The 230,686-nt window shown below is 40.0% G+C and carries 215 protein-coding genes, 2 tRNA genes and 2 other RNA genes (2 of these 219 running past the window's edge); 136 read left to right on the top strand and 83 right to left on the bottom strand.

What is annotated here, in order from left to right:
• From L870_RS0102080 to L870_RS0102005, 16 genes are all read left to right on the top strand, one after another.
• On the top strand, positions 1-1,706 hold the 3' portion of the coding sequence (locus L870_RS0102080) for an aconitate hydratase (RefSeq protein WP_028516720.1). The gene continues 232 nt to the left of window position 1, outside the view; only the last 1,706 of its 1,938 coding nucleotides appear in the window; its start codon lies beyond the left edge, outside the window; its stop codon occupies positions 1,704-1,706.
• Between the two features lie 4 nt (positions 1,707-1,710).
• Positions 1,711-2,100, top strand: a complete 390-nt coding sequence (locus L870_RS0102075; RefSeq protein WP_155250126.1) for a hypothetical protein — start codon at positions 1,711-1,713, stop codon at positions 2,098-2,100.
• Between the two features lie 45 nt (positions 2,101-2,145).
• Positions 2,146-2,376, top strand: a complete 231-nt coding sequence (locus tag L870_RS0102070) for a hypothetical protein (protein ID WP_028516718.1) — start codon at positions 2,146-2,148, stop codon at positions 2,374-2,376.
• 25 nt (positions 2,377-2,401) lie between these two features.
• Entirely contained in the window at positions 2,402-3,613 is a 1,212-nt protein-coding gene (locus tag L870_RS0102065) for an NADP-dependent isocitrate dehydrogenase (RefSeq protein ID WP_028516717.1), read from the top strand.
• 21 nt (positions 3,614-3,634) lie between these two features.
• Positions 3,635-4,282 (top strand): redox-sensing transcriptional repressor Rex, encoded by a 648-nt coding sequence (locus L870_RS0102060; protein ID WP_028516716.1) that lies wholly within the window; start codon positions 3,635-3,637, stop codon positions 4,280-4,282.
• Between the two features lie 516 nt (positions 4,283-4,798).
• Positions 4,799-6,175 (top strand): class II fumarate hydratase, encoded by a 1,377-nt coding sequence (gene fumC, locus L870_RS0102055; RefSeq protein ID WP_028516715.1) that lies wholly within the window; start codon positions 4,799-4,801, stop codon positions 6,173-6,175.
• 24 nt (positions 6,176-6,199) lie between these two features.
• Positions 6,200-6,997 (top strand): CoB--CoM heterodisulfide reductase iron-sulfur subunit B family protein, encoded by a 798-nt coding sequence (locus L870_RS0102050; protein WP_028516714.1) that lies wholly within the window; start codon positions 6,200-6,202, stop codon positions 6,995-6,997.
• A complete protein-coding gene (locus L870_RS0102045) occupies positions 6,990-7,373 on the top strand; it encodes a 4Fe-4S dicluster domain-containing protein (protein ID WP_028516713.1) in 384 nt (127 codons plus the stop codon). The genes L870_RS0102050 and L870_RS0102045 overlap by 8 nt, the downstream gene beginning before the upstream one ends.
• 15 nt (positions 7,374-7,388) lie before the next feature.
• Positions 7,389-9,380 carry a CoB--CoM heterodisulfide reductase iron-sulfur subunit A family protein gene (locus L870_RS0102040; RefSeq protein WP_028516712.1) on the top strand — a complete coding sequence of 664 codons (1,992 nt, stop codon included), beginning with the start codon at positions 7,389-7,391 and terminating at the stop codon, positions 9,378-9,380.
• Positions 9,371-9,817 carry a hydrogenase iron-sulfur subunit gene (locus tag L870_RS0102035; protein WP_028516711.1) on the top strand — a complete coding sequence of 149 codons (447 nt, stop codon included), beginning with the start codon at positions 9,371-9,373 and terminating at the stop codon, positions 9,815-9,817. The genes L870_RS0102040 and L870_RS0102035 overlap by 10 nt, the downstream gene beginning before the upstream one ends.
• Entirely contained in the window at positions 9,802-10,773 is a 972-nt protein-coding gene (locus tag L870_RS0102030; protein ID WP_028516710.1) for a 4Fe-4S dicluster domain-containing protein, read from the top strand. Before L870_RS0102035 ends, L870_RS0102030 begins: the two co-directional genes overlap by 16 nt.
• Positions 10,773-11,792 carry a 4Fe-4S dicluster domain-containing protein gene (locus L870_RS0102025; RefSeq protein WP_028516709.1) on the top strand — a complete coding sequence of 340 codons (1,020 nt, stop codon included), beginning with the start codon at positions 10,773-10,775 and terminating at the stop codon, positions 11,790-11,792. Before L870_RS0102030 ends, L870_RS0102025 begins: the two co-directional genes overlap by 1 nt.
• A complete protein-coding gene (locus L870_RS0102020) occupies positions 11,792-12,619 on the top strand; it encodes an FAD/NAD(P)-binding protein (protein ID WP_028516708.1) in 828 nt (275 codons plus the stop codon). Before L870_RS0102025 ends, L870_RS0102020 begins: the two co-directional genes overlap by 1 nt.
• Positions 12,620-12,634: 15 nt before the next feature.
• The gene (locus L870_RS0102015; RefSeq protein ID WP_028516707.1) at positions 12,635-13,318 is read left to right on the top strand and encodes a 4Fe-4S dicluster domain-containing protein; all 684 of its coding nucleotides are present in this window, start codon (positions 12,635-12,637) and stop codon (positions 13,316-13,318) included.
• Positions 13,319-13,333: 15 nt separating this feature from the next.
• Positions 13,334-14,935 carry an FAD-dependent oxidoreductase gene (locus tag L870_RS0102010; protein WP_028516706.1) on the top strand — a complete coding sequence of 534 codons (1,602 nt, stop codon included), beginning with the start codon at positions 13,334-13,336 and terminating at the stop codon, positions 14,933-14,935.
• A 73-nt stretch (positions 14,936-15,008) separates the two neighbouring features.
• Positions 15,009-16,220, top strand: coding sequence for an aspartate-alanine antiporter-like transporter (locus tag L870_RS0102005; RefSeq protein ID WP_028516705.1), 1,212 nt, complete (start codon positions 15,009-15,011; stop codon positions 16,218-16,220).
• A 37-nt stretch (positions 16,221-16,257) separates the two neighbouring features.
• Here the strand turns inward: L870_RS0102005 and pyrE are convergent, their stop codons facing one another.
• Both pyrE and L870_RS0101995 read right to left on the bottom strand, forming a co-directional pair.
• The gene (pyrE, locus tag L870_RS0102000; RefSeq protein WP_028516704.1) at positions 16,258-16,911 is read right to left on the bottom strand and encodes an orotate phosphoribosyltransferase; all 654 of its coding nucleotides are present in this window, start codon (positions 16,909-16,911) and stop codon (positions 16,258-16,260) included.
• 53 nt (positions 16,912-16,964) lie between these two features.
• Positions 16,965-17,315, bottom strand: a complete 351-nt coding sequence (locus tag L870_RS0101995; RefSeq protein ID WP_028516703.1) for a zinc ribbon domain-containing protein — start codon at positions 17,313-17,315, stop codon at positions 16,965-16,967.
• Positions 17,316-17,532: 217 nt separating this feature from the next.
• On the opposite strand from L870_RS0101995, the gene L870_RS0101990 reads away from it, so the two are divergent.
• The 3 genes from L870_RS0101990 to nrdG all read left to right on the top strand — a co-directional run bounded on the left by L870_RS0101990 (position 17,533) and on the right by nrdG (position 21,476).
• Positions 17,533-18,399, top strand: a complete 867-nt coding sequence (locus tag L870_RS0101990) for an SGNH/GDSL hydrolase family protein (RefSeq protein WP_028516702.1) — start codon at positions 17,533-17,535, stop codon at positions 18,397-18,399.
• 247 nt (positions 18,400-18,646) lie between these two features.
• Entirely contained in the window at positions 18,647-20,965 is a 2,319-nt protein-coding gene (locus tag L870_RS0101985; RefSeq protein ID WP_028516701.1) for an anaerobic ribonucleoside triphosphate reductase, read from the top strand.
• Between the two features lie 10 nt (positions 20,966-20,975).
• On the top strand, positions 20,976-21,476 hold the full coding sequence (gene nrdG / locus L870_RS0101980) for an anaerobic ribonucleoside-triphosphate reductase activating protein (RefSeq protein ID WP_028516700.1): 501 nt from the start codon (positions 20,976-20,978) through the stop codon (positions 21,474-21,476).
• A 150-nt stretch (positions 21,477-21,626) separates the two neighbouring features.
• On the opposite strand, the gene ssrS is transcribed toward nrdG, so the two are convergent.
• Both ssrS and L870_RS0101975 read right to left on the bottom strand, forming a co-directional pair.
• Positions 21,627-21,811: non-coding RNA, 6S RNA (gene ssrS, locus L870_RS18850), on the bottom strand.
• Between the two features lie 83 nt (positions 21,812-21,894).
• Complete coding sequence (locus L870_RS0101975) at positions 21,895-22,185, bottom strand: DUF1292 domain-containing protein (RefSeq protein WP_037270757.1); 291 nt, start codon at positions 22,183-22,185, stop codon at positions 21,895-21,897.
• Positions 22,186-23,220: 1,035 nt separating this feature from the next.
• Between L870_RS0101975 and L870_RS0101970 the strand changes: the two genes are divergently transcribed.
• The gene (locus tag L870_RS0101970) at positions 23,221-24,630 is read left to right on the top strand and encodes a S1C family serine protease (RefSeq protein WP_028516698.1); all 1,410 of its coding nucleotides are present in this window, start codon (positions 23,221-23,223) and stop codon (positions 24,628-24,630) included.
• A 49-nt stretch (positions 24,631-24,679) separates the two neighbouring features.
• On the opposite strand, the gene L870_RS0101965 is transcribed toward L870_RS0101970, so the two are convergent.
• From L870_RS0101965 to ymfI, 4 genes are all read right to left on the bottom strand, one after another.
• Entirely contained in the window at positions 24,680-25,069 is a 390-nt protein-coding gene (locus L870_RS0101965) for a thioesterase family protein (RefSeq protein WP_028516697.1), read from the bottom strand.
• 9 nt (positions 25,070-25,078) lie between these two features.
• A complete protein-coding gene (locus tag L870_RS0101960; protein WP_028516696.1) occupies positions 25,079-27,016 on the bottom strand; it encodes an LTA synthase family protein in 1,938 nt (645 codons plus the stop codon).
• 180 nt (positions 27,017-27,196) lie between these two features.
• Positions 27,197-27,784, bottom strand: coding sequence for an HD domain-containing protein (locus L870_RS0101955; protein ID WP_028516695.1), 588 nt, complete (start codon positions 27,782-27,784; stop codon positions 27,197-27,199).
• Positions 27,785-27,795: 11 nt separating this feature from the next.
• Positions 27,796-28,500 (bottom strand): elongation factor P 5-aminopentanone reductase, encoded by a 705-nt coding sequence (gene ymfI, locus L870_RS0101950; protein ID WP_028516694.1) that lies wholly within the window; start codon positions 28,498-28,500, stop codon positions 27,796-27,798.
• A 301-nt stretch (positions 28,501-28,801) separates the two neighbouring features.
• Between ymfI and L870_RS0101945 the strand changes: the two genes are divergently transcribed.
• From L870_RS0101945 to clpX, 18 genes are all read left to right on the top strand, one after another.
• Positions 28,802-29,005 (top strand): DUF896 domain-containing protein, encoded by a 204-nt coding sequence (locus L870_RS0101945; protein WP_028516693.1) that lies wholly within the window; start codon positions 28,802-28,804, stop codon positions 29,003-29,005.
• Positions 29,006-29,009: 4 nt separating this feature from the next.
• The gene (locus tag L870_RS0101940; RefSeq protein ID WP_028516692.1) at positions 29,010-29,402 is read left to right on the top strand and encodes a cytidine deaminase; all 393 of its coding nucleotides are present in this window, start codon (positions 29,010-29,012) and stop codon (positions 29,400-29,402) included.
• A 38-nt stretch (positions 29,403-29,440) separates the two neighbouring features.
• Complete coding sequence (locus L870_RS0101935) at positions 29,441-29,869, top strand: GNAT family N-acetyltransferase (RefSeq protein ID WP_341349452.1); 429 nt, start codon at positions 29,441-29,443, stop codon at positions 29,867-29,869.
• Positions 29,856-30,353 (top strand): hypothetical protein, encoded by a 498-nt coding sequence (locus tag L870_RS0101930; RefSeq protein WP_028516690.1) that lies wholly within the window; start codon positions 29,856-29,858, stop codon positions 30,351-30,353. The genes L870_RS0101935 and L870_RS0101930 overlap by 14 nt, the downstream gene beginning before the upstream one ends.
• Positions 30,354-30,366: 13 nt before the next feature.
• Complete coding sequence (locus tag L870_RS0101925; protein WP_028516689.1) at positions 30,367-32,205, top strand: TIGR03960 family B12-binding radical SAM protein; 1,839 nt, start codon at positions 30,367-30,369, stop codon at positions 32,203-32,205.
• The gene (locus L870_RS0101920; protein WP_028516688.1) at positions 32,202-32,855 is read left to right on the top strand and encodes a TIGR03936 family radical SAM-associated protein; all 654 of its coding nucleotides are present in this window, start codon (positions 32,202-32,204) and stop codon (positions 32,853-32,855) included. Before L870_RS0101925 ends, L870_RS0101920 begins: the two co-directional genes overlap by 4 nt.
• A 14-nt stretch (positions 32,856-32,869) precedes the next feature.
• Positions 32,870-33,661 carry a class I SAM-dependent methyltransferase gene (locus L870_RS0101915; RefSeq protein WP_028516687.1) on the top strand — a complete coding sequence of 264 codons (792 nt, stop codon included), beginning with the start codon at positions 32,870-32,872 and terminating at the stop codon, positions 33,659-33,661.
• Positions 33,662-33,939: 278 nt separating this feature from the next.
• Positions 33,940-34,284 (top strand): 50S ribosomal protein L19, encoded by a 345-nt coding sequence (gene rplS, locus L870_RS0101910; RefSeq protein WP_028516686.1) that lies wholly within the window; start codon positions 33,940-33,942, stop codon positions 34,282-34,284.
• Positions 34,285-34,399: 115 nt separating this feature from the next.
• Positions 34,400-35,164 (top strand): signal peptidase I, encoded by a 765-nt coding sequence (gene lepB, locus L870_RS0101905; protein ID WP_037270753.1) that lies wholly within the window; start codon positions 34,400-34,402, stop codon positions 35,162-35,164.
• The gene (gene lepB / locus L870_RS18220; RefSeq protein WP_028516684.1) at positions 35,165-35,764 is read left to right on the top strand and encodes a signal peptidase I; all 600 of its coding nucleotides are present in this window, start codon (positions 35,165-35,167) and stop codon (positions 35,762-35,764) included. It abuts the gene before it with no gap.
• A gap of 28 nt (positions 35,765-35,792) precedes the next feature.
• Positions 35,793-36,674 (top strand): ribosome biogenesis GTPase YlqF, encoded by an 882-nt coding sequence (ylqF, locus tag L870_RS0101895; RefSeq protein ID WP_028516683.1) that lies wholly within the window; start codon positions 35,793-35,795, stop codon positions 36,672-36,674.
• A complete protein-coding gene (rnhB, locus tag L870_RS0101890; RefSeq protein ID WP_028516682.1) occupies positions 36,674-37,297 on the top strand; it encodes a ribonuclease HII in 624 nt (207 codons plus the stop codon). The genes ylqF and rnhB overlap by 1 nt, the downstream gene beginning before the upstream one ends.
• Positions 37,284-37,661, top strand: a complete 378-nt coding sequence (locus L870_RS0101885) for a YraN family protein (protein ID WP_028516681.1) — start codon at positions 37,284-37,286, stop codon at positions 37,659-37,661. The genes rnhB and L870_RS0101885 overlap by 14 nt, the downstream gene beginning before the upstream one ends.
• An 11-nt stretch (positions 37,662-37,672) precedes the next feature.
• Entirely contained in the window at positions 37,673-39,166 is a 1,494-nt protein-coding gene (gene thrC / locus L870_RS0101880) for a threonine synthase (protein ID WP_028516680.1), read from the top strand.
• 2 nt (positions 39,167-39,168) lie between these two features.
• Positions 39,169-39,861 carry a metallophosphoesterase gene (locus tag L870_RS0101875; RefSeq protein ID WP_028516679.1) on the top strand — a complete coding sequence of 231 codons (693 nt, stop codon included), beginning with the start codon at positions 39,169-39,171 and terminating at the stop codon, positions 39,859-39,861.
• Positions 39,862-39,962: 101 nt separating this feature from the next.
• A complete protein-coding gene (gene tig, locus L870_RS0101870) occupies positions 39,963-41,270 on the top strand; it encodes a trigger factor (RefSeq protein ID WP_028516678.1) in 1,308 nt (435 codons plus the stop codon).
• Positions 41,271-41,359: 89 nt separating this feature from the next.
• The gene (locus L870_RS0101865) at positions 41,360-41,950 is read left to right on the top strand and encodes an ATP-dependent Clp protease proteolytic subunit (RefSeq protein ID WP_028516677.1); all 591 of its coding nucleotides are present in this window, start codon (positions 41,360-41,362) and stop codon (positions 41,948-41,950) included.
• Between the two features lie 9 nt (positions 41,951-41,959).
• On the top strand, positions 41,960-43,243 hold the full coding sequence (clpX, locus tag L870_RS0101860; RefSeq protein WP_028516676.1) for an ATP-dependent Clp protease ATP-binding subunit ClpX: 1,284 nt from the start codon (positions 41,960-41,962) through the stop codon (positions 43,241-43,243).
• A gap of 45 nt (positions 43,244-43,288) precedes the next feature.
• On the opposite strand, the gene L870_RS19570 is transcribed toward clpX, so the two are convergent.
• Positions 43,289-43,426 (bottom strand): hypothetical protein, encoded by a 138-nt coding sequence (locus L870_RS19570; protein ID WP_167549421.1) that lies wholly within the window; start codon positions 43,424-43,426, stop codon positions 43,289-43,291.
• Between the two features lie 171 nt (positions 43,427-43,597).
• Here L870_RS19570 and L870_RS0101850 point away from each other — a divergent pair, with 171 nt between their 5' ends.
• Positions 43,598-45,928: an ATP-dependent Clp protease ATP-binding subunit gene (locus tag L870_RS0101850; RefSeq protein WP_028516675.1), complete on the top strand. Its 2,331-nt coding sequence runs from the start codon at positions 43,598-43,600 to the stop codon at positions 45,926-45,928.
• A 36-nt stretch (positions 45,929-45,964) separates the two neighbouring features.
• Here the strand turns inward: L870_RS0101850 and L870_RS0101845 are convergent, their stop codons facing one another.
• The 4 genes from L870_RS0101845 to L870_RS0101830 all read right to left on the bottom strand — a co-directional run bounded on the left by L870_RS0101845 (position 45,965) and on the right by L870_RS0101830 (position 49,287).
• Positions 45,965-47,551 carry a hypothetical protein gene (locus L870_RS0101845; protein ID WP_155250125.1) on the bottom strand — a complete coding sequence of 529 codons (1,587 nt, stop codon included), beginning with the start codon at positions 47,549-47,551 and terminating at the stop codon, positions 45,965-45,967.
• Entirely contained in the window at positions 47,538-48,044 is a 507-nt protein-coding gene (locus L870_RS0101840; RefSeq protein ID WP_037270751.1) for an RNA polymerase sigma factor, read from the bottom strand. Before L870_RS0101840 ends, L870_RS0101845 begins: the two co-directional genes overlap by 14 nt.
• Before the next feature lie 93 nt (positions 48,045-48,137).
• On the bottom strand, positions 48,138-49,025 hold the full coding sequence (locus tag L870_RS0101835; RefSeq protein WP_207637703.1) for a radical SAM protein: 888 nt from the start codon (positions 49,023-49,025) through the stop codon (positions 48,138-48,140).
• Positions 49,015-49,287 carry a hypothetical protein gene (locus tag L870_RS0101830; RefSeq protein ID WP_028516671.1) on the bottom strand — a complete coding sequence of 91 codons (273 nt, stop codon included), beginning with the start codon at positions 49,285-49,287 and terminating at the stop codon, positions 49,015-49,017. The genes L870_RS0101835 and L870_RS0101830 overlap by 11 nt, the downstream gene beginning before the upstream one ends.
• 172 nt (positions 49,288-49,459) lie before the next feature.
• On the opposite strand from L870_RS0101830, the gene proC reads away from it, so the two are divergent.
• The 5 genes from proC (at position 49,460) to L870_RS0101805 (ending at position 53,830) form a co-directional block, all read left to right on the top strand.
• Positions 49,460-50,260 (top strand): pyrroline-5-carboxylate reductase, encoded by an 801-nt coding sequence (gene proC / locus L870_RS0101825; protein ID WP_028516670.1) that lies wholly within the window; start codon positions 49,460-49,462, stop codon positions 50,258-50,260.
• 51 nt (positions 50,261-50,311) lie between these two features.
• Positions 50,312-50,914: a hypothetical protein gene (locus L870_RS0101820; RefSeq protein WP_028516669.1), complete on the top strand. Its 603-nt coding sequence runs from the start codon at positions 50,312-50,314 to the stop codon at positions 50,912-50,914.
• Positions 50,915-50,929: 15 nt separating this feature from the next.
• A complete protein-coding gene (locus L870_RS0101815) occupies positions 50,930-51,847 on the top strand; it encodes a YesL family protein (RefSeq protein ID WP_028516668.1) in 918 nt (305 codons plus the stop codon).
• Between the two features lie 103 nt (positions 51,848-51,950).
• Positions 51,951-52,433, top strand: a complete 483-nt coding sequence (locus tag L870_RS0101810; protein ID WP_028516667.1) for an RNA polymerase sigma factor — start codon at positions 51,951-51,953, stop codon at positions 52,431-52,433.
• Positions 52,430-53,830 (top strand): hypothetical protein, encoded by a 1,401-nt coding sequence (locus tag L870_RS0101805; protein ID WP_028516666.1) that lies wholly within the window; start codon positions 52,430-52,432, stop codon positions 53,828-53,830. The genes L870_RS0101810 and L870_RS0101805 overlap by 4 nt, the downstream gene beginning before the upstream one ends.
• Before the next feature lie 97 nt (positions 53,831-53,927).
• On the opposite strand, the gene L870_RS0101800 is transcribed toward L870_RS0101805, so the two are convergent.
• Entirely contained in the window at positions 53,928-54,413 is a 486-nt protein-coding gene (locus L870_RS0101800) for a metallophosphoesterase family protein (protein WP_028516665.1), read from the bottom strand.
• Positions 54,414-54,598: 185 nt separating this feature from the next.
• Between L870_RS0101800 and L870_RS0101795 the strand changes: the two genes are divergently transcribed.
• The 16 genes from L870_RS0101795 to L870_RS0101720 all read left to right on the top strand — a co-directional run bounded on the left by L870_RS0101795 (position 54,599) and on the right by L870_RS0101720 (position 70,026).
• Positions 54,599-54,850: a hypothetical protein gene (locus L870_RS0101795; RefSeq protein WP_028516664.1), complete on the top strand. Its 252-nt coding sequence runs from the start codon at positions 54,599-54,601 to the stop codon at positions 54,848-54,850.
• 12 nt (positions 54,851-54,862) lie between these two features.
• Positions 54,863-55,210: a hypothetical protein gene (locus tag L870_RS0101790; RefSeq protein WP_028516663.1), complete on the top strand. Its 348-nt coding sequence runs from the start codon at positions 54,863-54,865 to the stop codon at positions 55,208-55,210.
• An 18-nt stretch (positions 55,211-55,228) separates the two neighbouring features.
• On the top strand, positions 55,229-55,537 hold the full coding sequence (locus tag L870_RS0101785; RefSeq protein ID WP_028516662.1) for a hypothetical protein: 309 nt from the start codon (positions 55,229-55,231) through the stop codon (positions 55,535-55,537).
• A 10-nt stretch (positions 55,538-55,547) separates the two neighbouring features.
• Positions 55,548-55,802 carry a pro-sigmaK processing inhibitor BofA family protein gene (locus L870_RS0101780; RefSeq protein ID WP_028516661.1) on the top strand — a complete coding sequence of 85 codons (255 nt, stop codon included), beginning with the start codon at positions 55,548-55,550 and terminating at the stop codon, positions 55,800-55,802.
• 77 nt (positions 55,803-55,879) lie between these two features.
• Entirely contained in the window at positions 55,880-57,154 is a 1,275-nt protein-coding gene (locus tag L870_RS16315; protein WP_037270746.1) for a thymidine phosphorylase, read from the top strand.
• A gap of 59 nt (positions 57,155-57,213) precedes the next feature.
• Complete coding sequence (locus L870_RS0101770) at positions 57,214-57,672, top strand: zinc ribbon domain-containing protein (RefSeq protein ID WP_028516660.1); 459 nt, start codon at positions 57,214-57,216, stop codon at positions 57,670-57,672.
• A gap of 204 nt (positions 57,673-57,876) precedes the next feature.
• Entirely contained in the window at positions 57,877-59,511 is a 1,635-nt protein-coding gene (locus L870_RS0101765) for a class I adenylate-forming enzyme family protein (protein WP_028516659.1), read from the top strand.
• Between the two features lie 311 nt (positions 59,512-59,822).
• Complete coding sequence (locus L870_RS16310) at positions 59,823-60,203, top strand: sporulation initiation factor Spo0A C-terminal domain-containing protein (RefSeq protein ID WP_051411335.1); 381 nt, start codon at positions 59,823-59,825, stop codon at positions 60,201-60,203.
• A 124-nt stretch (positions 60,204-60,327) separates the two neighbouring features.
• The gene (locus tag L870_RS0101755; RefSeq protein WP_028516658.1) at positions 60,328-63,105 is read left to right on the top strand and encodes a glycoside hydrolase family 3 protein; all 2,778 of its coding nucleotides are present in this window, start codon (positions 60,328-60,330) and stop codon (positions 63,103-63,105) included.
• Positions 63,105-63,446, top strand: coding sequence for an arsenate reductase family protein (locus L870_RS0101750; RefSeq protein WP_028516657.1), 342 nt, complete (start codon positions 63,105-63,107; stop codon positions 63,444-63,446). The genes L870_RS0101755 and L870_RS0101750 overlap by 1 nt, the downstream gene beginning before the upstream one ends.
• A 182-nt stretch (positions 63,447-63,628) precedes the next feature.
• Positions 63,629-64,981 (top strand): SPFH domain-containing protein, encoded by a 1,353-nt coding sequence (locus tag L870_RS0101745; RefSeq protein WP_028516656.1) that lies wholly within the window; start codon positions 63,629-63,631, stop codon positions 64,979-64,981.
• Between the two features lie 73 nt (positions 64,982-65,054).
• A complete protein-coding gene (locus L870_RS0101740) occupies positions 65,055-66,134 on the top strand; it encodes a TFIIB-type zinc ribbon-containing protein (RefSeq protein ID WP_028516655.1) in 1,080 nt (359 codons plus the stop codon).
• Positions 66,135-66,145: 11 nt separating this feature from the next.
• Complete coding sequence (locus L870_RS0101735) at positions 66,146-66,619, top strand: hypothetical protein (protein WP_028516654.1); 474 nt, start codon at positions 66,146-66,148, stop codon at positions 66,617-66,619.
• Between the two features lie 163 nt (positions 66,620-66,782).
• Positions 66,783-68,621, top strand: coding sequence for a glutamine--fructose-6-phosphate transaminase (isomerizing) (gene glmS, locus L870_RS0101730; protein ID WP_028516653.1), 1,839 nt, complete (start codon positions 66,783-66,785; stop codon positions 68,619-68,621).
• A gap of 51 nt (positions 68,622-68,672) precedes the next feature.
• Complete coding sequence (locus L870_RS16305) at positions 68,673-69,353, top strand: HAD hydrolase family protein (protein WP_051411334.1); 681 nt, start codon at positions 68,673-68,675, stop codon at positions 69,351-69,353.
• Between the two features lie 34 nt (positions 69,354-69,387).
• On the top strand, positions 69,388-70,026 hold the full coding sequence (locus L870_RS0101720; RefSeq protein WP_028516652.1) for a class I SAM-dependent methyltransferase: 639 nt from the start codon (positions 69,388-69,390) through the stop codon (positions 70,024-70,026).
• Between the two features lie 5 nt (positions 70,027-70,031).
• Here the strand turns inward: L870_RS0101720 and yunB are convergent, their stop codons facing one another.
• Positions 70,032-70,691: a sporulation protein YunB gene (gene yunB, locus L870_RS0101715; RefSeq protein WP_028516651.1), complete on the bottom strand. Its 660-nt coding sequence runs from the start codon at positions 70,689-70,691 to the stop codon at positions 70,032-70,034.
• A gap of 139 nt (positions 70,692-70,830) precedes the next feature.
• Between yunB and L870_RS0101710 the strand changes: the two genes are divergently transcribed.
• The 5 genes from L870_RS0101710 (at position 70,831) to L870_RS0101690 (ending at position 77,073) form a co-directional block, all read left to right on the top strand.
• Positions 70,831-73,401, top strand: a complete 2,571-nt coding sequence (locus tag L870_RS0101710; RefSeq protein ID WP_028516650.1) for a translation factor GTPase family protein — start codon at positions 70,831-70,833, stop codon at positions 73,399-73,401.
• 229 nt (positions 73,402-73,630) lie between these two features.
• A complete protein-coding gene (locus tag L870_RS0101705) occupies positions 73,631-75,028 on the top strand; it encodes a pyruvate carboxylase subunit B (RefSeq protein WP_028516649.1) in 1,398 nt (465 codons plus the stop codon).
• 12 nt (positions 75,029-75,040) lie between these two features.
• Positions 75,041-75,436, top strand: coding sequence for an OadG family transporter subunit (locus tag L870_RS0101700; RefSeq protein ID WP_028516648.1), 396 nt, complete (start codon positions 75,041-75,043; stop codon positions 75,434-75,436).
• Positions 75,437-75,438: 2 nt separating this feature from the next.
• Positions 75,439-75,840: a biotin/lipoyl-containing protein gene (locus L870_RS0101695; RefSeq protein ID WP_028516647.1), complete on the top strand. Its 402-nt coding sequence runs from the start codon at positions 75,439-75,441 to the stop codon at positions 75,838-75,840.
• Positions 75,841-75,852: 12 nt separating this feature from the next.
• Positions 75,853-77,073 carry a sodium ion-translocating decarboxylase subunit beta gene (locus tag L870_RS0101690; protein ID WP_028516646.1) on the top strand — a complete coding sequence of 407 codons (1,221 nt, stop codon included), beginning with the start codon at positions 75,853-75,855 and terminating at the stop codon, positions 77,071-77,073.
• A 48-nt stretch (positions 77,074-77,121) separates the two neighbouring features.
• Here the strand turns inward: L870_RS0101690 and L870_RS0101685 are convergent, their stop codons facing one another.
• Positions 77,122-77,781: a DNA alkylation repair protein gene (locus tag L870_RS0101685; RefSeq protein WP_028516645.1), complete on the bottom strand. Its 660-nt coding sequence runs from the start codon at positions 77,779-77,781 to the stop codon at positions 77,122-77,124.
• A gap of 286 nt (positions 77,782-78,067) precedes the next feature.
• On the opposite strand from L870_RS0101685, the gene L870_RS0101680 reads away from it, so the two are divergent.
• From L870_RS0101680 to L870_RS0101650, 7 genes are all read left to right on the top strand, one after another.
• A complete protein-coding gene (locus tag L870_RS0101680; RefSeq protein ID WP_028516644.1) occupies positions 78,068-79,288 on the top strand; it encodes a phosphoglycerate kinase in 1,221 nt (406 codons plus the stop codon).
• Positions 79,289-79,591: 303 nt separating this feature from the next.
• Positions 79,592-80,368, top strand: a complete 777-nt coding sequence (gene tpiA, locus L870_RS0101675; RefSeq protein ID WP_028516643.1) for a triose-phosphate isomerase — start codon at positions 79,592-79,594, stop codon at positions 80,366-80,368.
• A gap of 53 nt (positions 80,369-80,421) precedes the next feature.
• Positions 80,422-81,942, top strand: coding sequence for a 2,3-bisphosphoglycerate-independent phosphoglycerate mutase (gpmI, locus tag L870_RS0101670; protein ID WP_028516642.1), 1,521 nt, complete (start codon positions 80,422-80,424; stop codon positions 81,940-81,942).
• A gap of 149 nt (positions 81,943-82,091) precedes the next feature.
• Positions 82,092-83,144 (top strand): FAD:protein FMN transferase, encoded by a 1,053-nt coding sequence (locus tag L870_RS0101665; protein WP_028516641.1) that lies wholly within the window; start codon positions 82,092-82,094, stop codon positions 83,142-83,144.
• Complete coding sequence (locus L870_RS0101660; protein ID WP_028516640.1) at positions 83,137-83,493, top strand: NusG domain II-containing protein; 357 nt, start codon at positions 83,137-83,139, stop codon at positions 83,491-83,493. The genes L870_RS0101665 and L870_RS0101660 overlap by 8 nt, the downstream gene beginning before the upstream one ends.
• Before the next feature lies 1 nt (position 83,494).
• Complete coding sequence (locus L870_RS0101655; protein ID WP_028516639.1) at positions 83,495-84,007, top strand: Gx transporter family protein; 513 nt, start codon at positions 83,495-83,497, stop codon at positions 84,005-84,007.
• On the top strand, positions 83,991-84,260 hold the full coding sequence (locus L870_RS0101650; protein WP_423752166.1) for a hypothetical protein: 270 nt from the start codon (positions 83,991-83,993) through the stop codon (positions 84,258-84,260). Before L870_RS0101655 ends, L870_RS0101650 begins: the two co-directional genes overlap by 17 nt.
• Positions 84,261-84,288: 28 nt before the next feature.
• Here the strand turns inward: L870_RS0101650 and L870_RS0101645 are convergent, their stop codons facing one another.
• The gene (locus L870_RS0101645; RefSeq protein WP_051411333.1) at positions 84,289-84,804 is read right to left on the bottom strand and encodes a cob(I)yrinic acid a,c-diamide adenosyltransferase; all 516 of its coding nucleotides are present in this window, start codon (positions 84,802-84,804) and stop codon (positions 84,289-84,291) included.
• A 132-nt stretch (positions 84,805-84,936) separates the two neighbouring features.
• Between L870_RS0101645 and L870_RS0101640 the strand changes: the two genes are divergently transcribed.
• Together L870_RS0101640 and L870_RS0101635 are read left to right on the top strand one after the other, a co-directional pair.
• Positions 84,937-85,725: an HAD family hydrolase gene (locus tag L870_RS0101640; RefSeq protein WP_028516636.1), complete on the top strand. Its 789-nt coding sequence runs from the start codon at positions 84,937-84,939 to the stop codon at positions 85,723-85,725.
• A 190-nt stretch (positions 85,726-85,915) separates the two neighbouring features.
• A complete protein-coding gene (locus L870_RS0101635) occupies positions 85,916-87,133 on the top strand; it encodes a 6-phosphofructokinase (RefSeq protein ID WP_028516635.1) in 1,218 nt (405 codons plus the stop codon).
• A gap of 88 nt (positions 87,134-87,221) precedes the next feature.
• On the opposite strand, the gene L870_RS16300 is transcribed toward L870_RS0101635, so the two are convergent.
• Complete coding sequence (locus tag L870_RS16300; protein ID WP_037270738.1) at positions 87,222-90,104, bottom strand: glycoside hydrolase family 9 protein; 2,883 nt, start codon at positions 90,102-90,104, stop codon at positions 87,222-87,224.
• 78 nt (positions 90,105-90,182) lie between these two features.
• Positions 90,183-90,485 carry a YerC/YecD family TrpR-related protein gene (locus L870_RS0101625; protein WP_019678660.1) on the bottom strand — a complete coding sequence of 101 codons (303 nt, stop codon included), beginning with the start codon at positions 90,483-90,485 and terminating at the stop codon, positions 90,183-90,185.
• A 443-nt stretch (positions 90,486-90,928) separates the two neighbouring features.
• Here L870_RS0101625 and lon point away from each other — a divergent pair, with 443 nt between their 5' ends.
• The 3 genes from lon to lysA are packed head-to-tail and all read left to right on the top strand — an operon-like array spanning position 90,929 to position 95,225.
• On the top strand, positions 90,929-93,271 hold the full coding sequence (lon, locus tag L870_RS0101620; protein ID WP_028516634.1) for an endopeptidase La: 2,343 nt from the start codon (positions 90,929-90,931) through the stop codon (positions 93,269-93,271).
• Between the two features lie 28 nt (positions 93,272-93,299).
• A complete protein-coding gene (gene yihA / locus L870_RS0101615) occupies positions 93,300-93,902 on the top strand; it encodes a ribosome biogenesis GTP-binding protein YihA/YsxC (RefSeq protein WP_028516633.1) in 603 nt (200 codons plus the stop codon).
• A gap of 24 nt (positions 93,903-93,926) precedes the next feature.
• Positions 93,927-95,225 (top strand): diaminopimelate decarboxylase, encoded by a 1,299-nt coding sequence (lysA, locus tag L870_RS0101610; protein WP_028516632.1) that lies wholly within the window; start codon positions 93,927-93,929, stop codon positions 95,223-95,225.
• Between the two features lie 26 nt (positions 95,226-95,251).
• Here the strand turns inward: lysA and mnmL are convergent, their stop codons facing one another.
• Entirely contained in the window at positions 95,252-96,196 is a 945-nt protein-coding gene (gene mnmL, locus L870_RS0101605) for a tRNA modification radical SAM protein MnmL/YtqA (protein WP_028516631.1), read from the bottom strand.
• Between the two features lie 157 nt (positions 96,197-96,353).
• On the opposite strand from mnmL, the gene L870_RS0101600 reads away from it, so the two are divergent.
• From L870_RS0101600 to L870_RS0101530, 15 genes are all read left to right on the top strand, one after another.
• A complete protein-coding gene (locus tag L870_RS0101600; RefSeq protein WP_028516630.1) occupies positions 96,354-96,863 on the top strand; it encodes a shikimate kinase in 510 nt (169 codons plus the stop codon).
• Positions 96,864-97,056: 193 nt separating this feature from the next.
• Positions 97,057-97,794 (top strand): nucleotide-binding protein, encoded by a 738-nt coding sequence (locus L870_RS0101595; RefSeq protein ID WP_028516629.1) that lies wholly within the window; start codon positions 97,057-97,059, stop codon positions 97,792-97,794.
• Positions 97,795-97,834: 40 nt separating this feature from the next.
• Positions 97,835-98,236, top strand: coding sequence for a methylglyoxal synthase (locus L870_RS0101590; RefSeq protein ID WP_009984662.1), 402 nt, complete (start codon positions 97,835-97,837; stop codon positions 98,234-98,236).
• A gap of 66 nt (positions 98,237-98,302) precedes the next feature.
• Positions 98,303-99,637, top strand: coding sequence for a histidine--tRNA ligase (gene hisS, locus L870_RS0101585; RefSeq protein WP_028516628.1), 1,335 nt, complete (start codon positions 98,303-98,305; stop codon positions 99,635-99,637).
• Position 99,638: 1 nt separating this feature from the next.
• Entirely contained in the window at positions 99,639-101,417 is a 1,779-nt protein-coding gene (gene aspS / locus L870_RS0101580; RefSeq protein WP_028516627.1) for an aspartate--tRNA ligase, read from the top strand.
• Positions 101,410-101,868, top strand: a complete 459-nt coding sequence (locus L870_RS0101575; protein WP_028516626.1) for an NUDIX domain-containing protein — start codon at positions 101,410-101,412, stop codon at positions 101,866-101,868. Before aspS ends, L870_RS0101575 begins: the two co-directional genes overlap by 8 nt.
• 221 nt (positions 101,869-102,089) lie before the next feature.
• On the top strand, positions 102,090-102,398 hold the full coding sequence (locus L870_RS0101570; RefSeq protein WP_028516625.1) for a hypothetical protein: 309 nt from the start codon (positions 102,090-102,092) through the stop codon (positions 102,396-102,398).
• 32 nt (positions 102,399-102,430) lie between these two features.
• On the top strand, positions 102,431-104,404 hold the full coding sequence (locus tag L870_RS0101565) for a V-type ATP synthase subunit I (protein ID WP_028516624.1): 1,974 nt from the start codon (positions 102,431-102,433) through the stop codon (positions 104,402-104,404).
• Positions 104,397-104,870: a V-type ATP synthase subunit K gene (locus L870_RS0101560; RefSeq protein ID WP_028516623.1), complete on the top strand. Its 474-nt coding sequence runs from the start codon at positions 104,397-104,399 to the stop codon at positions 104,868-104,870. Before L870_RS0101565 ends, L870_RS0101560 begins: the two co-directional genes overlap by 8 nt.
• 13 nt (positions 104,871-104,883) lie before the next feature.
• Positions 104,884-105,477, top strand: a complete 594-nt coding sequence (locus L870_RS0101555; protein WP_028516622.1) for a V-type ATP synthase subunit E — start codon at positions 104,884-104,886, stop codon at positions 105,475-105,477.
• 8 nt (positions 105,478-105,485) lie between these two features.
• A complete protein-coding gene (locus tag L870_RS0101550; protein ID WP_028516621.1) occupies positions 105,486-106,430 on the top strand; it encodes a V-type ATPase subunit in 945 nt (314 codons plus the stop codon).
• Complete coding sequence (locus L870_RS0101545; RefSeq protein ID WP_028516620.1) at positions 106,423-106,734, top strand: V-type ATP synthase subunit F; 312 nt, start codon at positions 106,423-106,425, stop codon at positions 106,732-106,734. Before L870_RS0101550 ends, L870_RS0101545 begins: the two co-directional genes overlap by 8 nt.
• A 21-nt stretch (positions 106,735-106,755) precedes the next feature.
• Entirely contained in the window at positions 106,756-108,525 is a 1,770-nt protein-coding gene (locus L870_RS0101540) for a V-type ATP synthase subunit A (RefSeq protein ID WP_028516619.1), read from the top strand.
• The gene (locus L870_RS0101535) at positions 108,525-109,901 is read left to right on the top strand and encodes a V-type ATP synthase subunit B (protein WP_028516618.1); all 1,377 of its coding nucleotides are present in this window, start codon (positions 108,525-108,527) and stop codon (positions 109,899-109,901) included. Before L870_RS0101540 ends, L870_RS0101535 begins: the two co-directional genes overlap by 1 nt.
• Positions 109,902-109,911: 10 nt before the next feature.
• Complete coding sequence (locus tag L870_RS0101530) at positions 109,912-110,562, top strand: V-type ATP synthase subunit D (RefSeq protein WP_028516617.1); 651 nt, start codon at positions 109,912-109,914, stop codon at positions 110,560-110,562.
• A gap of 82 nt (positions 110,563-110,644) precedes the next feature.
• On the opposite strand, the gene L870_RS0101525 is transcribed toward L870_RS0101530, so the two are convergent.
• Positions 110,645-112,759, bottom strand: a complete 2,115-nt coding sequence (locus L870_RS0101525) for a polyribonucleotide nucleotidyltransferase (RefSeq protein ID WP_028516616.1) — start codon at positions 112,757-112,759, stop codon at positions 110,645-110,647.
• Between the two features lie 166 nt (positions 112,760-112,925).
• Positions 112,926-113,192, bottom strand: coding sequence for a 30S ribosomal protein S15 (gene rpsO / locus L870_RS0101520; protein WP_028516615.1), 267 nt, complete (start codon positions 113,190-113,192; stop codon positions 112,926-112,928).
• A 367-nt stretch (positions 113,193-113,559) separates the two neighbouring features.
• Between rpsO and L870_RS0101515 the strand changes: the two genes are divergently transcribed.
• From L870_RS0101515 to pyrB, 5 genes are all read left to right on the top strand, one after another.
• Positions 113,560-114,075 (top strand): NUDIX domain-containing protein, encoded by a 516-nt coding sequence (locus L870_RS0101515; protein ID WP_028516614.1) that lies wholly within the window; start codon positions 113,560-113,562, stop codon positions 114,073-114,075.
• Positions 114,072-115,067: a tyrosine recombinase XerC gene (locus L870_RS0101510; protein WP_028516613.1), complete on the top strand. Its 996-nt coding sequence runs from the start codon at positions 114,072-114,074 to the stop codon at positions 115,065-115,067. Before L870_RS0101515 ends, L870_RS0101510 begins: the two co-directional genes overlap by 4 nt.
• Before the next feature lie 86 nt (positions 115,068-115,153).
• Positions 115,154-117,025: an asparagine synthase (glutamine-hydrolyzing) gene (gene asnB, locus L870_RS0101505; protein WP_028516612.1), complete on the top strand. Its 1,872-nt coding sequence runs from the start codon at positions 115,154-115,156 to the stop codon at positions 117,023-117,025.
• 15 nt (positions 117,026-117,040) lie between these two features.
• Complete coding sequence (locus L870_RS0101500; protein WP_028516611.1) at positions 117,041-117,709, top strand: HD domain-containing protein; 669 nt, start codon at positions 117,041-117,043, stop codon at positions 117,707-117,709.
• Positions 117,710-117,731: 22 nt separating this feature from the next.
• Positions 117,732-118,814 (top strand): aspartate carbamoyltransferase, encoded by a 1,083-nt coding sequence (gene pyrB, locus L870_RS0101495; RefSeq protein ID WP_028516610.1) that lies wholly within the window; start codon positions 117,732-117,734, stop codon positions 118,812-118,814.
• A 46-nt stretch (positions 118,815-118,860) separates the two neighbouring features.
• Here pyrB and L870_RS0101490 read toward each other — a convergent pair whose 3' ends face one another.
• The 8 genes from L870_RS0101490 to L870_RS0101455 form a co-directional block, all read right to left on the bottom strand.
• Entirely contained in the window at positions 118,861-119,436 is a 576-nt protein-coding gene (locus tag L870_RS0101490; protein WP_028516609.1) for an HD domain-containing protein, read from the bottom strand.
• A gap of 59 nt (positions 119,437-119,495) precedes the next feature.
• Positions 119,496-120,560 carry an FkbM family methyltransferase gene (locus L870_RS0101485; protein ID WP_028516608.1) on the bottom strand — a complete coding sequence of 355 codons (1,065 nt, stop codon included), beginning with the start codon at positions 120,558-120,560 and terminating at the stop codon, positions 119,496-119,498.
• Positions 120,561-120,580: 20 nt separating this feature from the next.
• Positions 120,581-121,000 (bottom strand): PH domain-containing protein, encoded by a 420-nt coding sequence (locus L870_RS0101480; RefSeq protein ID WP_028516607.1) that lies wholly within the window; start codon positions 120,998-121,000, stop codon positions 120,581-120,583.
• A 155-nt stretch (positions 121,001-121,155) separates the two neighbouring features.
• Positions 121,156-121,920 carry an MIP/aquaporin family protein gene (locus L870_RS16295; protein WP_037270728.1) on the bottom strand — a complete coding sequence of 255 codons (765 nt, stop codon included), beginning with the start codon at positions 121,918-121,920 and terminating at the stop codon, positions 121,156-121,158.
• Positions 121,921-122,060: 140 nt separating this feature from the next.
• Entirely contained in the window at positions 122,061-122,954 is an 894-nt protein-coding gene (locus L870_RS0101470) for a hypothetical protein (RefSeq protein ID WP_028516606.1), read from the bottom strand.
• On the bottom strand, positions 122,951-123,640 hold the full coding sequence (locus L870_RS0101465; RefSeq protein ID WP_028516605.1) for a class D sortase: 690 nt from the start codon (positions 123,638-123,640) through the stop codon (positions 122,951-122,953). Before L870_RS0101465 ends, L870_RS0101470 begins: the two co-directional genes overlap by 4 nt.
• 3 nt (positions 123,641-123,643) lie before the next feature.
• A complete protein-coding gene (locus tag L870_RS0101460) occupies positions 123,644-124,432 on the bottom strand; it encodes a hypothetical protein (RefSeq protein WP_028516604.1) in 789 nt (262 codons plus the stop codon).
• Between the two features lie 118 nt (positions 124,433-124,550).
• Positions 124,551-124,627 (bottom strand) — tRNA-Arg (locus L870_RS0101455).
• Between the two features lie 176 nt (positions 124,628-124,803).
• On the opposite strand from L870_RS0101455, the gene L870_RS0101450 reads away from it, so the two are divergent.
• Positions 124,804-124,879 (top strand) — tRNA-Lys (locus L870_RS0101450).
• Between the two features lie 160 nt (positions 124,880-125,039).
• Here the strand turns inward: L870_RS0101450 and L870_RS0101445 are convergent.
• Positions 125,040-127,586 (bottom strand): dockerin type I repeat-containing protein, encoded by a 2,547-nt coding sequence (locus tag L870_RS0101445; protein WP_028516603.1) that lies wholly within the window; start codon positions 127,584-127,586, stop codon positions 125,040-125,042.
• A 326-nt stretch (positions 127,587-127,912) separates the two neighbouring features.
• Between L870_RS0101445 and L870_RS0101440 the strand changes: the two genes are divergently transcribed.
• Complete coding sequence (locus L870_RS0101440; RefSeq protein ID WP_028516602.1) at positions 127,913-130,537, top strand: CotH kinase family protein; 2,625 nt, start codon at positions 127,913-127,915, stop codon at positions 130,535-130,537.
• A 47-nt stretch (positions 130,538-130,584) separates the two neighbouring features.
• Here L870_RS0101440 and L870_RS0101435 read toward each other — a convergent pair whose 3' ends face one another.
• Together L870_RS0101435 and nrdD are read right to left on the bottom strand one after the other, a co-directional pair.
• The gene (locus tag L870_RS0101435) at positions 130,585-131,136 is read right to left on the bottom strand and encodes an NADH peroxidase (RefSeq protein WP_028516601.1); all 552 of its coding nucleotides are present in this window, start codon (positions 131,134-131,136) and stop codon (positions 130,585-130,587) included.
• Positions 131,137-131,203: 67 nt separating this feature from the next.
• Positions 131,204-131,470 (bottom strand): anaerobic ribonucleoside-triphosphate reductase, encoded by a 267-nt coding sequence (nrdD, locus tag L870_RS0101430; protein WP_028516600.1) that lies wholly within the window; start codon positions 131,468-131,470, stop codon positions 131,204-131,206.
• A 102-nt stretch (positions 131,471-131,572) separates the two neighbouring features.
• Between nrdD and L870_RS0101425 the strand changes: the two genes are divergently transcribed.
• The gene (locus tag L870_RS0101425; protein WP_028516599.1) at positions 131,573-132,241 is read left to right on the top strand and encodes a Crp/Fnr family transcriptional regulator; all 669 of its coding nucleotides are present in this window, start codon (positions 131,573-131,575) and stop codon (positions 132,239-132,241) included.
• Positions 132,242-132,301: 60 nt separating this feature from the next.
• Positions 132,302-133,165 (top strand): undecaprenyl-diphosphate phosphatase, encoded by an 864-nt coding sequence (locus L870_RS0101420; RefSeq protein ID WP_037270725.1) that lies wholly within the window; start codon positions 132,302-132,304, stop codon positions 133,163-133,165.
• 34 nt (positions 133,166-133,199) lie between these two features.
• On the opposite strand, the gene L870_RS0101415 is transcribed toward L870_RS0101420, so the two are convergent.
• The 5 genes from L870_RS0101415 to L870_RS0101395 form a co-directional block, all read right to left on the bottom strand.
• The gene (locus L870_RS0101415) at positions 133,200-133,433 is read right to left on the bottom strand and encodes a YdbC family protein (RefSeq protein WP_028516597.1); all 234 of its coding nucleotides are present in this window, start codon (positions 133,431-133,433) and stop codon (positions 133,200-133,202) included.
• A 94-nt stretch (positions 133,434-133,527) separates the two neighbouring features.
• A complete protein-coding gene (locus L870_RS0101410) occupies positions 133,528-133,830 on the bottom strand; it encodes a DUF6514 family protein (RefSeq protein WP_028516596.1) in 303 nt (100 codons plus the stop codon).
• Between the two features lie 145 nt (positions 133,831-133,975).
• On the bottom strand, positions 133,976-134,668 hold the full coding sequence (locus tag L870_RS0101405; RefSeq protein WP_028516595.1) for a GTP pyrophosphokinase: 693 nt from the start codon (positions 134,666-134,668) through the stop codon (positions 133,976-133,978).
• A 33-nt stretch (positions 134,669-134,701) separates the two neighbouring features.
• On the bottom strand, positions 134,702-136,558 hold the full coding sequence (locus L870_RS0101400) for an ABC transporter ATP-binding protein (RefSeq protein ID WP_028516594.1): 1,857 nt from the start codon (positions 136,556-136,558) through the stop codon (positions 134,702-134,704).
• Between the two features lie 50 nt (positions 136,559-136,608).
• On the bottom strand, positions 136,609-137,475 hold the full coding sequence (locus tag L870_RS0101395; RefSeq protein WP_028516593.1) for a TPM domain-containing protein: 867 nt from the start codon (positions 137,473-137,475) through the stop codon (positions 136,609-136,611).
• 108 nt (positions 137,476-137,583) lie between these two features.
• Between L870_RS0101395 and L870_RS0101390 the strand changes: the two genes are divergently transcribed.
• Genes L870_RS0101390 through L870_RS0101380 form a run of 3 tightly spaced genes read left to right on the top strand, consistent with a single transcriptional unit; the run spans position 137,584 to position 139,680 of the window.
• A complete protein-coding gene (locus tag L870_RS0101390) occupies positions 137,584-138,405 on the top strand; it encodes a DNA-3-methyladenine glycosylase family protein (protein ID WP_028516592.1) in 822 nt (273 codons plus the stop codon).
• A 50-nt stretch (positions 138,406-138,455) separates the two neighbouring features.
• A complete protein-coding gene (locus L870_RS0101385; RefSeq protein ID WP_028516591.1) occupies positions 138,456-138,707 on the top strand; it encodes a hypothetical protein in 252 nt (83 codons plus the stop codon).
• A 46-nt stretch (positions 138,708-138,753) separates the two neighbouring features.
• Positions 138,754-139,680 carry an AraC family transcriptional regulator gene (locus tag L870_RS0101380; protein WP_080676310.1) on the top strand — a complete coding sequence of 309 codons (927 nt, stop codon included), beginning with the start codon at positions 138,754-138,756 and terminating at the stop codon, positions 139,678-139,680.
• A gap of 40 nt (positions 139,681-139,720) precedes the next feature.
• On the opposite strand, the gene rnpB is transcribed toward L870_RS0101380, so the two are convergent.
• The 3 genes from rnpB to L870_RS0101370 all read right to left on the bottom strand — a co-directional run bounded on the left by rnpB (position 139,721) and on the right by L870_RS0101370 (position 142,006).
• Positions 139,721-140,068: RNase P RNA component class A (gene rnpB / locus L870_RS18230), an RNA gene on the bottom strand.
• Positions 140,069-140,100: 32 nt separating this feature from the next.
• Positions 140,101-141,564 carry a PH domain-containing protein gene (locus tag L870_RS0101375; RefSeq protein ID WP_028516589.1) on the bottom strand — a complete coding sequence of 488 codons (1,464 nt, stop codon included), beginning with the start codon at positions 141,562-141,564 and terminating at the stop codon, positions 140,101-140,103.
• Entirely contained in the window at positions 141,554-142,006 is a 453-nt protein-coding gene (locus tag L870_RS0101370; RefSeq protein ID WP_028516588.1) for a hypothetical protein, read from the bottom strand. Before L870_RS0101370 ends, L870_RS0101375 begins: the two co-directional genes overlap by 11 nt.
• Before the next feature lie 116 nt (positions 142,007-142,122).
• Between L870_RS0101370 and L870_RS0101365 the strand changes: the two genes are divergently transcribed.
• The 14 genes from L870_RS0101365 (at position 142,123) to L870_RS0101300 (ending at position 159,404) form a co-directional block, all read left to right on the top strand.
• Positions 142,123-143,388 carry an alanine/glycine:cation symporter family protein gene (locus tag L870_RS0101365; protein ID WP_037270723.1) on the top strand — a complete coding sequence of 422 codons (1,266 nt, stop codon included), beginning with the start codon at positions 142,123-142,125 and terminating at the stop codon, positions 143,386-143,388.
• 525 nt (positions 143,389-143,913) lie between these two features.
• On the top strand, positions 143,914-145,746 hold the full coding sequence (locus L870_RS0101360; RefSeq protein WP_080676309.1) for a ribonuclease J: 1,833 nt from the start codon (positions 143,914-143,916) through the stop codon (positions 145,744-145,746).
• A 216-nt stretch (positions 145,747-145,962) separates the two neighbouring features.
• Positions 145,963-147,741 (top strand): DHH family phosphoesterase, encoded by a 1,779-nt coding sequence (locus tag L870_RS0101355; protein WP_242836470.1) that lies wholly within the window; start codon positions 145,963-145,965, stop codon positions 147,739-147,741.
• A 20-nt stretch (positions 147,742-147,761) separates the two neighbouring features.
• The gene (rplI, locus tag L870_RS0101350) at positions 147,762-148,208 is read left to right on the top strand and encodes a 50S ribosomal protein L9 (protein ID WP_028516584.1); all 447 of its coding nucleotides are present in this window, start codon (positions 147,762-147,764) and stop codon (positions 148,206-148,208) included.
• A gap of 12 nt (positions 148,209-148,220) precedes the next feature.
• Positions 148,221-149,576, top strand: coding sequence for a replicative DNA helicase (gene dnaB, locus L870_RS0101345; RefSeq protein ID WP_028516583.1), 1,356 nt, complete (start codon positions 148,221-148,223; stop codon positions 149,574-149,576).
• The gene (tilS, locus tag L870_RS18215) at positions 149,573-150,913 is read left to right on the top strand and encodes a tRNA lysidine(34) synthetase TilS (protein WP_051411331.1); all 1,341 of its coding nucleotides are present in this window, start codon (positions 149,573-149,575) and stop codon (positions 150,911-150,913) included. The genes dnaB and tilS overlap by 4 nt, the downstream gene beginning before the upstream one ends.
• A gap of 56 nt (positions 150,914-150,969) precedes the next feature.
• Positions 150,970-152,841, top strand: coding sequence for an ATP-dependent zinc metalloprotease FtsH (gene ftsH / locus L870_RS0101335; protein WP_051411343.1), 1,872 nt, complete (start codon positions 150,970-150,972; stop codon positions 152,839-152,841).
• A gap of 125 nt (positions 152,842-152,966) precedes the next feature.
• A complete protein-coding gene (locus L870_RS0101330; RefSeq protein WP_028516581.1) occupies positions 152,967-153,386 on the top strand; it encodes an FHA domain-containing protein in 420 nt (139 codons plus the stop codon).
• Positions 153,376-154,686: an FtsW/RodA/SpoVE family cell cycle protein gene (locus L870_RS0101325; protein ID WP_028516580.1), complete on the top strand. Its 1,311-nt coding sequence runs from the start codon at positions 153,376-153,378 to the stop codon at positions 154,684-154,686. Before L870_RS0101330 ends, L870_RS0101325 begins: the two co-directional genes overlap by 11 nt.
• The gene (locus L870_RS0101320) at positions 154,683-156,044 is read left to right on the top strand and encodes a penicillin-binding transpeptidase domain-containing protein (protein WP_028516579.1); all 1,362 of its coding nucleotides are present in this window, start codon (positions 154,683-154,685) and stop codon (positions 156,042-156,044) included. The genes L870_RS0101325 and L870_RS0101320 overlap by 4 nt, the downstream gene beginning before the upstream one ends.
• 142 nt (positions 156,045-156,186) lie before the next feature.
• Entirely contained in the window at positions 156,187-156,714 is a 528-nt protein-coding gene (gene hpf / locus L870_RS0101315) for a ribosome hibernation-promoting factor, HPF/YfiA family (RefSeq protein WP_028516578.1), read from the top strand.
• A gap of 73 nt (positions 156,715-156,787) precedes the next feature.
• Entirely contained in the window at positions 156,788-157,456 is a 669-nt protein-coding gene (locus tag L870_RS0101310) for a lactate utilization protein (protein WP_028516577.1), read from the top strand.
• Positions 157,457-157,459: 3 nt separating this feature from the next.
• Positions 157,460-158,296 (top strand): putative ABC transporter permease, encoded by an 837-nt coding sequence (locus L870_RS0101305; protein ID WP_051411329.1) that lies wholly within the window; start codon positions 157,460-157,462, stop codon positions 158,294-158,296.
• 133 nt (positions 158,297-158,429) lie between these two features.
• Positions 158,430-159,404, top strand: a complete 975-nt coding sequence (locus tag L870_RS0101300; RefSeq protein WP_028516575.1) for an aldolase catalytic domain-containing protein — start codon at positions 158,430-158,432, stop codon at positions 159,402-159,404.
• Between the two features lie 51 nt (positions 159,405-159,455).
• On the opposite strand, the gene L870_RS0101295 is transcribed toward L870_RS0101300, so the two are convergent.
• The 9 genes from L870_RS0101295 to L870_RS0101255 form a co-directional block, all read right to left on the bottom strand.
• A complete protein-coding gene (locus L870_RS0101295; protein ID WP_028516574.1) occupies positions 159,456-160,112 on the bottom strand; it encodes a phage head-tail adapter protein in 657 nt (218 codons plus the stop codon).
• Between the two features lie 74 nt (positions 160,113-160,186).
• Positions 160,187-162,427, bottom strand: coding sequence for a DNA gyrase/topoisomerase IV subunit A (locus L870_RS0101290; protein WP_028516573.1), 2,241 nt, complete (start codon positions 162,425-162,427; stop codon positions 160,187-160,189).
• A 230-nt stretch (positions 162,428-162,657) separates the two neighbouring features.
• Positions 162,658-164,637 carry a toprim domain-containing protein gene (locus L870_RS0101285; RefSeq protein WP_028516572.1) on the bottom strand — a complete coding sequence of 660 codons (1,980 nt, stop codon included), beginning with the start codon at positions 164,635-164,637 and terminating at the stop codon, positions 162,658-162,660.
• Positions 164,638-164,776: 139 nt separating this feature from the next.
• A complete protein-coding gene (locus tag L870_RS0101280; RefSeq protein ID WP_028516571.1) occupies positions 164,777-167,287 on the bottom strand; it encodes a heavy metal translocating P-type ATPase in 2,511 nt (836 codons plus the stop codon).
• A gap of 97 nt (positions 167,288-167,384) precedes the next feature.
• Positions 167,385-167,735 (bottom strand): arsenate reductase family protein, encoded by a 351-nt coding sequence (locus L870_RS0101275; protein WP_028516570.1) that lies wholly within the window; start codon positions 167,733-167,735, stop codon positions 167,385-167,387.
• Between the two features lie 2 nt (positions 167,736-167,737).
• The gene (gatB, locus tag L870_RS0101270; protein ID WP_028516569.1) at positions 167,738-169,177 is read right to left on the bottom strand and encodes an Asp-tRNA(Asn)/Glu-tRNA(Gln) amidotransferase subunit GatB; all 1,440 of its coding nucleotides are present in this window, start codon (positions 169,175-169,177) and stop codon (positions 167,738-167,740) included.
• On the bottom strand, positions 169,170-170,603 hold the full coding sequence (gene gatA, locus L870_RS0101265; protein WP_028516568.1) for an Asp-tRNA(Asn)/Glu-tRNA(Gln) amidotransferase subunit GatA: 1,434 nt from the start codon (positions 170,601-170,603) through the stop codon (positions 169,170-169,172). Before gatA ends, gatB begins: the two co-directional genes overlap by 8 nt.
• Positions 170,603-170,869: an aspartyl/glutamyl-tRNA amidotransferase subunit C gene (locus L870_RS0101260; RefSeq protein WP_028516567.1), complete on the bottom strand. Its 267-nt coding sequence runs from the start codon at positions 170,867-170,869 to the stop codon at positions 170,603-170,605. The genes gatA and L870_RS0101260 overlap by 1 nt, the downstream gene beginning before the upstream one ends.
• Before the next feature lie 117 nt (positions 170,870-170,986).
• Positions 170,987-171,970, bottom strand: a complete 984-nt coding sequence (locus L870_RS0101255; protein WP_028516566.1) for a cell wall hydrolase — start codon at positions 171,968-171,970, stop codon at positions 170,987-170,989.
• Between the two features lie 444 nt (positions 171,971-172,414).
• Between L870_RS0101255 and L870_RS0101250 the strand changes: the two genes are divergently transcribed.
• The 4 genes from L870_RS0101250 to L870_RS0101235 all read left to right on the top strand — a co-directional run bounded on the left by L870_RS0101250 (position 172,415) and on the right by L870_RS0101235 (position 177,865).
• Positions 172,415-173,368 carry an AAA family ATPase gene (locus L870_RS0101250; RefSeq protein WP_028516565.1) on the top strand — a complete coding sequence of 318 codons (954 nt, stop codon included), beginning with the start codon at positions 172,415-172,417 and terminating at the stop codon, positions 173,366-173,368.
• Between the two features lie 10 nt (positions 173,369-173,378).
• On the top strand, positions 173,379-174,572 hold the full coding sequence (locus L870_RS0101245) for a DUF58 domain-containing protein (RefSeq protein WP_028516564.1): 1,194 nt from the start codon (positions 173,379-173,381) through the stop codon (positions 174,570-174,572).
• 301 nt (positions 174,573-174,873) lie between these two features.
• Positions 174,874-177,270 carry a transglutaminase-like domain-containing protein gene (locus L870_RS0101240; RefSeq protein ID WP_028516563.1) on the top strand — a complete coding sequence of 799 codons (2,397 nt, stop codon included), beginning with the start codon at positions 174,874-174,876 and terminating at the stop codon, positions 177,268-177,270.
• 13 nt (positions 177,271-177,283) lie between these two features.
• Positions 177,284-177,865: a DUF308 domain-containing protein gene (locus L870_RS0101235; protein ID WP_028516562.1), complete on the top strand. Its 582-nt coding sequence runs from the start codon at positions 177,284-177,286 to the stop codon at positions 177,863-177,865.
• Positions 177,866-178,206: 341 nt separating this feature from the next.
• Here the strand turns inward: L870_RS0101235 and L870_RS0101230 are convergent, their stop codons facing one another.
• The 9 genes from L870_RS0101230 to L870_RS0101190 form a co-directional block, all read right to left on the bottom strand.
• Complete coding sequence (locus L870_RS0101230) at positions 178,207-179,145, bottom strand: LysR family transcriptional regulator (protein ID WP_028516561.1); 939 nt, start codon at positions 179,143-179,145, stop codon at positions 178,207-178,209.
• A gap of 83 nt (positions 179,146-179,228) precedes the next feature.
• Positions 179,229-181,466 (bottom strand): DEAD/DEAH box helicase, encoded by a 2,238-nt coding sequence (locus L870_RS0101225; RefSeq protein ID WP_028516560.1) that lies wholly within the window; start codon positions 181,464-181,466, stop codon positions 179,229-179,231.
• A gap of 5 nt (positions 181,467-181,471) precedes the next feature.
• Positions 181,472-182,791 (bottom strand): ATP-binding protein, encoded by a 1,320-nt coding sequence (locus L870_RS0101220; RefSeq protein ID WP_028516559.1) that lies wholly within the window; start codon positions 182,789-182,791, stop codon positions 181,472-181,474.
• 12 nt (positions 182,792-182,803) lie between these two features.
• The gene (locus tag L870_RS0101215; RefSeq protein ID WP_028516558.1) at positions 182,804-184,297 is read right to left on the bottom strand and encodes a TerB N-terminal domain-containing protein; all 1,494 of its coding nucleotides are present in this window, start codon (positions 184,295-184,297) and stop codon (positions 182,804-182,806) included.
• 139 nt (positions 184,298-184,436) lie between these two features.
• Positions 184,437-185,840, bottom strand: a complete 1,404-nt coding sequence (locus L870_RS0101210) for an aminopeptidase (protein WP_051411327.1) — start codon at positions 185,838-185,840, stop codon at positions 184,437-184,439.
• A gap of 52 nt (positions 185,841-185,892) precedes the next feature.
• The gene (gene coaE, locus L870_RS0101205; RefSeq protein WP_028516556.1) at positions 185,893-186,540 is read right to left on the bottom strand and encodes a dephospho-CoA kinase; all 648 of its coding nucleotides are present in this window, start codon (positions 186,538-186,540) and stop codon (positions 185,893-185,895) included.
• Positions 186,537-187,550 carry an L-threonylcarbamoyladenylate synthase gene (locus tag L870_RS0101200; RefSeq protein ID WP_028516555.1) on the bottom strand — a complete coding sequence of 338 codons (1,014 nt, stop codon included), beginning with the start codon at positions 187,548-187,550 and terminating at the stop codon, positions 186,537-186,539. Before L870_RS0101200 ends, coaE begins: the two co-directional genes overlap by 4 nt.
• 5 nt (positions 187,551-187,555) lie before the next feature.
• Positions 187,556-188,629 carry a peptide chain release factor 1 gene (gene prfA, locus L870_RS0101195; protein WP_028516554.1) on the bottom strand — a complete coding sequence of 358 codons (1,074 nt, stop codon included), beginning with the start codon at positions 188,627-188,629 and terminating at the stop codon, positions 187,556-187,558.
• Positions 188,630-188,678: 49 nt separating this feature from the next.
• Positions 188,679-188,867: a DUF951 domain-containing protein gene (locus L870_RS0101190; RefSeq protein WP_028516553.1), complete on the bottom strand. Its 189-nt coding sequence runs from the start codon at positions 188,865-188,867 to the stop codon at positions 188,679-188,681.
• Between the two features lie 171 nt (positions 188,868-189,038).
• Here L870_RS0101190 and L870_RS0101185 point away from each other — a divergent pair, with 171 nt between their 5' ends.
• Positions 189,039-189,395: a hypothetical protein gene (locus L870_RS0101185; RefSeq protein ID WP_028516552.1), complete on the top strand. Its 357-nt coding sequence runs from the start codon at positions 189,039-189,041 to the stop codon at positions 189,393-189,395.
• 85 nt (positions 189,396-189,480) lie between these two features.
• Positions 189,481-190,398, top strand: a complete 918-nt coding sequence (locus L870_RS0101180; protein ID WP_028516551.1) for a S1 RNA-binding domain-containing protein — start codon at positions 189,481-189,483, stop codon at positions 190,396-190,398.
• A 35-nt stretch (positions 190,399-190,433) separates the two neighbouring features.
• Here the strand turns inward: L870_RS0101180 and pfkA are convergent, their stop codons facing one another.
• The 11 genes from pfkA to rpe form a co-directional block, all read right to left on the bottom strand.
• Complete coding sequence (gene pfkA, locus L870_RS0101175) at positions 190,434-191,396, bottom strand: 6-phosphofructokinase (protein WP_028516550.1); 963 nt, start codon at positions 191,394-191,396, stop codon at positions 190,434-190,436.
• A gap of 150 nt (positions 191,397-191,546) precedes the next feature.
• The gene (locus L870_RS16285; RefSeq protein ID WP_037270719.1) at positions 191,547-194,954 is read right to left on the bottom strand and encodes a DNA polymerase III subunit alpha; all 3,408 of its coding nucleotides are present in this window, start codon (positions 194,952-194,954) and stop codon (positions 191,547-191,549) included.
• The gene (gene whiA, locus L870_RS0101165; protein ID WP_242836469.1) at positions 194,944-195,867 is read right to left on the bottom strand and encodes a DNA-binding protein WhiA; all 924 of its coding nucleotides are present in this window, start codon (positions 195,865-195,867) and stop codon (positions 194,944-194,946) included. Before whiA ends, L870_RS16285 begins: the two co-directional genes overlap by 11 nt.
• Before the next feature lie 8 nt (positions 195,868-195,875).
• Positions 195,876-196,748, bottom strand: coding sequence for an RNase adapter RapZ (gene rapZ / locus L870_RS0101160; RefSeq protein WP_028516548.1), 873 nt, complete (start codon positions 196,746-196,748; stop codon positions 195,876-195,878).
• Positions 196,749-196,769: 21 nt separating this feature from the next.
• Positions 196,770-197,675, bottom strand: coding sequence for a UDP-N-acetylmuramate dehydrogenase (gene murB / locus L870_RS0101155; protein ID WP_028516547.1), 906 nt, complete (start codon positions 197,673-197,675; stop codon positions 196,770-196,772).
• A 39-nt stretch (positions 197,676-197,714) separates the two neighbouring features.
• Positions 197,715-198,674: an HPr(Ser) kinase/phosphatase gene (hprK, locus tag L870_RS0101150; RefSeq protein ID WP_028516546.1), complete on the bottom strand. Its 960-nt coding sequence runs from the start codon at positions 198,672-198,674 to the stop codon at positions 197,715-197,717.
• Between the two features lie 40 nt (positions 198,675-198,714).
• Positions 198,715-199,917, bottom strand: coding sequence for a putative glycoside hydrolase (locus tag L870_RS0101145; protein WP_028516545.1), 1,203 nt, complete (start codon positions 199,915-199,917; stop codon positions 198,715-198,717).
• A gap of 31 nt (positions 199,918-199,948) precedes the next feature.
• Positions 199,949-200,521 carry an Rnf-Nqr domain containing protein gene (locus tag L870_RS0101140; protein ID WP_028516544.1) on the bottom strand — a complete coding sequence of 191 codons (573 nt, stop codon included), beginning with the start codon at positions 200,519-200,521 and terminating at the stop codon, positions 199,949-199,951.
• Entirely contained in the window at positions 200,505-201,140 is a 636-nt protein-coding gene (locus L870_RS0101135; RefSeq protein WP_028516543.1) for an Rnf-Nqr domain containing protein, read from the bottom strand. Before L870_RS0101135 ends, L870_RS0101140 begins: the two co-directional genes overlap by 17 nt.
• Positions 201,133-202,125 (bottom strand): RnfABCDGE type electron transport complex subunit D, encoded by a 993-nt coding sequence (locus L870_RS0101130; RefSeq protein ID WP_028516542.1) that lies wholly within the window; start codon positions 202,123-202,125, stop codon positions 201,133-201,135. The genes L870_RS0101135 and L870_RS0101130 overlap by 8 nt, the downstream gene beginning before the upstream one ends.
• Positions 202,119-202,778 carry a ribulose-phosphate 3-epimerase gene (rpe, locus tag L870_RS0101125; RefSeq protein WP_028516541.1) on the bottom strand — a complete coding sequence of 220 codons (660 nt, stop codon included), beginning with the start codon at positions 202,776-202,778 and terminating at the stop codon, positions 202,119-202,121. Before rpe ends, L870_RS0101130 begins: the two co-directional genes overlap by 7 nt.
• A gap of 199 nt (positions 202,779-202,977) precedes the next feature.
• On the opposite strand from rpe, the gene sigK reads away from it, so the two are divergent.
• From sigK to L870_RS0101105, 4 genes are all read left to right on the top strand, one after another.
• Complete coding sequence (gene sigK, locus L870_RS0101120) at positions 202,978-203,661, top strand: RNA polymerase sporulation sigma factor SigK (protein ID WP_051411326.1); 684 nt, start codon at positions 202,978-202,980, stop codon at positions 203,659-203,661.
• A gap of 75 nt (positions 203,662-203,736) precedes the next feature.
• Complete coding sequence (locus L870_RS0101115; RefSeq protein ID WP_037270715.1) at positions 203,737-204,639, top strand: NAD-dependent epimerase/dehydratase family protein; 903 nt, start codon at positions 203,737-203,739, stop codon at positions 204,637-204,639.
• A 124-nt stretch (positions 204,640-204,763) separates the two neighbouring features.
• Positions 204,764-205,768, top strand: coding sequence for a DnaD domain protein (locus L870_RS0101110; RefSeq protein WP_028516538.1), 1,005 nt, complete (start codon positions 204,764-204,766; stop codon positions 205,766-205,768).
• A gap of 11 nt (positions 205,769-205,779) precedes the next feature.
• Positions 205,780-206,742, top strand: a complete 963-nt coding sequence (locus L870_RS0101105) for an ATP-binding protein (protein WP_028516537.1) — start codon at positions 205,780-205,782, stop codon at positions 206,740-206,742.
• Positions 206,743-206,773: 31 nt separating this feature from the next.
• Here the strand turns inward: L870_RS0101105 and L870_RS0101100 are convergent, their stop codons facing one another.
• Entirely contained in the window at positions 206,774-208,048 is a 1,275-nt protein-coding gene (locus tag L870_RS0101100; RefSeq protein WP_028516536.1) for a hypothetical protein, read from the bottom strand.
• 222 nt (positions 208,049-208,270) lie between these two features.
• Between L870_RS0101100 and thyX the strand changes: the two genes are divergently transcribed.
• From thyX to L870_RS0101070, 6 genes are read left to right on the top strand one after another with little or no spacing between them, the layout of a single operon-like run.
• A complete protein-coding gene (thyX, locus tag L870_RS0101095; protein WP_028516535.1) occupies positions 208,271-209,041 on the top strand; it encodes an FAD-dependent thymidylate synthase in 771 nt (256 codons plus the stop codon).
• A 15-nt stretch (positions 209,042-209,056) separates the two neighbouring features.
• Complete coding sequence (locus L870_RS0101090) at positions 209,057-209,947, top strand: DUF2156 domain-containing protein (RefSeq protein WP_028516534.1); 891 nt, start codon at positions 209,057-209,059, stop codon at positions 209,945-209,947.
• A 13-nt stretch (positions 209,948-209,960) separates the two neighbouring features.
• Positions 209,961-210,503, top strand: a complete 543-nt coding sequence (locus L870_RS0101085) for a DJ-1 family glyoxalase III (protein WP_028516533.1) — start codon at positions 209,961-209,963, stop codon at positions 210,501-210,503.
• Position 210,504: 1 nt separating this feature from the next.
• Positions 210,505-211,065: a 5-formyltetrahydrofolate cyclo-ligase gene (locus L870_RS0101080; RefSeq protein WP_242836468.1), complete on the top strand. Its 561-nt coding sequence runs from the start codon at positions 210,505-210,507 to the stop codon at positions 211,063-211,065.
• Entirely contained in the window at positions 211,058-212,533 is a 1,476-nt protein-coding gene (gene mltG, locus L870_RS16280; protein ID WP_051411324.1) for an endolytic transglycosylase MltG, read from the top strand. Before L870_RS0101080 ends, mltG begins: the two co-directional genes overlap by 8 nt.
• Positions 212,533-213,750 carry a peptidase U32 family protein gene (locus L870_RS0101070; protein WP_028516531.1) on the top strand — a complete coding sequence of 406 codons (1,218 nt, stop codon included), beginning with the start codon at positions 212,533-212,535 and terminating at the stop codon, positions 213,748-213,750. The genes mltG and L870_RS0101070 overlap by 1 nt, the downstream gene beginning before the upstream one ends.
• 35 nt (positions 213,751-213,785) lie before the next feature.
• Here L870_RS0101070 and L870_RS0101065 read toward each other — a convergent pair whose 3' ends face one another.
• The 5 genes from L870_RS0101065 to L870_RS16265 form a co-directional block, all read right to left on the bottom strand.
• Positions 213,786-214,181 (bottom strand): hypothetical protein, encoded by a 396-nt coding sequence (locus tag L870_RS0101065; RefSeq protein WP_028516530.1) that lies wholly within the window; start codon positions 214,179-214,181, stop codon positions 213,786-213,788.
• Positions 214,182-214,191: 10 nt separating this feature from the next.
• Positions 214,192-214,767 (bottom strand): biopolymer transporter ExbD, encoded by a 576-nt coding sequence (locus tag L870_RS0101060; protein ID WP_028516529.1) that lies wholly within the window; start codon positions 214,765-214,767, stop codon positions 214,192-214,194.
• Positions 214,754-215,281 carry a MotA/TolQ/ExbB proton channel family protein gene (locus tag L870_RS18210; RefSeq protein ID WP_051411321.1) on the bottom strand — a complete coding sequence of 176 codons (528 nt, stop codon included), beginning with the start codon at positions 215,279-215,281 and terminating at the stop codon, positions 214,754-214,756. Before L870_RS18210 ends, L870_RS0101060 begins: the two co-directional genes overlap by 14 nt.
• Positions 215,282-215,387: 106 nt before the next feature.
• Positions 215,388-216,440 (bottom strand): lysylphosphatidylglycerol synthase transmembrane domain-containing protein, encoded by a 1,053-nt coding sequence (locus tag L870_RS16270; protein WP_242836467.1) that lies wholly within the window; start codon positions 216,438-216,440, stop codon positions 215,388-215,390.
• Positions 216,441-216,608: 168 nt separating this feature from the next.
• Positions 216,609-218,318: a putative bifunctional diguanylate cyclase/phosphodiesterase gene (locus tag L870_RS16265; protein WP_051411320.1), complete on the bottom strand. Its 1,710-nt coding sequence runs from the start codon at positions 218,316-218,318 to the stop codon at positions 216,609-216,611.
• Positions 218,319-218,548: 230 nt separating this feature from the next.
• Between L870_RS16265 and surE the strand changes: the two genes are divergently transcribed.
• Entirely contained in the window at positions 218,549-219,262 is a 714-nt protein-coding gene (gene surE, locus L870_RS0101040) for a 5'/3'-nucleotidase SurE (protein ID WP_028516528.1), read from the top strand.
• Positions 219,263-219,395: 133 nt separating this feature from the next.
• On the opposite strand, the gene L870_RS0101035 is transcribed toward surE, so the two are convergent.
• Positions 219,396-220,952, bottom strand: a complete 1,557-nt coding sequence (locus tag L870_RS0101035; RefSeq protein ID WP_028516527.1) for a hypothetical protein — start codon at positions 220,950-220,952, stop codon at positions 219,396-219,398.
• Positions 220,949-221,542 carry an RNA polymerase sigma factor gene (locus L870_RS0101030; RefSeq protein WP_028516526.1) on the bottom strand — a complete coding sequence of 198 codons (594 nt, stop codon included), beginning with the start codon at positions 221,540-221,542 and terminating at the stop codon, positions 220,949-220,951. Before L870_RS0101030 ends, L870_RS0101035 begins: the two co-directional genes overlap by 4 nt.
• A gap of 342 nt (positions 221,543-221,884) precedes the next feature.
• Between L870_RS0101030 and L870_RS16260 the strand changes: the two genes are divergently transcribed.
• Positions 221,885-224,224, top strand: coding sequence for a heavy metal translocating P-type ATPase (locus L870_RS16260; protein ID WP_037270712.1), 2,340 nt, complete (start codon positions 221,885-221,887; stop codon positions 224,222-224,224).
• Between the two features lie 138 nt (positions 224,225-224,362).
• Here the strand turns inward: L870_RS16260 and L870_RS0101020 are convergent, their stop codons facing one another.
• The 5 genes from L870_RS0101020 to L870_RS0101000 form a co-directional block, all read right to left on the bottom strand.
• The gene (locus L870_RS0101020; RefSeq protein ID WP_028516525.1) at positions 224,363-225,319 is read right to left on the bottom strand and encodes a TIGR03943 family putative permease subunit; all 957 of its coding nucleotides are present in this window, start codon (positions 225,317-225,319) and stop codon (positions 224,363-224,365) included.
• 23 nt (positions 225,320-225,342) lie between these two features.
• The gene (locus L870_RS0101015; RefSeq protein ID WP_028516524.1) at positions 225,343-226,470 is read right to left on the bottom strand and encodes a CobW family GTP-binding protein; all 1,128 of its coding nucleotides are present in this window, start codon (positions 226,468-226,470) and stop codon (positions 225,343-225,345) included.
• 113 nt (positions 226,471-226,583) lie between these two features.
• Entirely contained in the window at positions 226,584-228,668 is a 2,085-nt protein-coding gene (gene fusA / locus L870_RS0101010; RefSeq protein WP_028516523.1) for an elongation factor G, read from the bottom strand.
• 108 nt (positions 228,669-228,776) lie between these two features.
• Positions 228,777-230,324, bottom strand: coding sequence for an oligosaccharide flippase family protein (locus L870_RS0101005; RefSeq protein WP_037270709.1), 1,548 nt, complete (start codon positions 230,322-230,324; stop codon positions 228,777-228,779).
• A gap of 89 nt (positions 230,325-230,413) precedes the next feature.
• A protein-coding gene (locus L870_RS0101000; RefSeq protein ID WP_278244591.1) for a zinc ribbon domain-containing protein crosses the window boundary here: on the bottom strand, positions 230,414-230,686 show its end. Its footprint extends 621 nt past the window's final position; the window shows 273 of its 894 coding nt (coding positions 622-894); its start codon lies beyond the right edge, outside the window; the stop codon is at positions 230,414-230,416.

Genomic DNA, 230,686 nt, shown 5'->3' with positions numbered 1-230,686 from the left:
ACAGATTTATCGGAAGTGTTGCAAAGAAGCATGGTATTTATTTTTCACGTCCCGGTAATGGTATCTGTCATCAGGTACACCTTGAGCGTTTTGGTATCCCTGGAAAGACTCTTATCGGTTCTGACAGCCATACTCCTACAGGCGGCGGTATCGGTATGATCGCTATCGGAGCAGGCGGACTTGATGTTGCTGTTGCTATGGGCGGCGGTGCGTATTATATCACTTGTCCTAAGGTAGTAAAGGTTGAGCTTACAGGAAAGCTCCGTCCGTGGGTAGCTGCTAAGGACGTTATTCTTGAAGTTCTCAGAAGAATGTCTGTTAAGGGCGGCGTAGGTAAGGTGATTGAGTACTGCGGCGATGGTGTAAAGACTCTTTCCGTTCCAGAGAGAGCTACAATAACAAACATGGGTGCAGAGCTTGGCGCAACAACTTCTATATTCCCGTCAGATGAGATAACGAAGCAGTTCCTCAAGGCTCAGAAGCGCGAAGAAGTATGGACTCCTCTTGCTGCTGATCTTGATGCTATATATGATGAAGAGTTAAAGATAGACTTGAGTCAGCTTGTTCCTCTTGCTGCCTGTCCTCATTCTCCTGACAACGTAAAGAGCGTTGAAGAGATAGGCAGACTCAAGATAGATCAGGTATGTATCGGTTCATGTACAAACTCTTCTCTCCTTGATATGCTCAAGGTAGCTCATATACTCAAAGGAAAGACAGTTAACCCTGATGTATCACTTGCAATTGCTCCGGGTTCAAAGCAGGTACTAAATATGCTTGCTCAGAACGGCGCACTTTCGATACTCATTGATGCAGGCGCAAGAATACTTGAAAGTGCTTGCGGTCCATGTATCGGTATGGGACAGTCTCCTAACTCAAAGGGTATCTCTCTGAGAACCTTCAACAGAAACTTTGAGGGACGCTCAGGTACTAAGGACGGACAGATATATCTTGTATCTCCCGAAATGGCTGCTGTATCCGCACTTACAGGCTATCTCACAGATCCGAGAGAGCTTGGCGATATGCCTGATTTCAAGCTTCCTGAAGAGTTTGTTATAAACGATAATATGGTAGTACCTCCTGCATCTGTGGAGGAAATGGACAGCATCGAGATACTTCGCGGACCAAACATCAAACCTTATCCTGAGACATCACCTCTCCTTGAGACAATTGATGCTCCTGTATCACTCAAGGTCGGCGACAACATCACAACTGACCACATTATGCCTGCCGGTGCGAAGATACTTCCTCTTCGTTCAAATATCCCGAAGATCTCACAGCACTGCTTCGCTGTATGTGATGAGAGCTTCCCTGAGAGAGCTAAATCCCTCGGAAAGAGTATAATCGTTGGCGGTTCAAACTACGGACAGGGTTCATCAAGAGAGCATGCCGCACTCGCTCCTCTCTATCTTGGCGTAAAGGCTGTTCTTGTAAAGTCGTTTGCGAGAATTCATCGTGCTAACCTTATCAATGCGGGTATCCTTCCTCTTACGTTTGTAAATGAGGCTGATTATGACAATATCGCTCAGGGCGATGAGCTTGTACTTGCAGATGTACGAAAGGCTGTAGAGGAAGGCAATACAGAGCTTACAGTTCTCAATAAGACAAACGGCAAGTCTATACCTGTACTCTGCGAGCTTTCGGGACGTACAAAGGATATCATGCTTGCGGGTGGACTTCTCGATTTCACAAGAGAATCCATGAAGTAATAAAATGAAAATATCAGAAATTTTTAAAGATATATTATCTGATGTGAATACAAAGAACCAGAGGACGGAGGAGGCGCGGAGAGATCGTGGCGTTTACTGGATGACTCCGCGGGATCAGGTTGGAAATTATTTCAGTAGCTTTATGGTGCTCCTGCTTCCACAGTTTCTGGGATTTGTGCTCGGACTTGCTGTAACAAAGATGCTTGGGTTCAGCGGTGCTGCCTATTTGGCAATAGGCGGTATCGGTGCTTTGGCAGTAGGTACATATAAGAGCGTATCCTTTGACAGGATATCACTGGTGCCTGCAATAGTAAGAAATATTATTCTTATGCTTCTTTTCTGTGGTGCATTCGCTCTGATGATGTTTTTAGGCAGTCAATCAGACAGCAAATAACTCCTGATATTATTGTTTAGTGAATATTTGAAATGAGGGTGTACAATGCATTTATCTGAAGTACTTTGCAATGACCTTATGGATGCTGCAAGAAGAATAGTGATACCAACTACCAAAAAAGGCTGGATGATCTTTATCATTTGTATTGTTGCGTACATGGCTTCTTATTTGGGTGTCGGTGTAATAAAAAAAGATATATCGGAAAAGTCAAGAAGTACAGTGGCTCTTGTGATTACAGTTGTAGCGGTTATAATAGGCTTGATCGCTTTTGATTAATTGATTGTAATGGAGGTATAAACCAATGGCAAAGATAAATATGAAAACGCCGCTGGTCGAAATGGACGGCGACGAGATGACCAGAATACTCTGGCAGTGGATCAAGGAAACTCTTCTTGAACCATATGTAGAGCTCAATACTGAATACTATGACCTTGGGCTCAAGCACAGAGAAGAGACTAAGGATCAGGTAACTATTGACTCTGCTGAGGCTACTAAGAAGTATGGAGTTGCTGTAAAGTGCGCAACTATCACACCTAACGCAGCAAGAATGCCGGAGTACAACCTTACTCAGATGTGGAAATCACCTAACGGTACTATCCGTGCTGCTCTTGACGGAACTGTTTTCCGTACACCTATTATAGTTAAGGGTATCGAGCCTTATATTCCTACATGGACAAAACCTATCACTATTGCTCGTCACGCTTACGGTGATGTATACAAGAATACAGAAATGCGCGTAAGCAAGGGCTGCAAGGCTGAGCTTGTTGTAACAGACGAGAATGGTAATGAAACTCGTGAGCTTATCCACGATTTTAAGAAGTGTGACGGTATCATTCAGGGACTTCACAATCTTGATGACTCTATCGCAGGCTTTGCAAGAGCTTGTCTTAACTACGGTCTTGATCTCAAACAGGACGTATGGTTTGCTTCAAAGGATACTATTTCAAAGAAGTATGACCACCGTTTCAAGGATATCTTCCAGGAGATATTCAATAAGGAATACAAGGAGAAGTACGAAGCTGCAGGCATCGAGTATTTTTATACTCTTATTGATGACGCTGTTGCAAGAGTTATCCGTTCAAACGGAGGCTATATCTGGGCTTGCAAGAACTACGACGGTGATGTCATGTCTGACATGGTATCTACAGCTTACGGCAGCCTTGCAATGATGACATCTGTACTCGTTTCTCCTGACGGTATATATGAGTATGAGGCTGCACATGGTACTGTACAGCGCCATTATTACAAGTATCTCAAGGGCGAGGAAACTTCTACTAACTCTGTTGCAACTATTTTTGCATGGAGCGGTGCTCTCCGCAAGAGAGGTGAGCTGGACAATACTCCTGAGCTCTGCGATTTCGCTGATAAGCTTGAAAAGGCTACTATCCAGACAATTGAAGATGGAGTTATGACAGGTGATCTTTACCTTATTTCTAAGCTTGACAACAAGAAAAAGGTCGATTCAAAGACTTTCCTTGATGAAATAAAGATAAGACTCGACAAATTAATGTGAATAGAGAGAAGGCATATCACGATGTCAAAAAACTCAATATCAAACTCTGTTATAAGAAGGCTTCCGAGATACTACAGATTTCTTGGAGAGCTTGAAAACAACGGATATGTCCGCATATCTTCAAGGGAACTGTCTGAGAAAATGGGGCTTACAGCTTCTCAGATAAGACAGCATTTCAACTGCTTCGGCGAATTCGGTCAGCAGGGATACGGCTATAATGTCAGTGATCTGCGTATTGAGATAGGTAAGATACTTGGACTGGACAAGCAGACACCTATGATACTTCTTGGCGCGGGAAATCTCGGTAAGGCTATTGCTACACATATTGATTTCCACAACAAGGGATTTGACCTGATCGGCGCCTTTGATATCAATCCTGATCTTATCGGAAAAGATCTTGGCGAACTCAAAGTCAGGGGGATAGATGAGATAGGAACATTCTGTGCTGAGAACAAGCCTGTTGCTGCTATTCTCTGCGTTCCTATGTCTGCAGCAGAAAAGCTTGCCGATACTCTTATAGAGTGTGGAATAAAAGCTTTCTGGAACTTTACCCACTATGACCTTAAAGTTACACATAAAGGTGTGGCTGTTGAGAATGTTCATCTGGGAGACAGCTTGACTACGTTATCATATTGCCTGAATAATCTTGGTGAAAAAGGTAAAATATGATCATATACAGCAGATACTAAAGTATCTGCTGTTTTTATTGTAAAGAATGTGAAAAAAATATCAAAGATTCTGAGCTGATATATAGCAAACAGAATTGTTGCATGCCTGAAAAGAATTGCTTTTAGTAAGCATTGCATAAAAGGAATAATAAGATTTTAAGCAATTGTATAAATCTGAAAAGAAAACCGGTAGTATAAATACCTTACTTATACAGGCATAGAATGCTTATTTATCAATGATAATAAGACAAATGCAACAAAAATTACACACTTTGTTCTTAATTATGTATAGCAAATAAAAGTGTAATATAAAAACTAATATATCAGATCTTTTTGTACTCCAAAAATAGGCGTAATCGTTTGTTAATTAGATATCAATATCTGAATAGCGATATTCTTAAACTGAATTTGAATTTATTGAAATATACTGGTATACTAATAATGTGTGATAATGTAATAAGGGGATAGATGTCGATTGACGACAGTTCCTCTTAAAATGTTTAGGAGTGGATATTAAATGGATTATCGTATCGAACATGATTCAATGGGCGAAGTGAAAGTTCCCGCTGATAAGTATTGGGGAGCTCAGACTGAACGAAGTCACGAAAATTTCCTTATTGGTGTTGGTATAGAAACAATGCCGAGGGAAATAACTCATGCTTTCGGCATACTTAAAAAGGCTGCCGCGATAGCTAATCATTCAGTCAGACCTGAAAGAATGACCGATGAAAAGCTTTCCGCTATTTCAAAGGCTTGTGATGAAGTTATCAGTGGTTCTCTCAATGATCATTTCCCTTTAGTTGTATGGCAGACTGGCAGCGGTACACAATCCAACATGAACGCAAACGAGGTAATCGCTAATCGAGGCAACGAAATTGCAGGCTCTAAACTTCTCCACCCTAATGATGATATCAATATGAGCCAGTCGTCAAACGATACATTCCCGACAGCTATGCATATTGCTGCTGTTCTTGCTCTTGAAGACAAGGTCATTCCTGCCGTTGATACACTTATTGAAAGCTTCAAACGCCTTGAAATTGAGAATGAAGGTATAGTCAAAAGCGGAAGAACTCACCTTCAGGACGCAACTCCCATAAAATTCTCGCAGGAGATTAGCGGCTGGAGAGCATCATTGGAAAAAGACCGTAAGATGATACTTTCTGCCTGTGAAGAGCTTAAAGAGCTTGCTGTAGGCGGTACAGCCGTTGGTACAGGTCTCAACGCGCCTAAGGGGTTTGCTGAAAAGGCTGCAGAAGCGCTCAGTGAGCTTACAGGAAAAAAATTTGTATCTTCATCAAATAAATTCCATTCACTTACTTCTAAGGATGAGATTGTATTTGCACACGGTGCTCTTAAAGCATTGGCAGCAGATATGATGAAGATTGCTAATGATGTAAGATGGCTTGCTTCAGGTCCGCGTGACGGTCTCGGAGAGATATTTATACCAGAGAATGAACCAGGGTCTTCTATTATGCCCGGTAAGGTAAATCCTACTCAGTGCGAACAGGTAACTATGGTAGCTGTTCAGGTAATGGGAAATGATGTTGCAGTGGGTATGGCTGCTTCACAGGGCAATTTTGAGCTCAATGTGTTTATGCCTGTTTGTGCATATAATTTCCTACAGTCAGCAAGATTGCTTGCCGAGTCCATAACATCATTCAATAAAAACTGTGCAGTCGGAATAAAGGCTAACAAAGAGAAAATGCACCATAATCTTTACAATTCTCTTATGCTTGTTACAGCACTTAACCCTTATATAGGATATGAAAATGCCGCAAAAACAGCCAAAAAGGCTTTCAAGGATAATATTTCCCTTAAAGAAGCCTGTGTTGAACTTGGATTCCTTACAGCTGAAAGGTTTGACGAGGTATTCCATCCGGAGGAAATGGTCTGATATTAAAAGAAAGGAAGCGTACATATGGAAACTTTTACATACTACCCGGGCTGTACGCTGAGAACAAAGGCTAAGGATCTTGATTTGTACGCAAGATCTTCTGCCGAAGCTCTCGGTATCGCTCTTGAAGAGCCTGCTGACTGGCAGTGCTGCGGCGGAGCTTATACTACAGCTAAAGATGAGATAGCTACAAAGCTTTCAGCGGTCAGGACACTTAATTCCGCCAAGGAAAATAACAGACCGCTTATCACAGTCTGTTCAGCCTGTCATAATGTCATCAAGCAGACTAACTACGATATTGCAAATGATGAAGAAATGGCTTCAAAAGTGAATAATTACCTGAAGCTCGATGAGCCGTATAGCGGCGAGACAACTGTTTATCACTATCTTGAAATGCTTCGTGATGTTGTTGGATTTGATAACCTTGCACAGAAGGTAGTAAATCCGTTCAAAGGCAAAAAGATAGCTGCTTATTACGGCTGCCTACTTCTTCGTCCTTCAAAAGCACTTGCAATGGACGATCCCGAAAATCCAACGATAATGGAAGATTTTATAAAGGCTATCGGCGGTACTCCTGTTATATATGCTCAGAGAAACGAATGCTGCGGCGGATATATAACATTGGAGGATAAGGCGCAGGCTTCAAAGAGAAGCAGTGCTGTAATGCGTTCCGCTCAGGATCAGGGAGCTGATATGATAATCACCGCCTGTCCTCTTTGCCTGTATAATCTTAAAAAGAATTCAGGCTCAGAGCTTCCTGTTTATTACTTTACAGAGCTTCTTGCTGAGGCGCTCGGATTAAAGGAGGGTAACCATGAATAAGAACCTGAAAGAACAGGTACTGCGTTCAAGCGGTGTAGATGTTCTGAAATGTATGCGCTGCGGAAAATGTTCGGGAACTTGTCCTTCTTACGATGAAATGGAATATCATCCTCACCAGTTTGTTTATATGGTCGAGAGAGGCGATATTGAGACTTTAATGAACTCAAAGTCAATATATAAATGTCTTACCTGCTTTGCTTGTGTAGACAGGTGTCCGCGAAATGTTGAGCCTGCAAAGATAGTTGAAGCTGTACGTCTTGCAGCTATCCGTCAGCAGGGCAATAACCATATGAATCCAAATCAGATACCTGAAATGCTTGATGACGATCTGCCTCAGCAGGCTATCGTTACAGCTTTCAGAAAGTACATAAAGTAAGGAGGAGATAGCACTATGCAGAGAATAGGCGTATTTGTCTGTCATTGCGGAACGAATATAGCTGCAACGGTTGACGTAAAGTCAGTTGCGGAAGCACTCGGACATGAGCCGGGAGTCGTTATCTCCCAGGATTATCAGTATATGTGTTCCGAATCGGGACAGAACCTCGTAAAGAATGCTATAAAGGAGCATAATCTTACAGGAGTCGTAGTATGTTCATGTTCACCGAGAATGCACGAGAACACATTTAGAAAAGCTGCGGCTGCGGCTGGTCTTAATCCTTATCTTGTTGAGATAGCGAATATACGTGAACAGTGCTCATGGATACACAAGGATATCGCATCAGCTACTGAAAAGGCTATAATCCTCGGTAAGGCTGCTGTTGCAAAGGTACATCTTAATGCTCCGCTTACCGCAGGCGAGAGCCCTGTAGCAAAGAGAGCACTTGTTATCGGCGGCGGTATTGCAGGTATACAGACTGCCCTTGATATCGCTGAGGCTGGATTTGAAGTAGATATCGTTGAGAAAAATCCTACTATCGGCGGGAAAATGGCGCAGATAGACAAGACCTTCCCAACACTGGACTGTGCAGCTTGTATCCTCACACCTAAAATGGTTGAGGCTTCTCAGAATGAGAAAATAACTATCCACTCATTCAGCGAAGTTACGGACGTAAAGGGATTTGTTGGCAATTTTACCGTTACTATCAAGAAAAAGGCTCGTTTTGTTGATGAGACAAAATGTACAGGCTGCGGTCTTTGTACTGAAAAATGTCCTATGAAGAAAGTTCCTAACGAGTTCAATATGGGACTTGACAACAGAACTGCAATATACATTCCTTTTGCTCAGGCAGTACCTAAGGTGGCTACTATTGATCCGAACTTCTGTATGATGATGAAAACAGGAAAGTGCGGCGTATGCTCAAAAGTATGTTCTGTAGGAGCTATCGACTACAAGCAGGAGGACAGATTCATTGAGCAGAAATACGGTGCTATCGTAGTTGCAACCGGATTTAATCCTATAAAGCTTGATAAGTATGATGAATTTGCATATAATCAGTGTCCTGACGTGGTTACATCACTGGAGCTTGAAAGACTTATGAATGCCGCAGGTCCTAACGGCGGTACGCTTCTTCGTCCTTCTGATAAGACTCACCCGCACAAGATAGTGTTCGTTCAGTGTGTTGGTTCAAGATGTGACGACAGCAAGGGCAAGCCTTACTGCTCTAAGATATGCTGTATGTATACGGCTAAACACGCTATGCTTATCCGTGAAAAGTATCCTGATACAGAAGTATATGTATTCTACATAGATGTGCGTACCCCGGGCAAGAACTTCGATGAGTTCTACCGCCGTGCAGTTGAACAGTACAATGTTCACTACATTAAGGGCATGGTCGGCAAGGTAACACCGCGTTCCGACGGAAAGATAGACGTACAGGCATCTGATCTCCTTGCAAACGAACAGCTTCATATTGACGCTGATATGGTAGTTCTTGCAGCAGCTATCGAGCCTGACAAGACTGCACGTCCGCTGGCTACAATGCTTACAACTCAGATGGATACCAACGACTTCTTTACAGAAGCTCATCCGAAGCTTCGTCCTGTTGAGAGTGCTACAGCAGGTATATTCCTGTCAGGTGCTTGTCAGGGACCAAAGGATATCCCTGAGACAGTTGCACAGGCAAGTGCCGCGGCAGCAAAGGCTATCGGACTTCTCGTTAAGGACAGCATCACCTGCAATCCGTGTGTGGCTCATTCAGATGAGCTTATGTGCAACGGTTGCTCGTCATGTGAAAAGGTGTGCCCTTACGGAGCTATTACATATATCGATAAGGAATTCAAAATGCCGGACAGAACAATTGCAGTACGCAGAGTCGCAAGCGTTAACCCTGCCGTATGTCAGGGCTGCGGCGCTTGTACAGTTGCCTGTCCTTCGGGAGCTATGGATCTTAACGGATTCTCGAACAACCAGATAATGGCGGAGGTAGACGCAATATGCAAGTAAATGAAAATAAAGAGTTTCAGCCGCTGATCGTTGCATTCTGCTGTAACTGGTGCTCCTATGCAGGTGCCGATCTTTCTGGAACTAACAGACTTAATTATCCATCAAATGTAAAGATCATCAGAGTGCCCTGTTCATGCAGAGTAAATCCGATGTTCATACTCAGAGCTTTCCAGCGCGGAGCTGACGGAGTTATACTCTGCGGCTGCCACCCCGGAGACTGCCACTATACGTCGGGCAACTACTTTACAAGAAGAAGAATGACTCTTCTTTTCAGTATGCTCGATTTTCTCGGAATAGAGCGTGACAGAACAAGAGTTGAATGGGTATCGGCAGCTGAAGGTGCAAAATTCGCTGCAACCATGAACGAATTTACAGAGGCAGTAAAAAAACTGGGACCTAACCGCAGATTGGAGGATTTACGATGCAGGAAGCAATGATAAACAGAGCTAAGCAGCTTCTGGCTGACGGCGCAGTAAACCGTGTGATCGGCTGGAAGAGGGGAGAATTCGCTTACGATATCACTCCTGCTGTATTTGAGACTGCTGAAGAGCTTGAAAAAGAGTTTGTATATGATGATTTCACAGCTGCAAATGTATCCAAGTACCTCGTTAAAGAGAGCAAGAAAGAGGGCAAGATACTTGCTTTTCTGAAGCCCTGCGATACATACAGCTTCAATCAGCTCACAAAGGAGCACAGAGTTGTCCGCGAGAATGTTTATATAGTTGGTATTCCCGGTGGTCCGAAGCTTGATGCTGAAAAGATCAAGGCAAAGGGTATAACAGGTATACTCGGCGTGAAGAATGAGAACTATACACTGAAAATAGATACTGTATACGGTGAGGAGATTATGCCCTTCTATGAGGCTATCCTTGATAAGTGTGCTACCTGCAAGAGCAAGAAGCACGTAGTATACGACGAGCTTATGGGTGAGGAAGGCGACGTTCTCGACTCAAACCGCTTTGATATGGTTGAGAAGCTTGAGAATATGACCGCTCAGGAGAGATTTGACTTCTGGAGGGATCAGCTTTCAAAATGTATCCGCTGCAATGCCTGCCGCAATGTCTGTCCTGCCTGCACCTGTGAAAAGTGCGTATTTGACAATCCCAACTCAGGCGTTGAGAATAAAGCTCCTGCTGACAGCTTTGAAGAGAATATGTTCCACATAATCCGTGCATTCCATGTTGCGGGAAGATGTACAGACTGCGGTGAGTGTTCAAGAGTATGTCCGCAGAATATCCCGCTTCATCTGCTCAACAGAAAGTTCATAAAGGATATCAATTCTCTTTATGGCGAATATCAGGCAGGTGAGGATACTACCTCACGTGCTCCTCTTAATGATTACAAACAAGACGATTGTGAAGCAAGTATCGTACATGAAAGGGGAGTTGAATAATGCTGAAAATATCACTTGATAAGCTTGACAAGCTTTTTGAAGCTATCTCAGCTTCACAGACTCTCTATATCCCTGTTGACCGTGAGGACGGTGCGGCTGAGTACAAAAAGTACGAAAGCGGCATGAAGCTCAGCAGTGCTCTCAATACTCTGCGCAGCGCAAAGGATTTCTTCTTCCCACAGACAGAAAATCTTGTTGATTTCAAAATGGAAGGCAAAAACATCGAAGTCATTGATGTACGTGAGGAATCCGAGGATTTCGTAATATTCGGAGTTCGTGCCTGCGACGCAAGAAGCTTTACAATACTCGATAAGGTGTTCCTTGCCGAGCCTGTTGACAGCTACTATAAGAACCGCCGTGACCACGGCACAGTAGTTACTATGGCTTGTGCACGTCCTGCCGAGACCTGCTTCTGCGGTACATTTGGCATTGACGCAGCTGCCCCAGAGGGCGACGCTGCCTGCTACAGCGACGGCGAGAGCTTATTCATCGAGGCCCATAACGAAAAAGGACAGAAGTTCATCGACTCGATATCTTCTCTTCTTGAAGAAGGCGACACAGCAAAGCTTGAAGCTGTTCGTGCTAAGACAAGAGAGATACTCAAAAAACTTCCTCTTGCACACCTTACTACCGATAATTTCGGCGGCGATAAGCTCAATGAGTACTTCAATTCCGATAAGTGGGGAGAACTCTCTGAGAGCTGCCTTGGCTGCGGTACCTGCACATTCGTGTGTCCTACTTGTCAGTGCTATGACATCAAGGATTTCAACACCGGTCATGGCATAAAGCGTTACCGTTGCTGGGATTCATGTATGTACTCCGATTTTACGAAAATGGCTCACGGCAATCCGAGACTTACTCAGCTTGAACGTTTCCGCCAGAGATTCATGCATAAGCTTGTGTACTTCCCGGCAAACAACAACGGAGAATTCGGCTGTGTTGGCTGCGGTAGATGCCTTTCCAAGTGTCCAATTTCTATGAATATCGTCAAGGTAATGAAAGCATTGGAGGTAAAGTGATGAATAACGATACATTGATACCTTACATTGGTGTAGTTACCGATATAAGACAGGATACTCCCGATGTAAAGACATTCAGAGTTGTTTCGCCTGATGGCGGCAAGGTATTCGAGCATATGCCGGGACAATGTGCAATGCTTTCTATACCGGGTGTTGGAGAGGCTATGTTCTCAATAACTTCTTCTCCTACAAATAAAGAATTTATGGAATTCAGTATAAAGAAGTGCGGCTGTCTCACAACATGGCTTCATGCTATGGACGTTGGTCAGCAGATAACCATTCGCGGACCGTATGGCAATGCTTTTCCTGTTGAGACAGACCTCAAAGGCAAGGATCTCCTATTTATCGCAGGTGGAATAGGTCTTGCACCTCTCCGTTCGGTTATCAATTATGTACGTGATAACCGCGCTAACTACGGCGATGTACAGGTAATATACGGTTCACGTTCAAAAGATGACCTCGTTGACTATCAGGAGATAATCGACGAGTGGATGGCTGATCCTAATATCGAGGTGAATCTTACTATAGACAATCCACAGGAGGGCTGGGACGGTCATGTAGGATTTGTTCCCAACTATGTCAAGGAGCTTAATCCTTCCACGAGCAAGACAGTTCTTGTCTGTGGACCGCCTATAATGATAAAGTTCACACTTGCAGGACTTAAAGAGCTTGGTTTCACAGAGACTCAGGTCTATACAACTATGGAGCTTCGCATGAAGTGCGGTGTAGGTAAGTGCGGACGATGCAATATCGGAAATAAGTATGTATGCAAGGACGGACCGGTTTTCCGTTTTGATCAGCTTGGCGAACTGCCAGACGAATATTGATAAGGAGATACTCGCATGGAAAATATGTTGAATGTTTACTTGTTCGGTAAGAAATATGAAGTACCTGCAGGTCTTACAATAATGACAGCTATGGAATATGCAGGCTATGATCTTGTAAGAGGCTGCGGCTGTCGTAATGGTTTTTGCGGAGCCTGTGCAACTATTTACAGAATAAAGGGTGAAATAGAGCTTCACGGATGTCTTGCCTGTCAGACAGAAGTACAGGAAGGAATGTATGTTGCAACACTTCCGTTCTTTCCACTTGAAAAGAGAGTGTACAACATCGAGGAGATAAAGCCAACACAGCAGATCATGATGCAGCTCTATCCCGAGATATACAGCTGTATCGGCTGTAATGCCTGTACAAAGGCCTGTACTCAGGAGCTTAACGTTATGCAGTATATCGCATACGCTCAGAGAGGCGAGTACGACAAGTGTGCAGAGGAGAGCTTTGACTGCGTAATGTGCGGAGTATGTTCATCAAGATGTCCCGCAGGTATTTCTCACCCACAGGTAGCTATGCTTGCAAGACGTCTCAACGGTAAATACATCGAGCCTGAGTGCGGACACCTCTCCGACAGAGTTAAGGAAGTAAACGAGGGTATCTTTGATAAGCAGATCGAAGAGCTTATGACAAAGGCTGTCGATAATATCGAAGAGATCAAGGATATGTACAATCACCGTGAGATCGAGAAGTAAAGGGGGAGAGAGAAAATGTATAAAATAGAAAAGCTTAATGAACTTGCAAAGGTAGTTGCAGCAAAAAGAGCTGAAAATGCAGCTCTCGAACCCAGACGTATGACAGCAGAGGAAAAGGACGATCTTCTTTCTCACTTCCATCCAGACTACAAGCAGGACGAATTTACTGTTCTTTCAGCAGGTGTAAACAAGGGCGATAAAGTGCCTACTCAGCTTGCTGCTCTTTTACAGGGCAAAAGCCGTATCAGTGCATCTGACGTAGATCTTTCTTCACCTGATTATGATACAGACGTTCTCATCATCGGCGGCGGCGGTGCAGGTGCTTCTGCTGCAATCGAAGCTGACGAAGCAGGCGTAAAGGCTATGATCGTTACAAAGCTTCGTATCGGCGATGCAAATACAATGATGGCTGAGGGTGGCATACAGGCTGCTGATAAGCCTAATGATTCTCCTGCAATACATTTCCTTGATGCCTTCGGCGGCGGACATTTTGCTGCAAAGCCCGAGCTTGTAAAGAAGCTCGTTACAAAAGCTCCTGAGGCAATACAGTGGCTCAACAAGCTCGGTGTTGAATTTGATAAAGAGCCTGACGGCACTATGGTAACTACTCACGGCGGCGGTACTTCACGCAAGAGAATGCACGCAGCAAAGGACTACTCAGGCGCTGAGATAATGCGAACTCTTCGCGATGAGGTCATCAACCGGGGTATCCCTGTTATCGACTTCACAGCTGCTGTTGAGATAATTCTTGATGATAAGGGCAGAGCCGCAGGCGCTGTTCTTATGAACATGGAGACAAAGGAACTCCTCGTTGCAAGAGCAAAGACTGTTATCATCGCAACAGGCGGTGCAGGACGTTTACATTATCAGGGATTCCCCACATCAAACCATTACGGTGCAACTGCTGACGGACTGATCCTTGGATATCGTGTCGGCGCAAAGTTGCTTTATGCTGATACATTGCAGTATCACCCGACAGGTACAGGCTATCCCGAGCAGATATTCGGTGCACTTGTAACTGAGAAGGTTCGTTCTCTTGGTGCAAAACTCGTTAATATTGATGGTGATGTATTCATGCATCCACTTGAGACACGTGATGTAACCGCAGCTTCTATCATTCGTGAGTGCACTGAGCGCGGAAAGGGCATTGAGACTACACTTGGCAAGTCTATATGGCTCGACACACCTATGATAGAGTATATCCACGGTGAGGGCACTATCGAGAAGCGTATCCCTGCAATGATGAGAATGTTCGGCAAATACGGCATTGATATCCGCAAGGAGCCTATCCTCGTATATCCTACTCTCCATTATCAGAACGGCGGACTTGATATCACTGATGACTGTGCTACAGGAGTTGAGAACCTTTACGCAGCAGGTGAGGTAGCAGGCGGTATCCACGGAAGAAACAGACTCATGGGTAATTCACTCCTTGATGTTATCGTATTCGGCAGAAATGCGGGAATTTATGCGGCTGCCAAGGCTAAGGAAACAACAGTTTCCGATAAGCTTACTCTCGAACATATCGAGAAATTCAACAAGGAGCTTGCAGAGTCAGGTGCAGCAAGCGATGTAGCTTCACCGATGCTTCTCCCAAAATACGCAAGAAAGAAATAAAATAATTAAATGGGACGCTGTAAAAAGCGTCCCATAAGTACGTATAAAATAAAAGAAAGTTAAGTGATATATAATGGATTTTTTTAACGGAATTCTTTCGATACATGATGTATCATTCCTTATGCTGTCAGTTATCGCTATTGCGGCAATTGGATATGTCCTCGGAAGAATAACTATAAAGGGCGTCTCACTCGGTACAGCAGGCGTTTTCATAGTTGCACTTGTATACGGCTGTTTATTCTATAAAGAACTTTCAGCCGAAATAAACGGAGATTTTGTAGGAAAAGCTCTGAAAATAGTCGATAATCTCGGACTTATTCTTTTTGTTACGGCAGTTGGATTTATCGCCGGACCTAATTTCTTCGGCAACTTCAAGAAGAATTTCAAATCCTATGTTCTTCTTGCAATTATTATAATCCTCAGCGGCGGACTCGCTTGCGCAGGGTGCATTATTGTTGGCAGGAACTTTACCGACCTTCCGAACGAACAATTCACAGCAATACTTACAGGCATTCTTTCAGGTGCACTTACAAGTACACCCGGTTTTTCTGCTGCTAAGGAAGCGGTTGGCAGTGATGAGCTTCAGGGACTTGTATCTGTTGGATATGCTATTGCTTATATTTTCGGAGTTATAGGTGTAGTTCTTTTTGTTCAGATAATACCTAAGCTTGCAAAGGCGGATATGGCTAAGGAAAGAGAACTTCTTGCCCCTTCTTCAAAGAAGTCTGAAAAAGGAAAGAAAATGTTTACTCTTATCGAAATGGATAGCTTTGGTATCATGCCTTTTGCACTTGCAGCTTGTTTAGGTATCATTATCGGTTCTTTCAAATTTGGTAATTTCTCACTCTCCACAACAGGTGGTTGTCTGCTTACTTCTCTGATATTCGGTCATTTCGGGCACATAGAAAAGATATCCATAATGCCAAAGGACTCAACATTAAAAGTATTCCGTGAGCTTGGACTTATGTTCTTCCTCATTGGAGCAGGAGTTGCAGGCGGAGCTCATTTTGCAGAGCATTTCGTTGCAGTTTATTTCCTCTATGGAATGATAATGACAATACTTCCTATGATAATAGGTTATCTGTTTGCAAAGTATGTTCTGAAGCTAAGCATCCTGAACAATCTTGGCTCTATAACAGGCGGTATGACATCTACACCTGCACTTGGTACTCTTATCAGCACAGCAGGAACAGAAAATGTTGCATCAGCTTATGCAGCAACATATCCTGTAGCACTTATATCAGTAGTGCTTGTATCACAGTTCCTTATAATATTGTTCAAATAAACAAAAAAGCCTGAGATCTTGTCTCAGGCTCTTTTGTTTATTTAACACCGTATGTCTCTCTGTACTCAAGCATTTTATCGAGATATTCTTTACCTGGAACGATGTCGTTTTTGATGGCGTCAATGATATCCTCCATAGTAACGATAGGATACACGATAACGCCGAAATCACGCTTTACTTCCTGTACGGCTGAAAGCTCTCCCGTACCTTTTTCCATACGGTCAACTGTTATTACCATACCTGTAACGTTAACATCAGCAGCAGTCATAAGCTTTGGCATTGACTCACGAAGTGCCTTTCCTGAAGTCATAACGTCGTCTATAATAACTACATTCTCACCATCTTCAAGTGTCTTGCCGACGAACATACCGCCCTCACCGTGATCCTTAGCTTCTTTTCTGTCAAAGCAGTATGAAACATCAATATCAAATTTGTTGCTGAGGGCTACGACAGCAGATACAGCAAGCGGGATACCCTTATAAGCAGGTCCGAAGAGAGTGTCTACAGGAATATCATTCGCTTTTATGCACTCTGCGTAGTATTCGCCGAGCTTTGCAAGCTGTGCACCTGTTTTGTAATTACCGCAGTTTATGAAATAAGGAGCTTTTCTGCCGCTTTTCAGTGTGAATTCACCGAAAGTAAGAACTCCGCAGTCCACCATAAACTTTATAAAGCTTTCTTTGTAAGTCATATGTAAACCTCCGTATGTATATTTATTAAAGCCTGCAAAGCAGGTTTAAGCCTTTAGATTATCTCGTAAATGTGACCACAGAAAGGACAGCGAGGATAATCTACATCTATTTCTGCGCCGCATTCGGGGCATATTTTCTGAGGAAGTATATCAATACTATCATCAATGCTCTCATTGAATCTTCCGACAAATCCTGTAGGATGAGTTACGGGAAATACGCCGAGCATGAGACCGCATTCAGAGCAGTAATATCCGAGAGTTGAGTCAACAGGTGTTTCACATATCTTGTCGTCTCCGTCATAAAAGGCTGCAACAGGATAGATAAGAGATGAACCTTTACCCGGAACACCTCTTTTTTCCATAGTAAATTTGCCTCTGTACATGGGCTTTCCACAGTGCAGCATTGATTATCCCTCCCTAAAAAGTGGTATAATACAATTATAGACTATTTCAGTAAATAATTCAAGACAATAAGAGCAGAAAAATAAAAATGTTGTAAAATTACGGAAAACTATTGCAAATGTATAAAAAAAGAGATATAATATATTTGTATGTCGTTTCGGCACATTTCGGTATGCCGATTACCGTAATTCGGCAGCTTTTAAAGAGTTGGGAGAAAAAATGGCTAAAAAGAAAAGTATAACAAGGATCTCTGACAAAAAACGCGGAAGACCAAAGGTAAGATTCAGCATATGGGGACTTATACTCATATTCGTTCTTTCGTTCTCTGCATGGTTTATTATATATATGGCAGCAGCTAACTTTAACGAAAACTTCTTCAGTGAAGAGTTCGGCAATGATAAAGATGAGGAAAAAAACGATAATTCACCTTCAGACAGCGCACCTGTCGACAATAATGTATCAGAGAGCGAGGAAGATGCTGATACAAACGCAACTGATAAGATAACAAATCCTATTGCACAGTCAGAAGCGAAAAGTGCAGATTATCTTTCATCGTGTTGTCTTGTTACTGATTCAACACTTATTGATATTGCTAAATATACAGATCTCAAAGATGTTATCGGAAGCAGCGAGCTTAACGCAGCAGGCTGCAATACAATTGCAATAGAGTCTTCCTACGGTACCAAGAGTGCTTATGAGGTCTTGCAGACAAAAAAGCCTGAAATAATATATATTATGCTCGGCAGCGATATAGGAACTTCCAAAATGGAAGACATGATATCAAGCTATACTGAATTTGTGAAAAATCTCAGAGGATATCTTACCGATGCGGACATTTATATAATGCAGCTTCCACCCGTTCATGATGATGCGAATGCCACTATAAATAACAGTATTATAAATGAGTTCAATACAAAGCTTCTTACTATTGCGAATATGAACAATGTATATTGCATAGATACAAATACCGCTCTCAAGGGTGTGGATGGCGCGCTTTCCGATGAGTATAGAGACTCCGCTACAGGAGAACTTACAGAATCAGCCTATAAGGCAATAGCAGATTATATACTTTGTCATACTGTATAATCTTAAGTCCCAAACACTATATATAGTGTTCGGGGCTTTTACAATCTGTAGAGGGCTTGAAACGACGGAATATCGCAAAAAGCTCTTTTTTAAATGATTTATGCACGAATATTACAATAAAACGCACAAAAATCCACAATTAGTTGTGCAGATACATCATTGACTTCTGCCTCGGAATGTTTTATACTTATAAAGAACCATTGAAAGGCAGACACTATATATTGTGTTTGGAGGTATGACAAAGAAAATGATAATCCATATTATTAAAAGAGACGGAAGAAAAGTTCCTTTTAATATAGAGAAGATAGCAAATGCTATTTTCAAGGCTGCGCAGACACGCGGCGGTACAGATTTCAATGTTGCAATGGACGTTGCTGTTGAGGTCTGCCGACTATACGAGGAACAGAATCCAGGAAAAACTCCAACTGTTGAAGAGATACAGGATCTTGTTGAGAAAGTCCTTATTGAAAAAGGTCACGCAAAAACAGCAAAGGCATATATTCTCTACCGTTATGAGCGTACACGCTCACGTGAGATGAAAACCAATCTGATGTGCGTGCTCAATGAGCTTACCTTCAGTCCCGCAAAAGACAGTGATATAAAGCGTGAAAACGCTAATATAGACGGTGATACCGCTATGGGTACTATGCTCAAGTATGGTTCGGTATCTGCAAAGGAATATTATGAGATGTACGTCCTTGAGCCTGCTCATGCTAAGGCTCACCGTGAGGGCGATATACATATACATGATCTCGATTTCTATACGCTTACAACGACTTGTACTCAGATAGATTTGAAAAAGCTCTTTACAAACGGCTTTTCTACAGGTCACGGCTTCCTCAGAGAGCCTAACGATATAGCAAGCTATTCTGCACTTGCCTGTATCGCTATCCAGTCCAACCAGAACGATCAGCACGGCGGTCAGAGTATACCTACTTTTGATTATGCAATGGCTGAGGGGGTAAAGAAAACTTATGCAGCAAGATATACACAGAATGTTGCAAGGGCACTTTCACTTATTGGCGGTGTGGACAATGAATTCGAGGTTGTAGATAGTATAAAGAAAGAGATATCTGAAAACTTCGGTCTGAAACCTGTTCTTGCACAGGATAACGGCTATCAGGAAAAGGAAATGGAACTTCTGCAGAAGTATACCGATAAAGAAACTGCTGTGAAAATTCAGGCTTTCGCCACAAGAAATGCTGAAAAAGAAACAGACAGAGCTACTTATCAGGCTATGGAAGCACTTATCCACAACCTCAATACCATGAACAGCCGTGCGGGTGCACAGACACCGTTCAGTTCTATAAATTATGGTACAGATACAACTCCCGAAGGAAGAATGGTCATAAAGAATGTTCTCCTCGCTCAGGAAGCAGGACTCGGTAACGGTGAGACTCCTATCTTCCCTATACACATTTTTAAGATAAAGGACGGTATAAACTACAATCCAACCGATCCTAACTATGACCTTTTCAAGCTCGCCTGCAGAGTTTCTGCTAAGCGACTTTTCCCGAATTTCTCATTTATTGATGCTCCGTATAATCTCCAGTATTACAAGGAGGGCAATCCTGATACCGAGATAGCATATATGGGATGTCGTACAAGAGTTATCGGAAATAACTACGATCCTTCAAGAGAGATAGTAACAGGCAGAGGAAACCTCAGCTTTACATCTATCAATCTTCCTCGTCTTGCTATCAAAGCTGATCACAACGTTGGTCTTTTCTTTGATATGCTCGAAGAAAAGGTAGAGCTTGTTATTGACCAGCTCATGCATCGTTTCAAGATACAGTCTCAGAAGAGGGTAAGAAACTATCCTTTCCTTATGGGACAGGGCATCTGGATTGATTCAGATAAGCTTTCACCTGACGATACAGTAGGTGAAGTGCTCAAACACGGAACATTATCAGTAGGCTTTATCGGACTTGCTGAAACTTTAAAGGCACTTATCGGTGTTCATCATGGTGAAAGCGAAGAAGCAAGAGAACTCGGTATCGAGATCGTTACATCTATGAGACGTCGTCTTGACGAGGAATCAAAGAGAACAGGTCTTAACTTCTCTCTCCTTGCAACTCCTGCTGAAGGCTTATCAGGACGTTTTGTTCGTATGGACGCAAAGAAGTATGGTATAATCGAAGGCGTTACAGACCGTGATTATTATACAAACTCTTTCCACGTACCTGTTTACTACCCGATAAGCGCATTTGAGAAGATAAAGATAGAAGCTCCGTACCATGAGCTTACTAACGCAGGTCACATCAGCTATATCGAGCTTGACGGTGATCCACTTGAAAATCTCAGTGCATTCGAGAAAATCGTTCGCTGCATGAAGGAGTCGGGAATAGGCTACGGTGCTATAAACCACCCTGTTGACCGTGATCCTTGCTGCGGATATACAGGTATTATCGGTGAGACTTGTCCTTGCTGCGGCAGAAAGGAACATTCAAACAATGTTGCTTTCGACAGGATACGCCGTATCACAGGTTATCTTGTAGGAACACTTGACCGTTTCAACGACGGTAAGCGCGCCGAAGAACATGACCGAGTAAAGCATAATGTATAAGGTGATATAAATGAATATCAGGATTGCCGGAACTGTTAATGACTCAATAGTAGACGGTCCGGGAATAAGATTTTCTGTTTTTGTACAAGGCTGTCCTCATAACTGTGAAGGCTGCCACAATCCTCAGACTCATGATTTTGACGGCGGAACTGTAACGACTACTGAAGAACTGCTTGAAAAGATTAAGGCCAATCCACTTTTAGACGGTGTGACATTCAGCGGCGGTGAGCCTTTCTGTCAGGCGGAAGCTCTTGCAGTGCTTGGAACGGAGATAAAGAAGCTGGGAATGAATATTATAACATATACGGGCTACACGTTTGAGCATCTTTACAAAAACCGTGATAAAAACCACTGGAACGAACTCCTTTCGGTTACGGATTATCTGATCGACGGACCGTTTATCCTTGCTCAGAAGGATTGGGAGATAAAGTTCCGCGGAAGTTCAAATCAAAGATATATTGACTGCAGTAAAAGTCTTACAGAAGGCCGTGCTATACAGGCAGAGCCATAATGATTTAACAGCATTAAAAAAGTAATAATACCTCTGATATACGTTCAGAGGTATTATTTTATTTACTTCACCACACTTTGTTACGTGTTTAGAGGCACATAAAAAAGCCCGAAAGCAAAAGCTTTCGGGCTTAAATATTAGAAAATGTAATAAAAATCCGCCTTGCCGTCATATAGTGCATAAAACCCGCACGAAGCAGGTGGGTAAACGCCCTTATGCTTCTCGCTCCCTTCGTCCGCTGAGCGGGAGGTCTGCAGTCCACATACGGAGTCGAATTCCCTATGATTATGTGTTGGATTATAAAAACTATAATTACCCGAACAAGGCAGAAATTTTTCTTTTCTTATATATATTATATCACAAAGAATTCAAAAAATCAAGAGTATTTTTTATGTAAAATTATTAAAATATGAATATTTTATTCTTCAAGCGTAGATTGTAAACGTTCAAGAAAAAATGAAGAAACCGATTCAAATTCGTCATCATCATCAATAGATGCAAGGATCTCTTCTCCGTCTTCCTCAATAGATTTTAATATAACGAGTTCGCAATCGGAATTAAGGAAATCATCATCTTCAATCGCAGGAAGCATAGCATAATACTGCTCACCATTGATTTCAGCAGCGTCAAAAAGCTCAAATTGTTTTTTATTTCCTTCTTCGTCGATGAGTTCAAAAAGATCGGGAGTGTATTCGTTCATTTCGGACATGATAATTCTCCATTCTGGCATATTTGCCTTTTGATAAACATATTATACACTATTTTGTCCGAAAAATCAAGAGGAAATATTAATATAATAACAAAGGTAAAAATGCACAATAAAAGGAGATTCGATTTGTATTATACGCTGATTTGCACTAATTATGCCCAAAAGTTAAAGGAATTCTATTGACATTTTACATATAGTGTGGTATTATATAGTCAAGGAAAAGGAGATACCGAAAGGAAACTCCGAGCTGAATTTACTTGGACTGAGACGTGAGTCTCAATGTAAATGATTATACGCGGAAGGGAGAGTGAGTCCGATGGAAGAAACGTTAAACAGCAGCGTGAAGCCGGCGGGCTTGCTGAGTAGAAGGAACTGATTAAAAGGGAATGTAGGCTGAAAAGCTTGTTCCATTGATGTAAAGTTCAAAAATGCTTTAAGTTCCATTTACAAGGCTAACGTAATGCTGTTTTAAACGGCTTCATGTCTAAACTCAGTTTGAATACAGATTATCTGAAATTTCGACAATGAGTCTTTAGATATATTGCGAAAAATCTTTTAGTAAAGGACGAGTCCAATGAGAAAATAGGTTATTACTTAATAAAATTGCATAATATTCGGATCGGATGAAGCGATACCGAAAAAATACAATTTATAGGTGATTCCAATGGAGAAATTCTAACATTGCTTGATTACTTTTATTAAAGGAATGATGTGCGTATGAAAAATAGGTACACATTAAAAATCTGATCCGAAAGGGTGAGTCCAAAGGGTAATTTAGCCAAGTGATGAAAGTCGCTTAAAAATAAAATAGAATAATGACAGCCCCGATGTAATGTCGGGGCTTTTATTTTTTCATCTGTTTGTAAGATGTTCTGAAGAATGGTATGTTTTTATACAATGATAAAAAAATAAATTTAGTTTATATACTTATTATATATTTTTTGAAAAAAACTATTTTTCCATATGCTATCATATATTTATCACAAAAATGCTTATAATAGAATATAATGAATAAGTATGGGAAGGATGAACAATATGTCAGATAATTATAACAATAATCAGAATTCAGATGATTTGTTAAATAATGATAATTATTCTCATGACAGCAGTGTTGATGATATAGATGTTCATAAAAGCAGCGAAGCGAGATTTGATGCAGGCTCATATTCTAATACTTCTGAAATTTCAAAAAAGAAGTGTAAGAAAAATATACATGTTCTTATGAAAGGCACTGCTGCAATACTTGCTGTTATTATTTTAGGTGCAGGAACAGTTCAGATATACAAATTTCTTGGCAACACAAGAGACGAACTTGTTGAGCTATCAGGCGATACATCAGCAAATACTGTTTCAAAAGAAGCGGTTGTAAATGACAAAGACAAAGAAGAGCTTCCGAGTCTTATAGAGCTCGCTTCACGCTCTGATGCAAAGCCTATCCCAGATATTGTCGATTCAATAATGCCTTCTGTTGTCGGAGTTGCTTCTTCGTTTGAATTTGAACAGCAGCAGTCATACAGTATGTGGGGCTGGAACACACAGCCTATAACACGTCAGGCTACATCTACCGGGACCGGTTTTATAATATCTGATGATGGATATATTGTTACAAATTCTCATGTTGTATATGATACGCAGTATAACGCAGGTGAAGCACAGGAGGTATCGGTTCTGTTCAGCGATGAATCAGAACATGAGGCGAATATAGTGGCTTATGATCTGGATACTGATATAGCTGTATTAAAGGTAGATGTAAAGGGACTTAAACCCGCTGTTCTTGGTGACAGTGATGAACTCAGAGTAGGGGAACTGGTGCTTGCAGTCGGTAATCCACTTGGATTTGATCTTTTCGGAACTGTTACAAGCGGTATTGTTTCTGCTCTCAACAGAAAGATCAATATAAACGAAAAAAAGATGAACTTAATTCAGACAGACGCTGCTATCAACAGCGGTAATTCAGGCGGACCTCTTCTTAACAGCTGCGGACAGGTCATTGGTATCAACTCTGCTAAAATGTCATCAAGCTACAGCAGTAATTCTGCAAGTATTGAAGGTCTGTGCTTTGCTATTCCTATGAAGGAAGCCAAAGATATAATTGACGATCTTATCAATTATAAGTATGTTACAGGCAGACCTCAGATAGGTATCAATACATCAGATATTGATGAAATACAGGCTCGTTTTTATAATATTCCAATGGGAGTCCTTGTACGTGCGGTACAGGACGGCAGTGCAGCTGATCTTGCAGGACTCAGAGTCGGTGATATAATAATTGATATTGAAGGAGAAACCATTACAACCGATAAGGAACTCAATGAAGTAAAGAATAATTATAAAGCAGGCGATGTAATCTCTCTTACAGTATACCGCGAAGACAAGAATATAAAGATTAAGGTAACACTTCAGGAACAGAAGAACATACGCGAAAATGCAAGACAAGAAACATGAGTTATATTTTTATATGAAAAAAGCTTCCGATTATATCGGAAGCTTTTTGTTATAGTTTTGAATTAGCTTTTGCGGTAAATTTCTCACTGTAAACAAGAAACCTTTTATGAATACCTTCTCCTATATCACCGGCTTCATCGTAAGCCTTAACGGAAAAGATAAGCTCACGTCCGTTGATTTCAAGAAGCTCAGCTTCAGCGCAGACTTTCATGTTTTTCGGAGTAGCAGATATGTGTTTAACATTAATTTCCGTGCCGACAGTTGTTTCGTCGCCTTCGAGAAATTCAGAAATGCAAGCGCAGGCTGCTTTTTCCATAAGCATTATCATAACAGGTGTGGCAAGCACCTCAAGGCTTCCGCTTCCGACATTTACTGCAAGTTCCTTTTCAGATACAGTAAGCTCTGATGTGCCTGTAATTCCTTTGATCAATTCTTTCATACTGACTCCTTAATCGTGGGTAGATAACTCATCATCGGGGATAGGTGATGGTGAAAATTCTTCAAGAACAACTCTGTCCATAGTTAAAATGTCAAGCTCTTCATTTCGCGGTATTTCATCATTATACTCGGTCGAATAAACAGGCAGTGTTTTCATATACCCGTTCATCTTTTCAATAAATGCATCATGTGGAGCATCAATGATATTCAGTATAATATATGGTACATAGAAGAATGAGAATTCATTTTCGGGAACATATGAGAAATCAGCATTGTAATTGCTCCAGAAAAAATACTTTTGCTGATAAAGAGGAGAACAGTTTTCACCTGTCAGACCAAGCTGATTATAAACACTTGTTTCGCCTCTCAGTGATGGGAAATGATCTCCGACAAAGAATACAAGAGTAGGCTCGTCTATCTTTTTTAACTCTGCAAGGAAACTGTGAAGTCCTTCATTGGTATGCTGTATCCATGTAAGATAGTTTACAAATTCATTATTTGGATCTTCACCCTGATCGTATGGCTGGTGATTCTGCATTGTTGTTGTATGGAGATAGATTGGCTTGTCAGAATCCTTTATCTCATACAATATCTGATCAAAAACAGTGGAGTCATCAACATATGTACCAAAGTGGTCTACAGGAACATTGAAGTCAGTCGTAGCATCCTGATCGTCATGATATACCATTTTTTCAAATCCAAAGTGACCGTATATCTTTGCTCTGCTGTAAAAATTACTCTGGAACGGATGAACATATACTGTATTATATCCCCAGCTCTTGTAATATTGAGCAAGTGCAGGCTGTTCGCGGTCTGCAAGCTCACGCTGAGGCATATTCGGAGTGTTTATTCCTCTTACAGGCAGACCGAAAAGAAGCTCGAATTCCGAACGTACTGTCCAGCTTGCATATGTAGGTGTTATTGCGATACCGCCCTTGCCTTCAGAAATCGCTCTGTCAAAATATTTGTAATAATTATCATCGACCTTGAGTTCGTTAAATACGCGGAAATCAGCATAGGATTCACTCATTATAACGATTACATTAGGCTTTTGGCCTCCATTGAAGTCCTCATAGGTATCAACAGGGATATCAGTTATCTGATTTATATATTCTTCGCTGTATGTCTCCGGTACTACAAGACGGTTGGCATAGCTTTCAGATGCTGTCTGTACAAGAAATGCAAGGAAATGATTCTTGTCGAATTTCTCGTTAAGCTTGAATGCGTTTGTAGCGTCAGTCGTGTCAAGCTTGAATGCATTATATACCGGCTTGTAGAACGATGGCAGAACTATTAATGCAGACATAGGCAGCAAACAAGCACAGCACATAGTCACTCTGCGTATAGGTGAAGCTTTTATTTTAGGATTCAGATAAAATGCAAGGTAAATAAAAGCAACAGCAATTACATAATATAGAATAAGCCGAGGAGTTATTTTTATATATGCAAAAGAAGTAAGACTTTTTACGCTTCTGACAAGCTTCATATCCGAAAGTATAAGGTGATTTCCGTTTGTTCCGTACTTAAAAAGTTCAGTGGTACTTAGCGCCATATATATGAAACTTTGAATAAGGATAGTCAGCCAGCCTTTTTTAAAGATTCCTAACAGGAAAACGAAGAACATCGCAGTAATAATAAGATCAAATAAAAAAACTGTCGGTCTGTCGGTAACGAGATTTACGAAAGAAGAGATATATTTTGACTGCGTTATTTCAGCCATACAGCAAATAAAGATCGGGAAAATGATCATAATAAAGGTGTTTAATTTACTGTATTTAACAGAATTCTTTTCTCGCTTCTCATTAAACTTTTTTAATTTTGGAAAACGCGGCTTTTTTTCTTCAGCAGGTGAAATTGCTGCTTCTATAGGATCCTTTACATCATTTATAAGTGCTTTTTCAGTCTTTACGGCAGAATCAAGAGCACTGTTTATTGTTTTTTTTGCCATTAGTCATCATCCTTCTATATAATATAGTTATATCTCTGTTCATTATTTAACACTACTAATATAGCATAATACAGGCAAAAGTTCAAGTTTTACGGTAAATTGTCATCATTTATTCACGAAATTCAGCGGTTTGGTAATAGTGTACTGCGGAATGTAATAAAAATTGTGCATTTTGTCAATTTACGACTTCAACCAACCTTTTTCCGCTGCATCGTAAATGATATACTTTATCAGTTCAGCAAGTTCGTCCGACTCTGAGAAATAGTCTGTATTACGGTTTAACACCTGTTCTTTGTGTATCCCGTGCTCCTTCCATGAAATTCCGTCTTTGGTATAATTGAGCAAAAGAGGCTGTATTCTGTCAAGCATTGCAGCAAAACGGGCATCGGCTGTTTCAGAGTCCTCAAATTCACGCCACAGAGTGTAGAATTCATTTTTCTGATCTTCGGGAAGAAGTCCGAAGATACGCTGTGCAGCCTTTTCCTCGCGTTCTGCTTTTGATTTGTAGCCTTCATTATCATAACAATATGTATCGCCTGCATCTATTTCTACGACATCATGTAAAAGTACCATTTTCATAACGTGAGAAACATCAATTTTTTCGTTTGAATATTCAGCGAGAAGAAATGCTAATATTGCAAGATGCCAGCTGTGTTCCGCATCGTTTTCCTTTCTGTCCTCGTGCAGCACATAGGTCTGACGATAAAGATTTTTCATTTTATCGAGCTCAAGCATGAATTCAACCTGCTTTTTTAGTCTGTCTTTCATATCATTTCCTCCTAAATAACCATTCCGCCATTTACAGCTAATATCTGACCTGTGATATACTCTGCCTGATCAGAAGCAAGAAATGCAGCTGCATCGGCGATATGTTTAGGTTTGCCGAATATGCCGAGCGGGATATCATCGCGTATCAGTTTAAGATCTTCCTCAGAAAATCTACTGTTCATCTCTGTCATAATAAATCCCGGAGCTATGCAGTTAACACGTATGCCTGAGGGGGCGACTTCTTTGGCAAGTGCCTTTGTAAAACCTATTACGCCTGCCTTGGACGCAGAGTAGTCAACTTCGCATGAAGCGCCGCATTGTCCCCACATTGAGGAGATATTTATTATATTTCCGCTTTTTTTATTTATCATTGAGGGAAGTACGGCTCTTGCGCAGTTCAGAGTCCCTTTCAGATTGATATTGAGTATTCTTTCGGTTTTTTCCTGATTTATAGATGTAAAAAGGTCTATTTCGGATACACCTGCATTGTTAATAAGCAGATCGATGTGTCCGATTGTTTTAATAGTATCTTTCACTAAATCATTGTTTGAAATATCAAAATGAACAGCCTGTCCGTTTATCTCGGAAGCAAGCTCTTCCGATTTTTCCTTTGAATTGTTGTAATTGATGTATACATAATAACCGTCGGCAGCCAGTCTGCGGCAGATAGCTTCACCTATACCACCTGCGCCGCCTGTTACAAGAGCTGTTTTCATAGTAGCCTCCTATAAAAATAATACTTTTTTATTATAACACATAAATAAAAATAAATCAAAGGCTTTGTAGAATGTTATTATAATAAAAATATTGACATTTATAGTTCGATATGATAGTATATAATGGTATGATTTTTAATTTAGTACCTTTTTTGTTTTTCTGGTATTTGCGGTGATCTACTGAGTATTCTGTACTGACAAAGCTTTATTCTCGTTTATTCTTTTTAAATAATGTCAATATACTTGAAATTGTAAGGAAATAATGTTACAATAAATATATATTTATATAGGAGTGTTTAATTTGGATCAGAAAAAAATAGATCGTATAAATGAGCTTGCAAGAAAGTCCAAAAGCGAAGGACTTACAGAAGCTGAAAAGGCTGAACAGACTGAACTTCGCAACGAGTACAGAAGAGCTGTTACGGGAAATCTTGCTGCTCAGCTTGATAATACATACATATTGACTCCTGACGGCAAAAAGCGTAAGGTAGGCAGAAACAGGTGATATTATGGATCATAGGGAACTTCTGGCACAGGCAGTAAAAGCGGCTGAAATGTCTTATTCAAAATATTCGGGGTTCTCAGTTGGTGCAGCTTTGCTCACAACTGATGGTGTTATTTTCAAAGGATGTAATATTGAGAACGCGTCTTTTTCACTTACTAACTGTGCCGAGCGTACAGCTATATTTAAGGCGGTATCTGAAGGATATACAAGTTTTTCGGCTATTGCCATAGCAGGAAGCAGTGACAGAGATTTTTCAAAGCCATGTTATCCCTGCGGAGCTTGTTTGCAGGTGCTCAGTGAGTTCTGCGGAGATGATCTTGTAATAGTTCTGGCTGACGGTGAATACAGGCTTTCGGATTTTCTTCCGAAACGTTTCGGTGAGGAAAGCATGAAATGATGTATATATCCGAAGTCACTGAACATAAGGAAGAATACATGTATCTGCTTCTGCTCGGTGATGAACAGAGAGAAATGATATATAAGTACCTTGACAGAGGCAGACTTTTCGTTGTGAAGAACGATGATAATGTCTGTGCTGTGTGCATAGTGACAGATGAGAGCGATTTTGTCCTTGAACTAAAGAATATCTCTGTTGCGGAGCGTTACCAGCGTCAGGGTATAGGTAAAAAGCTTATTTGCTTTATTGAAGATAAGTTTTCAGAAGCTTTTAAAAAGCTTACTGTCGGAACAGGAGACAGCCCCCTGACAGTACCTTTTTATGAAAGCTGTGGTTTCAGAAAATGCGGTGTTATCAAAAATTTTTTCATTGATAACTACGATCACCCGATAATTGAGTCAGGTGTCAGGTTGTGTGATATGATATGTTTTGAAAAGGAGCTTTCCGGGAATTATGGAACAGATTGATAAGGTCTTACCGAAATACGGGGAAAATATAATAGTCGGAGTAATGTTCAAGAAGCATTTTGAATGGTATGTAGCTCCGAAAAATCTCTGGAAAATGGACTATAAAAAGCTTTATTCCGTGTGGGAGGCTGCTTATAAGAAAAGCGGCAGGACACAGGATCAGCTTGAAAAGGATATCGGCACTTATGAGCAGTTCTGCGATAAGCGCTGGGGAATAGAAGTGCTTGACGGTTTTACTGCAAGCCATTTCCTTGCACATCTGTTTAAATGCAGGTATTCTTCCGATGAACTCAGACTGCTCAGAATGGTAGCCCATGATGACAAGAAGATCGATTATGAAGCTTCCATGTTCATTGATTTCGACAGTAATACTATGTATTCACAGTTCCCGAGACCTGAGAATTTCGAGAATTTTGTTCCCATTGGCTGGAGAGGTGAGCACGTTAGCTTTATGTCGCTGATACCTGATGATAAGCGTTATTGATAGCGGAGGCAGTATGCTTAAAGATAAGATTGAAAAACACCTTCTTGAGGTGCAGAAGCCGTCGAGATACATCGGAGGCGAGGTCGGAAGCATTATAAAGGATAAATCAAAGATAGACGTGAGATTTGCCTTTTGCTTTCCTGATACATATGATATCGGAATGTCACATCTGGGCATGAAGATACTGTATTCGCTCACAAATGAGCGTGAAAATTACTGGTGCGAACGTTGCTTTGCACCTGGCGAGGATTTCGAGGCTGTAATGCGTGAAAATGATATCCCGTTATATGCTCTTGAAAGCCTTGATCCTATAAAAGATTTTGATTTTATCGGGTTTACAATGCAGTATGAGCTTTCATACACCAACGTCATCAATATGCTCGACCTTGCGGGGATCCCTGTATTTGCTAAGGACAGGACAGCTGAGCTCACACAGATAGTTATTGCGGGCGGTCCTTGTGTGTGCAATCCAGAACCACTTGCAGATTTCTTTGATATATTTGTTCTCGGTGAGGGTGAGGAAGTCAACCTTGAACTTATGGATCTCTATGCCGAGATGAAGAAGCAGGGCGCTTCAAGAATGGACTTTCTCAGAAAAGCAGCACAGATAGAGGGAGTATATGTGCCTCAGTTCTACAGCTTCACCTATAAATCTGACGGTACTATCGAAAAACTGAACGCATCCGAGGGCGCACCTGAGGTCATAAGGAAGCGTATAATCAGGGATATGGACAGCTCATATTACCCGAAGAATTTTGTAGTACCTTTTACCGAGATAGTACAGGACCGTGCGTCTGTAGAGGTGCTGAGAGGCTGTATACGCGGATGCAGATTCTGTCAGGCAGGATTTATATATCGCCCATTCCGTGAGAAACACGCAGATACAGTCGTAGATCAAACGAAGTGCCTTTGTGAGAACACGGGCTACGATGAAGTATCACTGGCTTCATTGAGTACAAGTGACCATTCGGAGATCGATCCTATGCTGACAAAGCTTCTTGATTATACCGTAAGTGAAAAGATAAACCTTTCCTTGCCATCTCTGAGAGTTGATAACTTTTCGGAATCTCTGCTTGAAAAAATAAAAAGAGTTCGTAAAAGTGGTCTTACATTTGCCGCAGAAGGCGGTACACAGCGTCTCCGCGATGTTATAAACAAGAACGTCAGCGAGGAAGAGATAATGAATACCTGCCGTATCGCATTCGAGGGCGGCTATTCATCGGTAAAACTCTATTTTATGATGGGACTTCCGACGGAAACAGACGAGGATATCGTCGGTATTGCAGAGCTTGCAAACCGTATAATCGACCTTTTCTACAGTATTGAGAACCGTCCTAAGGGCAGGGGAGTTCAGATATCCATAAGCTGCGCAACATTTGTCCCAAAGCCCTTTACTCCGTTCCAGTTCGAGCCGCAGGATACCCGTGAGATGATAGAGCATAAGCAGAAACTTCTCCTTGACTCCGTAAAGACGAAAAAAGTCAAGGTCAGCTATCACAATCCTGACGTAAGTATGCTTGAGGTAATACTTGCCAAAGGTGACAGAAGGCTTTGCAAGGCAGTCTATACTGCATGGAAAATGGGATGTAAGTTTGACAGCTGGGAAGAATATTTTCACTTTGACAAATGGATGGAAGCCTTTAAGGAGTGCGGTATAGATACATCATTTTACGCTAACAGGCGTTTTGAGTATGATGAGATACTCTCGTGGGATCATCTGGACTATCTTGTTTCAAAAGAATTCCTTATCCGCGAGAACAAAACGGCTCATCAGTCGAAAACTACGCCTAACTGCCGCCTGAGATGTTCGGGCTGCGGTGTAAATAAAAAAGTGGGGAGGGAATGTTTTTGATTCGTGTAAGAGCTACGTTTGAAAAATGCGGACGCGCAAAATACATTTCCCACCTTGACCTTAACCGTTGTATGCTCAGGACTTTCAGACGCTCACGACTGCCGATATGGTACACTGAGGGCTTTAATCCTCACCCATATTACAGCTTTGCGCTGGCACTTTCTCTTGGATTTGAGAGCAGCTGCGAGATACTTGACTTCAATCTCAATGAGGAGCTGCCTTTTGACGAGATAAGGGACAAGCTCAACGCAGTAATGCCCGAAGGTATGCGCATTGTCAAGGTCGCAGAGCAGAAGCAGAAGATAACTGCTATTGCAAAGGCTGAGTACAGCTTTTCTCTTGTATCTGATGAAACAGACAGACTTTTTGCTACTGTGCAGGAGCTTATTGCGAGCCCTGAGATACTGATCGAAAAGAAAACCAAGAAAGGCATAAAAACTGTTGATATCAAGCCCGATATGGAGATCCTTTCTTGTGAAAAGGGTGATAATTCAGTTAATGTTTCAATGTATCTGCCCGCAGGTACGCAGACCAATTACAATCCTACGCTTTTTATTGAAGCTTTAAAAAAAGCTACAGATATTGCCTTTGAACCTAAAAACATACGAAGAATAGCTATATTATGTGCTGATAATTCGGTATTTGACTAAGAATAGGATATAAAATGGATATTTTTAAGAATGATATAGACGGAGGCAAAGCCTTCGACTGGGGACGCACATCTTCCGATTATGCTAAATTCCGCGATATTTATCCGCCTGTTTTCTTCGGAAAAGTCGCAGAAAGAGGAATTTGTGTCAAGGGACAGAAGGTTCTCGACATCGGTACGGGAACAGGCGTTGTGCCGCGGAATATGTACAAATACGGAGCTGAGTGGACAGGTTCGGACATATCCGAAAATCAGATAGCTCAGGCTAAATCGCTTGCCGAAGCAAATGGCATGAAAATTGATTTTGTTGTCTCGGCGGCAGAAGACCTTGACTTCCCCGACGAGAGCTTTGATGTTATCACCGCTTGCCAGTGTTTTTTTTACTTCGATTATGATAAAGTTATCCCTAAGCTTGCGAAGCTTCTGAAAAAAGGCGGCAGACTTGTCATTCTTTTTATGGCATGGCTTCCTGATGATGACAAGCTTGCAGGGGAAAGCGAAAAACTGGTTCTGAAATATAATCCAAAGTGGACTGGCGGAGGTTATACTCGCAAGCCTGTATTTGTTCCAGAGATCGCAAATGAATATTTTGATGTTGAATATGACGAGGATTATGATCTTATAGTACCATTTACCCGTGAAAGCTGGAGCGGCAGAATGAAAGCGTGTCGTGGAGTAGGTGCTTCAATGAATGAAGAAGAGATAGCCGCATGGGAAAAAGAACACATGGAAATGCTCGAAAAAACGCCTTCGGATGATCTTGAGATACTTCATCATGCGGCAATAGTGATACTCAGAAAGAAGTAAATATATTAAATATATATTTTTGCACAAAAAACACTTGCTTTTTTTGTCAAAGTGTGGTATGATATAAAAGCATTTGAAATCCGTTCGGGTATCTTTGATGTCCGAATGAGGGTTAATGCCGAAAGACATTAAATCGGATAGTCCGCTGCCTGATGCTCATTTTCTGAGCCTGTGTACTATGTACACCTAATTTATTATATTATTCCTGCATACACCGAATGCTGAACGGTTATTGCGGGACAGGTAAGAATGTTCGGAAATTTTAGGAGGAAAATAAAATGGATGCACTCAAGTTAATCAGCGAGTCAAGCATGAAGGAAAATGTTCCACAGTTCAACGTAGGTGATACCGTAAAGGTTCACGTTCAGATCAAGGAAGGCGATAAGAGCCGTATCCAGGTCTTCGAGGGTACTGTAATTGCAAAGAAGCATGGTGGAATCAGCGAAACTTTCACTGTTAGACGTGTAGCTCACGGCTGCGGTATTGAAAGAGTATTCCCACTTCACTCTCCTGTTGTTGACAAGGTAGAGGTCGTAAGATACGGTAAAGTTCGCAGAGCTAAGCTCTACTACCTCAGAGACAGAGTTGGTAAGGCTGCTAAGGTTAAGGAACAGATCCGCTAACAGGTTGCAGACTGAGTTCAGCCGACTCGCTTCGGCTGACTCATCTTCTTTCCTTGAGGGACTTAAAGTCCCTTTTTTGCTACATATTAATATTTTATAGTCTGGAGGCAGTATTATGACTGATGAATTAAATAAAAATTTGCAAAATGACAACGCAGAAAACAATATGGCTGAAACTAACGAGGAAGCTGTTGAGACTGTAGAGGAAGTAACTGAAGGAATCGAAAAACTCACAGAAAAATTCCTTGAGGAGAATGAGGACGAAGAAGATGATAGCGAAACAACAAAAAAAGAAAACCAATTGGTTGATGACATAATAGAAATAATTGAGTCAACGCTGATAACTGTCTTTGTTGTTATTATGATGTTTACGTATCTGCTTCATCCTGTAGTTGTTAACGGGCACTCTATGAATGATACCTTGTTTGATACTAATAGAATATTTATGACTACTCTTTACACAGGACCTCATTATGGAGATATTATAGTAATAGATAATAACAAATCTTATCTGCTCGATGAGAATGATAACGTAAAAGAACGTGATATCACAAACTCATACTTAAAAGAATGCCTTATAAAAAGAGTTATTGCAGAGCCTGGTCAGACAATTACGATAGATACCGATAAAGAACAGGTAATTGTTGATGGTAAAATTCTTGATGAACCTTATATAAAAGATTCTGTTGTTGATGCAGGAGATGCATTTGAATTTCCGATAACTGTCCCTGAAGGATATTATTTCGTAATGGGTGATAACAGACGCGCTTCGGCAGACAGCCGTTATGCAGATGTAGGTTTTATCAAGAAAAATCAGATTTATGGTAAAGCAATTTGCAAATATTCACCGTTAAAGGAATTCAAGTTCCTGCTTTTCTAAATGAAGAAAAATAAAGTATATTCTGTCTTGCTCAAAAAAGCAGGAGATTTTTTTGAAACTCTTCTTATTACTTTATTTGTTGTGTCAATGATTTTTACATATTGTTTCAAAATATATATTGTAAAAGGCGATTCAATGGAATCGACTCTTATCAAAGGGGACGCACTTGTAATTGAAATAATGCCATTTTTTAAGTATTCTCATGGTGATATAATCATTGCTGATGTTGACAAAGCAAGGCTTTTCACTGACAGCGGCGATGTTTATAGTAAAGATGTACAAAAAGCAATTATCATCAAACGTGTAATAGCTTCCGAAGGGCAAAGCATTGATATCGACTTTGACATAGGAAAAGTATTTGTTGACGGTAAAGAGCTGAGAGAGGATTATACGAACGGTTTGACTCATTCCGATGAAGGTGCTTTCACAGGGAAATATCCTTTTACCGTGCCGAAAGGCTATCTGTTTGTAATGGGAGATAACAGACGAAACTCTCTTGACAGCCGTTCCTCTGATATTGGTCTTGTATCCGTGGAAGATGTTGTAGGAAAAGTAGTGCTCCGTATCGCACCCGTCGGGAAAATAGGCAGAGTTAAGTAAAAGTATAAGATGTTTACAGGAGGCATTTGTGGATAACAGTGATATGAAGCAGATCCAGTGGTTTCCGGGACATATGGCTAAAACAAGACGTCTTATAGCGGCTAATCTTTCGCTTGTTGACGCTGTTGTTGAAATAGTCGATGCACGAGCTCCTATGAGCAGCCGAAATCCTGAAATGGATCATATGACAAAAAACAAGCCAAGGCTTGTACTGCTTAACAAAAGTGACCTTGCTGATGAACGCACCACTCAGCAGTGGATTAATTATTTCAGACAGAACGGAAGCGAAGCTCTTGCAGTTGACTGCAAGTCGGGAAAGGGCTTGAAGTCCATACTTCCTGCAATAAAAAATACTGTTTTAAAAGAGCTCATGGACAAAAGAGCTAAAAATGGTATGACAGGAGCTGCTGTAAGACTTATGATAGTGGGTATACCGAATGTAGGCAAATCCTCACTCATCAATAAGCTGGCCGGTTCAAAGCGTGCTAAGGTCGAGGACAGACCGGGTGTAACACGCACAAAGCAATGGGTAAAGCTTGATAACAATACAGAGCTTCTCGACATGCCCGGTGTTTTATGGCCTAAATTTGAAGATCAGGACGTTGCCGTCAGACTTGCCTTTACAGGTGCAATAAGCGACGATATCCTTGATATAGAAACTCTTGCAATGAAGCTTCTTGCTTATCTTGCCGCGAATTACCCCGATTCATTGATAGAACGATATAAAATCGAATGTTCTGATGAAGATACAGGACTTGCTCTTCTTGAAAAAGTCGGAAAAAAGCGCGGTATGATGATAACAGGCGGAGAAATAAATACCGAGCGTGCAGCCATAACCGTTATTGATGAATTCAGAAGCGGCAAGCTTGGCAGGATAACTCTTGAATCTCCGCGGAAAAAGGAGCTGTAATGGCAAGAGTTATATTACATAAGGAATTATTTGATTATGATATCGAGCTTCGCAAAGAGTATCCGATAATCTGCGGCGTTGACGAAGCAGGCAGAGGACCTCTCGCAGGCGATGTATATGCGGCAGCAGTCATTCTCAATGACAGTGTGCTGATAAACTATCTTAACGACAGCAAGAAAATATCCGAAAAACGCCGTGAGCTTCTGTACGATGAAGTCATCGAAAAGGCTGACGCTTACTGTGTTGCAACAGCCAGCGTTGAGGAGATAGACGAGCTCAATATTTTACAGGCTACAATGCTTGCAATGAAAAGAGCTGTCAGCGGATTGGGAGTACGTCCCGACCTTGCTCTTATTGACGGCAATCGTCTCCCCGAGCTTGAATGTCAGAGCAGATTTGTGATACACGGTGATGCTGTTTCAGCTTCCATAGCGGCAGCTTCTATAATTGCAAAGGTATCACGAGACCGTTATATGCGTGATCTTGATACAAAGTATCCCCAGTACTGTTTTTCGCAGCATAAAGGATATGGCACTAAGCTGCATTATGAGAAGCTTGAAGAATTCGGAATTTCCGATGTCCATAGGAAAACATTCCTGAAAAAGCTTTATGACGAAAAGTGAAATAGGAAAGCTCGGCGAGGAAAGCGTTTGTACTTATCTCAAAGAGCGAGGATATAATATCGTCGTACGGAATTACCGTATTAAAGGCGGCGAAATTGATATAATCGCAGAAAATGGTGATTATATAGCGTTTGTTGAAGTAAAGTCACGTAAGCCAGACAGCATGGTAACAGGTTTTGAGGCTGTCAACAAGCGCAAACGTGGGCTGATAATCAAAACAGCCGCTGATTATTGCTGTAAGCACCCGAATTTCCTTCAGCCGAGATTTGATGTCGCACAAGTCATCATCGAGGACGGAAAAGTGCTCAGCATTGATTATATAACCAATGCCTATGATACCACAGGCTACAATTTCATATTTTAAAGGGTGATAATATGTTCTATAACAGCACAAGAAACAGCGATGTCAAGGTTAGGAGTGCAGATGCGATTACTCAGGGTATTTCTGCTGAGGGCGGACTTTTTGTTCCTGAGAGCATACCACAGCTTACTCTTGATGAGATAAAAGATGTCGGTGATATGAAATATGCTGACAGAGCTGCTTATGTATTTTCAAAGTTTCTGACAGATTTTACTGATGCTGAGATACATTATTGTACTGATAACGCATACAGCATTAAGAATTTTGAGACCGAAAGTATTTCTGAGATCGCTCATTTATTTGATGGAACATATATGCTTGAGCTCTGGCACGGGCCTACCTGTGCTTTCAAGGATATGGCTCTCCAGATACTCCCATACTTCCTTACAACATCAGCCAAAAAGATTAATCTTGATAAGAAGATCGTCATACTTGTTGCAACATCAGGCGATACAGGTAAGGCTGCACTTGAAGGGTTTAAGGACGTTGAAGGTACATCTATCCTTGTATTCTATCCTGAGGACGGCGTAAGCCCAATGCAGAAGCGTCAGATGAAGACACAGGAAGGCTCTAATGTCGGAGTATGCGCTATAAAAGGCAATTTCGATGACTGTCAGAACGGCGTAAAGGCTATATTTACAAATGACGATGTGAAGAAGGCTCTTGATGATAGGGGGATGATGTTCTCAAGTGCCAACTCAATAAACTGGGGCAGACTTGTTCCTCAGATAGTATACTATGTTTCTGCTTATGCAGAGCTTGTTAAAGACGGAGAGATAGAGCTGGGCGAGAAGATAAACATTGTTGTACCTACAGGTAACTTTGGTAATATACTTGCAGCATACTATGCAAAGCATATGGGGATTCCTGTAAACAAGCTTATTTGTGCTTCAAATATAAACAATGTTCTTACTGACTTTATAAATACAGGTATTTATGACAGAAACAGACAGTTCTATGCAACCGTTTCTCCTTCAATGGATATACTTATCTCAAGTAACCTTGAAAGACTTCTTTATCTTATGACTGACAAGAACGATGCTATTATCCGAGAATGGTTCGGGAAGCTTGCTTCTGAGGGCAGATATGAGGTAAATGATGACGTAAAGGCTAAGCTGAAGGAAGAGTTTTCCGCAGGTTTCTGCGATGATGGTCAGACAAAGGCTACTATACATTCTATCTATGAGAAATATTCCTATACCTGCGATACACATACAGCTGTAGCTGTCAAGGTATACAAGGATTATAAGGAAACAACAGGCGATAAGACTAAGACAGTTATTGCTTCGACTGCAAGTCCGTACAAGTTCAGTGCAGCTGTACTTGAAGCTCTTGAGGGCAAGAAAACAGATATTGACGAATATGATAAGGTAGCTAAGATTGCTGAGCTCTCAAATATTCCTGTTCCTTCTGCCCTTGCAGATCTAAAAAACAAGCCTGAGCGTTTCAACGACGTTATTGATAAGGCTGAACAGAAGGATTATGTGCTCAGAAAACTGAGCAACTGATAATGAGTCTGTTCGTACTTGCTGATCTTCATCTTTGTAAAGGCGCTCCCGAAAAGACAATGAGTATCTTTCCGGGATGGCAGAACTATCAAGAGAAGATCGAAAAGAACTGGCTTGAACTTGTCGGCGAAGAGGATACGGTGGTACTTCCCGGGGATATATCGTGGGGTATGTCTCTTGCGGAAGCTGCTCCCGATTTCCGATTTATAGAATCGCTTCCGGGCAAAAAGATAATAATAAAAGGAAATCACGATTATTGGTGGACTACCATGAAAAAAATGGAGGATTTCCTTGCATCAGAAAGCTGCGGAACAATTAATATACTGCATAATAATCATTATAAGTACGACAAATACGGGATATGCGGAACTCGCGGATGGGTCAATATGCCGGGAGAAACACAGGACGAGAAAGTCCTGAAAAGGGAAGTTCAGAGACTGGAAACTTCCATAAAGTCTGCCATTGCTGACGATCTCGAACCGATAGTATTTCTGCACTATCCGCCCATATTTGCCGCTAATTTCAATTACGATATTCTTGAAGTACTCTATAGGTACAAGATAAAGGATTGCTATTACGGACATATACACGGACATTCCGCTCATGATCTGTGCGTAAAAAATACTTATGATGATATTAATTTTCATCTTATAGCAGGTGATTATTTACAATTTGCTCCTAAAAAAGTCTTGTGAATTGTGCATTATGCAGAAGTGTGGAAAATCAGTAGAAAAATTTTCTGAAATGTGGTATAATATACCAAGTATGTTATATAAATATTGGAGGACGTATTAAAATGAGTTTAAAATCATCAACCAAGACAGATGTGAATACTACAGAGTTAGTAATTTCTATTGATGCAGAGGCTTTTGAGGCTGCTGTTGAGAAGGAATATCAGAGACAGAAGAAGAATATCCAGATAAAGGGCTTCAGAAAAGGTAAGGTTACAAGAAAGCTTGCTGAGAGAGAATTCGGTGAGGGCGCATTCTATGAAGGTGCTATCAATTCACTTCTCGGACCTGAGATAGATGCAGCTGTTAATGAGACAGGTCTTGTACTTGTAGACAGACCAAATGTTGAAGTAACTTCAATTGATAAAGCTACAGGTGTTGAGATCAAAGCAATATGTGTTACAAAGCCTGAGATCGAGATCTCTGACTATAAGGGCATCAAGGCTCCTAAGGAAGTTAAGGAGATCACAGATGAAGATATCGAGAAGCAGATTGATATCATCAGAAAGAAGAATGCTCGTATAGTTTCTGTTGACGACAGAGCAGCACAGCTCGACGACGAAGTAATCATTGACTTTGAAGGCTTTTTCGGCGATGAAGCATTTGAAGGCGGCAAGGGCGAGGATCATCCTCTTCGTCTTGGCAGCGGTCAGTTTATCCCCGGTTTTGAGGATCAGATCGTTGGTCATAACATTGGTGATGAGTTTGACGTAAATGTTACTTTCCCTGAGGACTATCAGATGTCTGATTATGCAGGCAAGGAAGCTACATTCAAGTGTAAGCTCAAGGCTATCAGCTATGAAGAACTTCCTGAGATTAACGATGATCTCGTAAAGGATGCTACAGAGTTCGAGACAGTTGCTGAGTATAAAGATGATATCAAGACAAAGCTTGAAGACGCAGCAGTACAGCAGGCAGATTCGAATTTTGAAAATGCTATAATGAATGCTCTTATCGAGAAGGTTGATTCTCCTATTCCAAATTGTATGTATGAGCAGAGAATCGACGCTCTTATGAGAAACTTTGAGCAGCAGCTCCGTTCACAGGGCATGGATCTCAAGCTTTATTTCCAGTACACAGGTATGGATATGGATTCATTCAGAGAGACATACAGAGACAGAGCTGTCAGCGAGGTCAAGCTCAGACTTGCTCTTGAGAAGATAGCAGATCTTGAAAATATCGAAGTAACTGATGAAGAGTTAAATAACGGTCTCGGTGAGATCGCTGCAGCAAACAACATTGACGTTGAAACTGTAAAGAGATTTATCCCTGTCGATGAATACGCTACAGATCTCAGAGTTCAGAAAGCTGTTGAGTTTGTAAAGGAAAATGCTGTTGTAGATAACACTTCTGCTGATGAAAAGTCTGAATAATACTCTTTTCGACATATAATTATAGTAAATGATGTTGTCCCGCAGCTTTAATGTGGGACAACTGTTTTTAAAAGAAAGGGCGATGAACTATGAGCGTATTAGTACCTTACGTTGTTGAACAGACAAGCAGAGGAGAGAGATCATATGATATATACTCGCGCCTGCTCAATGACAGGATTATAATGCTTTCGGATCAGGTAAGCGATGCAACTGCAAGCGTAGTTGTTGCACAGCTTCTATATCTTGAAAGTCAGGATTCGGAAAAGGATATATCATTATATATAAACAGTCCCGGAGGATCTGTTACCGCAGGAATGGCAATATACGATACTATGAATTATATCAAATGTGATGTTTCGACTATCTGTATCGGTATGGCTGCTTCAATGGGTGCATTTCTGCTTTCTTCAGGAGCAAAGGGAAAAAGAATTGCTCTTCCAAACAGTGAAATAATGATCCATCAGCCGCTTATCGGCGGTGGTCTCGGCGGACAGCAGACGGATATTATGATACACGCAAAGAACCTCGAGCGTACAAGAGATCGCCTTGAGAGTATTATGGCTGAAAATTCCGGAAAGAGCGTGGAAGAGATGCACGCTGCTTGCGAGAGAGATAATTACATGACTGCTCAGGAAGCACTTGAATTTGGTCTTATAGATAAAGTTATCACAAAAAGGTAGGGGGATTAAATGGCTGAGACGTTTAAATCGTGCAGCTTCTGCGGAAAGGGTGAAAACAGAGTACGCAGTATGTTTTCTGCTGGTTCATCAAATATATGTGATGAATGCGTAACTTACTGCTACGAGATGCTCTATGGTTCTGGAGTAGCCAAAGCACACAGAAAGGCTGCCAAAACTGATAATAGCGGCGATGTATCTTCAATGAAGCTTATGAAACCTGTTGAGATTAAAGCTTTTCTTGATGAATACGTTATAGGACAAGATGATGCAAAAAAATCATTGGCTGTTGCTGTGTATAATCATTATAAGAGAATAATGAGTCAGGAAAATGACAAAGATTTTTCTGACAATGATGGCGTAGAGCTTCAGAAGAGCAATGTTCTTCTTCTCGGACCTACAGGTGTCGGAAAAACCTTTCTTGCACAGACTCTTGCCAAGCTTTTGAACGTTCCGTTCGCTATAGCTGATGCAACAACAATAACAGAAGCGGGTTATGTTGGTGATGATGTTGAAAATGTTCTTCTCCGACTTATACAGGCTGCTGATTTTGATATAAAGGCAGCTGAAAGAGGAATTATCTATATCGACGAGATAGATAAGATCGCAAGAAAGTCTGAAAATACTTCTTTGACCCGTGATGTAAGTGGTGAAGGGGTTCAGCAGGCTCTCCTGAAGATCATTGAAGGTACAGTTTCAAATGTACCTCCACAGGGTGGAAGAAAGCATCCTAATCAGGAAGTTATTCAGATAAACACCAAAAATATTCTGTTTATCTGCGGCGGTGCTTTTGACGGACTTGAAAAACAGATACAGAAGCGTATCGGTAAAGCTCCCATCGGTTTTGGCGGCGAGATAACTGCTCATAAGGAAGAGGATAATATCTTCAAAAAAGTCGTACCGAAGGATCTTGTTAAGTTCGGTATGGTTCCTGAATTTGTAGGACGACTTCCTGTTATATCTGTTCTTGAAGAGCTTGATGAAGCATCACTTGTAAGAATTCTTACCGAACCTAAGAATGCTCTTATCAAGCAGTATAAGAAGCTTTTTGACTATGATGATATTGAACTTGAAGTCGAGGACGATGCACTTATTGAGATAGCTAAGAAGGCAATTGCTCAAAAAACAGGTGCTCGCGGCTTGCGTTCAATTATTGAATCTATTCTTATGAATACCATGTTTACTGTTCCGTCTGACGGAAGTATAGCAAAGGTAACTGTTACAGCTGAATGTGTTATAAATGGTACGCAGCCTCTGCTTACGAACAGAAGGAATAAACTTCTTAAAGCTGAATAATAAAAATTTAGGGACTGCAATTGCAGTCCCTTTTTATATACTTGTTTAGCAGCCACATCCGCAGCCATTGTTATTGCCGCAATCACAGCCGTTATTGCCGCAGCCCGAAAAAAGAATGATAACGAGAAGAACTAAAAGAATAATGCACCAGCAGTTGTTTCCTCCGAAGCATGAATTACACATATTGATTATCTCCTTAAATTGATGTATTTGAAGCGTTTTTTGCTTCGCTTCATAGTACATAATATGTCACGCATAAAAAAGTGTTACAGTTTTTTCGCTGTTATATGTTTCGACACTTATCGCATGAAAAAAGTGGCATAATATATTCAGAGTATTAAGGAGGCAAGCAATATGATAAATAATGAAAAATTTACTAAAAAAGCAATTCTGATAATTGAAGGGGCGATAGAGTACGCTTCTGAACTTGGTCATACTTATGTAGGAAGCGAACATATACTTCTTTCTATCGCAGGCGAAGGAAACACAGAAGCAGCTGATATTATTTTGGACAGCGGTATATCATTTGAAGAACTGCGAAACGAAATCATCAAAATGGTCGGACAGGGGAACCCGTCTATACTAAATCAGCGTTTTTTCACAACAGCAACTAAACAGATATTTGAAAAAGCATATTTATCTGCTGTATCATATGGTTTGAAGAAGGCTACTGCCGAACATATTCTTGCAGCAATGATAGAAGAGAGATCATGCAGCGCCTGTACTTTAATAAGAAAGCTTAAAGCAGATATTAATACTATATGCATACGGTTAAGCAATATCTCAGATACAGAAACAAGCAGAAATCTCTATGATTCAATGAAGCCTAAGCAGCCACAGATACCGAATTTGTACAGATACGGGAAAAACCTGACGGATCTTAGTGTTGTAAGTAAAAACGATCCTCTTATAGGACGAAAAAAAGAAGTTGAAAGAATATTGCAGATATTATCACGCAGAAACAAGAATAATCCATGTCTTATAGGCGAGGCCGGAGTGGGAAAAACAGCTATAGTTGAAGGAATAGCCGAGATGTTCACGCGAAATCTTATACCCGATACACTAAAAAACAAGTATATTTTTTCGCTTGATATAGCGTCAATACTTTCAGGAGCAAAGTATCGCGGAGATTTTGAGGAACGTATCAGAGCGTGTATAGATGAAGCCGCAAGTGCAGGGAATATAATTTTGTTTATTGATGAAATTCATATGATAGTAGGGGCAGGTGCGGCTGAGGGAGCTATAGATGCCGCAAATATCATGAAGCCACAGCTTGCAAGAGGAGAATTGCAGATCATAGGCGCAACAACTTTTGATGAATACAGAAAATCAATCGAAAAGGACTCCGCTCTTGAAAGAAGGTTTCAGCCTGTAAAAATATGTGAGCCTGACACAGAGAGCTGCATCGAAATGATAAAAGGATTGCGACATAATTATGAAAGATATCACGGCATCGAAATAAGTGATGATATAATAAAAAAGGCAGTTGATCTTTCAAAGCGATATGTAACCGAACGATTTCTTCCCGATAAGGCAATCGATCTGTTGGACGAAGCATGTGCCTGCGCTAAAATCCGCAGATGCGAAAAGCCGGTAAAAAAAGAAACAAAGCTTATTGATATGGACGGTATGAAGCTAACAAAATTAAGTGAAGTCATAAAAAGCAGCGAAGAAATCAATGTTACTGAAAACGATTTGAACAATGTCATATCATTAAAAACAGGTATTCCCTTAAACAAGCTTTCTTTCGCAGAGGCAGAAAAGCTGAGTAGTTTAGAGAACACACTGTCCGAGCGTATTATAGGACATAAGGACGCAGTCAGAAAAATAACCGAAGTTCTTTATCGTTCGAGAGCAGGACTTAGGGATATGAACAGACCTGTTGCATCGTTTTTATTTACAGGACCAACAGGAGTTGGAAAAACCGAGCTTGCAAAAATTCTTGCAGAATACTATTATAACGGAGAGAACAGTTTTATACGTATTGATATGTCAGAATATATGGAGAAACATTCTGTTTCAAAGCTTATAGGAGCTCCTCCCGGATACGCAGGCTATGACAGCTGTGATAATAATCTCTGTGAAAAAGTAAGACGATGTCCGTATTCACTTGTGCTCTTTGACGAGATAGAGAAAGCTGATGCCGAGGTGCTGAATATTCTTTTGCAAATTCTTGAGGACGGTTTTTTAACAGATTCGATTATGAGGAGAATAGATTTTCGCAGTACGATAATTATAATGACATCTAATATCGGTGCAGAAGAAATAACTTCAAAAAACTCCATTGGATTTGCAGAATATGACAATATAAGATGCAGAACTAAAGAAAGCCTGAGGAAATACTTTTCTCCCGAACTTATAAACAGAATTGATGAGATCATTACTTTTGAACCGTTTAAGCAAGAGCATCTGCTGGAAATAAGCAGGCTACAGCTTAAAGCAATAGCTGAACGCGCTAAACTGCTCGGTATTGAGATCGCGTTTTCCGAAAGAGTGACCGAGACAGTTGCAGCAGCAGAAGATACTTCACGTTACGGAGCAAGACCTATACGCCGTAAAGCTGTAGAGCTTGTAGAAAATGAGCTGGCAAAAAGGATAGTAAACTCTGAGATAAAAAGTGGAGAGTCCCTTAAAATTGACGTTGAAAATGAGAAAATATGTATGACAAAAACCGTAACGATATGAGAAAAGCCAATACACTTCTGTGTATTGGCTTTAATGCTATCTTTCAATATCTTTAACAGCAAAATATATATTATTTTGATCATCCGTATTAGAGTATGAACCGAAAACATCTATGTAGTAATCATCAAGACTGTCTGCTCTTGCAAGTAATGAAACCTTAACATGTGTCTGAGCACCCTGTGGAATATTGATATAATTTTCTGAAGCCTGATTGTCGCTTTCAAATGATACCCACCCGCCTTCTGAAGCTATGTATTGATCCGAATAAACGTAAAGCCCGTCCTTGTGCATATAATCTGTGGGATCAAGCTTTCCGTTCACACACAAATAATTCATAGGATCAATAAGGAAACCTACTGTATTATTATCTGGCTCATCAATAATATCATGATTGCTTGTGTTAGTATAAGTCATTTCAAGAACCACAAGCTTCAGCTCAACTTTTTCTGTTTCGGCAAGTTCATCTAATGTATTTATTCCGTCTCCTTTTTTTATCCAGTAGTATGTCTTGTAGATCTTGCCGTCATCACCGATGAACTGACTGTAATCTTTCGGTATACCGCAGGGATCAGTGGTTATACCTTCAAAATCGTCCTGTATCCATGCTTTGTCAATAGTAACTTCAATGCTGTCATTATTGACTTGATGTGGAATTGTTTTTTCAATCCCTGTAAGTGAGATATCATCTATTGACTTACAGTCTCTTAAATATGCATCGCGGTACGCTTCCTCCGACTCCTTGTTTTCAGTGACAATTTCATTTTGCCATACTTCTGTTAATTCATTATCTGAAGGAACCAGCTTGATAGAGCTGACAATATTTTTTAGATCATCATTGGATATATCGTTTGGTGCAAACAGATTGGCAATAATATTTGTTCTGTTAAATTTTATCCATACATCTCTTTCAGAATTCTTTTCCTGTTCCGATTCATCTATAACAGGGTTGGAATGAGAGAAGATATATATCGTTTTTTCGTTATCTGACATATCTTCGTAGTTAACTATTCCACTGATCTTTTTTTCAAAAGAAGTACCCTGTTTAACTCTGTAGCAGATCATATCAAATGTACTTCCTGTCGAAGTATAGCATGTCATTTTGGGATCTTTAGGTATCGGGGTAAAACCATCCGGAAGCCATGTGTACTGAATATCGTAAGTCTGAACATTTGATAGTTCATCATATGAAGGTGTATATCTAAGGTCATATTGATATTTTCCATTTTGATTCAGACGAAAAATCCCTGTATGATCTTCAACAGGTTCTGCATATGTTGTTTTTTCAGTAACAGCTTCTGTTGTTATTTCTTCGGTTACAAAAGTAGTAGTAGTTACCTGCGGTATTGATTCTGTTTTCGAGGCGGGTTCGACTTCATAAGAATTGTTAGAGTAAACATATACTATTGCAGGTACTGCAATAATAACAGCAGCCGCTGCCGCAATCATACTCATGTAACGTCTGTGGAAATAGTTTGCTTCTTTATTTATACTACTTCCTTTCTGTATCTCTGTCTTTCTCAGTTCATACAATACGGAGAAATCGTGTTTTTTATCTGATGAAAAAGCGCCATCAACTATTTTCTTCCATTGTTTTTTAGAAGGCAGACCTTTATTTCTCATCATAAATTTCTCCTTTCGTTTTTAGGCGTTTTTTGGTACGTTCAAAACGTTTTCGCACATTGCTCTCGGTGAGAGATAGCTTTTCGGCAACTTCTCTCCATGACATATCTTTTATGCAGCGCATTATAACAATACTCCTGTCAGGTTCTTCAAGTGAATTTATTATATTATCAACATGATTTCTGTTTTCGGTATTTATCCTGACATCAACTATCTGCATAGCATCGTCTATAGGAACTTCTTCTGTAAAGCGTCGTTTGTTTTTTCGGTAAATGTTTATAGATGTGCTCTTTATTACTTTTAATATGTATGAGCGTGTTTTTGCACTTCTGCAATCATCAAACTTATGCAGTTTTCCGAGGATACGGATAAAAGCATCAGAAACAGCGTCTTCTGCCAGTCCTTCATCGCGCAGCACTGCGTATGCTATGCGATACATTGGCTGTTCGTAAATATTATATAGGGTGGATAGTTTGCAGGAATCTTCCTTAGTCATCTTATCACCTCGATTGAAACGTTTCATAATATATAACAGACAAAAAATCAGTTTTGTGACAGTGCAGATGAAAAAAGCTCATTGAATGAGCTTTCAAATACCTGTAAGATCAAAGTCGGGCACATATTTCTCGGAAGCCGAACTCTTTTGCTGTGTAAACCCATTTATGCCAAGCTTTGCTGCATGATCTACAACAGTATTGTACTCCATTTTTGTGATTCGGCGTTTAAGTTCTTTATATTTATCGGAAATAAAATCAAAAGGTGTATACTGATTCATTATACTTACAAGTACATTATCATTAGATGTATTTTCGGCAATCCAATCCATTATTTTCATAGAATCATGCCTGTGAGAAGGGAGTACCATATGTCTTATGATCGTTCCTTTTATAAGACCGCTCTCATTGTTGTATTCAAGCTTACCGACTTGTTTTATCATTGTAAGCACAGCTTTTGAAGCAATATCAAAATAATCATACGCATTTGAATACATTTCAGAGATATCAGCTGAAAAATATTTGATATCGGGAAGGTAGATATCTATATAGCCGTTGAGCATATCAATGGTTTCCGTAAGTTCATATCCGCCGCAATTGTATACAACAGGTATGACCAACTTGTGCTTTATTATATCAAGTGCCCTGATAATATTCGGAACAAAATGGGTAGGAGTTACAAGATCTATATTATCAGCCCCCATATCCTGCAACGACAGGAATATATCCGCAAGCTTTTCTGTATTTACTTTTTTTCCAAATAATTCATTGCTTATTTTATTGTTCTGACAAAAACAGCAATGTAGATTACAGCCCGAAAAGAAAACTGTACCTGCTCCGTTTTTATAGGAAATACATGGTTCTTCCCATTTATGTAAGGAAGCTCTCGCAACTATCGTATCAGCTCCGGCTCCGCAGAAGCCTGTGTTGATAGTTCTGTCTGCGCCGCATTTTCGCGGACACAGATAACATTCATTCATCATATTCATCTTCCTTATAGTCATTGTAATCAAAGTTTTCCGAAGTTGTGGTGCTGTTCAGAAGCTCCTTGCTTGAAATATCGTTCTTAACGCAGTACATAGCCGCAGTCGCAAGAAACAGACTTTTTGAAAGCTTGTTTTTCAGGCAGTATTCGGTTATTAATCTGTCTTCGTACAGGCTTACTTTACATGACAGACTCTTATAATATATCACACTGTTTGAATATCTCGTAGACTTGTCTTTTTTGCTTTCTTTTTTTCTCATAATATTATCCCCCCGTAAGATCAATACAATAATTGTATCATCGCTGTCTGAAAATGTCAAGAAATGGTGCAAAAATCGCCTTGTCTCATTAAATATCACAAAATTATCACTTGCATTTTTGTACATAATGATGTATAATAAAATTAATATTGGTATTAAGGAGATCATAACAATGAATAACATTGGTTTTATCGGTGCAGGCAATATGGGCACTGCAATTATGAAAGGAATATCCACAAGCAGTCTTGGCAAAAACGTTCAGCTTCATGCCTTTGATCCAAGCACAGAGAAAGTAACTGCTCTTGCTGAGTATAATGTAAACAGCTGTTCGTCTGAAAAAGAGATCATGGAAAAGTGCAAGTATGTTTTTCTTGCAGTAAAGCCTCAGATAATTGAAGACGTACTTGAGGCGATAGCTCCGTATACAACAAAGGATACTGTCATCATATCAATAGCCGCAGGAATAGGCGATGAATTCATTGCAAAGAAAACTATTTCAGACGTAAAGGTAATTCTTGTAATGCCAAATACACCGCTTCTTCTCGGTGAGGGAGCTTCGGCACTTTCAAGAAATGATAAAGTTACCGACGATGAATTCGGTGTCGTTCTCAACATTTTTAAAATATGCGGCAAAGCAGCAGTTATCTCCAAGGACAAGATGAAGGAGATAATCGCTATAAACGGAAGCAGCCCTGCTTTTATATACCTTTTTGCGAAGGGATTTATAGATTATGCTGCATCTGTAGGAATATCCGCTGAGACAGCTGAAGAACTCTTTGCACAGAGCCTTATCGGTTCTGCAAAGATGATAACAGACTCGGGAAATACTATTGATGAGCTTATAAAGATGGTGTCTTCACCGGGAGGAACTACTCTTGCAGGTCTTGACAGACTTTATGAAGGCAATCTCACGGAAGTTGTAAAGAACTGCTGTGAAAGCTGTACTAAGAGAGCTTATGAGCTTTCAAAGTAATTCTAAATAATTAATAATGCGCATATCCTTATTAAGAAAGGAATGATGCGCATGAAACATATAAGTACATTTTCTGATAAAAATAAACCGCGGACAAGCCTCCGGGTTTATATACTGATCGTTATGGCAGGAATAGCAGTCGGATCATTTATGATAAAAAACAATAATATTTCAGACTTGGTCTTTGTAAATCAGTATTTTATCCCTGTTAATGATAGTCTTTCTGTATTTGCACTTGCGAGAGGTACATTTGTATCTTCTCTTATCTTTACATCAGCAGCTTTTTTCTTTGGTTTATGTGCTTTTGGAAAGCCTTTCGGCGCGATGCTGCTTTTATATCGCAGTGCAGGTATAGGATTATCTGTGGCACTTGTTTATTCTTGCATGAGTAAAGCTTCGATTTTTACTTTAATCATAACAATACTCCCGAAAGCTATTGCTTTTTCTGTACTTGCAATTCTTACTGTGAGGGAGACGTTTCGCAATTCACACAGTATTTTTATGTTTTGCATAAAAGATGAAGCTTTTTCCGAAAACACACAAGGCTTCAGACTTTATTGCATAAAGTTTATTGTACTTATTATATTATCGTTGATCATTTCTGTCGCTGATGGAGGTTTAAATTATCTGTATGTCTATATCATGCGGCAATAAACGGAGGAATTTTAATTGGGTTTATTCAAGAATTATGAAAGCACCGGTGCAGGAATATCCAAAGATGCACCAAAGAAAAAGGGCTTTGCTCTTTTCTGGGATATATTTTGCAGAAAATTCTGGAAGCTTATTGAGATAAATTTTATATATATGATTTTCTTTCTGCCGCTTCTGTTTATTTTCCCTGCACTCAGCCTTTTCAAGAACCACTATTATGCTGCGATGACAAGCAGTGTTTTGCTTATTCTTGTTTTTATGGTACTTATAGGACCTGCGACTGCGGGTATGACAAAGATTATGCGAAAGTTTGTAATAAACAAACATTCATTTATAATGCAGGATTTTTTCAAGGGCTTTAAAGAGAATTTCAAAAAGTCAGTAATTATAGGATTTCTGGACTGTCTTGTTGTGATCTCAGCTTATGCAGCACTTAATGTTTATCCTGTTCTTGCAGTTCAGCAGTCAAAAGCAATGTATATACCTCTGGTTATAACATTCAGTCTTTTCCTTGTCATCATAATGATGAACCATTATATATACCTTATGCTGACAGCAACTAATCTTTCCATGAAGAATCTTTTCAAGAACTCATTTGCACTTGCTTTTGTAGCAATGAAGCAGAATTTACTCGTATTTATAATTGGAGTGGCTCTTATTGCACTTATGGTGGTCCTCTTTATATATTTTATGCCTGTTTTCTTTCTGCTGATCGCGTTTTTCCCAGCTGCACTCATATGTCTGATAAACTGCTTCGTATGTTATCCTGTTATACAGAAATATGTTATCAATCCTTATTATACAAGTATTGGTGAAATAAACCCTGAGCTTTTAGATGATACTCCAACTGAAGAAGAGCGTATTTTCGAGGATATGGGCGGTAAGGAAAAGCCTGTGGAGAAGCGAAAAAAGGGAAAAGGAAAGAGAATTTCATAAAAATAGCGGTGCTTTTTTGCACCGTTTTATTTTTTGTGTGATATTTCATCATTGATATCCGTTATATATATGAAGTACTTCAACAGCACAAGGAAGTGAACCAATGACTACAGAACAAATGGCAGAACTATACGATAAATATAAAAATGCAGTATATCGAATGGCGTTTGCGTACTGTAAGAATAAAGCTGATGCGGAAGATATCATGCAGGAGACGTTCATAAAGCTTTTTACCGCAGATATAAGGTTTGAAGACTCTGACAAGGAAAAAAGCTGGTTACTGAAAGTAACTGTAAACAAATGCAAGGATATGTTTCGTTCACTTAGGTATAAGTATTCATTGACTGCCATTCCTCTTGAGGAAGCTTCATTGGTATATGAAACTCCCGAAGAGAGTGAAGTATACCATGCAGTTATGTCACTTCCTACAAAATACAGACTTGTTATACATTTATATTATTACGAGGATTATTCCATAAAGGAGATCGGCGCGATAACGGGAAAGAACGAATCCGCTGTGCAGACTCAGCTTTACCGTGCAAGAAGGAAGCTGAAAAATATCCTCGGAAAGGAGCTCCGAATATGAATATAAACGATTATAAAAAAGTTACAGATCGCTTGGAGCCTGATGAGCGATGCAGGAAAGAGGTACTTGGTATGAATAAAGGTGAGAACAAAATAAAGCAAAACATAAATGAATTTGATGAAAAGGTAAGCGGTGTTGAAGTCAAGCACGGACATAGCGCAATGAAATATATCAGCATCGCAGCAGCCTTTGTACTTGTTGCAGGCGGTATAGGAACAACGAGCTACTTTATGCACAGGAACGGCGGTTCACAGTTTACTGATACAGTCGAGGAAGAAACAACAGCAGAAGATACAGAGGCAGCAACAGAAGAAGTGACCGAGATCGTTACCGAGGAAGTCAATACGCCTGTAGACAGCGATTATGAAGCTATCGCGCAGGATCTTACTGACAAATATCTTGAAAGTACAAATGTAATGTATTTTGGCAATGTTGAATTTGATATAAATGACAGTATAACATTCTATACCTATGACAGTACAGATGATTACTGGTCTGATAATTACGGCGGAGAGCGTACATTCTACAAGGTAACAGATGAACGTTTCAACAGTTGTCAGGATATCTACGAGAACTATAAAAAGGATATTACCTCTGCTCCGATAAAAAATACAGAATATACAATGCCTGAAAGCTATCTTGATGCACAAGTGATAGATGGTATGTCATCAATTACCAGCTGGCTTGGTCGCGATGTTAGTAAATTTGAAGATGGCAGCAGAGTTGATCTCAGACCTTACCATGATGAAGAAATAGAGGTTGATGAGGAAGCCTTTTCGATCAATAATGCTATATATGTTGAATATAAGGGCGGTCTTTATGTATCAAAATGGTCAGTAGATTTTGATTCAGCTCCTTACTATGGAAACGGAAAGCATAAAAACGTGGCGGTTTATACAACAGAACCTGAAATAAAGGAAGAAAACGGTGATACTTTTACAGTTTCACGTTTTAGCAGCAGCGGTAATTATAATGAAAAATTCACCTACGGAGACGAAGAAATATTTACATTTACTTTAGAAAATGACGAATGGAAGATAAGCTCCGTAAGCTTAGGTGTTCGTCCTGAATACGATTCAGCTATAGCAATTCAGAATTATCTTGAGAAGAAATCTGAATATAACGATATTAATATAGGTTGTGATACAGAAAAGAGTACTGGTTTAGGTATTGGACATATTATGAATAATCTTGAAGTACTTGATTATAACAAGGAAACAAAGATATGCAAGGTACACGCTGTTCTACATGATACACAGGGTGTTGATGCAATTGATATGACAGCAGATGTAAATGTTAATCCAAACGGAAATCTGGCTGTTATTTCAGCAGATATTACAAGACTCAAAGAATATGACAGTTCGTTAGACCGTCAGGGAATTCTTTACGCAAACTAAACAGAATATAAAAAAATCCCCTTGAACTTTATTCGTTCAAGGGGATTTTTTTATGTAACCATAATCAAGCATCTGCATAAGATATAAGCAGGGGATATCATACGTTTACAATATTTGTGATTACATCGCCTTCGGGAGTTATGTCGATATGTCCGAATGAAGGCTTTAAGCCATCACGTGGGATAGAAGCACTGCCGGGATTAAGTATGTAAAGTCCGTTTTCATAGCTTTGATAGCGCACATGAGTATGTCCGAAGAGGATAATATCGCAGCCATTGGTAAGTGCAAGTGACTTGAGCCTTTCCAGTGAACCGCCTACACCGTATAAATGACCGTGTGTGGCAAAAATTTTATGTTCCATAGCAGGAAGAATAAAGAAGTCTTCGCTCAGGCTGTCAAAGTCGCAGTTTCCTGCAACATGGATTATCTTAGGAGCTAATTTCTGATGACTGAGGATAAAATTGTCAAGCTCGTGTTCGCCGTCACCAAGGTGTATTATCCAGTCTGCATCGGTATTACGCATGATAACGTTTTCAAGAGCAAAAGAATTTCCATGAGTATCAGATATAACAACAATACGCAATGCTATCCCTCCAATAAAGAAGTTGTTAACCTATTATAACATAAATCTATCAATAAAGCAATATTTACCAAAAAATTATTCATATGAAAAAAGTATGGCGTAAATATGTATAAAAAATGAAGGATATGACATAAAGTACAGAATAAACAAATATAATTTATTGAATAAATTATAAGGAGGCAAATATGAACAGCAATATTGATCCTAAAAAGATCTCAGGACTTCTCAATGCTGTGAGCAAAAAGATAGGAGTTCCGCCTGAAAAGCTGCGATCGGAGCTTGAAGAAGGAAAATTTGACAGTGCATTATCTGCAATGAACAGGAACGATGCAGCTAAATTCAGACAGGCTGTTAATAATCCGAAGCTTGTGGAAAGAATGATGAGTACACCGCAGGCAAAAGCGCTATATGAGAAATTATCAGGTGAAAAAAAGTAATAGGAGCTTACTATGGACGATCTGATGAGCAGGATAAACGAACTGCTTTCCGATGAAGAAAGTGTAAGGCAGTTATCAGAGCTGGCACAGATGATTAATTTCGAAAATACAGAGGATTCAGAAAATAAAAATTCCGACGAAACAACCGAGGATCAGCCTGATTTAAGTTCTATAATCAAGCTGACGGGACTTATAAGTGCAGCGTCACAGCAGGATAAAAATGCTGAGCTTTTGCTTGCGCTTAAACCTCATCTTGGGACAGAAAAGCAAAAAAGAGTTGATAAAGCCATAAAGCTTCTCAAACTGCTTGCAATATGGAATATAGCTAAGGATAGCGGACTATTGCAGGAGATTATTTGAAGTAACGGAGGTGAGTCAATGGCAGTATATGATCTTAATAAGCCGAGAAGAGGTAATGAAAAACTGTACAGAGGCGTTTACAGAAATTCTGCCGCTGACTTGCCTCCTCGAAACAGATGCGAAGATATATGCAGGAAAGAGCAAGAAACTGTTATAGATGATATAAAGCCTAAAAATGAAAAAAAGCTTTTGGACAGACTTGTTGACGAGTTCTTTGAGGGCGGTGTAGACAGTGACAAGCTTCTCATTGCTGCATTGCTATATATTCTTATAAAAGAAGGTGCAGATATAAAACTAATAATCGCACTGGGATATATACTAATGTAAGAGGTAAAATATGGATACTGAAATGATATTCAGAGCACTGTGTGGCGCAGTGATCGTAATAATGATGATATACTATTATAAAAGAGAAAAAAGGCTGCTTTCATTGTTAACTGGAGTGATAACAGGCGGAGCTGCTTTATTTATCGTAAATAAATACGGTATGATGATAGGAGTAGATATACCTCTTAATTTATTTAATATGTTTGGAAGTCTTGTGTTGGGAGTTCCTTTTGTTGTTTTTATTGTAATAATGAAGTTTTTGTAAAAATCGAGTTCTATTTCACAAAAACTGTTGAAAATTTATAATTTTTATGGTAAAATATGTGTATAGGAGGTGGATACATGAACATCATTGATATTATTAACAAAACTAAAAAATCTCAAGAACTTACAGAAGAAGAAATAAGCTGGCTCGTAAAGAACTATACAGACGGAGAAATACCTGATTATCAGATGTCAGCATGGCTTATGGCGGTATGTCTTAACGGACTTACTGAAAAAGAAACCTTTGCCTTGACAGCAGCTATGCGTGACAGCGGAGATGTTCTTAAACTGGATATCCCCTTTACAGCGGACAAGCACAGTACAGGAGGCGTTGGTGACAAGACGTCACTGATAATAGGTCCTATCGTTGCAGCCTGCGGCGTATGCGTTGCCAAAATGTCGGGACGCGGACTCGGACATACAGGCGGTACTATAGACAAGCTTGAAAGCATCGAGGGCTACAGGACTGATCTTCCCATAAGTGAATTTGAGAATATACTTAAAACTACAGGTTTTTCCATTATTTCTCAAACAGGTGATCTGTGTCCTGCCGATAAGAAGATGTATGCTTTAAGAAACGCAACAGGTACAGTTGACAGTATACCGCTGATCTGCGCAAGTATTATGAGCAAAAAGCTTGCCATGAATGCAGATGTTCTGGTACTTGATGTAAAGTACGGCTCGGGTGCATTTATGAAAACCAAAGAAGATGCCGAAAAACTTGCATCACTTATGGAAAAAGTCGGACGTTCGGCAGGTAAAAAGTGCAGGGCGATAGTAACTGATATGAATGTACCTCTTGGAAAGAATATAGGAAATGCCCTTGAAGTCAAGGAAGCAATAGAGCTTTTGCAGGGAAAGTCAAAGGGCAAGCTTTACGATACCTGTATCGAGCTTGCGGCAGCAATGCTTGAGCTTTCAGGAAAAGGAACTGAGTGCGAATGTCGGAAACTGGCTGAGGAGGCTGTTTCCTCAGGAAAAGCACTTGATATACTCCGTGAAACAATAAAGCTTCATGGTGGTAATGAAAAGGTCTGCGATGATACTTCACTGCTTCCAAAGCCTCTTCTCAAGTACGAGATAAGAGCAACTAAGGATATGGTGATAAAAGGTTTTGACTGTGAAGAGCTGGGGATGACTTCACTTCTTCTTGGTGCAGGAAGACTCACCAAAGATGATAAGCTCGATATGAGTGCAGGAATTGTCATGAACTGCGATATCGGCGATCATGTTTCGGCAGATAGTGTTATAATGACATTATATTCAACAGTATGCAGCGACTTTTCGGACGCCGCTGTACGTGCGCTCAATGCAGTAAGATTTAAAATCACAGAAAAACCGAGTTATACTTGACTCTGCGTTTTTACTGTGATAAAATAAGAATATAAATTTATATACAGGAGGTCATTGTTATGGGTTTTGTTGATTCAGTAAAAGGTTTTGCCGGCAAAGTAGGCGAGTCGGTTGAGCGCGGAGCTAAAACAGTATCCAGCAATTCAAAAAAATTTGCAGAAAAAAACAAGGTAAAACGTGATATTGCGCATATCGAAGCAGACATCAATGCTGATTACATAGAGCTTGGTAAAGCTTTATTTGAAAAGATAGGCAATGATCCTGAGAGCGAATATGCATCTACTATCACTGACATCAAGGAAAAAAATGATAAGCTTAATGATCTTAAAGCTGTTCTCATGTCTCTTGAAGATAAAATGTTCTGCGTCAACTGCGGCGCACAGATCAGTAAAGATCAGCTCTTCTGCGATAAATGCGGTACTAAAGTGAATGAAAATGACACAGTAGAAACTGTTGAGGCAGAAGTTGTTGAAGAGCCCACTGAAGAAGTTTTCACTTCTGATGAGGCTAAGGATTGATAACAAAGGCACATCATAATATGATGTGCCTTTGTTTATGCAAAGTGCTGTAAAAAGTGTATTTCAATTTGGTTAATAAAACATAGAAATAGTATTTACTTTTTCACTTTTTTGTGATAAAATATAGATAGTTTATTGCTTTGCAGCTTTTTGACTTTTAAATGCAAAAGTCATTATTTCATGCAAGCAGAAAGGATCATAATAATGCCTATAACAGAATTACTTGAAAAAAACGCAAAGTTATACGGTAACGACGTTGCTCTCGTTGAGGTAAATCCCGAGATAACCGAAGTAAGACGTATAACATGGAAAGAATATGAACTTATAGAACCAAATCCCGAATGTCATTACAGACGAGAGATAACATGGAAGGTCTTTGACGAAAAGGCTAACCGTTTTGCCAATATGCTTCTTGAAAGAGGAGTAAAAAAAGGCGATAAAGTCGGAATACTTCTTATGAACTGTCTTGAATGGCTCCCGATATATTTCGGAATACTCAAAGCAGGTGCTATGGCTGTACCGCTTAATTTCAGATATACTGCCGATGAGATAAAATACTGTCTTGATCTTGCAGAAGTTGATATCCTTATGTTTGGGCCGGAGTTTATCGGAAGAATAGAGGAGATAGCAGACGAGATAAGCAAAAACAGACTTTTATTCTATGTTGGTGAAGGATGTCCTTCATTTGCCGAGCATTATGACAGCCTTGTTGCTAACTGTACAAGTATAGCTCCTGATGTAAAAATATCAGATGACGACAATGCTGCAATATACTTCTCGTCAGGAACTACAGGTTTCCCGAAGGCTATACTGCACGATCACACAAGCCTGATGCATTCAGCTAAGGTCGAGCAGAATCATCACGGTCAGACAAGAGATGATGTTTTCCTCTGCATACCGCCTCTTTATCATACGGGAGCAAAAATGCACTGGTTCGGAAGCCTTTACTCGGGAAGTAAGGCTGTTCTCCTTAAGGGTGTAAAGCCAAAGTCAATAATAGAAACTGTTTCCAATGAAGGCTGTACGATAGTATGGCTTCTTGTTCCGTGGGCACAGGATATACTTGATGCCATCGACCGTGGAGAGATAGAGCTTGACAAATATGATCTTGATCAGTGGAGACTTATGCATATAGGTGCTCAGCCCGTTCCTCCATCGCTTATTTCGCGTTGGAAAAAGGTATTTCCTAAGCATCAGTATGACACAAATTACGGTCTCAGCGAGTCTATCGGACCAGGCTGTGTTCATCTCGGAGTTGAGAATATACACAAAGTCGGCGCAATAGGAAAAGCAGGCTTCGGCTGGGAAGTCAGAATAGCTGATGAAAACGGTAAAGAAGTCGAGCGCGGACAGGTAGGCGAGCTTCTTGTTAAAGGTCCGGGAGTTATGAAATGCTACTACCGTGATGAAAAGGCAACTGCCGAAACATTGAAGGACGGCTGGCTTTATACAGGTGATATGGCTCAGGAAGATGAAGATGGATTTATTTACCTTGTAGACCGTAAAAAAGATGTTATCATCAGCGGCGGCGAAAACCTTTATCCTGTTCAGATTGAGGACTTCCTCAGAAGCCATCCTGCTATCAAGGACGTTGCTGTTATAGGACTCCCTGACAAGAGACTCGGTGAAATAGCCGCAGCTATCATATCAATAAAGGAAGATCACAGCTGTACAGAAGAGGAAATAACTGCATTCTGTCAGAAGCTTCCGAGATACAAGAGACCTCATAAGATCATCTTTGCAGATGTTCCGAGAAATCCTACAGGAAAGATCGAAAAGCCAAAGCTTCGTTCAATTTACTGTGGAGAAAGTCTTGTTGCAACACAAATAAAAAACTGATCAAAAGAGCAGCGAAAGCTGCTCTTTTTTATTCAACACACAGATTTCGACAAAATACGTCATAAGACGACGAAATATACTATAACATAATTAGGAAAAATATGTTATAATTAATATGTACCCAATAAATTCCATCAATAGTTTTTTGATGACAATTGGGAAGCGAGATTTTTTGATTATAAAGAAATTTTTCGCATCAAATTTCATTGTGTCATGCTCGATTCACATTTTAGTTGAAAAACAGCATATATAAAACTGTTTTAGTTTTTGAGCAGACATTAACGTATACACTCGAAAGGACGTATTTAACATTGAAACAAAGTGTTGAAGGGGTAATAGTAAAAACATTACTTAATCTTGGTATTTCTCCCAATATTAAAGGCTATCGCTATTTACGTGAGGGCATTTTCATTTGTGTTACTTCGGACAATAAAAATATCTCATTCAATAAGGATATCTATATGAAGATAGCTAAGGAGTATAACACTACAGAAGCATCAATAGAAAGAGCAGTAAGACACGCTATAAAAACAGGTTGGCACAGACATAATAACGATCTTGCAGAATTGATATTTATGAATACATTACAGAGCACTAATGATATACCGACTAATTCTGTATTTATATCTACTGTTGCTGAATGGATACGCATAACTATGAAAGAGAATGAAGAAGATAGCAGTTCAGATTGAACTGCTTTTTCTTTTGTATGTCATATATTGTTACTTTTTTGTGTATTTATGACAAAACACTTGCATTTTAGAGAAATAATTGATATAATGTTATTATTAATTCTGATATTGCGAGGTAATCATTATGAAAAGAGTACTTGACTGGAATAAATACATCGAAAAAGCTGTACAGACTGTTGCAGAGGGTATTGTCATGCTCGAAAACAATAACGCTCTTCCACTCGGAGTTGATGATGCTGTTTCGGTATTCGGACGTATTCAGCTCCATTACTATAAAAGCGGAACAGGCTCAGGAGGTATGGTAAATGTTTCAAAGGTTACCGGCATAGTTGACGGACTCATTGAGGCAGGAGTAAATATTGATCAGGAACTTCTCGGAATTTATCGCAAATGGGACGAAGAAAATCCATTCGATCAGGGAAGCGGTTGGGGCGGAGAACCGTGGTCACAGAAAGAAATGCCTCTTGATGACGATGTTGTAAAGAAAGCTGCTTCTTCAAGTAATAAAGCTATCGTTATAATTGGCAGAACGGCAGGAGAAGAGCAGGATGCACGTATTGAAGCAGGTTCATACCTCCTTACAGATAACGAAAAGGATATGCTGAAAAAAGTGCGAAAGCATTTCAATAAAGTCATAGTTCTGCTCAATGTAGGCGGACTTATTGACTTACAGGATATACTTGACTGCAAGCCTGACGCATTATTATATGTATGGCAGGGCGGTATGACAGGTGGCACCGGTACAGCAGATGTTCTTACAGGAAAAGTAAGTCCGTCAGGCAAACTTCCTGATACTATTGCTTATAAAGTGACTGATTATCCGTCGGATAAGTATTTCGGCGACAAGAAATGCGATCGTTATACGGAGGATATTTTTGTAGGATATCGCTGGTTCGAGACTTTTGCAAAGGACAGAGTTCTTTATCCTTTCGGTTACGGACTTTCATACACTACTTTTGATATTTCATTTGATAAAGCTGAACGCACAGGAAATGAAATTATTGTTACAGTTAAAGTAAAAAATACAGGTAATTATAAGGGCAAGGAAGTAGTGCAGGTATATTGTGAAGCTCCACAAGGTAAGCTTGGAAAAGCTTCAAGAGTACTTTGCGGTTTTACAAAAACATCTGAACTTGCACCAAATGAGACTGAGACTGTAACGTTAAAGATATCAAAACGTGATATTGCATCTTATGATGACAGTGGAATAACAGGTAATCGTTTCTGCTGGCTGCTTGAAAGTGGAAGTTACAAATTCTATATTGGAAACGATGTAAGAAGCCCAGAATTAGCGTACAGCTTTAATATTACTGAAGATCAGATTATTGAAAAATGCTCGCAGGCTCTTGCTCCTGTTATAGAATTTGAGCGTTTTAAAGCTTGTGAAAAAAATAATAGTATCGTTTATTGTATGGAAAATGTCCCTGTAAGTGAAGTTGATGAAGCAAAACGTATTGCTGAGCGTATTCCTAAGGAGATCGAGTATACAGGAGATAAAGGAATAAAGCTTGCAGATGTTCTGAGCGGGAAGAAATCAATGAATGATTTTATCGCTCAGCTCAGCGACTACGATTTGTCATGCATCATCAGAGGTGAAGGAATGGGAAGTCCGCGCGTAACAGCGGGTACTGCATCCGCATTTGGCGGCGTTTCCAATTCACTTACTGCTTTGGGCGTACCTGCCGGCTGTTGTTCCGATGGACCGTCTGGAATGAGACTTGACTGCGGAACTAAAGCTTTTAGCCTGCCCAATGGAACACTTATTGCATCAACATTCAACACTGAGCTTGCAAAAGAGCTTTTTGAATTCACGGGAACAGAGATGATAGCAAACAAGGTAGATTGTCTGCTTGGTCCCGGAATGAATATACATCGTCACCCCCTGAACGGAAGAAATTTCGAGTATTTCTCGGAAGATCCTTTCCTTACAGGCAAAATGGCTGCTTCCGAATTAAAGGGACTGCATAAAGTCGGTGTAACAGGAACGATCAAGCATTTCTGTGCCAACAATCAGGAAACAAATCGTCATTTCGTTGATTCTGTAGTTTCTGAACGTGCGCTCAGAGAGATATATCTGAAAGGCTTTGAGATAGCAGTCAAAGAGGGAAACGCCGATTCAATTATGACTACTTACGGTGCTATAAACGGTTTGTGGACAGCAGGCAACTATGACCTTAATACGATAATCCTCCGAGAGGAATGGGGCTTTGATGGATTTACCATGACCGACTGGTGGGCAAATGTAAATTACAGAGGCGGAGAGCCAAAAAGAAATTTCTATGCACCTATGGCAAAAGCTCAGAATGATGTATACATGGTATGCTCTGACAGTTCTTGTGTAGACGAGGATATCGAAAACGCATTGAAGGACGGCACGCTCACAAGAGCGGAGCTTCAGCGAAATGCAGCTAATATTCTGAATTTCATTTTGCATACTCACGCTATGAAGCGAATTATCGGTGATGAAGATACAGTTGAGATAATCAATCGCGGTTCTGATTCGGGCGAATCAGATGAACCTGTGGTATTTTACGATCTTGTCAAGACTCTTAAAATCGACCTTTCTGATGTTAAATGTGTCAAGGGAACAAATCATTCATTTGCTCTTACAGTTGATACCGAGGGCTTCTTTAAAATGACGATCACAGCTTCTTCAGAACAAAGTCCGCTTGCACAGATACCTGTAACTGTGTTCGCTATGGGTACGGCAGTAGGTACTTTTACATGGAACGGTACAAACGGAAAGCCTGTATCGTTTTCACTTGAACTGCCTATTTTCTCAAGATTTACAGCGATCAGACTGTATTTCGCTCAGAACGGACTTGACCTTCACAGTGTTGAATTTGAACTTACGAAAACAGTTGATAATATGGATATAGCATTTGCTTCGGAGGATAAATAATGAATATACAGATATTCGGTACAAAAAAGTGTTTTGACACAAAAAAAGCAGAAAGATACTTCAAGGAGCGCGGTATCAAATATCAATTTATAGATATGAACGAAAAAGGTATGAGCCGCGGTGAGTTCAACAGTATAAAGCAGGCTTTGGGCGGTACAGATAATCTGCTTAATGAAAACAGCAAGGATAAAGAACTTTTGACGCTTCTTAATTATCTTTCAGATGAAGATAAAGAAGAGAAAATACTTGAAAATCCACAAATAATCAAAACTCCTGTAGTCAGAAACGGTAAAAATGCCACCTTGGGTTATTGCCCTGATATATGGAAAAACTGGGAATAATATTGTTAAATAATAAAAATATATTCAAAAACATAAAAAATTGACAAAAGGGTAGTGCATTTCAATAAGAAATATGTTATAATTATTATGTTAGTCGGATACTGACATGAATATAACGAAAAACAGAAGTTTTTCGCTAAATATTATTTTATAGGGATTATTTCCCGAAAGGAGCTATAATTATGGGTCTTATTCAGGCAGCTCTCGTCGGAGCAAGTCAAACTCTTGCTGATACATGGCAGGAATTCTTTGTATGTGATTCTATTCCAACAGATGTACTCGTTGTAAGAGGGAAAAAGCAGCTTGGCAAGCACTCTTCAAACACAAAGGGAAATGAGAATGTTATTTCCGATGGAAGCGGAATCGTTGTACATGAAGGTCAGGCTATGATAATGGTAGATCAGGGTGTTGTAACCGAGATCGCTACACAGCCAGGCGTATACAAATATGAAACCGGTACTTCACCAAGTATTTTCTCAAGCAGCTTCGGTGCAGGTCTCAAGGAGACTTTCAAAGAAATGTGGGATCGTATCAAGCACGGTGGTACTGCAGCTAAGGATCAGAGAATTTACTACTTCAACATGAAGGAATTGCTTGATAACAAGTTTGGTACTCAGAACCCTGTTCCTTTCAGAATGGCTTATCAGGATCTTGGCAGAAGCTTCACTGTAGGTGTTCGCTGCAATGGTATCTATTCATATAAGATCGCTGATCCTGTTCTTTTCTACGTTAATGTATGCGGTAACATAACAGACCGTTATATGCGTTCAGAGCTTGACAATCAGCTCAAGAGCGAGTTCCTCGATTCACTTCAGCCTGCATTTGCAGCTATCTCTGCATCAGGCATCAGATACGATGAACTCCCGGGCAGACAGAGAGAAGTTAAGACTGCTATCGAGACAGAAGTTGCACCTATCTGGAGCGAAAAGAGAGGTCTTAAACTCTGGACTGTAAATATCAATTCCGCTACTATCTCTGAGGAAGATACAAAGAGAATTCAGGAATTTGAGGACAGAGCATGGAATCGTGATCCCGGTAATGCTGCTGCAACTCTTGTTGAAGCTCAGGCTCAGGCTATGCAGAATGCTGCAAATAATCCTAACGGCGCTGCTATGGGACTTTTCGGCATGGGCATGACACAGCAGATGGGCGGTATGAATGCTCAGGGACTCTTTAATATGGCTCAGCAGAACCAGATGAATCAGGCTCCTCAGATGGCTGCTGCTCCCACAGGCGCTGCTGCAGCTCCTTCAGCTGATTCATGGAAGTGTGAATGCGGCGAAACAAACACAGGCAAGTTCTGTGCAGGCTGCGGAAAGCCTAAGCCGGTAGTTCTTACTCCCGACGGCTGGACTTGCGACTGCGGTGCTGTTAATAAGGGAAGATTCTGCTCTAACTGCGGAAAGAAGAAGCCCGAGGGCGCACCACTCTATAAGTGCGACAAGTGCGGCTGGGAACCTGAGGATCCAAAGAATCCTCCTAAGTTCTGCCCTGAGTGCGGCGATCCTTTCACAGATGATGATATTGTAAAGTAAATAATACATAACGGGTGGATCATGGCGTCCGCCCGTTTTAAATACCATACCCTGGTATATCAGAGGTGAATTTATGTCGGGTATAATTGAATATAAGTGTCCTGCCTGCGCCGGCAAGCTCGAATTTGACAGCGGTGTTCAGAAAATGAAATGCCCGTTTTGTGAGTCGGAATTTGACGTAGAATCGTTAATAGATCACGACAATGCTCTTGAATCTCAAAAGGAAGACGAAATGAACTGGGAGACAAGCGCAGGCAGCGAATGGAAAGACAGCGAAACAGAAGAAATGTGCGTTTATACCTGTAAATCATGCGGAGGAGAGATAATAACCGATTCAACTACCGCAGCTTCAAAATGCCCTTACTGCGATAATCCTGTTGTAATGTCAGGTAGCTTTTCAGGTGCCCTAAAACCAGATTACGTTATACCGTTCAAATTTGACAAAAATGCTGCAAAAGCCGCACTTAACAAGCATCTTGAAGGAAGAAAGCTTCTACCTAAGGTATTTAAAGATCAGAATCATATAGATGAGATAAAGGGAGTTTATGTACCTGTTTGGCTTTTTGATGCTGACGCACACGCAAATATGCTTTATAAAGGCGAAAAAATTCGTCATTGGAACGACAACAGTTTCAATTATATCGAAAGAAGCTATTACTCTGTACAAAGAGAAGGCGATATAAGATTTGAACTCGTTCCCGTTGACGGTTCAACTAAAATGCAGGACGAGCTTATGGAATCCATAGAACCATTCGATTTTAAAGATGCTGTTGATTTTCAGACTGCATATTTGTCAGGATATCTTGCTGACAAATATGATGTTACCGCTGAAGATAGCATTGAACGAGCAAATAACCGTATAAAAAATACAACAGAACAAGTATTTGCAGGTACTGTAAACGGATATAACAGCTTTACAAAGGAAAGCGGTAATATTTCTCTCAGCAATGGGAAAGCTAAATACGCACTGTACCCGGTCTGGATACTGAATACTTCATGGAACGGCAATAAATACACATTTGCAATGAACGGACAGACAGGAAAATTTGTTGGTGATCTGCCTGTTGATAGTTCTGCTGCCGCAAAGTGGTTCTGCGGCATTGCTGCTTGTGTTACGGCAGTTTGTTTTGGATTGTCATTTTTAATTTTTTAGGAGGCTGAACGATGAATTTAAAAAGAATTGCTGCCTCTGCTGCTTCCATAATTGTTTTGCTTGGAATATGCGGAATAAACAGATATGACAATAAAATAAACAGCCATATACTTACCGCTTATGCAGATGAGTATGATTTTGATTATATTGATGAATACGATTATGACGATATTGATGAGACAGAACTTGATGATATTGCTTCAGATGAAATAAATGTAAATGCTGATATATCAGATAACGAAAACAGTAAAAGAGAACATAATGTTGTTTTTACATTCTTTGTGTGCCTAATGATAGGACTTATTTCTGCATTGATAGCTGTATCTGTAATGAAATCGAGCATGAAATCGGTTCATAAAAAAACAGGAGCCGCTGATTACAGAAAAAAAGACAGCTTCAGACTTGAAAAGAATACCGATACTTTTTTGTATAAAAGAGTCGAAAAAACAGCTATTCCCAAAACAAATCAGCCCAATAAGCAGTGAAGCGATGTAAATTATACAAATTATATGTGCGCAATTTTTGAACAATAAATCTGTTGACAAGTATTACGATTTGTTGTATAATAAACCTAATATGGTGTATTATTGATGCCGCATGGATGCGGTGCGAAAACTATCAAATAAAAAGTTCTGGAGGAAAGAATTTATGTGCGGAATCGTTGGCTTTACAGGAAGTGCTCAGGCAGCACCAATACTGCTCGACGGACTTTCAAAGCTTGAATACAGAGGTTATGATTCAGCAGGTATTGCTGTTCGTGACGGTGAAAAGGAAACAGAGGTAGTAAAGGCAAAGGGCAAGCTCAAGGTTTTAAAGGAAATGACAAATAACGGTGACGCTGTAAAGGGTGACTGCGGTATCGGTCATACCCGTTGGGCAACTCACGGTGAGCCGTCTGCTCTTAATGCACACCCACACAGCAGTGATGATGAGAACGTTATCGCTGTTCATAACGGAATAATCGAAAATTATCAGGAACTTCGTGAAAAGCTGACAAAAAGCGGTTATTCTTTCAATTCCCAGACTGATACAGAGGTTGCTGTAAAGCTTATTGACTATTACTATAAGAAGTACAATCTCGGACCTGTGGACTCAATTGCACGTGCTATGATCCGTATAAGAGGTTCTTATGCTTTATGTGTTATGTTCAAGGATTTCCCGGGTGAGATCTATACAGCACGTAAGGACAGCCCGATGATAATCGGTATCGCTAATGGCGAAACTTATGTTGCATCTGATGTTCCTGCTATCCTCAAGTATACAAGAAATGTTTACTACATCGGTAATATGGAGATTGCAAGACTCGTAAAGGGCGATGTAACATTCTATAATATTGACCGTGAAGAGATACAGAAGCCTCTCACAGAGATCAAATGGGACGCTGAAGCTGCTGAAAAGGGTGGCTATGAGCACTTCATGCTCAAGGAGATCCACGAACAGCCTAAGGTAGTTCGTGATACTATCAATTCAGTTGTCAAGGACGGAAAGATAGATTTCTCAGAAATTGGACTTTCTGATGAAGAGATGCAGAAGATCAGCCAGATCTATATCGTTGCCTGCGGAAGTGCTTATCATGTTGGTATGGCTGTTCAGTATGTTATTGAAGATTTTACATCTATCCCTGTTAGAGTTGAGCTTGCTTCTGAGTTCAGATACAGAAAGATGACTCTTGTAAAAGACAGCCTTGTTATTATTATCAGTCAGTCAGGCGAGACTGCTGACAGCCTTGCTGCTCTCAGAGAAGCTAAGGACAAGGACATCAAGACTCTTGGTATCGTTAATGTTGTCGGTTCTTCTATTGCTCGTGAAGCTGACAGCGTATTCTATACACTTGCAGGTCCCGAGATCTCTGTTGCAACAACCAAGGCATACAGCACACAGCTTATAGCAGGATATCTCCTTGCAATGCAGTTCGCTGTTGCTCGCGGTGAGCTGGAAGAGACTAAGTGTGAGGAGCTTCTCAAGGAGCTTTATACTATCCCTGAGAAAATCGAAAAGATACTTGAAGATAAAGAGAGAATACAGTGGTATGCAAATAAGCTTGCAGGTGCTAAGGACGCTTTCTTTATCGGACGCGGCATAGATTATGCTATTGGTCTTGAGGGAAGTCTCAAGATGAAAGAGATCAGTTATATCCACTCTGAGGCATACGCAGCAGGTGAGCTCAAGCACGGTCCTATCAGCCTTATCGAAGAAGGCATCCCTGTTATAGGTGTTCTTACACAGCAGGAGCTTTACGAAAAGACTGTAAGCAACATGGTCGAGGTAAAGAGCCGTGGCGCTTCACTTATGGGACTTACAACCTATGGCAATTACAGCATGGAAGACCTTGCTGATTTTACAGTATACATCCCACAGACAGATCCTCACTTTGCTGGAAGCCTTGCAGTAATACCGCTTCAGCTTCTTGGATATTATGTATCCGTCGCAAAGGGATACGACGTTGATAAGCCGAGAAATCTTGCAAAGAGCGTTACAGTAGAATAATAATTAAAAGGCTGTCGTTTTACGTCAGCCTTTCTCGGTGTGGAGAGAAAAATGGATAAAAAAACAATTTATCTTTCAGATCTTGACGGAACACTGTTGAACAGCGAGCAGAAAACATCAGATTTTACAAATAACGTTATCAATAAGCTTGTAAATGACGGGATGATATTTTCGTATGCTACAGCTCGTTCATGGAATACAGCAAGCAAGGTCACAAACGGCATATCAGTCGCGCTACCTGCGATAGTATATAACGGTGCATTCATAATTGATACACTCAGCGGTGAAAGACTTATATCGAATTATTTTGATGAAAAAGTTAATGAATTAATAGAAGAACTTACAGAATGCGATATACAACCTACTGTATATTCGGTACAAAGCGGTGATGAAAAATTTTCTTATATTCCAGACAAAATCACAAAAGGAATGACTGACTTCGTTGAGTCAAGAAGGGAAGACAGCAGAAATAATCCCGTGGTTTCAGAAACTGAGTTATTTATAGGCGATATCTTTTACATTACATGTATTGACGAGACAGAAAAACTACAGCCTTTTTATGATAAATACAAAGAAATGTATCATTGCGTTTTTCAACGTGATATTTATTCAGATGAACAATGGCTTGAGATAATGCCTTTTAAAGCCTCAAAATCACGTGCAGCACTTCAATTGAAGGAATATCTCGGCTGTGAATGGCTTGTGGTCTTTGGTGATGCACTGAAATTATGACGGTGTTGCAAAATGGTTGTTAAGGAGCGTAAAAATGAGCGAAGAGCAGAAATCAATAACCGAGCTTGGTGATCCACGAAAGCCGCACGGCGAAGCAGGAGCTGAAATGCTAAAAGGAATGAACGAGCATCATTATGCAGTTACAGGCTGGGCACTTGGATTTTTTGAATTTAATGAAAATGACAGGATACTTGATATAGGCTGCGGAGGCGGAGAAACATTAAGGAGAATGTCTGAAAAAATTAAAAACGGTATCCTTACGGGACTGGATTATTCAAAACTTTCGGTAGAGCTTTCAATTGAAAAGAACAAAGAGGATATCGAAAGCGGGAAAATAAGAATAATCGAAGCATCTGTAGAGAAAATGCCGTTCGATGATAACTCTTTTGACAAGATAATAACTGTTGAAAGTTTTTATTTCTGGCCTGATCCCGAAAATAATCTGCGAGAAGTATACAGAGTGCTTGACAAAGGCGGTAAATTCCTTATCGTTGCGGATATAAACGGAGATGCAGAACTTGACGAAAAAGACATTGAGGGGATAGAAAAATTCAGTTTATACAATCCAACGCTAAATGAATTCCATGATCTGCTTGAAAAAGCAGGCTTCAAAGATATAAAAATCCATACCAAAACAGGAAAAAAATGGGTATGTGCTGAGGGAAACAAGTAAACTTGTTATTTACTGTGCGCATCTGCAGCATATGGTGATATATCAGGCACATCGCCTATAAGAATATTTTCAGCAAGTATAAATTCAAAATCAGATTCAGTCTCGAAGCTGTACAAAGGCACAGAAGATGTCATTTTTACACTGACAACAGCAGAGATCCTGTGCCTTGTCTGGTTTATACCGGCTTCTGTAAAATCACTTTTTAATTTTATGTCTGCAACTCCCATAGGGGAAACCTTTATATTTATTTTAGGTCCTTTTCCTGTCAGAAGATATGAACTTGTAAGTGAACCCAAAGCTATTTTTGCAGTTCGTTTTCCCGACATTTCAAGTTCTTTGTTGATCAGTAGAGTGAGGTCCGACTGCACTTTATTTATAGTATACGGAATAGTCTCTACGGAGGCTATTTTCTTTTTTTCATCGTAAAGCACAGCTGCAAAATTATTATATGTAAATTTATTCTTCTCCAGATATTTCGATACAGAGTTTTCAATTATTTCATTTGCTGTTTTGCAGGCAAAATGTTCAGCCTGAAGAACTGCATAAGGTCTTATTCTTTTTTCAATTGAAGATGTAATAAAAAATACAGATATTATTGTAAAAATAAGTAATAAACGCCATTTCTTTCGTATGCACTTTCTTCGGAGCATTTTCCTTCTTTTCATTATACCACCTTGATTCTCTTTTGGATTAGCAATGCTGAAATATTATATTCTGTTTCTTTACCTGATGTGATGATTTTATATAGACAAAAATGTTTTTTTGTGTTAAAATTAAGTAATATCATTATTCTGGGGTGGTGCAATGAAAAAAATAACTGTCGGAATAACTGCTCATGTTGACTCTGGCAAGACAACTCTTGCGGAAGCTATGCTTTATAAAACAGGAACTATCCGAAAGCTCGGAAGAGTTGACAGCGGTAATTCTACTCTTGATACAAATTCCATAGAACGTGAACGCGGAATAACTATTTTTTCTTCTCAAGCAGAGTTCTCGACAGACAATACCTATTTCACACTTCTTGATACGCCGGGGCACGTTGATTTTTCTGCCGAGACAGAAAGAACCATGTGTGTTCTTGATTACGCTATACTTGTAATAAGCGGAACAGACGGTGTACAAAGCCATACATCTACTTTATGGAAGCTTCTTCGCAAATATGAAGTACCTGTATTTATATTCGTAAACAAAATGGATCTTATAGGAGCAGATAAAAGCTCTATTGTAAAAAATCTTTCGGGAAGATTATCTGAAAGCTGCGTTGATTTCTCCGGTAGTGATGCTGAAATATCTGAAAACACAGCAATGTGCTGTGAAGAGCTTATGGAACAATATCTGTCTGACGGAAACATAGATGATAAAAGTATAATAGATGCCATAGCTGAAAGGCGTATTTTTCCATGTTATTTTGGTTCTGCACTTAAAATGGAGGGGATAAAAGGCTTTATAAATCTCCTTGACAGATTCACATGCGAAACAGAATATAAAAATGAATTCGGTGCAAAAATATATAAAATATCCTATGATCCCAAAGGAAGTAGGCTAACTCATATGAAAATAACAGGCGGTCAGCTGAAAATGAGGGAAGAACTTATATATACAGACGCTGACGGCAATGAAGCAAGTGGAAAGGTAAGTTCTATCAGGTTTTATTCGGGGGAGAAATTCCGAACTGCCGATACCGTTCATACAGGGGAGATATGTGCAGTTACAGGACTTAACGGAACATATGCAGGACAAGGTCTCGGCATTGAAAAAAAATCAAGACAGGCTTTTCTTGAACCTGTTATGACTTATAAAATAATACTTCCTGACGACAAAAATATCTACGACGCAATAAAAGAACTGCGCTTGCTGGAAGATGAAGATTCTCAGCTTCATATACTCTGGAACGAGCAGAATCGTGAAATACATATACAGCTTATGGGTGTGGTTCAGCTTGAAGTTCTTACAAAACTGATAGAAGAAAAATTCGGTTATATTGTTAAATTCAGCAACGGCGCTGTTACCTACAAGGAAACAATAAGAAACGCCGTTGAGGGTGTCGGACATTACGAGCCGCTTCGCCATTATGCAGAGGCCCATATACTTCTCGAACCTTTGCCATTAGGAAGCGGACTTCGTTTTGATACTGAATGTTCGGAAGATGAACTGGATCGAAACTGGCAGAGACTTATCCTTACTCATCTTGCCGAAAAAATTCATGTAGGCGTACTTACAGGTTCTCCCATAACCGATATGAAACTCACTCTTGTATCAGGAAAAGCACATCTCAAACACACTGAGGGAGGGGATTTCAGACAAGCAACATACAGAGCTGTAAGACAAGGGCTTCGAAATGCAGAGTCTGTACTTCTTGAGCCATATTATAACTATGAACTTGAAATACCGACAGAAAACGTTGGCAGAGCAATTTCAGATCTTCAGCATATGTCTGCTGAGTTCGATACACCTGAAAATAACGGAGAAATGTCTTTGATAACAGGAAGTGCTCCTGTTTCCGAGATAAATGATTATCAGTCCGAGGTCATTGCCTATACACACGGAAAGGGAAAGCTTTCATTCAATGTAGCCGGATACAGGGAATGTCATAATTCAGCTGAAGTAATTGCAGCTATAGGATATGACTGCGACAGCGATACCGAAAACTGTGCTGATTCTGTGTTCTGTTCTCATGGCGCAGGTTATGTTGTAAAGTGGAACGAGGTATACGAGCATATGCATCTGCCGCTTGGAATTTCTCAGGATATTGACGAGGAGAGTTCGGAGCAAAAACGTGTAAAAGTACAACATTTTATTGAAAAAGCAGTAAGCGATGAAGAGCTCATGGAGATATTTGAAAGAACATACGGCAAGATAAACCGTGATCCTGTAAGAGCTTTCAAAAAGTCAAAAGCAGTAAGTATTGATTATAAAAAGGTAAGACTGCCAAAATATGAAGGTCCTGATTATCTTCTTGTGGACGGTTACAATATAATCTTTGCATGGGAAGACCTAAAAAAGATATCCGAGGATAATCTTGATGCCGCGCGAAGTGAGCTTATAAATCGTATGTGCAATTATCAGGGATATGATGGTAGCGAGCTTATTCTTGTATTTGACGCATATAAAGTAAAGGGCAGGCACCGTGAAGTTGAGAAATACTGCAACATAAACATAGTTTACACAAAGGAGTCGGAAACTGCTGATTCATATATAGAAAGAGTTACACATGAGCTTTCGAGAAATCATCGTGTAAGAGTGGCGACATCTGACGGTATCGAGCAGATGATAATTCTCGGAAACGGAGCAATGAGAATCTCTGCCGCTGAATTCCGTAAAAGATATGATGCTGCGGAACGTTCAATAAAAGAGTTTATCGACTCGATGAAATAATATTCTGACCTGTCAAATGGCAGGTCTTTTTTAATTATTATGTCATATTTTGTATAAAGAAAAAAATAAATATAAATTCTGTAAAAATAGTAGCTTTTTATTTTGAAGTGTGATATAATTAATCTGATTTGGGATTTTTTACAGAAAAGCATTTAGCTATAAAAAATTCATATAAATCACTAAGTATATTATATCTGCTTTGCAGATTTATTTTTGAGGAGGCTTGTACATGAAAAAAGTGCAACTGACAGAAACCGTTTTACGTGATGCTAATCAGTCACTGATGGCTACACGTCTTCCTTATTCAGATTATGAGGGTATTCTCTCAGATATGGATAAGGCTGGATACTACTCTATCGAGTGCTGGGGCGGAGCAACATTTGACTCATGTCTTCGTTATCTCGGCGAGGATCCGTGGGAGAGACTCAGAAATCTGAGAAAAAATCTTCCTAACAGCAGACTTCAGATGCTTCTGAGAGGTCAGAATCTTCTTGGATATAAGCATTACCATGATGATGTTGTCGAGAAATTCATCGAACTCTCAATAAAAAACGGTATTGACGTAATACGAATCTTTGATGCTCTTAACGATTTCAGAAATATCGGAACTGCTCTTGAAGCTACAAAGAAGTATGCAACAGAGAAGACTATCGCTTCAGGCTGTATCTCATATACACAGAGCCCTGTACATACAGTTGATAAGTATATCGAGATGTGTAAGGAACTCAAGACAATGGGCTTTGATACTATCTGCCTCAAGGATATGGCAGGTACTATGTCTCCTTATGAGGCTGAGCACCTTATCAAAGGAATCAAGGACGCTATCGGCGATATGACACTTATTCTCCATACTCATTGCACAACAGGTATGGCTTACATGACACTTACTAAGGCAATCGAGTCAGGCATTGACGTTATCGACTGTGCAACATCTTGCTTCTCAGGCGGTACATCACAGCCTGCAACCGAGACAATGTTCTATGCTCTTCAGCAGTATGGTATCGAGTCAGGTCTTAACGAAGACATCATCAATAAGGTAAACGACTACTTCAAGCCTATCAAGCAGAAGTACATAGACAACGGTCAGCTCAATCCAAAGAGCCTTGCTACAGACGCTCAGGCTCTCGTATATAAGGTTCCAGGCGGTATGCTTTCAAATATGATCGCCAACCTTACAGATATGCATGCTATGGATAAGTTCGATGACGCTCTCGCTGAGATTCCGAAGGTAAGAGCTGATATGGGTTATCCTCCGCTGGTTACACCTCTCTCTCAGATGGTAGGAAATCAGGCTGTAACAAATGTTCTCGTAGGCGAAAGATACAAAAACATCTCAAAGGAGATAAAGAACTACATTAAGGGCGAGTACGGTAATCCTCCTGCTCCTATCGCACAGGAGCTTGTTGAAAAGGTACTTGGTGACAGCGAAGCAGTAGATTGTCGTATTGAAGATCAGAAGCGTACAGGCGAGGAATTCGCAGCTGCAAGAGAAGCTCTTGGCGATCTCTGCCGCAGCGAAGAAGATGTAATGAGCTATATCTGCTATCCTGATCAGACTATCAAATTCCTCAACGACCGCAAGGCCAAGGAAGAGAACGAAGCTGTTTACACTATCGAGGAAATGTAAGGGGGCAGAGCTATGTTTGATAATATCTTAGTTTCTGCTGCTGTAGAAAAGTCTGAGGATATGTCTATAGGCGATGCTGCTGTAACAGCTGTATTTGGCTATATGGTCGTATTTGCTGGACTTGTTATCCTTATGATAGTTCTGTACTGTACAGGCGCATATTTCAAATCCAAGGACGCTAAGGCTAAGGCAGCAGCTGATGCAGAAGCTGCTAAAAAGAAGGCAGCTGCTCCTGTAGCTGCTGCTGAAACAAAGCCTGAGCTCCCACTTGCACCGGGTTCAGCAGGTCATGTTAAGCTCTTTGACGTTCCTGATAAGGAAGCTGCTTTGATAATGGCTATCGTTGCCGATAAAATGCAGAAGCCGCTCAATGAGCTGCACTTTATTTCCATTAAGGAGGTCAAATAATCATGAAGTATAAAGTTACACTTAACGGTAAAACTTATGAAGTTGAAGTAGAGCAGGGAAAAGCTGTTCTTCTTGATGAATATGAGGCACTTGCTCCTGCTCAGGCAGCAACTCCTGCAGCAGCTGCGGCTGCTCCTGTTGCAGCTCCCGCAGCTGCACCTGCACCTGCTGCTCCTGTAAATCTTGCAGCAGGCGAGACTGTTACAGCTCCTATGCCGGGTAATATCATCAGAGTTGATGTTGCACAGGGCGATACAGTAAAGGCTGGACAGATACTTGTTATTCTCGAAGCTATGAAAATGGAAAATGAAATCGTAGCTCCTAAGGATGGTACAGTTGCTCAGGTAGTTACAAGCAAGGGTTCTGTAGTTGACACAGGCGCGCCTCTTGTTGTTATAGCATAAGGGGGAAAGAAAATGGACATTCTTGAAACCCTTAAAACCCTTTGGGAAAGCTCAGGCTTCCACAGCTTTCTCACTGAAGGCGGCTGGAAAAATCTTATTATGATCTTTGTTTCCTGCGTCCTTCTGTATCTCGGTATCAAAAAGAAGTTTGAACCACTTCTTCTCGTTGGTATAGCATTTGGCTGTCTCCTCGTAAATCTTTCATACTTTATCGGCGGAGATACTTCCGACGCTCTTTATCATCTTGATCTCTGGGATCAGTTCCTCGATGAGGAAAGTGAGTTCCACCATAGTTACGGACACATTATGGCGAACGGTGGTCTCCTTGATATCCTCTATATGGGCGTCAAGGCAGGTATTTATCCTTCACTCATATTCATGGGCGTAGGTGCTATGACCGACTTCGGTCCGCTCATCTCCAACCCTAAGAGCCTCCTCCTCGGAGCTGCTGCTCAGATGGGCGTATTCCTTGCATTCTTCGGAGCTGTTTGTCTTGGATTTACTGGCAATGAAGCTGCTTCTATCGGTATCATCGGCGGTGCTGATGGTCCTACAGCTATCTTCCTTACAACAAGACTTGCTCCTCATCTCCTCGGACCTATCGCAATTGCTGCTTACTCATATATGGCTCTTATCCCTATGATACAGCCGCCTCTCATGAAACTCCTTACAACAAAGAAGGAGAGAGAGGTAAAAATGGAGCAGACTCGTGTAGTTTCAAAGACAGAGAAGATTATTTTCCCGATCATTGTTGCAATGTTCGTTATCCTTCTTCTCCCGTCAACAGCTCCGCTCGTAGGCTGTCTCATGCTTGGTAATCTCTGGAGAGAGTGCGGAGTTACAGAGAGACTTTCAGATACAGTTCAGAATGCTCTTATGAACATCGTAACTGTATTCCTCGGTATTTCTGTTGGTGCTACAACAGTTGCTGAGCGTTTCCTCTCGCTGGAGACAATCAAGATCATCGTTCTTGGACTTACAGCATTCTGCTTCTCAACAGTCGGCGGACTTCTCGTCGGAAAGATCATGTATAAACTTTCAGGCGGCAAGATCAATCCGCTTATCGGTTCAGCAGGTGTTTCAGCTGTTCCTATGGCTGCACGTGTATCTCAGATGGAAGGTCAGAAGGCTAATCCTTCAAACTTCCTGCTCATGCACGCTATGGGACCGAACGTTGCAGGTGTTATCGGTTCTGCTATCGCAGCAGGCTTCCTTCTTGCAGTATTTAAGTGATAAAAAATACCCGAAAGCGGTCATAACGACTTGCTTTCGGGTTTATTTTTATATGTATTTGCTTGCTTCCTTTATGCTCAGAGCCGAAAGTTCATTTTTGTATTTACTGATAAAGTTTACGACCCATTCGGGAACTGTTTTGGAATACTCCCTCAACGCCCAGCCGATAGCCTTATTTATGAAAAATTCATCGCTGCCGAGACAATTACATATTACTTTTCCCAATAATTCCGTATCTGTTTTGTGTTTGTAAGCTAATTGGTGCAGGATAGCTGTTCGTTTGAGCCAGATATTATCACTTACTGACCATTTTAGCATTAGTTCGCTGACTCTGTTATCTCTTAAACCGATATCGCCAATGATTTTACACAGGAAATCAATAGTGTCCCACCATGACCTTGTAATTATAAACAGCTTTATTCTGTCAATATCTTCAAAAGCAAGATATTTCTTTAAAGCGAGCAGATAGTCATAAACAAGATACTGCATTTCTCTGTGGTCGTCTTTATAGCATTTATCAAGGAAGTCCCAATCAACATTTTTTGATGCCTTTTCACTTTTCAGGAAGTCTTTATACAGCTCTTTTCGCTCGGGAGAGGGGATACCGTAAAAATCAAACTTGTTTTTCATGTATGCCGACATTGCAGCAGCGTTTTCTGGATTTTGCGCATTTTCAAACATTTCTTTTACTAAATTGAATTTATTCATTTTTATTACCTCATATTCCCATATTTAAGATTTTAATTTATAAAGATTATACTTTACAAAAAGTGCTTTGTCAATAGAGAAATTGTTGTTTTTAAGTATCAGACAGCATATCAATATGGCATTTTTTCTATATAATAGCCAGTCACAAATATTTTTCATGTTTAACATGAAAAATATTACGGAAACGCTTGCAAAATTTCTCAGAATAGTGTAAAATAGAAATGTACGTTGTTAATATTATAACAACAGCTTAGAATGTATTTTATTACGAAAGGATGTCATACCCATGGCAGGATTAAACAAGGTTACTGTAGAAGACATTAACGTTAAGGGCAGAAAGGTACTCGTAAGAGTTGACTTCAACGTTCCAATGAAGGACGGCGTTATCACAAACGATAACAGAATCCAGGCTGCTCTTCCGACTATCAATAAGCTCGTTGAGAATGGTGCAAAGGTAATTCTTTGCTCACACCTCGGCAAGCCGAAGAATGGTCCGGAGGCTAAGTTCTCACTTGCTCCTGCAGCAAAGAGACTCGGCGAACTCGTTAAGACAAACGTTATCTTTGCAGCTGATGATACTGTTGTAGGCGACAACGCAAAGAAGGCAGTTGCTGCAATGAAGGACGGCGAGATCGTAGTTCTTGAGAATACACGTTTCCGCGGCGACGAAGAGACAAAAAACGGCGAGCAGTTCTCTAAGGAGCTTGCTGATCTTATCGACGGCGAAGTATTCGTTATGGACGCTTTCGGTTCAGCACACAGAGCTCATGCTTCAACAGCAGGCGTTACAAAGTTCGTTAAGGAAACTGCTGTTGGTTACCTCATGCAGAAGGAGATCCAGTATCTCGGTAATGCAGTAGAGGTTCCTGAGAGACCTTTTGTTGCTATCCTTGGCGGCGCTAAGGTCGCTGACAAGCTCAACGTTATCTCTAACCTCCTTGAAAAGTGTGATACACTTATCATCGGCGGCGGTATGGCATATACATTTATAAAGGCACAGGGCGGTTCTATCGGTAAGTCACTGGTTGACGAAGAAAAGCTCGACTACTGTAAGGAAATGCTCGCTAAGGCTGAAAAGCTCGGTAAGAAGATCCTTCTCCCTGTTGATACTGCTGTTGCTGCATCATTCCCTGATCCAATCGACGCAGAGATCAGCGTAGATTATGTTGACGCTGACAAGATCCCTGCTGACAAGATGGGCCTTGATATCGGACCTAAGACAGCTGCTATCTTTGCTGAGGCTGCTAAGTCTGCTAAGACAGTTGTTTGGAACGGACCTATGGGCGTATTCGAGAACCCAACTCTCAAGAAGGGTACTGTTGCTGTTTGCGAAGCTCTTGCACAGGCTGATGCAACAACTATCATCGGCGGCGGTGACTCTGCTACAGCTGCTATCCAGCTCGGCTTTGCTGATAAGATGAGCCACATCTCAACAGGCGGCGGTGCTTCACTTGAATACCTCGAAGGAAAGGTACTCCCTGGCGTTGCAGCAATCGCAGAAAAGTAATTCTATAAACAATAGGGCGGATAGAGATATTCGCCCTTATTGTGGTAGATGAGAATACTGCTATGAAAATGTAATTGCAATTGCAAATTTTATGAGGAACTAAAAAACAGCGGGACAGCAATATAACTGTTTGCTGTATGCAGCTTTCTCACAGGCATCATCTTAGGATTTTCCCTTTCTCCCATAAAGAAAGGCATCAAGATAGGTTGTAGCAACAGTTACAATTCTTACGCTTTCAGCCGTGATATGTTTCCTTATTACGATGATGATGAAATTAAATTCTGATAAAGGAGTTAAAATAACATGAACAAGTCATTAAGAAAGGCAATTATTGCCGGAAACTGGAAAATGAACAAAACACGTCCTGAGGCTAAGGCACTTCTCGAGGCTATCAAGCCTCTCGTTGCTAATGCTGAGGGCAAGATTGAGGTCATCGCATGTGTTCCTTTCACAAACCTCGAAACTGCTATAAATACAACAACTGGCAGCAACGTTAAGATCGGTGCTGAGAATGTACACTTCGAGAAGAGCGGTGCATTCACAGGTGAAATTTCTGCTGATATGCTCACAGAGCTTGGTGTTGAATATGTTGTTATCGGTCACAGCGAAAGAAGACAGTACTTTGGCGAGACAGATGAAACAGTAAATAAGAGAACTATTGCTGCCCTTGAAGCTGGTCTCAAGCCTATCGTTTGCGTTGGTGAGCTCAAGTGGGAGCGTGAGTGCAATATCACTGAGGAAGTTATCGCTCGTCAGATCAAGCTTGATCTCTGGTCACTCACAGCAGAGCAGGTAAAGAACGTTGTTATCGCTTATGAGCCTGTATGGGCTATCGGTACAGGTCTTACAGCTACACCTGATCAGGCTGAGGAAGTTTGCGGATTTATCCGCGCTCAGCTTGCTAAGCTCTTCAATCAGGCTACTGCTGACGCTGTAACTATACAGTACGGTGGTTCTATGAACGCTAAGAATGCTGCTGAGCTCCTTGCAAAGCCAAACATCGACGGTGGTCTTATCGGCGGTGCTTCACTCAAAGCTGAGGACTTCAACGTTATCGTTCAGGCTGCTGTAGAAGGCTAATAAAAACTAAAGGGGCGGATATTATCCGCCCTTACCCATGAAAGGAAATAGATATGTCAAAGAAACCTGTAGCACTTATAATCATGGACGGCTTCGGCTACAATCCTGATACATACGGCAACGCTATCGCTGCTGCAAAGAAGCCTAATCTTGATAAATATATGGCTGAGTGCCCTAATACTATCATCGGCGCAAGCGGGCTTGATGTTGGTCTGCCTGACGGACAGATGGGCAACTCTGAGGTAGGTCACACCAACATTGGTGCAGGACGAATTGTTTATCAGATGCTCGTTAAAATATCAAAGGATATAAAGGACGGCACATTCGAGAGCAACAAGGCAATCCTTGGAGCTATGGATAACTGCAAGAAGAATGGAAGTGCCCTTCACCTTATGGGACTTCTTTCTCCCGGCGGCGTTCACAGCCATATGGAGCACCTTTTCGGTATAGTTGAAATGGCTAAGAAGAATGGTCTTGACAAGGTTTATATCCATGCATTCCTTGATGGAAGAGACGTTCCTCCTTCATCAGCTGCCGAGTATATGGAAGAAACAGTTGCTGAGCTTAAAAAGATAGGTCTTGGCAAGATAGCTACTATCTCAGGCCGTTTTTACGCTATGGATCGTGATAACGCTTGGGACAGAGTTGAAAAGGCCTATTCTGCTCTTGTTTACGGTGAAGGCGTTCAGGAGACAGATCCTGTACAGGCTATAAAGAATTCCTACGCTAACGAAGTAACAGATGAGTTCATGCTTCCTACAATTATTGCAGGCGGTGCACAGATAAAGGCTGATGACAGTGTTATCTTCTTTAATTTCCGCCCTGACAGAGCAAGACAGATAACACGTTCATTCGTTGATCCTGATTTTGCAGGATTTGAGAGAAAGAACGGATTTTTCCCTGTTAACTTTGTATGTATGGCTCAGTATGATGCTACAATGCCTAATGTATCTGTTGCATATCCACCTGAACAGCTTACAATGACAATGGGTGAGTACCTTGCAAAGCTTGGAAAGACTCAGCTCCGTATCGCTGAAACACAGAAATATGCACACGTTACATTCTTCTTCAACGGCGGTGAGGAGAAGCAGTTTGAGGGCGAGGACAGAATACTTATAAAGTCTCCTGATGTTCCTACATTTGACCTCAAGCCTGAAATGAGCGCGTATGAAGTATGCGATGCAGTATGTGAAGCAATTGATTCTGATAAGTATGATGTTATCATACTTAACTATGCTAACTGCGACATGGTTGGTCATACTGGTGTATTCGATGCAGCTGTAAAGGCTGTTGAGGCTACAGATACCTGTGTTGGACGTATGGTAGATAAGATTCTTTCTAAGGGTGGTGCAGCTCTTATTACAGCCGATCACGGTAATGCTGACAAGATGATGGAACCTGACGGAAGTCCGTTTACTGCACATACAACTAATCCAGTTCCTCTTATTGCCGTTGGCGTTGAGGGTACTCTTACAGATGGCGGCGTACTTGCTGACCTTGCTCCTACAATGCTTGATATTATGGGAGTTCCACAGCCTGCTGAAATGACAGGAAAGAGCTTGCTTAAAAAGTAATATATAAAGCGGATCAATGATCCGCTTTTATATTGATATATTTGTTTGCTAATAATAACAACTGATTTATAATGCTTTGATTTCCGCAAGAGTTGCTGTTTTATAAAAAATATGTTATAATACTTTTAGTTTGTTTTAGGAGATTAAATATGTGCGGAAAAATAAAAAAACTCCCAGTTATTCTTTTATCGTTATTTCTTTTCTGGGGATGTAATGAAAAAAATACTGTCACAACAGTAAATGAAAATAAAAATGAACCTGTTTTACGCGATGTATTTGCAATGGATACATATATGAACCTGAAAGCCTATGGAAGCAATGCTGAAAAAGCAATTGAAGAGTCTGAAAATCGCATATATGAGCTTGAAAAGGAGCTTTCTGCAACTTTGGAAGAAAGTGATATATGGATGCTTGATAACTCAGCAGGAAAAGCCGTAGATGTATGTGATGATACGGTCACGCTTATAAAAAAGGCTTTGGAAATTGGCGATAAGACCGGCGGAGCACTTGACATCACGATTTATCCAGTTCTGAAAGAATGGGGATTTACAACAGGTGAATACAAAATACCAGAAAAAAACAGAATAGATGAACTTCTGAAAAACGTTGATTACCGCAATATTTCGATAAATAATAACACCATATCTCTTCCCGAGAATGTTCAGATAGATCTCGGAGCACTTGCAAAAGGCTACACAGGTGATGAAATAATGAAGATAATGAAGTCTCGTGGTGTAACATCTGCTATAGTAAGTCTTGGCGGAAATGTTCAGTCACTTGGAAGCAAGACTGACGGTTCTCCGTGGAAAGTTGCAGTAAGAGATCCGTTTTTAGAAGATAAGGATATGTGTGTGGTAGATATAATCGACAAGGCAGTTATTACATCAGGAAATTATGAGCGTTTTTTCTATGGAGAGGACGGTAAAAAATACTGGCACATAATTGACCCAAGTGACGGATATCCTGCTGATAACGGACTTGTTTCGGTCACGGTGATAGGTGATAACGGTCTTGAATGTGATGCTTTATCCACAGCTTTATTTGTGCTTGGATATGACAAAACAGTTGAGTTTTTGCGTTCAACCCCTCAGTATGACGTTATATTGGTTACCGATGACAGAAAAATATACTATACACAAGGAATCGCAAGTTCTTTTAAGAATATAAGTGATATGCCTGCGGAGGTGATATCCGTTGACTAAAGGTGTTAAAATACTTATTATTATTGTAGCAGCATTGTTTATCGGCTCAGTCATATGGATCATTTTGAGTTACAGAACACCCGACAGCACCTATGTTGAGATAGTTCAGAATAATAAAGTATTGTATACTTTTGATCTTTCAAAAGAAAAGGATAGGACTTTTCGTATAGAGAGCTCTGACGGCGGCTGGAATGAGATAAAGATAGAAAACGGTAAAATTTGCATTTCCGATGCTGACTGTCCCGATCATACCTGTGTTAATACAGGTGTATTAAGGTCTGAGGCGATACCGATCGTATGTTTACCACATAAGCTTGTTATTCGATTTGCAGAGAAGGAGCAGAGTTGATATGAAAACTAAAAGACTCACTGAACTTGCTCTTCTTACGGCTATTGCCCTTATTATCTTTATAATTGAACTGCGAATTCCTAATCTTGTTGCAATCCCGGGTGTCAAGCTTGGACTTGCCAATATCGTAACTGTTTATGCGATATATAAATACAACGCAAAGGAAGTTGCAATGATCGTTTTTGCAAGAGTAATGCTCGGATCAATATTCGGCGGCAATGTTTCTGCTATAATTTACAGTATGGCAGGAGCTGTTATGTGTCTTGCAGGTATGCTTGGAGTAAAACGTATAGTACCTGTAAATTATATCTGGCTCAGCAGTATAATTGGCGCTATATTGCATAACACAGGACAAATAATAGTAGCTGTCATCATTATGCGATCATTTGCCGTAATATACCATTATCCATACCTTATTATTTCAGGCTGTATTGCAGGCGCTTTTACGGGAATTTGCGCACAGCTTATGATAAAAAGAGGTTTTATGGGAAAAACTGTTGAGAAAAACAAGTAAATATGGTATAATATTTTTTGAGGTGAAATTAATGAATCCAATGAATGTATTTAAACTAAAATCGCTTCTGGAAAGATTTAAGGAAAATCATCCTAAAGTACCTCTTTTTTTCAAAGCAGCAGTTGGAAGTATTCAGGAGGGAAGTATAATCGAAATAAAAGTTATCACTCCAGAGAACAAATCAATCGTTACAAATATGAAGATCAATACCGAAGATCTCGCTTTGATCGAAGAATTAAAAAATATGCAGTAAAAAGGCTGTCGCTAAATAATGCGGCAGCCTAATATTCTATACCCTTACGGGCGGTAATTCCTTTTTCAAATGGGTGCTTCACAGCTGTCATCTCAGTAAGATATGCAGCTTGTTTTTTTAATTCATCTGTAGGCATTCTTCCCGTCATAACTATCTCACATTTATCAGCACAGTTTTTAATAAAAACGTCAGCAAGCTCAGTATCAATGAGCTTTTTATTATATGCATCTATAAATTCATCAAGCACAATAAGCTGCACTGATTTGTTTTCCAGCATATCTGCGGCTTTTTTTAACATTTCGTTATGGCAACGCTCAACATTTTGCTTTTCAGCGTCATTCATCTGAAATGTGAATTTATTACATTCTTCACAGCATATTACCTCTATATTCTTCATGGATCTTAGAATTGAAATTTCAGAAGAACTTCCATTTTTTAGGAACTGAAAAAAAGCAGCCTTCAAACCCGCACCGCAGGCTCTGACCGAAAGTCCAACTGCTGCTGTAGTTTTTCCTTTACCATTACCGTAATATATATGCAGCATTTTTATCATCCTCCCAAAAATATTATAGCATCTGAAACTTGTTTAATCAAGACTTGACAGCGTTTTTTTAAGGGATTATAATATTATGTGTATTAAATTAATTGAAGGATATAAAATTCAAGGAGTGTTTTAATGAGTTCAATAATTTTTTTCGATATCGACGGTACTCTTGTTACAGAAGACGAGAGAGCGATAATTCCCGATAGTACCAGAGAGGCTATAAGAAAAACAAGAGAGAAGGGAAATCTGACTTTTATAAATTCTGGCAGAACGGCATTCAATATCAGTCCGAGAGTTAAGGAACTGGGCTTTGACGGGTATATATGCGGCTGCGGTACATATATTGAGTATAATAATGAAGTTATTCTTTCACGCACTATAGAAAAGCAAAAGTGCAGAGAAATAGCAAAGCTTATGCGCGAATGTAATGTTACTCCTGTTTATGAATATTCCGAAGGATACTTTTTCGACGATAAAGCTCCTATGACCGATGGTTTAAAATACTTTATGGAAGTTTTCGTAGATTCGGGAATTGATGTAAGCGGAAGGATAGAGGATAAGGATTTTGGATTCGACAAGTTTGTTATCTGGGAAAATCCTGAAAGTAATATGAAAAAATTCAGAACTGAAATAGGCAAAGAATTTTCTATAATCGACAGAGGCGGCGGATTCTATGAAAATGTACCTCTGGGATTTTCAAAAGCAACAGGTATAAAGCATATACTTGAAAAATTGAGCATTCCGATGGAAAAAGCATATGCGATAGGAGACAGCATGAATGATCTTCCCATGCTTGAGGCTGTCCCGAACAGTATAGCAATGGGCGGAGCAGAGGTAATATACCCATATGTTTCATACATAACTACACCTATTGAAGAGAACGGTATAGAAAACGCACTTGATCATTTCGGACTTATTTGAATTCAATATGTCATTATATTAGGCGTTTATTGCTATTCTGGTCAAATATTGCGATTTTTTGATAGCTTTTTTTGGATTTAATTTGAATTGAAAAGTATAGTGTGCTATGTTATAATATTATTAAAGCCTTATGGCTAATATTATGAGAGGGTATGACTGAGTTCGGGATATACTCAGTCGAAAAAGTATTATGAATATAGCAGTTGCACAGTCAGGAGGTCCTACTTGCGCTATAAATGCTTCATTAGCAGGTGTTTACAGTGCAGCACAGCGTACCGATAAGATCGACAAGGTTTTCGGAGTCTTTAATGGTATTGAGGGTATCATTAATGAAGAAATGGTTGATCTGTCAGAAAAGATCACAAGTGATGTAAGTTATCAGCTGTTACTCAGGACTCCGTCAGCTGTACTTGGTTCATGCAGAAAAAAACTTCCTGCTCACACTGAAAAAAGTGACATATATGAACGTATAACAGAAGTTCTGCGAAGGTATGATATAGGTATGTTTTTTTATATCGGCGGAAACGATTCTATGGATACTGTTGCAAAGTATTCCGCATACCTGGGAGATATGGGGATAAACGATATAAAAATAATAGGTATCCCCAAAACCATTGATAACGATCTTTGCGAAACTGATCATTCTCCGGGATTTGGTTCAGCAGCAAAATATGTTGCTGCAACTGTTCAGGAGATCACAAGAGACAGTAATGTTTACAGTATCCCTTCAGTTACAATTATTGAAACAATGGGACGACATGCAGGCTGGCTTGCTGCTGCATCATGCTGTATAAGAGCGAACGGAGAGGCTGCACCGCATCTGATATATCTTCCTGAGACTACATTCAGTATTGAAGGCTTTCTTTCAGATGTAAAGGCAGAGATGAAAAAATATCGGGCTGTTATAGTTGTGGTATCGGAAGGCGTTAAAACTGCTGAAGGAAAGTTTGCTGCTGAAGAGTATCAGTCGGGACAGAAAGACGTATTCGGTCATAGCTATCTTTCGGGAATTGGTAAATTTCTCGAAAAGCTCGTTGCTGCTGAAATAGGCTGTAAAGTACGTTCAATAGAGCTGAATGTAATGCAGAGATGTAGTTCTCATATAGCTTCACTTGAAGATATAAGGTCGTCAGAGGCAATAGGAATGGCAGCAGTTAAAGCTGGACTTGATGGACAAACAGGCTGTATGATGACTTTCATCAGAGAGTCAAATATGCCTTACAGCTACAGTATTGGTTCGGTCGAAGCATCAAAGGCTGCTAATTCGGAAAAATTTTTCCCACGTGAATGGATAAACGAAAAGGGTAATAATGTTTTACCTCCTGCATACGACTATCTTATGCCTCTTATCCAGGGTGAACTCAACGCAATCATGAAAAACGGAATGCCTTTGAATTTTGTAATATAATATCAATAGAAGAAACCTCCCTGTGTAATTCATAGGGAGGTTTTTGATCAGCATAAGAAAAGCGGCTCAATTGAGCCGCTTTTTACTATTAAAGTGATTTTACCTTACCAAGCAGGAATTCCTGAATTCTAAGTGCATCGTTTGAAGTAACGCCCTTGCTTGATGTATCAACATCAGCGTTCTTTTCGCCCTGTTCTGTGATATGATTCTTATCTGAACCCTTTAATCCGTACTTGTCAGGGTTTGCAAGTGACTGCATGATAAGAACGATATCAGACATATCTACCTGACCGTCGCAGTTTGCATCGCCTGCTGCTATAGTCTTGTCAGTAGATGAAATAGGCTTAGTTGTTGTAGTTGTAGTAGAACCGCCTGTTTTATTTGTTGTAGTAGTTGAAGCTGTCGGAGCTACAGTCTCAGCAGTTGTGCCATCAGGCTCTACGCCCCAGATAAGCTTGTCATCAGCATAAAGTGTGACCTTATCTGTAATAGCTGAAGCAGCGTTATCGTCTTCAAAGCTTACGAGATCATCGTAGCTGTAGTCGTTTGAAGAATCCCACTCAGGGTAGATGTTTGTTTCGGGATCCATCTTTGTAGTAAGTGCGAACTGATATACACGGCTTCCGTAGAACTTGCAATCCTTCCATGTTACATCAACGTAGTATGTACCATTATCATCGTATTTAACAGGATCTGAAAGAACAGCGTGTGACTTGTTGTTGGTATATCCTGCTTCCTGATCGTAGTCAATACGAGGAACAATATAATCGATGCCGTAGCCTGCATCAAGGAGCTCCTTGATGTTGAAGTAATATCTTGCCTTAACATCGCATTCAAATCTTGGAGGATTTGTTGTTCTGTTGTGAAGAACGAGCTTGAGCTGGATGCCGTCCTCCTTTTCCTGTGCCTTACCGCCTGATACGAAATATCCTACAGGAAGCGGATTGCCGTCTTCATCTACCTGATCATAGCCTATGGCGTTTTCTGACATATTGAAATCTTCAATAATGTGGTTTTCTTTTTCGTATTCCTTACCCTTAGCACCATAGTAGTGGTAAAGACCTGCAAGATCGCCGCAGAAACCTGCGTTATAGTCATCGGTAACTTCGTTGTAGATATAATCCTTTGTCTCATCAACGTGAACATCTTTGAGGTCAGGACCGCCAACGAGAGCACCCCAAAGGGTATGTACCTGAACTATCGGATCATCCATGCTCTGTGTAGCTGAACAGTGTGATGAACGGTGATGCGGATGTGAAGCAAAGTTGTATTCGTAACCTACTTCATAAGAGTAACCCATCGGGTTCTTTCCGAGGATATATTCCATCTGAGCCTTAGCCCATGGGAGGAATGTTTCATCGCCTGTAGTCTTAGCGTATACACAAGCACAGAGACCGGCAGCTGTATTATAACGAGCTGAACCGTATCCTGAAACAACTGCCCAACCATTAGGAGATTTAGCGATGAAGTCGCCGCTTGTCTCACTATCCGGAAGATCAGGGATCTGGTCATATGTCATCGGCATATTCCAGAGATAATCGTCTCTGCCGAAATACTTATGACCGTGTACAGGTTCATAGCCCCAAGCAGAGCAATCAGTTGTCTTAGAACAGCCTGACCAGAACTCAAGATTGTAACGGAAAATGTACCAGTCACGTGCAGTATTTGTAATAGGAGCAAGCTTTGCGAAAACTCCGCCCCAAACAGTATCCCAGCAGTGAACCCAGATATTCTGCCAACAGTTACCTGTATCAGTAATGATACGCTTCATATAGCCTGTGTAAGCATAAGAAGGCTGCTGACCTGTCTGAGCCTCTGCATCAAATGAACCACTATCGGAAATTGGCTTAGAATCATCAACTGCAATTATGTCATCTATATAATCATAGTTTTCGGTACAGTAGTAGAGCCATACAGCAGCCCATGAGAGTTCATCATAGTCATAGCTTGATGTATAGAAGCCGCCATCGTAGCCAAGGCTTGAGTTGCTTGGAACCATACCGGGCTCCCATTCCTCAATGTGTGTCTTTACAGCAAAATCGTAAAGAGCCTTAGCGTACTTGAGGCATTCCTCAGCGTATTCAGGATCAGTGTCCTTGAAGTTGAGGTAGTTTATTGCGAGAGAAGCTGAAGCACCTGCGCACTGGTCAGAAGCAGGCATTTCTTCTGTAGCAAAATAAGCAGGACGCTTAACAGCACACGATGATGAAGCAACCATTGTGTTGTCCATCTGAAGCTCAGGAGGACACCAGTAGTTATGGTCGTTATTACCCTCTCCGACCTGATAACAGTATGCAACTACGTTTCCGTCATCGTCCATAAATGTTGCTTTCATGAAGTAATCGTTGATCCAGCGAAGCTCATCTTCAACGTGCTTCTGAAGTCCAAGATCCTCATATGAATCACGGAATTCATAATAGCCCCAGCCAACAGTAGAGGCAGAGTAGCTTCCAGGGAGACCGAACTTTACATGGTCACCGGCATCGTGCCAGCCGCCTGTAAGATCAAGAGTGCCGTTTCCGTCGGGATCGAGATACTTCTTGTTCTTTTCGATGAATGACTCACTCATATTCACGCCGACATAAAGATCCGGATCATCGTCACCGAGATTTGGCTTTGTTTTACCGTCATCGCCTGCGCCAAGTCCCTGATCTGTCTTGAGCTGATCATCAGTTTTGCCCTTGCCGACTGTAGGCATAGGGCTCATTGGCTGAAGCGGGATTTCTGCGTCGATAACGTGACAGTTTGAACGCCATGAGTAGTAACCGTCATCAGCTACCTCATCACCGCACTTGTTGGCGTCGTAGAAGCACAGCGCAAGCTGTAAAGCCTCTGCGAAATTGTGATAATTGTTTTCTTTGCCTTCAGTGATAACTGCGGCATTTGCGCTTGTGATGACACCGCTTGTTAAAATAGTAGCGGCAGCAGACAAGCAGGCTAATGATTTTTTGAATATCTTCGCCTTTTTCATGTCAAATCTTCCTTTCGAGAGTAATTATTTCATGGGATTTTTCCCGTGCCTCGGAGAAAAAGCCATTATAACCTCATATTATTTGAGCAGATTTTTCTTTTTAAGTCTGTCAAAAACTATATTATAGCCATCGTTTCCGTCTTTCAATGAACGGTTTACTCTGCTGATTGTAGCTGTACTTGCACCTGTTTCGGTCACGATACTGTTATAAACCCTGTGTTCGTCAAGGAGCTTAGCAACGTGAAGACGCTGAGCAAATGCTTTAAGTTCGATACTTGTGCAGAGATCATCAAAAAATTTGTAACAGTCATCTACCGAGTCAAGTGTCAGAATAGCTTCAAAGAGCAGATCCATGCTTTCTGATTTTATTTTATCGATCATATTAATTCTCCAATCTGCCAAAAGGCGTGTCAAACGATTTCCTACTTTACATTTTAACACATTATCCCGTAAAAGTAAAGACCTTTTCGGCATAAAAATGCTTTTATATTAAATAAGAAACTACACCTTTGTGTATATCATATCACATTCTCAACAAAAAGTAAAGAATATTTCTATAAGTTCGCAAATTTTGGGTAAAACTCCAAAATTCCGCAAATATTCATATGCAAAGTTAATACTCCTGAATTAAATAAAAGCTTAAATTATGATATATGATTATTTTTTAATTACACCATGTAGAATTTAGATTATTCATTTGGCATATGTATTTTTCCAAAGTCAAACAAGGGGTTGAATTTTTTATGATTTTATAGTATAATATTAAAGAACGATATTTTCGTTTTTGCGGATAAATATGATACCTACAGAAATGCGGTGATTTTATGGAACAAACCATTAAAAGCGATAAAAATATAGAAGAAGCGAATATTCTTTATACAGTTGCAATGAGAGGTCTTGTTGCTTTCCCGAAAATGGTAATGCATTTTGATGTTTCACGCAGTAAATCGGTAGCTGCTGTGGAACGTTCTCTTAAAGAAGGAGGCAAGCTGTTTCTTGTAACACAGCATGAGGCATATGTTGAGAATCCAAAAGCCTCTGATCTTTACAAAGTCGGAGTCGTTGCCGAAGTAAAACAGGTTTTGAAGCTTCCGGATAACATTATGAAAGTCCTTGTAGAAGGCGTATACAAGGCAAATCTTGTAAGGCTCATCGACGACGGAGAAGTCCTTAAAGCTGAGGTAAAGCGTACTCCGACATATTCAAGGGCAAAGCTTGATGAAGTTGAAGCAGAAGCTCTCATGCGTTCTGTCAAGGACGTTTTTGAACGTTACGCTTCATTTTTTCCGAGAATGCCAAAGGAACTGCTCACCTCTATCGTTACACAGGATTCACCTGTAAAGCTTTTTGAGACAGTTACTTTCAACTGTAACCTCAATTATCGTGACAAGCAGACTCTTCTCGAGGAAACCAATGTTATAAACAAGCTTTCGGTTCTTTTTGCCTGCCTTACTTCGGAGGTAGAGATATTAGAGCTTGAAAACCTTATAAACGAGCAGACTAAAAACAGTATCGACAAAGGACAGCGAGAGTTTTACCTGCGCGAGCAGCTTCGTATAATACAGGAACAGCTTGGAGAAGACGAAGGCGAAGAAGCCTTCGGCTATATCAATGACATAATGGATCTGAAAATAGACGAAAAGAGCAAGGAAAAGCTTCTTAAAGAAGCTGACAAGCTTACAAAACTCCCTCCTTCGTCTCAGGAAGCCTTCGTTATCAAGAATTATCTTGATACTGTTCTTGATCTGCCGTGGGGCAAATACACCAAAGCCAAGCTTTCTATGGAAAAGGCAGAAGCAGTCCTTGAGAAGGATCACTATGGATTAAAAAAGGTCAAGGAACGTATTCTTGAATTCCTTGCAGTTCATATGCTAAATCCCGAGATAAAGGGACAGATAATCTGTCTTGCCGGCCCTCCAGGTATAGGTAAGACATCTATTGCAAAGTCTATTGCAAAGGCTATGGGAAGAAAGTATGCACGAGTTTCACTGGGCGGCGTTCGTGACGAAGCTGATATAAGAGGTCACAGAAAGACCTATGTGGGAGCTATGCCCGGACGTATCATAACTGCAATTTCTCAGGCAGGTTCTGCAAATCCGCTTATTCTGTTTGACGAGATAGACAAGCTTTGCAGTGATATCAAGGGTGATCCTTCATCAGCAATGCTCGAAGTGCTTGATGCTGAGCAAAACAATGCTTTCAGAGATCATTTCATAGAAGTGCCTTTTGATCTGAGCAAAGCAGTATTTATTACAACAGCAAATAACGTAGGTGCTATACCAGCTCCGCTTCTCGACAGAATGGAAGTTATCGAGCTCCCGAGCTATACAGCTGAAGAAAAATTCCATATTGCAAAGGAACATCTTATACCGAAGCAGCTCAAGGAACAGGGATTAAAGTCGACTCAGCTCAGGATAAGCGATGATGCTATAAATGAACTTATCCAGTACTATACCAAAGAAGCAGGAGTACGCTCTCTTGAAAGAAGCATTGCTTCACTTTGCAGAAAAACTGCCAAGAAGATTGCTTCAGGAGAAGCTAAACGAGTAAACATAAAAGCCAAAGATATAAATGAATATCTCGGTATACGCAAGTACCTTGGCGACCTCTCATCTAAGGAAGATCAGGTCGGCGTTGTAAACGGTCTTGCATGGACATCAGTCGGCGGTGTACTCATGCCTATTGAAGTTCTAATGATGACAGGAACAGGCAAAATAGAAGTTACAGGCTCACTTGGAGAAGTCATGAAAGAAAGCTCGAAGATAGCAGTAAGCTATGTTCGCAGTATTGCTGATAAATACGGTATCAACCCTAATTTCTATAAAGAATACGACATTCATATCCATGCTCCCGAAGGAGCTGTTCCAAAGGACGGTCCTTCCGCAGGCGTTACCATGACAACTGCGCTTGTTTCTGCACTTTCTGGAACTAAGGTAAGATCAGATGTTGCTATGACAGGTGAAGTTACACTTCACGGAAAAGTTCTTCCTATAGGCGGACTCCGTGAAAAGACTATGGCTGCATATAAATCAGGCATAAAGACAGTTATCATACCTGTAGCCAATAAGCCTGATCTTGAAGAAGTAGACAAGGTTGTAAAGGACGCTATTGAATTTGTATACGCAGAAGATCTCAAAGATGTTCTTGATACAGCACTTATAAAATAAATTCAGATAAGGAGGAAACGCCGTGAAGCTGAATTACAACAAAGCGGAGTTTACCGCCGCATATGGAAAGTTCTCTCAGATCCCTGCACCTGAGAGGATAGAGATAGCATTTGCAGGACATTCAAATGTGGGAAAATCAACACTCATAAATAAGCTTTTCAACAGGAAAAATCTTGCGAGAGTAAGCTCTGTTCCGGGAAAAACTGCAACTATAAATTTTTACGGTCTAGAAAATATCTATTTCGTTGATCTTCCGGGATACGGCTATGCAAAGGTCGCAAAGTCTGAAAAAGAACGCTGGTCAGGGCTTATTGAAGGATATCTCAGTTCAGACAGAGACATAAGGCTTGTATTCATGCTGGTGGATATGCGCCACGCCCCGACTAAAGACGATGTTCAGATGATAAATTACCTTATAGACACGGAAATGCCGTTCGTTCTTGTGCTTACAAAGGCTGATAAGCTAAACAAGACAGAACGTGCCCAAAGGCTTGAAGCGTTCAAGTCAGAAATACCGTGCTTTGAAGATATCCATGTTATACCTTTTTCTTCTCAGACATTTGAGGGAGTTGAAGAACTCAGGCAGATCGTTGAGGATATCGCAGATGACAATGACGTCACTGACGAATAAATTATACCCGAAAGGATGTTAAAAATGTTTGTATCCGAAAATCTCGATGTCAACAATGCAGGTCATCTTACGATCGGCGGAGTTGATACAGTGGAGCTCGCCAAGGAATATGGTACTCCGCTCTATGTTATGGACGAGCAGATGATAAGAAAAACTCTTCGCCGCTTCCATGACAGTATGAAAAAATACTACGACGGCAGAGGAGAAGTTCACTATGCCAGCAAGGCTTTCTCGTGTATGGAAATGTGCAGAGTCGTTGCAAGCGAAGGCGACGGTCTTGATGCAGTTTCGATAGGCGAGCTATATACAGCTTATAAGGCAGGCTTCCCTATGGATAAAGTCGGCTTCCACGGCAACAACAAGACCGACGAAGAACTGCGTTTTGCATTAAAAGTCGGCGTTGGACATATCATAGTCGATAATATAAGCGAGCTTCACAGACTTGAAGCTATTTCAGCAGAAATGAAAATAAAGCCTGATATTATGTTCCGTATCAAACCCGGTATAGACGCTCATACTCATGACTTTGTAAAAACAGGTCAGATCGACAGCAAATTCGGCTTTGCACTTGAAACAGGAGAAGCCTTTGAAGCTGTCAAAGAGGCTATAAACTGCAAAAACGTAAATTTAAGCGGACTTCACTGCCACATAGGTTCACAGATCTTTGATATAGCTCCTTTTGAAGAAGCTGCAAAGGTAATGCTCGGATTTATTGCGAAAATAAAGAATGAACTCGGTTTCGAGGTCAAAGGACTCAACCTCGGCGGCGGTTTTGGTATAAAATATCTTGATGAACACGATCCCGCTCCGTTTGAGGTATATCTTGAAAGAGTTTCCGGCGTTGTAAGATCAGAATGTGAAAAACTCAGAATAAACCCACCTTTTATGTACATAGAGCCCGGTCGTTCTATAGCAGCTCCCGCAGGCATAACACTTTATACAGTCGGTGCACGCAAGGAGATACCTAACATAAGAACTTATATCTCTGTAGACGGCGGAATGGCTGACAGTCCGAGATATATCCTTTACGGTTCTGAATATGAAGCTATTGTCGCAAACAAAGCAAATGAAGAACGCAGCGAGAAGGTAACGATCGCAGGCAAATGCTGTGAAAGCGGTGATCTTATCGGTAAGAATATGCCTCTTCAGCACGCAGAATCAGGCGACATTATCGCCGTATGTGCAACAGGTGCATATAATTATTCAATGTCATCAAACTATAACAGACTTCAGAAACCTGCTGTAGTATTTGTGAACGGAGGCAAGTCGAGAGTCGTTGTCAAGAGAGAAACACTTGACGATATAATCAGAAACGATATATAAAACGAAAAGGCAGGGATATCCCTGCCTTATTTTTCTATATAATGTTTACCCTGCCACGTGTCAAGTTCGGCAAGCTTCTTATCTATGCCGCCAAGAACAGCGATCTTATCAGCACTCCACATAGGTGCGACAAGTTTTGATTTGTCACCATCGCCTGTAATTCTTTCTATTACAGTTTGAGGTGGTAATACTTCAAGCTGCTTTACGATTATATCAATATATTCATCTCGCTCTAAAAGCTTGAATTCGTGATCATGATACATTTTTTCAAGCTGTGTGCCTTTTATTACATGAAGCATTTGCAGCTTTACTGCATCAGGCTTCATTTTTGCAACTTCAAAAGCTGTATCAAGCATCATTTCCGTATTTTCAAAAGGCAGCCCATTAATAATATGCAGACACACTCTTATTCCTTTGCTCTTGAGGTTGTAATAGCTTTTCAGGAATTCATTGTGTGTGCAGCAGCGATTTATAAGTTTCAGAGTTCCCTCGTGACAGCTCTGCATTCCAAGCTCAACCGTAAGAGAAGTTATTCCATTTATCTCACTGAGAAGTTCAACTACTTCATCAGACAAACAGTCTGCCCTTGTTCCTATAGATAAACCGCATACATTATGGAAATCAACGGCTGAATAAAAGTATTCTCTAAGAACCTTACACGGTGCGTATGTGTTTGTGTTGGACTGAAAATATGCGATGAATTCTGCATCTCTTCCGTATTTTTCCGAAATGCGCTCATATTCTCTTTCAAGCTGTTCTTCAATGGTCAGACCACCGTGAACAAAATATCCGCTTCCGCCGTCACAGAATATACAGCCTCCGATACCTTTTGTACCGTCTATATTGGGACAGGTCAGACCACAGTCAATAACAGCTTTGTATATTTTCTTTCCGAATTTGCTTTTATTATAATAATTCAGCGTATAGTAACGCTTATTATCACAAGAATATATAAAAGGACTTTTGTTCATTTTACGCCTCCTTGTGTAAATATGTTACCATATCACATGTTTTTTGTCAATATTTAGTATATAAAAAATAAATATCGCAATATATGGGCTGATTATCTATTGACATTTTGCACAAAGTGAGTTAAAATGTAAGTGTAATATTTTTTTAGAGGATCATATGAAAAAGAAGAATATTGTATTAATAGGTATGCCTGGAGTTGGCAAAAGCACAGTCGGAGTTATTCTTGCAAAACTTTTGGGCTGTAAATTTATCGACACTGACCTGATAATACAGGAACAGGAAAAGAAACTGCTTAAAGACATCATTGCTGAAAATGGCGTTGACGGTTTTATCGAAACCGAAAACCGTATTATCAGCAAGCTTGATGTAAACAATTCGGTGATCGCTACAGGCGGCAGCGTTGTATACGGCAAAGATGCTATGAAAAATCTTGCGCGTAATAGCGTGATTGTTTATCTGAAGCTTGATTACAATAAGCTCAGATATCGCCTTGGCAACATAAAAAACAGGGGAGTAGTTATTCGCCGCGGTCAGTCTCTGAGCGGACTATACAAAGAAAGAGTTCCGCTTTATGAAAAATATGCAGATATCACCATTGATGAAAATGGCTGCAACGTAGAGAAAACGGTAAGTAAGATAATGTCTGAAATACATGATCATTTGTAAGAAATAGACAATTATAAACCTATAAAAGCACTGAATTGCACAATTTTACGTTTCAATTCAAAAAGTTCTTTGACATTTAGCTAATTATGTGTTACAATGTATAGTAGGATTATTATTATTAATAATTATCAGAATTCGGTGCCGTTTATGCAGCAAAACTGCTTTGGCTTGCGGATATCGGAAAGGAATCGAAATGTCTAAAATTATTGCTATTACCTCAGGAAAAGGCGGAACAGGTAAATCCACAGTTTGTGCAGGACTTGGTTATACTCTCGCTAAACAAGGACACAGAACTCTTATAATTGAGCTTGATTTTGGTCTCAGATGTCTTGACATTATTTTCGGTGTTGAAGATAATATCAAGTATGATCTCGGCGATGTCCTCAGCGGAAAAAAGACTGCTCTTGAAGCAGTTGCTCAGATCCCTATGGCTTCAAACCTCAATATTCTGTGTGCTCCAAAAACACTTACTTCCGTAAGCGCAGAGCAGATAGTAGAGATATGCCGTTCCGTAAAGAAGTATTTTGAGTACATCATTATCGACACAGGTGCCGGAATCAATTCTCATGTATTTGATATTGTTGAACAGGCAAATCTTATACTTGTCATTTCTACTCCTGATCCTGTCTGCATCAGAGACGCAAGCCTTATGTCAGACGAGTTCTATAACAGAGGAAATAAGAGTCAGAGACTCATCATCAATAAAATCAGTAAACGTATCATCGGCAGTGAGCTTATCTCAAACCTTGATGAGATAATAGATAAGGTCGGTGTTCAGCTCATCGGTGTTATTCCTGATGATTTCAAGATGACAGTTGCTACAGGTAAGGGCAATCCTATCCCTACTGACAGTGAGGCACTCAAAGCCTTTGACGCTATTTCAAAGCGACTCGGCGGAGAGTTTGTACCGCTTACAGTCAAGACTGTATAAAAATGATGATTAATCCGCTAAGCGGGGAAAGGAACGATATATGAAGATCGCAATTATAGCACATGATGCTAAAAAAGAGCTGATGGTGCAATTCTGCAGCGCATACTGCGGCATTCTGTCAAAACATACTCTTATAGCTACAAATACAACAGGAAAACAGGTAAGTGAAGCTACAGGGCTTCCCATTAAAAGATATCTTAGCGGACAGGGTGGTGCTGAACAGATACTGGCACTTCTTTCATGTAATGAAGTCGATGTTCTTCTGTTCTTCAGAGACCCAATAAATCCAAAGGCAGCAGATGTTCACGGAATGAATCTTCTCAGACTCTGTGACGTTCACAACGTGCCTGTTGCAACAAATATCGCTACCGCAGAAGCGTTGATTCTTGCCCTTGAAAGAGGCGATCTGGATTGGCGTGAGGTTGGTAATCCGAGCATCTAAATGTTCAATTGTCCCTTCTAAAGGGACAATTTTCATGTAAAAACATACAGGAAAGGCTTGAAATATATGGCTATGAATATAAAACGTCCAAACGGAACAGAAGATGTTCTCCCTAAGGATGTTCACAAATGGAATACAGTCGAAAAGATCGCACGTGAAACTGCTGAAAGCTTTGGTTTCTCCGAAATACGAATCCCTACTTTCGAGAATACTGATCTTTTCCTTCGTTCTGTAGGCGAAACGACCGATGTTGTTCAGAAGGAAATGTATACCGTAAAGGCTAAGGAGACCGAGTTTACTCTCAGACCCGAGGGAACAGCAGGTACTATCCGTGCAATGCTCCAGAATGGACTTCTTAACGAAGCGCTGCCACAGAAAGTGTTCTATATGCTCTCATGCTTTAGACATGAGCGCCCACAGGCAGGCAGACTTCGTGAGTTCCACCAGTTCGGACTGGAAATGGCAGGAAGTGCAGCTCCTACAGCAGATGCAGAAGTCATTTCACTTGCAAAGACACTTCTCACCAGACTTGGTCTTAAAAATATCGAACTGTATATCAATTCTATCGGCTGTCCTTCTTGCCGTACTAAGTACCATGAAGCACTCAAAGCTTATTTTGAGCCTCACAAGGAAGAACTTTGCGATACCTGCAAGGAAAGACTTGTAAAAAATCCTATGAGACTCCTTGACTGCAAGAGCCCAATATGTCAGGAAATCGCTAAGGATGCTCCACTCATTACAGATTACCTCTGCGAGGAATGTGACGAGCATTTCAAGAAGCTTCAGGCATATCTTACAAATCTTGGTATCGAATATAAAGTAAATCCGAAGATCGTAAGAGGTCTTGATTATTATACAAAGACTGTTTTTGAATTCGTTACTACAGAAATCGGCGCACAGGGAACTGTTTGCGGCGGTGGAAGATATGACGGACTTATCGAACAGCTTGGCGGTCAGCATATACCTGCACTTGGCTTTGCAATGGGAATTGAAAGACTTCTTCTTGTTATGGATAAGCAGGGCTGTGATTACCTCACACCTAAGAAGTGCGATATTTACTTCGCTACTATGGGCGATGCTGCTCTTGAAAAGGCAATGGAGCTTGTAAAGGATCTCCGTGAATTCGGTTACTGTGCTGAATATGACCTTATGGGCAGAGGCATCAAGGCTCAGATGAAGTACGCAAACAAGATAGGTGCAGCTTATACAGTTGTTCTCGGAGACAATGAGCTTGCAGAAGGAAAGGCAAGACTCAAGGAAATGGAGTCAGGTAACGAGACTGAGATACTTCTTAATGATAAATTCACAACAAATTTTGAGAATGAATACTTCAATAAAGTTCTCGACATTATGGACGACGAGAACGGCTCAATGTTCGCATTCACAGGGGAGGATAAATAAAATGGCAGACAGTATGAAAGGTTTAAAGCGCACACATTACTGCGGCGAAGTTACCGAAGCAGGAAAAGAGGTCGTAGTAGGCGGCTTTGTTGACAGAATTAGAGATAAAGGCGGCGTTATATTCATTGTATTAAGAGACAGAACGGGCGTTGTTCAGCTCCTTTTCAATGACGAGACCGACCGTGAGATATTTGATAAGGCAGCTTCATGCAAGAGTGAATACGTTCTTATGGCCAAGGGCGAAGTTCGTGAGCGTGAAAGCAAGAATGACAAGCTGAAAACAGGTAATGTTGAGATATTTGTAAATGATCTCAGAGTACTTGCAAAGGCTCAGACTCCGCCTTTTGAGATCGTAAACGAAACAAAAGTAAATGACGAGCTTCGTCTTAAATATCGTTATCTCGACCTCAGACGTGCACCGCTTCAGGAGAACATTATCAAGCGTCATGAGATAGCCAAGGTTACTCGTGAATACTTCTATGAAAATGGTTTCCTTGAAATAGAGACTCCTATGATGATGAAGTCCACACCTGAGGGAGCGAGAGACTATCTTATCCCGTCAAGAGTACATCAGGGCAAGTTCTATGCACTTCCACAGTCTCCACAGATATACAAGCAGCTTCTTATGGTTTCGGGTTATGACAGATATATACAGCTTGCTCGTTGCTTCCGTGATGAGGATCTTCGTGCCGATCGTCAGCCTGAGTTCACACAGATAGACCTTGAGATGTCTTTTGTTGACGCCGAGGACATTCAGGAATGTGTTGAAGGCTTTATCCAGCGCGTATTCAAGGAAGTTATGGGTGTTGACGTTCCTACTCCACTTCCAAGACTTACATTTGCAGATGCTATGAACCGTTACGGTTCGGATAAGCCTGATACACGTTTCGGATTTGAGATTCAAGATATCACTGAAACTGTAAAGGATATAGATTTCGTTGTATTCAAGGGAGCTATCGAAGACGGCGGCACTGTACGTGCTATCAACGTAAAGAACGGAGCAGCAACATATACTCGTAAGGAAATAGACAAGCTTGTTGAGCACGCAAAGGGTATAGGTGCAAAGGGACTTGCTTATATACGCTGGGCAGACGAGCCTAACTGTTCATTCAAGAAATTCCTTAAAGAAGGTGAGCTTGAAAAGATATGTGCAGCTGTAGATGCACATGAGGGAGATCTTGTTCTTATTTGCGCTGATAAGACAAAAACTGTTCTTTCAACTCTTGGAGCTATCAGACTTATCTGCGGCAAGAAGCTCGATGTTATTCCTGATGATGTTTACAACTTCCTCTGGATAACAGAAATGCCTTTCTTCGAGTATGATGATGAAAACAATACATGGGTAGCAGCACATCACCCATTTACAATGCCTATGGAAGAATGCCTCGGCTATCTTGACACTGATCCTGCTAATGTTCGTGCAAAGGCGTGGGATCTGGTCCTCAACGGTACTGAGCTTTCAAGCGGTTCTATGCGTATAACTGATTTTGAGCTTCAGCAGAGAATGTTCGAGGCACTTGGCATGACAGATGAAGAGATACAGGCTAAATTCGGATTCCTTGTTGATGCTTATCGCTACGGCGCACCACCTCACGGTGGAATGGGTATCGGTCTTGACAGACTTGCTATGATAATGTGCAAGGCTGAAAGTCTCCGTGATGTAACTGCATTCCCGAAGGTACAGAATGCAAGCGAGCTCATGTCTGAATGTCCATCAGCTGTTGATGACGAAAGTCTTGAAGTTCTCGGAATAAGTGTAGTGAAAAAAGAAGATGAGTAATCGTTTTTACGCGGTATGCGGTATTCTCGATATTGAAGGCAAAATACTTTTTGTAAGGCATACATACGGACCTGCAAAGGAGCGTATACTTATTCCCGGAGGCTATGTCAAGGCAGGAGAGCTTCCATCTGATGCGGTAAAGCGTGAATTCTTTGAAGAAACAGGTGTTAACGCAGAGGCAGAGTCTGTTTTTGCTGTTCAGTTCAGAGCCGAGCAATGGATAATCGTTTTCCGTCTGAAGTATATATCGGGAGAACCCGTTTCTGACGGTTATGAAAACAGTGAAGTATTGCTTCTGACACCTGAGGAAGCTGTTATGAGAAATGATATTACCAATATGAGTCGTGCAATACTGAATGCATATATCAAGGATCGTGAAAACACGCTTGAAAAAGGAGATTATAAGTCGATTTCCTTAAAATCAGGCGAGTATGAGATATTTGGTGTATAAAAAATAATTTAAAATTGAAAAATTTTTATTGACATTTTTATCTGTTTGAGGTATAATATTTATTGTCAATGGATTATTTGCAAGGGAGCTGTCTGTAGGGAAAGCTCCCTTTCTGTTTATTTTTCAGAACTTATTAACATTTTATCTATTGACTGCCGATATCAAATATGATATACTAAGAGAAATAAATGACCAACAGTCATTTTAAAGGGGGCGTTTAAATGGCATCAGAAGCTGTAAAAAAGATACTTGAAGCAGAGGCATTATCAGATAAGAAAAATGCTGAGGCTCGGAGACAGCGCGATGAAATAATCAGCTCTGCTTCCGGCAGTTCTTCACTTGCTATCCAGAAAAAGATCGCAGAAGCTACTTCAGAGGCTGTAAAGATCAGAGAAGGATACAGCGAAAAGCTTAAAGAATATGAGAAAAATGCTAAAAGCGAATGTATAAAAAAAACCAACGTTATAAAACAGCTTGCTGAGAAAAATATGGATTCAGCTGTCAGCGAGATAATCAGCAGATATTTCTGAGTTATATTCTCAAAAGGAGAGTGATGTAAAATATGGCGAAGCTCAAAATGAAAAAGATCGAGCTTATTGCTATGCTTACAGACAGTAAAAAGATCATCGAGCTTCTTCAGCGACGAGGAGTTGTTGAAATATCAAGGAATGAAGATGAAGAGCTTGAAAACACAAATGTTACGGCAGTTGTAGGTGAGTTCGATAAATTCCGGAATACTGCCTCTCAGGCGCTTGAAATCATTGATAATTACGCTCCTGAAAAAGCAAGCATAACCGATATGTTCAGCGGTAAGACCGAGGTCGAAAAGCACGAATTTGGTCGAGAAGCCATGCAAATGGAAAGGGTCATGGGCGCAGCAAATGAGATAATCAAAAATCAGCGTTTCATAACCGATTCAGCAAACTCAATATCACAGCTTGATATAAAATGTGATATGCTTCAACGATGGCTGCCTCTTGATGTTCCGCTCAATTTTAAGGGAACTGCTACGACTTCGGCATACATCGGTACACTGCCTTATCAGATTACAGCAGAGTCATTGGAAGAACAGCTTCCAGATAATTGCAGTGTTGAAGTCGTAAGCGGCTCTAAGGAACAGACAAATCTTTTTATACTATGTAGTAAAAGCTCATATGAGGAAGCAGGAGATGTGCTGAGAAAGCTTGCATTTGTTTCTGCTTCCGAGCCTGAAAGTCATACTCCAAAGGAAATGATATCCATGTATGAGCAAGAGATATCAGAGCTTGAAAAAGGCACGGATAAAGCTAAGGAGAACATATCAAAGCTTGCTGAAAATCGTAAGCAATTAAGATTTGTCATCGACTATCTACAGATGCGAAAAGAAAAATATGATGCTCTCAGCGGTCTCGGATTTACAGAAAGTACATTTGTGCTTACAGGATATATACCCGAAAAATACTGTGAACAGCTTCGTAAAGAGATAGAATCGAAATACACAGCTTCAATAACATTCACAGACCCGTCAGATGATGAAGATGTTCCTGTATTGCTTGAAAACAGTCGTTTTTCATCGCCTGTTGAGGGAATTACAAAAATGTATGCTCTTCCGGGAAAAGGCGACGTAGATCCTACACCTGTAATGTCGTTTTTCTATTATCTCTTCTTCGGAATGATGCTTTCAGATGCAGGATACGGACTTTTGATGCTCATTGGAACTACAATAGCATTGAAAAAATTCAAGCTTGAAACAAGTATGAGAAAAACTCTTACTATGTTCCGCAACTGTGGTATATCAACTATTTTCTGGGGATCTCTTTTCGGTAGCTGGTTCGGAGATATTGCACAGGTCGTTGCAAGAAACTTCTTTGATAAAGAGATAGGCAGTATTGCTTTATGGTTTGAACCTCTTACCGATCCTGTAAAGCTGCTGTTGGTGTCATTCGGTCTGGGAATACTTCATCTGCTGCTTGGTGTTGCCGTTTCATTCAAGATGACATGGGATACAGGCAAAAAACTTGATGCGGTATTTGACGCGCTGCCTATATATCTTATAGTTCTTGGAGTTGCTCCTATAGGTGCAGGAATGTTTATTACCGTTCCGTCTGCACTTACCAATGCAGGACTGTATATGCTTATAGCAGGTGTAATTTTTCTTGTTCTTACAGCAGGAAGAACATCAAAATCAATATTTGGCAAGTTCTTCGGCGGGCTGTATGCACTTTACAATACTGCTACAGGCTATCTCGGTGATATTCTTTCATATTCGAGACTTCTCGCTCTCGGACTTGCAACAGGAAGTATCGCAAGCGTTATAAACCTTATAGGTACTATGCCTGAAAACAAGGTATTCAAGCTCATACTTCTTGTTATAGTCTTTATTATCGGTCATACTGCAAATCTGGCTATAAATCTGCTTGGTGCGTATGTTCATACTGACAGATTGCAGTTCGTTGAGCTTTTCAGTAAATTCTACACAGGCGGCGGCAGAGAATTCACACCGCTTACTGTAAATACTAAGTATATAAAATTCAAGGAGGAAAATACAAATGACTAACGGATTAGTTTTAGCTTTAATCGGAGCTGCTCTTGCAGCACTTCTCGCAGGCATCGGATCTGCAAAGGGCGTAAGCCTTGTAGGTGAGGCTGCATCAGGTGTCGTATCAGTTGACCCTTCCAAATTCAGCAAGGTGCTTCTTCTTGAGCTCCTTCCGGGTACACAGGGACTTTACGGACTTATCGCAGCAATGTTCATTCTTATCAAAACCAATGTTTTAAGCGGTAATGCAGCAGACCTTACAGTTCAGCAGGGGCTTGCCTTCCTTGCAGCTTCTCTCCCAATTGCAGTTGTAGGTCTTATATCAGGTATCATGCAGGGAAGAACTGCTGCAGCAGGTGTAAGCATCACTGCTAAGAAGCCTGATCACAACGGTAAAGCTATCATTATGGCTGCAATGGTAGAAACATATGCTATCCTTGCTCTTCTTATTTCAGTTCTTATGATACTTAACATAGCTGTATAATGGAGGTGGAGATATGTCAGGACTTGACGATATCCTGAACCTCATCGAAGCTCAGCAGAAACAGGCAGAAGATAGCATCATGAAGGCAGCGGCAGACAAGGCTCGCAGAATACAGAACGATGGCAATGAAAAAGCCCAGAAGGCTTATGAGGAGCATCTCACTAAATCCAAAGCTCAGGCTGAAAAGGATTTTGAAAATTCCTGCGCCTCGGCTGATGCCGCAATGAAGCGAAAGATACTTGCTTGTAAAGTTGAACTTATAGATGAAGCAATTGAAAAAACTATTGATAAGCTGAAAAAACTTCCTGATAAAGAATATTTTGAGCTTATCCTTAAACTGGCAGAACGCCACATACAGTCTGATAAAGGTATAATATGTCTTGGAAAGGCTGATCTTGCAAGAGCTCCAAAGGATTTTGAAAGTACACTTAATTCCGCTGCTTCTAAAAAAGGCGGCAGTATACAGCTTTCAAAGGAACCTGCCGACATAGACGACGGATTTATACTCAGCTATGGACTTATATCGGAAAATTGCAGCTTCAGAGCAATAATTGAATCAGAAAAAGATGAGATCAGAGATACAGCTGCAAGAGTACTGTTCAGGTAGGTGATAGCATGAACGGAACAAAATACGCAAATGCTGTCGGAGCTGTAAGAGCTATGGAAAATTCTCTGCTTGGCAGGAGCGATATGGAACAGCTTATCAGCGCAAGAAGCAAGGCTGAAATCAATTCAATAATTGCTTCTAAAAATGGCATAGGAGCTAATGCAGAAAACCTTGAAGATGTATGGAATATGCTCAGCGAATATGCTCCTGATTGTAAGGAACTTGAAATACTGCTTTACAGAAATGATTTTCATAATCTCAAGGCGGTATTAAAGGCGATCATTTCTAACAGAGATCCTCAGCAATATTACATTTCACCTTCAAACGTAGAGCTACCTGTACTCACTGAAGCTATAAATTCAAGAGAGTATGATGCTCTTCCCGAATATATGCGTCATGCAGCTGCCGAAGCTTATGAGCTGGTGACAAGAACTCTTGACGGACAGCTTTCCGATTCACTTATTGATACAGCTGCCCTAAAGGCTATGCAGGAAAGTGCGGAAAAATTCGGCGGTGAGTTTATGCAGAAATATGCTAAGCTTACAACTGTATGTTCAGATATAAAAACTGCTTACAGATGCTGTCTGCTGAATAAATCAGCACAGTTTATGGAAACGGCTTTATGCGGAAGTGAAGAGCTGGAAAAGAGTGAGCTTATAAAAGCTGCGCTCAGCGGTACAGAAGGATTTTTCGGTTTCCTTGAGACTACTAATTATGCAAATGCAGCTGCTCTGCTAAAGGACTCAGCTGCACAGTATGAAAAGTGGTGTGATGATGCTGTAATGGAGCTTGCTGACGGTGCACGTTCACAGGCATTCGGATCAGATCCTCTTGCAGCATATTTTATCGCCAAGGAAGCAGAAATAAAAAATCTGAGGATATTATCAGTATGTAAAGAGTTCGGTGCTGATAAAGAAACTATCACGGAAAGGATGAGAAAGCTATATGTATAAAGCAGCAGTAATCGGCGACAGCGCAAGTGTGTCAGGATTTGCAGCTCTTGGGCTTTCCGTATTCCGTGAGACCAAACCTGAAAAAATAACTAAGCTTATTTCAAAACTTGCAGCTAATGACTTTGCGGTGATTTATATCACAGAGCCTGCTGCTGCACTTGTAAGCGATACAATAAATAAATATCGGAGCAGCAAGCTGCCGTCAATAGTCCTTATACCTGCCATTGAAGGCAATACAGGTGAGGGCATGAGAGCTTTGCATGACGCAGTAGAAAAGGCTGTAGGATCTGATATACTTAATTAGAAAAGAGGCGGATAAGCAGAAATGAACAGCAAAGGTACAGTAGTAAAGATATCAGGACCGCTTGTAGTTGCCGAAGGTATGAGAGATGCTAATATGTTCGACGTTGTGCGAGTTAGTGAAAAGCGTCTTATCGGTGAGATAATCGAAATGCACGGCGATCGTGCTTCCATACAGGTTTATGAGGAAACATCAGGTCTCGGAACAGGTGAGAGTGTTGAATCAACAGGTGAACCTATGAGCGTTGAGCTTGGCCCCGGACTTATCGGAAGTATTTTTGACGGTATCCAGCGTCCACTTGACGATATCCGTAAAGTATGCGGCAACAACCTTGCAAGAGGTGTAGAAGTACCGTCACTGAAGCGTGAACCTCTCTGGAAATTCACACCTTCTGTAAAAGCAGGCGATAAGGTGGTTGGAGGAGATATTATCGGTACAGTTCCTGAAACTGATATAGTTCTCCATAAAATAATGGTTCCGAACGGTATTGAAGGCATAGTCAAAAAGATATCCGAGGGAGAGTTCCATGCCAATGACACTGTTTGCATAATAGAAACAGAAAAAGGCGAAAAAGAGCTTTCACTTATACAGAAATGGCCTGTAAGACGAGGCAGGCCCTATAAAAAGAAGCTTTCTCCAGATATGCCACTTGTAACAGGTCAGCGAGTTGTTGACTGCCTTTTCCCTATAGCTAAGGGCGGTGTTGCAGCTATCCCCGGACCTTTCGGAAGCGGAAAGACTGTTACTCAGCATCAGCTTGCTAAATGGGCAGAGGCTGATATCATCGTATATATCGGCTGCGGCGAGCGCGGTAACGAAATGACTGACGTTCTTAACGAATTCCCAGAGCTTATCGACCCACATACGGGAAAATCACTCATGGAAAGAACCGTTCTTATAGCTAATACCTCGGATATGCCTGTTGCAGCCCGTGAGGCTTCTGTATATACAGGTATCACGATCGCAGAATATTACCGTGATATGGGCTATTCAGTAGCTCTTATGGCAGATTCCACATCACGTTGGGCTGAGGCTCTCCGTGAAATGTCAGGACGACTTGAAGAAATGCCAGGTGATGAAGGTTACCCTGCTTACCTCGGAAGCCGTCTTGCTCAGTTCTACGAGCGCGCAGGACGAGTTATTTCAAACGGTACTGACGGCAGGGAAGGAGCACTTTCGGTTATAGGAGCTGTTTCTCCTCCCGGCGGTGATATCTCAGAACCTGTTTCACAAGCTACACTTCGTATAGTAAAGGTTTTCTGGGGACTCGATGCAAACCTTGCATATCAGAGACATTTCCCTGCAATAAACTGGCTCACAAGCTACTCGCTATATGCAGATTCACTGGCTGATTGGTATAACAACAACGTATCTAAGGACTGGATGAAGTCAAGAGCAAGATTTATGTCTATACTTCATGATGAAGCCGAACTCAAGGAAATAGTAAAGCTCATAGGTATGGACGCACTTTCATCGAAGGACAGACTTAAAATGGAGACTGCACGTTCTATACGTGAGGACTTCCTCCATCAGCTTGCATTCCATGAAGTTGATACCTATACAAGCCTGAAAAAACAGCTTTACATGATGAAGCTCATACTCAACTTCAACGATGAAGCAGCCGATGCTGTCGAAAAAGGTGCAGATATCGAAAGTGTCGCTAACCTCGCAGTAAGAGAAAAGATCGGTCGTTTCAAATATGTTGAAGAAGAAAAAACAGATGCAGAATTTGAAAAGCTCAGTGTGGAGATCTCCTCAGAGCTGAATGACCTGCTCACTAAGGAGGAAGACTGATGCCAAGAGAATACAGAACAATTGAAGAAGCAGCAGGTCCTCTGCTGCTGGTCAAAGACGTTGAGAACGTTACCTATGGCGAGCTTGCTGAGATCAGACTTAAAAATGGCGAAAAAAGGCGCTGCCGTGTGCTCGAGATAGACGGTACCAATGCACTTGTACAGCTGTTTGAGAATGCCGCAGGTATAAACCTTCAGGACAGCAGTGTTGTTTTCTCAGGTCATCAGATGGAACTTGGTGTATCTGAGGATATGCTTGGACGAGTTTTTGACGGACTTGGCAGACCTATAGATGACGGTCCTGAGATAATCCCTGAAATGCGTCTCGATGTTAACGGACTTCCTATGAATCCTGTTGCAAGAAGATATCCTCAGGAGTTTATCCAGACAGGTGTATCCGCTATTGACGGACTCAATACTCTCGTAAGAGGTCAGAAGCTTCCGATATTCTCTGCCAGCGGACTTCCGCACGCACAGCTTGCTGCACAGATAGCAAGACAGGCAAAAGTACGCGGAAAAGATGAGCAGTTTGCTGTTGTTTTTGCAGCAATGGGTATTACATTTGAAGAGTCGGAATATTTTGTTCAGAGCTTCAAGAGCACAGGCGCACTTGACAGAACAATACTGTTCATCAATCTTGCAAACGACTCTGCTATCGAGCGTCTTGCTACACCGAAAATGGCACTTACCGCTGCTGAGTATCTTGCATTCGAAAAAGGTATGCACGTACTTGTTATCCTTACGGATATCACTAACTATGCCGATGCTCTTCGTGAAGTATCAGCCGCACGTAAGGAAGTTCCGGGAAGACGTGGATATCCTGGTTATATGTATACAGACCTTGCTACTATATATGAGCGCGCAGGCCGTCAGAACGGCAAAGAGGGAAGTATCACCATGATACCGATACTCACTATGCCTGAGGACGATAAAACTCACCCTATCCCCGACCTTACAGGATATATCACAGAGGGACAGATCATTCTTTCACGTGAGCTTTACAGAAAGGGAATAAATCCGCCTGTAGACGTTCTTCCATCACTTTCACGACTCAAGGATAAGGGCATCGGTGAAGGAAAGACCCGAGCAGATCATTCCGATACCATGAATCAGCTTTTCTCGGCATATGCAAGAGGCAAAGACGCCAAGGAGCTTATGGTTGTACTTGGTGAAGCTGCTCTTACACCTACAGACCTGCTATATGCTAAATTTGCAGATGAATTTGAAAAACGCTATGTTTCACAGGGCTTTGAAAATAACAGAAGTATCGAAGAGACGCTTTCTATCGGCTGGGAGCTTCTTAAACTTCTTCCGAGAAGCGAGCTGCGCAGAATCAGAGAAGAATATCTTGTTAAATACTTTGATACTCAGAAATGAGGTGAACTGATTGGCAAGACTTAATGTTAATCCCACCCGAATGGAGCTAAGCAAGCTAAAAAAGAAACTCACTTCTGCGTTAAGAGGTCATAAGCTTCTTAAAGATAAGCGAGACGAACTTATGAGGCAATTTATGAACCTCATAAAGGAAAACCGTCAGCTCAGAACCGAAGTTGAGGCTGCTATTTCTGAAGCAAACAGATATATGGCTGTTGCCGGCTCTGTAATGCAGAGGGAAGTCCTTGAATCTGCTCTTATGCTTCCAAAACAGGAGGTTGAACTTGAAGTAAAAGAAAAGAACGTTATGAGTGTTTATATCCCTGAATTTACAACTAAGTTCCGATCAGGCGATACAAATGATATTTACTCATACGGCATGGCTTTTACTTCGATCGACCTTGACGGAGCTGTAAGTGCTCTTAATTCCGTTTTGCCTAAGATGATCAGACTTGCGGAAGTAGAAAAAGCTTGCCAGCTTATGGCTGATGAAATTGAAAAGACTCGTCGCCGTGTTAATGCACTTGAGCATATTATGATCCCTGATTACGAGGAAACTATCAAATATATCACCATGAAGCTCTCCGAAAATGAGAGAAGTACAACAACATCTCTTATGAAGGTAAAAGATATGGTGCTTAAAGAAAATCATAAATTTCATTAAAAATGAGCGGTTGAGCCGCTCATTTTATTATATGCAACTAAAAAGCTCCGTGCAGACATCTGCACGGAGCTTTGGAATATACTTAGCTATTTTTCTTTGCTTCGATATCAGCAAGAGCATCTTTACGCGAAAGATTGATTCTGCCCTGACGGTCGATTTCAGTTACCTTAACAACGATCTCGTCACCGATAGAAACAACATCTTCCACCTTTTCAACTCTCTGCTTATCAAGCTTGGAGATATGTACAAGTCCGTCCTTACCCGGAGCGATCTCAACAAAAGCACCGAAGTCCATAATTCTTACTACCTTACCCTTGTAGATAGCACCTACCTCAGGATCGTTAGCAATTGTGTGGATTATCTGGAGTGCCTTATTTACGTTATCTCCGTCAACGCCGCTGATAAATACGTTTCCGTCATCGCTGATGTCAATCTTTACATCACAGTCAGCAGATATCTTCTGGATAACCTTACCGCCCTGACCGATAACTTCACGGATCTTATCAACAGGTATCTTTGTCTGGAGCATCTTTGGAGCATACTTGTTTACAGTAGGTCTGCTCTCAGGAATAGCCTTGAGCATGATCTCATCAAGAATATATATACGAGCTTTTCTTGTCTTTTCAAATGCTTCCTTAATGATAGCAGGGGTAAGACCGTCAACCTTGATATCGACCTGGATAGCTGTGATACCCTTATGTGTACCGCCAACCTTGAAGTCCATATCGCCGAAGAAGTCCTCAAGACCTTGGATATCGACCATTGTCATGAATTCATCACTGTCAGGCTTTGTGATAAGTCCGCAAGAAATACCTGCAACAGGAGCCTTGATCGGAACGCCTGCGTCCATAAGAGCAAGTGTTGAACCACAGATAGAACCCTGTGATGTTGAACCGTTTGATGAAAGAACCTCTGAAACGAGTCTGAGAGCGTATGGGAATTCCTCAACAGGTGGGATAACAGGAGCAAGAGCTCTTTCAGCAAGAGCACCGTGGCCTATCTCACGACGTCCCGGACCTCTGCTTGGCTTTGTTTCACCAACAGAATAGCTTGGGAAGTTGTACTGATGCATGTATCTCTTTGAGTCTTCCTCGTCGAGACCGTCTATCTTCTGAGCATCGCTTACAGGACCCAGTGTAGCAATAGTAAGTACCTGTGTCTGACCTCTTGTGAAGAGTCCTGAACCGTGAACACGGGGGAGTACTCCAACTTCAGCTGCAAGAGGACGTATCTCGTCAATACCACGGCCGTCTACACGCTTTCCTTCGTACAGCCAGTTACGAACTATCTTCTTCTGGAGCTTATAGATACATTCGTCGATCATAGCGACCTGCTCAGGATACTTCTCATCGAAATTAGCATGAATATCATCAACGATAGGAGCGAGTCTTTCGTCACGAATATTCTTATCATTTGTATCGAGAGCAAATTTTACACGTTCAGCAGCAAATGCTTCGATAGCGTCAAACATATCGTGGTCAACTTCCATTGACTCAAATTCAAACTTAGGCTTACCTATCTGAGCACGAATATCATTTATAAATGCTACCATTTTTTTGATCTCTTCATGACCTGTAAGAATAGCATCAAGCATTGTATCCTCAGGAACTTCGTTTGCACCTGCTTCGATCATAACGATCTTTTCAGCAGTACCTGCAACTGTAAGGACAAGATCTGTCTTAGCTCTCTGCTCAAGAGTAGGATTGAGGACGATCTCGCCTTCAACAAGTCCTACATTGATACCTGCAATAGGACCATTCCACGGAATATCGGAAATAGAAATTGCAATAGAAGTTGCGATCATACCTGCGATCTCAGGAGAGTTATCAGGCTCTACTGCGAGAACTGTCATTACAACAGAAACATCATTTCTCATATCCTTAGGGAAAAGAGGTCTGATAGGTCTGTCAACACATCTTGAAGTAAGGATTGACTTTTCAGAAGGCTTACCCTCACGCTTTGTAAAAGAACCCGGAATTCTACCTACAGAATAAAGTCTTTCTTCATAGTCAACTGAAAGAGGGAAAAAGTCAACACCCTCTCTTGGCTTAGCACTTGCTGTAACGTTAGCCATTACAACAGTTTCACCATACCTTACCCAGCATGAACCATTGGAAAGTCCGCAGGTCTTGCCTGTTTCAACGATAAGCGGTCTGCCAGCATAAGTGGTCTCAAAAGTTCTGTAATTTTCAAACATCTGTTTTCCTCCATTTTTTTATTATTTATCAGAGGAGAGCCTTTAGAAGTTAGAGGTAAAAGTAAGAAGCTTCATAACTCTTACCTCTGACTTCTAATCCCTTTACTCTGATAGACGTAAAGGCAGAAGGGTATAAAATACCCCGCTGCCTTCTTTCACACTGTAATTACTTACGAAGACCAAGCTTCTCTACGATAGCACGATATCTCTCAATATCCTTTTTCTTGAGATAACCGAGAAGATTACGTCTGTGACCAACCATCTTAAGAAGACCTCTTCTTGAGTGATGATCGTTCTTGTGAGACTTAAGGTGTTCTGTGAGATCGTTGATTCTTCTTGTGAGAATAGCAATCTGAACCTCAGGAGAACCTGTGTCTTTTTCGTGTGTTCTGTTAGCCTCAATAACGGCTGTCTTTTCATCCTTCAATAACATTTGAAGCACCTCTTATTAATATATTCCGTTAACTCAGAATGAGGTGAAAATCGAGGACAAGCCTCAAACCAAGTACACGGTGATAATATTATATCATAAAAAACGAATTTTGTAAAGTACTTTTTCAGAAAAAATGATTTTAATTATAATATAGTATATTAAGTTTGCTGATTGTGTTTATTCCAGTTATAATTTTTTGAATCAATTATTTTTTTACGAATATTTTCTATTTATTAATTAGGGAATAACTTTGTTTTTCTTGCAAATATCGAATAGAAGTGCTATAATGATAATAATGAAAAAAGATACAAAGTTTCACCAAATGCAAATTTGGCGAAACTTTGATTGCAAAAAACGAGGTTTTATTATGAAACGACTTTTTACAATGGATCTGCATGATTATGACGAAAAATTTTCAAGATTCACGCGTCCGTCAGTACGTGGCATTATTTTAAATGGCAAAAAAGTTGCGATGGTTTATAGCAATAAATATGATTACTATAAATTTCCTGGTGGCGGAATTGAAAATAATGAAGATCATATAAACACACTTGTAAGAGAAATTTCTGAAGAAACCGGTCTAAAAGTTATAAAAAATTCTTTACGTGAATACGGTTCGGTTTTGCGAATTCAAAAAAGCCGTTTTGCCGAAAACGTAATTTTTGAACAAGAAAACTTTTATTATCTGTGTAATGTTGAAAACTCAGTAAATTCTCAGTCCTTAGACGATTATGAGCTTGATGAAGGATTTGAGCTCAGATATGTATCTGCTGATGAAGCTATAAGTGTTAATCGCACTCATGACCATACAGACTATGATACAATGCTCATTGAGCGCGAAGCAAAAGTTCTTGAATTTCTTGTAAAGGACGGTCTTTTATGAATAATTATAATTCACCTGAAAACCCAGAATTTTTAAACAACTATCTTGTGCATCTAAAAATTGTAAAGCTTCTTGCACAGCGCACAATTGAAGAATATTACACAGATATACGGCTTTTTTTACGTTATATCTACGAAAATCAATATAATACAGGTAAAAATCTTGAGGATATCGATATAAGAAATATGACTGTAGATGATATCAGAAAAATATCTATAACCGATATATATAATTTTATTTTTTACACATCTGATGAGCGCAATAATAAGGACCGTGCACGTTACAGAAAAATATCTTCATTAAGAAGTTTTTTTAAATATCTTGAAAAAGTAGCTCATATAATCGAAAATGATCCTACAAAAGATCTTGATGTGCCTGTGCCTAAAGCCGGGCTTCCTAAATTTCTTTCTTTAAAAGAAAGTTTAAAGCTTATTGAAACAGCCGATAGTGCTGATTCAAAGCGAGATTATTGTATAATAACGTTATTTCTCAACTGCGGAATGCGTCTAAGTGAATTAGTTGGCATTAATATCAAGGATATAGATTTTTCCGAAAACCGCTTAAAAGTCATTGGTAAAAGAAGCAAGGAGCGCATGGTTTATCTCAATCCTGCCTGTATTGATGCTTTACAGAAATATCTTTCAATCAGGAACAATAATCCTAAGGCTTCAGGTGAACCTGCTCTTTTTATTAGTAATCAGAACCGAAGGATATCCAAAAGACGCGTTCAGCAGATAGTCGAAGACACTCTGCAAAAGGCTGATCTTGACGGAAAAGGCATAACTACTCACAAGCTTCGTCATACTGCGGCGACCCTCATGTATCAGTATGGCGATGCAGATGTTCTAACTCTAAAAGAGCTTCTCGGACACTCAAGTATCTCTACTACTGAAATATATACTCATCTTAATGACGAAAATGTTCGTAATGCTGTAGAAAGCAATCCCCTTGCAAAAATCAAATCAGATCATTCTGACGATAATAAAGAATAAATCATTTTTTTGTTGCAAAACCGATCGTTTTGTAGTATAATATTTTGGGAGATTTAATATACGGAATATTCGGAGGTAGCATATTTATGTGCGGAATCGTAGGTTTTACGAACAATGTTGAAAACGCTGATGAAGTTCTCGGCAAAATGATGGATCGTATCAAGCACAGAGGTCCTGATGCTGAGGGTAAATACATAGACGATAATATTGCTCTCGGTCACCGCAGACTTAGTATCATTGACGTAAGTTCAAGCGGAGATCAGCCTATTTTTAATGAAGATAATTCACTTGTTATAGTTTTTAACGGCGAAATATATAACTATAAGGAAATACGTCAGAAACTCGTAGATGCAGGTCATAAATTCAAGACAAATACCGACACAGAAGTCCTTATACACGGCTATGAAGAGTTTGGTGAAAAACTTCTTAATATGCTTAGAGGAATGTTTTCTTTTGTGATCTGGGATAAAAACAATAAGGAACTTTTTGGTGCCCGTGATTTCTTCGGTATAAAGCCTATGTACTATGCGAATATGAACGGAACACTGATGTTTGGTTCTGAGATAAAAAGCTTCCTTGATCATCCTAAGTTCACAAAGGAGCTTAATACATCTGCACTGGAGAATTACCTCACCTTTCAGTACTCCCCTACTTCGGAAACTTTTTTTAAAAATGTTTACAAGCTTCCGCCTGCACATTTCTTTAAATTCAAGGACGGAAAATTTGTCGCAAGGCGTTACTGGGATGTTCGCTTTGATGCTGATAACAAGCCAAATCTTGACGAATGGGTAAACAAGATATCCTATACATTCCATAATTCTGTTGAAGCTCATAAAATAGCTGATGTTGAAGTTGGCTCTTTCCTTTCAAGCGGCGTAGATTCAAGCTATGTTGCTGCAATAGCTGATGTTGACAAGACTTTCACAGTAGGCTTTGGCTCTGATGAGAAATATAATGAGATTGGCTGGGCTAAGAATTTTTCTAAAGCTATTGGCAAGGAAAACACCAGCAAGGTCATAACTCCCGAAGAATATTGGAGCAGTCTTTCAATGATACAGTATCATATGGACGAACCTCTTGCCGATCCCTCAGCTGTTGCGCTTTATTTTGTGTGCAATATAGCGTCGGAAAAGCTTAAAGTCGTCCTTTCGGGCGAAGGTGCTGATGAAATATTCGGCGGATATAATGTTTACAGCGATCCGAACGGTACGGCTTATGACAAGCTGCCGCGTTTTATAAAGCGAGGTATCGGAAGTGTAGCTTCAAAGCTCCCTGCAAAACGAGGTGTAAATTTCTTTGTCCGTAAGGGCAAGGACGTTGAAGAACGTTTTATAGGCAATGCTTATATGTTTACTCCTAAAGACAGAAAAGAACTTCTGAAGATATCCACCTCTGCACCTGATCCAACTGTCATTACAAAGCATTTTTACGATAACGTAAAAAACAAAGACGATGTAACAAAAATGCAATATCTTGATCTTCATATGTGGATGGCAGGAGATATACTCCTTAAAGCTGATAAAATGAGTATGGCTAACTCTCTCGAGCTCAGAGTACCTTTCCTTGATAAGGAAGTAATGGCTCTTGCTGAAAAAATACCCACAAAATACCGTGTGACACACGATAAAGGGACAGATGAGACAAAGTATATCACAAAGTACGCAATGCGTCTTGCTGCAAAGAAGGATACTCCCGAGCAGACTGCAAAAACTGCTGCAAAGAAGAAACTGGGCTTCCCTGTTCCTATCAGAGTATGGCTCAAAGAGGACAAATACTACGAAATAGTAAAGAAAACATTTGAGAGTGAGAGCGCAAAGGATTTTTTCAATACCGCTCCCCTGCTGAAGCTTCTTGACGATCACCGTACCGGTAAAGCTGATAACAGCCGTAAAATATGGACTGTATTTATTTTCCTTGTATGGTATAAGGTCTATTTTGAGAATGACGGAAAATATTGATTTTAAGGTGAAAATATGCCAAGTATAGTTACTTATAAATATATAAAGCAAAATCCTGATATTATGGAATATATCAGACGCGCAGACAATGCCCTTGAAGCTCTGGGGTATACAGAGCATTCATTTCCCCATGTTGAGCGAGTTGCTCATACCTCTGCTTATATCCTTGAAACTCTCGGATATGACGAGAGAACTGTTGAGCTTGCACGTATAGCTTCTATCATGCATGACATCGGCAATGTTATCAACAGAGTTGACCACGCTCAGAGCGGAGCTGTAATGGCTTTCAGACTTCTTGACAATCTCAGTATGCCTGCCGATGAAATATGCTCTATAATCTCTGCCATAGGCAACCACGATGAAGGTACGGGGCAGCCCCTTGATGCGATCTCAGCAGCTATGATAATCGGTGATAAGACCGATGTGCGTAGAAGCAGAGTCCGCAACCACGATCTTCTTACATTTGATATTCATGACCGCGTGAACTATGCTGTTGAAAACTCAAAGGTGGTTTTCAACGACAGCAAAACATCTATTATTCTTGAACTTCAGATAGATACAGAAATATCATCTGTTCTTGAGTATTTTGAGATATTTATGGAGCGTATGCTGCTGTGCAGAAGAGCGTCAAAGTTTCTCGGTGTACAGTTTGAAATGATAATAAACGGCAGCAAAATACTGTAATAATATAACGGAGGTTTAAAATATGTTATCGGAATATCAGCATCTTATTGATCTAAATGATTATCCCGTATCTTGGTGGAAAAAGGTTGTGGAGCTCGGTGAAGAGATCTATAAGGCTCCCGAAAAATTTGCTCATGAATGTGACGGAAAAATAATGGCAACATTATTCTATGAACCTTCCACAAGAACACAGATGTCTTTCCAGACAGCAATGATAAGGCTCGGCGGACAGATAATAGGTTTTGATAATCCGGCTAATTCTTCCGTTTCAAAAGGTGAAACTATAAAGGATACAACTAAGATCGTCAGCAATTATGCCGATGTTCTTGTTATAAGGCACCCAATAGCAGGTGCAGCCAAGGCTGCTTCGCTTACTTCTGACTGTTCGGTAATAAACGCAGGAGACGGCGGTCATCTCCACCCAACACAGACTCTTACCGATCTTCTTACATTAAAGATAGAAAAGAAAACTCTTTCGGGACTTACTATCGGAATGTGCGGTGATCTTCTTAACGGAAGAACTGTTCATTCTCTTTGCAAAGCACTTAGTATGTTCCCGAACAATAAATTTGTTTTCATCTCCACACAACAGCTTGGTATGCCTGCATACATCAAGGATATAATCAAGGCTAACGGAAGTACATTTGAAGAGATCAATACTCTCGAAGACGCTATCGGTAAACTTGACGTGCTTTATATGACCCGTATACAGCAGGAGCGTTTTGCAAGCAGAGAAGAGTATCTTGCTCAGAAAAACACGTATGTTCTCGATAGAAAAAAGATGCTGCTTGCAAGAAATGATATGATAGTTATGCATCCTCTTCCGCGTGTCGATGAAATAACTGTCGAAGTAGATGATGATACTCGTGCAATGTACTTTAAACAGGCAAAATATGGTATGTATGTAAGAATGGCACTTATAATGACTATTCTCAAAGAGAAAAAGCAGTCTGAAACGCTTAAAGGCAAAGTCTTTGCAGGTGTTAAGTGCTCAAATCCGAAATGTATCACCAATCATGAGGAGTATCTTCCTAAGAGCTTCCGTGCGAGCAGAGACGAAACTCTTCTTGAATGTGAATACTGTGACGAAAGAAAGCTTATATAACATAAAATCCGTACAGTTTATTCTGTACGGATTTTTTACTGTAAAATCAAGAATTCCAATCTTTCTCTTGCTGTATTTTATCAATAGTTTCATCGAGTATGACTTTCCTTAGCTCTGTAAGCCAATCTGAAAAAGCCACTGTATCAAAAGCGTAGGTCTTGTTAAGCTCATATTCGTTTTCAGACCACGTATCTATTGGAGATTCATTATGCTGTATCAACGCTTCGAGTTTATCAAGTGCTTTGAAAAGCTTTGCTTCTTTCGTTACCTGAGCATTTATTTCGTCAAATAATGCTGTAAAGTCTTTTTTTATGTCCATAGGCAGCGTTTCGATCCATTTATATAAAAGTATATCTTCTGTTTTTCTGTCATTGCTTGTTTTGATAAACGTAGGGATATCCCCTGTAAAACACTCCCCCATATCGTGTATAAGGCACATTTTTATAATTCTTTCAATGTCTACATCAGCAAATTCATGTTTGAGAAGCATAGCCATTAATGCTATTCTCCAGCTATGCTCAGCAACACTTTCTATTCTTCTGTTTGATGTTGTACAATGTCTCAGAGTATCTTTCAGTTTTTCGGCTGTATGGAGTATGTCGAGATATTTATATACATTCATAATATGTCTCCTTTATCAATAACAAAAGCGATAGGCACATAGGTCTATCGCTTATAATTTTATACTGTTGCGTAAAGGTTAGTTTCCCAAGCAGGTATATAAAGCTGGTGGCGTATATACAGCTTATAAGAAGGATTAAGCTTTTTGATAAGCAAAGGAAGCTCAAATATATCCTCGTTTCTGTGATAAAGGGACACCATCATTTTAGGAGCGTAATGTGATATTGTAAGTGAAGCTCCCCAAATAGCTTCACGTTCAAAGCCTTCAACGTCCATTTTTATTATTGTTGCAGGCTTTTTTGCAAGTATACTGTCGACTGAAAGTGCTCCTACCATGTTCTCAGAAGCTGCTGTGATTGCAGATTGTCTGCCTGCTTTAGCTGCGAAAGGAAGCTCGGTATCTATGCACCATGCTGCTGAATTAAATGCGTAAACATGAGGCATACCGTCAACGAATTTTGCAAGCTTCTTGAAATTCTTCTTATCAGGCTCAAGGGCATATATAGAAACATATTTACCGTGAGTAAACTCAAGAAGTTCCTTTATCGTATCTCCGTTGTAAGCACCTAAGTCAACATACACTTCATTAAGATTAGGTTTTATTATCTTCTTATATATATCAGCCTTTGAGGAGGTTACAGCCGATAAATATTCTATCTTACCACTTATCTTGAAGTTTATTATATTAGCGTAGACCTTTCTCGAATAGTCATCTGCAAGGCTGTCATATACCTGCTGTATCTTATCAGCGTTTTCAAGACAATACTCATAAGTAAAGAGTCCCCTGCCTACAACAGGAACATCTGGGACATAGAGTGTATGCTTTGAAGCTATCATATGGATCTTATCAACTATCTCCTGATAACCTGCTGCAAATGCAAGTACTACAACAAAATCATCAACAGCTTCTTCAATTTCAGAAAGCTTATGAACTCTGTAACCTTCAAAAGAATGTCCGCGTACAAAATCGTCACTTGCAAAGATTCCTGCTACAGTTATTTTCTTTTCACGGAAAACGGCCATTATCTTTAATGCTCCATCTCCCATTCCGTAGATAAAAATAGGACGCTTTTCGGCTTTAAGCCTGTCCCAGCTGGATTGTTTTTCTGTTATAAACGAGAGCATTCTCCCAATCACCTCTGAACTTAATAATCTCCGTCATGGTCATGCACATCATCACAATCATCACAATGATCATGTGCGTGCATACTCATCATATCTCTTCCTCTTATGCCGTACTTATCACGCATTACATTGAGATATTTGTCAATAAGCTCAGAAACCTTTCTTACATTTTTTATACAATGTACCTCTTTAGAAGGGGTATCTGCATCGCGGCTGTATATAATAATTGTACCGCAGTTAACAAGACGCTGAAAAAAAGGATATCTCACTTTTTTATCAGTTATCTTATAAAGATCAATTTCATCTTCATCAACATTTAAAAAGCCTGTACGTGTTATAAATTTTGTTTCAGTAAGAAAATAACGTGTAAATGTAAGCGGCAGACCAAAAATAGAACGTTTTTTATCTGTCCATACATATTCAAAATCATTTTTTCTCATAAATTTATCCTCCAATTCATCAACAGGCAGACTTTATACAATTATTTTATCACAAAATCGACCAATAGTCAACCACATTTTGTACGAAAACGATGCACAGTATTAATACAAAGTGCCGAAAAAGAAAAGCTCCCTGTAAGGGAGCTTTGATATGATCATTTCTTTTTCTTCCTCTGAGCAGGCTTTGCCGAAACCTGCTTAACAGGAGCAGGAGCCTTTTCAGGAGCTTTTTTGTTTGATGATTCAAGGAACTTGTATACACAAGCAGCAAGAATAGCACCGATAAAAGGTCCGACAATGAATACCCACAGGTCGCTGAGAGCATCTCCGCCTGCGAAAAGAGCAGGTCCGAAGCTTCTTGCAGGATTTACGGAAGTACCTGTAAGACCTATTCCGAAAATATGAACCAGTGTAAGTGTAAGACCTATGATAAGTCCGCCGAATGAACCGTGATTAGACTTCTTTGAAGTTACGCCAAGAATTGTCATAACAAATATAAATGTGAGAAGTATCTCAACGAGAAGACCTGCACCTGCACTGCCATCAACACCGGCAAGACCGTTTGCACCGTATCCGCCTGTCTTGTCAACAACGTTTCCAAGATCGAATATTGCCTTTAAAACGCCTGCACCTGCAACTGCGCCGATACACTGTGAAACAACATAACCGATAAAATCAGTGAATGTCATTCCGCCGCTGAGAAGTACTCCAAGTGAAACAGCAGGATTAATATGGCAGCCTGAAATATTTCCTATGCAATATGCCATACCAACGATCACAAGTCCGAATGCAAGTGCTGTAAGTATATATCCTCCTCCATTAACAGCATCACATCCAACGAGCATTGCTGTTCCGCAGCCGAGAAGAACAAGCACAAATGTTCCTATAACTTCTGCAATATACTTTTTGATTGATTCCATTTTTATTCCTCCTTAATAAATCAAAATGGGTTATCCGATAAGTAGATTATATCACCTTTTATACATTAATGTCAATGTTTTCTGCGAAAAAAATATGATTTTTTATAATGAAAAAGCAGCTGTATAAACAGCTGCACAAATTATATTTCTGTAGGTTTTGTGCCAGGATAAGTTTTTTTATCATGGATAACGCCGTATATGACCACAAGAGTTATTCCGATAACGGCAAAAGCAATGTGTACAGCCATAAATGCTTCCGTATATTTGTACATTGCACTTGTAAAGGCTGTGAATACAGCCGCCTGCTTTATAGAAAAAGAGTCATAAAACCTTGTAACAAGCAGATAGATACTCGGACAGCTTCCAAGAATACCGGCAATAAGTGAGGATATACCGCACCAGTACATTGTTGTAATTTTCTTTTTTCTGTTGATAAACACAAGCAGTAAGATAAGTATAAGAGTTGCTGCCATGCAGCCACAGGTCATAATAATTCTGTCAGAATAAACCTTTGAAAGCTTTGAAAGAACACCATGATTATTCATTGCTGAAAATTTATAAACATCACAGAATGAACCGATAGATGAATAAGCGTTTTCAGTGGTGGTTCTGAGCTTCAATTCAAACTTGTCATCTTTTTCATATCCGTTCTTATCGGCAAAATCATTGAAAAAAATCTCGATATTTTCTTCAAGCTGCTTGTTTTTAGGAAGAGAGATACTCATTTCATTATGGTTTTCAAGTGCCTCGAAAGCAGCCTTGATATATGCCTCTTCACAGGATTTGATATACGAAGCATCTATTGCGTCCATATAAACCTCTGCGGGAATACCTGTTGTGTTGAATTTATCAGAGTAATACTTCCCGATCTCTGTATAAATTTTTGAATCAAGATCTTTCTTTGAAGCAAGATCGTTAAGTTTCTTTTCGGAAACATTAATATCAACAAGAAGGAGCGCAGAACTTGCTATGAGCATAAATACAAGCAGAACCGAAAATATAAGTGAAAACAGGTAGATGATACATTTTTTCATTTTGCATCCGCCTCCCCTGATTTATTATAGAATTTCTTTTCTGTAGGTTCACATATAACACCTATACGTTCATCTGCACTGCCAAGCACATTTCGTTTACAGGTATAAAGCGTAAGTTTTGAATCTTTTGACGGAGCTACGTACTTTCCCTCTTTTTTATTGAAGGTAATAGTCTCTGTGACTTTATATTTGAATTCGCCGTAAATAGTGTTCAAAGTAACAGTATCTCCCTTTTTAAGCTTGTAAAGTTCAGAGAAAAATGTATCTTCATGAGCACTGATAACTGTATTTCCGTCATCACCAATAACAGCAGAGCCGGATGACTGACAAGCACCGTGTTCAAAAAGCTCTGAGTTGCTTCCCCAGTATACAGGAACAGATATATCAAACGCAGTACATTTCAGTGAAGCATACATTTCTCCGAATTTTGGACGTATAATCTCTCCATCATCAAAAGTCTCACCATCGTAATCCTCAACAATATCATTATCTTTTAAAAAAAGACCTGAGCCGGCAGCCTCAGGAGAGGTTTTTAAATCGTCCATAAACGCAAGATTAACATAGACTTTAAGCTTATCCGATGGCTTAATAAGTGCTATAATCAGGATTCCGACGCACAGAAAAAGCAGGATAAACGGTGTGACAACATGAACAAGAACATTACTTTTTTTTGCCTTTTTCTCCATTTATTACTCCGTTTCCTCATTTTTGATATAACGCATTATAAAATAAGCAGCTGTAATAGCAATGCATATCAATACACCTGCTGCAGCAAGAATTCCCCTGCGGTCATATCCTGTATCTTCAACAGTCGTACCTGCTGTTGACACATTAACAAGCTCTCCTTTATCATTGCGCATTGCAAGAGTCAGAGAATCATCAGTAATTTCATCTACTGTTATGTTAAGCCCCATTTCTTCCGCAGCCTGAGAAAGCTTATCAACGATCTTGACTTTTTGTTCAGCAGGGCTCTGTTTCATAAGACTTCTGTATTCCTCAGGACTTAGATCATCAATAAAAGCCTGCTGCTGAGTAGGTGTAAAAGTTCTTAAATATGACATTTTATCGTCATACGACATATTTATAAAAGCTTCACGGCTTATTCTTGTAAAAGTAGTACCGTCAACTGCGGTAATTGTTATAAGATCAGATTCTGCAGGAGCCTGTGCATTATCATCGTTAACCGCGGCAACAGTTGTTGTTATTACAGGATCAACCACTTGCGGACCTGTTGTTATCATCTGATTACCTGCATCATGCAGCTTTTCTATAACCATATCAAGACGATCTGACGGATAATCTTCGGGATGGGAATAATATTCATTATATCCCTCCTGAATATTTTCTTCGGAATATCCATAGGATCTTGCAACATCGGCAACATCATCGACTGTCGTTGCATTTGCAGAAAAACCACTTGAAAGCAATCCAACAGTAATAGCAGCTGATGTAACAAACGGGACATATGCCTTTTTCATTTCAACCCCTCCTAACATATATACTTAATTATTATACCCTTTTAATCAATTTTTGTCAAGACAAACAACATTACGAATAAAGCAAAAAACCTCACGTAAAAACGTGAGGTTTGTCGTATGGCGTGCCTGGAGGGATTCGAACCCCCGACCTACTGGTTCGTAGCCAGTCACTCTATCCAGCTGAGCTACAAGCACATCACTTGACGACTTAAATATTATATCATGTAGAGTAAAAAAAGTCAAGCGCCAAACAAAAAAACGTCGTTTTGTACCAAAAAAATATTATTAAGTTCGATTAATTAGCCTTTACATAAAAATACAAAAAAACGCTTGACAACTTTTTGAAAATTTGATATAATTAATTTTGTTGTGAGACATTAGCTCAGTCGGTAGAGCATACGCCTTTTAAGCGTAGGGTCGAGGGTTCAAATCCCTCATGTCTCACCACTTTTATTTATGCCGGTATTTCAATGAAGCTTTGAAATATCGGCATTTTTCGTTTGTTTTACTTTTACTGCTAACTTCAAGTATTACATTAAAAATTAATGAAATTAGTAAAAATGAGCCGTCCATATTTTGGACGGCTCAAATACTTACGTTATTATTATTAGTAAATATCAGGGAAGGACTTGATCTTTCCGAGTACATATTCCTGAAGCATAACAATATCGGCTATATCAAAAGTACCGTTGCGGTTTATATCCTTATAAGCCGGATAATATGAATTTTCTTCGGATTTTTCACTCAGAAGCGCTTTCTTTGCAGCGACAACGTCAAGAGAATCTACACACAGATCGTCGTTGAAGTCTCCTACGATAGTCCACGGAACATCTAATGTATCAAAAAATATATCATTTTTGAGTGCTTTGACCGATCCGATCTCATTCACTGCACTGACTTCCAGGGAGATACTTGATACATTAAGTTTATCAATTATACCTTCTTCAATCTTATTAAGATGATCTTGGAAGTCAATACAGCCTTCCAGAACGTCTCCTTCTTCCTGATCCTGTCTTACACTGACATATGTATCGTAGTAATTTGTATTAAAACAGCCGCTGTATGCAACACTTTCCTTGTAAAGATCATACGTATGCCCGCCTGATGTATAAGTTTTTATTAATTCAGGAGCAGGTTCTTCAGGAGAACGAAGCATTCCTACCATATAAGACCCTAAATTCCATTCTATAGCATAGTTCTTGCTGTTTTCAATAATATTTATTGTCTTATATATGCTGTTATATTCTGATGTAATTTTGTAATTTACCTGATAGCATTCATTAAATTCTTTCTCAATCTTGTAGTATGCTTTTGTTACCTTGTCAGGATCCAAGCGATGTCTGCCGTCATTTGACTTCTGAATTCCGGCAGTATATTCCGCCTCGTGACTTCCGTTAGAATATGCTGAAAAACAGCCGTTTTCGTAGCCATACATATATCCGGTTGTAATAGCCTTGAAAGTATACGGATCAATTTTGACTACATTGCTGCTTTTTGAAACATCAACATATATACTGCTGTTATTATCCGGCTCAGTTGGTGAAAACTCATTGACTGTAATATCATTTTTGAGTATATCCATAGTATATTCGCCGCGCAGGTGGATATTAAGATCTATTCGTGCAATGTTTCCGACTTCTATGCCATAGGCTTTTGCAGCCTTTACAAGCTTTGTTATCGGGAACGAACCCTTTTTAACTTCTTTGCTGATATTTTCTTCCTTGTTTACATGAACAAAGAGGTATGAATTAAAATCTTGTTTATCATCGAAGCCAAGTGGTTCCATATCCATTTCATAGACATCCGTTTGGTATATATCATAAATTTCGCCGTCTGTTTCAACAGTCCCAAAATAGTGGATGCACTCCTTGTCAATATTTGTGCTTTCCTGATAGTTGAGTTTTACATACGGTTCAATAGTCCATACAGATGCTGCTGCGGCAGGTGATGAATCATATACTTCCTCCTCATCATCGGCAATTTCAGTGGGTTCGCTCTTTTTTACGGAATATTCATAGTCCAGACGGTAATCTTTAGCAAGAAGCGGAGTTTTACCGTCAAACTCCTTGCCTGAAGAGACTGTTCCGAAAATACCGTCTGATACAGTTGCAGAGAGAGTACCGTTTCTTTTTGGAGTAATGAAGGAATTATTTTCATGTGAAGTAATATGATAGCGTCCAACTTCGTCCTGAGTGTACGGATAGCCCGAGTCACTGGTCTGTAATGAATACCTGTAACCGTCCAGATTTTTCATAAGCTCATTTTGGTAAGTTACAGGGTCACCGTTTTCGTTAAAAGAAAGCTTTTCTTCAGGCAATGGGTAAAAATCATTACTCAGACTTGCGTTATAAAATCCAAATCCGATACCGCCGTTTCCTTCGCAAAGGATACCGTATTTATTCAGTCTGATATCTGTTCCGGCAATACTTTTAAGATTTGTGAGGTGCTCGGACACACTTAAAGAATACTCTTCGTGGGGATGTTCATCGGGAGCAACTTCATTTCTGAGTCCTCCTTTATTAACCGCATAGTAACGCATGGGAGATATATCCTTGAAGCTGCGTTCCTGCTTGTAAAGATCGTATTCCTTTCCGTCAGCAGTGTAGGAACCAATCAGTTCATTTTGAGGAAATACCGATTCGGCAGAGAATTGCTCTATAATAAATAGCTCGTCTTGTTCGTCGTTTAGCTCCAGAAGTGGTCCTAAATAGAAATCACCGCTTTCTTTAATCTCAGTATCCAAATGCAAATTAAGTCTGAGATTCATGTTTTCGGTATAGTCTGAAAGAGGAAAATCGGCTGACTGATATGCCTTGTATGAGTTGCAGTCATGCCATCTAAAAACATAGCCCAGGTAATTTCCGAAGCTCTGAGTGCAGTACAGAGCGTAGCCGCCGTCATACAGAAATTCGTTATAAGAAAAGTCAGTGGCAAAGGTTGTGTTGTCGCAGAATACATTAGAAGCCAGACCTGTCCAGTTTATATCAAATTCTTTAAGTATCTCCTCAGGAAAATCAGGAATATACGTCAGAGGCTCTTCATGCGTTGCTGTAGAAGAATTTTGCGAGCTTATCGCCGATACCGACGGAATGCACATACATGGTACAGCTATTGCAGCAGCTGTAAGAGCAGATAATATTCTTTTTAGTTTCATTTAAATTCCTCCTTTTTATGTTTTGGTCAGCTAATCTGAGCAGAGAATCTTGTAATAAAGCTTCACTGCTCCCCTTTTCCACAATTTTTTATTAATTATATCATTTTTATGTGTTGATTTCTACACATTTTTTGCTAAATTATTATTGTGAGCCTTCAGTATTAAACAATATAATTTATAAAAAGCTATCCTGTATATAATTAAAAGGCACAACACAAAACTAAAATTTTTCAATATAAATGTGTATAGATTGAAAAAAAGGATTGAATTCCGCTGAGGTATGTGCTATAATCAGTTTGTTATTAAATACATTGAGAGGGATTTTTATGAACTTGATAAAAAAAATGGGCAGCCTTGCAGCAGCCATGCTCGTGGTGCCCGCAATGTATTCGGGTGTGCCTATTTCTATGGCTGAACAGGCTCAGGGGGGGCTTTATATAAATGAAGTATGCACTCAGAATAAAAACTGCTTCACTGACAGTCTTGGAAGAGCCTCCGACTGGATAGAACTTTATAACGGCGGCAATTCTGATATCGACCTGTCCGGCTTTGGTCTGTCTGAAAATGAAGATAAACCGATGAAGTATATTTTCCCGACGGGTACTGTTATAAAGCAGGGCGAGTATCTTCTGGTAGTATCAAATAAAGAAGAAGGCGAGACTTCTGAGCTGAACACAGGCTTTTCGCTCAGCAAATCGGGTGAGACTGTCTTTCTTTCATCCTCTGACGGGAATTTGCTGCAGAAGCTCGAAGTTCCTTCACTTTCCGAGGATACCACATACGGACGTTCATCTGACGGAAGCTATTCGGTAATGGCCCCAACACCTGCCGCAGAGAATATATCTACACCTGCTGAGCCTGTATTTTCTCTGGAATCAGGCTTCTACAGTGAAAACGACGTAAAGGAGCTTACTATAACCGCAAATGCATCGGATATAGTTTATTACACTCTTGACGGCTCAGACCCGACAACCTCGGAAACTGCCAAGCCTTACACAGAAGCTATACAAATGTATGACAGAAGCATCGAAGAAAACGTTTACAGCAAGTACCAGCAGGTGGATGACAGTCCTTACTCAACAAGACTTTCACAGGTATACGAAGCAAATCCCGAGAAATTCGACAAGGCGACCGTTGTAAGAGCAGCTGCAAAGTCATCGGACAATACCTTCAGCAGGGTTATTACAAAGACTTTCTTTGTAATGAACGATGAAAAGCTCAGATATTATTCGGGAATACCTGTAGTATCTCTTGTTACCGATCCTGCAAATCTGTTCGACAAGGATAAGGGGATATATGTTGCAGGTCAGCAGTACCTTGACTGGCTGGAAAATCCCGAGAATGATATTGATGCAAGCATCGCAAATTTCTTTTCAAGCGGAAAGGAGTGGGAGCGAGAGGCTGATCTTACATATTTCAAAGACGGAGCAATTGGCTTTTCACAGAAAATTGGAATACGCATAAGAGGCGCTTCCACAAGAAACAGTCAGGCAAAAAGCTTCAATGTATTTGCAAGGAGCAAGTACGGTGATTCCAAGCTTGACTATAAGCTTATAGACGATAACTATTCCGCTGCTGACGGAAAAATAATAAAGCGTTACGATTCCTTCGGTCTCAGAGCGGTTACATGGGTTGACAGACTGAGAGAACGTATAGTTCATTCTGCACTTCAAGATATACCTGCACTCGCTACATATGACAGCGACAGATGTATGCTTTTCATCGATGGAGAGCTTTGGGGAATGTACGAGATAACCGAAAAGACCTCGGATTACTACATACAGTCCAATTATGGTGTACCTTCAGAAAATGTCACTATATATAAAAACGGAGAGCTTGAGGAAGGTCCGGATGATGAACCTCGAAATATCCAGCATCTCGGAGTTTTTTGCCGTGATAACGATCTTTCTGTCGCTGAAAACTATGATTATGTCAAATCTGTAGTTGATATTGACAGCCTTATAGAAAGTTACTGCACAGGTCTGTATATCGACACATGGGACTGGCCAAACTACAATTACTTCATGTGGAGATACAACGGTGAAGCAATAGACGGCAATCCCTACAGCGATGGAAAATGGAGATTCGGTTCATTTGATTATGATTACTCGGTAGGACTTGCGTATGAGGACTTCGGCGGAGTTGAGTCGTATCAACACGACAGCTTCCGGAAAATGGACGAAGTTAAAGACGCTATACCAACGGTGATATTTACAAAGCTTCTTGAAAATCCCGAATTTAAGCAAAAATTTGCGGAAAGATTCTATTCATATGCTTATTCGGTATTCGAGCCGTCAAAAATGGTATCTGAGATAAACGCTGAGGAAGAAAAGTACATGAACTATATCACCATGACTGCTTGGCGCTGGTATAATGGCACTCCTGCTTCTGATATTGAAAGCTTCCTGTCCGAGCAGAAGAGCTATTATCATGATGAATTTGAATTAATGCGTACCTACTTTCAAAAACGTGGGGACTATGCCATTGAAAATATGCGGAATTACCTCGGTATATCAAATGAAAAAAACTTCATAACTGTAGAAGTTGACGGAAGCGGCATTATTTCTGTTAACTCAGTTGACACTGAATTATCTAATAAGACATGGGCAGGCTTATTTGAAAGCGGAAAGGAAATAACTCTTACTGCAAAACCTGCCGAAGGTTATACTTTTGATGGCTGGTCGGGAGCGGTTAATTCTGATTCCGATACAATAACCGTCACTGCTGATAAGGCACTCTCTCTGGTTTGCAGCTTCAAAATGAAGGAGTATCAGTACGGAGATACTGATATGGACGGAACGATAAACGTAGCTGATCTGCTTATAATGAGCAAATATCTGCACGGTAAAGAGAGCTTCACAAAAATGCAGTTCCTGCTTGCTGACATGAATCAAGATGATACAGTTGATGTATTCGATCTTCTTTGTCTCCGCAAAGAACTGCTGAAATAAAAAAGAAAAACTGACGAGGCATATGCAACGTCAGTTTTTTATATTTATTAACCGAAATATCTCTTGAGAAGCCCTTCAAATGCTTTACCGTGACGAGCTTCATCTTTTGCCATTTCGTGAACTGTATCATGAATAGCGTCAAGATTGAGCTCCTTTGCTCTTTTTGCAAGCTTGAGCTTTCCTTCTGTAGCACCGTGCTCAGCAGCAACTCTCTTTTCAAGATTTTCCTTTGTTGAAGCTGAAAGAACTTCACCGAGAAGCTCAGCAAACTTTGCTGCGTGCTCTGCTTCTTCGTAAGCAGCCTTTTCCCAATAAGCTCCGATCTCGGCATAGCCTTCTCTATATGCTACTCTTGCCATTGCAAGATACATACCAACTTCTGTACATTCGCCATTGAAGTTTGAACGAAGTCCCTCGATTATTTCATTATCTGTTACAGCCTTGGCAACTCCAAGCTCATGCTCACAAGCAAAAACAAGCTTTTCTCCTTTTTCCTTTTCAATGAACTTTGAACCCGGAACTCCGCACTGTGGACATTTTTCAGGTGGTGCATCTCCTTCGTGAACGTAACCGCAAATAGGACATACGTATGTTTTCATGTTAATTACCTCCGTTATTTTTATATTAAAAGTCTGCAAACAGTGATTTCACCGCAGTAACAGACGATTATACAGAATGCTTTACTCTGTCACGCTCTTCAGCACGTTTTCCGTCGTTGAAACGATCAAGAGTACCCACAAGATATCCTGTGATCCTTCTTATTCTGTCAAAAGGGATATCTTTTGCAAAATCATACTGGAGATCGACGTAGTCACCGTCTGTCTTTACAGTCATTCCGAGAATTTCTCTGTCACTGTATTTCTTCTTGCCATAATCAATGTATGCGTTGATCTCGTCCTGTGAAAGCTGTTCACCTATAACATTTACCTTCATTGTAATGACCTCCGTTAGAATAGTATTGACATTTGTCTGAATATATTGTATCATAATGTAAAAGAAAAATCTGTTGCAAATGCAACACAGAAGGAGTTTTTTATGTTACCTGAAAATAACATATTATTTAAAGGTATAGATCAAGATGATTGCCATCGAATGATCGACTGTTTCAACGCTGAAATAAAAAAATTCAAAGCCGGCGGAAGGATAATGGATTATTCCGATAATCCGGATAAGCTCGGTATCGTACTAAATGGTACCGCTGTAATGGTAAGATACGATATAAACGGTGTAAGATCAATACTGGAATCACTTGAGGAGCAAAGTGTATTCGGAGTTTATTTTACATTTACAGCTTCACAGCGAAGCAGTATCGAGATAATCGCCGAAACTGACTGCGTGATAATGTTTGTGAGAAGGTCTGAAATTACCAAAAGATGCGAGAACGCTTGTCAGTGTCACTCAAAAGTCGTTGAAAATCTGCTGGAGCTCATGTCAGAAAAAGCAATATCTCTCAATGAAAGAATTGAGGTGCTTAGTCAGCGCACTATCGAAGATAAGCTTATCAGTTGTCTGAGCATTATCGAAGAAAAGACGCCAAAGGGAAAAGCTCCGCAAATTCCTTTTTCTACCACTGCTTTATCGGATTATCTATGTGTTAACCGAAGTGCGCTCCAGCGTGAGATAACAAGATTAAAAAGATCAGGAATACTTACTATATCAAAAAGGAAATTCAAGCTTTTCAGAAATCACGATTCCGATATTTGACACACAAACCCAAATATGTTATAATATCATCTGTATTTTATATGAAAGGAAACATACACAATGATTTGGGAGATAATCAAAACAATAATACTTGGTATTGTGGAAGGCATCACAGAATGGCTTCCTATAAGCAGTACAGGTCACCTTATTCTCGTCGGAGAGTTTCTTAAACTGGATAAATCCGATGAATTCAAAGAAATGTTCGATGTTGTTATCCAGTTGGGCGCAATAATGGCTGTAGTTGTTATATTCTGGCATAAGCTTTGGCCTTTCGGAAAGAAAAACAATCAGCATCCGCTGAACAAATCACCTTTCGGACAGATGGTAAAAACAGACATATTCCAGATGTGGTTCAAAGTCCTTGTTGCCTGTGTTCCGGCTGCTGCTATAGGTTACGTCACTGAGGATTGGGTAGATAAGCATTTTTACAATCCTTGGACTGTTGCTATCGCACTTATTGTATTCGGTGTAGCGTTTATTATTGTTGAAAACTGGAACAAAGACAGAAAAGCAAAAATAAATACAATTGCTGTGCTTACATACAAAGCTGCATTTATTATTGGCATTTTTCAGCTTATCGCTGCAATTTTCCCGGGTACATCGCGTTCAGGTGCTACTATAGTCGGTGCACTTCTTATCGGTGTTTCACGTACTGTAGCTGCTGAATTCACATTCTACCTTGCAGTTCCTGTTATGTTCGGCGCAAGTCTGCTGAAGCTTATAAAGTTCGGATTTGATTTTACAGGCAGTGAACTCGCGGTTCTTCTGATTGGCATGGCAGTTGCATTCTTAGTATCGGTTTTCGTTATCAAGTTTCTCATGGATTATATCAAAAAGCATGATTTCAAGGTGTTTGGCTGGTATCGAATCATCCTCGGTATACTTGTACTTGCATATTTTGGAGGAAAAGCAATATTAAAATAATGAAAAAAGCAGCTCAGCGAGCTGCTTTTTATGCTTATTCAAATGAATCAAGATCAATTCCGGCAAGAAGCTCTTTGAGCTCTGCAAGTTCGTCAGCTGTAAGAGTAACGCCCTTTCCCATTCTTGAATGATCGGGTGACCATTCTCTTATGTCATACTTAGGCTCATGCTCATTCCAGCTCACCATGTTAAGTTCTTTTGTCCAGCCCTTAGCGTTCTCAGAAAGAACCCCCAGTTTTTCTGTGATCTCATATTTTAATTCAGCCATTGCGATCTCTCCTTTCCAGATATGGCTATTTACCATTCAATTTGATATTATATCATAAAAAAATCAATTTGTCCATACCCCAAAAGTAAATTTTTTATATGGATACTCTCAGAAAATCAAGGGCTTTGCTGTAAAGCTGACATGGCTTTATTTTCTGGCTTATAAGCAGTTCTGCGAAAGCTACGGCATCTTCAATATTTCTTGAAAAATCATCAATAAGCTCTTTTTGACCGTTTCTATGGTCTATGACTTCCACACCGTATGTAATTATCTCGTCTTCAAATATCCTCATTCGTCCGCTCAAAACCCTGTATGCTACCTTATTATCACCGAAGATCTCCATATAAGTGGTTTTGTCAATGACCTCACGCTTTATCTTTTTTACTATCCCGAACATTTATATGCTCCTTTCTTTTTATCTGTTGACAGTTTTATTATATCATCAGCCTGAGCAAATGTGAACGGGGATTTTTTTGTAAAATAGACTTTTTTAAGTAATATTATGACGAAAAAGCTCACCGTGAACGATGAGCTTAAAATTATTATTCCATATCTTTTATCTGTAAATATATATTTTGCATCTGCAAGTCCGTCTCGGCGATCCTTTCAGCACATTCTTTAAGCTCATCGGATATTTCGGGCGGGATATCCGATGATGTTTTATATTTTAGCTGATGTTCAAGACTTGCCCAGAAATCCATAGCTATGGTACGTATCTGTATTTCTACAGGAGCGTATTCCTTATGTGTAGATAAATAAACAGGTACGTTAAGTATCATATGATAACTTCTGTAGCCGCTCGGCTTGGGATTTTTTATGTAATCCTTGCGCTTGATGACAGTAAAATCATCACGCCTTGAAAGCATTTCGACTATGGCATAAATATCTGTGATATAATAGCAGGTAACTCTGATACCAGCAAGATCAAGGAGATTTTTTCTTGCTGCATCTGTCGAAATTTCTAAATTCTTCTTCTGAAGCTTGCCTATTATCGACTGAGGAGACTTCAAACGGCTTTCAATGTTATGAATAGGGTTTCTCTGGAATTTTACGCTGAATTCGTTATCGAGTATCCCAAGGTAAGTCTTTACGACCTCTATAGCAGAATCATAAAGATGAGAAAGCTGCAAAAAATCATAGAAAACGTGCGCAAATTTTTCCTTCATAGACTCACTGTTGTCGGCAAGTGCAGGCAGATTGTCAAATGCTTCAATATAAAAATCCTTTTCACTCATGGCGTATCCTTCCTTTCTGTCCGAGTGTGAAGATCAGTCTTCACCTTCCGTATATTCAAAACGTTCTGTACCTGTTTCGACTTTGCTGAACTGAGTGTTATAAAGCTCTGTATATACTCCGCCGCGGCTTACAAGCTCGCTGTGTGTACCTCTTTCGGAGATAACACCGTCCTTTATTACCAGTATCTCGTCTGCTGCCAGAATAGTCGACAATCTGTGTGCGATAAGGATACTTGTTCTTGAAGATATCAGAGGCTCTATAGCGTCCTGTATCTTTTGTTCGGATATCGAGTCGAGTGCGGAAGTAGCTTCGTCAAATATCATAAGAGCAGGATCCTTCAGTAAAACACGTGCAATGGATATACGCTGTTTTTCACCGCCGGAAAGCTTTAATCCGCGGTTTCCGACTACAGTATCAAGTCCGTTTTCCTGTTTTTCTACAAATTCATATATATTAGCCTGTTTGCAGGCGGTTATAAGCTCATCTTCTGTAGCGTCAGGCTTTGCATAAAGCAAGTTTTCGCGTATAGTACCGTTGAAAAGGTATGTTTCCTGACTGACTATACCTATATGGCTGCGTAAATAAGCAAGATCAAGCTTTCTTACGTCCGTACCGTCAAACAGTACGCTGCCTGACGTAACGTCGTAAAGTCGCGGAATAAGATTTACAAGTGTGCTTTTTCCCGAACCTGACGGTCCTACAACTGCTATGCACTTTCCACTCTCAAGCGAAAAATTGATATCACTGAGTATCTGACGCTCTTTATCGTAATAAAAACCAACGTTTTTAAACTCGACTTTTCCCTCAGGAGCATCTGTTGGAGTAATTGCGTCAGGAGCATTTTTTATCTCGACAGGCATATCGTAATACTCAAAAATACGTGTGAACATTGCCATTGAACGTATCCAGTCTACCTGTATATTGAGAAGCTGATTTACAGGACCGTACATTTTTCCGAGAAGTGCAACAAGTACTGTAATATCACCTACTGTAAGGTCAGAATCAAACTTCATCATAAGTATTCCGCCTGCAAGATAGATCAGCATTGGTCCTATACTTGAAAATGTGGTAAGAGCAACTCTGAACCAGCGTCCCGCCATACCCTCACGTATGTTGAGCTTTATCATTCTGCGATTGACATTTTCGTATTTTTCATATTCTGTCTTTTCCATGCCGAAAAGCTTGACAAGAAGCTGTCCGCTTACGGACATAGTCTCGTTCAGAATACCGTTTATTTCGTCGCTGCAAGCCTGCGATTCCTTTGTTATTGACCATCTTGTCTTGCCTGCGTTTCTTGTAGGAATAGCAAACAGCGGAACAACAAGTACACCGACTATCGCAAGAATCCAGTTCTGTCTGAACATTACTATCATTGCAACGATCAGTGTTATGGAATTTGAAAGTATACTTGTAAGCGTATTGGTTATAATCTGCTGTACTCCGGAAATATCACTTGTCATACGGGTTATGATATCGCCCTGATTATTGGAAGTGAAAAATCTCTGTGACATTTTTTGAAGATGCAGGTACATTTTATTTCGCATATCGTATGTTATATGCTGAGCTATCCATGTATTCATGTAGCTTTCAAGTACACCTATCAGATTTGCACCGAGAGTAACCGTTAGAGACAGGATTATGAAGAATATGAGTTTTTTAAGGCTTCTGCCGATAAGTCCTTCATCAATTATCTTTCCTGTAAGAACTGAAGGCAAAAGAGTCAGTGTGGAAGAAATGACAATGGCAATAAGCACGATCAGCATCTGTTTCCAGTAAGGCTTTAAATATGAAAATATTCTTTTCAGAAGATCTTTTGTGACCTTTGGTCGATTTTTCTTTTCCTCCTCTGTAAGATATCCCATTCCTCTTGGACCACCTATAGGCGGCATATAATATCAGCTCCTTCTGCATTTTTTATTGCTTCTTTATACAAAAATGTTTAGTCATCTGCTTTTTTAAGAGCTTCCAGTATTTTGTTGACAGCTCCGTAATTATCGCCTTTTGCTGATAAAGTATTTGCGTCTTTAAGAGCTTTTTCAATATCCGAGGATATCTTTTCAGAGGAATGAACAAGTATCTTCCCCGATATCGTGTCAAGCATAAACATTATGCCCTTATCGTTTTTATACTTGCGGTCGTAGTACTGCTGGAGTATCTGATCATTAGGTGTTTCCGAACCGTTATGTGAAGCGATTAATGTTACATCTTCTTTACATGAGCTAAGTGTTTTTTCAATCTTATTCAACTGATCCATATCAAAAACCTGCGCATTATCTATAACGTGCATAGGGCAAAGCTCACCAAGCTGCAAAAGGCGCATTATACCGGAACGGTAATCGCCCTTGAGCACTTCCTTAGTCTCCCAATAAACAGCATTATACTCGGCTTTATCTGATATGCCGTAAAGACATGATCCGGATCTGAATACGGAATCATAATTGGTGTCATTATTTATAAGAACGACAAGACCGCTTCCCTTTCCTTCGTATAACTTATTGTATTCTTCGGCTGCATAATCATATGGATATTTGCCTTCAAGATCATTTACTGTTATTACAGCCGCATTGATAAGCTTCTTCTTGTACAGCCAGCCTGCATAGTCGTTGCAGGCTTTAATCGTTTCCGAATCAAGGATATTAGCCTTATCAAAAATATAAGTACCCTCGGCAGTTTCAACTTCACGCTCGGTAAAAGGCTGACTTGTTGCCTCAGCACGGCTTTCTTTACTGCTGTTTTTTGACGAACAACCGCTGAAAACAAGTACCATAACTGCTGCGAAAGCTATGGCAGAGATAAATTTTTTCAAAAAAATCATTCCTTGCTATTGTATTCTCTATTATATTTTAGTATAATTTAAATGAAAAATCAAGTACAAGACTTTAGTTTGTATATATAACTTTTTAAGGAGGATATTATGGATTACAGAGTACAGGAAAACGACATCATTGTCTATGAACCCGATCTTGACCTTGATGAGACTCTCGACTGCGGACAGGCTTTTCGCTGGAAGAAGATACCTTCCGATCACATATGTACATATAAAGGTGCTTTTATAAATGATAAGCTCACTATTTCACAAACTGACAAAGGCTGTTTTATATTTCATAATACAGATGAAAACGATTTCATCTCCAAGTGGATAAGCTATTTTGATTTTGAAACAGATTATTCCGAACTGAAAAAAGAATTTTCTGAAGATGCAACTCTTTCAAAGGCTTGCGAATTTGCAGGCGGAATCCGCCTGCTCAGACAGGATAGCTGGGAGTGCCTTATTTCCTTTATTATTTCCCAGAATAATAATATTCCAAGAATAAAAGGCATTATAGACCGCCTTTGCGAGAATTATCACGGTAAATTTCCGGATTATAAAAAACTTTCAACGGAAACCGCCGATTCACTTGCGTACCTTCGCAGCGGTTTCAGAGCGAAATATATTGAAGATGCTGCATCAAAGGTGGCTGACGGTACTATCGACCTTTCAGCTATATCCAAAATGCCTATAGATGAAGCAAGAAGTGCTTTGAAACAAATAAAAGGCGTAGGTCCGAAGGTTGCTGAATGTGTTCTTCTGTTCGGTATGTACAGAACAGAAGCATTTCCTGTAGATGTATGGATAAAAAGAGTTCTTGCTGAGTATTATCCTGACGGATTTCCTGAATTTGCTCAAAAAAATGCAGGCATAGCTCAGCAGTATCTTTTCCATTATATCCGCAGTATTTCAAAACAAATTGAATAAGCTTCATTATTTTGCCAATACTTTCGATAAATGTTTTCATCGGAGGTACTATGATAAAAGGCGTAAACAAGAAAATTATCGAGATCAATAACCCTGACAGTCTATATTTCGAGAAAGCAGTTCTTTATCTCAGACCAAATGTAACAATTTTTCCTGAAACAATATCACAAAAAGAAGCTCAGAGGATATTATCTTCCCTGCTTCCTCATGAGAACAGAAAAAGAAGTTTTTTTCGGAACAGAAGATACATTTTAATCACGGCTATGATATTGATAATTATTGCTATACTTTTACTGCTGTAATATTTCTATTGTTAGAGTGGATATTTCATGGCAGCCATTGATTTATATGTATTTTTGTGATATAATATTAGTACGATATTGCTATATCATTGTAAAGGAGTGTACAAAAACGGATACAAGTAAAAATAAAAGCTCTGGCAGCAGGCTTTCCAGGAGAATCATATGTACACCCGGACCGTCTGCCAAAAACACTTTCTTTTATATACAGGAAGCAGGTTTCGCAAGGACAGAAGAGGCTGCCGCAATACAGCGTCAGGATCTGGAATCATTTCTTATCGCTGCTGTTGTAAACGGCAAAGGAGAGCTCTCTGTAAATGGCGAGAAATTTCAGCTTGTCACTGGAGATTGCTTCTTTATAGACTGCAAATCACCATTTTTTTACAAAAGCTCGGACAGAGATCCGTGGGAGCTTCTGTGGATACATTTTAACGGCGGGACCTCTCAGCAGTATTACGATTATTATATTTCACAGTCAAAGAATGTATTCAGACCTGCTTTCTTTGATAAAGTTGTGTCTGCTATAACAGATATACTCGAAGTCAACGAAAAAAAAGAACCTGATGCCGAAATAGTTACATCAAAATATATCGTTGATATCCTTACTCTTGCACTTACTGTCAACATATCGGATCAGCAGTATGATTCTGCCCTTAAACAGAAGCTTGCTGCGGTCAACAACTATATTGACGATCATTTTACAGAAGATCTTTCACTGGAAAAGCTTTCATCTCAGTTTTACATAAGTAAATACTATCTCACGAGAGAATATAAAAGGATATACGGTAAAACTATATTCCAGCATATTATAAATGCACGCATCAATTACGGAAAAAATCTTCTTCGTTTTTCCGACAAATCTGTTGAAGAGATAGCTCATTTATGCGGATTCAACGATCAGAGCTACTTTGCAAGACAGTTTAAAAAATCTGAAAATCTCACCTGCTTTTCCTACAGAAAAATGTGGAGAGACTAAATATACATAAATAAAAAAGAGAGCTTTCGCTCTCTTTTTTATTGTGACCAGACCGATAAGCCGGGTTCTGTCGTGTGCGGTAATTTATCTACGCTTACCGTCGCCGATAAGCTGAAGCCGTCATTACTTATTATCCGTCGAGCAGACGTTATGATAACAAGCACCAATAGACGTTGCATCGAATAGGGTTTACATAGCAGTACTGTCTCCAGCACTCTGGTGAGCTCTTACCTCGCCTTTCCACCATCACCGTCAATAATGACGGCAGTATATCTCTGTTGCACTTGCCCTAAGGTCGCCCTCGGCTGCCGTTAGCAGCTATCCTGCTCTGTGATGCCCGGACTTTCCTCGTAAACTGAAACGTTTCCGCTACCGCATAGTCTGCTCACTTGATTATGATATCATTTTTTTTACCAAAAGTCAAGCATTAACTTTACTTCCGAGATCATATCCGATGATTTCCGCTATCCTTTGAACCTCTTCGGCTTTCATGGCTTTTATTTTAAATCTTTTATGCTCTTCGCCCTCAAACCATATACTCATAGCACAGCGTCCGCTCATTGCCTGAAGAAGATTTTGCTGAAGCTCTATTTTTATGACTTTTTCCTGCTCGGATACGACAGTATGGAATCTTGTCCACACCGAACATCTGATCATTATTTTCTCTTCATACAAAGCTACTCCGCTTGTCATTAGAGCGGTAAACTTTACTATTATGAACCATACTGACGGGATCTCCAGCATTATTGCTATAAAGAAAGAGAGCTCTGCAAAGCGCGGAAAAAGTTCTGCGACTAAGTTATGTGACGAAATTATAAGAACAGTCACCAGAAGCGGTATTAGCAGATAAGAACCTATTCCGCCGGGCTGAGCGCTGTAGTCATTTTTTATGCCGCTGTATATTCCGATAGCATTAAGATCTTTTCCGAGATTTTTCTCAAATTTTACAGGCAAAAGTACAGGAAGCCTGTTTTTGGACGAACCATAACCCGGGCAGTTGATATGTACTGCCACTGCGCCAAACATCTTCATAATAAGATTCTGTCTCAGATCGGTATAATTAATATGTGCAGTTTTAATACGGTATTCCATTCTGTTAAATATACCATATCCGAGCTTCATATACTTTTTATCGCATTCTATCTCAAACCTGCCATATCTGAAAAGATTAACAAGAAATGATAAAAACCACGAGACTATGAAGAAAATTCCGACAAAAAGAGCAGCTGTCGGAATTTTCAGAACCATTTTATCTGTGATCTTCTCTGTTTCTTCCGTCAGAATATTAATAGAACGGCTTATGATATTGTAAGCAATATCTCCGCCTTTAAAGAAAAACGTAGCAAGATATATAGTTCCCGAAAAACCGCTTGAAAAAAAAATAGAAAAAAGGAGGACAGAAAGCATATTTATCTGCGGAAGTCCTTCTATTTTTTTCTTTTCATTTACATCGGGCATATGAAGCATTATTGCATTAAATGCTTTTTTACCGACAATAAGCTTCATATCGACCGTTTTAAATATACCTGCACGTGTGTCACAACGAAACCTCACTGCTTTGAATGGTGTAAGGTAAAAAGGCTGCTCAACTGTTGTCGAACTGATATTCTTATATGGAATATAGGTGTTTACTCTTACAAAAACACCGTCTCGGTGGATTATTTCATCTCCTGTGAAGTCAATACGAGAAAAGAACCACCTTACAAATCCAAAAATAAGGATAGCACCAAGCACTGCAATATCGAACCAAGCACCTTTAATCCAACTGTAGAACCAGTTTTTGTCAAAATGATATGTGTATATACCTCGCATAAGCGGGAAAACAAGAAGCCAGATGTTTTTTGCTGAATATTTAAGCATTTTTATGGGGTGCTCATGGTACATGCCTGTCCCCCCTTAAATTTATAGTTCCTGATAATCTGATTATTTCTTTGGCATCTGATTGTTTTAGAAATAGGAGTCTGAGCTGACCTCCGTATACAAAGAATATTATGAAATTAAATCCAGTATACTGAGAAAAAGGACTGCTTATAACAGTTGTGTATTGTACGGAGGAATATCTTACAGACTGATGTACCTTTATAAAAACACCGCTGCTTTTTATGACCTCGGTCTTTGTTGCAATATAACTTATTGAAGAAAAATAGAGAGGTAAATGGATAAACATTTCAAAGCAAGAGACTGCTATGGTACCAACAGTTATGAAAAATACAACATTATCCATTGGCAAAAAGTATTTTGCTGCTGCAATGATAATAACAGCTGCCGCAGTGATAAGTATACGCATTGTGCTCAGACAATTCCTGTCAGGTGCATATTGTTTCATTCTCCTCCCCCTTTCCAAGTATATTTTTATTATATCACAAATACTATTTAATGTAAAAGGGAAATTAAAAACAAATTGTAAACTTTAACGCATAAAACAGGAGAAAAACGATACATATGCTCGAAAGAATAAATGACTTGATATGGGGCAAGGGACTGATTCTTTTACTTTTGCTCATCGGCGTCATATACACCGTAAAACTAAGAGCTATACAGTTCAGACTCATCCCTTACATGATAAAGACAGCTCACAATAAAGAGATAAGGAAAAATCAGTTCAAAACGATGTGTGTATCTCTTGGTGCTGCAATGGGAACAGGCAATATCACGGGAGTCGCGTCAGCGATCGTTATAGGCGGAGCAGGAGCAATTTTCTGGATGTGGATATCCGCATTTCTTGGTATGGCTACTGTATATGCAGAAAACAATCTTTCTTCAATATACAGCGACAAAAGTATAAAAGGACCTATGGCATATCTTGCGAAAGGCGCCGGCAGCATGAAGCTTGCGATATGTTTTGCATTCTGCTGTATATTAGCATCATTCGGAATGGGCGGTATGGTTCAGGCTAACGCAATGTCCGAATGTATAAGAAAATGTTTGAAAATAAGCCCATTTCTTTTATCAATTATTGTTTTTATTGTTGTTTTAGCTGTAATTTGCGGCGGCGCCAAAAGAATAGAAAGAGCGGCACAGATATTCCTGCCTTTTGCAACAATACTGTATACCGCAATATGCATTTCAGTCATATGGAAAACACGTTCAAATCTTCCAAATATTATTATAAAAATATTTTATGAAGCCTTCGGAATTCGTCAATGTGTGGGAGGAGTATCGGGATACAGCGTATCAAAAGCCGTTTCATCAGGCATTCGCCGCGGAGTTTTTTCAAATGAAGCAGGTCTCGGAAGCTCACCTATACTTCACAGTTCATCAGTCAACAGCAATGATATTGAACTTCAAGGTATGTGCAGTATGTTTGAAGTGTTTATAGATACGATTATTTGCTGTACTCTTACAGCATTTACAATATTATGTGCATCTTCAAACGGTACAGTATATGAGGCATTTGATACAGCTACAGGAAAATATTCCTGCTGCATAATTGCTGTTTTGATGACAGCATTTGCTTTTTGTACGATCATAGGCTGGTATTACTGCGGCGAAACTGCCTTCATTTTTCTGCACCCCAATAGCTCTAAAACTGTTTTTTCCTTTGCATTTTCTCTCGTTACAGCGCTCGGTGTGATCATAAAAGCTGAAAAAGCATGGACTATATCAGATATTTTTAACGGATTAATGGCTTTTTTCAATATTATCGGACTTTTCCTGCTTATAAACAAAGTCAAGGGTATAAAAATATCAGGTTCGGTCAATAAATAATATGACTATATATTCTTTTGCTGAATTCTACGCAAAAAAAGAGTTTATAATAATTATCAAATACCACAATAAATTCAACCGTATATAAAAATTTATTTATTATGCCAAATGTTGTTTACAACCGCTTTTTGCTATTGACATAAGCTTTTTGTTTTTGTATAATTATAGTGTGAATAATTGTGTCTGCTCATTGGTGAGCAGTGCTTTAATATATATTTTTCAAGGCTTTTATGACGGAAATACGTCATTAAGATATAAAACCGCAGGGCGATGTGCGGTATTTTGCTTCGGATTTTAATTTTTAAAGTGGTCACATATTGTTATCAGGTTCGGCTCATAGACAAACGAGCTTGTACGTTTGCCTGTTGTATGTGGTCAGTCTTTTTGTCGCCAGTTTTTAGCCATTCTTAAAAAAGTTCGTAAAAATGGCTTGTTTTTATTTTTTCCGAGGTCTTTTATATATTTTCAGGACTTTCGCTGCGTTCATGCGAAAGTTTTCCCTATTCTTGAAAGCGAGGTCATATAGTGAACGAAAAAGAAAAAAGTACAAAGGCGAAGCAGAATTCAGCGGCTGCGCCTAAGAGAACCTACAGAAAGAGAACATCTGGCAAGGAAAAGAATGTAAATGAAAAAAAGGTAAATGCTGAAATAGCAGCTCCTGCAAAAACAAAAGGAGGCAGAAAGCCTAAAGAAGTCAAAAAGACTCCCGTAAAGATAATTCCTCTTGGAGGACTTAACGAAATTGGTAAGAATATGACAGTCTTTGAGTGTTCAAATGATATATTCATTCTTGACTGCGGTCTTGCATTCCCTGATGCAGATATGCCCGGTGTTGACATCGTTATCCCTGATTTTACGTATGTTGAGCGAAATAAAGAAAAGATCAGAGGTATCGTTATAACCCACGGACATGAAGATCATATCGGCGGACTTGCTTATCTTCTGAAAAAGGTCAATGTTCCCGTTTATGCTACACGCCTTACTATAGGACTTATCGAAGGCAAGCTCAAGGAGCAGGGGCTTTTCGGAAAAGTCAATCTCAATATAGTTGAGCCTAAAAAGACAGTAAAAATGGGCTGCATGGCTGTTGAATTCATTAAGGTCAACCACTCAATCCCGGATTCAGTTGGTATGGCTATCCATACACCTGCCGGTGTTATCGTTCATACAGGCGATTTCAAGGTTGATTACTCCCCTATTGACGGCAAAATAATTGATCTTGCAAGATTTGGTGAACTCGGCAGCCGCGGAGTTCTTGCACTTATGGCTGATTCAACAAACGCCGAGCGTCCCGGATATACTCATTCCGAGCGTACAGTCGGCGAATCCTTCGATAAGCTTTTCCAGAAGGGCGAAGGAAAGCGTATAATCATCGCTACTTTCTCATCAAATATACACCGTGTACAGCAGATCGTAAACTGTGCTGAAAGATACGGCAGAAAGGTCGCTGTATTCGGCAGAAGCATGGTAAATGTAATAAATACCGCTATCGAGCTTGGATACCTCGATGTCCCCGACGGTATATTTATCGACATAGAAATGATGAACCGCTATGAGAGTGAAAGAATAGTTCTCATTACTACCGGAAGTCAGGGAGAACCAATGTCAGCTCTCACAAGAATGGCTATGAACGACCATAAAAAAGTAAATATTACACCTATGGACTTCATTATCATCTCTGCTACACCTATCCCAGGCAATGAAAAATTCGTAACGAGAGTTGTCAACGAACTTATGAAATCAGGTGCTGAAGTAGTTTATGAGGCAATGTATGAAGTTCACGTTTCGGGTCACGCCTGTCAGGAAGAATTAAAACTCATGCAGGCTCTGACAAAGCCTAAGTTCTTTATTCCTGTTCACGGTGAATACAAGCATCTCAAAAAGCATGCAGATCTTGCAAAGCAAATGGGTCTTCCTGATGAGAATGTGATAATAGCCGAAATCGGAAATGTCATAGAAACCGACGGAAATACCATGAAGGTCGTATCTCAGGTACCTGCCGGACGAGTTCTGGTAGACGGTCTCGGTGTCGGAGATGTTGGATCTATAGTTCTCAGGGACAGAAAACACCTCGCTCAGGACGGTCTTATCATTATCGTTATAGGAATTGAACGCAGTTCCAACGAGATAGTTGCAGGCCCTGACATAATCTCAAGAGGATTTGTATATGTCCGCGAGTCGGAAGAGCTTATGGAAGAGGCAAAAGGTCTCCTCACATATACTCTCTCTAACTGCTCTGCAAGTGAATTAAGAGAGTGGAATTCTCTCAAGGGTAAGCTTCGTGATGCGCTTTCAGATTATATTTACCAGAAAACCAAGCGCAGTCCTATGATCCTTCCTATAATTATGGAGACATGATTTTCCGAAAGGAGCTTTAAGTTGAAAAATAAGTTTCCGGCAGTTCTGCTGATCCTTCATATACTCGCACTCGGAGCTATGACGTCAGCTTTTCTGTTGATAGACCACAATGATAAAGTCATTAATATTGTTTTTATTTCAGCTGTGACATTTATCTTTGCTTGTATTGTCTATACTGTTATTTATTCAAGAAATGCAATGCGGCGAATATCAAAAATGAATCAGCACCTTGAAAGTTCAGCTGCTGAATTCATGAATTCACTTCCTGCGCCGGTAGCTGTTATAGATGACAATAAAAAATTTGTATGGTACAATCGGATCTTTGCTGAAAAAATAAGTCTCGGACAAGATGTATACGGACATGATTTTGAGGGATTTGTACGGATTGACATAGAGTCTCTCATCACAAACGGCTCTGCACTCTGTCCACTGAACGGCTGTATTTATAATGTTACAGCCGAAAAATTCGATAAAAACGATATGTACTTTCTCGTCCTATATTTCCATGATGATACGAGCTATTATAGTATAAAGAAGAATATGGATGAATCTCATCCAAATGTTGTGGTCATTACTATTGATAATTACGATGATATAATGCAGAATGCAAAGGAAAGCGAAAAAGCTCAGACATCTGTTGAAACCGAAAAACTCATAGAGAATTTTATGAGCAATACAAACGGTTTTATAAAAAAGACCTCTGCAAACACTTTCTTTGCAATTCTTGAAAGCCGTCATCTTAAAGAGATTATCGACGGAAAATTCAAGCTTCTTGATGCTGCAAGAAATATCAAGATAGCAGGAAAATATCCCCTCACCTTCTCTATAGGTGTTGGTCAGGGCGCTTCATCTCTTTCCGAAAGCGAAAAGATCGCCCGTCAGTGTCTTGATATGGCTCTCGGAAGAGGAGGAGATCAGGCTGTAGTAAAAACCGAAAGCGGATACAGATTCTTTGGCGGTGTCTCAAATGGTGTTGAGAAACGTTCACGTTCAAAGACAAGGATAATTGCAAATGCATTGCAGGATCTTATAATGAACTCCGAAAAGGTATTCATTATGGGACATCGCTTTGGCGATCTTGATTCCGTCGGAGCAGCCTGCGGACTTGCAGGAGCAGTTTCGATACTCGGAAAAGAAGCCTATATAGCTGTAGACCGTACAAAAAATCTTGCTATAAATCTTATTGATACGATCGATGCCGAAACTGAAAGTGATCTGTTCATAACACCTGCTGAGGCTGAAGGCATGATAGGAGCCAATGATATCCTCATTATTGTTGATACACATAATAAAGATTATGTCGAGAGCCGCGCACTTTACGAAAAGGCTCATGCAGTAGTAGTTGTGGATCACCACAGAAAAACAGTTAACTATATTGATGATGCTGTTATCTTCCACCATGAACCATACGCTTCATCGGCTTCGGAAATGGTAACCGAGATAATACAGTATTTCAATTACAACTCAGAAGAAAAGATAGCAAGCTGTTACGCAGATGCACTTCTTGCTGGAATTATGCTTGATACCAAAAATTTTGTAATGCGTACAGGCGTAAGAACATTTGAAGCAGCTGCTTTTCTAAAAAAACTCGGTGCTGATACTGTAGCCGTTAAGCTTCTTTTCTCAAATTCTATAGAATCGTACAGAAGAAAGACTCAGATAGTTGCATCTGCAAAAATACATAATCACTGTGCTATTGCAGCAGCTGATTTCACATCAGATGATATACGTGTAGTTGCTCCGCAGGCGGCTGATGAATTATTGAGTATAACAGATGTTGATGCATCTTTTGTTATCTACAGAACATCAAATACTATCAATATTTCTGCTCGTTCACTTGGTGCGCTCAATGTTCAGCTGATAATGGAACAGCTCGGCGGCGGTGGTCATCAGACAATGGCAGCTACTCAGCTTGAAAATGTTGAAATTGCTGATGCGGTTAAAGCACTTATTTACGCAATTGACGACTGTCGCAAAAACAGTTCTGAAACATAAAAAGAAAGGTCGGTATAAATATGAAAGTAATTTTCTTACAGGATGTAAAAGGATCAGGTAAAAAAGGCGAATTAAAAAATGTCGCAGACGGATATGCACGCAATATGCTAATTCCTAAGGGCTATGCCGTAGAGGCTACGGCAGCAAATATGAACAAACTCGAAGGCGCACAAGCTTCGGCACAGCACAAAATAGATATGGATATTCAGGCAGCAAAGGAAGCTGCTGCCAAGCTTAAAGGCAAAAAAGTAAATGTCATAGCAAAAGCAGGTTCAAACGGCAAGCTTTTTGGCTCTGTAACATCCGCTCACGTTGCTGATGCTATTTCAAAGCAGTTTGATCTACAGCTTGATAAAAAGAAGATCACTCTAAGTACAGATATAAAGAATTTCGGTTCTTATACAGCTACGATAAAGCTTTATAACGGTATATCCGAAACGGTTGATGTTGAAGTCAGCGAAGGCTGATCGGTGAATAATATGGATGAAAATGAGATCCTGCTCGCAGCTCGCGAGCTTCCTCACAGTATTGAAGCTGAACAGTCAGTTCTGGGTGCAATAATCTCCCAACCATCGGTGCTTTCCGATGTTATTGAACTTATAAAGCCCGAATACTTCTATAATGAACAACATAAAGCACTTTACTCCATTATGCTCCAGATGAACTCCATGAGCCTGCCTGTGGATATCGTTACGGTGCTGAATGAAGCTGAAAAACAGCATATTTTTGAAAGTCCTGCCGAGGGCAGACGTTATCTTGCTGAAATAGGCAATTTACTCCCCTCCACTTCAAATATACAGAGCTACTGCAAGATCGTTGCTGATAAATACTTCCTCAGAAGTCTCAGCTATGTCGCAAGATCAATACTTGAAGATGTTCAGTCAGGCGAGCAAGATGCACAGCTCCTTCTTGATGCTGCCGAACAAAAGATATATGACATAAGACAGGGCAGAGACGTAAAGGGACTTGTTCCGCTCTCAGATGCTATAGCCGAAGCGTATGACAGACTCGGAAAAATATCCGGTCCTGACAAGGAAAAGTATGTCGGCGCAAGAACAGGCTTTACTCTCCTTGACAGTATTACTTCGGGACTTAACAAGTCTGACCTTATCATAATTGCCGCAAGACCGGGTATGGGAAAGACTTCCTTCGCCATGAATATAGCTACAAACGTTGCAAGGCGCTCCGAAAAGGAGGTCGTTACATTCAACCTCGAAATGTCAAAGGAACAGCTTGCAACAAGAATTCTTTCCACAGAAGCTCTTGTTGAGTCAAATACACTCAGAAACGGACGTATAACAGGTGAAGACTGGGTCAAACTTGCTACAAGTGCAGGCTATCTCAGCACCATTCCCTTATATATCGACGATACCGCAAGCATGACCGTGCAGCAGATGAAAGCCAAGCTGAGACGAACTAAAAATCTCGGATTGGTTATTATCGACTACCTTCAGCTTATGGAGTCTACTTCACATTCCGACAACAGGGTTACTGTTATCAGTGAAATTACCCGTCAGTTAAAGGTAATGGCCAAAGAACTTAACGTACCTGTTATACTTCTTTCACAGCTTTCACGTGCTGTTGAAAGCCGTACAGATAAAAGGCCGATGCTTTCAGACCTTCGTGAGTCGGGTTCGATCGAGCAGGACGCAGATATCGTTCTGTTCCTTTACCGCGAAGCTTACTACAATAAAGAAAGTCAGCGTCAGAATATATCTGAGTGTATTGTCGCTAAAAACCGACACGGTGAAACAGGAACCGTTGAGCTTATCTGGGACGGTCAGTATACGCGCTTCTCGAATCCTGATTATAATGAAGCACCTGAAAATATATGAATATGTTAACTAAGGTTTACGATTTTATTTTAAAAAACCAGCTGCTTACACGTGGTGATACCGTTGTGTGCGGATTATCAGGCGGAGCTGACAGTGTTACACTACTTTTGGTCTTGAATGAGTTAAAGGCAAAACTTGGGATCAGCGTTGAAGCAGTACACGTAAATCACTGTCTACGCGGAAAAGAAAGTGACAGAGATGAGCAGTTCTGCCGTGAACTGTGTCAGAGGTTAGATATTCCGTTTAAGGCTGTATCTTGCGATGTTAAAGGACTTTCCGCTGCTGAAGGCATCTCAGTTGAGGAAGCTGCAAGAAAGCTCAGATATAAAATATTTGAAGAAAATTCAAAAGGGAAACAGCTTGCAACAGCCCATAACGCCAATGACAATCTTGAAACGGTTATTCTGAACTTATCACGCGGTACAGGCGTAAAAGGTCTTTCAGGCATACCTGTGAAACGCGGAAATATAGTCAGACCGCTGCTAACTGTTACACGTCAGGAGATCGAAGAATATCTTGCGACACATGAACATTCATATGTAACCGACAGTACAAACCTGTCAGATAATTATACAAGAAATAAGATAAGACATAAGGTAGTTCCGCTGCTGTCAGAGATAAATCAATCAGTAAATGAAACTTCAGTAAATACAATAAGCAATCTTAGGGAAGAAAATGAGTTTATCGAAAAAATCGTCTCCGAAGCCGAAGACAAATGCAGAAGAGGCAATAAATTTTTCGGACTGGGTAAATACGATGCAGTAATCAGAAAACGATGTATTTCCCGACTGCTTGCTGATAATCAGCTTCCCTATTCATTCAGCAGACTTGAAGAAGCTGATGATATTTTACTTAAAGGCGGAAAAATAAATATTTCCGGTTCATTTTTTCTTGAAAGCGGCAATGATATTTTTGAGCTTAAAGTTATAAAAAATATCCCGAAGGAAACTATTTCGGCTGAAATAGTCATTGGTAAAGATATATTTATCGGTAACTGCACTGTAAGATGTGAGATTTTGGAATGTGATAATTTGAAGAAATTTGAAGTCGTTCATAAAAAATCCACATTTTATGTTGCTGATTATGATAAAATAAGAGGAAGGCTTATTGTGCGGACAAGAAAGTTCGGGGATAAGATAAAACTTAAAGGACGAGATTTTACTTCTTCCGTCAAAAAGCTGATAAATGAAAAAATTCCTGCTGAGGAACGTTCGGATCTTCTATTCATGGAAGACGAATGTGGAACGATCCTTGCTGAAAAAATCGGTATTGCAGGTCGTATTGCCGCCGATACATGTACAGTCAGGTTTTTAAAAATTTCATTTATACGATCGTAAGAAATGGAGAGGATAATTTGACACCAAAGAAAAGCAAAGGTATTTTTACCTATCTCATGCTCATAATTGCAGCTGTCTTTCTGCTTATCTATGTAAGCTCAAGACTTAATTCCACAAGCAACAAAACTCAGTATTCCGAAATCATTAGCCTTTTCGATAATTATCAGGTATCGAGCTATGAACTGGACCTCGGAACAGGTGAACTGACTTATAGAATTGAAGATCAGGAAAAAGATAAACACTACACCGTTCCAAATGTAAATATATTCCTTGAAGATACCAAGGATTATCGTAAAGAATATAATGAATATCACGCTGAAGAAAATAAGACACTTGAACAGGACTTTATCAAGATAACCGATAGAACATGGCTTTATTCATTGATACCTGTTATCCTTACAATACTCCTTGGTGTTGCTATCCTTTATTTCATGATGAAGCAAAGCGGCGGAGGCAGTAAATATACAAGCTTCGGGAAGGCAAATCTGAAAAGCAGTGCAAGTGCAAGAAAAGCTACTTTCAAGGACGTTGCAGGTGCTGATGAAGAAAAACAGGAGCTTGTTGAGATCGTTGACTACCTAAAAAATCCAAAGAAATACACCGATCTTGGTGCTAAAGTACCTAAGGGTGTGCTTCTGTTAGGCCCTCCAGGTACCGGTAAAACTCTTCTTGCAAGAGCTGTTGCAGGCGAGGCGGGATGCCCGTTCTTCCCTATTTCGGGTTCTGATTTCGTTGAAATGTTTGTTGGTGTCGGTGCTTCAAGAGTAAGAGATCTTTTTGAACAGGCAAAAAAACACGCTCCCGCAATAATATTCATTGATGAAATTGATGCTGTAGGTCGTCACAGAGGCGCAGGTCTCGGAGGCGGTCACGATGAGCGTGAGCAGACACTTAACCAGCTTCTCGTTGAAATGGACGGTTTCACAGGAAATGAGAGCGTAATCGTTATTGCTGCTACTAACAGAAGAGATATCCTCGATCCTGCTCTTCTCAGACCGGGCAGATTCGACAGACAGATCGTTGTAGGATATCCCGACGTAAAGGGCAGAGAAGAGATCCTTCAGGTTCATGCAAAAAACAAGCCTCTTGGTCCTGATGTAAATATCAAGACTATCGCAAGAACAACTCAGGGCTTTACAGGTGCGGATCTTGAAAATGTCCTGAATGAAGCTGCTCTCCTTGCTGCAAGAAACAACCGCCTTGCTATTACAGAGGCAGATATCGAAGAAGCTACTATGAAGGTAATTGCAGGTCCTGAAAAGAAGTCAAGAATCGTTACCGAGCATGACAAGCTGGTAACTGCTTATCACGAAGCTGGTCATGCTGTTGCTGCATATAATCTCAAAACTCAGGATAAGGTTCATCAGGTAACGATTATCCAGCGTGGTATGGCAGCGGGTCTTACAGTTACAAGACCTGACAACGATGATATGCACGTTTCAAGAAATCAGATGCGTGAAAGTATCGTAATGCTTCTTGGCGGCCGTGTTGCTGAGGAACTCTTCATAGATGACATATGTACAGGTGCTTCAAATGATATTGAACGCGCTACAGCAACTGCACGTAATATGGTCACAAGATACGGCTTTTCCAAGAAAATAGGTACTGTTGTTTACGGTTCTGATAATGATGAAGTATTCCTTGGTAAGGATTACGGTCATACAAGAAACTACAGCGAAGCTGTAGCAGCTCAGATTGATGAAGAAGTACGTGCTATTATTGAACAGGCTTACAGTGAGTGTACAGAGCTCATCAAAGCACACTCGGATAAGATGCATTTCCTTGCTAAGTATCTTCTTAAATATGAGAAGATCGACGGCGATGATTTTGAAAAGCTTATGCGCGGCGAAATCCCAGAATCTGTACTTTATGAGAGTGAAGTAATTGATACAGCATCAAAAACACACGAAGAAAATACTGAAATCTAAAATAAGATCCCGAAGAGTTTTCTTCGGGATTTTTAATGCTGTCATACAAATATATTATACACATTGCATTTCTTAACTTTTTGTGTTATAATTAAACAGTATATTTATTTTATGGAGGTGTTCGCTTGAATTCTCTGAATATAATATTGTGTGCTGCTGCAATTACTGCACTTGATATATGTATTTTTGTTCTTGTAATAACAGCCTATTGCGAAAAAAGATCATCTAAAAAGAACTGGCATGAGCTTGCACATGATATGGAGCTTGCCGAGCAGGACAAAATATATGATCTCGGCTGTGATGAAGTACTTATAGGTCGTCACGCATCAGCTGATATACGTCTACCTGATCTTTCTGTATCACGTTATCATGCAATGCTTACTGTTTCAAACGGTATATGGACTATTAAGGATATCGGTTCAAAATCAGGTGTTTTTGTAAACGGCAATCTGATACATGAGATCATTCTTCATGAAAACGACGTTATCAAGCTTGGAAATCGCCGCTTGATATTCAGAAAAAGGAGGCAGGAACGTGTACGCTAACCCAGTAGCATATATTTTTTCATGCATATTTGTTATTTTTGCCCATTCTGCGATGCTGGTAAATATATGGTTCAACGGAAATTTTTCAGAAACGCGGGATATAGCTGTTCTCGGTGCTGCTGTGATCATACTTGACATTGCTTTTTTTGTAGTCATTCTGTTCTTTAAGCAAATGTCATATGTTCTCGATTTTCTTCTGATACTTATACTGAACATGAGTGTTATCTTCCAGTCATGTTTTATATGTAAATTCAATATAAAGCATTATATTACCTGTATTATCTGTCTTGCAGCAAGCAAATGCGGATATATTCTTTGCAAAAACCATAAGATACTACAGTCAAATAAAAAATATATCTATGGCGGTATAGGCTTACTGCTGCTTCTGGTTCTTATCGTATATTTTGCAAAACACGATATGTGGATAAGAATAGGTTCATTTACATTGCAGCCCTCAGAATTTATAAAACCTCTTTTTGTACTTGCCTGTGCAACTTCAATTGCCGACCAGCAGAAAAAACACAAGATACTTATCTTTAACGTTGTATATGAAAACATTGCTCTTTTCTGTATTATGGCGGCTATATGCCTTGTTCAGGTCAAATCACATGATTACGGCAGCCTACCAACATTTATAAGTATATACTGTGTCGGTTTCATACTTAGAATATGCTATCCGAAAGCTAAGTTTTCAAAGAAAAAGCTTGTTGCTGTTATAGCAATAATAGTCGTATTCCTGCTTATTGGTCTGAAGTATGCTCCCGAATACGTACAGCATCGTCTGCACGTCGATATATGGAGCGATAAAACGGGTGACGGATATCAGCAGTCACAAGCTCTCATTGCCATCGCTAACGGAGGTTGGTTCGGAGTTGGTCCAGGAAGAGGTTACCTTTCAAATATTTTTGCATATGATAATGATATAGTTTTTGCTACAGTAAGTGAGGAGTGGGGACTTTTATTCGCACTTATGATGGTTCTTACTATTCTTATCATCACTGCTGTACCTCTTATCAATCCAACAAGATCATACTATCACGCCACTATGTCATCATGTATTTGCGCTGCCTTTATTGTGCAAATGGCTCTTAATATATTCGGTTCATGTAACCTTATACCATTTACAGGTGTTACTATACCATTCATCTCATCAGGAGGAAGCTCGCTTTTAGTAAGCGGTTTTATGACAGGTATGCTAACAGCAGGACAGTCCCCTGTTTTTAATGAGCATAGATCAAAGTCTAAGTCTAAATCAAAAAAACAGGAAGAAGCTGTGCCTGCATGGAGGTGGAAGGAATGAAAAGTATAAAAAGAACCCAGCGCGTTACAAGTCTCATTATCCTTCTGTTTATTATAGGAATGGCAATACTTGTTTTAAAAATAATACATGAGTCATCATTTTATATGATGAATTCCGATCAGCTTCAGCTCGGCTATGTATACGACAGGAAGGGTGATGTACTATATGACGGTACAGGAAAAGGCTCTTACCCTGACAATTACTTCATTGATGTCGGAAATATTATCGGTGATGAAAAGGGACAAATGGACAACACTCTTGTTGCCAGAAATCTTGAAAAGCTCAACAACTATAATTTCTCCGACGGATTACTAAAAGACGGCGGCAAAGCAGCTATATATACGACTCTTGACCATGCTGCAAACCGCGCTGTATTTGACGCATACGGTTATATGAAGGGCTGTGTATCAGCTTATAACTACAAAACGGGTGAGATGCTTGTTTGTACAAGCCTCCCCTCTCTTGACGTAACAAAAGGATACGATAATATCCAGAGTTTTGAATCGGCTACGCTTCTTTCAAAAAATCTATACGGAACCGTTCCGGGTTCTACTCAGAAGGTCTCTACAGTAATTTCTGCTCTTGAGATAATGGGAAGCGGACTTCTTTATTCAAAGAGCTATACCTGTACAGGAAAATACCTCAATCAGACAGGTGGAGAAATTGACTGCCATAACGCTTACGGTCACGGAACTCAGAATATTCAGGAAGCCTTTGAAAACAGCTGTAACCCTTTCTTTGCTCAACTTATCGAAGATACCGACCTTCCATTTGAAAGGTTGAAAAAGCAGTATGAAAAGCTTGGATACGTTCTTAACGGCGACAAGCCAAAATATCTTGATATAGACGGTATCCAGTGCGCAACAGCTTCTACAACACTTGAAAATCCTCTGGAATTTAAAACTCAATGGGGCTGTATCGGTCAGGGCGACACTCTTGTAAGCCCTATACAGCTCATGATGTGGGAAAGTGCCATCGCAAATGAAACAGGCAGAATGACAATGCCTTACTTTATTGATCATGTAACAAATACTCGCGGTACAGTAAAGGAAAAAGCTAAAACAAAATACAGTGATAAGCTTTTCTCCGAGAATACAGCCTCAGGTGTTAAACAGATCATGCTCACAAATGGTGCTGACAGATATTCTTATCTCATATCAGGATATAATATTGGAGTAAAAAGCGGTACAGCTCAGGTTCAGGAGGGGGCAAAAGAAAATTCACTGCTTGTCGGCTTTGTTGATGACCCATCATTCCCTATTGCATTCTGTATTCTTATTGAGGATAAAGACAGCGGCTGGCTGACAACTGAAAATATTGCGCAGGTACTGCTCGATAATTTAAAAAACAATTTCTGATGTCATATTAAACAAATAAAAGGATAACCTTTGTGCATTTAAACAAAATTAATAAAATTCTCTTGTATCTCCACAGAAGTTATGGTATAATATAACCATAAAGAAATGCTTTGCTTTGAGCAAGGCGCAAAGGAGGACCAATATGAAAACAACTATCACAGCTAAAAAAATGCAGATCCCTACTAACTTTACTGAATATGCTGAGAAAAGGATCGATTCTCGTCTCGGTAAGTTCTTTGGAGATGAAGCTGACGCTAAGATCGTTATTTCTGAGATCAAGACTCAGATTATCCTTGAGCTTACTGTTAAATACAACAGTATTATATTCCGCGCAGAGCGTTCTGCTGAAGACAAATATGTAGCTCTTGATGATGCGATCGACAAGATAATAAGACAGATCCGCAAGAATAAGACAAAAGTAGAGAAGAAACTCAAGGATACAGCTTTCAAGGAGGCGTTTGCTTATCCTGTACCCGAAACAGTTGATTATGAAGTAATCAAGCATAAGAAATTCAAGATGAGACCTATGGATATTGATGAAGCTATTCTTCAGATGAATATGCTCAGCCACGAGTTCTTCATGTTCACAAATGCAGATTCAGGGCAGATTAACGTTGTATATAAGCGTGATGATGGAAACTACGCTGTTCTTGAACCTGATATGGAATAATTAAAAACTGATATGTTGTATGCGGGGCATTTTTGTCCCGCATACTGATTTTATAATAGCCGGAGTGATAATAATGGATAATAATAAAAAAACAATAATTGAAAAACGCATTGCAAAAGTCGGTGAAAATCTCAAAAAGAACAATATGGAGTTCTATTACGCTGAAACAAAGAAAAAAGTCTCCGATATTGTCAAAAACCTTATAAAAAAAGGGGATGTAATAACAAACGGCGGCACAATGACAATGGCAGAATGTAATTTAGCGGAGCTTCTTAACTCTCCCGATTATAATTATCTTGACAGATCAAAAATGACTCCTGAGGAGATTGCAGAGCTTTACATAAAAGCCTTTTCGGCAGATGTATACATTTCAAGCTCAAATGCCATAACCGAAGACGGCTGCCTTTATAATGTTGACGGAAACAGCAACCGTATAGCTGCAATAGCTTTTGGACCCAAATCAGTCATAATTATTGCAGGATATAATAAAATAGTAAAGAACCTTGAAGAGGCGGAGATCAGAGTAAAAAGAGAAGCCGCTCCCCCAAACTGTGTTCGCCTTAGTTGTCCGACATACTGTGCTGAAAAAGGGGAATGTTTGTCTCTCTCTAAGGCAGACAGACAAATTACAGACGGCTGCGGAGGCGATGGAAGAATTTGCTGTAATTACCTTATCTCTGCACATCAGCGTCATAAAGGACGTATTAAAGTAATTATCGTTGGAGAGGAGCTTGGCTACTAAAATATGAATGAAACTGCTCTGATGATATATAAAACTGCGAGTTACTTTGTCATATATGCTTTCTTTGGCTGGTGTCTCGAAGTTGTATATCAGGCTGTGGAACACGGAAAATTTATAAACCGTGGTTTCTTGAATGGTCCGTACTGTCCTATCTATGGGTTCGGAGTTATTATAGTTTATAACGCCCTTGAACCACTGAAAGAAAATATATTTATCCTTTATTTCGGAGCAGTTATTCTGACTACAGCCCTTGAACTTATAACAGGATTTCTGCTTGAAAAAATTTTTGATCAGAAATGGTGGGACTATTCCCGTGAGAAATTTAATTTTAAAGGCTATATATGCCTTAAATTCTCTTTGCTATGGGGTGTTGCCTGTCTGATAACTGTAAGACTTATACACCCTACAGTAAATAATTTCGTTGATAAGTTACCGCATTTAATTGGAATAGCTGTTCTTGTTGTTTTCTTTACAGGCTTTATAAGCGATATGATTATAACTGTTTTTGCTATTGTCCACATAAAAAAGAAGTTAAAACTGCTTGACGGTATTTCAAAAGAGATGCGAAAAATATCTGATAAAACAGGTGAAAGAATCTATGACAGTGTGGAATATGTCATTGAAAAGAAAACTTCTTTAGACGAAAAAACTTCAGAACAGCTTGAAAAGTTCAATGAGCTTGCAAAAAAATATGCAAAGCTTCGTGAAGGAAAAAACTACACACTCTCACGTCTTTCAAAAGCCTTTCCTAAGCTTACTATTTACCAGACTAAAAACTTTAAAGATCAATTCAATGAATTAAAGACTAATTTAATGAAATATAAGAAAAAAGAGGACTGATTTTTAGCCCTCTTTTTTCAGAAATTTCAAGAAAACGTTTGACAAACAAGAAAAAGTATGTTATACTATATGTAGAAACACTTTAAAGCGTTACAGCTTAAAGCTTTATAGTGTAAAAGAAAGAGGAGTTTTTATGAAAGAGTTATCTAAGCTTATGAATTACAGATCAGATGTTAGAGTAGTTGACGCTACTCTCAGAGACGGCGGACTTGTTAATGACTTCAGATTCAGTGACGAATTTGTCAGAGACCTTTACCTTTCCAATATCAAAGCAGGCGTAGACTATATGGAATTTGGCTACAGAGCCGACAAGGAAATGTTCAAGGCAGAGGATTTCGGACCATGCAAGTTCTGTGATGACGAGTATATCCGCTCCATAGTCGGTGAAAATCACACAGATCTTAAGATCGCTATCATGGCTGATGTAGGACGCTGTAATTACAAGCAGGATATCGTTGAACGCGAAAACAGCCCTGTAGATCTTATTCGTGTAGCTACATATATTCATCAGATCCCAACTGCTGTGGATATGATTGAGGACGCAAAGAAAAAGGGGTATGAAGTAAGTTGTAATATCATGGCTATTTCAAATGCTCAGGAAGGTGATATGAAGGTTGCACTTGATATCCTTGGTCAGTCCCCTGTTGATGTATTTTATATAGTTGACAGCTTCGGCTCATTATATCCGGAACAGATCGCTCGTATAGCTAATCTTTACGGTGAATTTGCTGAAAAGTACGGCAAAAAGGTCGGCATCCATGCTCATAACAATCAGCAGCTTGCTTTTGCTAATACAATCGAAGCTGTCGGTGACGGCGTAGACTGGCTCGACGCAACATATTCATCAATGGGAAGAGGTGCAGGCAACTGCGCAATGGAGCTTCTTCTTGGATTCCTCAAAAATCCAAAATATAACGTATATCCTGTATTCCAGTTTATCGAGAAGCATATGGATAAATTACGTGAAGAAGGTGCAGTATGGGGATATGATCTTCAGTATCTGCTCACAGGTCTTTTCAATCAGCATCCAAGAACAGCTATTCAGTACACCAAGGATAAGCGCAGAGACGTTTCTGAATTTTATAAAGAAATAATTTCTCAGGAATAATTGTTAAACTAACAGCCGAAATACAATTATTTATTGCATTTCGGCTGTTTTTTATTTCTTTAGCTTCGCTTTTATACGTATGCAGGCTTCTGCATGCATTATCCAGTGCCTTGAAAACGGCATCTGTATGAGTCCGCGTATATCCTTTTCACACCAGTAATCAATGAGCCATGCTGCACTTTCATCATTACTTACGACGTTCAGACTTTTCAGATAATCCTTCCGTTCGTCTGATATCTTTCTTTTCAGATCATCAAATGAAAGAGTTTTAATAATTCTTTCAGTACTTTTCTTTACTTCACTGATATATGCATAAAGCTCATCTATGTCTAATTGTTCTGAAAAATCTGCTATCTGCTGTTTTACAAGCTCATTACCTGTTGTTATTATGGGAGAATTTATACGCTTATTGTATTTTTCCGAAAAGAATACCTGCTCATCTTCATTAATAAGGGAATGTGCAACGATATCTTCTATGCGAAAAATATGCCATAAGGAATATGCAATTGTTTTTGAATGATAACCTTCAGCATTAATGAAAGGAATAGCATTGAAGTCAGCTCTTGAAAGCTCACATCTGAACAGATCTATTACCTGTATAAGCTGTTTCCTGAGTTCAAATAGTGTTTCGATGCCGTTGTTATATGTTTCTGATTTTTTTAGCTGTATTTGCATTGTTTTATTAAGTTCAGACCATTCTTTATTCATACTTTCACCTCTATACAGATATTTCATAAAAAGCCATAGTATTGCATTCAGGCAAAACTATGGCTTTTCTATTATTAAAATGTAAGCTGATTGCTGTCACCAAGCTCCTTGGCAGGCTTTCCTGCGGCAGGAACGCTCTTTGAACGATATTTCTCAAGCTCAGGCAGTTCCTCAGGAGCTATAAGCGATGCTGATGAAAGGAATGCTTTCTTTCTTAAATTTATAACCTGTACGCCCTGAGAATCCCTTGTAGACTTAGGGAGTATCATGCCTGTATTAAATACAAGTGCATGACCGCTTGTAGTCCTGAGAAGGATATCACTGTCCTCAGCTGTGAATATTGCAGCAACAAGCGGCGACTTCTCCGAATAAGCCTTTGCAAGTTTTTTACGGTTGGTCTTGGTCTCATATGATTTCATAGGCACTTTTGCGACTTTGCCGTTTTCAAAGAAGAAAAGGATATATCCACTATAATCCGTTGTCGGAACAAGTGTTTTGAGCATCTCACCGTCGTCAAAGCTAAGTTTTGCAGGTATATAATCACCCATTACACTTGCCTTTGTATCATCGAATGCACTTGCTCTCGATTTATAAGCCTGAGCCTTATCCGAGAAGAAAACAAGATCAGTCTTGTTAGTAGCTTCAAAGGTCTGGCTGATAAAGTCACCTTCTTTAAGCTTCTGCTCACCGCTCATTCTCAGCGACTGAGGAGTGATCTTCTTGAAGTAGCCGCTGTCAGATACAAATATATTGACAGCATAATCAGGCGTATCATCTACATCATCTGTTTCTTCAACATCAGAAAGATAATAGAACATTGTCTTTCTCGGCTGAGCGTAGTTCTTTATAACATCACGCAGCTCATTAACGATTATCTTACGTATTTTCTTCTTATCACGGAGGATATCTTCCATTTCCTCAATATCCTTTTTGAGCTGATCTACTTCCTCGATACGGCGAAGGATATACTGCTTATTGATATTACGAAGCTTTATTTCTGCAACGTATTCAGCCTGTATTTCATCAATACCAAAGCCTATCATAAGGTTTGGCACAACGTCCGCTTCATTCTCGGTCTCTCGGATTATCTTTATAGCCTTGTCGATATCAAGAAGTATCTTGGATAGAGCTTCAAGAAGATGAAGCTTTTCCTTTTTCTTCTGGAGGTCGTGATATGTTCTACGCTGGATACATTCTTCTCTGAACGCAGTCCATTCAATAAGTATCTCACGCACTCCCATTACCTTCGGAGTACCTGCTATCAGTATATTAAAGTTACATGGATAGCTGTCCTGCAAAGGAGTAAGGCGGTAAAGCTTCTGCATTAGCTTTTCGGGATCAGTTCCGCGTTTAAGATCAATAGCTATTTTAAGGCCTTCAATATCTGTCTCATCACGTATATAAGAAACTTCCCTGATCTTTCCCTGTTTTACAAGGTCTATTATCTTCTCAATTATAGCCTCAACGGTAGTTGTATACGGAATTTCAGTTACTTCAATACAGTTTGCGGTTTTATCATAACTGAATTTTGCACGTACCTTGATACTACCTCTACCCGTCTCGTAAACCTTATTAAGCTCCGCCTCATCATAGAGCATAAGTCCGCCGCCGGGGAAATCAGGACCTTTAAGAGTACTGAGTATGTCATGGTTCGGGTCCTTCATAAGAGCTATGGTCGTCTCGCAGACTTCTTCAAGATTGAACGGACATACATTGCTTGCCATAGATACAGCGATACCTGTGTTTGAGTTTACGAGCACCGTAGGAAAAGTTGCAGGAAGAAGGGTAGGCTCCTGCATTGTGTTATCATAGTTTGGTACGAAATCTATGGTTTCCTTGTCAATATCACGGAAAAGCTCATTGCATATCTTTTCAAGCTTTACCTCTGTATAACGAGGTGCAGCAAAGTGCATCTTACTGGAATACTGCTTGCCGAAGTTGCCCTTGCTGTCAACGTAAGGGTGGAGCAAAGCCTCATTTCCGCGTGTCATACGAACAAGAGTCTCATATATAGCCTGATCGCCGTGAGGATTGAGCTTCATTGTCTCACCAACAACATTGGCAGACTTGGAACGTTCCTTTTCGGGATTGAGCAGTCCTCTCTTATACATCATATACAAGAGCTTTCTGTGAGAAGGCTTGAAGCCGTCTATCTCAGGAAGAGCTCTTGAGATAATAACGCTCATGGCGTACGGCATATAGTTCTTTTTTAGCGTATCAGTTATCTTTTCATCAACTACACTGCCTGAACCTTCAATATAAGCTTCATGCTTGAATACAGGCTGTTTTTTTGGAGTTTCCTTTTTTCTTGGCATTTACTCTTCTCCTTGTGATGATTTTCTTTCTTTTTTCTTTAACAGTTTCTCAGGAGCTTTAACATCTTCCGCAATCTATGCATATAGTATGATACAGAGATGTTAACCTGAGTAAACTATCGACACTGTAAACTGCACCGTAAAAATTCTGATAACCTGTAATGAATTCAGTACCGCCTCAGAAACGGCACTTTGTCATTTTAACTTTCTTCATATCAATCGCCAAGCTATCAGCTTATATCAGCAAGTTCAAGATAATCAGCGCCATATTCTGAGATATAGTCCTTACGTCCCTGAAGATCGTCACCGAGAAGCATCTCGAATACCTCAGCTGATTCTGTTATATCATCTGCTGTGACCTTGATAAGTCGACGTGTATCAGGATTCATTGTAGTAAGGCTCATCATATCAGGCTCGTTTTCACCGAGACCTTTCGAGCGCTGTATCGTATGCTTTTTATCACCAATCATTTCCAGTATTCGCTGCTTTTCCTGCTCTGTATAGGCAAAATATGTCTTTTCCTTTGTATTTATCTCAAAGAGAGGAGACTCAGCGATATATACGTACCCCTGCTCAATAAGTGTAGGAGTCAGTCTGTAAAGCATAGTAAGGATAAGTGTTCTTATCTGAAAGCCGTCAACGTCCGCATCGGTACATATAACGATCTTGCTCCAGCGGAAGTTGTTTATATCAAAGTTGGAAAGCTCTTTATTAGCCTTTGTAGTGACCTCAACTCCGCAACCAAGCACTTTAATAAGGTCTGTGATTATCTCACTCTTGAAAATCTTGGAATATTCAGCTTTCAGACAGTTGAGTATCTTACCGCGGACAGGGATTATAGCCTGAAATTCTGCATTTCTCGCAAGCTTTACGGAACCGAGAGCCGAATCGCCCTCCACGATGTATATCTCGCGGCGTGAAACATCCTTTGTACGACAGTCAACAAACTTCTCCACCATATTCGCAAGATCTATAGTTCCTGTAAGCTTCTTCTTTACGTTAAGCCGAACCTTTTCAGCATTCTCGCGGCTTCGTTTGTTTATGAGTATCTGTTCTGCTATTTTCTGTGCTTCATCAGGATTCTCGATAAAGTAAACTTCCAGCTGATGACGAAGAAATTCAGTCATTGCTTCACGAATAAATTTATTTGTGATCGCCTTTTTGGTCTGATTAGCGTAAGAAGTCTGAGTAGAGAATGATGAAGAAACAAGTATCAGACATTCCTCAACATCAGCGTAGGTTATCTTGCTCTCGTTCTTCTGGTAGCCGTTCACTGACTTGATATAGCTGTCTATCTGAGCCTGAAATGCACGCTTTACAGCCTCGGCAGGCGAGCCGCCGTGCTCAAGGAAACTGGAGTTATGATAATACTCTGTCAGTTTAGCCTTGTTTGAAAAAGTAAGCGCAACATCAAGCTTTACCTTATATTCTGGCTTGTCATCACGGTCTCTTCCCTTTTTCTCGGCAGTCCAGTGCTGTATAGAGGAAAGTGCTCCCTCACCTGCTATTTCCTGAACATACTCGGTTATACCTGATTCGTAGAAAAATTCCTGCTCATTAAAGCCGCCTACTTCATTTTCACTGCGAAAAACAAAGAGAATATTAGGATTTACAATAGCCTGACGTTTAAGGATATCGCAGAAGAACTCGTCAGAAACGTTTATATCAGTAAAAACCTCAAGGTCAGGACGCCAGCGTGTCTTAGTACCTGTCTGCTTTTTTTTGCATGGTTCTTTTTTCAGGCCGCCCACGTTATTGCCTTTTTCAAAGTGCAGATCATATTTGAAACCGTCACGGATTACCTCAACGTCCATAAATTCAGATGAATATTGCGTAGAACACAGACCAAGTCCGTTAAGACCAAGTGAATATTCATAAGATTCAGCAGCAGAATCATACTTACCGCCCGCATAGAGCTCACAGTAAACAAGCTCCCAGTTATAACGCTTTTCGTTATTATTATAATCAACGGGACAGCCTCTGCCGAAATCCTCAACTTCTATATCATTATTCCTGTAATGAGTGATTATTATTTTATTACCGTAACCCTCACGTGCTTCATCTATAGAGTTTGAGATGACTTCAAAGATCGAGTGCTCACAGCCGTCCAATCCGTCAGAGCCGAATATAACAGCAGGACGCTTACGGACTCTGTCCGCGCCCTTGAGCATTGATATACTGTCGTTGCCGTAATCTTGTTTCTTAGCCATAATCCTCTGCCTTTCGGTTATGTTTTTATACATACTTAAATATTATATCACATTTATTTTTTTTTTGCAAGTCCGCAGTAACATTTTACCTATATATTAAAAAAGCAGCCATAAAGACTGCTTTTTCAACTTTATTTTACTATTTTATGCCCTGATACTTATATCCGGCATCAGTAATTGCTTTTTTTACTGCTTTTTCGTCCATTTCTCCTGAAATTGACAGTACAGCCTTCCCCTGTTCGTGACTTGTAACTGCTTCATCAATGAACGTAAGCTCTTCAAGTGCTTTTTTTACTCTTGCCTCACAATGTCCGCACATCATCCCCTTGACCTTTATAGTTACTATATTTTTTTCATTGGCTGTATCTTCCATAATAACAATTTGTCGCTTTTTATCGTGACTGCTGTCATATAGTTTGAAAAAGTTAAGCCTTAATGCATTTGTAACAACAAAAAAGCTTGAAAGGCTCATTGCCGCTGCTCCGAACATTGGATTCATCTGCCAGCCGAAAAGTTTATAATAAACACCTGCTGCAAGCGGAATACCTATGATGTTATAGATAAAAGCCCAGAAAAGATTCTGATGGATATTTCTTAAAGTAGCTCGGCTAAGTCGTACAGCAGCAGGAACGTCACTAAGCTTGCTTTTCATGAGAACTACATCAGCAGCATCAATTGCCACATCTGCGCCTGCTCCGATAGCAATTCCCATATCGGCAGCTGTAAGAGCAGGGGCATCATTGATACCGTCGCCTACCATTGCAACTTTTCCTTTTTTCTTCAGTTTTCGTATAACATTTTCTTTTCCGTCAGGAAGCACTCCTGCGATGACTTCATCGACACCCGCCTGTTTACCAATTGCGTTTGCTGTGCGCTCATTATCCCCCGTCAACATAACAACACGGATCCCCATATTCTGCAATTCACGTATAGCTTCAGGACTTTCCGCCTTTATTACATCTGCCACAGCTATAATACCTGCAAATTTATCATCTTTTGAAAAGAACAGCGGTGTTTTACCTTGTTCAGAAAGCTCCTGTGCGGCTGTTTGAGTTTTTTCATCAATATAGCTTGATGAACTTATATATTCAAAATTACCTCCTCTGAGGGTAGTATCCCCAAGCTTTCCGGTTAGTCCATTGCCTGCAAGTGCTTTGAATTCTACTAATTCATCACCATTTATCTGCTTTTCATCTCCGAATTTTATTACAGCCTTTGCAAGAGGGTGCTCACTTTTTCTTTCCAGTGAATAAGCAATACCAAGCAGTTCACGCTCCGTAAATCCTTCAGCTGTAATTATATCAGTCACCTGAGGTTCCCCCTTTGTGATAGTACCTGTCTTATCAAGCGCGACTATCTGAGTTTTTCCTGTTTTCTCAAGTGAAATTGATGTTTTAAAAAGCAATCCGTTTTTTGCTCCGACACCGCTTCCTACCATAATTGCCACAGGTGTAGCAAGCCCAAGTGCACAAGGGCAGCTGATCACCAGTACAGATATAGCTCTCGATAATGAATATCCGATATTATGTCCCAATAACAGCCATACAGCGAGTGTAACGAGAGCAATACCGATAACTACAGGAACAAATACGCCTGAGACCTTATCGGCTATTTTAGCAATAGGCGCTTTAGTCGCTGCTGCATCGCTGACCATTTTTATTATTTGAGATAATGTCGTGTCTTCGCCTACTCTTGTAGCCTCACATTTAAGATACCCTGATTGGTTGATAGTGCCTGCTGATACGCTGTCCCCCTTTATCTTATCAACAGGAATACTTTCACCTGTCAGAGCAGCTTCATTTATTGCACTCTCTCCTTCAAGAACAACGCCGTCAACAGGAATACTTTCACCGGGACGTACAGCAAAAATATCGCCTTTCTTCACCTGTTCAACAAGCACTTCGACTTCCTCACCGTTTATAAAAACAACAGCTGTTTTCGGGGAAAGCTTCATAAGGCTTTTCAGAGCGTTTGTGGTTTTGCCCTTCGACCGCGCTTCAAGCATCTTTCCAACGGTTATAAGAGTCAATATCATAGCTGCGGACTCAAAGTACAGATTATGCATATACCCCATCACAGCTTCATTATATCCTTTTAACTGCGCATCAGTCATGGCAAACAAAACACATGTACTATATATAAAAGATGCTCCTGAACCAAGCGCAACGAGAGTATCCATATTCGGAGAACGATGTATAATTCCCATAAATCCGTTGATAAAGAATTTCTGATTTATGACCATTACAATTGCAGCAAGCAGAAGCTGGGCTATTCCCATCATTATGTGATTTCCTTCCATAAATGCAGGGAGAGGAAATCCAAACATCATGTGCCCCATAGAAATATACATCAGTACTATCAGAAATCCGAGAGAAGCTATCAGCCTGCGCTTCATAGCAGGTGTTTCGGTATCTTTTAACTCATCATCAGGTGCTGAAGCCGCTGTCTTTGTGCCTTTGAGTGACGCACCATAACCTGCGTTCTTAACTGCTTCTATTATAGCTGAATCAGACGCTGTTCCCTCAACTCCCATAGAATTTGTCAGAAGACTGACCGAACACGAAGAAACGCCATCAACGGAGGAAACTGCTTTTTCTACTCTTGCGCTGCAAGCTACACAGCTCATGCCTGTTACATTATATTGTTTCATAACTACACCTTCGTTTCTTTATAATCAATTATACCAAAATCCTTGACAACTGTCAATTAGCTATGGTTAACAAAAGCGGACTAATGTCCGCTCATGCTTATTTAAAGTATTCTTCGTACTCTTTTTCTTTAAATCCAACGAGTACAGTATCATCACATACAAGCAAAGGTCTTTTAACGAGCATTCCGTCTGTTGCAAGAAGCTTTAACTGCTCTTCTTCACTCATATCAGGCAGTTTGTTTTTGAGTTCCATTGATTTATAAAGCATACCGCTTGTATTGAAAAACTTCTTCAGCGGCAAGCCACTGAGCTTATACCATTTTTTTAATTCATCATAGCTTGGATTTTCTTCCTTGATATCTCTGAATTCATAAGATACTCCATTTTCTTCAAGCCAATTCTTAGCCTTCTGGCAGGTCGTACATTTAGGATAGCATATAAACTTCATTTTTATTCCTCCGTTTTTAATTTATTTAGTATTATTTCTTTGACTTTCTGCGGATCAGCTTTTCCTTTGGACAGCTTCATTGCTTGACCGATAAGATGACTGAGTGCATTTGTTTTGCCGTTTTTAAAGTCCTCTGCCGATCTCTGATTATTTGCAATAACATCGTCTGCAAGCTTGCACAAGTATTCATAATCTGAATTCTGTGCAAGACCGAGCCTTTCAATAATTTCTTCGACTTTACCACCATTTTCTATAAGCTCGGCAAGTACAGTCTTTGCACCCGAACTTGATACAATACCTTTTTCAGCAGCAGCACAAAGCTTTGAAAGTTCATCTGCTGTAAGCTTTGTTTCCCATACGCTTTTTCCCGTATCATTCAGATACTTCGTTATCTCCCCCACAATACGATTAGCAGCTGATCTCGGCAAACACTCGCTCTTGACTATACACTGCTCAAACAGTTCGGCTTTATCGGGAGCGTCGGCTATCAGAAAAGCTTCTGAGCAGTTCAGTCCATATTCGGATACATAGCGAATTATCTTCTGATTTGGCAATTCAGGTATCTCTGCTTTAAGCGAATCAATCCTTTCATCACTGAGAATAACAGTTCCAAGATCAGGCTCAGGAAAAAATCTGTAATCCTGAGCATTTTCCTTATTACGCATAAGGATACTTATTCCTTTTTTGTCATCCCAGCGTCTTGTTTCACGTTCAATATGACCATTATTCTCTATAATTGCTGTTTGCCGCTTTATCTCATACTCAATGCCTCTGACTGCCGCACTGAAGCTGTTGACATTTTTCAGCTCACAGCGTATACCAAGAGGAGTTTCTTTTTCATGCATTGAAACATTCACATCACATCTGATACTGCCCTCCTGCATTTTACAGTCGGAAATTCCAATATAACGAAGTATGCTCCTTATGTTTTCAAGAAATACACGAACTTCCTCAGTGCTTCTCAAGTCAGGCTCGGTAACAATTTCTATAAGAGGTACTCCACAGCGATTAAGGTCGCAGAGAGTACCTCTGTAATCAGCGTCATGGATAAGCTTTCCTGCATCTTCCTCAATATGTATCCGTGTAATACCTATCGTCCTGATTTTTTCGCCAACAAGTATATCAAGTGAACCTTTTCCGCATATTGGTATATCCGACTGAGATATTTGATATGCTTTGGGAAGATCGGGATAAAAATAGTTCTTTCTGTCCATTCGGCTTACTTTGTTTATCCTGCAATTCAGCGCGTGTCCCATTTTGACCGCAAAATCACATACCTTACTGTTAAGACGCGGAAGAGTTCCCGGAAGTCCCATACATACAGGGCATATCTGAGAATTAGGAGCTTCACCGAATGTATTTTTACAGCCGCAAAAGATCTTTGTATTTGTTTTCAACTCGGCGTGGATCTCAAGACCTATAACACTCTCAAGTTCAGTCATTAATTCCACCTCCGACAAGTTCATATCCGTACGCCGCGTCAAATACCATATTATCACAAAATCTGTTGCCGATAAGCTGCAAACCTACAGGCAAGCCTTCTTTATTTTTACCGCACGGAATACTTATAGACGGAAGTCCTGCCATGCTTGACGGCACTGTAAAGACATCTGCTGAGTACACATCTATAGGATCTTTGCTCTCACCAAGTTTAATTCCTGCTTGAGGATATACAGGTGCGGCAATTATATCACACTGCTCAAAAGCTTCATTGAATTCAGCACATAATCTTCTTCGCAAAGCAGCTGCGCGTTTGTAATAATCATCACAGAAGCCCTCGCTGAGCACAAAAGTGCCAAGCATGATACGTCTTTTTACTTCTGTACCAAAGCCCTCACTTCTGCTTTTTCGGTACATTTCCGCAAGACTTCCGCTCCCATCGGAGCGATATCCATATCTTATACCGTCGTATCTTGCAAGATTTGATGATGCTTCGGCAGATGATATAATATAATAAGCGTTAACAGCTGACCTAATACTTGGGATAGATATTTCCTTTATTACAGCTCCGTTTTTCTCCATAAGCTTTATAGCTGCCATAACAGATGACCTGACATCATCGTCCATAAAACAGTCAAATAGTTCCTTAACCACGCCTACCTTTACACCTTTTAGTTCACCTTTTAAGTTAAAAGAACAAAATATATCAGACATTGTTACATCTTTAGGATCTGCAACGTTTATTATATTGTGGAGTATAAATGTGTCGCTTACTGTTCTGCCAATTGCACCGATCCTGTCAAGTGACGAAGCAAATGCAATTAGTCCATATCTGGATACAGCACCGTATGACGGACAAAATCCTACAACTCCGCATAATGAAGCAGGCTGACGCACAGAACCTCCTGTATCAGACCCAAGTGCAAGCAAAGCGCCGCCGTATGAAATCGACGCAGCAGAACCGCCTGACGAACCGCCTGCTGAATAGCTTGTGTTCACAGGGTTTCTGACAGCTCCGTAATAACCTGTATCAGATGCTGAACCCATAGCAAATTCGTCCATGTTGCTCTTGCCTATAATAACGGCTCCCGCACTCTTTAACCTTTCGACGGCAAATGCATCATATGGAGAAATATAGTCAGAAAGCATTTTTGAGGCACAGGTCGTTCTTAATCCCTTTGTGGAGATATTATCCTTTACAGCTATCGGAATACCTGCAATAAGCGTCAACTCTTTCCCATCAGCCAGCATATTATCAACAGCCTCAGCTGCTTTCTCAGCTTCATCATTAAAGGTTATGTAAGCATTTATCGAATCTTGTTTCTCCTTTGCTCTCTGCAAAGTATCAAGGTATATCTCTTTTGCACTGCATTGCCTTTTTCGGAGCATTTCAGCAAGTTCCAGTGCGGTATGATCACAGAGCTTCATCAGCATTCAACCGTTTGCGGAGCAGTAAAACAGTTGCCGACAACTTCATGAGCATTACTCATAAGCTCAGTTTGGTTTACTCCGCCGTCTTCAGGCGTATCATCTCTGAGCTTCATCGGCTCGGGAAGTATATCGCCATCACTGCACTCAGGAAGCTCCGAGACCATATTTACAATATCCATAAACTGAGCTTCAAAGCTTTGAAATTGGTCTTCATCAATTTCAAGAGCTGCAAGATCAGAAATTTTTCTTACGTTGATTTCCATGACAAACTCCTTTTTGTTTGGTAAAACAATTATACCACACATAAAAATAAATCGCAACAAGAAATGTATACGAACATAAAATAAAAACAGCCGACTGTATGTCGACTGTTTAATATCTTAGCTAAAATAATTTCTTACGCCGTCACCATGGAAACTTACAAAACCCTGAGTAAAGGATTCCTGATTGTTAAAATAATAGGTAACAGCATCTTTAACACTCTGTGTGACAAATGATGAATATGTGCCCAGATCTACATATCCATAAGCACCCGAAAACTGATTTCTCTGTGTAAGAACATCATATATAGTGTTCGGGTAGCGAGGCGAATTAACTCTATTCATAATAACCTCTACTACAAGTGCCTTATCGTATACACTGATTCCATTGCTGCCCGCCTCATGAGCAACAGCATTACAAAGAAGTATGTAATCCGAATCAGAGATTCCGATTGAGCTCTCTTCAACTACAGGCTCGATATCAGTTACTATCGGTTCTGCCTCAGGCTCAGCGTATGTGGTGGCCGGCTCAAAAGCTTCTGTTGGTGTTTCAACAGATTCTGTCTCGACAGTAGTCTCTTCGATAACTGTTGTCGTTGTCGTAGTAGTTGTTGTAGCTTTCGTAGTGGTTGTCACAGGTCTTGTGACCAATGACGTAGATTTTACAGCAGGCTCAATCGTTTTTGCAACGATCGCAGCTGTTGTTGCTGCCTGTGTAACAGGCTCTGTGAATGCAGCCGGCGCATGTACCGGTGCTGGCACCGATCTTGAAATCCGAGCAGCTGTTGTAGCTGCTTCTGTAGCACGCTGAGAAGTTGTGCCTTCCTTTGCGGCAACGTAATTTTTGCTTGCAGCCGTTGTATTCTCGGCTGTATAAGATTTCTTGGTGGTTGTTCTGTTGTATGTAGCTGCCTTTGTGTCATCTACAATAGTAGCAGATGTTGAATTCAGTGTGTTTTCCTTTATCGGAATAACAATATCCTCCTTCACTAACATATCAGCACTTCTAACGGTAGATGAAGTTATATATGCAACTCCTATTCCTCCGCCCAATACTGATGCAGCTACTCCGCAAGCTAACGCCGCGGTTTTAAGATTACCCATCAACTCATCCTTTCCTGAAAAAAGCATTTTCAAATTTTTCGGGCTGTTGATATGATAACACATCTCCCCCGAAATAGCAATACTTTCAGGATTATTTCCATTTTCTGGCTTAATTTTTCCACAAAATAATACTCCTCGGAGTAATCATGCACATATTATTTTGATATATTATGGATATATTATGAATAAAGAGTTAATAACAACTGTTTTTTAACAGTGTTTTATTACAAAACAGTAACAGCTAAGGGCACTTATATAATCACAAATGGTATAATCAATGCCCAATTTTACGTCAAATTGCTTATTTTTCGACTGATTTTTACATTCAGAATAGTAACTGAATAATTACATTTCCTTTTTTAAAAATATACAAATAGCTATTGCAAAAATCAGCTGATAATGATATAATAAATAAGTATAAACAAATTTCACAGGAGAGACAATATGAACAATACATATTATACAAATCAAATCAATTCTGTAATCGCGGAAGTAAAAAAAGCCGTTATCGGCAAGGACGCGATCATAATCAAAGCCCTTCTTGCAATGCTTTGTAAAGGTCATATTCTTATAGAGGATATTCCGGGCGTTGGTAAAACAACTCTTGCCCTCGCCTTTTCTAAGGCTCTTTCTCTTGAGCATAATCGTATGCAGTTTACGCCCGATGTTCTTCCGTCTGATGTTACCGGCTTTTCCGTATATAACAAATCAAACGGAAAGTTTGAATTCCGTCCCGGCGTAGCTTTTTGTAATCTTTTCCTCGCTGATGAGATCAACCGTACATCAAGCAAGACTCAGTCTGCTCTTCTTGAGCTTATGGAGGAAAAAAGCATTACTGTTGACGGAAATACATACAAGCTTCCCGAGCCTTACACCGTAATCGCTACACAGAATCCGATCGGTTCAGCAGGTACGCATAACCTTCCTGATTCACAGCTTGACCGCTTTATGATAAAGCTCAGTATGGGTTATCCTGATTTTGAGGGCGAAGTTTCAATTCTTAAAGCTAAGCATAGTGAAAATCCTCTTGAAAACGTTAAACCTGTTGCTGATGCATCATTTATCAAGGAGCTTCAGGAATATATATCAAATATATATATCGACGACAGAATATACGAATATATCGTATCTATTTCGGCAGCAACACGTAATCACCCTATGCTCAAGCTTGGTGTAAGTCCTCGAGGAACTCTTGCTCTGATGCAGCTTTCTAAGGGTATCGCCGTTGCAATGGGGCGAGATTACGTTATTCCCGAAGATATTTCCTATATATGCAATGATGTATTTGAACACCGTATAATGCTCAATTCTAAGGCAAAGCTTTCAGATACTTCCCCTTCGGATATAATCACAGAGATACTCAGGACAGTGCCTGTTCCCGGGATAAGTGAAAAGTAAGGGCGGTATCATGTTACTTACAAAAATACTGTTCATTGTTCTGATACTTGTATGCGCCGCCTTCTATATATTATATATATGGGACTTTGCGCTCGTGCTGCTCATCGTTATGATCATTTTGCCGATACTTATGTATGTAACTACATGGATAACAAAAAGAAATATATCGGTCGATTTTGCGGTAAAGGAAAAAAACTCTCCAAAAAATAAAGATTTTTCCGTTCAGCTTGTAGTTAACAACAATAGTATCTTCCCTATCGGTAAAGCAGAGGCACACATTATATATTATAATGTATTCAGTAACCAGACCTCTGCATTTGATCTTTATCTTCCGATACAGCCGCGCAATTCTCAAAGGATCACCTTTCAGCTAAGATCCAAATTCTGCGGAATCATTAAAATAAAGACTTCCTATTTAAATATATATGATCCGCTAAGGATATTCAAATTCAAAACAGGAAAAAATATAAGCACCGAAGTTGTTATAATGCCTGAAGGACATGAGGTAAGCGGAATCGTGCACTACAGCGACCGCGTAAATGAGGAAAGCGATATCTTTTCCGAATACCGTTCGGGCGACGACCCGTCTGAGGTATTCGATCTCAGAGAGTACAATCCGGGAGATAAACTTAATCGAATACACTGGAAGCTCAGTTCAAAGAAAAACGAATTCATCGTTAAGGAATACAGTCTTCCTATTGATGTTCCGTGTTCATTGTTCCTTGATCTGAAATGCTATAAAGACAATGACCTTACGCTCCCTGTATTTGATACTCTTATTGAGACATTCCTTTCTGTTTCTCAGTTCCTTCTTGATAATGAAAGATGTCATTCTGTTACTTTCTATAACGCTGCACAAAATTGCTTCTCTGAATATGATATCAAGGACGGAGCTGACCTAACCGCTGTGATACGAAATATAATATCATCAATAAATGATAATATGTTCAGCCATTCTCCTGAACAGTATTTCGTGGAAAACGATTCTCTGTCATTTGCGTCATTTACTTATATAAGTTCATTTGCAGATCAATCCGTACTTGGTGATATTGACGAGAATGTAGATGCAGACTTCAAAAACGCAGTTATTGTTGTTGACTCGGCAGAAGAAATATCCGATATGTCTGTCGGTTTTTCTTCCCTTAACGTTATTCCTGTTGTTGTCGGCAAAATATCTGCCTCTATAAAGGACATAGATATATAATGAAAAGAAAGAATTCGCAAAACATAAACGGAATTTCTATAAGTGACAGCATAGTAATGTCCGTAAAACGCAAGAATGCCAATTACAGGAAACCATTTTCAGCCTTGATAGCCGTTATCGGTTTTGTCTCTGTTCTTATGTCATTTTTCGGTATGTTTTCCTTCCGATACAATAGCAGAAAAGTGGCTATGGCTGCAATATGCTTTTCTCTGTTCTATCTTGTGCTTTCACTTATAGGGAAAAAAGCACTTTGGTTATATGGCGGCTCTGCTGTCGTTTTTATAGCTTTCGCATATAAAAATTGTCCCTCATATCAAATGGTTTTAAATTTGTATATAATGTTATTTATAAAGCCTCATACCATACACAAATAAATTACTACAAAGATGTAATAAAATCTGCCGAGATCAAATCGGTAACAACGCTGTTTATATTTTATGTATGGCTGCTTGCGATAGTATTATATTTCTTTACGATATGCCGTCCGAATCCTGTTCTTCCTCTTATGATAACATTCCCTCTTCTTGAGCTCGGAATGTATAACGGTATCGAAGTCCCGATCTTATGGGGAATGCTTTGCATTGCATACTGGCTTTCACTGCTTGCGATGTCAACTATTGATGTAGGCGAATACTCAGGCGGTAAGAGCGGGTTTGTGCGGAAGAATAATCTCTTCTTCCCCAAACGGCATATGAAGCTTAAAGTTACGGAAAAATGCGGTATATTTATTATTGCAAGCGTTATGCTCGTAACATTTGTTGCTTGCAGCTTCCTTAAAGTCACACACTATAAAAGAAGTGAAAAGCTCAACGAAAAACGCCGTGACATAACAGAAGCAATGGAGAATTTCACATTTGAAAACCTTGCAGAAAGCCTTTCAAATCTCACAAGTGCTTTTGGCTTTGATTTTGAATATGAAGATCACAGACTCGGCACTAATGATCACGTAAGATATAAAAACGTTACAGATCTGACTGTCACTATGGAACGAGCTGTAAGCGGCGCTATATATCTGAAAAATTACACAGGTTCGATCTATAAAGGCAACAGATGGGATGATATTCCTGATTCTGTATATAAAAACAAGATATTTGATGATTTCAAGGAATATGAGATATATCCGCAGGATTTCCCGGCTATATTCGCAAAGCTTCTTTATCCCGACAATGACAACACCATCTGGATAAAAAACAGTTCCAAAAAGTTAAAGAATGTTTATGCTCCGTATGGAACGGAGAACTTCGGCGGACTTTCGTATGATAAGGATCTTACTGTTTCTCCCAAGAATACTAAAAAAGGCGAATCATCATATAAATTCTTCCATATTGATACAGAAGCCATAGCCAAAGCAATAAATGATACTAAACAAAAGAATTATAATCTTCGTGAATCGTTCCAGATATCTGATATAAACGAAACTCAGTACAGAAATGCTGTTGAGAAATACTGTGAAGATAACAACCTCATAACCTATGATGATATATTTACCATAGATTCTGCAATCCCGTATAACCAATCTGTTATATCGGGAGACGGCAATATAATCCTTGCTCAGCTCCTTCAAAACAGCTATAAGGATTTCGTTTATAAAAACTACCTCGATGTTCCCAATACACAAGCCATGAAAGAGGTAAAAGACGCATATGCCGATATTCTTGATGGTGATACATCTACAGTTGAAGGCAGATTTGAAGTTCTCAAACAGATAAAGGAACGTATGCAGTCTGAATGCACGTATTCTTTATACCCAAGGAAAACACCTTCAAACCGTGATTTCGTTAATTACTTCCTTTTAGAGAACCGAAAAGGATACTGTACTTATTTTGCTACTTCAGGTGTTGTACTTGCAAGAATGGCCGGTATACCCGCACGTTATGCAACAGGATACATAATTGTCGAAGATGATATAGCCGCAGGTAAATGGCATTCGGATAATTCCGTAACAGTAGACGTAAAGGATAACCGCAGCCATGCATGGGCTGAGGTATACATCGACGGATTGGGCTGGATCCCTTATGAATTCACAGCAGGATATTCATCAAAGGAAATAAATACCGATCCAACAAAACCAGCTGAACCTACATCTGACACTACTGATGTAACCACTACACTGGAAAATACAGAAACTCAAACCACTATCAGCTCAGCATCTGCAACAACACGCAAAAACAATACAACTATTACAGCTTCACAGACCACAAAGACAGCAACTACTGATAAAAGCGGTATCGGAATAGGAAAAGGCAGCGGAAAATCAAATATTCTCGAAGCTGTAAAGGATATTCTGAAAATTATACTTTTCCTTATAATTACAGCACTGATATTCTTAGCAAGAAGGTATATCATAATAAAAAATCGTGAAAAGCGATTTAATTCAGGAAAAACTTCTTCGAGAGTACAGAGTATATATTCATATTCCGAAAAACTTCTGGATTTATTGGAATATAAAAGCGAAAACAGAAACTACAAGGCTTTCGCTGAAGAGATTGAGCGAATATTTGGAGGAATTTATTTTGAAGATGGAAGCTATGAAAAGCTAACTGATATCGCACTGAAAGCATGCTACGGACAAGGCGTTCCAAGCGAAGAAGAACTGAAAATGTGCAGAAAAACTGTTGATGATATTGCTTCAAAAATATATAATACATCAAACATAATTCAGAAATTAAAGCTCATGTTCATCAATGTTCTAAGATAGAAGGAGTGATACTGTGAAAATCGATAACTCAAATTATATTTTTAAAGGTATCATGCTTACAGTCTGCGGTGTATTGTTTGCGTTCTTCCCCGGTGTACTGTCGTGGATATTATACATCATCGGCGGAATTATAATAGTCGGAAGCGCCTTTACCGTATTAGGCGGACTTGGCAGCGGCGATGGTACCTCACTCCTCCCCGGCGGCATCGTAGGTGTTCTTATCGGATTGTTTATAATGTATCTGCCAAAGATCATTGAAGTCCAAATATCACTCATTGCAGGAATAGTAATAGCTATCGTTGCGATAACACAAATCATCAAAGCTCTAAGCAAGGATTTTACAAAGGGCTTGAAACTTCTGCAACTTATATTCGGAATATTACTGCTTATATGTTCTATATTCCTCATATTCAATCCATTCAAGGGCGGGCATATAATTCGCATAATAATAGGAATCGTTATGCTGCTGTTCGCTGCATTCAATTATTACGTTGCATATGTGATTAATCAGAGGAACTCTGCAAGTAATCCTGATATTATTGATGTTACAGGATATACTGCTCACGACAATGACGATCACAGAAGAATTCAATAACAGAAAAGCTGCCGAATAATCGGCAGCTTTTTTTATTCTACTATTATTTTACACATTTTAAAACATCAATTTATTTCCAAAAAACGACCCAAATATTAATAAAACGTAAATTGCTTACTTAAATAATAAATAATATATATAGCATATAAAGGGATTAATATTTTATATTTGCAATATATGACCCTCTATGCTATAATAATTTATGGAAAGTCATTCTTTCATAAATGACAATCTCATATCCCCTTATTAAGAATGAGAACCTCCCCCCTAATGGCTCTCATTCTTTTTTTTTCAAAAAAAGCCCCGATCAAAGACGGTGACCCGCCTGATCGGGGTTATAATTATATTTCAAGTCCTTCGATCTTATCTGCGTATTCGTAAACAGTTCTTACACAGTCGGTAATAAGTGTGCTGTTTTCACTTGCCTTACGGTAAATGATCATATCGCGGTTAAGATTGTTTTCATATGAACACTTTCTGACTACAAGATCATTGTATCTGAGACTGCTCTGTGACATAGGCGAAACCCACATATAAGCATTCTTTACTGTCTTGAGCATACTGATCTGTGTTCCTCTGTCGTATATGAATATTCTCTTGGTTGAACGCTTGTCATCATAATCCTGATTGATAGAAGCTCTTCTCACCATTTCCGGCTCATCATCGCCGTGAATGATCTCGGGATATTTACTAAGTTCTTCATACGGAATATCATCATATTCAGCAAGAGGATGATTCATATTCATTACTATCTGGAGCGGGAACTCCATAATAGTTCTTCCAACAAGGTTTCTTGCCTTGAGACGGCTTTCGATCATATCTGCATATGTGCTTGGAATACGGATAAAACCAATATCAAATTTACCTGCGCATATATCTTCCATGACCTTGGCTGTACTTGTTTCCATAACGTGTACTTCAAGCTTGTTTGTTTTTTCGGAATACTCACTTATGAGGTGCCCCATAGCCGAGGTAGCGTAAGTAGAACGAGCTGCTGCTACTTTGAGCTTCAATTCATTCTCGGGAGTCTGAGCGTAGTCACGTTCAAGACTCTGCATTTCATCTACAATTGTCTGAGCTCTTGCAAGGAATTCTTCTCCTTCGGGAGTGAGTATCATTCCATTGGGTGAGCGATTGAAGATCTGTATTCCCAAAGAAGCTTCAAGCTCTTTAAGAGCTATACTTATATTAGGCTGAGCCTGGTATAATTTTTTTGCTGCTTTAGTAATGCTTCCCTCTCTCGCTACTGCAATTACATATTCAAGCTGCTGTATTTTCATAAGACATCCTACCTATCCTGTTCTATATTCATTATAAATCATTATATCACTTTTTTGCTGAAAAATCAAGACAAAAATTGCGATTAATTAACTAAATATTTCCAGCTTTTAATTCGATTTTTCATTTCTTTAATACCAAGAATACCGTGAGAAAAGCCTTTTTTCACAAGTATTTCGGGTAAGAATTCGTCATATTTCTCGAAAACAGGCACTTCACCGCTGTATACCAGATCAAGCGGATCAAATTCCTTTTCTGCTTCTTCCGCAATAATTGAGAAGAATTCTTCATAAGACGCTTTCATGGTAAACTGGATATAATAAGGTCTTGCAGAGTCCATTCCGCGTAATCCGAGCCTGTCTGCACATTTTATTTTAAGGAATCGTTCCATTGCAAAAAAAGCATATGTGCCTACCCACGGAAAAAGGCACCACATATTTCCGCCAAGACATATGAGCGGTCGTTCTGTAACACCTGAATTACGGGCAGTCTGCCGCGCCTGATCAAGCCTAAGGACTGCATTTTTCATAAGATAAGGATAGCTCTTGTCCTCTATAAGCACCTGTTTCATACGCTCTAATATTTTTGTATTGATATCTCCCGGACAATCGCCAAAGTAGGCAGGGACTTTACCTTTGATCTGCTCACAGTAAACAAGCCTTCTTTTGTGGTCGACCTCTTCAACTATCCATACTTGACCTGCAATTGCAACCTTTTCTCCTACAGGAGGCGGTGAAACGATAGTTCCCAGCTCCTGTGAGCCCCAGCGAACCGTGTATTCTTCATTTTCCTGAAATACAGCGTAAAATTTAAAGCTGTTGACTACTCTTTCACCTGTTATCCCGATGATAAGTCCGCCTTCATCTGTGCGTTGAATATGGTCTTTTTCAAGAAGATGCCGTAAGAGTATTTTATAGTCGTCTTTGCTTATCCTGTTGAAATAGCTCAGTGAAAGTACCTTTGAAGCAAGTGCAGACGGAGTAAGCTCACCGCATGAGGCAAGGGTACTCATTGTCTGATGATAGAGCAGACTGTACGGCAGTCGGTCAAGCTTTGGCGGCTCTACCCATTTTTCTTCCAGGTATACCTGTATAAGTGCTATCCCCTGTAAAAGCTTCCACGGAATAGTTTCTGGAAGCATTGACCGCGGCTCGGGAAGCTCCTCGCGTATCACGAACCACATTTCAGGAGGAAGATCTCGCCTGCCCGTTCGTCCCATACGCTGTAAGAACGATGAAACAGTAAAAGGTGCATCTATCTGAAAAGCACGTTCAAGCCTACCGATGTCTATTCCAAGTTCAAGTGTAGCCGTAGTACAGGTAGTCATGAATACATCTTCATCTTTCATTGCTTGTTCAGCAGTTTCACGATAAGCTGCCGAAAGATTTCCATGATGTATAAGGAAACGGTCGGGCTCGTGCTTTGCTTCACAGTAAGAACGGAGAGTTGTAGTAACCGCTTCACATTCTTCACGGGAATTTACAAATACGAGGCACTTCTTTCCGCGAGTATGCTCAAAAATATACCCCATTCCCGAATCTGCATTCTCGGGGGCTATATCTGTTTTTTCATCAAGCACAGGCAAAGCATTTGGAGCATCTTTCCCTTCAGGAACATTCTGCTGACTGATATAGAAATGTTCCATAGACAATCGCCATTTAACGCCTTTTGCTTCTATTTTAGGTATTACTGTACCTCTTCCCGAACCATAGGCGAGAAATCTTCCTGCCGCCTCGGGGTCACCTATTGTTGCAGAAAGCCCTATTCTTCTTGGGTCAGCTCCTGCCATTCTGCAAAGTCGTTCTATCAGGCATATGGTCTGACCGCCGCGATCACCTCTCATAAGAGAATGTATCTCGTCTATGACAATGAAACGCAGATCTCCGAACAGCTTAGGTATCATTGCGTGTTTGCGAAGAAGCATAGCTTCAAGAGACTCTGGAGTTATCTGCAATATGCCTGAAGGCTTTTTCAGCATTTTATTCTTATGTGACTGCGCAACATCGCCATGCCAGTGCCAGACAGGTATATCTGCTTCATCACACAGTTCATTAAGGCGCGTGAACTGGTCGTTTATAAGTGCCTTCAACGGACCGATATATATTGCTCCTACGGTTTGGGGCATATCTTCCGTAAAAAGAGTAAGTATAGGAAAAAACGCCGCCTCAGTCTTTCCTGATGCTGTTGAAGCCGATAAAAGTACATTTTCATCTGTATTGAATATAGCGTCCGCAGCTGCAGTCTGGATCGCTCTGAGAGATTCCCAGTTGTTCCTATATATATAGTCCTGAATAAAAGGAGCGTAGCGTTCAAAAATACTCATCTTTTTTATATCTCAAATTCTGCGAATTCATCATCAGCTGCTGTATTTTCATTGATAGCCGGCTTTGAGAAGCTTATAGAGTCAGATGAAATGAATTCGCTTATGTTTATATTCGGATTTTGATAAACTATATCCAGAAGCTCAATAAAATCACGGATTACCTCTCTTGGAGTAATATGACTGTCAGAGCCAATCCTGCCGAATTCCAGCTTTATAAAGCTTATCATATCTTCCTGTGTTATTTTCTGCTGATAATCAAAGAGCTGAGCATGGATATCAGCCAGTTTTTCGGTCAGGACAAGCATCTCTTCATAAGTGAGAGGCGTAAGATGTATAACAGGAGCAAGCATATCCTTTATGCCTTCCCGTCCGAAACGCCCGTCAGCAAGTCTTGAACGCAATGCTTCGTAGCTGTACACTCCGCGCCGCGTATCCTCGATACACTGAGGAGTTCCTCCCATAATTATACCGATATACTTAGCTTTTCCCTGCAATGTGTCATTATACATCGTAAGAATCTTTTCGTAATTATACTGCCGTGTTATCGAGTTCGGTATCTTGTAAATATTTACCAGCTCGTCAACAAGGACAAGGAGACCGTTATATCCTGCCATTTTAAGGAACATTGCAAACAATTTTATATACTCGTACCAGTCGTCGTCAGTTATGATGATATTAATGCCAAGCTCAGATCTCGCCTCTGTCTTATTTACGTATTCCCCTCTGAACCACTTTACGACTTTGGCTTTTTGTTCATCATTTCCCTCTCTGGACGCATGATAATATATGGAAAGAAGCTTTGAAAAGTCAAAACCATGTACCATCTCACTGAGTGTGTTTATTACTTCGTATATCTTCTTTTCTACAGCTTTATCAAATTCAGGTGAATCAGCAGATATATCACTCTCTGAGATCACCTGTGACTGCACACTGCTTATCCAGCGATCAAGTATCAGCGTAAGAGCTCCGCCGTCAGGTCTTGTTTTTGTGGACATATTTCTTATAAGTTCCTTGTATGTTGCAAGTCCCTGACCTTTTGTTCCTTGTAATCTGCGTTCAGGAGAAAGATCGGCATCAACCACTACAAAGTTTCTGTCCATAACGTGACTTCGTATTGTCTGCAAAAGGAAGCTTTTTCCGCTTCCGTACTTTCCTACAATAAAACGAAAAGACGCACCTCCGTCAGATATGATATCGACATCATGAAGAAGGGCGTCGATCTCAGCTTCACGGCCTACGGTAATATATGGAAGCCCTGTCCGCGGCACAACTCCGCCTTTAAGGGAATTTATCACAGCAGAGGCAATTCTTTTGGGTATTTTCATATTCGATCTCCTTTATGGTTCAGGAAACATATTTTTCAGTTCTTCTGTATAGTCATCAATAACTATCGGTTCATCTTCCGAAAAATCAATTACCGTATCACCAAAATTATCAAATAACTTCTCATTTATGGAATCGGCAAGAATAGATATCATTTTTCCGCTGTCAGCGGCGGCTTTTTTATGATCTCTGCCATACAGCAATGAACACATAAATACAATTTCGTCTTTATCCAGAACAGAATCGCTTATTATTTCGTCTGCAATTTCCTGAGGTTCTGTTTCTTCGATATCATTGTCATTTTCTTCCTCGATTATAAGCTTTTCCATTGTTTTATCAGCTGACATTCGTATACTGCTGAGTTTTGAAATGTCTATCTCGATCTTCAAAGACTCTTTTCGTCTTTTTTTATCAAAGTATTTTTCAATTTCTGTTCTTAATATTTTCTCGGTATTTTTTGAAATACCGTCAAAGCTTATCTTATACTTAAAATTGCTGTACTCGCGCATAAGGCTGTCAACAGCTTTTACGATATCTCCGAGATGACCGTTTCTGCCGCGGTTTCCGTAATACTTTTTGCAGAACCACTTACCATTGCGGCATGAAAAGGAATGGACTTCATTAAGTGAATATTCACAGTTTCTCAATGACTGCTTGTCGTAAAATATAGCCGATGAGAACATATGATACCCGCACTCTACGGTGTTGCCAAAGAGCTTTTCGCAAAGTGATTTTTTTCTTTTATCCCTGAAAAACTCTGACAGAACAATAAAACACCGAACAAGAACTTCCGAAAAGTCTTCGGGCTCATTAATATAATACAATGATTTTTTAAACTGATAAGCCGAAAGAGCATCTATCGCATCTAAGATTTCAGTTTCTGAATATTTCTCCCAATGAAGCAGTGTCAAAATATAAATATCGTGTTTTATATCGTCTATATTATCTGCAAGAGAAGGGTCAAGGTCGTAATATACAATAAAATCAGTGAGCCATGTATCTGTATATTTTGTGATCGTATTATCAATTTCTTCGTATTCTTTGCAAAAATAATTCAGCATATCAAAACATTCGGCAGGAGAATCCGCTCCTATGCAGTTCAGAAGCTCATACATATATATAAAGACATACGGAAGCGGAGCTTTCTCTATATTCCTGTTTCTTACTTTTGTCCTCCATGAAAAAAAGCCTCTGAGCTCTTCGGTGGAAAGATCACGATAGCAAGGATAATACTTTGTAAAATCCTCGTTATACCGAAAATCATCTTCGTATTTCTCCATAAACTTCCCCTGTGTATAAAACAGCCATGCAGATGTTTTCCAGTATGCTTCGGGAGTAAAGGCGATGCCTTTCATTTCTTTTATCTGTGGAGGTGTCTGAGGCTTTATAAACTGTGAAGCGGGGCGTATTATAGGCTCGTCAGAATATACTCTGTCACGGAATGCACGACTTTTCAAAAGCTTTTCGTCATTCAGAACAATATTAAGTATCTCTTTTGTATCAGACATATTCACGCCCCCTTTATTTTAAACTCAATTTTTATTATAACATATTATTTCATAAATAGCAACATAAATCGAACAAACTTTTGTTTTTTAAGTAAAAAAATAGAAAACTCCGCAGTAAAACTGCGGAGCGATCTTCATATTAGTCATCCATAAATACTGCAAAAGCTTTATAAGCCATATATGTATCTATCTTTGATACGATCTCATAAGGAGCATGCATTGAAAGCACAGGAACGCCAAGATCAATTGTATCAACATTAAGATTAGCGATATAAGCTGCAACTGTTCCGCCGCCGCCTTCATCGACTTTTCCAAGCTCACCTGTCTGCCAGATAACGTTCTCTTTATCCATAAGACGTCTTATACGTCCTGTGAATTCAGCCGAAGCATCAGATGTACCTGCTTTTCCTCTTGCGCCTGTATACTTTGTTATAACTACACCGTGATTTATATATGCACAGTTGTTTCTCTCATTTACCTCAGGGAAAGTAGGATCAAATGCAGCATTAACATCTGCTGAAAGGCATTCGGAAGCGGAAAGAACTGTTCTTGCATCTGAACCCATATTTTCAGCTATGTCAGCAATGAAATACTCAAGATATGCCGATCTGAGGCCCGTATTGCCGTCGCTGCCTGTTTCTTCCTTATCTGTAAGAACTGTAACAACTGTATGCTTTGGCTTTTTACAGTCAACAGTTGCAGCTAAAGCAGGATAAGCGCAAACCTTATCATCATGTCCGTAAGCACCGATCATGCTTCTGTCAAAACCGATGTCCTTTGCTTTGAAAGCAGGAACTGCTTCAAGCTCTGACGAAATAAAGTCCGACTCAGTGATACCATACTTCTCAAAGAGAATATTCATAATATTAAGCTTTACAGAACCACTTTCCTCATCATCCTTGAAAGGACGTGATCCGATTACTATATTGAGCTGCTCACCTGCTATTCCTTTAGCCATCGGCTTCTGCATCTGAGCTGAAGCAAGGTGAGGGAGAAGATCAGTAACGCAGAAAACAGGATCTTTATCATCTTCACCGATATTTACAGGAACTGTAGTTCCGTCAGCTTTTATCACAACGCCGTGAAGTGCAAGCGGGATCGTTGTCCACTGATACTTCTTTATACCGCCGTAATAATGAGTTTTGAAAAGAGCCATCTCCGTATCTTCGTAAAGAGGATTCTGCTTCAGGTCAAGTCTTGGCGAATCAATATGAGCTGCACAGAGTCTGACACCTTCACTGATAGGAGCTGTTCCTATAACTGCTGCAAGGATAGCCTTGCCGCGATTGCAGCGATATATCTTATCGCCTGCTTTAAGCTTCATACCATCTTTAAACTCAACAAATCCCTTTTTCTTGAGGAGATCTATAGAATATATAACTACTTCACGCTCTATCTTAGACTTATCCATAAAGTCCTTATAGCCTTCGCAGAATTTGTCGCAGGCTTTAAGATCCTTGTCTGAAATAAGGTGATAAGCGTTTTTACGCTGCACAAGAAGCTTTTCCTTGAGTTTCTTTGCTGTATCTTTTTTTTCTGCCATTTTATGTATTCTCCTTTCGCAGAAATATATATCACAGCCGTTTGCGGCTGAATTACTGTACTTGTACGGGAGTCTGCTTATTTTTATACAGCTCTCTGATCTTTGCAGATACCTCACAAGCTATACCGTTAACAGTGTCGATATTACCGTTATTATGAATTATATAATCGGAATGACTTCTGAAAAACTCTTCATTAAGCTGTGAGTTCATTCTTCTTCTTGCTTGTTCCTGAGTCAGACCATCACGTGATATTATTCTTTTCTCCCTGATATCAGCATCAGCAAGAACAGATATGATTATCTCACAAAAATCATCAGCACGACTCTCAAAGAGTGTAGGAGCATCAAGAAGAATAAGCTTCTCTCCCTTCATTGAGTGAACACGTATCTGGCGAAGTATCTCACCTGTGATATAAGGATATGTAATAGTATTAAGAGTCTCAAGCTTGGCTTTATCTGAGAAAACTATTGCAGCAAGAGCCTTTCTGTTAAGAGTGCCGTCACTGCTTACTACACTGCTGCCGTAAAAATCTGCGATCTCATCAAGACACTTTGTGCCCTTTTCTACGACTTTACGTGCAACCTGATCTGCATCTATTATGGAAAATCCATTTGACGCAAATACCTTCGATACGGTGCTCTTTCCTGCACCTGTCTGACCCGTAAGTCCTACGACCATAACTCCATTCAGCGAATTCATATCCTTATCACCTCGAATCCTGCCGCCCTGATAAGGCGGTTATATACTGCAAGTCCTACCCCGTTGGTTTCTGGAGCACGGACATATACTTTCTTTGCACCTGCATCATCAAGCTCACGCAGACGCTGAAATAACAAATGAGCCTGCTCGGAGCTGTCTTTTCCGTAGGTCATATTTCTGTATGGAAAAGCTTCACTGTCACCATTGAAAATAAGCGAATACACACCTTCTCCATTACGTTCTCCTACATATGCTATAAAGCTTTCAAGGTCGCCTTCAATCATAACTATATCAGCTTTTGGAGAATAATGCTTATACTTCATGCCCGGAGAAGCTGCCTTCTGACCTGCTTCAAGCTCATGCAGTATGGCATGGTCTATTATGACCTCACTGCAAACCTGTTCAAGCATTTCCTTTGTAATGCAGCCCGGACGAAGTATCCTTACCGCACCTTCGCTTTCAATAGATATAACTGTAGACTCTACGCCGAACTCAGAGCTTCCGCCGTCAACAACAGCTGATATCTTTCCGTCCATATCTCTCAAAACATGAGATGCCGATGTCGGACTCGGATATCCCGAAGTATTAGCTGAAGGAGCAGCTATAGGACGCCCTGATATTTCTATTATCCTATGCATGACTTTATGCGACGGAACTCTTATGCCAACAGTATCAAGTCCGCCTGAAGTTATCATAGGTATCTTATCGTTTTTAGGAAGCACCATTGTAAGAGGTCCCGGACAGAACTTTTCTGCAAGCTTATATGCAAGCTCAGGTATAAAGCGCGTATAGTCAGCGGCCTGCGCAAAATCAGCAAGATGAACTATTAAAGGGTTGTCGGCAGGTCTGCCTTTCGCTTCAAAAACCTTTCTGACAGCTTCCCCGTTGGAAGCATCAGCTCCGAGACCGTAAACAGTCTCAGTAGGTATACCGACAATTTCTCCGTCTTTAATTAATTCAGCTGCTTTTAAAAGGTCTGCTTCATTATCACTAAGTAAAACTGTATCCATAAAAACTACGCTTCCTGATTTGCGAGCTTGGCAGCCTGATCGGCAGTAGCAAGCGCATCAAATACTTCATCAAGATTTCCGTTGAGAATATCTTCCAGCCTGTATATAGTAAGACCTATACGATGATCTGTAAGACGTCCCTGCGGATAATTGTAAGTTCTGATTCTCTCGGAGCGGTCGCCTGTACCGACCTGCATTTTTCTCTCCGATGCGATTTTTGCGTCGTGCTCCTCCTGCATAGCTTCGTAAATTCTTGAGCGCAGAATTTTCATTGCTTTATCTTTGTTCTTATGCTGGCTTCTTTCGTCCTGACACTCCACCACAACATTTGTAGGGAGATATGTTATTCTTACGGCAGACTCTGTTTTATTTATGTGTTGTCCGCCTGCACCGCTTGAGCGGAAATAGTCGATCTTAAGATCAGTTGGATTAATGTTGAGCTCTACATCATCAGCTTCAACAAGTACAGCAACGGTAACTGTTGATGTATGGATCCTTCCCTGTGACTCAGTCTCGGGAACTCTCTGTACACGATGTACACCGCTTTCGTATTTAAGGCGTGAATAAGCTCCATCACCTTCTATTGAGAAGCTTATTTCCTTAAAGCCTCCGAGCTCAGTGGGATTGGCACTTAATATCTCCTGCTTCCACCCCATAGCCTCAGCATACATAGTATACATACGATACAGCGAATTGGCAAAAAGTGAAGCCTCTTCGCCGCCTGCCCCGCCTCTTATTTCAATAATAACGTTCTTTTCATCATTCGGGTCTTTCGGAAGTAAAAGTATCTTCAGGCCCTGAGTTATATTCTCAATGGCTTCACGTGAATCATCAAACTGAGCCTGAGCCATTTCCTTGAATTCCTTATCAAGACCGCCGCCGTCAAGAAGCTCTTTTGCTTCATCAAAAGAAGCCTGAGCCTTTTTGTATTCACGATACTTTTCAATTATAGGTGTTAGATTTTTGTATTCCTTCATAAGCTGTGCATACAGCTTATTATCATTGATTATTTCAGGGTCAGATAATTTGTTGCTTATCTCTTCGTACTTCTGCTCCATCAAAGCAAGCTTTTCAAACATTCAGTATTCTCCTTAATGCTAAAAATATTACAAAATCTGTTGCAGAAAGCTAACCTTCTTCGGCGTGTTTAACGCTGCGGATACTCTTTTCTATCTTGTTTCTTGCGACCATGAATTCTCTTGCACATTTTACGCAGCGAAGTCTGAAGTCCATCCCAGAGCGTATCACGTACATTTCGTTACCGCCGCACGGGTGATTTTTTTTCATTGTAAGCGTATCACCGGGTCTGATATCCAAAGCAGTATCCTCCTTCCGAAAAAAATGAAAAATCGTACATTTTCAATTATACCCCAAATAAGCTCTCAAATCAATATTTTAGAAGTATATTTTTTTCATTTTGGTGAAAAATAATAAAAACTTCACTTTAAACATATTGAACACATACAAAAATGGAAAGGATTTATAATTATGATTTCAAGAGTAACTGCCGAATTCGAGTCTCCCGAACTCGCTGAACTGGCTATGAAAAGGGTAAAAGAGAGTGTTGATTATGTATATTCAGCAAAAATGATATATAATAAGATCTCTGACAGAGCAGTGAAGCTGAGTAGAGGTACTACGTTCTCAGTTATTCCGACATACTTTAATACCCACACAAATTTTCTGACAGCTGTAATGGAGTCGCCTGCTTCAAAAGACATTATCCCCGAACCTGCAAGGAACAGAAAAACATCTGCCTGCATTGTTTGCGGAAGTGCAGCGGTCGACAATGTCATTTCAGTCCTGAATGCAATGGGCGGACTGAATATAAGATTTGCCCAATAGCATAAATGCATTTGCCTCCGCATAAAATCTAATGTCAGGACTGTTCAAAGGAACAGTAACAAAAGTAAATTACGGAGGTACAAACATGAATTATAAACCTGAAGGCTGTATTTTCGACAGCATTTCCAATCAGAAATATATATCTTCACCCGAAGGACTGAGCGAGGCTATAAAAAAAGGAATAATCCTTGAAGCCAAAGCCGTTTTATGTACAAATTCACACGATCTTATAATTGATCTTCCATGCGGTAAAGGTATTATCTCCCGCGAGGAAGGAGCAATCGGAATAACCGAAGGAACGACCCGCGATATCGCTCTGATATCACGGGTCAATAAATACGTATGCTTTAAAGTAAAATCTATAAGGCAGGAAAAAAACGGTGATATAACTGCATTTTTATCGAGAAAGGCAGCTCAGGAGGAATGTATCGAAGAATATATTTCAAAAATTACCCCGGGAGATATTATAGACGCTCGTACAACTCATTTTGAAAAGTTCGGCTCTTTTGTGGATATTGGCTGTGGAATTCCTTCACTGCTGCCCATAGACAGTATGTCAGTCTCACGCATATCTTACCCGTCCGACCGTTTCAAAACAGGACAGATGATAAAGGTGATCGTCAAAGCAAACGAGAATAACAAGATATTTCTTACACATAAGGAACTTCTCGGAACATGGGGCGAAAATGCAAATTGTTTCAAAGCAGGAGAAACTGTGCCGGGAATAGTCCGTTCAATTGAGGAATACGGCATTTTTGTAGAACTCGCGCCAAATCTTGCAGGTCTTGCCGAACCTAAGGATTATGTAAGTGTTGGACAAAGCGTAAGCGTCTACATAAAAGCTATCCTTCCCGATAAAATGAAAGTTAAACTTATAATTGTAGATGTGTGCAGTGAAAAAACAGTCCCCTCTGAGATCAATTACTTTATACAATCGGGACATATTGACCACTGGAGATATTCCACCGAGAACTCTCCAAAGAATATTATTACAGATTTCTAAAAAAATGCACCTGCAAACACAGGTGCATAATTTTTTTAGAATGCAATTTCTTCAGCAATATGATGAAGCTTTTCATCATAATCCTTGTGCATTGAAAGTGCTTCCTGTATATCGTAATCAACGATCTTGCTGTCCTTGATACCAACAACACGATTGCCTATACCCTGCTCAAGAAGTTCAACAGCATAGTAACCCATTCTTGTAGCCTCTACTCTGTCTCTTACTGTCGGAGAACCGCCTCTCTGTACGTGACCGAGAATTGTTGATCTTGCGTCAATTCCTGTCTTTTCCTGAAGCATCTTGGCAATTTCATCTGAGTGTCCGACGCTCTCTGCAACGATAACAACAAAGTTCTGCTTGCCCTTTGCCTTCTTAGCGAGCATTGTATTTGCAATTGCATTTATATCATAAGGTACTTCCTTTGTGATGATATCTGTAGCACCGCAGGCAATACCTGTATTTACAGCGATATGACCTGCGCCGCGACCCATTACTTCAACAACAGATATTCTGTCGTGGGACTGGGATGTGTCACGGAGCTTATCAGCCATTTCCATAGCTGTATTCATAGCTGTATCAAATCCGATAGTATAATCTGTGCAGGCAATATCATTATCAATTGTACCCGGGAGACCTATACAAAGAACGCCCATTGCTGAAAGATCTGCTGCACCTCTGAATGAACCGTCACCGCCGATTACAACAAGACCTTCGATGCCGAGCTCATCAAGCTTAGCCTTACCCTTTGCAACGCCTTCCTGTGTTCTGAATTCAGGACATCTTGCAGTATAAAGAACTGTACCACCTCTGTGGATAATATCAGAAACGCTTCTTTCGTCCATCTTGACGATGTCGCCGTTTAAAAGACCAACATAGCCTCTGCGAATTCCGTAAACTTCCATTCCCTTGCTGAGGGCAGATCTTACGACCGCTCTTACTGCGGCATTCATTCCAGGAGCGTCACCGCCGCTTGTTAAAACACCAATTTTCTTGATCATACATATTCTCCATTCTGCACTTGGCATATATTGTTTAACCCGCAGGAAAACTGCGGCGTAATTCCATACTCTTATATTTTACTACTTTGTGTAAAAAATGTCAAGTATATTCCTTATTTTTTCGGATAAAACTATTTTTTGCCTGTTTTTTTACTGTATAAGACCTATTCTGCTGCTGCCGAATAACCTTTTCAAGGCTTCATATGACTCATTTGAAACATTAAGACTGAGTTTAGAGCGAGGCATAACAGTCTTTTTTATATCGGAAAGATAACAGCATACAGCTGTATCTCCCTTGTATTGTTGACAAAGCTCTATAAGCTCGGGAGAGATAGCTGTATCAGCTGAGTCTGCCTTAATGCAAAGTTTCATATTTGATACATGACGTTCAAACTCTGTTTCGGAGATGATCGTTCCGCACACGACAGTAACACGGTCGTCTTTTACAGATAATTTTCCGTTTATAAGCACAACAGCGTCTGTAACGAGTTTTGAACCGTTTATCATAAACAGATCAGGAAAAACAACTCCTTCTATCTCACCTGTTTCATCAGAAAAATTTACAAAGCACATTTTATCACCGTTTTTGGTAATATGAAGCTTTGTACTTTCAACAGAACAGATAAGCTTAACGCTTGCTCCGTCATTCATACCATCCTGAGCAATAATATCAGTTATTTTCTTGGCGTGAAGTATTTCCATCAGCCAGCTGTACGGTGTAAGAGGGTGACCGCTGAGGTACATTCCTGTTGCATCCTTTTCCATTGCAAGAAGCTGTTTTGTATCGTACTCCTGCTTATAAGGGATACGAATATTCATATCCGTTGTATCTTCACCGTCAAGGAAATTAAGCTGCCCTTCTATAACTCCCCTTGTTCCTGCACCTGTCATATCCATTATGGACTCATAGCTTTCCAGCATCTGCCTGCGATTCAGACCAAGTCCATCAAACGCACCTGCTTTTATAAGATTTTCAAGAGCCTTTTTATTAAGCTCTCTTCCTCCGACACGCTCACAGAAATCCTGTAATCCATAAAACATACCGTTTTCTGCTCGTTCGATAATTATCTTGTCTGCAAGTCCGCTTCCGACATTTTTTATTGCAAGGAGTCCGAAATACACCTTTCCATTAACATAAGCAAAGGCTTTATTACTTTTGTTTACATCTGGCTTCAGCACTTCTATACCATATTCTTTGCAGGAATTCAGATATTCTGCAAGTTTTGCGCTCATTCCCATTACACTTGACATAAGTGCTGACATATATATTCCACGGTAGTGATATTTCAGATATGCTGTCTGATATGCAAGATAAGCATAGGCTGCTGCGTGGGATTTGTTGAAGGCATATGAAGCAAAGCTCACCATTTCGTCAAATACAGAATTGGCAATTTCCTCAGAAACTCCATTTTCAGCTGCGCCTTTCAAAAAACTCTCACGCTCTTTCAGCATTACATCATGCTTTTTCTTTGCCATTGCACGCCGTACTATATCTGCATGGCCGTATGAATAGCCTGAAAGTTTTCTGCATATCTCCATTACCTGCTCCTGATAGACCATACAGCCATACGTATCTTCAAGAATATTTTTCAATAACGGATGCTTGTACGTTACTTTGTCGGGGTGTTTTTTATTCTCAATATATACAGGTATAGACTTCATGGGGCCCGGGCGGTAAAGAGAAATAATTACAATAAGATCTTCAAGTCTTTCGGGAACAAGCTCCATAACACGGGCAGTCATGCCATCGCTTTCAAACTGAAAAACTCCCTGGGTATCGCCATCAGACATCATTTTATATACGCCCTGATCGTCCGTAGGTATAGAATTTATATCGAAATCAGGTTCAGTACGGTGTATCTCATTCACTGTATCGCGTATAATTGTCAGGTTGCGAAGTCCAAGAAAATCCATTTTCAGAAGTCCGAGCGACTCGAGAACACCCATAGTATACTGAGTTACTACAGTATCATCATTACGCTGAAGGGGTACAAGATCACTAAGGGGGACAGCTGAAATAACTACTCCTGCCGCATGAGTCGACGCATGGCGCGGCATGCCTTCCAGTTGCTTTGCAAGCTCAATAAGCTTACGCACATCTCTGTTTGTATGATAAAGTGAGTCAAGCTCCTCGCTTTCCTTCAATGCTTCATCAAGAGTTGCGCGCGGATCTATTTCCTTCGCTGTCCTGTCGCATAACTGATAAGGAAGTCCGAGAACTCTTCCGACATCACGCACGGCAGCCCTTGCTTTCAGTGTATCAAATGCGATTATCTCGGATACATAGTCCTTGCCATATCGCTGAACTACATAATCTTTGACGCTCTGACGTCCCTCGATGCAGAAATCAATATCAAAGTCAGGCATACTGACTCTTTCGGGATTAAGGAAACGTTCAAAAAGCAAATTGAATTTTATAGGATCAATTCCCGTTATTCCTATACAATAAGCACATAAGCTTCCTGCACCCGAGCCTCTTCCCGGTCCAACAGGAACATTGTGTTCACGGGCATATCTGATAAAATCCCAGACGATAAGATAATAGTCGGTATACCCCATTTTGGTTATGACATCGAGCTCATATTCCATTCGCTCAATAACGTTCTTATCAGGAGATTCACCGTATTTCTCATACATACCTTTTCTGCAAAGCTGTCTGAAATACTCCTGATTATCTGTAACTCCCTCTATTGTAAACTTAGGAAGCTTTATATTGCCAAATTCAAACTCTACATTACATCTTTCGGCAATAGAGACTGTATTGGTAACGGCCTCTTCGTGTCCTTTGAATAGCTCAGCCATTTCATCTGCTGACTTTAGATAAAATTCATCTGACTCAAACCGCAGAGCATTTGGATCATCAAGTGTTTTTCCTGTCTGGATACAAATGAGAACATTCTGTATCTCAGAATCTTTTTTATTGATGTAATGACTGTCATTTGTAGCAGCAAGAGGAATTTTTGTCTCTGCCGAAAGCCTATAAAGAAAAGGAAGTATTTTGAGTTCATCTTTTATACCATGATTCTGCACTTCGATAAAATAATTATTCTCTCCGAAAAGATCACGATATTTCAATGCTACAGCCTTAGCTTCTTCGTAATGGCCGTCAACAAGAAGCCGCGGTATTTCGCCTGCAAGACAAGCTGACAAACAAATAAGACCGCTGTGGTATTTCTGCAATAGCTCAAAATCTACACGCGGTCTGTTATAAAAGCCTTCTATACTCGCAAGAGAAACAAGCTTTACAAGATTCTTATATCCCTCATTGTTTTCGCATAAAAGAATAAGATGATACGGCGAGGCATCAAGCTTTGGTTCACGATCATGTCTTGTTCTTCGTGCAACATAGACCTCACAACCTATAACAGGCTTTATCCCGGCTGATTTTGCAGCATTCCAGAACTCAACAGTCCCGTACATATTGCCGTGGTCGGTTATAGCTACAGCCGTCTGCCCGAGCTCCTTTACTCGCTCAATAAGCTTCTTTATGCGGCAGGCACCGTCAAGAAGACTGTATTCGGTGTGAACATGAAGGTTAACGAATTCATCATTTCTCATGCTTAACACCTCCGCATCTTATCTCGTCTGCAAGCTTGGCAAGCTTTTTAAATCTGTGATTTACTCCCGAGCGGCTTAACGGCTCACTGAGATTTTCACCGATCTCCTGCAAGCTCATGTCAATATTTTCAAGTCTGAGCTGCGCTACTTCACGAAGCTCATCAGACAAACTTTCAAGTCCCAGCGAACGATCTATAAGCTTGATATCCTCGATCTGCTTCAGAGCCGATTTTACCACCTTATCTATGTTTGCAGCATCACAGTTGGCTATTCTGTTGGCTTTATTCCTTATATCCTTATAGATCTTCATATTCATCAGTTCAAGTGTACACTGAGGCGCACCAATAAAGGTCAGCGTATCTTCAATTGACTCGCTGCCCTTGATATAAACTATATTCTGCCCTCTGCGAAGCATGGTCTTAGCGTTTACTCCTATATCGTTAAGCAGCATAAGGAGCTGCTCTGAAAGACTTTTTTCAGGGCAGGCAAATTCGAGATGATACTCCTTTGAAGGGTCATTCACACTTCCACAGGCAAGAAAAACTCCCGCTGTAAAAACTCCGAGACTATTGGTAGCAATAATCTCGGAGTCTATGACTCTTTCGTTATCTGATATTTTATACTTTTCAAAAACAGCAGCCGCAGCTTCGCCTTCTATATCATATGAATGCAAAACCGAACCGTTTTTGCGTATGTGTTCACTTTCGGAAAGCTCTGTACGAAATACAGCTTTAAAAAGGGCTTTAAAAAGCTCTGCCGAAGTTCCGCTTTCACTCTGAAAACATATCTTTTCGCGAGTAAGAATACGGCTGAACAGCAGCATTCCGTAAAGGCAGGCAAACCTTTTGTCCTTATCATTTACAGAGGAGCATATCTCATGTCTTACATCATTTGAAAATGAAATTTTGACCACTCCCTTTATCAGAATTTTCTGTCCTTAGCTATATCTCTGTGATACTTCTGTACTTTATACTCTTTTTCAATAAGATGATCTGCCATAAGCTCCGCAAAAGTAATAGAACGATGCTTTCCTCCTGTGCAGCCGAAAGAAATAACAAGCTGACTTTTGCCTTCAAGCACATAAAGCGGTATAAGGTAATCTATAAGATCAGTAAGCTTATCAAAAAGCTCCTTTGACTGATCAAAGCTCATAACATAGTCTCTTACGCAGCTGTCACAGCCCGTATGATTACGAAGCTCCTCGATATAAAACGGATTCGGCAGACATCTTACGTCAAAAACAAGATCTGCTTCAGTTGAAACACCATACTTAAAGCCGAATGACATTACTTTTATAATGAGAGAATCGGAGCTTTTTTCAAGGAACAGTCCTTTGACCTGTTCTTTAAGCTGAGATGAAGTGAAATTTGATGTTTCTATGTAATAATCAGCTATTTCTCTTAGCTGTGATAACTGCTCCCATTCATAGTTTATCGCATCATGTATATTTCCGTTGAATTTATCGGAAAGCGGATGCCGCCTGCGGGTCTCCTTATATCGTTTCAGCAGAACATCATGATTTGCTTCAATAAAGAGAACCTTTACATCTACATCGCTGCGGTTTTTCAGCTCCTGCCATGAGCGGAATATCTCAGCAAACATATCGCCTGTTCTGATATCAACTGCCACAGCTATTTTATTTATATCCGATTCGGATTGTCTGCACAGATCAACGAACTGTGTTATCAGCTTTGGCGGGATATTATCAATGCAATAAAATCCGATATCTTCCATTACGTCCATTACACTGGACTTTCCCGATCCCGACATACCAGTTACAATCAAAAGCTGCATGATATTCTCCTTTTAAAGAGTTTACTGAAGAATTACAGGCTCAAGCTCAAGCTGATAGCCTGTTTTTTCCTTTACAATAGTTTTTACCTTCTCGCAAAGTTCGAGTACGTCCGCACAGGTAGCGTACCCTTTATTTATAACAAAACCACTGTGTTTTTCGCTTACCATAGCCCCGCCGCAGGTAAGTCCTTTAAGTCCGCACTGATCTATCAGAAGCGAAGCATAGCTCCCCTCGGGGCGCTTGAAGGTACTTCCTGCACTCGGATAATCAAGGGGCTGTTTTGAACTTCTTTTGGCCATACATTCAGACATAGCCTTTTTTATATCATCCGAATTGCCGGATCTTAGTTCAAGAGTTACCGATGTTATGACATTTGAAGTTCCCGAAAAAATGCTTCTTCTGTATGAAAGCTGCATATCATCTTTACAAATGGTATGGAGCTCACAGTTTTCGTCTATATACTCCGCTTCAACAACAACGTCCTTCATCTCGCTGCCGTATGCACCTGCATTCATATACAATGCTCCGCCAACTGTACCGGGGATGCCGAAAAGATTTTCCATACCTGTAAGTCCCAGCTGCTGGGCACGTACACAAGCTGATGCAAGAAGAACGCCTGCATCACATTTTATGGTATTGCCGCTTATTTCCATATGCGAAAAATCGCTTCCGAAAAGAAGTATAACGCCATCATATCCTTCATCGGAAACAAGTACATTGCTTCCTCTCCCGAGAATACCGTATTTTATTTCGGTGGTCTTCATATACTTTATAAGCTCTGCAGCTGATCTTGCTGAATTGACACTGATAAGTGCCCTGCAAGGGCCGCCAAAGCGAAATGTTATATAATCACTAAGCGAACACTCAGGTGTAATTCTGCACCCAAGTGTTTCACAAAGCTTTGATAATTCATTGATGTCTATCATTATTTCCCCCTGGATCATTAAAAATGTAATTTTACGTTATCAGAACGCCTCATAATCACGAACTACTTCCTTAGGGTCTGCCTCCATTCCGAGACGGTTAAGAAGCTCACGGGCAGCATTATAGCCCATTTTCTTCTGTCTGTTATTCATAGCAGCAACTTCAAGTATAACAGCGAGGTTACGTCCAGGCTTTACAGGAATTGTAAGCGAAGGTATCTTTACGCCAAGAAGGCTCACAAACTCTGTATCAACCCCCATTCTGTCGTATACCTTTTCGGAATTCCACTGTTCAAGCTCTACCACAAGGTCGATCTTTTCTGTCATTTTAACAGCACCGATACCAAAGAGTCGTCTTGCATTTATAATACCGATACCACGGAGTTCAAGGAAATGTCTGATATTATCGGGAGAGCTTCCCACAAGGCTTATATTGGATACCTTTCTGATCTCAACGGCATCATCGGCAACAAGTCTGTGACCTCTTTTTACGAGCTCGATAGCAGTCTCGCTCTTACCTACGCCGCTTTCACCTGTGATAAACACTCCTTCACCGTATATCTCAATGAGAACACCGTGACGAGTGATTCTCGGAGCAAGTGTAAGATTAAGGAAAGCAATAAGACCTGCGATAAAATTGGAAGTACTTTCCTTGCTTCTGAGAAGTGGTACCTCATATTCCTTTGCAAGCTCAAGCATTTCTGCAAAATAAGGGAGTTCTCTTGTTATTATAAGGGCAGGGATACGCTGAGCGAAAAGGAGCTGAAGGCGCTCTCTTCTTGTCTTTTCGTCAATAGTTGAAAGATAAGCAAATTCCATTTTACCGATGATCTGGATACGCTCGGGGTTAAAGTATTCATAAAATCCCATAAGCTGCAATCCCGGACGGTTTACATCATTCTCGTCGATCATAAGTTCATTTGCATCTTTATGGATATAGATTGCTTCAAGCTTGAATTCGTCGATCAGCTTCTGAAGAGAAACTTTAAAATTATCTGCCATAATAAACTCCATTCTCCGATTATTTATCGGGAATTATTTTTTAGCCGAGCACGTAAGAATCGAACCCGTATCCGACTATTTCATCCTTTGCATCAAGAAGATCCTGTGTACTCAGAGTTTCACCCGAAACTCTGACAGCAACATTAAAATCTTCAACATCCTCGCTTACAAGATCAAGCATTTTCTTCACATTATCAGCAGGTGTTCCGTTAAATTCGTAGACTGTTTCATCTGTATAAACACCATAGCTCAGTGTATCAAGATCTATATTGAGGATCACTGAGTTTACCTTCAGCAGCATTGGCTGAAGTATATCTTTTTTTCCTTTAAGAAGATCAGAGGCATTGACCTCAAGCATCATAGAAGAGCCTTCGTTCATTATGGTTTCGTACATCGTATTTGCAGCCGAAGTAAGAACCATATATCTGTCAGCACTTACTACCTTATCTCCAAGATACTCAACATCGCTCGGTCTGAAATCAGGGAAAATAAAATCATAGCATACGACCTTGTCAAAGCCTGCCTCTGCGACCTCTTCAACAATATCATTGTTATAGTTTACAGCACCCTGTGAAAAAGGATTCATCCATGGCTTGCCGCCTGCTTCAACACTATTGTCTATCCACTGTGAACCGTCCTCGACCGTAAGATAACTCATATCACGGAAGTAATTTGGCACAACATTGTCGTAAAATGTGCTTACAGTCGCAACAGGCTTATAACCTGCCGAAGATATTGCAGAAACAATATCACCGAGCTTACAATCGGAGCGGACAATACCCGAAGAATTCGCATAATAATTATTTGTTGCGTAGTAAATATCTCCGCCGCTGACTTTAAGCGGAACTTCAATGTATTTTATATCCTGATCCACGGGAACACGCTTCAAAGCAGCTTTTACAGACTGCGCATCTGTAATATCAAGAGGATCAAGTGTAAATGCACGATATTGCTCCGCACTTGGTACAGTCGGCACAGGCGAAGTAGTTTCTTCCTCAACAGGATTGCCGTTTTCGTCCGTCGGTGTCTCATTCTCCGAGACAGTTGATGAAGGCGTGGTATTATCGCCTTTCTTTTTTGAATAGTTTATCAGAGGTTCAGCAACACTGTACCCGATAAAACCTATTCCTCCGATAAGCAGAACTGTCAGACCTACTGAAAAAGCTTTTCCAACGGGACTTTTGCCATAGTAATTCTTTTCTTTGGTCTTATAGATCTTCCTACCTTTATTTTTGAACTTCATTAATTTACTCTCCTATATCAGTATATTGCGATCATTTAAGCGAATATACTGCCATTGATATAATTCCAAGATATACAAGCATTGCAGGAAATCCTCTGAAAGCAGAAGGTACCTTTGATGAATTCAGTTTCCTGTAGGCTGCTGTAAGTATAAGTGCTGCAATAATAAAGCCTATTCCTGCTTCAAAACCGGCAGAAACATATTCTCCAAGTTCAAATAACGAACTATCCATTGCTGCTCTTTTATTTATTGTAAAAAGCGTACCCATAACTGCACAGTTGAATGCAGATACATGGATATATTTTCGGAAATCCTCAAAATAACTTCTTCCTGCAAAATAAACTGCTGTAAGCAGAAGTACATAGAGTATACCGATGATCAAAGTATAAAAAAGCAGTCTAAGATCAGAAAGAGCTGAAGGCAGTGCAGCATCTATACAGTACGCTGCTGCTGAACCGATAGTAGTAAACAGTGTTATAACACAAGCTGTTCCAACAAGATTTTTCCTGCTTCCTGCTGCAATAAATATTGTACTTGTTCCCAGAGCCTGTGACAATATAAGGTTTGCAGCAAGCAAAGTAATAAGATCATTTATCAGAAACACTTGCTTCACTCCTTAACTGTTTGTCATTTTTTGATATAAGCGAACGAATAAACCTATATACCCCGCACATAAGACCGAGGAATATAAATCCGCCGAAGGGCTCTGAAAGTCCGTTTATAAGCGTATTAACATCAACGATCTTACTGTTTATAGTACCATATGCAAAAAGCTCACGAAGGAATCCCGTTAATAGCATAACAGCATCAAAGCCTATAATGCAGAATATAAGCGAGATCATCATATCAAGCTTTTTCATTTTGAAGAACTTTGCTTCCGTCTGAAAAACTATCAGTGAATTGACTGCAAGAAGAGGATAATATATACCTATTCTTTCAATAGAATCGGGATAAAACTCCTCTGCCGCAAGCTTTACGGGAATGTAAACCGCTGCCGAAATAAGAGCATAAATAATTATCTTTGCAGTATATGGCAGTTTCTTCGGAACAAATGAAGAGATCAAAACCGCCAAAAATGTAATGGCTGAAAAAGCATATATAAGTGCCAGAGCATTCCTCAGTGTATCACCGCATATTATAACGGGTGAAATGACCATAAGTCCAGAAAGTACGATATTGTCGTGAAGAACACCGCCGAGGAGATTTTTTCTGTGACTATTCATCTGCAGCTATCTCCTTCCTGTCAGCTACAGCATCTAATGCTTCGGACATATCGGCATTATGCTCTGATGCTGCCTTTTCTATTCTCTTTTCAAGATTTTTAAATCCGAGTGCAATAGGCGTAAAGAGTACAGAAACAATAACTATAGCGTTTTCCTTAGCGGCTGTGACAACAAGCACATATGATATAACTCCTATGAACAGCCCATAGAAAAAGGCGTAATAATTTCTTTTAGGCGCTATCCTTATATCGGAAACAATATATATAGCAGCAAAAAGCACCATATTCATAACAAGAGAATATTTCAGTGAACCTGCTCTTGAATTTATCATCGGTGTCACGCAGGCAAAAAAACCTACACCGCATACCGTACCGATAAATGCACCTGCTGAGATACTTCTTCTGAAAATAAGAACTATAGCTGCTACAACAAGAAGCAGTATGCTCACAGCGCCGCAGGGACCACTGAAATTACCCAATAAAATTTCAAAATCTGTATGATCCACATTTCCTGTCATATTAAAATTGTGAGATGCAGAGTTGACCAGTCCTGTCGGTGTATCAAATATACCTGTCTTAACGTGAGGCTCAGTATATTGCAGAAGCTGATGCCCCCATGAAGTCAGAACAAATACATACGCGGCAGCCGCAGGTGAAAAAATCATGTTCAGTCTCCCGCCAAAAACATTCTTTGCAACAATAACAGCAAAAAGTACAGCTATTACTGCTACCTTATAATCCATTACAGCAGGAAACATCAGAGCAATTATCATAGCATCGGAAGTGCAGGTCAGGTCGTCAGCTGTAAAGCGGCGATTCATCATTCTGAGTGATATTATCTCTGCAATAACAGCCGTACATACGCAAACTCCCGCAAGTGCAACAGAACGAATACCATAATAAAAATACGACATAAGTTCAAGAGTAAGAAGAGTTATCATAATGTCAAGCCAGATAAGGCGTTCTTTTCTTGCTTTTTTCAGCATAACTCGCCTTCCTTGAGAACAGCAGCTGCTGTCTTCATATCATCTGATGCAAAAAGATAACTTCCGGAAACAAGCACGTTTGCTCCTGCATTTAAAACTATAGATGCAGTCTTATCGTTTATTCCGCCGTCGACCTCGATATCAGTTTCAAGGCCAAGAGAATTTGCCTTTTCTCTTATTTTGCGTATCTTATCAACAGTTTCAGGCATAAAGCTCTGACCGCCGAATCCGGGTTCAACAGTCATAACAAGTACCATATCAAGGTAAGGAAGATATTCAAAAACATCTTCTGCAGGTGTAGCAGGCTTTATAGCAAGTGCAGTCCTTATACCGCATTCCCTTATAGCTTTTATGGTTTCCATTGTATCACTCTGGCTTTCAATATGAAAGGATATCATATCCGCACCAAAATCAGCAAATTTTTTTACATATTTTAACGGATCAGCGATCATAAGATGAACATCGAGTGTCATATCGGTCGCTTTTCTCACCTGTTGAAGAACAGGAAGTCCGAAAGTGATATTATTGACGAATATGCCGTCCATTACATCAAAGTGGAGCATATCAATATCACTTTTTTCAAGTTTTCTGATTTCATTTCTAAAATCGAGCATATCTGCACTAAGTACAGATGCCGAAACATAGTTTTTCAATTTATCACTTCTTCCGCAATTTAAACGCCTGTTTCATGAGGCGATGACAAATCTTTCTAAATCCATACACTATTATTATATAATATTTATCGCAGAACGTCAATATACTTATATTGTTTTTTATTTTATTTTTTTCAGGCACTATAATGCACAAGCATCAATGCATATTATTATCTATATCACATCGGAGGTAATTGATATGCTTATAGGTATTTTACGTAATTTATTCTTTTTTGCTCTGCACATTGATAATACGTCAGTATTTCCGAAGCCATTATCAGGAAACGAAGAAAAAGAATGCTTTCATAAAATGGCAAACGGAGATAATTCTGCCCGTTCAAAGCTAATAGAACATAATCTGAGGCTTGTGGCTCATATTGTAAAAAAATATGCCTCAACAACCGACGAACAGGACGAACTGATCTCTGTCGGAACTGTAGGACTCATCAAGGCTGTATCAACATTCGATCATACTAAAGGTGCAAAGTTCGCTACATATGCCAGCAGATGTATAGAAAATGAAATACTTATGCAATTCAGAGCTGCAAAGAAAACAGCAGGCGATGTATACATTAACGAACCTGTTGAAACAGATAAAGACGGTAATTCCCTGACACTTATGGATCTGCTCGATGACGGGATAGATATCCATGAACAAGTAGATATTCTTATACGTTCACGACAGCTTTACAGCTTTTTGAAAGAATGTCTTGATGAGCGCGAATTTGAAATAATCGTCTATCGCTACGGATTATACGAAACTACGCCGCACACGCAAAACGAGACCGCCAAAAAGCTTTGCATATCGCGCTCCTATGTATCAAGGCTTGAAAAAAAATCCATCCTTAAATTAAAGAAAATGTTTGACAGTAATGTACTTTAAAGAGAATTGTGCTGTATTGCACGATAATAAGATCTGTGGTATAATTTATGTAATCTAACCTTCAGGAGGAATATCATGGATATACTTGTAACAGGCGGTACTGTTTTCGCAAGCAGATATACTGCCGAATATTTTTCAAAACTCGGTCATAAGGTATATGTGCTGAATCGCGGAAGCAAAACTCAGCCAGAAAACGTTATACAGATAATTGCAGACCGTCATTCTCTCGGCAATATCCTAAAGCCATTTCACTTTGATGCAGTTATAGATGTGACCGCATACAATGCAGATGATATCAATTCTCTTCTTGACGGTGCAGGAAGCTTTGACAAATATGTCTTTATAAGTTCAAGTGCAGTATATCCCGAAACTTTACCGCAGCCTTTCTGTGAAACAATGCAGATCGGTCAAAATTCCATCTGGGGGAAATACGGTACTGATAAAATATCTGCCGAAAGCGCTCTAAAAGCACGTGTTCCAAATGCATATATAATCAGACCGCCTTATCTTTGCGGTCCCATGAACAATCTTTATCGTGAAGCTTTTGTTTTTGAATGTGCCGAACAGGAACAGCCTTTTTATCTGCCTAAAGACGGCAGTATGAAGCTTCAGTTCTTCCATATAGGCGATCTTTGCAGATTGATCGAAAAGCTTCTTATTTCAGGTAGTTCAGAGCATATATTCAATACAGGATATCCTACCGCCGTAAGTATCAAGGAATGGGTCACGCTCTGTTACAACACCGTAGGAAAAACACCTGTTTTTAAATATGTCGGCTCTGAAATTCCGCAGAGAAGCTACTTTCCTTTCTATGATTACTCATACGTTCTCAATGTTGACCGTATGAGTAATATTATCAGCGATCTTACTCCTTTGCCTGAGTCTCTTCGTCAGTCGTATGAATGGTTCAGAAACAACCGAAACTTTATTATCAGGAAACCGCTGCTCAATTTTATAGAAAGCGAGTTAAAAGACTAATCTAATAACATTATAAAAGAAAAATGCACTATTCAGCTATCATTTGATTGTACAAATTGCACAGTGACATCTTTCAAAAAATATGTTATAATGTTTCTTACAGTGTTTTTTGGAGGTGTATTCGTTGGAATATAAAGTTAACTGCGGCATATGGGGAGCTATGTTCGGTGTTCCCATAATTGTTGCCGACAATTTCCTCAAATTGGCTTCAGGCGATCAGATCAAAGTATTGCTGTACCTTTTGAGATGTTCAGGAAAAATATGTACAAGTGAAGAAATATCAACGAATACAGGTGTTACAGTTCAAGCCGCAGAAGACGCTGTGCTTTTCTGGCAGCAGGCTAATGTTATAACTCCTCAGGGGACAATTTCTCAAGCAGCTGCAAATCCAATAATGATACAGCCGAATACAAACGAAGTCCCCGATGCACAGATCGAGTCTTCTGCTCAGCCATTTCAGCAGCCTATTGCAAATGCTCCTGATCATAAAGCAAATCTCAGCGGCGGAGAGATTGCTGAGATAATGAAGGAATCTCAGGATATAAGAGATCTTTTCAAGGTTGCCGAGACTATTATCGGAACACTGAAAAACAGTCAGATGAATTCAATAATCTGGATGTACGATCATTTGGGATTGAAAAAGGAAGTTATCATAATTCTTCTTACATACTGCGCTTCGATAGAAAAGACCAATACTGCCTACGTTGAAAAAATCGCCTCTGCATGGGCAGAAAATGATATAAACACTATGGAAGCTGCTCAGGACGAGATCCAAAAGCGCAACGCTGCAAAGGACTATATTCTCAGCATTATGAAAAAATTTGAAATGAACAGACGTCCTACTGCAAAGCAGGCTGAGTTCATTGAGCAGTGGAAAAATGCCGGCTTTAATCTCGAACTTGTACATTACGCATATGAAAAAACTATAGAACAGATCAATAAATTAAGCTTTGATTACATAAATAAAATACTGCTTTCTTGGCGTGACAGCGGCTTTATGACCGTTCAGGACGTAAAAAACGCCGAAAGCGATTTCAGAAAAAACAAAAAAACTGCTCCTTCCAAAAACGACGCTAAAGACGCTGATGTGGAAGAGTACGAATCAATTATAAATCAGTTCTTATACTGAGGAGGTAGAAAATGGACAGCTCTATTTTTGATAAAGCTCAGTCTATATTAACAAACAGACGCATGAAGGCTGTCAGCGAAAATGAACAGCGCATAAGTGAAGTAAATAAAAAAATACCTCAGATACGTGAGATAAATGAGGTGCTTTTCAATACGGGAAAAGAGCTTATTTCAATTATTTCCAATGGAAAAGGAACAGATGTAACAGACAAGATTGAGCAGCTGAAGCAATATAATCTCGGTGCACAGGCAATGTCACGAAAAATCCTCGCAGAAAACGGATATCCCGAGGATTACCTCGATATGCACTACACCTGTCCAAAATGCAGTGATACAGGATATAACGGAAATAATTTCTGCGACTGTTTAAAAAGCCTTTGCGGTAAGCTTGCGGCTGATGAACTGAATAAAACCTCTCAGCTCAGTCTTTCCGATTTTGAAAGCTTTTCTCTTTCATATTATTCAGGTGAAAACTATATAGCCATGAAAAAAATATTTGAATACACCATGCAGTATGCTTCAACTTTTTCACAAAACTCCAAAAGCATACTTATGTTCGGTCAAACAGGTCTCGGAAAGACCCACCTTTCACTTGCTATTGCAAATAAAGTCCTTGAAAAAGGATACAGTGTCATATATGATTCAGCGATCAATATCCTGAGAAACATCGAAAAAGAGCATTTCAGCTATGAGCACTCCTCTGAAATGGTAGATCTTGTAATGAATACCGATCTTCTGATCCTTGATGATATGGGCACAGAATATGAATCCCAGTTTTATAACGCAACTATATATAATATCATCAATACACGTCTTAACTGCGGAAAACCTTCGATAATAAGTACAAATCTGGATTTTGCAGGCATTGCACGCAGATATGATAAACGCGTTGTTTCACGTATCGTCTCCATGTATTCATGTCTTGAATTCAAAGGCGAGGATGTTAGACTACAAATCAGAAAAAACAACATATAAAAAGGCTGCCTTTACGGCAGCCTTAATTTTTTTATTCAGTATCATAATTGAGCTTGAAAGGAGAATATCTGCTGTATGCTGTATTGTTCTTCTTAACAGCAAAGCCTTCTGCTATTTCCTTCATCATATCCTGAAAATCTTTGTAATAACGCTCACTGAGAAGCGAATTGATATTATCCTCGCTCCAAAGATCATCGTCTGTCATACGCTCTTTGATATCAGCCTTGATAACAATATATATCGTATTGTCATCATACTGGTACTTTTCAGCCTTGTAATCTGTGAGCTTGTTGAAAATATAATCGTTGTAATCCTGCTGTGACTTCTTAGCAGCTTCCTGATCAGCTGAAAGTGTAGTTGTTGTGGTATTGGAATCGTCACTTTCCTCAGCAACTGTAGTTGTATACTTTGTTACAAGCACCTCATTTGCATAAGGATCTGTTGTAGTTGTGGTTGTTGTTTCGTTTGAAGCAGCAGTAGTTGTTGTCGTAGTAGTTGTAGTTACTGTCTCACCTGCTTCCTCGGCAGCCTTTGCAGCAGCTTCAGCTGTACGCTTTTCAACATACTTATTGTATTCCTCTTCGCATTCATCTATCTTTTGAAGCTTTTTAGCATTTGTGGTCTCAGAATTGATATCCTTAACATATTCGTCAGCCATTTTGTTGAGTGTACGCTTTTCATCAGCATCATACTCCTCGCCTGTATCATCAAGAAGGCTTATTGTAAAATACTTGACTCTTGTTGTCTTATCCTGATAATACTTTTTGAGATCGTCTTCTGAACAGCCCTTTTCTGCGTCGATTCCGTAGTAATGCTCGAAAATAGCCTCTGACTTATAAGAATTCTCGATTATTTTTCTCAGAGATTCTTCACCGACGCCATTAGCGGAAAACATTTTGCTCGCGCTGTTTGCGGCAACAATGTTTTTAACTTCTGCCAGATCATCTGAAGAAAGCTCTCCGCCGATCTTTTCAAATTCCTTTTCGTTTGCAACAAAATCCTTACAAGCCTGTGTTGCCTGATCCTGTATCCATTCAACAGCACCCTTTGATTCAAATGTTGCATTCTTGACATCTTCTAAAGAAGGCATCTGTCCGTTCTTTGAGTAAAGCTCATACTGTGCAGTATTATAAGCATATATCTCATTATAAATAAATACGCCTGCGGGTACTTCATATCCATCAACAGTAAGAGCTGTCTGAGAACTCTTTCCGAATGTAATTGCCTCAGGTGCGCCGCAGCTCGAAGAAGCAGCAGCAAGTGCGAATGCCGCAGCAGCTGCAGCAAACTTGTTAAACTTATTCATCTGTAAATTCCTCCGATATAATTGTAGATTCCAGATACTGTTTTATTATACTACATTTTTTTTAATTTGTCCATAGTAAAATGAAAAATTTTTCCTATTTATCACGAAACTATCTTATTAAATATATTATCTTAAATATTTTTATGTTATTTCCTTGACTTAATGGCAAATAAATGATACAATAATTGTATATGCTTTATTTTAATAAGGAAGGTGTCTGTATTGAACGTCAAACTTTTATCGTATACTCCCGACGCTGAAAAACTTATCGCTACAGCTGCCAAGCTTTGCTATTCAAGCAGCGATATAGAAACTCTCAGAGATGGTCTGACTGATGAAAAGGTAGAAAACTTCATTGATATGATAGTTTCCATAGGCCACGAAAGTGTTACGGAACATGTTTGCTTCACTTTTGGCATCGAAGGTATTTCGAGAGCTTGTTCACACCAACTTGTCAGACACCGTATTGCTTCATATTCTCAAAAAAGTCAGCGTTACGTAAACGAAAACGGATTTGAGTTTATTACCCCACCTGCTATAGAAGAACTTCCCGAAGCTAAGTCGGAGTATGACAGGGCTATCGCTGATATATCGGAAAGCTATGCAAAAATAGCAGAACTCCTTACAGAAAAGCATACAAAAGAATTTATTGCTCAGGGACTCGATGAAAAAACAGCGCGTTCAAAGGCAGTGAAGCTTGCAAACGAAGATGCTCGTTTTATTCTTCCAAATGCCTGCGAGACAAAGATCGTCGTAACTATGAATGTCCGTTCACTCTTCAATTTCTTTCGTCATCGCTGCTGCAACCGCGCACAGTGGGAAATTAGAGCTGTGGCAAATGAAATGCTCAGACAATGCCTTGAAGTTGCTCCCCATGTCTTTGCTCATGCAGGTCCTTCATGTGTTGCTGAGGGAAAATGTCCCGAAGGAAAAATGACCTGCGGCAGGATAAATGAAGTTAAAGAGTATTTTTCAGCCATGAAAGCAAAATGATCCAGCGGAGGAACAATGCTTGAATTCAGAGATATTGACATCAGAGATAAAGACAGAATAACAACTGCACTCAGAAAGTCACAATTCATGGGATGCGAATACAGCTTTTCAAATAATATGGCTTGGAAAAGACTTGGCGACTCAAAAATCTCTTTCTACAAGGATTTTTATATCTGCTGTTCATTCAGGTCAGAAGATGGTATCCCCCGTTTTTTCTTTCCTTCAGGTGAAGGTGATTACCATGAAGTCATTTCTGAAATGCAGAAATATTCCGAAAGTCTCGGAAAGCCTCTCAGAGTTGCGGGTATTACTGAAAAAACACTGAATATGCTGGACGAAGCTTTTCATGACCGCTTCTCGGTAACAACTTACGATGGTGACTGGGATTATATCTATTATGCTCATGATCTTATAAGCCTTTCGGGACGGAAGTACCACAGCAAACGCAATCATCTGGCGCATTTCAATGAACTCGGTGCTGAATTCAAAATGATGACGGAAAATGATTTCAATGACTGTATAACATTCAGTGCCATTGAGTATAACAATAAATCTGATAATAACGATCATTCGTATATAGCCGAGCAATACGCAATAAACACCTATTTTAACTATTTTCATGAACTTGATCTTAAAGGCGGTGTTATACGTATAGACGGCAGAGTCACTGCATTTACTATAGGAGATCAGCTCAATGACGAGACCTTTTGTGTTCATATTGAAAAAGCTGATACGCAATATGACGGCATCTATGCAGGTATAAACAATTGTTTTGCCAAAGAAGCCGCCACACAATATAAATATATCAATCGTGAGGAAGATCTCGGGATAGAAGGACTGCGCAAGGCAAAACAGTCATATCACCCGGCGTTTCTTCTAAAAAAATATATTGTAACTTTTAAATGAAAGGATAAATAAAATGATATACGTCTTTCTTGCAAACGGATTTGAGGAAACCGAAGCTATCGCTCCTATTGATCTGCTCAGACGTGCAGGCAAACAGGTCATAACCGTAGGCGTTGGGGATAATATAATCACTGGCTCGCACGGTATACCTGTTGTAACAGATACAATAGCTCAGGAAGCTCCTCTTACAGATGAACTTGAAATGATCGTCCTCCCAGGAGGTATGCCGGGCACTCTTAACCTTGAAAAATCTGAATATGTTCAGGCAGCAATAGATTACTGTGTTTCAAACAATAAATTCATCGGTGCTATATGTGCTGCACCTTCAATACTTGGTCATAAAGGACTTCTCAAAGGCAAAACAGCCGTATGCTATGAGGGATTTGAGACTCAGCTCGACGGTGCGGAAATCGGAACTGGCGGAGTTGCCGAAGACGGCATATTCATTACCGCAAGAGGCGCAGGAGTTGCCGTTGATTTTGGTCTGAAGCTTGTAGAAATGGTTCATTCAAAAGCAGAAAGCCAGAGACAGCGTAATGCTATTTTATGTGACTGATATGGATAGTAAAAAAGAACTAAGAAAAGAATTTTCTCACCTTCGAGCGGAGATCCGTGATAAAGTCTCAAAGGATCTTGATATCACGGAAAGACTGCTCTCAGAGGAAAAAATTGAAGAAGCCGATAATGTATTGCTCTATGCCTCTTTTGGTTCGGAAGTAGATACGTATCTGCTTATAGATAAGCTTATTGAAATGGGTAAGAACGTTGCTCTTCCGAAATGCGATTCCGAACGTTCAATGACTTTTCATCTCATTGAATCAGTTGCCGATCTCCATGAAGGTATGTACCGTATTCCCGAACCTGACAGTGCTCTCCCGATGCCTGTTATAACTGATAAAACTGTCTGCATAATTCCCGGGCTCGCCTTTACCGAAGAAGGCGGAAGACTCGGATACGGCGGAGGCTACTACGACGAGTTTATTTCTGAAAATCCCGATATTTTCAAAATAGCTCTTTCCTATGAAGAACTCATCGTCAAACAGCTTCCTCTTATGCAGCACGATCTTGTCGTAAATCTTATTGTAACTGAAGAAAGGACGGTGCTCTGCAATGGCTGATAACAACAATAACGATGTTATCAATGATATACTCAATCAGCTGGATCAAGCCAAGAAGGCTAATGAAGCAGAAGCAGCAAAAAAAGAAACAGAAATAGAAGAAGAGGCTACAGAGATAAAGCCTGAAATACCTGTCAAAAAATCTGTATCTCATGCAAAAGAGCCTGAGATGCCGGTAAGAAATGCTCATGTTGAAAGAAGGCAAGAGCCTGAACATCAAAGAGTGGAACATCCTGTTCCTCCGCCTGTCCAGCAGGAAGAATTTCATCAGCGCAACACAGCGGCTGTAAAGCGCAATAACGCTCACCACAAGAAAAAAAAGAAGAAAAGAAGCCGTTTACCCGGTGTTCTTATCCTTACTGTGTTTATATTTGCAGTTTCAATATGTCTTTCTCTTGTTATAATCGCATTTGGCAGAGATATGTTCGGTATCGGCAAGAGTGATAATATAAAGCTTATCAGCGTTCCCGAAAACGCAACTACCAAAGAGATATCAGAAATCCTTTACGATGAAGGAATTATCAATTCACCAAAATGTTTCCAGCTTTTCACTAAATTCAGAAAATCTGCGGACGTTTATCTTGCAGGCGAACATTTTGTAAGCCCAAGCATGGCATATGAAACGATCATAAACAAGCTTACAAGTGTTGAAGAAGAAAATCAGAAAGAAGCGGTTTCAATAACATTCTATGAAGGCATTACCCTTTATGAAGCAGCTGATAAACTTGATGAAGAGGGCGTATGCAAGGCTGACGATTTCCTCTTCAATTTCAACGCAGCAGGATATGGATTTAATTTTGAAAATTATCTTTCAAAAGATACTAATACTCTGAAATTTACTGAAACACGTATGGAAGGCTATCTATTCCCTGATACTTATACATTTACTAAGGATATGGATGCGGAAGAGGTGTGCCAGAAGATATATTTCAACTTTGATCAGAAAATGACCAGCGACAGACTGGAAAGAATGGCTAAGCTCAATCTTTCGCTTGATCAGCTCATCACATTTGCTTCTATAGTTCAAAAGGAAGTTGCTGATCGTGCGGAAATGAATCATGTTGCAAGTGTATTCTGGAACAGACTTGAAAATACTGAGGCTGAAACAGTTGGTATGCTCCAGTCAGACCCAACAAAGAATTACTCTGAATTAATACGTTCACACATGGAAGTTATAAACAAGGATATCATCAATGCTTATGACACATATGTAAGCAAGGGACTCCCTCCAGGACCTATATGTAACCCGGGATTGGAGGCTATAGACGCAGTTCTTGAAAAAATGCCTTCTGATGACTATTACTTTATTGCCAATATCTACACAGGTGAAACTAAGTTTGCCAAGACAAATGATGAGCACGAGCAGAACAAGGCTATAATACAGGCTGATCAGGAAGCAGAAAAAGAACGCCGTGAAGCAGAAGAAGCAGCTGCTGCGGCAGCCGCTGCCGAATCGGAGGAATATTGATGAACGAACTTGAAGTTCTTGCCCCTGCGGGGGATGAAGAAAGATTTTCAGCTGCTCTGAACTACGGTGCAGACGCTGTTTATCTTGGCAGAAAACAATTCGGTATGCGTGCATCACCGCTTAATTTCGAATTTGAGCAGCTCTGCAAAGCAGTAGAAGCCGCACATTCAAAAGGTGTTAAGGTATACCTTACCTGCAATACCCTGCCACGAAACTCAGAGATCCCCTTCTTTGAAAGATTTGTAAAAGAAGCGGTAGATGCAAAGATCGATGCACTTATAGTAGCTGATATCGGCTTACTGATGCTTATAAAAAAATACGCGCCTGATATGGAGATACATATCTCCACTCAGACGGGTATCGTAAACTATGTTACAGCACGTGAGCTATATAATATGGGCGCAAAAAGGGTTGTTCTTGCAAGAGAGCTTTCTCTCGATGAAATCGCTGAGATACGTGCCAAAACCTCGCCTGATCTTGATATTGAAACATTTGTACATGGTGCAATGTGCGTTTCATTCTCAGGCAGATGTCTTCTTTCACAGTATCTTGTGAACAGAGATGCAAACCGAGGTGAATGTGCTCAGCCCTGCCGCTGGGGTTATCACCTTATGGAAGAAAAACGTCCGGGAGAGTTCTTCCCCGTTTACGAGGACGAAAAAGGTACTTATATCCTGAACTCAAAGGATATGTGCATGATTGAACATATTGACAAGCTTGCTCAGGTAGGCGTAAAAAGCCTGAAGATCGAAGGTCGTGCAAAATCAGCTTATTATGTTGCTGTTGTGACTAACGCCTACAGAATGGCTGTAGATCATTATTATAAAGATCCCAATAATTTCGTTCTTCCTGACTGGATAAGAGATGAGGTCTATAAAGTAAGCCACAGAAAATACTGTAACGGTTTTTTCTTCGGAACTCCCGAAGAGTCACAGTATTATGAAAACAGCGGATACATCAGGAATTATGACGTTGTAGCCGTCGTTGAAAAGTGTGAAAACGGAACGGTTTACTGTACTCAAAGAAACCGTTTCTTTGCTGGTGATACAGTTGAATTGCTTGCTCCGTCACAGAAGCCTGTAGAAATGAAGCTTGACAAGCTTTATGATGAAAATGGCGAAGAGATCGAAACAGCAAATCACGCAATGATGAACTTCTCATTCAAATCGGATATCATATTCCCTACCGGTACAGTTATCCGTAAAGAAACAAAATAAATATGGGCTGATACATTTTGTATCAGCCCTGTTTTTTACTTTTCTGCCTTTTTAAAGTTGTTGTAACCAAGCTCCTCAAGCTTATCTGTAAGCTCATCAACTGTATTCTTTGCAGCGGTATCATCAGATGTAATAGTTATTTCAGCATCTTTATCAAGCTTGCTTATCTCGGCTGCAAGCTTATCAAGCGTTAATTTCTCGTTGTTGTAAAGATAATCGTTTCCCGATACAGTTATCTCCGCACTTTCCAGCTGCTTATCTTCTGCTGTTGTGGTTTCCTCTGGTTTTGTTGTTTCACTTACAGATGTATCATTTTTATTACTCTTACCTGAATCCTTGCCGAAACCGCCAAAGCCTTTGAAATGCAGGAACGCCCATATAGCTAAAGCAATCAAGGCTGCAAATAATATAAATCCTAATAACTTTTTCATTATAAAAACCTCACTTTGATATATTGATAGATGTAAAATATAAACCTTTATAATCACGCTGTAAATTTATAACAGCATTTTCGATAATCGGAACAGCTTTTGCGGTACCATAAGAGCTGCCATCATATGTGAAAGTTGCAATTATTACATCATCACTTTCATAGCCTGCCTTTTTTATACACGCCTTCAGCTCTTCCTTCAATTTAGCTTTATCATTTGAACTTATTTCATCAAGCTTTTTATTGCCGGATAAAACACTTAATGACCATACATCGCCGCTCTCAACTTCATGAAGATTAAAAGCAAGTCCATTTCCTTCATTATAAGCGCTCAACGCCTCCTGATTGGCAGCTGCATTTGAATCTGCGGCAAGAATACGTTCCCATTCCTGTGATGCCTTCTCGCGCCATTCCTGCTGTTCTTTTGCGTTCTCCTGCTGCATCTCGGTATAAGAAGCTTCTGCGGCTTTTGCCTTTTCTGAAACACTCTCAACGTCAATAGAACTATACAGCAAAAAGAAAAAAAGAATTATCATCGTTATATCAAGAAGCGATGTAAAATCAAGAATTATTTCACGTATCTTCATTGTAATCGTATCCTCGGCGTTTCTGAGACTGATCAATACCGCTCTTTCTGAGTTTCTTTATAAGTGCCAGATGACGCTGTATAAGGTCTTCAACATCTGCGAAAAATATGGAATTGATAATCTTGAAAGTAATAGCGAATATTATTCCCCACGTTGTAGATGTAAGAGCATCAAAAAAGCTGCTTTTCGCATTGTTGATTGCCTCGGCATTTGTCATATCAAGCCCAAGCAGTGCAAAAACAGTACCGAGCATACCGAGAAGCGGGAAAATAGAGATGAGTGTTATAAAAAAAGTATAATAGAAATTTATTTTTCGATAATTATCAAAGATCTTATCTACTTTATCAACATTATACGGATCATCACTTGTTGCTTCCCAGTCATATATCTCACTGTCCACCGATTTTCTGCATTGTCTTACTTTATAACATACAATAGCTGTAACTACAGCAGCAATACCAATATACAGATCTGATGAAAAAATACTTTGTATCAATTTAGCGATAATACTCATTTTATCACCTCATTTTTTATTATACAGCATAAAACTCTAAATTGCAAGTATATTTGACAAAAAACCTTAAACAAAAAACTCCGCTATAAAGCGGAGCTGAACATTTTTATTCCTTATTTCTTTTTTTCTTTTTTAAACTGATAATACGATCGGCTAATGTAATAAATCCACCCACAAACAGTATCAGATAGAATGTAAGTCCTCTGTTTATAAGCATTGCAGGCTTTACAAGACCTGTACCAAATATTTCTGTAAAGGAGAGCAGAAAACACCCTTCTGAGATTCCCGCTGCTCCGGGAAGTGGAAGCATTTCAACAGCAACCGCTATCATTATCTGTATCGTTATAATATCTATAAACCTTGTATCCTCCATGCCGTAAGCCCTATAAACGATCCATGTCACAGAGAAAAGTAAAAGCCTTTGTACAGCCGTCAGAAAAAAAACTTTGAAAACTACCGATAAATTTTTCTTTATATAATCGGCACCCATAGCATATGTATCGCATATTCCTATAAGCTTTTCCGTATATTTTTCTTTATTTCTGCGTTTAAGCACCCTGATCTTTGTAAGAAGTCCCACGGCTTTGATACCGAGTGCCCTTGCCCAGATAGGTTTTATAAATATCAGTGTCAAAGCTGCAATAAACGAAAGATTAAGCACAAACCCAAGTACGATCAGCCATTTCATGTCTATAGCGTATTTAACGACTACATCGGAATTGAAAACCAAAAATCCAAGACCCATGAGAATAAGTACGGATTTGTATGCAATAGTTATAAGCAGCATTATCAGTGTGGAATAACCAATATTTATTTTATCCTTTTTCATATGGTACATCTGCACAGGCTGACCACCGGTTGAAGAAGGTGTTATATAACTGAAAAAAAATCCAATAAATGAATATTTCAGACATTTCAAAAAACTTATCTTCTGATTAAGAACCCTGAGCATATAGTGTATTATGACCGATTCACCGGAAACAAAAAGCAGTGCAGCAACTGCACCCAATGCTATCCACGCAGGTTTAGCCATACGTAGATCACGAATTATTTCCGTAAGCTCTTGTTCCTTGAAAATAACATGCAGTGTAAAGAACGTGATTACCAGAATAAGCCCTATATTCAACGCGTATTTGAGTATTTTTTTTATCAATGTCACCCCCACGCATAACAGGTTATTTGCTGAGTTACTCAACTTAAATTATAACACATCAAGTCATCTTTGTCAATACAAAACGTAATAACACAAATAAAAATAACAATAACAAATATTGCACATATAGCTCATTATTACGCTAAAACGCCTCCCTTTCGGGAGGCGTGATTGTTATGTATTGTCAGGTATTCCTGTTTCTACTATATAATGATGTACATTAAGACGGTTTTCAAATTCATCAAGCGGCAATGGCTTATCAAAGAAATATCCTTGTGCAAACAAACACTCATTATTTCTCAGTATCTCAACCTGCTTTTCAGTCTCAACGCCCTCTGCGATACATTCCATGCCAAGCTCTTTTGCCATGCCAACAACATATTTGAACATGACACTTCTTGTACTTTTTGAATTATCATCATCCAGAGGCAGGAAGGTGCGGTCAACTTTAAGGACATTCCATGGTATCTCTCGTATAAGATTGAGCGACGAGTATCCCATTCCGAAATCATCAACAGATGTACAGATACCAGCCTGCTGAAGCCCGCTTACGACACGTTTGAGATCACGGAATTCCACGTCTGTTGTAGTTTCGGTAAGTTCAATCTCAATATATTTATGAGGCACATTATTCCTGTCAACGATCTCAATTATATGATCAAGAAGATCAACGTCCATCATATGCTTTCTTGAAAGGTTAACCGAGACACGGACAACTTTACGTCCTTCGTCAAGCCATCTGCGGATATCCTTGCAGACATGATCAAGCATATAAAAATCCAGTCGGCAGATATCAGTATTATATTCAAGAACAGGAATAAACTCCAAAGGAGGTACTATCTTGCCGTCTCTGAACCATCTGCAAAGAGCTTCAGCTCCAATAAGTTCACCTGTCTGAATATCTATCTTAGGCTGATAGAACACCTTAAACTCTTCATTTTTAAGAGCAACAGGAAAAAGCTGCTGTATTTTCATACGCTTTTCCTTGCTGATCTCCATTTTATCATCAAAAAATACGATACTATCCTTACCGCCAACCTTTGCAGTCTGACATGATGTCAGGATCCTATCCATTATATCTCCCGGATTTTCAAATACATAGTCATCTTTCATGCGAAAAACGCCTGTACTTGCAGAAACAAGAATACGCTTCTGATTGTCGCTGTCATAAACTACAGGAACTCCTTTTAATATGGGAAGGATCTTATCGAGCAGTTCATCTTCAAATACCAATACGAAATTATCACCGCCGACACGGCATACTATTCCCCTGTCGCCTACTATTTTATCTATCATATTGAAATAGTTACGCATAACGATATCTCCGTTATTTCTTCCTATCTCACGATTGATAAGAGTAAAGTGGCGCAGGTTATAATAAATAGCGGTATGTCCGCTCAGGATGCCCTTTTCATTAAGTTTTTCAAGGTATCTTATGAAAGCTCTGACATTACCGTATCCGTATTCATCATAAAAAGCAAATCTCTCGATTACGCACTGAAGCCTGTAGCGGCTTACAAAGCTTAAAACTGTACGCATAACGAGATCTACTCTTTTCAGATCCTCATCTGAAAGCGGTTCTAACTTTTCGCTTCTGTATGCACTGCATTTAACAACAGCCATAGTTTTGGTGACAATACGCCTGCTGATTATTTCCACACCGCCTTCACCATTATCATAACCAACAAAAACATCACCCTTGTTCATTTTTTCGTTGCTTACACTTTGGTAAAATTCGGTTATACCCTTTGATATATTAAAGAATTTACACATATCAGCAAGTGCACTTTTGATCTTATCAAAATCAAAAGTATCAACATCTGTCATTGCATATAGCAAAGTGTCGAATAAACTATAATATTCCAATAATTTTTCATTTCCCATTATAAACACTCCAACCAAGTAATTTATTGAGAAAAAAACCTTCCCCTTATGCATTATTATATCACATTTTAGCCTTGAATTCAAGTTCCATTTTATTTTTTTTATTAAATTTCTTTAAATCATAAATATTATTAAAGTGATAATATAAAAACTTTCGGTGTTAACAAATACTTGTGTTTTTTATACTTACATTGTATAATAATAATGTATTTTACTTTGGAGGATATTATATGCGTATTCTTATAACAAATGATGACGGCATAAATGCAAGCGGTATTATAAGACTTGCCAAAGCAGCCAAAGAGCTCGGTGAAGTATGGATAGTTGCCCCTATTGAACAGCGCAGCGCAGCTTCACACAGCATTTCACTGCATAACCATATTGATGTATACCCACATGATTTTCCTTTAAACGCTGTTAAAGCCTTTTCATGCAGCGGCACACCTGCTGACTGTGTTCGTATCGGCATTCTAAATATTATGCCATGTAAGCCTGATCTTGTACTTTCAGGACTTAATAACGGCTATAACGTTGCCTCTGACATACAGTATTCAGCTACCGCAGGTGCTGCATTTGAAGGAGCTTTTCAGGGAATAACATCTATTTCACTCTCGGAAGAAGCAGACAAGCTGCACGAAGTTTCAGCCAAATATCTGCAAAAAATACTTTCTGAACTTTCTTACGAAAAACTCGGATACGGCCAGATATTCAATGTAAACTTTCCCGGTTGCCGTCTGTCGGAATGCAAAGGCATACTTAAAGACAGAAAGGTCTCCCACGGTATGTTCTTTCGTGATCACTACATAGAGCTTGCCAAGCTCGAAAACGGCGGTACAAGGCTTATGGTAGAGGGAGATTACAATGAAGATGCCGAGCCTGATACTGATTTTAGAGCTGTTGTGGACAAGTATATTTCTATCAGTGTCGTCAACAACATAAACTGAAATAAGCATTCCATGACATTACAGCCTGTCAGATAGTTTTCACAGCGACAAAAAACAGCCCTTCAACAGAAGGGCTGTATCTGAACTTTCTTTTGTAATTCAGCTTAAACGTCAGCGAGTTACCGTAAACTGATCATTGATTTTTTTCTCTTAGCTCTTTTTCTCTTGTTTTTTGTACTTCATATACATTCAAAGATTCTTCTGCCTGTCTCGCTATCTCCGACTGTATATCGGCATTAATATTATCTTCTGAATAATCGGTATCAAAGCCGATATCATTACTGTGGATCTTTAAAGTCTTATCGCTGCCTGCTATTTTTATGCCAATATACGGATCGCTGTAAGAAGAATACATAAGAAAGCTTACGCCTGAAATATATATCTTCATACTTTTCTTTGAAGCGGCATAAGCAGGTGTATCAAGCACACGTTCACCGATATATCCATCATCACTTTCAGAGGTGAACTTGTTGATTCCAAAAGAGTCGCCAAAATTATCCAACACGCTGTTGTCACTTTCATTATTGTCAATAAACTGAGTGAACTGCTGTAATTCAAAATTATCCATCGCGTAATCACCGTTAGGATAGTTCTTAATTTCCAGATGATCCGAACCACCGTCCAAAATATCTTCACCTACATTGGCATATGGTTTATAATAGCTCAGAGAACTGCCATTTCTTTCGTCATACAACTTACTTGTAAAATATTTTTTACGCTTGAACAAAGAATGATCTTCCTTAGGCATCACTGATTTACCATTAAAATAAACAGAACAGTTCCACAGATCTTTTTCATCAGGCATTTCAAATAAATAGCGTTGACCTGAATCTTCGTCAATTGCTGTAACTGCTATATCATAGAAATAATTACTGTTATCATTGATATAGTTACCGTACAATACCTCGGTGTGAAGCAGATTTACGCTATCATTATACTTAAATAAATGATCGTACATAAAAGAAGCGGCCATTACTTTCTGATCGTCACTGTCAAGAACATCATCTCTTTTACTTCCGAAGAATTCTTTGTTAACTGTGTACTTTGTCAGGTTGTCATCTAAAACTTCTGTGACTCCAACCTTTTCAAAATCTTCATCAGTAAACTTTGCCTTCGATTCTGCTGCGGCAAGTATATTGTTTTTGTCGTAATCGCCTGCATATTCAACTGCATATATCTGATTTGTCGGCAAATCGTTGTACATTCTTATATATATACGTACATTGATATCATCTTTATCATCTTCATAAAACGGACATCTGTAATACGGCGTATATAAAACGTCCTTTTCGATGTATTCTTTTAGCGGCATATCATATATTTTATATGTGTGTTCAAAGTTTTCCTCTGATATTTCCGCTAATATCGATCTATACCTGCTATCGTCATTTTTGCCGATATTTGAAATGAATTCCTGTACGAATGCTGTCCGAGGGAGTATTCCCACAAACAATGCCACTGCCGCAGCAATTGCTGTCCATTTGAGAACAGGCACTGTTTTTCTTCTGCCAGTAACGTTTTCAAGGTCACTTACGGTAAACTCGCTGTCGCAAAAATCCGAATCTGTCTCAGGAAAAGCTCTTGAGGAGATCTTGTCAAAGCAGTCTACGGAAGATGAAAGCTCATTCATCTTGTTCTTCAGCAGCTTCTCAAATTCCTGATCTCCCACTATATCATTTTTCTTCTTCACTGATCCTCACCTGCCTTTTCCTGTAAAATGGATATTGCTTTTTTATACCTTGATTTCGCGGTCGTTTCAGGACACTTCATTACCTTTGCTATCTGCCTGAAGGTAAGTTCTGCACAGCATTTCAGAATGACTGTTTCTCTTTGCTTATCATTTAAATGCTTGAGAAGCTGATTTATGTAAATACTGTCCTCGACAGTCTTTTCCGCTTCACCGTAGCTCTGTAGTATAAAATTCGTTATCTCTTTCTTGTATCTTCGGCGAAGCTCAAATGCAACGTTGCGCGCTATTGTGATTATGAATCCCCTGCCGTCTCCTTTTTTTGAGGAAAAACGTTTCACCTGCGTAAGCCTTACAAAGGTTTCCGTAACGCAGTCCTCAGCAAGATGATAATCGGAAGTTATTCCGAAAGCAACGGCAAATACCATATCCTTGAACATGACATAAAGCTTGCTGAGGCTTTCCTTTGATGTCCTGCAGCTTATTATCAGTTCATTTATAGTATTATCCTCTTCTGATAAAGTATTTGTATTAGTAAAAGAAGTAAGAATTGTTCCGTCACCCCCGCTGAAATAATTCATATCGGCATTCATCGTATCACTCCTTTTCGGTTTCCGGAGGCAGGGATATTTCCCGACTTGCAAGCTCCTCCGAAGCTCCTGTGAAAGCTTTCACCTATAAGTGTTTTCAGAAGCCAAAAAAGACGAAAAAAACTGAAAAATTTTTCATTATTGTTAGCAATTCAAAACTTTAATGCCTTTCAATTTTTATTTCGCGTTAATCCGAGTTAACAAAAGCTGCTTCATAATACAGAAATTATACCATCTATCATGAAAAATTGCAAGAAAAGCTCTCAACCTATTGACAAATGGTTCATAGTATGATATATTAAACACATGAACAAGTATTCATATATTAGAAAGGACGGTGACTATATGGAGAAGATGTTTTCGATATCCAATCTTGACTGCGCTCATTGCGGCGGCAAGATAGAAGAGGCCATTAACAAGCTTGAAGGTATTGAATCTGCGGTTTTAAACTTCCCCATGAAAAAGTTCAAGATAAAGGGTGAACTTACTGACGAACTTATCGCCGAAATTAATAAAGTTGCATCATCAATAGAAGCAGGAGTTGTTATCTCCCCTATCGAAAAAGAAGAAAAATCCCACTCACATCATCACCATGACCATAATCATCACTATCACGATGAAGAATGCAGCTGTGGTCACGACCATGATCACCATCACGATGAAGATTGCAGCTGTGGTCACGAACATAAGCATCATCATCATGATGAGGAATGTGGCTGCGGTCACGAACATAAGCATCATCACCATGATGAGGAATGTGGCTGCGGTCACGACCATGAGCATGAACACGAAAATACTCATTCCCACGAACATACGCACGATCACTCTGAAAGTCACGAAAAGCTTTCAAAGGAGATCTTCACGATCATAACAGGTGTAGCAATTTTTGCAGCGGCTGTTATCAGCGGCAAATTTCTCGACGTAATGCCGCTTACTATCGTACTATACATTGCAGCTTATCTTATTCTCGGCTTCAACGTTTTAAAAGCAACTGTCAAAAATCTGAAAAACAGGAATTTCTTTGATGAAAACTTCCTTATGACAATTGCAACTATAGGCGCATTTGCCCTCGGTGAATACGCAGAGGCTGTGGGAGTAGTTCTTTTCTTCCGTATCGGTGAGCTTTTCGAGGATTACGCCGTATCACGCAGCCGTAAAGCAATAACCGATGTTGCAGCTTACAAAGTAAAAGAGGCCGATGTGCTTGTAGACGGTGAATTCAGACGAATTGATTCAGATGAGATCAAGATTGGAGATATACTACGAATAAAACCCGGTGAAAGAATAGCCGCTGACGGAATAGTTGAGTCCGGAGAGTCGAAAATAGATACTTCCGCAGTAAACGGCGAACCTGTTCCGCTTACAGTCCGTAAAGGAGATAAGCTGCTGTCAGGATGCATAAACCTTTCAGAAACATTTACACTGAAAGCCACAGCTGCTGCTGACGACTCTATGATATCAAAAATAGCACAGGCTGTGGAGGACGCTTCGGCTGAAAAGCCTCATATCGACCGTTTCATTACTCGTTTTGCAAAGGTATATACACCAATAGTTATCACAATAGCACTCCTTACAGCGATAGTTCCCTCAGTTATAACAGGTGAATGGAGCAAATGGGTATATTCCGCACTGACATTCCTTGTTATCAGCTGTCCCTGCGCACTTGTCCTCAGCGTACCTCTTGCGTACTTCTCAGGTATCGGGGCAGCTTCAAAGCTTGGCATACTATTCAAGGGCGGAAATGCCATTGAAGCACTTGGAAAGGTCAAGACCATTGCATTTGACAAAACAGGTACACTTACAAACGGATGCTTTACCGTTACAGGCATTCTCTCATACGGAAGTATGAACAATGACGAACTTCTTACTATATGCGGCAGCTGCGAACAGTATTCAACTCACCCTGTTGCAGAAAGTATAGTTGAATACTGCCGTGAGCACGGTACAAAGCTTACAGAAGCTGAAAAATCTGGAGAAATAGCAGGACGCGGCGTTACAGCTGTTATCGGCGGAAAAAGTATTCTCTGCGGCAACGAGCGTCTGATGTCCGAAAACAATATCACCGTCAATGATAACGATGTACCTCTCGGCAGTGTTGTATATATTGCTATTGACGGCAAAGTTGAGGGCAGAATAACTGTTTCCGATATTGTGAAGAAAACCTCAGCAAATGCGATAAAACAGCTTAAAGCTATGGGAGTCAAAACAGCAATGCTCACAGGCGACAAGGCAGAAAATGCTGCTGCCATAGTCAAACAGCTTGGTATTGACAGCGGAAAAGGTGACCTTCTCCCTGACGGCAAGCTTAAAGAAATAGAAAACCTGCGAAAGGCATACGGTGCGGTAATGTTTGTTGGTGACGGCTTCAACGACGGACCCGTTCTCGCAGGCGCGGATGTAGGCGGTGCAATGCAGAGCGGCTCTGACCTTGCACTTGAAGCATCCGATGCAATATTCATGAATTCCGAGCCTGACGCTGTAGTCAGAGCAAAGAAAATTGCCGATAAAACTCTTCGCATTTCTATGGAAAATATCATCTTTGCACTTGCAATAAAGGCTGTTGTCCTTATTCTCGGACTAATAGGACACCCGAATATGTGGCTCGCTGTTTTTGCAGACTCAGGAACAGCCATGCTGCTTATCCTCAATTCAATAAGGGTGCTCAATACTAACAAATATAGATAACTTATCTTATTATCCTGCTGAGCCAAAGTTGTAATGTGCGTTTTAAACATAATCTTTCCATATGTTAACATTATTTTCAACACCATGTTGAATACTATGTTAAAAGTAATGCTCCCTTGTGAAAGGGAGCATTTTTTATCAATAGAATGTAGCAACAGGCTGTTCGGGAGCTTCTGCTTTTCCATAGCCCTTAACATAGAGCACAGGACCTTTGCCGCGGTAAAGCTTGTGCTTCTGAACGCTTATCTTGCCTGTAATGGTTATCCACTCTTTATTTGGCGGCTCATTGCCGCTGTCGTCCTGAGCGACCAGCCAGCAGTACTGGATATCCTCGACACAGCAAGTCATTATATGGCGGCCTACAGCATAGGTATTCTCGGGAAACTTGGAATTTTTGGCAGTAAGTGCTTTGAAAGTCATGGTCTTGCCGTCATACTTCATTGGCTCGTCCATGATATCACGGTACCAGAGAGCGAAGTCCTTGTCCTCAATAGTTATCTCGTCAGCCTCAACGTCAAAAGGAAGTGGATCTTCAATATCATCATATGCAACTCTTCCGTCAGAGTACTCATAAACTATCTCAGCTCTCCTGCTTACCCCCCTTACGATCTTGTGGAATTCGTTAGGATCAAAGGACTCTTCAAAACGGTTAAAGCATACCATTTCGGTATTGTTGAACTTATCGACAACAAGGCTTCTCATATTTGCATTGTAGTTCATAAATGTAGTCGCATCTACAAAGCACATTACCTGTGCAATGGTAGTTTCGTCTGGCATAGCCTTGAAAAACTCGTCCATAGTCCACATACCGTTGTATTCAACAACTATACGTTCAGCTCCGCTTTCTTTCAGCAGCTTTGTAAAGTTATCCTCAGTAAAATCCGATTTATCATCTATTACCTTGATAACGATATTCTTCTTGGGCATCTTTGAGACGTCAAACTCCTCAACACCTTCCTCACATACGAGAAGAAGAGTTTTTTCGCCCTTATTAAAGCGTTTGTCCTCAAGTGTTTCCTGTATAAACTTTGTCTTTCCCGACTCAAGAAAGCCAAGAAAGAGATATATAGGTATCAATTCGTCCTGATTAGGCACGTTTTACAGCTCCTTTCGGTATTTCAGGCTTTGAAAAGCTCTGCAATAGCTTCCTCGTTTATCTTTGAACCGATAACACAAAGTCTGCCAATAGTGCTTGCACTTCCTGTACGCACATCAGGTACTCCGGGAACGTAATCATAGTGTATCCACTTTCCGTCAGCACCTGCAACGATTCCCTTCGCACGGAGTATCATGCCGTATTTTGATTCATCACCCAGAGCATTGAGAGCATTTGTGATCTCTTCGGGAGTATAGGCTCTTGTAGTCTCTCTGCCCCAGCTTGTGAATACATCGTCGGCATGATGATGGTGATGATGCTCGTGATCATGGTCATGATCGTGGCAGCCGCAGGTACAGTCAGGACCGTGATCGTGATGATGCTCATGTTCATCGTGATCGTGATGGTGCTCATGCTCTTCGTCATCATGGTCATTGTGATGACAGTGTTCATCGTGATCATGGTGATGGTGCTCATGCTCATCTTCATCATGATCGTGATGATGATCGTGATGTGCAGCCTCTTCAAGGAGCTCCTTGAGTTCGTCATCAAGTGTGTTCTTCTGTGTCATAGCGTCAACAAGCTGTGCGCCTGTAAGCTGATCCCACTCAGTAGTAACGATAGGTGCAGCAGGATTTTTCTCACGGAGGCTCTTTACACAGTCATCAAGCTTATCCTGTGAAAGTCCGCTTGTATGGCTTAGTATGAGACAGCTTGCATATGTTATCTGATTATCAAAGAATTCACCGAAATTCTTCATATACATCTTATACTTCTTAGCGTCAACAACTGTAGTAAAGCCATCAAGCTCAACATCGTGTGCATTGATATTCTGTACTGCACGGATAACGTCGCTGAGCTTACCAACGCCTGATGGCTCAATAAGGATACGGTCAGGAGCATAGTCAGCAAGTACCTTTTCAAGTGCCTTGCCGAAATCGCCCACAAGACTACAGCAGATACAGCCTGAATTCATTTCGGTTATCTCTACTCCTGCGTCCTGTAAGAAACCGCCGTCAATGCCTATCTGACCAAATTCGTTCTCGATAAGTACAAGCTTTTCACCCTTGTATCCTTCCTGTATGAGCTTCTTTATAAGAGTGGTCTTTCCGGCACCGAGAAAGCCCGAGAAAATAGTGATCTTTGTCATTTGAACAACACTTCTTTCATAAAAATAGTTCAAGCTATATTATATCACATTGACAAAAATAAATCAACCCCCATTATAACAGAAAGGCTGCCGTTTAAACGGCAGCCTTATAATTATGCTTCTTCAGCTCCTACTGCTGAGATAACCTCTGTAAGAAGATTTGCAGGAAGCTGCTCATATCTTACGAAATCAAGTGTGAAGCTTCCGAGACCTCTTGTAGTCTGACGGAGATACATTGCGAAATCATGCATCTCACGCATTGGAACTTCTGCCTGTATAACAGTATTTCCGCTGCCAACAGGCTCCATACCGAGAACTCTGCCTCTTCGCTTGTTGAGTTCGCCCATGATATCACCTGTATTATCATCAGGAGCAACTACTTTAAGCTCGCCGATAGGTTCAAGCATTACAGGATCAGCCTGTCTCAGACCTTCCTTATATGCAATGGATGCAGCTGTCTTAAATGCCATTTCCGAAGAGTCTACAGGGTGATAAGAACCGTCTACAAGTATAGCCTTAAGACCAACTACAGGACAACCAGCAAGAACGCCCTTCTTAACGCTCTCTTCAAGTCCCTTCTGCACTGCGGGGAAGTAGTTCTTAGGTACAGCACCACCGAATATCTTCTCCTCAAAAACAAGAGTATCGCTTACGCATGGCTCAAATTCTATCCATACGTCACCGAACTGACCATGACCGCCTGACTGCTTCTTATGTCTTCCCTGTACCTTTACCTTCTTACGGATAGTCTCCTTATAAGCTATCTTAGGTACTGTAAGATTCACCTCAACTCCGAACTTGGACTTGAGCTTAGCAGCAGCGACTTCGATATGCTGCTCGCCGAGACCGCTGAGTATCTGCTCCTTTGTGGTATCGTCCTGCTCATATGTCAGAGTAGGATCCTCCTCGATAAGACGCTGCATACTTGATGAGATCTTAGCCTCATCTCCCTGTGCCTTAGCCTTTACAGCCATTGAATAGCATGGTCTCGGGAATTCCATATTTGCAAATTCTATAACTCTCGAAGAGTCTGAAAGTGTATCCCCTGTATTTGCGGATATCTTTGAAGCTACAACGATATCGCCTGCATACGCAGTCTGTACTTCTGTCTGCTTCTTTCCGCAGAGAGTATAAAGTTTGCCTATTTTTTCGGCGTTTCCTGTGGTTGAGTTAACAACTTCACAGTTAGCAGAAAGCTTGCCTGACATAATTCTTATAAATGACATCTTGCCTACAAAAGGATCGGCAACTGTCTTGAATACAAATGCTGAGAGAGGATCGTTAACATCACATTTTACCTCTGTAACGTCCTTTGTTGCTGTATATGCTTCAGCAGCATATACCTCATTAGGTGACGGAAGAAGAAGCTCGATCTCCTTGAGAAGCATATCTATTCCTGCAAGATCAGCAGCTGATGTGCATACAACAGGTGTGATGATACCTCTGTTCATACCGTCATGGATACCGTCTATAAGCTCCTTCTGAGTGAAAGCCTCACCCTCGAAGAACTTCTCCATAAGCTCCTCAGAAGTTTCTGCAACAGCCTCTGAAACAGCGGCAACAAGTCCGTCAACACGGTACTCAAATTTCTCTGATATCTCTGCTGTAGGCATTTCTGTCTCAATAGCATTGCCCTTAGCGTCGTATTTATAGCACTTCATCTCAATGAGATTTACATATTCAACGATCTGTCCGTTGCTGATAACAGGAACTACTACAGGGCAAACTGTAGGACCGAATACTGTTTTCAGCTCTGTGAGTACATTGAAGAAGTTAGCGTCCTTGTCATCTATCTTCGTAACAACGAACATCTTTGACTTGCCCTGTTTTACAGCTTCCTCGTATGCCTTTCTCGCGCCGACCTTTACGCCGGATTTTGCAGAAACGGTTATCATTACTGTATCGGAAGCTCTGATACCTTCGATCATTTCGGCTGCAAAGTCGAATAATCCGGGTGTATCAAGCAGATTTACTTTAAGATCATTATATTCAAAAGAAGCAAGAGAAGTGCCTATTGAGATCTTTCTCTTGATTTCCTCAGGATCGTAATCGCAAACTGTTGTGCCGTCAGCAGTCTTGCCGAGACGGTCGGAAGCCCCTGCCTTGTAAAGGATTGCCTCTGCAAGAGAAGTTTTTCCTGAGCCGTTATGGCCTGCAAATGCTATGTTTTTGACCTTGTTTACATCATATTCTTTCATGGTAAAGTTTCTCCTCTTAAATGGTTTATCCGCTTTAGATGTACGGCATAACAATATTATAATTCATTAATAAAAAAATTGCAATACTAACAGAAAATTTTCTACATTTTACAATATACAGCTATCCATATATTGTGCACTATCAACAATTTCACCTTCTCCTGTTTTATCAATTAGGCGAACTTTTCCCAATGAGCAGAAAATGGTAAAATAAGCAGTCCCCCAGACAGCTGTATAAACCGTCATTGAAAAAATGTTATTTATCGGTATATTACAGATACCGAGGCATAATTCTGCTGCTTTCATGGTAACGAATGCAAGTATAACAGGCAGAAGGAATGTTCCACAAATGTTCCGTCGTGCTCCCGTAGTTTTTGTTACCTTGACGAAACGAGCACAATTGCCAAAAGTATTGCTTGCATAGTAGGATATAACAATTCCGTAAAATCCGATATGGGGTATAAGGATAAGCACGGCAGCTATTCTTATAATGTATTCGGCAAGATAATTCATTGATGAAAAGCCTTGCAATCCCATACCTTTTATAATTGCTTCAAGCACTATCTCCATATATATAAATGGTATAACAGGTGCAATAACCGTTATCATTCTGCCTGCCAGCTCTCCGCCGCCGAGAAGCTCTCCTATATGGCAGCCAAAACGCATAAGGACTGCCGCCGCAAAGACTGAAAACATCAGCGTCCATGACTTTATTTTTTCGGTGAGAGCTTTTATTCTTGCTTTATTGTTTTCTGCATTTGCCTTTGCTGCTTCACTTACTATTATACCCGACATTGAACACAGTACGACCGACGGAAAAAACAAAGTCGGTATGACTATAGCTTCGAATATGCCAAATTTGCTGAATGCATCACCTGCCGAATCACCGTACTGCCTGAGACATATGGGTATAAGAGCATCATTCGTACTGCTAAGAACTGACGTTAGTACACTTCCGCCCATTATCGGAAATGAAAGAGCAGCATATCTGCGGAATGTAATGCTGCATCTTCCTCGGCAAATTTCATGCATCTTCATATAAGCTGTACCAAATATTGCAAGTGAAACGCCATTTCCTGCTATTATTCCAAGTATCATTATCCTGCAAATCTGATCTTCTGTTGAAGCCCCTGCTGTCAGCGTCATGGAAACTATCACCGCACACCGAATTAGAAATTCAATTATTTCCCCCACTGCTGTTACTGCTGCTTTGCGACAGGCGTTGAAATAGCCCTTCAGGCAAGCAGAAACAGCTCCTGTTATAAGTGCAAAAGGCATTAGACGCAGTGCGTTCGTCAGGTGTGCTCCACTGAAAAATCGAAGGCTAATGATCTCAGCAAATAATACCACCGCTGCTGAGACAGTTACACTAAGAAAAAAACATAGCCTTATACCATATGAAAGTATCCTTTTAGGATCGCCGTTCTTTCTGCCAAGTTCCTCGGAAACAAGACGGCTTATGCACAAAAATGCGTTGCCGTTTGATAAAATCCCCGCAAGGCCAAGAAAAGAACCTATAAGACTGAGTATCCCTATTGCGGAAGTTCCAAGCTGTTTTGTGATAAATATATTGAGCAGCAGAGCTGCCATATCAAGAAACAGCTGCATTCCCGTCAGCAAAAACGTATCGCGTAATATCTTACTTTTTAATATCATAGTGGCCTCCAAAATGTACTTCTACATTTTATGGAGAAACAAACCGAAAAATGACAAAACGGACAACACACGCTGTCCGTTAAATTACATCATCTCTTTTTATAAAGCAGCAATTCTGGCTCTGCACCGTCTTTTCCGTAAGAAGATACAAGCAGGAAATCCGCGTTTGCAAGTATTCCGAAGCAACGTCCGTCGCCGTGCTCGCTTTCAAGCTGATTTCCGAGGTATGTTGCACTGTCGTCAAGAAGCTTTATCACACTGCCGTTAGACATAGGATAGGCAATATTGACATATGCTCCAACCAGGGCATTCAGCTTTTCCACCTTTGGCATACCATTGATATTCAGTGCATTGAATTCCTC

The sequence above is a fragment of the Ruminococcus flavefaciens ATCC 19208 genome (assembly GCF_000518765.1).
Classification (GTDB): Bacteria; Bacillota; Clostridia; order Oscillospirales; family Ruminococcaceae; genus Ruminococcus; species Ruminococcus flavefaciens.
Note: the sequence above shows the minus strand (reverse complement) of the source record. Positions and strands in the feature narration are given on the sequence as shown.

Bases quoted from the DNA above. Each gene is read 5' to 3' on its own strand.
- L870_RS0101510 (WP_028516613.1), top strand. From the start codon at position 114,072: ATGAATAATTATAATTCACCTGAAAACCCAGAATTTTTAAACAACTAT.
- L870_RS0101700 (WP_028516648.1), top strand. From the start codon at position 75,041: ATGTTTGATAATATCTTAGTTTCTGCTGCTGTAGAAAAGTCTGAGGAT.
- L870_RS0101555 (WP_028516622.1), top strand. From the start codon at position 104,884: ATGTCAGGACTTGACGATATCCTGAACCTCATCGAAGCTCAGCAGAAA.
- L870_RS0101790 (WP_028516663.1), top strand. From the start codon at position 54,863: ATGGACGATCTGATGAGCAGGATAAACGAACTGCTTTCCGATGAAGAA.
- L870_RS0101770 (WP_028516660.1), top strand. From the start codon at position 57,214: ATGGGTTTTGTTGATTCAGTAAAAGGTTTTGCCGGCAAAGTAGGCGAG.
- L870_RS0101130 (WP_028516542.1), bottom strand. From the start codon at position 202,125: ATGCTGAAAAAAGCAAGAAAAGAACGCCTTATCTGGCTTGACATTATG.
- L870_RS0102075 (WP_155250126.1), top strand. From the start codon at position 1,711: ATGAAAATATCAGAAATTTTTAAAGATATATTATCTGATGTGAATACA.
- L870_RS0102050 (WP_028516714.1), top strand. From the start codon at position 6,200: ATGGAAACTTTTACATACTACCCGGGCTGTACGCTGAGAACAAAGGCT.
- thrC (WP_028516680.1), top strand. From the start codon at position 37,673: ATGTTCTATAACAGCACAAGAAACAGCGATGTCAAGGTTAGGAGTGCA.
- L870_RS0101280 (WP_028516571.1), bottom strand. From the start codon at position 167,287: ATGAAACAATATAATGTAACAGGCATGAGCTGTGTAGCTTGCAGCGCA.
- rplS (WP_028516686.1), top strand. From the start codon at position 33,940: ATGGATGCACTCAAGTTAATCAGCGAGTCAAGCATGAAGGAAAATGTT.
- L870_RS0101415 (WP_028516597.1), bottom strand. From the start codon at position 133,433: ATGGCTGAATTAAAATATGAGATCACAGAAAAACTGGGGGTTCTTTCT.
- L870_RS0101590 (WP_009984662.1), top strand. From the start codon at position 97,835: ATGAAGATCGCAATTATAGCACATGATGCTAAAAAAGAGCTGATGGTG.
- L870_RS0101375 (WP_028516589.1), bottom strand. From the start codon at position 141,564: ATGTACCATGAGCACCCCATAAAAATGCTTAAATATTCAGCAAAAAAC.
- L870_RS0101185 (WP_028516552.1), top strand. From the start codon at position 189,039: ATGATTTCAAGAGTAACTGCCGAATTCGAGTCTCCCGAACTCGCTGAA.
- L870_RS0101965 (WP_028516697.1), bottom strand. From the start codon at position 25,069: ATGAAAGAATTGATCAAAGGAATTACAGGCACATCAGAGCTTACTGTA.
- L870_RS0101575 (WP_028516626.1), top strand. From the start codon at position 101,410: ATGAGTAATCGTTTTTACGCGGTATGCGGTATTCTCGATATTGAAGGC.
- L870_RS0101645 (WP_051411333.1), bottom strand. From the start codon at position 84,804: ATGCTGCATATATATTACGGTAATGGTAAAGGAAAAACTACAGCAGCA.
- L870_RS0101005 (WP_037270709.1), bottom strand. From the start codon at position 230,324: ATGATATTAAAAAGTAAGATATTACGCGATACGTTTTTGCTGACGGGA.
- L870_RS0102070 (WP_028516718.1), top strand. From the start codon at position 2,146: ATGCATTTATCTGAAGTACTTTGCAATGACCTTATGGATGCTGCAAGA.
- L870_RS0102060 (WP_028516716.1), top strand. From the start codon at position 3,635: ATGTCAAAAAACTCAATATCAAACTCTGTTATAAGAAGGCTTCCGAGA.
- mltG (WP_051411324.1), top strand. From the start codon at position 211,058: ATGGCTGATAACAACAATAACGATGTTATCAATGATATACTCAATCAG.
- L870_RS0101750 (WP_028516657.1), top strand. From the start codon at position 63,105: ATGAATATACAGATATTCGGTACAAAAAAGTGTTTTGACACAAAAAAA.
- glmS (WP_028516653.1), top strand. From the start codon at position 66,783: ATGTGCGGAATCGTTGGCTTTACAGGAAGTGCTCAGGCAGCACCAATA.
- L870_RS0101405 (WP_028516595.1), bottom strand. From the start codon at position 134,668: ATGAGTGAAAAGGATTTTTATATTGAAGCATTTGACAATCTGCCTGCA.
- L870_RS0101490 (WP_028516609.1), bottom strand. From the start codon at position 119,436: ATGAATGTATATAAATATCTCGACATACTCCATACAGCCGAAAAACTG.
- L870_RS0101695 (WP_028516647.1), top strand. From the start codon at position 75,439: ATGAAGTATAAAGTTACACTTAACGGTAAAACTTATGAAGTTGAAGTA.
- L870_RS0101940 (WP_028516692.1), top strand. From the start codon at position 29,010: ATGGATCATAGGGAACTTCTGGCACAGGCAGTAAAAGCGGCTGAAATG.
- L870_RS0101245 (WP_028516564.1), top strand. From the start codon at position 173,379: ATGTTACTTACAAAAATACTGTTCATTGTTCTGATACTTGTATGCGCC.
- L870_RS0101885 (WP_028516681.1), top strand. From the start codon at position 37,284: ATGACGAAAAGTGAAATAGGAAAGCTCGGCGAGGAAAGCGTTTGTACT.
- L870_RS0101090 (WP_028516534.1), top strand. From the start codon at position 209,057: ATGCTTGAATTCAGAGATATTGACATCAGAGATAAAGACAGAATAACA.
- L870_RS0101925 (WP_028516689.1), top strand. From the start codon at position 30,367: ATGCTTAAAGATAAGATTGAAAAACACCTTCTTGAGGTGCAGAAGCCG.
- gatB (WP_028516569.1), bottom strand. From the start codon at position 169,177: ATGACTGAACTTGAGAGTGTTATAGGTCTTGAGATCCACGCCGAGTTG.
- L870_RS0101835 (WP_207637703.1), bottom strand. From the start codon at position 49,025: ATGATGAATGAATGTTATCTGTGTCCGCGAAAATGCGGCGCAGACAGA.
- proC (WP_028516670.1), top strand. From the start codon at position 49,460: ATGAATAACATTGGTTTTATCGGTGCAGGCAATATGGGCACTGCAATT.
- L870_RS0101320 (WP_028516579.1), top strand. From the start codon at position 154,683: ATGAAAAGTATAAAAAGAACCCAGCGCGTTACAAGTCTCATTATCCTT.
- L870_RS0101690 (WP_028516646.1), top strand. From the start codon at position 75,853: ATGGACATTCTTGAAACCCTTAAAACCCTTTGGGAAAGCTCAGGCTTC.
- L870_RS0101445 (WP_028516603.1), bottom strand. From the start codon at position 127,586: ATGAAACTAAAAAGAATATTATCTGCTCTTACAGCTGCTGCAATAGCT.
- L870_RS0101830 (WP_028516671.1), bottom strand. From the start codon at position 49,287: ATGAGAAAAAAAGAAAGCAAAAAAGACAAGTCTACGAGATATTCAAAC.
- L870_RS0101765 (WP_028516659.1), top strand. From the start codon at position 57,877: ATGCCTATAACAGAATTACTTGAAAAAAACGCAAAGTTATACGGTAAC.
- L870_RS0101635 (WP_028516635.1), top strand. From the start codon at position 85,916: ATGAATATAGCAGTTGCACAGTCAGGAGGTCCTACTTGCGCTATAAAT.
- clpX (WP_028516676.1), top strand. From the start codon at position 41,960: ATGGCTGAGACGTTTAAATCGTGCAGCTTCTGCGGAAAGGGTGAAAAC.
- L870_RS0101985 (WP_028516701.1), top strand. From the start codon at position 18,647: ATGATAATCCATATTATTAAAAGAGACGGAAGAAAAGTTCCTTTTAAT.
- L870_RS0101385 (WP_028516591.1), top strand. From the start codon at position 138,456: ATGATAAAAGGCGTAAACAAGAAAATTATCGAGATCAATAACCCTGAC.
- L870_RS0101840 (WP_037270751.1), bottom strand. From the start codon at position 48,044: ATGACTAAGGAAGATTCCTGCAAACTATCCACCCTATATAATATTTAC.
- L870_RS0101310 (WP_028516577.1), top strand. From the start codon at position 156,788: ATGGATAATAATAAAAAAACAATAATTGAAAAACGCATTGCAAAAGTC.
- L870_RS0101680 (WP_028516644.1), top strand. From the start codon at position 78,068: ATGGCAGGATTAAACAAGGTTACTGTAGAAGACATTAACGTTAAGGGC.
- L870_RS0101180 (WP_028516551.1), top strand. From the start codon at position 189,481: ATGAATTATAAACCTGAAGGCTGTATTTTCGACAGCATTTCCAATCAG.
- L870_RS0101515 (WP_028516614.1), top strand. From the start codon at position 113,560: ATGAAACGACTTTTTACAATGGATCTGCATGATTATGACGAAAAATTT.
- L870_RS0101570 (WP_028516625.1), top strand. From the start codon at position 102,090: ATGGCATCAGAAGCTGTAAAAAAGATACTTGAAGCAGAGGCATTATCA.
- L870_RS0101250 (WP_028516565.1), top strand. From the start codon at position 172,415: ATGAACAATACATATTATACAAATCAAATCAATTCTGTAATCGCGGAA.
- L870_RS19570 (WP_167549421.1), bottom strand. From the start codon at position 43,426: ATGTGTAATTCATGCTTCGGAGGAAACAACTGCTGGTGCATTATTCTT.
- L870_RS0102005 (WP_028516705.1), top strand. From the start codon at position 15,009: ATGGATTTTTTTAACGGAATTCTTTCGATACATGATGTATCATTCCTT.
- murB (WP_028516547.1), bottom strand. From the start codon at position 197,675: ATGATAGACATCAATGAATTATCAAAGCTTTGTGAAACACTTGGGTGC.
- L870_RS0101685 (WP_028516645.1), bottom strand. From the start codon at position 77,781: ATGAATAAATTCAATTTAGTAAAAGAAATGTTTGAAAATGCGCAAAAT.
- lysA (WP_028516632.1), top strand. From the start codon at position 93,927: ATGTTTGTATCCGAAAATCTCGATGTCAACAATGCAGGTCATCTTACG.
- L870_RS0101485 (WP_028516608.1), bottom strand. From the start codon at position 120,560: ATGCTCTCGTTTATAACAGAAAAACAATCCAGCTGGGACAGGCTTAAA.
- L870_RS0101365 (WP_037270723.1), top strand. From the start codon at position 142,123: ATGCTCGAAAGAATAAATGACTTGATATGGGGCAAGGGACTGATTCTT.
- fumC (WP_028516715.1), top strand. From the start codon at position 4,799: ATGGATTATCGTATCGAACATGATTCAATGGGCGAAGTGAAAGTTCCC.
- L870_RS0101400 (WP_028516594.1), bottom strand. From the start codon at position 136,558: ATGCCGCCTATAGGTGGTCCAAGAGGAATGGGATATCTTACAGAGGAG.
- lepB (WP_037270753.1), top strand. From the start codon at position 34,400: ATGACTGATGAATTAAATAAAAATTTGCAAAATGACAACGCAGAAAAC.
- L870_RS0101210 (WP_051411327.1), bottom strand. From the start codon at position 185,840: ATGGCAGAAAAAAAAGATACAGCAAAGAAACTCAAGGAAAAGCTTCTT.
- ftsH (WP_051411343.1), top strand. From the start codon at position 150,970: ATGCTCATAATTGCAGCTGTCTTTCTGCTTATCTATGTAAGCTCAAGA.
- L870_RS0101665 (WP_028516641.1), top strand. From the start codon at position 82,092: ATGTGCGGAAAAATAAAAAAACTCCCAGTTATTCTTTTATCGTTATTT.
- L870_RS0101255 (WP_028516566.1), bottom strand. From the start codon at position 171,970: ATGGGTAATCTTAAAACCGCGGCGTTAGCTTGCGGAGTAGCTGCATCA.
- L870_RS0101995 (WP_028516703.1), bottom strand. From the start codon at position 17,315: ATGCTGCACTGTGGAAAGCCCATGTACAGAGGCAAATTTACTATGGAA.
- L870_RS0101420 (WP_037270725.1), top strand. From the start codon at position 132,302: ATGATTTGGGAGATAATCAAAACAATAATACTTGGTATTGTGGAAGGC.
- L870_RS0101105 (WP_028516537.1), top strand. From the start codon at position 205,780: ATGGACAGCTCTATTTTTGATAAAGCTCAGTCTATATTAACAAACAGA.
- nrdG (WP_028516700.1), top strand. From the start codon at position 20,976: ATGAATATCAGGATTGCCGGAACTGTTAATGACTCAATAGTAGACGGT.
- tilS (WP_051411331.1), top strand. From the start codon at position 149,573: ATGAATATGTTAACTAAGGTTTACGATTTTATTTTAAAAAACCAGCTG.
- L870_RS0102015 (WP_028516707.1), top strand. From the start codon at position 12,635: ATGGAAAATATGTTGAATGTTTACTTGTTCGGTAAGAAATATGAAGTA.
- L870_RS0101300 (WP_028516575.1), top strand. From the start codon at position 158,430: ATGAAAGAGTTATCTAAGCTTATGAATTACAGATCAGATGTTAGAGTA.
- L870_RS0102030 (WP_028516710.1), top strand. From the start codon at position 9,802: ATGCAGGAAGCAATGATAAACAGAGCTAAGCAGCTTCTGGCTGACGGC.
- L870_RS0101850 (WP_028516675.1), top strand. From the start codon at position 43,598: ATGATAAATAATGAAAAATTTACTAAAAAAGCAATTCTGATAATTGAA.
- pyrB (WP_028516610.1), top strand. From the start codon at position 117,732: ATGTTATCGGAATATCAGCATCTTATTGATCTAAATGATTATCCCGTA.
- L870_RS0101865 (WP_028516677.1), top strand. From the start codon at position 41,360: ATGAGCGTATTAGTACCTTACGTTGTTGAACAGACAAGCAGAGGAGAG.
- L870_RS0101640 (WP_028516636.1), top strand. From the start codon at position 84,937: ATGAGTTCAATAATTTTTTTCGATATCGACGGTACTCTTGTTACAGAA.
- L870_RS0101540 (WP_028516619.1), top strand. From the start codon at position 106,756: ATGAACAGCAAAGGTACAGTAGTAAAGATATCAGGACCGCTTGTAGTT.
- L870_RS0101655 (WP_028516639.1), top strand. From the start codon at position 83,495: ATGAAAACTAAAAGACTCACTGAACTTGCTCTTCTTACGGCTATTGCC.
- L870_RS0101030 (WP_028516526.1), bottom strand. From the start codon at position 221,542: ATGAATGCCGATATGAATTATTTCAGCGGGGGTGACGGAACAATTCTT.
- L870_RS0101720 (WP_028516652.1), top strand. From the start codon at position 69,388: ATGAGCGAAGAGCAGAAATCAATAACCGAGCTTGGTGATCCACGAAAG.
- L870_RS0101440 (WP_028516602.1), top strand. From the start codon at position 127,913: ATGAACTTGATAAAAAAAATGGGCAGCCTTGCAGCAGCCATGCTCGTG.
- L870_RS0101525 (WP_028516616.1), bottom strand. From the start codon at position 112,759: ATGTTTGAAAATTACAGAACTTTTGAGACCACTTATGCTGGCAGACCG.
- L870_RS16300 (WP_037270738.1), bottom strand. From the start codon at position 90,104: ATGAAAAAGGCGAAGATATTCAAAAAATCATTAGCCTGCTTGTCTGCT.
- L870_RS0101990 (WP_028516702.1), top strand. From the start codon at position 17,533: ATGGCTAAAAAGAAAAGTATAACAAGGATCTCTGACAAAAAACGCGGA.
- L870_RS0101810 (WP_028516667.1), top strand. From the start codon at position 51,951: ATGACTACAGAACAAATGGCAGAACTATACGATAAATATAAAAATGCA.
- L870_RS0101535 (WP_028516618.1), top strand. From the start codon at position 108,525: ATGCCAAGAGAATACAGAACAATTGAAGAAGCAGCAGGTCCTCTGCTG.
- aspS (WP_028516627.1), top strand. From the start codon at position 99,639: ATGGCAGACAGTATGAAAGGTTTAAAGCGCACACATTACTGCGGCGAA.
- L870_RS16315 (WP_037270746.1), top strand. From the start codon at position 55,880: ATGAACATCATTGATATTATTAACAAAACTAAAAAATCTCAAGAACTT.
- L870_RS0101710 (WP_028516650.1), top strand. From the start codon at position 70,831: ATGAAAAAAATAACTGTCGGAATAACTGCTCATGTTGACTCTGGCAAG.
- hisS (WP_028516628.1), top strand. From the start codon at position 98,303: ATGGCTATGAATATAAAACGTCCAAACGGAACAGAAGATGTTCTCCCT.
- L870_RS16305 (WP_051411334.1), top strand. From the start codon at position 68,673: ATGGATAAAAAAACAATTTATCTTTCAGATCTTGACGGAACACTGTTG.
- L870_RS0101975 (WP_037270757.1), bottom strand. From the start codon at position 22,185: ATGTCCGAAATGAACGAATACACTCCCGATCTTTTTGAACTCATCGAC.
- L870_RS16285 (WP_037270719.1), bottom strand. From the start codon at position 194,954: ATGAGAAATGATGAATTCGTTAACCTTCATGTTCACACCGAATACAGT.
- L870_RS0101875 (WP_028516679.1), top strand. From the start codon at position 39,169: ATGAGTCTGTTCGTACTTGCTGATCTTCATCTTTGTAAAGGCGCTCCC.
- pfkA (WP_028516550.1), bottom strand. From the start codon at position 191,396: ATGATCAAGAAAATTGGTGTTTTAACAAGCGGCGGTGACGCTCCTGGA.
- L870_RS0102010 (WP_028516706.1), top strand. From the start codon at position 13,334: ATGTATAAAATAGAAAAGCTTAATGAACTTGCAAAGGTAGTTGCAGCA.
- L870_RS0102045 (WP_028516713.1), top strand. From the start codon at position 6,990: ATGAATAAGAACCTGAAAGAACAGGTACTGCGTTCAAGCGGTGTAGAT.
- fusA (WP_028516523.1), bottom strand. From the start codon at position 228,668: ATGAAAGAATATGATGTAAACAAGGTCAAAAACATAGCATTTGCAGGC.
- L870_RS0101290 (WP_028516573.1), bottom strand. From the start codon at position 162,427: ATGCCAAGAAAAAAGGAAACTCCAAAAAAACAGCCTGTATTCAAGCAT.
- L870_RS0101595 (WP_028516629.1), top strand. From the start codon at position 97,057: ATGTCTAAAATTATTGCTATTACCTCAGGAAAAGGCGGAACAGGTAAA.
- L870_RS0101795 (WP_028516664.1), top strand. From the start codon at position 54,599: ATGAACAGCAATATTGATCCTAAAAAGATCTCAGGACTTCTCAATGCT.
- L870_RS0101960 (WP_028516696.1), bottom strand. From the start codon at position 27,016: ATGGCAAAAAAAACAATAAACAGTGCTCTTGATTCTGCCGTAAAGACT.
- L870_RS0101565 (WP_028516624.1), top strand. From the start codon at position 102,431: ATGGCGAAGCTCAAAATGAAAAAGATCGAGCTTATTGCTATGCTTACA.
- L870_RS0101560 (WP_028516623.1), top strand. From the start codon at position 104,397: ATGACTAACGGATTAGTTTTAGCTTTAATCGGAGCTGCTCTTGCAGCA.
- L870_RS0101915 (WP_028516687.1), top strand. From the start codon at position 32,870: ATGGATATTTTTAAGAATGATATAGACGGAGGCAAAGCCTTCGACTGG.
- L870_RS0101015 (WP_028516524.1), bottom strand. From the start codon at position 226,470: ATGACAAAGATCACTATTTTCTCGGGCTTTCTCGGTGCCGGAAAGACC.
- rapZ (WP_028516548.1), bottom strand. From the start codon at position 196,748: ATGCAGCTTTTGATTGTAACTGGTATGTCGGGATCGGGAAAGTCCAGT.
- L870_RS0101460 (WP_028516604.1), bottom strand. From the start codon at position 124,432: ATGAAAAAGGCATATGTCCCGTTTGTTACATCAGCTGCTATTACTGTT.
- L870_RS0101755 (WP_028516658.1), top strand. From the start codon at position 60,328: ATGAAAAGAGTACTTGACTGGAATAAATACATCGAAAAAGCTGTACAG.
- L870_RS0101305 (WP_051411329.1), top strand. From the start codon at position 157,460: ATGAATGAAACTGCTCTGATGATATATAAAACTGCGAGTTACTTTGTC.
- dnaB (WP_028516583.1), top strand. From the start codon at position 148,221: ATGGATGAAAATGAGATCCTGCTCGCAGCTCGCGAGCTTCCTCACAGT.
- asnB (WP_028516612.1), top strand. From the start codon at position 115,154: ATGTGCGGAATCGTAGGTTTTACGAACAATGTTGAAAACGCTGATGAA.
- L870_RS0101705 (WP_028516649.1), top strand. From the start codon at position 73,631: ATGAAAAAAGTGCAACTGACAGAAACCGTTTTACGTGATGCTAATCAG.
- L870_RS0101115 (WP_037270715.1), top strand. From the start codon at position 203,737: ATGGATATACTTGTAACAGGCGGTACTGTTTTCGCAAGCAGATATACT.
- L870_RS0101080 (WP_242836468.1), top strand. From the start codon at position 210,505: ATGGATAGTAAAAAAGAACTAAGAAAAGAATTTTCTCACCTTCGAGCG.
- L870_RS0101550 (WP_028516621.1), top strand. From the start codon at position 105,486: ATGAACGGAACAAAATACGCAAATGCTGTCGGAGCTGTAAGAGCTATG.
- L870_RS0101785 (WP_028516662.1), top strand. From the start codon at position 55,229: ATGGCAGTATATGATCTTAATAAGCCGAGAAGAGGTAATGAAAAACTG.
- L870_RS0101285 (WP_028516572.1), bottom strand. From the start codon at position 164,637: ATGGCTAAGAAACAAGATTACGGCAACGACAGTATATCAATGCTCAAG.
- nrdD (WP_028516600.1), bottom strand. From the start codon at position 131,470: ATGAAGGTAAATGTTATAGGTGAACAGCTTTCACAGGACGAGATCAAC.
- lon (WP_028516634.1), top strand. From the start codon at position 90,929: ATGGAACAAACCATTAAAAGCGATAAAAATATAGAAGAAGCGAATATT.
- L870_RS18210 (WP_051411321.1), bottom strand. From the start codon at position 215,281: ATGAGTATTATCGCTAAATTGATACAAAGTATTTTTTCATCAGATCTG.
- L870_RS0101060 (WP_028516529.1), bottom strand. From the start codon at position 214,767: ATGAAGATACGTGAAATAATTCTTGATTTTACATCGCTTCTTGATATA.
- L870_RS0102035 (WP_028516711.1), top strand. From the start codon at position 9,371: ATGCAAGTAAATGAAAATAAAGAGTTTCAGCCGCTGATCGTTGCATTC.
- L870_RS0102025 (WP_028516709.1), top strand. From the start codon at position 10,773: ATGCTGAAAATATCACTTGATAAGCTTGACAAGCTTTTTGAAGCTATC.
- L870_RS0101425 (WP_028516599.1), top strand. From the start codon at position 131,573: ATGTTACCTGAAAATAACATATTATTTAAAGGTATAGATCAAGATGAT.
- pyrE (WP_028516704.1), bottom strand. From the start codon at position 16,911: ATGACTTACAAAGAAAGCTTTATAAAGTTTATGGTGGACTGCGGAGTT.
- gatA (WP_028516568.1), bottom strand. From the start codon at position 170,603: ATGAAGCTCTGTGATCATACCGCACTGGAACTTGCTGAAATGCTCCGA.
- L870_RS0101065 (WP_028516530.1), bottom strand. From the start codon at position 214,181: ATGAAAAAGTTATTAGGATTTATATTATTTGCAGCCTTGATTGCTTTA.
- L870_RS16265 (WP_051411320.1), bottom strand. From the start codon at position 218,318: ATGGGAAATGAAAAATTATTGGAATATTATAGTTTATTCGACACTTTG.
- L870_RS0101145 (WP_028516545.1), bottom strand. From the start codon at position 199,917: ATGAAGTTCAAAAATAAAGGTAGGAAGATCTATAAGACCAAAGAAAAG.
- L870_RS0101225 (WP_028516560.1), bottom strand. From the start codon at position 181,466: ATGAGTATTTTTGAACGCTACGCTCCTTTTATTCAGGACTATATATAT.
- L870_RS0101100 (WP_028516536.1), bottom strand. From the start codon at position 208,048: ATGAATAAGTTTAACAAGTTTGCTGCAGCTGCTGCGGCATTCGCACTT.
- L870_RS0101085 (WP_028516533.1), top strand. From the start codon at position 209,961: ATGATATACGTCTTTCTTGCAAACGGATTTGAGGAAACCGAAGCTATC.
- L870_RS0101390 (WP_028516592.1), top strand. From the start codon at position 137,584: ATGGATTACAGAGTACAGGAAAACGACATCATTGTCTATGAACCCGAT.
- L870_RS0101380 (WP_080676310.1), top strand. From the start codon at position 138,754: ATGTATTTTTGTGATATAATATTAGTACGATATTGCTATATCATTGTA.
- gpmI (WP_028516642.1), top strand. From the start codon at position 80,422: ATGTCAAAGAAACCTGTAGCACTTATAATCATGGACGGCTTCGGCTAC.
- L870_RS0101355 (WP_242836470.1), top strand. From the start codon at position 145,963: ATGAATCAGCACCTTGAAAGTTCAGCTGCTGAATTCATGAATTCACTT.
- mnmL (WP_028516631.1), bottom strand. From the start codon at position 96,196: ATGAACAAAAGTCCTTTTATATATTCTTGTGATAATAAGCGTTACTAT.
- L870_RS0101465 (WP_028516605.1), bottom strand. From the start codon at position 123,640: ATGGAGAAAAAGGCAAAAAAAAGTAATGTTCTTGTTCATGTTGTCACA.
- L870_RS0101930 (WP_028516690.1), top strand. From the start codon at position 29,856: ATGGAACAGATTGATAAGGTCTTACCGAAATACGGGGAAAATATAATA.
- yunB (WP_028516651.1), bottom strand. From the start codon at position 70,691: ATGAAAAGAAGGAAAATGCTCCGAAGAAAGTGCATACGAAAGAAATGG.
- L870_RS16295 (WP_037270728.1), bottom strand. From the start codon at position 121,920: ATGGAATCAATCAAAAAGTATATTGCAGAAGTTATAGGAACATTTGTG.
- L870_RS0101740 (WP_028516655.1), top strand. From the start codon at position 65,055: ATGTCGGGTATAATTGAATATAAGTGTCCTGCCTGCGCCGGCAAGCTC.
- L870_RS0102020 (WP_028516708.1), top strand. From the start codon at position 11,792: ATGAATAACGATACATTGATACCTTACATTGGTGTAGTTACCGATATA.
- L870_RS0102040 (WP_028516712.1), top strand. From the start codon at position 7,389: ATGCAGAGAATAGGCGTATTTGTCTGTCATTGCGGAACGAATATAGCT.
- coaE (WP_028516556.1), bottom strand. From the start codon at position 186,540: ATGAATTCGCTGAATGGAGTTATGGTCGTAGGACTTACGGGTCAGACA.
- L870_RS0101805 (WP_028516666.1), top strand. From the start codon at position 52,430: ATGAATATAAACGATTATAAAAAAGTTACAGATCGCTTGGAGCCTGAT.
- L870_RS0101260 (WP_028516567.1), bottom strand. From the start codon at position 170,869: ATGGAAATCAACGTAAGAAAAATTTCTGATCTTGCAGCTCTTGAAATT.
- L870_RS0101480 (WP_028516607.1), bottom strand. From the start codon at position 121,000: ATGAGAAAAAATGATTTTGAATATGTATGGACAGATAAAAAACGTTCT.
- L870_RS0101935 (WP_341349452.1), top strand. From the start codon at position 29,441: ATGTATCTGCTTCTGCTCGGTGATGAACAGAGAGAAATGATATATAAG.
- L870_RS0101470 (WP_028516606.1), bottom strand. From the start codon at position 122,954: ATGAAAAAATGTATCATCTACCTGTTTTCACTTATATTTTCGGTTCTG.
- L870_RS0101780 (WP_028516661.1), top strand. From the start codon at position 55,548: ATGGATACTGAAATGATATTCAGAGCACTGTGTGGCGCAGTGATCGTA.
- L870_RS0101200 (WP_028516555.1), bottom strand. From the start codon at position 187,550: ATGGATACAGTTTTACTTAGTGATAATGAAGCAGACCTTTTAAAAGCA.
- L870_RS0101735 (WP_028516654.1), top strand. From the start codon at position 66,146: ATGAATTTAAAAAGAATTGCTGCCTCTGCTGCTTCCATAATTGTTTTG.
- L870_RS0101410 (WP_028516596.1), bottom strand. From the start codon at position 133,830: ATGTTCGGGATAGTAAAAAAGATAAAGCGTGAGGTCATTGACAAAACC.
- lepB (WP_028516684.1), top strand. From the start codon at position 35,165: ATGAAGAAAAATAAAGTATATTCTGTCTTGCTCAAAAAAGCAGGAGAT.
- L870_RS0101135 (WP_028516543.1), bottom strand. From the start codon at position 201,140: ATGAATAGTCACAGAAAAAATCTCCTCGGCGGTGTTCTTCACGACAAT.
- ymfI (WP_028516694.1), bottom strand. From the start codon at position 28,500: ATGAAAACAGCTCTTGTAACAGGCGGCGCAGGTGGTATAGGTGAAGCT.
- tpiA (WP_028516643.1), top strand. From the start codon at position 79,592: ATGAACAAGTCATTAAGAAAGGCAATTATTGCCGGAAACTGGAAAATG.
- L870_RS0101500 (WP_028516611.1), top strand. From the start codon at position 117,041: ATGCCAAGTATAGTTACTTATAAATATATAAAGCAAAATCCTGATATT.
- L870_RS0101295 (WP_028516574.1), bottom strand. From the start codon at position 160,112: ATGAATAAAGAATGGTCTGAACTTAATAAAACAATGCAAATACAGCTA.
- L870_RS0101220 (WP_028516559.1), bottom strand. From the start codon at position 182,791: ATGAAAATACCCAAAAGAATTGCCTCTGCTGTGATAAATTCCCTTAAA.
- L870_RS0101820 (WP_028516669.1), top strand. From the start codon at position 50,312: ATGAAACATATAAGTACATTTTCTGATAAAAATAAACCGCGGACAAGC.
- L870_RS0101845 (WP_155250125.1), bottom strand. From the start codon at position 47,551: ATGATGAGAAATAAAGGTCTGCCTTCTAAAAAACAATGGAAGAAAATA.
- L870_RS0101745 (WP_028516656.1), top strand. From the start codon at position 63,629: ATGGGTCTTATTCAGGCAGCTCTCGTCGGAGCAAGTCAAACTCTTGCT.
- L870_RS0101370 (WP_028516588.1), bottom strand. From the start codon at position 142,006: ATGAAACAATATGCACCTGACAGGAATTGTCTGAGCACAATGCGTATA.
- hprK (WP_028516546.1), bottom strand. From the start codon at position 198,674: ATGGCAGATAATTTTAAAGTTTCTCTTCAGAAGCTGATCGACGAATTC.
- rpsO (WP_028516615.1), bottom strand. From the start codon at position 113,192: ATGTTATTGAAGGATGAAAAGACAGCCGTTATTGAGGCTAACAGAACA.
- prfA (WP_028516554.1), bottom strand. From the start codon at position 188,629: ATGTTTGAAAAGCTTGCTTTGATGGAGCAGAAGTACGAAGAGATAAGC.
- L870_RS0101545 (WP_028516620.1), top strand. From the start codon at position 106,423: ATGTATAAAGCAGCAGTAATCGGCGACAGCGCAAGTGTGTCAGGATTT.
- hpf (WP_028516578.1), top strand. From the start codon at position 156,187: ATGAAAACAACTATCACAGCTAAAAAAATGCAGATCCCTACTAACTTT.
- L870_RS0101230 (WP_028516561.1), bottom strand. From the start codon at position 179,145: ATGAAAATACAGCAGCTTGAATATGTAATTGCAGTAGCGAGAGAGGGA.
- L870_RS0101625 (WP_019678660.1), bottom strand. From the start codon at position 90,485: ATGATCGATAAAATAAAATCAGAAAGCATGGATCTGCTCTTTGAAGCT.
- surE (WP_028516528.1), top strand. From the start codon at position 218,549: ATGCGTATTCTTATAACAAATGATGACGGCATAAATGCAAGCGGTATT.
- L870_RS0102065 (WP_028516717.1), top strand. From the start codon at position 2,402: ATGGCAAAGATAAATATGAAAACGCCGCTGGTCGAAATGGACGGCGAC.
- L870_RS0101070 (WP_028516531.1), top strand. From the start codon at position 212,533: ATGAACGAACTTGAAGTTCTTGCCCCTGCGGGGGATGAAGAAAGATTT.
- L870_RS0101435 (WP_028516601.1), bottom strand. From the start codon at position 131,136: ATGAAAACATACGTATGTCCTATTTGCGGTTACGTTCACGAAGGAGAT.
- L870_RS0101275 (WP_028516570.1), bottom strand. From the start codon at position 167,735: ATGAAGTTTATATGCTATCCTAAATGTACGACCTGCCAGAAGGCTAAG.
- L870_RS0101970 (WP_028516698.1), top strand. From the start codon at position 23,221: ATGTCAGATAATTATAACAATAATCAGAATTCAGATGATTTGTTAAAT.
- sigK (WP_051411326.1), top strand. From the start codon at position 202,978: ATGCTTATAGGTATTTTACGTAATTTATTCTTTTTTGCTCTGCACATT.
- L870_RS16260 (WP_037270712.1), top strand. From the start codon at position 221,885: ATGGAGAAGATGTTTTCGATATCCAATCTTGACTGCGCTCATTGCGGC.
- rplI (WP_028516584.1), top strand. From the start codon at position 147,762: ATGAAAGTAATTTTCTTACAGGATGTAAAAGGATCAGGTAAAAAAGGC.
- L870_RS0101600 (WP_028516630.1), top strand. From the start codon at position 96,354: ATGAAAAAGAAGAATATTGTATTAATAGGTATGCCTGGAGTTGGCAAA.
- L870_RS0101215 (WP_028516558.1), bottom strand. From the start codon at position 184,297: ATGTCTGATACAAAAGAGATACTTAATATTGTTCTGAATGACGAAAAG.
- L870_RS0101955 (WP_028516695.1), bottom strand. From the start codon at position 27,784: ATGAAAGACAGACTAAAAAAGCAGGTTGAATTCATGCTTGAGCTCGAT.
- rnhB (WP_028516682.1), top strand. From the start codon at position 36,674: ATGGCAAGAGTTATATTACATAAGGAATTATTTGATTATGATATCGAG.
- tig (WP_028516678.1), top strand. From the start codon at position 39,963: ATGAGTTTAAAATCATCAACCAAGACAGATGTGAATACTACAGAGTTA.